This is a genomic window from Chryseobacterium sp. UF-290, assembly GCF_058245615.1.
In genome coordinates this window covers 57,672-288,357 of sequence record NZ_JBSICB010000003.1, presented here as the reverse complement: position 1 = coordinate 288,357, position 230,686 = coordinate 57,672, and the positions used below count along the sequence as shown (strand labels likewise).

Here is a 230,686-nt window from a genome sequence, read left to right as displayed (position 1 = left end):
TTTGCAGAGTGGTAGCTACCCCTCTGCTATACAGCCAACCATGAGCGGTTATCGGCTGCGTTCCGTTATTGGTAATCTCTAATGTATAATTTCCCTGACAATTGGCTGTAGAACCTGAATTCCTGCTTATCACCAGCTGAACATAGCGTTTATTATTATCTGTACTCCAGTAATTATACATAGTGGCAGTAAATCCTCCTCCCAGAATACTGTGAGCCGTTGTTGTACTTATATTCTGTGTATACTGCTGCCCGTCAGGAGCAGTCAGCTTTGCAGTAACGGCAGTATTATCATTGGCATACATCAGAAAGGAAAATACTGTTGCTGCAGAAGTATTACTTGCTACAGTAAAAGCATAGGTCTGTGAAGCACTAGGTTCTATATCAACCTTTCTGTGGAGATTGGCTCCATAATCATTCCCGGCAGAAATAACGACCACTCTTCCCGGCCCGGATGTTGTAAAATTATTAACAGCGACTTCATGCGTGGCTGTACCGTCATGTGCACTTCCCTGTCCGCCAATACTCATATTGACAACGATCGGCTTATTAAGGGCTGTAGCTACATTTTGAAAATAAGTTAAGGCATTAATGGTATTGGTCGTAGGAAAGGATCCGTTTCCTCCTTTTACGAAAACAATATCCGCTTCAGATGAAAATCCCTTATGTCTTTTATCTGCAAATGCAGCACCATTCCCGGCTGCTGTACCTGCCACATGGGTTCCATGCCCATTAGTATCATTTTCACGGACAAAACCTGTAGGGGTACCATCAAGTTCGTCTTCAATCTGAGCTCTTGTATATTCTACTCCTGTTGCAAAACCCGCAGGAGGTGTTTCTCCGGCTTGCGCCGATAAGGTCTGATCCCAAATGGAAACGATCCTGCTCTTTGTCTGATCATCAGCTTTTCTAAAGTCCGGATGCTTCCAGTCTATTCCGGTATCATATATCCCCACTAAAACGCCTGTTCCATTATAAGCTGTATTATTGAAAGCACCATCCTGTAAAAGACTGGCCCCGGATTGAGCTCTGCTCACATCATTATGAAGCTCATCAAAGGCAGGGGCCATCACAGAGGTCACATAAGGCAGCTGCATAAGCCTGTCAATATCATCGAGGGTAACCAAAGCTGTGGAAAAAGTTGGCAACTGGCTCTGAACCAGAAATCCGTCAGCCTTCAGCTTCTCCGGATCTTTAGTATAAATAATACAAGAATACATGGTCTGTGCTCCTTTAGAGGTCACTACCAAATGCTGATCCAGTTTCATATCTGCCCGTTCCAGCTCTTTTATGGCATTTCCTTTAGCAATATTCTCCCTATTCTTCAATAGCATGTCAAAGCGGGAGTCCAATTTCTGCACCTGCCCATAAAAAGCGTAGGAATACAATCCCAAAAAGGCAGCTGCAGCATTTCTGAGAAGCTTCGCTCCTCCGTGTGAAATGTTTACTTTTGTAAAAAATAATTTTTTAATATTCATTTTCATTTTTTTAACAATACAATTATACAATTTTTATCCAATAGAACAATCACGTAAAATATCGACAATCATTACAAATAAAAAAACAAACAAAACATAATAATTCATTTATTTTAACAAAATATTCAAAACCTAATAATCTATTATCAAATGCAGGATTTTCTATTTTATTTAAACCTTGGATGGGAACATATTATCTCACTGGATGCTTTGGATCATCAATTGTTTGTCCTTGCTCTGATCGCCGTTTATTCTTACAGTGACTGGAAAAAAATACTGATCCTCGTGACCGCATTTACTATCGGACATTCGATCACATTAGCTTTAAGCATTCTGGACATCTTCAGAGTACCTTCTGATTGGGTTGAGTTTTTAATTCCACTGACCATCGTCCTGACCTCCCTGGATAATATCATCATGAAGAATCAAAAGCAGACGCTGATGCGGGCCAATTATTATCTGGCCCTGATCTTCGGGCTCATTCACGGAATGGGATTCGCCAATACAGCCAGGGTTATGATCGCCAAGAGCCAAAGCATAGCAATACCTCTTCTGGGATTCAATATCGGGTTGGAGCTTGGCCAAATCGTAATTGTTTTTGCGATTTTGATGATCCTGTTTATTCTGCTTACTCTTTTTAAGGTCAATAAAAAGGATTGGATCCTGTTCGTTTCTTCCGGAGTATTTGCCTTATCTTTAAAAATGACTTTGGAAAGAATTCCTTTTTAAGCCTGAGATATTTTCATTTTTTCAATTGCTTATTACTATCTTTGATAATTATTAAATCATTTCGGTCATGAAACTAAAAGTTGTTATACTTTCACTTTCTGTATTTGCATATACAGGTTTCACCGCTCAAAATATTCAGAATAACCCAGGCAGCAATCATGGAAACAAATTTGAGCAGCTGGGCTCTATTCTTCCGACACCCAATATTTACAGAACGGCTTCCGGTGCTCCGGGACACGGATACTGGCAGAACAGGGCAGATTACAACATTTCCGCTTACCTTGATGAGGATAAAAGAAATCTCAAAGGTTCAGAAACGGTTACTTATTACAACAATTCTCCGGACGATCTGGATTATATCTGGCTTCAGCTTGATGAAAATGAACATTCAAGCATAAGAAATGCAGGCTATGATACTTCATCCGTACTCAAACCTTCAACCACTGATCAGCAGCTGAAGGTAACGGAGCTTCCGGTAAAAGACAATGGCTATGGTGTAAATCTTGAAAAAGTAACGGATGCTTCGGGGAATCCTCTGAAATATACGGTCAACAAGACCATGATGCGTATTGACCTTCCGAAAGTTTTGAAAAAAGGGGAAAAATTCATCTTCAAAATAGACTGGAACTACAATATCTCGAACAGAATGAAAATGGGCGGCCGTGGTGGTTATGAAAACTTCCCTGAAGATGGCAATGATCTCTACACTATGACACAATGGTATCCAAGAATGTGTGTCTACAGTGATTTTCAGGGCTGGCAGAATCACCAGTTTACCGGACGGGGTGAATTTGCTCTGGTTTTCGGAGATTTTAAAGTTTCAATGAATGTACCTGCCGATCATATTGTAGGTGGAACCGGTGAATGTAAAAACTATGATCAGGTGCTGACATCTGACCAGCTTTCAAGATACAGAAAGGCTGAAAACGCATCTGAACCAATAGAAATAGTCACCCTGGACGAGGCTAAAAAAGCAGAGAAAAATCATTCAAAACAAAGGAAGACATGGGTATTTGAAGCCAAAGATGTCAGAGATTTCGCATGGACCTCTTCCCGAAAATTTGTTTGGGACGGAATGCGTGTAACCATTCCTGAAAACAATAATAAGGTAATGGCCATGAGCTTCTATCCAAAAGAGTCTTATGGGCTTTACAGAAAGTTTTCCACAAAAGCAGTGGCCCACACGATCAAAACCTATTCGGAATTTACCATTCCTTATCCGTATCCTGTTGCCCAGTCTGTGGAAGCATCCAGTGGAATGGAGTATCCAATGATCTGCTTCAATTTCGGAAGGACTGAAAAAGACGGTACTTATTCTGAAGGAACCAAAAACGGAATGATAGGAGTGATCATTCATGAGGTAGGCCACAACTTCTTCCCAATGATCATCAATTCAGATGAAAGACAATGGGCATGGATGGATGAGGGTCTGAATACCTTCACCGAATACCTTACAGAAGAGAGATGGGACAATAAATTTCCCTCCAAAAGAGGACCTGCATGGACGATCGTCGATTATATGAAGCTTCCGAAAGATCAGCTGGAACCTATTATGAGCAATTCTGAAAATATCGTTCAATACGGTCCGAATGCCTATTCAAAACCTGCTACAGGTCTGAATATTCTTCGTGAAACCATTATGGGAAGAGAGCTTTTTGATAAGGCATTTAAAACCTATGCCAAAAGATGGGCCTTCAAACATCCTGAGCCTGCGGACTTTTTCCGTACGATGGAAGATGCAAGCGGTGAAGATCTTGACTGGTTCTGGAGAGGCTGGTTCTACGGAACGGATCCTGTAGATATTGCCATTGATAAAGTAACGGTAGCCGTTCCCGACCTGAATACCAATCCAAAAGCAGCCGATGAAATAAAATATCAGGTTGAAAAGCCGTTGGTAAATAGCTTTGAAGATATTTCGAAGATAAGAAACAGAGAAGATAAGAATATTAAGTTCTATGTTGATCAGGACAAAGAGGCTCAGGATTTCTATTACAGATATGACAGGGGCCAGGAAAAGATTGACAACAAAGAATATACGATTAAAACAGAAGCAGGCCTTCCTTTAGATGCCAGAGATAAAGATAAGTTTAAAAATATTACGGCATACCAGATAGACTTTGTGAATAAAGGCGGGCTGGTAATGCCTATCATCCTTGAGTTCACCTTTGAAGATGGTACAAAATTGTATGATAAGTCTTCTGCACAGATCTGGAGACTGAATGAACAAAAAGTTTCAAAAACTTATTATTTTGATAAGAAACTGAAATCGATCCAGCTTGATCCCATGAGAGAAACTGCAGACATTGATACCACCAATAATTTCTGGAGCAGTGCAGGATCTCCTGCTGAAACGTCAAAATTCCAGCTCTTCAAACAAAAACAGGAAGCAGGATCTGTAAGAGGAGGCTCAACGGGAAAAGTAAACCCGATGAAGGCCGCCGGAAAAATATAATATTCAATAAAAAACAGCTTTTCAGAAAGCTGTTTTTTTATTTATCCAAAGTATTCTTTCAGATGTTTTTTATAGGTCCTTCCCAGTGGAAGCTGCTCTCCACCTTTCAGATAAATCGTATTCGAATCGTACGAGCTGATATGGGAAGACAGGACAATATAGGATTTGTGAATTCTGATAAATCCTAAATTCTGAAAATTTTCTTCAAAATTGGACATCCGTTCCAGGATCATGTATTTTTTCAGATGGGTAATCAAAATAATATATTCCCCAAACCCCTGGATCCATTTTATATCCTGTAACAGTACTTTATTCATGATATAGTTGGACTTAAACATAATAAAGTCTTCATGTTTTTTTTCTTCTGTGGATTTCTTAAACTGTAAAAAGTCTCTTGCTTTATCGACTGCCTTTTTAAATGTTTCAAAATCCACCGGCTTCACCAGATAATGTACCACATCCAACTCAAAAGCTTTGACCGCATATTGGGTTTCCAAAGTAAGAAATATACACAATGGTCTGTATGGCAGCTTCAGCAGAAGGTCAATTCCATTAATATAGGGCATATTAATATCCAGAATAACAAGGTCTACCCTATTCTTCTGCAAATACTGAAGAGCTTCCTCAGGATTCTGAAATATCTCCAGCAAATCAGCTTCGCCTATCTGATCACAATAGTGCCGGATAAGTTCTAATGCGGGATATTCATCATCCACTGCTACGATAGTCAGGTTAGCCATTATAATGTAATTTTTAAAATAGTCTCGTATGTATTATTTTCAATTGCTTCAGAGATAAAAGTAAATTTTCCCGGATAATATTTTTCCAAAATACTGATGACAGCCTCATTCCCCAATCCGTTATCATTAAAGTTGTTTACCAGATTACGGTTCTTTGCCACAGAATTTTTTATTTCAAATAACAGGGTCTGATCTTGTATTTTGTAATATACCCTGATAAAACTGTTGTTCTCAATTCCTACCGCTGAGTGCTTCAGTGCGTTTTCAAATAATGTAAGGCAGACCGATGGAGGAACTTCAATAAGCTCCAGCGTTTCTTCATCGTCTGTTTCAAAATTGATATCCAGTAAATTATTATATTTTAACTGATAAAGTCCTATCAGGGATTTAATGGATGAGAACTCCTGCATGAGCGTAATCTTCTCCTTATTGGTATCATAAATAACATATTGCAGCAGCCGGCTCAACTGCAAAATAGATTCAGAGGTATTTTCTGATGGATTGAAGCTCTTGGAATAGATATTATTAAGGGTATTCAGCAGGAAATGAGGATTTAACTTAGATTTTAAAAGATCAAGATACAGTTGATCCTTTTCCTCACCCAATTCTTTAAAATCCTGCTCGATCAGAAATTTATCTTTCGTGATTCCCAGAAATGAAGCCACCAGTATGACAATGCCCTGGGCAGTATATACATTATACAGGAATTTTGCATGGGAAAGGGTCTCATTAAATTCCATATGAAAGACCGCAGGTTCCAGCAAAATCCTAAAAAGGCTGGAAACCAAAAAGCAGATGAATGCATACAAAATAAATTCGGGATACTTATTGGAAAGATAGAATCTAGGAACAAGATAAAAACAGACTAAATAATAAATTCCGACATTAAAAATAATGACAAATAAAACAGACCAAATCAGTTCGGGAACATCTAAAAAGTAATTTTCGGTGAAAAAAGTGATAATAAAAAAAACTAAAAAGAATAAAACATGCTGAAACTTCAGCAAGAATCCCCAATGATATTCCATGAGCCTCTTTAAAATCTTACCATTAAGTAAAATCCTAAAAATCAATAATATAAATACAATATTTATAATAAAAAACATCTGAAATATCCAATTTTCAATCTTCCAAATATAAGACCTTTTTCTCCCCGGATTGCAGTTCACTGATAAAAACTGCCATTGATTGAAAAATAAATTCACGGCTGCTTCTTATAAATATATTTGAGAAAGCAGGATATTAACTCAGTTTTACATGAAAATTAAATTATCATTAATCAGCTTTCTCCTACTGGGTCTCAGTCAGTTTGCCCACGCTCAGAGCCGTGACAATTATAATATGTGGTTCCAGTATCTTTTGTCTGCAAGGCTTACGGACAAGAGTACTTTGACGGCCCTTTCCCAATACCGGTCTTTTGACCTGGCCTATGATACCAGGCTTTTTCTGGTCTCTGCCTATGTTGATTATGAAGTGACCAATGAGGTAAGACCAGCCTTAGGAGCAATGTTTCTTGTTCTGGATTCTTACAGATCTGATAACTCGAAAAAAGAGAGGTATGAAAAAAGACCTTTCCAGCAGGTAAGCCTGGGAGGTAATATAGGAAGAACCTCTGTATCGCACCGGTTCCGTGTAGAGGAACGGTTTATAAGTAACCCCAATGAGTTCATTGTAAGGCTGCGCTACCTTATTTCTTTAAGAATCCCGTTCAATAAAGCCGGCGAAAAAGAAGTATTCTACGGTATTCTGAAAAATGAGATCAGAATGAATGCCGTCAAAGAAGAGCCTTTCGACAGTAATCGCTTAACAGCCGGAATAGGAATAAAAACAGGAAAAAACTCTGCCATAGAAGTTGCTTTTATCAACCAGCTGGAAACCGGCTCTACCAGCAACTATGCCTACATCGGCTACCGAAACGGTTTTGACTGGAGAAAAAACAAAAATAAATAACCTAAAAGACATTCACTTATGCTTACATTCCTTGGATTTCTGATGATTGCCATTTTTATGGTTCTTATCATGAGTAAAAAAATGACTCCCCTTACCGCTCTGGTAATTGTTCCTGTAGCCGTTGCAGTGTTAGCGGGATTTGGGCCTCAATTGGGAGATATGATGAAAAACGGAGTGAAAGAAATCGCAATGACCGGCGTGATGCTGATCTTTGCCATTCTTTATTTCAGTTTAATGATAGATACAGGGTTATTTGAACCTTTAGTAAATATGATCTTAAAAGCAGTAGGTGACCATCCTGCTAAAACTACCGTAGGAACCGCTATTCTGACGACTTTGGTTTCATTGGATGGTGACGGCTCTTCTACCTATTTAATTGTAGTGGCTGCTATGCTACCGCTTTATAAAAAACAGGGTATGAATCCGTTGATCCTCACCTGCATCATTATGCTTGCCGGTCAGATCATGAATATTCTTCCGTGGGGCGGCCCTACAGCAAGAGTCATGAGCTCCCTGAAACTTGGGCATACGGAAATTTTTGTTCCCATGATCCCTATCATGGCAATAGGGATTGTCTGGGTCATATTCGTAGCGTATATCTTAGGAATGAAAGAGAAGAAAAGAATTGCCAGATATGGAAAATATACAGGTTACAACAATAATGACATTATCGGTGAGGTGGATCTGAAACTCCGCCGTCCGAAACTGATCCTGATCAATCTTGCGCTTACTGTAATCCTGCTGGTGGTGATGATCCTGGACATTGTTCCTTTGGGAATTGCTTTTATGATCGCCTTCTGTATTGCTTCCATTATCAATTATCCTAAGCTGAAGGACCAGCAGAAAATCATAGCCAAACATTCCGGCAATGCTTTAGCCGTTGCCGGAATGATCTTCGGAGCGGGAATTTTCACAGGAATCCTGAACGGAACAGGGATTATGCAATCAATGGGAAACAGCATTATAGAAATAGTTCCTCAAAATTGGGGCAGCTATCTGAATATCGTAACGGCATTATTCAGTATTCCACTTACTTTTTTTCTTTCTAATGACGCCTATTATTTTGGAATATTACCCATTATTGTGGCTACCGGACATCAGCTGGGCATATCGCCGGAAATACTGGGAAGAGCAAGTCTTGTAGGCCAGGGTTCTCATCTTCTGAGTCCCCTGGTTCCTTCCACTTATCTGTTGGTATCGCTTGCAGGAGTAGAGTTTTCAGACCACCTTAAATATACGCTGAAGTGGGCATTAGGCTCATCCCTCATTATGATGATTGCCGCTTTACTTCTTGGCACCATATGATCTGAATTCAGTTAATAATGATTATATTTCAGATCTATAAATAAGATATTGCCGAAAGATATTGTAAAAACATACGATTTTTCAGATGAATTTCCTTGAACCCCAAAAAACATTTACCAGCAGATACCTGAAAAACCTTACGCTATATGTATTCACTGCAATCATAGCCGGGGTACTCACAGGTCATTATGCTCCTGAGGAAAGTATCAGACTGGGAGTGGTAAGCCGGTATTTTTTTATGATTCTTGAAACGTTGATTCTTCCTGTTATATTTATGGCAGTCATGTATGGAATCAGCCAGTTGTCTGAAATCAAAAATGCACGCAATATCGTATGGCAGACCATTTTATATTTTTTGATCATGACTTCGGCAGCCATTATAACAGGTCTTGTTTTTGGTTTAGCAATGCAGCCCGGCTCCGATACGGGAATTGATGTAACCAGGATCAATACTTCCCTCCCTAAAACATTTGACATCAAAGACAATGGCTTCCCTACCCTTTTATATCTTAACAGACATGGTATTTTTCTTTTTCTCTCTATTTTGATCGGAATTGCGATGAACCTTTCTCCAAAAAAAGAAAAGTTCCTGCATATACTGGATGGTGGTGTAGGTATTTTTTATACAGTCATTAAGTATCTTTACATCATCCTTCCCATTATTATTTTCTGTAATATCGCTTACGGTGTTGCCATATATGGTGTTAATACCCTTTTGCCACTGAGTAAAGTAGTTGCCACGGTATATATTGCAGACATTGTATTTATTTTCGGAGTCCTGGGGCTTGTCTCTTATCTGTTCAGATTCAATCTCTGGAAATTTTTACTGGATATCAAGGAAGAAATCATTCTGGTTGTCAGCACATCATCTTCTAAAACAGCATTCCCTCTTATTTTTGAGAAAATGGAATCTGAAGGATACAGCAGGAAAATTTTAAGATTTATTATTCCTTTGGGATATAATTTTAATCTTGCAGGAGCCTGTATCTACCTTGCCGTTACCTGCTGTTTTCTTGTTCAGTTCTACCATATTTCATTGAGTTTCTATGATTATATAGGGCTGTTTGTTATTATTTCCATTACTTCAAAAACAGCCTCAGGAGTACCGGGTTCAGGATTTCTGGCTTTAATTTTCACATTAAACCGATTCGGAAAAATTCCGTTAACAGATATCGCACTTCTTTACAGTGTAGACCGCTTTATGAATGAAGCCAGATCAGTAACCAATTTTATAGGGATTGCTGTTTCAGGGGCTATTATTTCAAAGATCAATCAGCAGCAGAAAAACAAAGCTCTTTCTTCTTAGCCCTGGCTTCATATTCATTTGCCTCAATCTGTCAAAGATTGTAACTTTTTGGAATTCAGCACTACTCATTATCATAAAAGACCATGAGAACAATTCTTTTCCTTTTACTAATTGGCAATACTCATCTTTTTTCACAACAATTGCTTACTCCGGAAAACGCAGGCATTAATTCCAGGCTGATAAAAGATGAAATCTCTGAAGCGGTATGGTATGCTGAAAATGCCGGAGCTACCATAGAGTTCGGAAGTATAATTACAGAGCTTAAAAAATTAAACAAAACAGACCTGCTTATCAGGACAACAGTTAAAATGAAACAGACTCCTGATGCCAGCTGGGTAGATTCCACCATAGTGAAAACAGCTAATTTTCTTCCTTCCTACCATTCATCTTATAATTCTATGAGAGATATAGTCCTGAAGTCCGGTAAAAATAACGTGACAGGATATTATCTGGATAAAAAGACGCAGAAAAAAGACAATATTGACATCAAAGCGACCCGCTATTTCGACAGCAGCAGCTATCCTATGCTGATCAGGCTCCTACCTTTAAAAGAAAACTATACTTCTGAGATTTCTATTTTTGATTATAACCCAAGATCTGATAAAAACGGCGTGATGAAGGCTTATATTATAAACGTTCAAAAAACCGATTATAAAGGAAAACAAGTCTGGGCGGTAAAGACCAATGATGATATCTCCAACAAAACGACGACCACAACCTATTATATTGATCCCGAAACAAGAAAGATCCTGAAACAGGATATGGACATGGGCGGAAGAAAAATGTTCATTGAAACAATTAAATAAAGCAAACATTCATTATCCATTGATAACCAAATATTTAATTAGAAAAAAACGTTCAATAATTATATCACAATTTAAGGAAAAACACTTATCTTTGAATTTAACACTTAAACACCAAATGTCAAAAAGCCTGATTGACTTTAAACGCTCAGGAATCGTACAAACTCAATATTATTAACTATGAAAAATGCTAAATCATTAAGCAGAGATGCCCAAAAATCTATTATTGGAGGCGGACTTGCACCCAGACTTGTTTGTTGTGAATGGAACGAGCAGGGAAAATGTATCTTATGGATCGGACCAGGACAATATTGCCCTTAGTAAGAACCCATTCATAGAGTTAGAATAAAAGCCGGAAAGTTTCCGGCTTTCTCTTTTCCGTTTTTCTGCCAAATTTTCACATTCGGAAATAAAATTCTGCCATTTCATCCATCAGTGCCTCATGGCATACATTTAGAGAATTACAACACAGAAATAATTAAAAAATAAATATATTATGTCAGTAAACTTTAAACCATTGGCAGACAGAGTTCTGGTAGAGCCAATCGCAGCAGAAACTAAAACAGCTTCAGGTATTATTATCCCGGATACTGCAAAGGAAAAGCCGCAAGAAGGTACTGTAGTGGCAGTAGGACCCGGTAAAAAAGATGAGCCTACAACTGTTCAGGTAGGTGACAAAGTTCTTTACGGAAAATATTCGGGTTCTGAATTGAAGCTGGAAGGAAAAGATTATTTAATCGTAAGAGAGGCTGATTTATTGGGAATCATCGGTTAATTTGTAAAAAGTAAAATGTATTCATGTAAAATGATTTCATGAATATACATTCATTAATACATTGTACAAAGTACATTAATACAATAAAAAATTATGGCAAAAGAAATAAAATTCGATATTGAATCAAGAGACGCTCTAAAGAGAGGTGTAGACGCATTGGCTAATGCAGTAAAAGTAACTTTAGGTCCTAAAGGAAGAAACGTGGTAATCGAAAAATCTTTCGGTGCTCCTCACGTAACTAAGGATGGTGTTTCTGTAGCAAAAGAAATCGAACTTGAAGATAAAGTAGAAAACATGGGAGCGCAAATGGTAAAAGAAGTGGCTTCCAAAACCAATGATATTGCAGGAGACGGTACAACTACCGCTACTGTATTGGCACAGGCTATCGTAAGAGAAGGTCTTAAGAACGTAGCTGCAGGTGCTAACCCAATGGATCTTAAAAGAGGGATCGACAAAGCGGTAACCGCTGTTGTTGAAAACCTTAAATCTCAGTCTCAGGAGGTTGGAGATTCTTCAGAAAAAATCAAGCAGGTTGCTTCTATCTCTGCTAACAACGATGATACAATCGGTTCTCTGATCGCTGAAGCGTTCGGAAAAGTAGGTAAAGAAGGAGTAATCACTGTAGAAGAAGCTAAAGGTACTGATACAACGGTAGATGTTGTAGAAGGTATGCAGTTCGACAGAGGATACCAGTCACCTTACTTCGTGACTAACCCTGAGAAAATGTTAGCTGAACTTGAAAATCCATATATCCTTTTAGTAGAGAAGAAAATCTCTTCCATGAAAGAATTGTTACCGGTTCTTGAGCCTATCGCACAAGGTGGTAAGTCTTTATTGATCATCTCTGAAGAAGTTGAAGGAGAAGCTTTAGCTACTTTAGTTGTAAACAAATTAAGAGGTTCTCTTAAAATTGCTGCTGTAAAAGCTCCGGGATTCGGAGACAGAAGAAAAGCAATGTTAGAAGATATCGCTATCCTTACAGGTGGACAGGTGATCTCTGAAGAGCAAGGTTTCACTATGGAAAACATCTCTTTAGATATGCTTGGAACTGCTGAGAAAGTAACCATCGACAAAGACAACACAACGGTTGTAAACGGTGGTGGTGACGAAGCTAAAATCAAAGGAAGAGTAGCTCAGATCAAAGCTCAGATGGAAACTACAACTTCTGACTACGACAGAGAAAAACTTCAGGAAAGATTAGCTAAGTTAGCTGGTGGTGTTGCTGTATTGTACGTAGGTGCTGCTTCTGAAGTAGAAATGAAAGAGAAAAAAGACAGAGTAGATGATGCGTTACACGCAACAAGAGCAGCTGTTGAAGAAGGTATCGTTGCAGGTGGTGGTGTTGCTTTAGTAAGAGCAATCTCAGCTCTGGAAAACCTTAAAGGAATCAATTCTGACGAAACTACAGGGATCAAAATCGTGAAAAGAGCAATCGAGGAGCCATTAAGACAAATCGTTGCCAACGCAGGTGGTGAAGGTTCTGTAATCGTTGCTAAAGTAGCTGAAGGACAAGGTGACTTCGGGTACAACGCAAAAACTGACGAGTATGTAAACATGCTTGAAGCAGGGATCATTGACCCTACTAAAGTAACAAGAGTTGCCCTTGAAAATGCAGCTTCTGTATCTGGAATGCTTCTTACCACTGAATGTGTAATCACTGAAGTGAAAAAAGACGAACCAGCTATGCCAATGGGTGGTGGAATGCCGGGAATGATGTAACGGTCAGCGACCGAGGCAGATTAATATACTAACCGTTCTATTTTTATAGGGCGGTTTTTTGTTTTAATAGAAAATGATTTTACTATATTTATAATTTTAATAAAATATGAGTAAAATTAACAAGACAATTTATCGAATGACACATATAAAGAATATACAACATATTCTAAAATATGGTATTACTCATAAAAATTCTCCTAATTCTAATCCAAATTTTGTTAATATCGGAGATTTAAGCTTAATTGATAGTAGGGAAAATAAATCTGTTAAAGTTGATAATGGAGAGTTTTTAAAACCTATCTCAAAAAATATTATTCTTGGAAATTATATCCCTTTTTATTTTGGTATAAAGATGCCCATGTTATATATAATGCAAATTGGGGGAAATTTTGTTGAAAAAGCAACTAAGCCTGAAGATATAATTTATTTAGCTTGTTCAATTGATAAAATTATAGATGCAAATTTAGATTTTTATTTTAGTGATGGGCATGCTACTAATCATTACACTTCCTTCTACGAAAAAAATCAAATTAATAGAATAAATGAAATTATAGATTGGAATGCAATTAAAGCTTCATATTGGGGCGGAGATGAAAATTTAAATATAAAAAGAAAAAAACAAGCAGAATTTTTAGTTTTGAATGATTTGCATCCTGATTTTATTATTGGTTTTGGGTGTTATAATCAGTTTGCTAAACAGCAATTATTAGATATGGGAGTAGAAGAAAGTAAAATAAAAGTTATTCCTAATGGATATTTTTAATAAATTGCACCTATGATAAAATATGTTACTGGAAATATCTTAGATAGTGAAGCAGAAGCACTTGTAAACACAGTCAATACTGACGGTGTTATGGGGAAAGGTATTGCTTTGCAATTTAAAAAAGCATTTCCAACAAATTTCAAATTATATCAAGATGCTTGCAAGAATAATAGTATAAATATTGGACATCTATTTTATACATTTGATAGTAATATTACTTCTGGAACGAAACTAATTATAAATTTTCCCACTAAAAAAAGCTGGAGAAAACCTTCAGAATATTCTTTTATAGAAGCTGGTCTAGATGACTTAATTAGAATTATTCAAGAAAAAAAAATCAAAAGTATTGCAATTCCTCCGCTTGGTTCCGGAAATGGTGGTTTAGAATGGGAAAGAGTAAAAAAGATAATGGAACGAAAATTAAATAATTTAGATATAAATATTTTCGTTTATGAACCTAATGCTATAATTAAAGATCATTTAAAAACTGAACGTATAAAACTTACTGATGCAAGAGCATTATTATTATTTGTTTTATATGATTTAGTAAAAAATGGAGAATATGTTTCTGAATTTTCAAGTGAAAAAGTATGCTATTTTCTCCAAAGATTAGGAGCAAAAAAGTATTTTAAATTAAAATTTGAACCTAATTTTTATGGACCATATTCTGGAAAAGTAAGATACGTTCTCAATGTATTAAATGGCAGTTACATTATGGGATATAGTGATATGAATAAAAAGCCGTTTGAACCATTATCACTTGTTGCAGACGGTTATGAAGATGTAAAGAATCATGTTGAAAGCGATTCAACATTGCTAGATATAGCGGTAAAAACTACTAAATTTTTAAATGGCTTCTATTCTGATTTTGCATTAGAGTTACTTTCGAGCTTAGATTATTTATCAGTAAAACATAAAATAACTGATACTGATATTTTAACACAAAAGTTAAAATCTTGGAATGATAGAAAACAAAGTCTATTCTCTGATCCTAAATATATTCATATATCTATAAATCATCTTAAAGAATTAGATAATAATATCTAATAATAAAACATAGTCAAATTTGTTCAATATATTTTGCTCGTTAGCAATAAAATAAAAATAATCCGATAAAAATGTGCTCCGAAGTCTGAAGACTTTGGAGCACATTTTATTTATCTAATTCAGAATAGTATTCTTCAAAATCAAAAAGAATATCAAATAATTCCTTTGGGTGTATTCTTAGTCCGGTTGCAATTTCAATGAAAGTACTGAGTTGACAATCAATCTTGTTATTGGCAACATCACTAATTCTCGCAGCAGTAACATTACATTTTTCTGAAATCTTAGAATAAGGAGTTTCTCCTTTTATTTCTTTTATTTTCTCTGAAACCATTTTTTTGATTTCATCAGTCTTAAACTCGTTCATAATCGCACTGTTTAGTGCAAATTGTAATTATTAGCATAAATTTTCATTACTGAATTCGGTAATATTGAAATAATATTATTATATTTGGAAAAGATTACTCATTAGAGTAATTTTGCGATACTTCAACGAAATATAGAAGCTATTGCTTAGAATCTTGTAATAGAAAACTGGTAATTTTTAAGAGACAAGAAGATAAGTAATGAAGCTCACGACCTAGGCGTGAGCTCTCTTATCTGTCTCAAGGTATACCAGTACCCCTATTACAGATATTGTAGAGTCTCATGCCGTTTTTATTTTCATGCAATTCTGTTTTCTACAATCATCTTTTTCTAAGCCTGCTTTACAACATAAAGTATCATGATACGGTACAATGGGGTGTACAATCCATTGCGGCTTTAGGGCTTTTAGAAAAACACAAATTCTATCATATTGATTTGGCTTGTATAGACAGGAAGTTCAGATATTGCAGAGCTTATTTCTTTACTGCCGATAAAATCGTACAACAAAAAAAAACAAACTCATGAAAAAAGACAGAACAGACTTTCAATCCCGGCTTGGGAAAGGCCGGAAGAAGCATTGTGGCTTACAGCTGATGGAGACCTATTTTAAGCTCAATGACCTGACAGCATCCAAAGAACTGTTAAACAGCATTATGAGTTATGCTGTCAAAAGAAATAGCTGGATAAAAGAAGATCCGTCCGTTATTTATCATTTTCATCAGGCGATGCGGTCATTCATCCGTGCAGGCTACTTCATAATGCTGAAGGAAAAGAAATATATAGTCAATACTCAGTCGGAAAATGTCTCTCCGCTGCTTTTCGGCCTGCTTTCGGAGAAAGAATACCAAAATCCTCTGTTGGTCTTTAAAAAAGCATTCAGAGAATACAGCATCAAGGAATTTGATTATTTTATTTCCGGGATGGTCTATTTCTCACTGGGAATCTATGACCATCTACCAGAAAGGAACATGATAAACCCATATATTCATCTGATTAAAATGCTGGATGCGGCGTACCTCATTATTGAAAGGAGAGGAAAAAAATAAAGATAGCTCCGCTCTGCAAAGTCTTCCGAAATTGCTTTTAATTTATTGTCGAAAAAAATGACACCTTCCATAAGTTTGCTGGTGAGGAAATTTAAACAACTATTTTATTTAAATTTACCAAAAAATCACACAAATAACCGGACCCTAATATCAGCAATGGAAAACAGTTTTAAAAATTTCGAAAGAACAATCAAGAAAAAACACAGCATCAATTTCACCCCAAAATATAAAGAAGAATTCAAAACATCTGTTAATGAAACTCTATTCATTGCTATCGCAGAGAAAACATTTGAAAAACTGGATTGGGATCTAATTTACAAAGATGACAACAGCATAGAAGCCAAACGTAAAGAAGCAGGATGGGTAAATGAACGATGGACAGAAATCATTACAGCCCATTATAAAAATGGAACCGTTTTAGTAAAAAGTGAATCCTTAGGTAGCGAAATCTGGGATGCCGGGAAAAATTCTAAAAGAGTAAAGCTATTCATTTATGCCTATCAGGAAACCTTAAAAACGTTTGACCAACAGGCACTCAATGAGCTCGAAAATGAAGTAGAAAAGAGAAATAATTGGGATGATTATATCATTCCTGAAACTTTGCCAAAGCCAACACAAACAAAAGTACCCAATATTACACTGCCACTTATCGGCGGTTTATGTATTTCTTTAATTCTTGGCTTTATAGTAGCATTTCTTTCTATAAAAGGACTGTACTTTCTTGGGTTGTTTGAGTTTCTGGTGGCAACAGCTCTTGTTTTTGTAATGAAGCATGTACTTAGATTCTCAAACTATACTGATTTTAATAAGTTACAGTATCTGTTTGGTACAATGATACTTTTAACCTACATTTCAAACCAATATTTTCAATATGAAGTCATTTTGAATACAAATAATCTTGAGAGAATTGGATTTTTGAATTTTTTACACATAAGATTTTCACAAGGTTTTATAATAAACAAGATAAACACCGGATGGATTGGATGGATTGTTAGCTGGATTATACAACTTGGGTTAACCGGTATTTTTGTATATTTCAAACTAGCTAATGCGCTTACAAAATATGTTATTGAAAGAGTACCACCAGAAGTAGTTGACTTTACATTCTATCATCTGTTAAAAGATAAGTCAGAGGAGGAAGTCAGATCCGAACTTGCTAAAAAGGGATGGTCGGATATACAACACCAAAATGAAGCATTTGAAGCCATTGTTGGCCATCAAAATGTAGTAACATTGAGCAGGGTTAAGTAATGCTAATTAAACAAAACAATAAATCATAACACCATTGAAAACAAAATTATTATTCCTTTCATTTTTGACCACACTACTAGCCCATGCACAAACCCTTGATTTTAAAAATCTCGCTAATATGTCTGTAGGCAGAGGTGCTACAACCAGTGTCATCGTGGATGATAATATCTATGTGAGCAATGGATATCAGGAAAAGGGAGGTAATGCCAATTATATTGAAAAATATAATATTACTGACAACAAATGGAGTGTTCTCAATGCTACTCTAAGTCCCAAAAAATTTGCTAACTCGGAGACTTACGATAATAAAATTTATATTTTTAACGGTTGGGGAAACAGCCATCTTGAAATTGTAGACCTTGCAACCGATAAGGTAACAAAAGGAGCTGTTAACCGTTCCTATACAGGAAATGCAGGTTCGGCCATCCATAACGGAAAAATATATGTGTTTGGTGGCAGCGGATTAAACGGAGCGGCAACCACTGTATTTTCTAACAGATTCCAATATTATGATATTGCTTCAGATACATGGCATCCATTACCCGATATGCCCACAGCCAGAGAAGCAAAGGGCAAAATTGTTAATGATAAGCTGTATGTAATTGGTGGTTTTAACGGTACCTCATCCCGTCTGATCAATGTTTACGACCTCAACACTAATCTCTGGATCAAGCAATATACGATGCCTGCTGGTATATCCGGACACTCATTAGCGGTATCCGGTAATAAGATTTTTATTGCAGGAGGTTACAATAATCAAACTTTTCTGGCCTATTTTGATACTACAACCAATAAGTTTCATCAGTTATCATCCAATATGATTCCCAGAAGACACGCTGCAGCGGAAGTATATAACAATAAACTATACATCATCGGCGGAAGTACAACGTCTATAACCAAATCAGCTATTAAAAGCATACAAGTGGCAGATATTACAGACAGTGCCCTCTCTTCAAATACAGCCAGTGAAGATCGTGAGACTAAAACAAGAGTCTATACCAATGCATCCAGAGACGGTTTTGTAATCAGTAATAAAAATAACAGCAATCAGTTTGAATATACCGTTTTCTCAATGGATGGGAAGCCAATCAGCAAAGGTTTTGCCTATTATAACCGAAATATAGATTTATCAAAAGTACAAAGAGGAACTTACATTTTCAGTTATAAAAATGAAAAAGGAGTTTTACAACAGATCAGAATTGTAAGATAATCATGAGGTCGCGGAAAAGCATTAAACTTAATAAAAAGAATGTTACCGAAAATCAGCATGGAAATTTCTGCTAGATTCCTTATATAAATTACATACATTCTCACATTTTTATCCCCCCAACTTTCCCCTATATTTGTTTTAATAACGACCTGATCAGTGTCGACGATGTAAAACCAAATAAAATATGGCAACAAAAGAAGAATTCTGGGATAGAAAAAAGCAATTAAATGATGACTTTTTTGTGATGGGCTCGGTGGCAAATCCTGCAACCGAAGAACAAATCAGGGAATATGAAGAAAGTACAGGCTTTACCTTTAGCGAGGATATTAAAGACTTTCTGACCACATTCGGATCCTTGATTTTTGAAGTCAAAGAAGAGATATGGAAACGTCCCGATGAATTCGATGTTCTACCAAGCTGGAAATTCGGATACGGCTTTTTTGTGTACGGACTTTCCCAAGACGAAGAGATGCCTTCATGGATGGGATTTGAAGAAAAGCACGATGAAGCTCTTGAATATAAAGAAAAGCCCCTGGGACAATTATTCTTCAAACGCAGCGGAAATCTCTACCGCGCCTATACCGACAATGGGGTCATAAAAATTGAGTATGACAAATATGACGACGAAGATTATGAAATATTTGATGGAAATATTTACGACTTCTTAATTGAGGAAATTAATAATTTGGAACAGGATTACCTGGAATATATTAACGAAAAAAAGCCCTGATCAGAATATGAAAAAAGCATTTGAATTCCTTAAACAGTTAGAAAAAAATAATAATCGTGAATGGTTTGCCGGGCACAAAACAGAATATGATTCGGTTATAAAAGAAAACAAAGTTTTTTTCAACCAGATCTATACTGAACTTCAGGAGCACGATAACCTCAAAGGCATCCATATTTTCAGGATTTACAGGGATGTTCGATTCTCTAAGGATCAGACGCCGTACAAAACCAATTTTGGAGTTGGGTATTCCCGTTCAAAACCGATGCTGAGAGGAGGATATTATATCCATCTGGAACCCGGCAACAGCTTTGTAGGAGGTGGATTCTGGGGACCTGAAGCCAAAGATCTGCTTCGCATCCGTAAAGAATTTGAGCTCAGTACTGCGGAGATCGAAAAGATTACTTCTGACAAAACCTTCCTGGAATATTTCGGCGAACTCAAAGGCGATGCTGTAAAAACAGCTCCAAGAGGTTTCGCTAAAGACCATCCCGCCATTGACCTGATCAGGAAAAAGCAATATATAGTCATGCGGAAATTTACTGATAAGGAGGTTTTCTCGGACAATTTTCAGAATGAAGTACTGCAAACTTTACTAGCCATGCGACCTTTTTTTGATTATATGAGTGAAGTGCTAACGACTGATCTCAATGGAGAGCCTTTATTTTAAATCTTAACTAAAAACCAATTGACTCATGATTAAACTATATACCTTAATAGCAGTAGTACTCTTATTCTTCTCCGGCTGTAAGCAAAATAATATGGAATACAGTATCGGCCAGGAATGGAAATACGAAACCCGCTCTTCGGAAGAAAATTCTACCCTTAAAATTTTAAAGATTGAAGAATATCCCGAAACAGGAAAGGTAATTCACATCTCAATTAATGGTTTAAAGATTAAAAATCCCAATAGCCGTGAAGGCTTTGCGGAAAACCTCAGTCACATTCCTATTTCTGAAGAAGCATTGAACAAAAGCGTTACCAAGCTACAAAATGAAACCGGTAAAATGCCTGATTCCATTGAAATGGACGGATATTCTTACTGGAAAAAAGAGTTTGACAAAGGAAACGCCGGCATATTCACGATTCCTGTTTCTGAAGTTGTGGGTTCAATGGAAAAAGCAATTATTTCAGGAAATATTACTGAATAATCTCCGCTGACATAGCCTCCTGGCCTTGCACCATAAAAATAAGTTAACCTAACATATTCTAAAGCCAGGAAATTTCAGAGAGCAGAGGTTCCCGGATTCAACTAATTTTACAGTTTTGTACCGTTATTTCAAGACCAGACAGATAAAAGCGTTCTCTTTGTCTTTACAAAGCGTTTATTGTCGTACAGGATATTCTAAAAATTACACAATTATTTTCCGACGCATATTGATGTAATACTTAAATTTAGATGTTAAATGTAAATATCTGATCAAACTAAGCATCCATGAAAAAAATATTTTTAGCATTTCTATTTTCCTTTCACATTACAGCTATATCTGCACAACAATCTGAAATTCAAGATTCAGATCATATCTCTGATTATTTCGAAGAAATTAAAACAGCTACTCAACAAGGTATCAAAATATGGAATAAGGATCTGTATGGCGGGATCCTGTTGGTAGAACCTAAAACCAGGCAAGTATACAGCAATGAGCCGGATGCCGCCAATAGCTTAAAAAAACAAAATGACATCTATGTAGGAAAGCTCCCGGATAATGTTAATATTGCCAACACGTCTACCTTATGGAACGGTAAAACCTGGGCGATGATCATGCTTCCTTTACCTGAAAATAAATATGACCGGATTAACTTATTGGCTCATGAGCTTTTCCACAAGGCACAATCCTCTTTAGGATTCATACAAAACAATAAAGAAAGCAATCACTTAGACCAAAAAGACGGAAGAATATATCTTCGTTTGGAGTTGGAAGCCCTTACAAAAGCGATCCTCTCTGATTCAAGAAAAGAACAAAAAGATCATTTGACCCATGCGCTTATCTTCCGGAAATATAGAAATTCTCTTTTCCCGGAATCTTCAACAATTGAAAATCAGCTGGAACTGAATGAAGGACTTGCAGAGTATACCGGATTTATCATCAGCGGAAGAAACAAAGCACAAACAAAGGAACATTTTACCAATACGACCAATGCGTTTCTTAAAAACCCAACCTTTGTCCGCTCCTTTGCCTACAGCACAACTCCCGCATATGGGTATCTGCTCAGCTTAAAAGATAAATACTGGAATCAGAAAATTAAAGGAGATACTGATCTGACAGAATTCTTTATTCATAATTTTGGAGTAACAATACCTGACCATCTGCAGGCAGCTATTGAAAAGACCGCGGATCATTATAACGGAAAACGCATTGTATCAGAAGAGAAAGCAAGAGAAGAAAAAATAAAAAAACAGATAGCAGAATATAAAAGCAGACTCATCGAACAGCCACATCTTGACATAAAATTTGAGAAAATGAATGTCTCCTTTGATCCAAGAAACATCATACCGATCGAAGATAAAGGAACTGTTTATCCACAAATAAGAGTGACTGATAACTGGGGAATTCTGGAAGTGGAAAAAGGAGCATTAATGAGTAAAAACTGGGACAAAATATCAGTTGGAGTTCCTACAAAAATAAATGATGAAGTGGTGGAAGGTGACGGCTGGACGCTCCAACTCAATAAAGGCTACACTCTAAAAAAAGATGAAAAAAGTAATAGTTATATGATCCTCAAAAAATGATAAATCCTGTTTTTATAATTTGTAAAAGAATAGTGAATACTCACCCAACGCCAGCAGGATGGAACGTGCCTTACATCCCAGAATGGTAAAACAAACCTCCTGAAAGAACGGCTTCCATTAAGCTAATTACTGATGAGTGGATAGATTATATGCATCTCGTTAAGCTGAACGGGTCATGGAAAATAATCAATGTCCTCTGGCAATACAGCGATGTAAGCGCCATACCCATTAACCCGAGAATAACAAGCATTGATCATAAGATCGACTTTTAACTGAAAAATTATTCCGCCATGAATGTAAAATTGGATACAATCATCCTGTATGTAAAAAACATTGAATTACTCAAAAACTTTTATGTTGCGAACTTCAGTCTGAAAGTGATTGAAGAAGATGATGTCTGGGTCCTTATGAATGCAGGAGCTGTAAATATCGGACTTCATAAGATTGGAAAGCAGTATATGGAAAAAATAGCAAAAGGACATTTATTTGACAACAATACAAAGCTTGTCTTTGAAATTGATACAGATATTGAAACGGCAAGAAACGAGCTTGTTTCAAAAAACATTCAGATGCGGGAGATCAAAACCTTTGAAAATTATGACTTCTGGCTTTGCGACGGAACAGATCCTGAAGGAAATGTATTTCAGCTAAAATGTAAAAAATGACAGAGCGTATGAAATACAAATATCTGTAAAGCCTTATCAGTAAAGGAACAAAAGCACAGATCTGATTTAAGATCATTTCTCCTTCATTATCAATTGATATTTTATTTATTTTTATAGAACCAAACCACTTTATAAAATATTAATATTATGAGCTTAAAGACATTAACCACCAAAAGCGTTCAGTACAATAATTGGGTAGTCAATAAATATATCGACTGGCTGTCTGCAAAATCAGACGAGCAGCTGAACCAGGAAACGATTTCAAGTTTTCCGACCATTTTAAAGACCTTACATCACATCTGGCAAACCCAGGAATACTGGTGGAGCTACATTTCAGAAAATAACGACTTTGATTTTGAAAAAACTTTAGCAGTAAGCAGTAAAGAAGATGTTTTCAATGCCATTAAAAATAACTCACAAAAACTCGTGGATTATGTAGAAAGCTTATCTGAAGAAGACCTGTCTAAAAATATAAAGATCGAATCCCAATGGTTTCAATGTGATTTTTCAAAATATGAATATATACAGCATGCTATTCTTCATGGAACCTATCACAGGGGCCAGATCGTAACAATGGGAAGAAACATCGGAATCACAGATGCTCCGATGACCGATTTTAATTTCTGGAATATTTATAAAGATCAATAGTAACCGCTAAAAACATAATAAACTTATCCATAAGTGCAGATACTTCGGAAATTCCGGTTTACTATCATGGTACCAAAGCTGATTTAAAAAACGGGAACCTGATCGAAGCAGGCCTTACCTCCCATTACGGAACTCAGAAAAAAGCCATATATATTTATCTCTCGGCAATATTAAAAGCGGCTACGATAATCATTCTGACCGCCAAAGAGCTCTTGGAAAAAGTGGTTATGAAAAATATATAGAAGGTTTTATAGTTATCCACAATTTCTACAGCAAACCATAAATTGCTATTCTTACCAAAAACGCCCCTCTCCCAGCAGGATTGGGGCTGCCTATAATATACCGGAATAATTTCACCTTATCTCACAAACAGTAAAATGTGTGGATAACTTTTCAATATCCGTTTCCACACCATTAATAAAATGTGGATAACTTTTTCAATACGTACACAAAGGATTAATAATTATATAATATTCAATTATTTACGATGGTATATATATCCACACTTATTTTTATTTGTAAAAACGAGTATGGATAAGCCATGTTGATAACTTATGCACGTTCTGTTTCAGGCTTCCATTCATATCCAAACATAGAATGATAAATATTCATTCATAATCATTTATGATTTTTTTGTAAATTGCATTAGATAAATCACAAACAAACGAATTAAACATATCAAAATATTGATTTAATTACACTTACAAACCAATCACAAATAAAAAATTCATTTTCAAATCTGAATAATAAATAAAAAGAACAAATATTTTTTAAACAATAGATAAAAACACTTCCCATATTAATGCATGATCAAAAGTTATCCACAAATGAAAAATAAATTGAATAACCCAATAATCCCTCATTCAAATGAAAACACTCAACATCAAGGAAAACATCATCCCTTACCTTGGGGAAACAGCACCTTACATTTCTATTCCTGAAAACATTATTTTCAATGGCAACAGGATAGAAACAGAAATTTCAAATTATAATTTCGATCATGAAAATTTTTCCAGCCTATTAAAAATTTTATCTTCTTTAGGAAGCTGCAGTTTGTATAAGCTTTTAAATCCCACTTCCAAAGAACAGGTCTATTTTCTGGGAGAAAAATTGAGAATAAGGCAGCTTTCTTATAAAAGATCAGACAACGCTTCCATTATCTGTGAAAGCTTTTTAGAATCAGACAGGAAAGGAAAATCATCTCTTCTGATCAGGGATCTCATTTCAGGGGAAGCATTGTACTCTTTCGAACTTGATTATCATATCATATCGAAAGATGCGTTTAAACTTTTCTATAAAGATTATTTTACTGATGTTCCCGTAGAATATTATGATGATACCCTTCCTAAAGGCAGCATCACGATAGAAAACGACCGTCAGTTTACAATCTCCATAACACCTTTCACACCCAATCAATGTAAGGGGCATTTTGAAAATTACCCCATTGTACCTGCTGTTTTCATTACCAATTGCGCCTTAAGAGAAATTTTCAATTTTCTGGGAGGCAAGGAGTCTTATGACGTCGATAGCCTGGAAGGCTATGCCACCAAAGCGATGCCTACAGGAATAGAGTACCGGATCGAGGTCTCGCATCAAAAGCTTTTAAAGAATCTTACTTTTTTCAAATGTGAAGTCAAAGATCTTTCAGGCACTTCTTATATAACCATCATCGTTAATTTAAGATCCAGGGAAAATAAATAAACCCAGCACTCCCTGTGGTAAAGTGCAGGGAGTATTTTTTATCATCCCTTTCTAATTAGTTATTACCTCATCAATTGAATTTTCCCTGCTGAATAGCATTATACAAAAAAAGAAAGCTGACAAAAGCTTAGAATTGAAATCAAATATACCGTTCTTTAACATGCTTTTTGTAATTTAGAACATTAAAATATGTACACTAACCAACGCAAACAATATTCAATGGAAAAATACGCAACATCATCAGATGGCCAGAAAATTCATTATAAAGAATCCGGCAGCGGAAACATATCGCTTATTTTGGTACACGGCTGGCTGGGAAATTCAGAATGGTGGACAGATCAACGGAAATATTTTGAAGATCGGTATCATGTTATTTCAATGGATCTGTCCGGACACGGAAAATCTGATCCCATCAGTGAAAACTGGGCCAGCGAGCACTATGCAGGTGATATTAAAGCCGTAGCAGATGACATTCAATCCTCAGAGATCATACTCGTAGGACATTCTATGTCAGGAGCCTATGTACTTGAAGCTGCTTTAAAAATCCCAAAGGTCAAAGCCATTGTTCTGGTAGATACATTAAAGAATCTGGATGAAGTTTATACTGAAGAGCAGGTTGAAGAAGTTTTGTACACACAATATCGGAATGATTTTAAAAATGCGGTGGAAAACCTTCTTCCACAATTTCTTTTTGCAGAAAAAACACCTCCTGAAGTAAAAGAGAGAATTCAATATGAATTCCTTCAAAATACACCTGAAAAAGCGATCAACCTTCTTAGCCCCTTGTACAAAACAGATTTCAGAAAGATTGCAGAACAGATCCCGATCCCTGTAGTTGCGATCAATTCGGATGCTTCTCCTACTTATCCCGAGAACAACCGAAAGTATCTGAAAAATTACGACTATGTGACCATCACAGAGGTAGGCCACTACCCTATGCTTGAAAAACCGGCGGAGTTTAATCTGATCCTGGATAAAGTTATTGAAGGGCTAATCTGAATTACACCTTCAGAGAACCAAAAAACCAATTCCATTCTGAATATAGAGTGGAATTTTTTCATTCACAACAACGCTTTATTATTGATAATTCCTATCAAAAGATTTTTCTCATTTCAAAAAACTTCCCGAAATTAGCGATCTGTGCGTTAAATACTATTCAATGAAATAAAAATTTAAATTACAACATACAGCAAAACTTAGTATAAGTTTTCTTCGGGGCAGGGTGAAATTCCCTACCGGCGGTTACAGTCCGCGACTCCTTTCCTATGAAAGGACTGATCTGGTGAAATTCCGGAACCGACAGTTAAAGTCTGGATGGGAGAAGAAAATGAAACGATCAATAAGATTCCTTATGGGCTCTTGTTGTGTCGTATTTCATTTCCATGTACCAAAGACTATTTTAACTTTTAAAAGTAAAATAACATGGAAAAATTATTAGAACAATTCGGAGCAACCTCCGGAGAACGTGTAGAAAATGCACTTCTTACATTACAAAAGGGAAAAGGTATTCTTTTAGTAGATGATGAAAACCGTGAAAACGAAGGCGACATCATCTTTCCCGCTTCCACGATTACAGAACAGGATATGGCACTTTTGATCCGTGAATGCAGCGGAATCGTATGCTTATGCATTTCTGAGGAAAAAAGCCGTCACCTCAACCTCCGTCCGATGGTGGAAAACAATAATTCAAAAAATCAAACCGCGTTTACCATTTCTATAGAAGCCAAAGAGGGAGTAGAATCCGGCGTTTCGGCTAAAGACAGGGTAACCACTATCAGAACTGCTGTAGCTGCCAATGCTAAAGCAGAACATATCGCAAGCCCGGGACACGTTTTTCCTCTCATCGCCAAAAAAGATGGCGTTTTTGAAAGACGTGGCCATACGGAAGGAAGTGTAGATCTTGTAAAGATGGCCAATCTGGGTGATGATGCTGTACTTTGTGAACTGACCAATGAAGACGGGTCGATGGCCAGACTTCCGGAAATCGTAGACTTTGCGATCAAAAAAGAGATGAGTGTCGTAACGATAGAAGACATTTATGCTTACCGTAAAATGATCCTCAGCAACTAAACATCAATTTATTTAGCGCACAGGGCATCCGCACGATTTTATCATGCGGATGCTTCATTTAAATAACCTGAGCTCAGGATAAGGCATTTTGTCTTAAACCTGATAGGGAAGAACTTCGGATATTTATAAAATATTCTTTTCTGAACAGTTTTTTTTATCTTTAAAGCAAATAACAGTTTATTCCGGATCAATAATCTCATATGAAAATCCTTATCATAGAAGACCATAAAGAGCTTGCAGCCAACACTACAGATTATCTCAAAAAAGCAGACTATATCTGTGAAGTAGCTTCTGGCGCTAAAGAAGCCTTAGAAAAAATTGAGCTTTTTGAGTACGACTGTATTCTTCTGGATCTTATGCTCCCTGACGGTAACGGATTAGAAATTCTGAAACATATTAAAAATGATGCTCCAAAGGCAAGTGTCATCATTGTTTCGGCAAAAAACTCTTTGGATACAAAATTAACAGGCTTAGATGATGGAGCTGATGATTACATCACCAAACCTTTTTCTTTACCGGAGCTTCATTCCAGAATAAAAGCTGTTCTCAGAAGGAAAACTCCTGAAACGAACCGCCTGCTTAATTTTAATGAAATTATTATCGACTTAGAGTCTAAAGAATGTAAAATCAATGGTCAATTGCTCAATCTGACCAAAAAAGAACTGAATTTATTAATATATTTCATCAATAATCAGAACAGAATGCTTTCCAAACAGGCTATCGCAAGCCACCTTTGGGGCGACTATACTTATAGCATTGATAATATAGACTTCGTATATCAGCATTTAAAAAACTTACGAAAAAAAATCATTGATGCAGGTGGAAAAGATTATCTTCAGACTGTTTACGGATTGGGATATAAATGGATCGATAAATGAACTTAAGCTTCCGTTTTGCCAGGGCATTCACCATTTTGGTGTTTTTCGTCCTTATCATTGGCTTTACTATTCTGTATTTCGCTTTCGAAAGGGCGACAATGCGCTCTGCTATTCTTAAGCTTGAGGATCTCAATGCTTATGTAGCGAATAAATTAGAACAGGATCCGGGCTATGATTACCTCACCTCCCATCATCGGCAAACCCAGGTAAAGATCCTTCCCGCCAATTCCCAAAGTACCAAGGAAAAAATCATTGAAGAAAAATACATCTGGAACAAAAGCATTCAATCCTATATCAACAAGATTACGGTAATTACCTATCCGGTCATTCATCAGAAAAAATACGAAATAACAAGTGTACGCTACATAACGATTATTGAGAATCATTTTTTAATAAGTATTATAATGGTTGTTGCCTGGATCATGGTTTTTCTGGTCATTCTCACCATTATCGTAAGCGTTTTGGTTTCCAAAAAAATTCTTGAACCCTTTTATCACGCAATGGATGAAATTAAAAAATTCAGTTTGAGAGATAATCGTTCCATGAATTTGATGGAGACAAAAACTGAAGAATTTAAATCATTGAATACGTTTTTAATAAAAATGTCTGAAAGCTCTAAAAAAGACTATCATGTATTGGAAGAGCTTTCAGAAAATACATCTCATGAGCTACAGACGCCACTGGCATCTATCAAAGGAAAAATAGAACTATTAATGGACAGTGAGCTTTCGGAAAATCAGCTCACTACCCTTTCTTCAATGAATGATGAGCTGGACAGGCTTTCGTCTATCAATCAATCCCTTATACTTTTAGCAAAGCTGGATCATTTTGAAAAAAGCGATTCACACCTTGTTAATTTCTCAGAACTCCTCAAAGAAAGGCTTCTTTATTTTGAAGATGTATTCGAAATTCAAAATCTTACACTGACAAAAGATATTGAAGAAGAGGTCTATCTTAATTTTGATGAAAATTTAGCCACCATTGTCATCAATAACCTCATCAATAATTCTAAAAAGCATAATATAGAACATGGAAAGATCTCCATAACACTTACAGACCGTTATTTCCAGATTTCAAATACAGGCAATCCACCTACCATTTCTACCGAGGAATTATTTAAAAGATTTAAACGGGGAAACCCTAATCAAAACTCCATTGGAATTGGTTTAGCACTCGTGAAGAAGATTTTGGAGATTTACGATAAAGAAATCCTTTATCATTTTGAAAACAATCTACACACTTTAAGAATCAACTTCGCAAAATAAAGCACTGAAATTCAAAAACATAGCAACAACTATCTGAATTTCACAGAAACTTCAGAATTTCTTCAGAATTTATATATTGTTTAGGTGCAAACAAAAGCACCCATGAAAAAACTGCTTGTTATTTTCAGTTTAGCCGTCATGCAATACACCTACAGCCAGGACACGATCAGCCTCAAAGAAAACTCTGTAGAAATCACTCCGGAGAAAAACCCTTTAGACATCGGAGAGCTTAAAATCAATCTCAACTCTAAAGGAGATAAATGGTTAAAATTAGGCATCTCCAGTCAGATCTGGCTTCGAAGCATTGAAAATAATCCGGGAACCAGAGTCAATGATGTTCCGCAGGAGCAAACCTATGATGCCGGAATCCGAAGAATGAGATTAATCGTTCAAAGCCAGCTGACTCCTTTTTATTCTGTTTTCTTACAAATGGGGATCAATAATCAGAATTTCATTTCAGGAGGTGGAACCGGAACCGGAAACAGTGGTGCCGGGAAAAAGGCTCCATTCTTTTTCCACGATGCTTACAACGAATTGGCTATTATTCCGAGAAATAATTTCCAGACAGGAAAACCCAACAAAAACAATCTTTACCTGGGCGCAGGCCTTCACTCATGGAATGGAGTCAGCCGGTTAACCAATGCCAGCACTACCAAAATGCTTGCAGGAGATATTCCCATTTTTAATTTTCCAACCATTGAAATTGCTGATCAGTTTTCAAGGCAACTCGGTGTTTTCGTTCATGGGGAATTTGACAGATTAAACTACAGGTTTAGTGTAAATAAGCCCTTTGCCACCAATATAAAGCCCACCGTTGGCGGTCCTGCGGTAGACAATAATCAAAGTGGAAAATTATCTTATTCGGGATACGCATTTTATCAGTTTTTCAATAAAGAAACTACTATAACTTCCTTTTTACCAGGAAATAATCTTGCTGCCAGAAAAGTTTTGAATATAGGAGCCGGTTTTTATACGAATAAAGATGCCACACAAACACAGCCTTCGGAAAATGTTTTTGAATCTCATCCTGCCAACATTTTTGGAGCGGATATTTATTCCGAAATACCCTTAGGAAATAAAAACAAAGAAATGGGGCTCACATTATATTCAGTCTATTACAGCTATCATTACGGACCCCATTATCTAAGAATGACCGGACTTCTGAATCCGGGAACCCCAGATCCTGAATTTACCGGGCAAAAAGCACTGGAAGGAGCCGGAAATAACAGGGTTTTGATGGGAACCGGAAATATCTGGTTTTCACAGGTGGGTTTTGTTCTTCCGAAATTCAGCACCATCCTGAAAGTTCAGCCCTTCTTCAGCTATGCTCTTAAAGACATGAAAGCCCTCAACCAAAACGGAAGCTATTATGACATTGGCGCCAGTTTTTATTTATATTGCCAAAATGCCAGGATTGTTGCCCAATACAGCAGCAGACCGTTATACGACATCACATCCAAAACTATTTTTGACAGAAAAGGTGAATTCTTACTGTCTTTACAAATCGTACTTTAAAAAATTTAATATCTTATCTATATGAATAATGCCCAAATTACCACCGCTCAAAGGATCAAAGCCATTGTTGGCGGTTCCATAGGAAACCTGGTAGAATGGTACGACTGGTATGCCTATGCTGCCTTTGCCATCTATTTTTCCCATTCGTTCTTTCCGGATTCGGATCTTAATGCACAATTGATGAATACAGCCGGCATATTTGCTGTAGGATTTCTGATGCGTCCGATTGGCGGATGGCTTTTCGGAAGTATAGCAGATAAAATCGGAAGAAAGAGAGCAATGACACTTTCTGTGTTACTGATGTCATTCGGCTCCCTCCTTATTGCCCTTACCCCGACATATGAGACCATAGGAATTCTGGCTCCGATACTTCTTTTAATTGCAAGGCTCCTGCAAGGATTAAGTGTAGGCGGAGAATATGGCGTTTCTGCAACTTACCTCAGTGAAATGGCAACGGAAGACCGAAGAGGTTTCTATTCAAGCTTCCAGTATGTAACGCTGATTGGCGGCCAGCTGATCGCACTTGGAATTCAGCTGGTTCTACAGAAAGTGCTTCTTACGGAAGAACAGCTGGAAAGCTGGGGCTGGAGAATCCCTTTCATCATCGGAGCAGCCCTGTCCGTTATTGCATTATATTTAAGAGCCAATCTTCATGAAACGGAAGCTTTTGAAAATAAAAAAGACATCAATGAAAAGAAAAAAGGAACGATCAGGGAGCTCCTTAAGCATCCTAAAGCTTTGCTTACCGTTGTAGGGCTAACTTTGGGAGGAACATTAGCCTTCTATACCTACACCACTTATATGCAGAAATTTTTAGTAAATACCGTTCATCTTACAAAAGAACAGTCTACCCTTATCTCATTCATCTCCCTGTTTATTTTCGCATGTCTCCAGCCTGTGTTCGGAGGATTATCCGACAGGATCGGAAGACGTCCGCTTCTTTTGGGATTTGGAATCCTGGGAACCTTATGTACTGTTCCGCTTCTTACGGCACTGAGCACAACAACCTCTATGTGGGGAGCATTTTTACTGATCATGGCAGCACTGATCATTGTGAGCGGCTACACCTCCATCAACGCTGTAGTAAAGGCAGAGCTTTTCCCTTCTGAGATCAGGGCTCTTGGAGTAGGACTTCCATACGCCATTACAGTTGCTGTCTTTGGAGGAACAGCAGAATATATCGCCCTTTGGTTTAAGCAGGTAGGTTCAGAAGAATACTTCTATTGGTACATTACCGGCTGTATTCTCTTTTCTCTTGTAGTATATATCGGTATGAAGGATACCAAAAAGACCTCAACGCTGGATAAGGATTAATTTAAACAGCTTTAGAACCGAGGCGCCGCAGATTCTCTGCGGCGCCTCGGTTTATTTTTTAATGATAAGCTTGTTTGAATTTTTCAATCATATTGTCCAGGTTATGTCGCTGGACATATACGCTCTTCACCTCTTCATACCTCGGCGATTTGTAGAAAACCTCATGGAAATCCATACTCCCGTTTCCTACCTTTACAACTTTCTGTACTTCAATATTCAGTTTTTTCAATTCGTCTTTAAAAACTTTAAATTCATCTTGGATACTACTGCTCATTTATATTTTGGGATTTTAATTAAAAAACTACTTTTACTATCTAACCCCCACTTAAATTAGGGGTAAGTCTCAAATTTTGATTAAAGTTAGTAAATTTATTGATACGTTCATAACACTTTAGCAATGTTTTGTTATTTTTTTTACAAATAGACAGCCTATTTTATAATATACGTACAGATTCCGTATTTTTAACCCTATTAAGACTTGTTACAAAACCATAAAAACCATGACTATTAAAGCATTCTTCTGTTTATTCTTTTTAGCTCTGCTTGCTACTATACATGCTCAGAAACCGGAATTCAAGGCTCCCGATTATTCGTCGATCCAAAAAAATATTGAGGATAAAAGCTCAGAATTCTATTATCCGGATCTTTTAAAAAGATTAAAGCAGAACGATACGCTTCTTACAGGCAGCCAGTATCGTCATCTTTATTTCGGGTATACCTTCCAAAAAAACTACAAACCTTATAAAAGCAGTAAGAAAGCGGAAGAAATGACAAAATATTACCGTGGAGAAGGTATTTCGGAAAAAGATATGCCGGCAGGGATCAAGCTTTTCCGGGAAGCTTTGGAAGAAAATCCAATGGATCTTCGCGCGATGAATTATCTCGCTTATATGTACCATCTGACGAATGATGATAGCACCGCAAAAAAGATTGCCGCCAATTTCCACGGATTAATAGGTGCCATTTTATCTTCAGGTGACGGGATAAAATGTGAAACGGGTTTCCATGTTATTTCCGTTATGGATGAATATGTGCTTTTGAATACATTTCAGATGGAAATGAAATCACAGGGTCTTACCGGAAAATGTGATTATATCGTCTTTGAAAAAGACAAATATAAAATACCGGGATTGTATTTTGACATCAGTAAATTCTATGGGAAAATATTGGATTAGACTAAGCCCGAAACAGGAGAACATCTAAAGTTTTACTAAAGCGATCTTTAAATTAAATTGTATTGCTGATCAATCTCCTCTTATCCAGTGGTTTCAGAGAAGGAAAAATATTTTTTTTTGAAAAAAAAATAAAATTGACTGTAACATTTTAAAAAGGTTCGTCTCTAAAAGACAAATAAACCTTACAACTTTAGAAATCATGAAAAAAATTACATTCCTTCTTATCATCATGCTATTTTTAGCCGCAGTATGCAATGTATTTGGCCAGGCAAAAACATACCCTTTTGAAGTAAAGAAAACCGGAAAAGGAAATCAGTCTTTAATTTTTATTCCAGGATTCGCTTCTTCTGGAGATGTCTGGAATGAAACCACTGCAAAATTTGAAAAGAATTTTACTTGTTATACTTTAACGATGGCAGGATTTGCAGGGGTAAAACCGGAAGCAGATGCCAGCTTTACAGACTGGGAAAAAGCAATAGCCGCCTATATCAAAAATAATAAAATTGAAAAACCCGTTATCATCGGGCACAGTATGGGAGGCGGTCTTGCCCTGGCCATTGCAGCAGATTATCCTGAACTGGTAGGCAAAATTGTAATTGTAGATACCCTTCCCTGTCTTGCGGCCTTATCTGATCCTGCCTTCACTTCTAAAGAGAGCAACGACTACTCATCAACAATCGCCCAACTAACCGCAATGACTGATGAACAGTTCCGTCAAATGCAGACACAAGCTATTCCACGACTTTTGGCGGATACTTCGATGCAGGAAACCGTGATCGGGTGGAGCATGAAATCTGACAGGAAAATTTTTGCCAAAATGTACTGTGACTTTTCCAATACCGATCTCAGAGAAAAAATAAAAAACATACAATGTCCTTCCCTTATCTTATTGGAATCCTTTTTCATCAATCTGAAGCCAACGATCGAAGACCAGTACAAAAACTTAAAAAACGCCAATATGCAATATGCATCGAAAGGCTTACACTTCATCATGTACGATGACAAAGAATGGTATTTCAGCCAGCTTAATAACTTTTTATCCGCGAAATAATGGTTTTTGAGGAAATATACGAAGTCTACTGGCAGAGAATATTCCGTTTGTGTATGGGATACGTCAACGATACTGAACTGGCACAGGATCTGGCACAGGAAACCTTTATCATCGTATGGCAGCAGCTTCCGAAATTCAGAAATGAATCCGGCATAGGGACATGGATCTTCAGAATCGCCTCCAACAACTGCCTACGGCAGATTGAAAAGGAGAAAAAGTTTGCCAAAACAGATCTGCCCGTTAATCTGGAAGAAAAAAAGCAGGAATCCCTGGAGCCTCAGATACTGCTGCTCTATCAGTTTATTTCAGAACTTCCGGAAACGGACAGAATCATCATTTCATTGGAACTGGAAGAAGTAAAGCAGGCTGAAATCGCTCATATCGTAGGGCTTTCGGAATCTAACATAAGAGTAAAGATTCACAGGATAAAAGAAAAATTAACACAAAAGTTTAAAGAAAATGGATTCTAATATAGATTTCAAAAATATATGGAAGCAACAGACTTCCCATAAGCCAAGCATAGAAGAACTTCTTGGAAGACTGAAAAAATTCAGGAATGAAAACCTGCGTAAACTTATTATAATGAATATTTTACTGATAACAGTTTCTTTATTTATTGCATTGATCTGGTATCATTATCAGCCGCAGCTTATCAGTACAAAAATAGGCATTGTACTTGTTATTCTCACAATGATCATTTTTTTAATCGCTTATAATAAGCTTTTTAAAATCTTTTATAAAATTGACAATACTCAGTCTAACGTGGAACATCTTCAAAATCTGTACGTATTAAAAAATAAGCAGAAATTTATGCAAACCACTATGCTGAACTTATATTTCATTATGCTCTTTTTGGGAATTGTTCTGTACCTGTATGAGTATACCTCAAGAATGACACTTATCTCCGGTATGATTACTTATGGGATCACTCTGGCATGGATCGGTTTCAATTGGTTTTATATACGACCGAAGACAATCCGAAAGCAACAGGCTAAACTTGACGGATTAATAAATAAATTTGAAGAAATCAATAATCAGTTAAAGGAATTGTAAGTTCCTCCGATATCCGATAATAAATCCACCCGGGAAATTTATATGAAGCCCAAAACCGGATCAGGTAAACCGCAGTACTTGGATATCCGACAATACGATAAGGAGTGTTTATTTTTATGAATTATGATTTTTCTTCTTCTTCCAATTCCACTTCATGACGCAGCTGAGCTTTGTACAACGTAGCATAATATCCGTTCTTGTCCAGAAGTTCAAGATGCTTACCTTCTTCCACAATTTTACCATGCTCCATCACAATGATCTTATCCGCTTTTTCGATGGTGGAAAGTCTGTGGGCGATAATAATGGATGTTCTGTTTTTGGTAATTTTCTCTGTAGCTCTCTGGATCAGCTTTTCACTTTCGTGATCGATAGAAGAAGTGGCTTCATCCAGAATTAAAATTTTAGGATCTGACAGATAGGCTCTGAGGAAAGATAACAGCTGCCTCTGGCCTAAAGATATCGATGATCCTCTTTCACTTACCACATAATCATATCCACCGGGAAGCTGCTCGATAAACTGATCCACTTCAATTTCCCTGGCTCCGGCTTTTATTTTATCCAGCGTAATGCTGCTATCTCCAAAAGTGAGGTTCTCAAAGATACTTCCATGGAAAAGGAAAACATCCTGCAGCACCACACCGATATGGCTTCTCAGATTATAAAGTTCATAGTCCTTTAAATCCACATCATCGATCAGAATATTCCCGGAATTGATATCATAAAGCCTGGTGATCAGACTGATAATGGTAGATTTCCCGGCTCCTGTCGCTCCTACAATGGCAACGGTTTCACCCGGGTTTACTTTAAAATCAATTCCTTTCAGAACCTCCTGCTTCTCATCATAGGCAAAATGAACTTTCCTGAATTCAATTTTTCCGGCGAAGTGATCTTTTTTCACGGTTCCGGTATTCGGCATTGAATTTTCTTCATCCATTAATCCCAATACCCTTTCTGCTCCCACAATACCTCTCTGAATATTATTAAAACGGTCAGCAATCTGCCTCAAAGGCCGGATCAGCATTGAATTATACTGAATAAACGCTATCACCACCCCGGCACTGATCGTAATATATCCTCCATAAAAAAGAATAAACCCGATGAAAAGTGAAGAGATAAGCTCCACTACCGGAAAGAACAATGAAAAGATGAAAACCGTTCTCAATAATGCTTCTTTCAGGGTAACATTGATATCATCAAATTTTTTAAACTCAGACTCCTGCCTGTTGAATACCTGAATGATCGGCATTCCTGCCAGTCTTTCCTGTACAAAAGAATTTTGTGTGGCTGTCCAGTTTCTTTCATCCCCAAAAGCTTTTTTAAGCCTTTTCTGGAAAAATCTTGTAATCACCACCATTAGCGGAAGAATGGCCAGCGTAATATAACTCAGATGAACATTGGTACTGAACATCATGATCAATACGAATACAATTCTCAGAATATCCCCGAAGACCATCAGGAATCCATCCGTATAAACCGTCGCAATAGTTTCCACATCACCTACGGCACGGGTTACCAGCTGCCCTATTGGCGTTTTATCAAAAAATGAGGTCCTGAAATAGATCAGCTTCGCATACAACCGTTCTCTGATATCACGGATAACGTTCTGCGAAATAAAATTGGAAAAATATACCAGGAAAAAGTTTAACACCGTTTCTGCAAATACCAGTCCCACCAAAATATAGATATGCTTCATCATTAAAGCCTTATCCTGCAACTTGGTGATATCATTATCTACCACCTCCATAGTCAGATATGGCCTGTAGGTAGAGACAATAGAAAGTATGACGGAAATGATCAGAGTAAGGATGAACCAGGAACGGAACTTCATTCCGATAAAGAACAGCCTTTTTATAATTCCCCAGGTATCTTGTTTTTTCATTGTTCGAATCGAAGAAAAGAATTAAAATAAAATTCTATGCAAAAATAAGACTTTATAAATTGCCAGCCTTTAGAACTTTGGAAATCGTGATAGAAAATTTCAGATACCTTTCATTTACAATATGAATAGCTTAGGTATATTGATCAGGGTGATAGTACTCCTGATTACTTTTCAAAAGAGTTCCTCGATCGATAGCTTTCATTACTGTTTACCCTTTTTCCATTGTATATCCAGATAACGGTATCCCAGCCATACAACGGCTAATGATAAGATCCATCCTAAAATATTAACCAGGGTAAAGCTATTGAAATCTATATCCTGTTCGTAATAATTAGGATCCATAATGATCCCGAAAAATCCATAGATAAGGCCAAATAAAAACTGTACCCCTATCCATATTGCCACACCTAAAAGGCCGTACTTCCATGGGGTTTTACCATTGCTGGCTGCCAGTTTCTGATAGAAGACAAATGTGATTATCGCAATTAAGATTGTAATCATTACTTTTATATTTAAAATTCATACCCCACATCCACCAGGTACAGCCCGTGTCCCGGTGCTGAAGTTCCGGCGGCATTACGGTTCTTATCCTCAATGACCTTACGCAGATCTTCCGGCTTCAGTTTTCCGGTTCCTATTTCCACCATTGTTCCTACAATAGCACGAACCATGTTTCTAAGAAAACGATTGGCAGAAACGGTAAATTTCAGTTCGGTCCCGTTCTGTTCCCATTCTGCTTTGTATATTTTGCAGATGTTGGTTTTGTTGTCCGTTTTTAGCTTGGCAAAGCTTGTAAAATCTTCATAATCAAACAAGATCTTACAGGCGTCATTCATTTTATTGATATCCAACGTCCTTTTCCAGTGCTGCCAGGCAGATTCCTGAGTAAAAGGATTCTTTTCCAGTGAAATATAATATTCGTAGGTTCTGTAGGTAGCATCAAAACGGGCATGAAAATCATCTTTCACCCGAAAGATTCTTTTGATTGAAATATCCGGTGGAAGAAAGCTGTTTAGTCTGCGGGGCAGCTCATCGCCTAGCTCCTGCTCCGTATCAAAATGGGCAAATATTTTTTTGGCATGCACCCCTGTGTCCGTTCTCCCGGCACCGGTCGTTTTAATCTCTTCCCGTAAAATTGTGGAAAGGGCTTTTTCCAGTTCTTCCTGCACAGAAATTGCGTCCGGCTGTATCTGATAGCCGAAATAATTCTTTCCGTTGTAAGAAAATTCAATAAAGTATCTCAAGGTATTGTAATAACTCCACAAAAATACTTTAATTTAACGAAATATTTGTTGAAAAGTCTTTGAGAATATTACACAAAATCCTTACGAAAATTCATATTTTTGCAATCGTATGAAAAGATGGTACCTTTATCCTTTTTCCCTCGGCTATCATTTGGTAACGGGTATCCGGAACACAATGTATGATCTGGGAATTTTTAAATCTACAAAATTCAAAACACCGATAATCAATGTCGGGAACCTGTCTGTGGGCGGAAGCGGAAAATCACCGATGGTGATGTATCTTGCCCAGTTTTTATCCAAACATTACAGAACCGGAGTTCTCTCACGGGGCTACGGAAGGCTCACCAAAGGATATGAAGTCACTAATTATGACAGTAACTACAAAATTGTAGGTGACGAAGCTATGCAGCTTTTTGAACGTTTCAAAAACCGTTTTGTGATTGCCGTTTCAGAAGACAGGGTTCCTGGTGCCAAAAAAGTAATTGAAGATATGGACCTTGGTGTTCTGGTATTGGATGATGCCATGCAGCACAGAGCTATTAAAGCAGGCTTCAATATTTTGATGACCGATTTTAACGATCCTTTCTTTAAGGACTATCTTCTTCCTGCAGGTGACCTCAGAGAATCTAGATCAGGATACAAAAGAGCAGATATCATTATGGTCAGCAAATGCCCTGATGAATTGACTGAGGAAACCAAGAGGTATTATATTTCAAGGATCAGACCTTCCCATACCCAGAAAGTATTCTTTTCATCCATAGGATATGATGAAAACGTCTACGGAAAAGATAAAATGCTTCCGGATAACAACCTGAACTATTACGACATATTGCTGATCACGGGAATTGCCAATCCTAAACCGCTTCTGGAACATCTGGCAAAATTCTCAAAAAGGGTTAAACATTTAAAATTCAGGGATCATCATAATTTCACGGATGACGATATAAAAAAAATCCTTGCAGAGTATAAAAAATTAGGGGAATATAAGCTGATATTAACCACAGAGAAAGATTACGTACGTCTTAAAACTTTTGACTATCTTAGAGAAATTGTTTACTACTGGCCTATCAATGTACTTATTGATAAGAAAGAAGAATTCAATCAAATCATCTTAGATTATGTTAGAAAAAATTAAAGAGACAGCTGATTTTATCCAAAATATCATTAAGGAAACTCCCGATTTTGCTGTCGTTTTAGGATCCGGGCTGGGAAAGCTGCAGCATGAAGTGGAGCCGATCCAAGTTTTAGAGTACAAAGATATCCCCAATTTCCCTCAGACTACTGTTGCAGGACATACCGGAAAGCTTATCTACGGAATACTGGAAGGGAAAAAGGTGCTGATCATGAGTGGCCGTTTTCATTATTATGAAGGGCATTCCATGGAAACAGTGACCTTTCCTGTAAGGGTTTTTCATTTACTGGGGATCAGGAATCTTATCCTTTCCAATGCCTGCGGTGGGGTAAATCCTGCTTACAACGTTGCTGATGTTGTCATATTAAAGGATCATATCAATATGATGCCTGAACATCCGCTCCGGGGAAGAAATATTGATGAGCTTGGGCCACGTTTTGTGGATATGAGCGAACCTTACAACAAAAAAATGATCAGCGTAGCCGAACAGGTTGCTTCACAAAACAATATTAAAATTCATCAGGGAGTTTATGTTGCCCTGCAGGGGCCTACCTTTGAAACTCCGGCTGAATACGGAATGATAAAAGCCATCGGTGGAGATATGGTAGGTATGAGCACCGTTCCCGAAGTGATCGTTGCCAGACATATGGGTATGGATGTATTCTGCATGTCTGTGATTACCGATCTTGGCGGACCGGATATCGCTTTCGCTGTTTCTCACGAAGAAGTATTGAATGCGGCCAATAAGGCCATGCCGAATGTAATTACCGTTGTGAAAGGCCTGATTAAGAATTACCAATAGATTTTTTACACAAAATGGTAAGTTGAAGGTTTGCCAACTGGTTCATTCTTACAGCATCATAGAAATTTTCAATCTTATAAATTTTTCCCAATTCATGAAAAATCAATCCCGGATTGCGATTCATTGTTTAGATTTGTATAAATGAAATTGTAAGAGATGAGAAAGTTGTTATTAATTTTTATGATAGGGGTTTTCGGGTTAAGCTACTCGCAAAAAGTTCCTGCGGTTCTTAAAAAGGGATTTTCAAAAGAAGCTTTACAGCAGAAGCTGGAAGATGAAGAAGGAAAAACCATTACCATCCAGCAAATTCTTGACCAGCATAAAGGAAAAGTTTTAGTGATCGATTTTTGGGCGGGATGGTGCAGAGACTGCCTTCAGGCACTTCCCAAAGCCGAGCAGTTAGAAAAAAATAATCCGAATGTGGATTTTGTATTCTTATCATTGGAAAGATCGAAAGAAGGTTTTGATAAAAGCCTTGTAAGATTCAATATGAAAGATAAGGACAACTACTGGTTTGCTTCAGGATGGAAAAATGATTTTAATAATTATATAGATCTTAACTGGATTCCGAGGTATATGGTCATCGACCAGAAATCATCTATCGCAAAATATTACGCTATTTCACCGGAAGATCCTGAGATCCAGCAAACCATTGACAGCCTTTTAAAATAATCATTATTTAATTTATTTTTATCCACAAAGCACACCGGTAACAGGTTATTTATAATGCCATGATCATAAGAGAAGCCACAGAAAAAGATTTAGAGATCCTTTTACCATTCGAGCAGGGAATCGTTACTGCTGAAAGACCTTTTAACAGTACACTTATTGATGGAAAGATCCACTATTACGACCTTAATGAATTTATTCAGTCTCCGGACGCTACCTTGATTGTTGCTGAAGAGAACCATGAGGTCATCGCTTCAGGATATGCCCTGATCAAAAGGACGGAAAAGAATTATTATACTTTTGAACATTATGCTTATCTGGGTTTTATGTATGTAAAGCCGGAACACAGAGGTAAGGGAATCAATAAAGTGATTACGGATGAGCTTATCAGCTGGGCAAAATCGAAAGGTATCTCAGAAATCAGACTGGATGTTTATGCGCTGAATGAATCTGCTATAAAAGCATATGAAAAGGCAGGTTTTGAACCTCTCCTACTTACTATGAGACTGAAATAACAGCGAATAATGTATCGTAAATAAAGGAATCCATATCTTTGTGATATGGATTTTTCTTTGCCGCTTCGTAAAATTATTCACGTAGATATGGATGCATTCTATGCTTCCGTGGAGCAGCATGATAATCCTACACTCAAGGGAAAAGCCATTGCGGTGGGGGGCCAGCACCGGGGTGTAGTCGCAGCAGCCAGCTATGAAGCCAGAAAATATGGTGTCCGTTCAGCAATGCCCAGCAAAATGGCAAAAGAAAAATGTCCTGATCTTATATTTGTTCCGCCCCGTTTTTCCCGGTATAAAGAGATTTCAAAAAAAGTCAGGGAAATCTTCTTCGAATATACCGACCTGGTAGAGCCATTATCTCTGGATGAGGCCTACCTGGATGTCACCGAAAACAAAAAAGGAATGGAATCTGCCAATCTGATCGCCAGAGAGATCCGTCAGAGAATATTTGAAGAGACCGGGCTGACTGCTTCTGCCGGAATTTCAGTAAATAAGTTTCTTGCCAAAGTAGCTTCTGATATCAACAAGCCTAACGGTCAGAAAACCATTCATCCTGATAAAGTGGAAAGTTTTCTGGAAGAGCTTCCTGTTGAAAAATTTCACGGCGTTGGAAAGGTTACAGCCAACAAAATGTTCAGCTTAGGAATTTATAAGGGAAAAGATCTGAAGAAAAGATCTCTGGAAGATCTCGTAAAGCTCTTCGGAAAATCCGGCAAGCATTATTACAATGTTGTACGGGGCATTCACACTTCTGAGGTAAAACCTCATCGGATCCAGAAAAGCGTTGCTGTAGAACGTACTTTTTTTGAGGACCTTTTCGATGAGCAGCAGATCAATGAAAAGCTGGAAAGCCTGGCACAGGAACTTCACCAGCGACTGCAAAAAAATACGATTCTGGGAAGAACCCTGACTTTAAAAATTAAATATAAAGATTTCTCCCTTTTTACACGAAGCATTACGAGGGAAGATTATTTTGTTTCTCCCGAACAGTATTTCAATACCGGAAAGAAACTTTGGGAGCTTCGCCCTTATGATAAGGCTGTCCGACTTCTTGGATTGTCTCTTTCCCATCTCAATACGGAAGAAAAAAAGCAGATATCCGTTCAACTAAAAATTCCGTTTGAAGAATTCGAAAATCAGTAGGTTAATTTTTTTTGCTAACTTGTATCGATCAAATCAGCAAATTTATGAACCCAACAATGATTCAGTTTTTCCATTGGTATTCTGAAGGAGATGGAAAATTGTGGAAGGAAGCCGAAGAACAGGCCGGATATTTAGCAGAATTAGGAATCACTTCGGTATGGTTTCCTCCTGCTTACAAAGGAACTAACGGCGGGTATTCCACAGGATATGACGCCTATGATCTTTACGACCTTGGAGAGTTTGATCAAAAAGGAACCATTCCTACCAAATACGGCACCAAAAGTGACTATATAAAAGCCATCAAGGCATTAAAGGAGCACCATATAGAAATCATTGTAGATATTGTCCTGGGTCACAAGGCCGGTGGCGATGAGCTTGAAAAGTTAAAAGCGGTAAAGGTAGATGAAAACAACAGGGATAAAGTCATCTCTGATGTCATTGAAATAGAATCTTATACTAAATTCACATTTCCCGGAAGAGGAAAAAAATATTCAGATTTTGAATGGAATTTTACCTGTTTCAGCGGTGTAGACTATGCGGAAGGGATGGATTCCCATATTTTTAAAATACAGTCTGAGTATGGAAATGACTGGGAAGAAATGATAGATGATGAAAAAGGCAACTATGATTATCTGATGTATAATGACATCGAACACCGGAATCCTTTTGTCCGGGAAGAGCTTAACCGCTGGGCAAAGTGGTATTTTGACCAGACTGATTTTGACGGCGTAAGACTGGACGCACTAAAGCATATTTCTTTTGACTTTTATAAGGAATGGCTTACCCTGCTCCGTTCCAATACCGGAAAAAATATTTTTGCAGTGGGAGAATACTGGGCTCCGGGATATCTTCATCTGCTCCAGAAATATATTGAAGTGACTGAAGGTTGTATGAGCCTTTTTGACAGCTCTCTGCAGAACAATTTTCATAATGCTTCAAAGGAAGGGGCATCTTATGACCTCAGAAAGATTTTTGACGAAACCCTTGTACAGGCAGATCCGCTGCATGCTGTAAGCCTTGTCGCCAATCATGATACACAACCTCTTCAGGATCTGGAAGCTCCTGTTGAATCATGGTTCAAGCCCCTTGCCTATGCTTTGATCCTATTGCGTAAAGACGGATATCCGTGCGTTTTTTATCCTGATCTGTATGGTGCTCACTATGTAGATAAAGACGGGGGCGGACATGATCAGGAAATATTCATGCCCAAAGTAGATGGTATTGAGGAGCTTCTGAATGCAAGAAAAGAGCATGCCTATGGAGAGCAGCGGGATTATTTTGAAGATGCCAATTGCCTGGGATGGGTACGTGAAGGGGATGATGAGCATATAGGGTGTGCTGTGGTCCTAAGCAACAAAGATACTTACAACAAACCTATGGAAATGGGCAAACGCTACGCGGGAAAAAAATGTAAGGATCTGTTGAAAAGATTCAAGGAAAAGGTAACGGTTGATGAAAACGGCTGGGGTGATTTTCCCGTACCTGCCGGAAATGTAAGTGTTTGGGTTCCTGAGTAAGAGAAAGATATCGCTGGAATAAAAAAGACATACACGCTATCTGGAATTCTGACGTCTTCCATTAAGGCATTCAGGAAAACCGGAGACTTTCAGAAAACTTACGTGTGCTTTTTTATATAAAGTGTTTAAAAAACTGCGTAGCGTTGGTAAAAACGTACGTCCAATCAAATTTTTCTCAGCTCCAGGATTTCAGGTCTTTCAGAGGTATCAGATATGTTTCCGGTCCTGGCAAATTCTGCCCAGAGCGCTCTCAGCTTTTTACCGTTCTCATGAATACGGCTCCACGGAATATTCTTCAGCATTTCAGATGACTTCCAGGCCTCTTCATTTCCAAAGATCAAAGGAAGATCAATACAATGCGGTGCCCCGATATGATTCTCTTTTAATTTCGAATGGATTCTGAATAAATAGACATTCCCTCCTCCGGCTGCATGATTTTCCGCAAATTTCTTCGCCGGACCTCCATAAATAAATTCGGTAGTCTTTTCAACAGTCTTATCCATGATCTTCAGCCCTATACCCTTTCCAAAATATTTATTTAAAGCCTCCGAAGTTTTGAGGTAAAAAGCCGTTTCATCATTATTCAGTCCTATCAGCACATCATATTTTTGAGCATTTGCCCTCCACTTTTCTACCGCTTCCTCTTCTTTGCATAAGGGAGGAAATCCGTACTGGGTTCCAAAAGGCATTGCTGCTTTCAGTCCATATCTCACCACAGACGGTACAAATTTTCCATATTCGCCCACCATCTTTAAAACATCAGTATCATCTTTCAGGATTTCCGTTTTCTTCAGAAATTCTGCTGACATTTTCTGTCTTTTATGACGTAATCCCAATGGAGCGCTCTGGATAATCACCCGCCGGAATAAGTCTTCCGCTCCTTCCGAAATCATCAGATGGGCAATAGCATCCCCACCTGAAGACTGTCCGAGAAGCGTGATATTTTTTTCATTTCCTCCAAAGTCGGCAATATAGCTTTTGATCCATTGTAACGCTTCAATCATATCAAACAGCCCAAGATTGGGAGGTCTTTTTTCATCTCCCCCTAAAAAACCGAAAAGCCCTAAACGATACGAAACTGTGACCACTATGATCTGCTGTTCTTTTACCCATTCTGTGGGGTCAGCAGTAGGCAGGTCTCCACAGCCTATCTCATGGGAGCCTCCATGAATCCAGACCACAACGGGTAATTTTTCATTTTCAACGATATTTCCGGGACGTGTCACTGAAAGGTATTGGGTAGCTTCATCGGCTTCAAAGCTCTCAACAGGGGTCGCTCCAATCATTTTTTCTACAAGCGGGCTTAATGCCTGTGGACAAACCGGAGTTTTATCGGGAAAAATAATTTCTGAAGCTGAAGGTTTTGTCTGAACAGGTCTCTGATATCTTTCAGAATGGGCATAACGGATACTCTTGGCCTTGATAACTCCGTTTTCTTTTAATGCTGTAATTCTTCCGAATCCGGTCTCAAAAATATGGATTTCTTTCTGTTGTGGTTTCATTGTGAAGCAGTGAAGACTTTTACCTTTAAAGATAATTCTGTTTTTCGAAAATAAAAAATTTACACGGCTAATTAAACATTAATGAGGACACTAATTTTCACCAATGATATTTGGTCATTGGTGCTATCCGTGTTTAGGTTTAATTCAGTATCTTATATTCACTGGGGGAAATACCGACTTTGGTTTTGAACAGCCTTGTAAAATGCTGAGGGTATTTGAAACCCAGATCATAAGAAATTTCACTGATCGATTTTCCCTGCTCCAGAATCTGCTCTTTAGCGATATCAATCAATTTATTGTGGATAAATTCCTGTGGGGAAATTCCCAGTTCCTTCTTAATCAGATCTCCGAAATAATTGGCGGACAGGTTTAGTTTTTCCGCAAAATAATTGACCATCGGAAAACCGATATTCTTGGGATTGTCAGATTTTAAATAATCATCTACAAGGTTTTCAAATTTACCGATCACGCCCTGATTGACATGATCTCTCGTAATGAACTGACGGTCGTAAAAACGCATACAGTAATTCAAAAACAGTTCAATATTATTAACGACTAAAGACTTGCTGTGCTTATCAACCGGCTGTTCAAGCTCCAGTCTGATATTTTTAAAGCATTCCAATACAATTTCCCTTTCTTTTTCGGAGAGGTGTAAAGCTTCGTGTACATCATAGGAAAAGAATGAATATTCTTTAATACGTTTACCCAGATGGGTTCCTTTGATCAGATCAGGATGAAACAGCAAAGCATACCCGCCGGGCTGAATAGGCTCTCCGTCATTTTTCACACCGCTGATCTGTCCGGGAGCGATGAAGACCAAAGTTCCTTCCTGGTAATCATAGCTGTGCTTTCCGTAATACATATCTCCGCACACCACGTCTTTCAGGAAAACCGTATAGAACGCATATGTTCTTCTGTAGCTGCGGATAGGAGCAGATTTTGAAAAATCAACCACACTCACCAGCGGATGCTGTGTCTCATGATTGACCATCTTGTTGTAGTCTGAAATGCTGTTAACTTTTTCAACTTCCTGATTTTCCATTGAATCCATTTTTATACTTACTCAAAATTACTATTTTCCCGGCTAATGGAAATCTTGTCTGTAAAATTGGTAAGTAATCCGGTAATCCGTATAAGTCCTGTTTATCTGAAAGTTTCGACTTTTGTACCGTTATGGGAACTTTTAATACAATCATTTTTCCGAAAGGCGAAAAAGCTCCTTCTGAATATCTCTCCGGGAGAGCATCGTAGACTCATATTCTGAAACCCAATAAAAACGAACTGAACTGCCAGATCAGATCCATATCGCCATCAACACCAATACCCAGAACGGGATTGTAGAATGACTGGAGCCTGTAACAGATGATGAATACCATAATGTATAAACAGAACTTATTAACTTAAACTAAATAAAAAAATGAATACATTCACAGTAAAAGCTTATGGGGCAGAGTCCACTACAGCAGATCTGAAAGAAATGAATATCGAAAGAAGGGAAGTAACCCCAAAGGATGTAGAGATTGAAATTCTATATTGCGGGGTTTGCCATTCTGACCTTCATACTGCAAGAAATGACTGGGGTGGAACCATGTACCCCGCTGTTCCGGGACATGAGATCATAGGAAGAATAACAAAGGTCGGAAGCGAAGTTTCTAAATTTAAAGCAGGAGATCTTGCAGGTGTAGGATGCATCGTAGATTCCTGCGGGCATTGTGAGAGCTGTCAGCATGATCTGGAGCAGTATTGTCTGAATGGATTTACCGGGACATATAACGGACATGACAAGCATTTGGGAGGTCATACTTTTGGCGGATACTCCCGGAAAGTGGTTGTAGACTCCCACCATGTTTTAAAAGTTCCTGAAAATCTTGACCTTGCTGCGGTAGCTCCTCTTTTGTGTGCCGGAATTACCACATGGTCTCCTCTGAAACACTGGAACGTAGGTCCTGATTCCAAAGTGGCTGTTGTAGGATTGGGAGGACTAGGACATATGGCGATTAAACTGGCCAAAGGATTGGGGGCTGAAGTTACTTTATTTTCGAGAACTCCCGGGAAAACTGAAGATGCTAAACAATTGGGGGCTGATCATGTTATCATTTCTACAGATAAAGAGCAAATGAAGTCTGTGAAAGGGAAATTTGATGTGATCATTGATACGGTTCCATATGTACATGATATCAATCCGTATATTACGACCTTAAACATCAACGGAACCCACGTTCTTGTCGGATACTTAGGAGAGTTGGAACCTATGATCAATACAGTGCCTATGATCATGGGAAGAAAATCAGTGGCAGGCTCTGTCATTGGAGGTATTGCTGAAACTCAGGAACTATTGGATTTTTGTGGAGCGCACAATATTGTTTCTGAAATTGAGCTTATCAAAATGCAGGACATCAACGAAGCGTATGAAAGGATGCTGAAAAGTGATGTGAGATACCGCTTCGTGATCGATATGCAGTCTTTGTAATCTGCTTATATGATATTTTAAAATAAAGGACTGCCTCACTTCCGAGGCAGTTTTTTGTTTTCGCTACGAATGCACTAATAATCACAATTAGATTATACTTTTTACCCATCCATTCTCATTTATACTTCCCTTCCATATCCTGAAAAGCCCATTCTGCCATGGCTTCAATCACCGGACCCAGCCCATTTCCGGCCTCACTCAGCTTATAAGTAACATGAGGTGGAACAACAGGTTTAGCCGTCCTTATGACCAGTCCATCCGCTTCCAGCTGTTTCAGATGCTGGATCAACATTTTCTCCGTTACCGCAGGAATTGCTTTTTTCAACTCACTGTATCTTTTTTCTCCGCTGGAAAGATTGAACAGAATGATAGGCTTCCAGAACCCTCCGATCCTTTCCATCACATACATTACAGGACAATCCTGTAATATTTTTTTATTTTCCTGAATGGTTGAGCTTTCTTTAATCGCTGTCATAGATACATACTTTAGGGTAAGTACTTGTATAAAAGTAAGTACAAATATAACTTTGTCACCGGAAATAAAAAAATATTTATTATGAAAATTGTAATCACAGGCTCATTAGGAAACGTAGCAAAGCCGTTAACCCAACAATTGGTTGCTGCAGGACACAACCTCACAGTAATAAGCAGCAGCAATGCCAGAAAACAGGATATCGAAGCATTGGGAGCTACTCCCGCTATCGGATCTATAACGGATGTAGATTTTTTGACTAAAACATTTGAAGGAGCAGATTCCGTTTTTGTCATGACTCCTCCTGCCATCAGTGACACGCATATTGTTGAGAATACTAAAAATGCGGGAAAGAATTACGCTGAAGCCATCAAAAAAGCCAATGTAAAAAGAGCGGTGATGCTAAGTAGTGTAGGAGCGGAATCTCCTGTGGAAAACGGTCCTATCAAAGGGCTTCATCATATCGAAAACTTATATAATGATGTGGAAGATACATCATTCACATTCTTAAGAGCAGGATATTTTTATACCAATTTTTTCAATGATATTCCGTTGATCCAAAATGCAGGGATCATCGGTAGTAATTATCCGGAGAACACAGAAGTTCCAGTGGTGCATCCTGATGATATCGCCAATGCAGCAGCTGAAGAACTGGTGAAAGATCAGGCCGGTAAAAATATACGATATATTGTAAGTGATAGCAGAAAAGCATCAGACTTTGCCAAAGTGCTGGGCTCTTCTGTAGAAAAGCCTGAACTTCCATGGGTAGAGTTCTCGGATGAAGAAGCTTTAAACGGAATGCTGCAGGCAGGGCTTCCGCAGGATATGGCAGAACTGTATGTTGAAATGGGAAGAGGAATAAGAACCGGCGTTATACAAAAGGATTTTATTGAGCACGGTTCTCCCGTTACAGGAAGCATCAAACTGGAAGACTTTGCCAAGGAATTTTCTTCTAAATTTTAGAGCCTGTTTAAATGCAGATAAAATATTCGGCGCACCTTTGGTGCGCCGAATATTTTTATTTTATCCTCAGATCAGACGAGTAATTTATTTGGTATTTAAGGTCCAAATCAAAGCTTTTTCTTTAGTAGCACGGAAAATAGTAGCATGTGTTTCTTTAGGTTCGTTGTCATATTGCCATTTAATGTTTTTTACATCAGCTGATTTAAATACCTGGGACAGCTTCTCCGCAGCCTCAACAATATCTTTTTCACCGGATGAGGCAAACCAGACTTTTTTCGGGTCTTTGGTCATTCGGGCCAGGCTCTCTTTTGCCGTTTTTACTTCATATTGATTATTCCACCATAATGAGGGATCCATCGCGATATAAAAATCAAACATATCTGCATCATGTAAAAGGGTTTCCATTATAAAAAGCCCTGCTAAAGATTCTCCAATGATGCCTTTTTCATTGCTTGTTCTGTATCGTTGGCTGATTTCATTAAAAAGTTCATCCTTAATAAAAGCTCTGAATTTTTCAGAGCCTCCTACCACAGGAGCAATTTTTTTGTCTTCTTTTATATGGGTAGGTCCAGTAAGGTCTCTTCTGCGTTGTGTATTTTCAATCCCGACAAGAATTATAGGAGGGATTTTTTTAGATTCCACAAGTTTTGAAATGGTATTGGCGATATGAGGAAAATCTTCCTGGGTTCCTCCGTCTGCCATATATAAAACAGGAAATTTGTCCGTACTTTTATCATAATCAACGGGTTTCCATACATTAATCGTTCTGATTTCTCCTATTTCTTTTGAATCAATTTTAAAATTATCATGCACAGGAACGGGATCCTGGTCCTGAGAAAATGTGTGACCGCTTAACAGCAATAGAAACAGTAATAATAGCCTGCAATTCATATTAATTTTTTACTAAAGGTAATATTTTATTGGCAATGAAATCTATATAAAACAAAACCGCAATGTCTGTTTACCGTCCATTGCGATTCAATTTACTGTTATTGAGCAAACTAAGACCACTTTTTTATTACATCAATCTTAGTCTTAAAGTTATTTCTTCTCTTTCAAAATGTCTTTCAGTACCTTCAGCTTTCCATCGATCGGCTGATCAATTTTTAATTTTAGAATTTCAGCAATCAAAGGATAAACATTTACGTTTTCAAATTCATTGATGATCATATTGTTTTTGAATTCAGGTCCCCAGGCATAGAATGTAGCTTTCATTTCCGGTACTGTTCCGGGGTTATAACCATGCTTCCCTACTGAAGTTTTCTTTCCTTTCTCTAAAAATATTTTCGGAGCTTTCGGGATCAGAAGAATCTGTCCTATCCTGTGGTATTGATCATCTTTTGTTGCAAAATGCAGGTATTTGGGAAGCTTTTTATCCAAATAAACTTCATAGTCATCTGTTTTATTGGCTTTTAGTTCTTTATAAACAGCTTTTACCTCCTCCTTATTTTTAACATATACTCTCAATAAAGTCTGGGAATTGTAAAAATCAAAACGGTTTTTATCAAAAAGAAGAGCAGGAATTTCCAGTGGAGCGCCTCCGTCTACATTTATCATTCCATGGTCTGAAACAAAAACAAAGTTGACATTTTTTAATCCTAATGCATTCACTTTCTGCACCAGGTCACCAATGGCCTGATCTATCAGATGAACAGCATTTTCGGTCTCCTGGGTATCCGGACCGTAATGATGCCCGCTGCCATCTACTTCCGGAAAATACAGGGTAATAAAGTGAGGTCTTTTATCTTCGGGAAGCTTCAGCCAGTTCACCACTTTTTCCACCTTCTCAGAAGGCTTAAACTTTTCGTGGTAAGGATAATAATAGGAAGGTCTCATTCCTCCGGCATCGCTGGCAGAACCTACCCACATCAACGATGCAGATACTGTTCCCTGCTTTTCAGCCAGCCCCCAAAGCGGGGTGCCTCCATACCAGCTTCCGTCTTCTGCATTTTTCTTATTGCTCATAGCGTAAGCCTCCTTTCTCTTATAATCGTAGAAAAAATTATCAATCAATCCGTGATGAGACGGATAAAGCCCGGTGATCAAACTCCAGTGATTGGGAAATGTAATGCTTGGATAGCTTGGTATCATTGCTTTTGCCTGTACACCGCTCCCGGAAAATTTCAAAAGGTTTTCAGCATTGTACTTCCGGGCATAGTCATAACGGAAACCATCCGCAGAGATCATGATCACATAAGGTTTCGACTGAGACCCGATATTATTCTGACGACCTGGTACAACGATCTGGGCCGTATCCATATTTACCTGTTGCGCAAAAACCGTAAAGGAAATAAGCAGCAGTAAAAAATGTATTCCTCGCTTCATTATATTAAATTTTGGCAAAGTTACGTTCTATACTTCTCCCTGAAAAGTTTGAGAGGTTAAAAGTATATTAAAACCTGTTGTTTTTGAGTTTAAAAACATTCTTCAATTTTCCTTTGCGTTTCAAACTGAGCAAGCCCAATTTTTTTTCAACTATTGAATCCATAAAAAACACCCCTGAAAAATCAGAGGCGTTCACTTGAAATATTTAGATGTGTTTTTTAATTCTTCAATCTTTATTCTTTAATCAGCTTTTCATAAGACAGGCTTCCGTCTTTCAACAGAATTTCCAGATAATAGCTACCAGATTTCAGATCTTCAACGCTGATATTTTCGCCATCCGGTTTTACAGATTTTACTTTTCTTCCTGTGGCATCGTAGATGTCAAGAGACCTTATCTTATCGAAATTCTTGAAAGTCACAGTTGTCTTAGCCGGATTAGGATAAATATTGGCTTTCTTAGTATTGGCAGCGACTTCATCTGTTGATAACGTACTGTCTGCCATGGTTAAAGTTGCATATCCCCTTCCTGCATCATGATACCCCAGTGCTGTGCCTGTTTTTCTTGCATAAAAAATATTGATGGTTCCCGCGGCATTGGAAATTGCAAAATCTCCCGCACCTCCGGATAGAGATCTTGTGGCAACTACAGTCCTTGTGCTTCCGGATACTGTATTGGAGGTCTCCGTCCAATCCTGAGACGCATCGGCGTTAGGAGGCATCATAGGTCCAGGGAATGTATAGTCTCTGTTGGCCGTAGAATTATATATGAACCCATCTGAGCCGGCTGCCATTCCTACACTTCCAAAGCCAATTCCAAGCATAGAATTACTGTCTCCTGTTACCGTAATTGTTACTCCGGCAGGGGTGGTATCTAATTTCACCGTCATACCGGTGGCCGAAAGAGGCACCGTTCCTGACGAAAACTGGGCCCAGGCAAAATTGGCAAGGACCATACTGAATGTTAGTAAAAGTTTTTTCATATCAATTTTTTAAAAGGTTAATGATTTCTTTATGATCTGTTTTTAAAGCATATTCAAAAGGAGTCATTCCCATTGAATCTTTCTTTGTTTTATCCGCCTTGTACTTAAGCAGCAGTTCTACCAGCTCTTTATTCCCAAATTTTACAGCCCAGAATAAGGGGGTATATCCTGTCTCATCTGCAATATTGGGATCCGCGTTTTTCTTTAATAAACGTTCTACCAGATCTCTGTTGTATTTTACAGCCAGCCCGGCCAGAGCTGTCCCTTCCCGGCTTTTATAATTTACATCCTTTACATGATCGATCAGGTATTGGGCAACTTCTGTATTTCCCCTGTAGCAAGCCAGTATAAGAGGCGAAAATCCACTTTCGTTGGTTTGATTGATGATTTCCGGGTTTTGTTCCATCAGTTCTTTTACTTCAGCTACCGTCCCGCTTCTTGCAATGTCGAATATTGACTTCTCTTTCTCCTGAGCGGATAAAATGGTGCCCAGGAATATTCCTAGTAATAAGATAAAATTTCTCATTGTCTGATCAATATATAGTTATACTCAATATTTACACTCTCCGCAATTTTCCTGGTAACCATCTTCGGAATGGTCACTTTATAATCGGCAGGTTTGGCGACAAAGCCTCCCTGCATATAGATCTTACCATCTTTTGCATATATTGTAGCTGTAGAAGAGACCTCCTTATCCACACCATGAAAATTAAGGGTTCCCTGAACGGTATACTTTTGAGGACTTGTCGCAAGCTTTGTTTTATCAAAATTGACAATTTTTCCTTTGAAAGTTGTTTTAGGGTATTTTGCAGTCTCGGCGTAGCTTTCGTTGAAATGCTCTTCCATTAATTTTGTTTTAAAGTGAAAGTTCTTCACGACGGAAACAGAGGCCATTTCACCATTGTCTGCATTTACCACCACCACATTATTATCATCCTGAGCATAAATATCTTCAAATAACGGTACTGAGGCTTCGAAAGTAACCTTCCCGGTTTTGGAGCTATATTTCTGTGCTGAAGCGTAACCGGCAAAAAACAGGGATACGCTGAGTAATAGTAATTTTTTCATATCAAATCTTTTTAATTTTCAGTAAGTCCGTCAGCTTTCCATTTGATGAAAGTATTGATCTGCGTTGAAGACAATGAGCCTCCTTTAGGCATCTTCCCCGGATCTCCATTGGGTCTTTGAATCCGGTCCAGAATAACATCTATATTGTTTTTCACCTGTTCATAGGTTGCCAAAGGTTTAATAAAGCTGTCTGCTGAATGGCATCCTATACAGTTATTGTCTATGATAGGTTTTATGTCTGTAGTATACTTTACAGGCAGTACGATAGGTTTATTGTCTGAAATTTCCTCATAGGTTCTGCTATCACAGCTGTGAAGGATGGTCATTGAGGATAAGCTCAACAGGTATGCTAATTTTTTCATATCAAAAAACTCTATAAAGATTAAACCCAAAGAAAATATGACCCTTCCCCCAATTTCCGGACGCATTGGTAAGATATCCGATATCTGAATTGATCTGGGAGTTGGTGAATAAAAGCTGGAAGACATGTCCCCCCGTTTCTATATCCACCCCTAAAGAAAGAGGGTTTTTATAAAAACTATGATCATCAAAATTCACAAAGTATTCTGCATTCACAGAAACTCTTTTTGAGATTTTATAGCGCCCGCCCAAACCTGCGAAAAACTGGTTCTTATCCTCAATTGCCGGCTCATAAAGGTTTTTATGAACATATGAAGGGGTAAACTGCAATGAAAGTTTATCATTAAACCTTCTTGATATCAATGCCTGGGTAAGGTAAGAAAGCCTGTCATTGAATTTGAGGTAAGGATAATTGTCTTTATCCAGATCGGTATTTACTGCCATTACATGATAGCCAACAATATCTACCGGAAAGTTTTCACTTTGCTTTACCAGTTTATATTTTACGGCGCCCTCAAAGGTTTTCATATTCGTCTCTCTGGACAGGCTGACAGAAACGGCATCTGAAATACCATAGATTGCTCCTAATTTGGTAGAAGCATTGTCTAAACCAAAAAAATCTTTAAACCCTGCGCTTATGTCACCAAACCGATGGGCAACAATCATATACCATTCTTTCTTAGCAGCCAGTTTTGTGGATTGTCCTGTAACAATCTGGAGGGCTTTGAAAGCGGGTTGTGAGGTATCTGAATTAGTTTGAATGGTGTCAATATCTTTCAGCAGATCTTCCTGTGCAAAGGTAAAAACTGATGAAAATACAGACAAAAATAAGAAAGCTTTTGTCATATTATAATTTCATTTTAATTATGATATGACAAACTTATAGAGTTATCAATTCAAAAATATGTGATAAAAGTCACCGAAAAAATTGTTTTTATCAATCATAAAACAAAAAGCTTTAAAACAATATAAATTAGATTAATCTAACATTTTCATTTACAGCCACTTTTATACCCTCTTTGGTCTGCAGAATTTCTCCGTCGCTCTCAATTTTTTTTAATACCCTGCTTACAACTTCTCTGGAAGTACCTAAGTTGTTGGCAATTTCACGATGGGTTATTTTGATGGGGTTGTTACCTGTGATGGTAATCTGCTGCTTGATATAGTTCAGTACTCTTTTATCCAGCCTGTGAAAAACGGCATCGTTTACCATATTCATAACTTCTGAAAAGCGCCTGTCATATTCACTGTAAAATAATTTGTTGATTTCCGGGAATTGGATCAGCCAATCATGCATTACCGAAACGGGGATCAACAAGGCTTCTGAATCTTCTTCCGCTACAGCGTATACTCTGCTTACATAATCTTTAAAAATAGAGGAAAAGGTCATAAGACAGCTGTCATTGGGCTTGATGTAATAATAAATAAGCTCACGGCCATCATTAAGGGTAAAAACTTTAATGGAGCCTTTTATCAGAAAAGGGACATATCTATTTTTCTGACCTTCTCTTATAATTTCTGTCTTCGCTTTTATACTGGTGATTAGGGCATGCTTTTCAAGTTCTGCTAAAAAACCACTGCCTAAAAAACCAAATTTCTGAGAAATAAATTGGTCGCTTATCATATCCTTATCAATATTTGAAACAAATATATAAAATCAGAGAACCAATATATCATATAAGTAAAATTCTTTCAATATTAAAATAAAAAGATTAACATTTAATTCATTTTAATAAAAATTCTAAGCAATTAAATCAAATAACATTAAAAATATAAGAATTATAAGGTCCATTCATATATTATTTTTTGAAATCCAGATAACGGTCCTTTCTTTTAAGAAATCTTTTAAAGAAAAAGAATATTATCCCAATCTGAAAAATTTCTCCGGAATGATATTAAACTTAATAAAAATGCCCCGGTAAAAACCGGGGCATTCTATTTTATTGTAAAAGAAATCTTACGCTTGTACGTTGTTTCCGCCTAATACGAAAGGCTCAACTTCTTTGATTTCTCCGAACTGCTGCTCGTAGTTAGCGATGTTCTGTTGAAGAGCGTTTAAAACTCTCTTAGCATGAAGCGGAGCAAGAATAACTCTTGATCTTACTTTAGCCTGCTGAACACCTGGCATCAACTGAATAAAGTCTACTACAAATTCAGATGGAGAGTGGTTTACCAATGCTAAGTTAGCATAGATACCAGCAGCTACCATTTCGTTTAATTCGATGTTGATGTTTCCGTCTTGTGGATTTTGATTGTTGTCCATTGTTATAAATTATGTTTTTAAAATTCGAAATTTGAGATTGTGAAAATATAAAAATAATTTCACATCCCAAATTTCAAATCATTAATTTTAGTTAAGGTCTTCGAATTCTTTCTTAGAACCTACGATAACGTTTTGGTATTCTTTAAGACCTGTTCCTGCAGGAATTCTGTGTCCTACAATTACATTTTCTTTAAGACCACCAAGAGAATCTACTTTACCAGCAACAGCCGCTTCATTCAGAACCTTAGTGGTTTCCTGGAACGATGCTGCAGACATGAACGATTTAGTTTGAAGTGCCGCTCTTGTAATACCTTGTAATACAGGAGTTGCTGTAGCAGGAAGCGCTTCTCTTACTTCTACTAAAGCTAAATCTTCACGTTTCAATTTAGAGTTTTCATCTCTCAGCTCTCTTGCAGTGATCATCTGACCTGGCTTGAATTCTTTAGAATCACCAGCAGCAACCACTACTTTAAGACCGAATACCCTGTTGTTCTCTTCCAGGAAGTCATACTTATGCTCAAGAGCTCCTTCAAGGAATTGAGTATCACCTCCATCCACGATAGATACTTTTGTCATCATCTGTCTTACAATGATTTCGAAGTGCTTGTCGTCGATTTTTACCCCCTGCAGACGGTAAACTTCCTGAATCTCGTTTACTAAGTATTCCTGAACCGCAGTTGGGCCTTTGATTCTCAGTATATCTTCCGGTGTGATAGAACCGTCAGATAAAGGAGAACCTGCTCTTACGAAGTCATTCTCCTGAACAAGAATCTGGTTAGAAAGTTTCACTAGGTAAATCTTTCTTTCACCTGTTTTCGCCTCAACGATCAATTCTCGGTTACCTCTCTTAATTTTTCCGTAAGAAACTACCCCGTCGATTTCTGTAACAACCGCTGGGTTTGAAGGGTTTCTTGCTTCGAATAATTCGGTAACTCTCGGAAGACCTCCGGTGATATCCCCTGCTTTTGCAGATTTTCTTGGGATCTTGATCAAGACTTTACCAGCCTTAATTTTTTCACCATCGTTAACCATCAAGTGGGCTCCTACCGGTAAGTTGTAAGCTTTCTGCTCAACACCTTTAGAGTCTACCACCTTCAAGGTAGGTACGGCTTTCTTATTTCTGGATTCAGAGATTACTTTCTCTTCGAATCCTGTTTGTTCGTCAATTTCAAGCTGGAATGAAATACCCTGGATGATATCCTCGTATTCTACCTTACCTGAAGTCTCAGCAATGATAACGGCGTTATACGGATCCCATCTACAGATCACATCTCCTTTCTTCACTTTATCACCTGGTTTTACAGATAATATCGATCCGTAAGGTACGTTAGCCACCATTAATGGAGTTCTGGATTCATTATCAGCAACCAATCTGAATTCTGTTGAACGGGAAACCACAACCTCAGCTGTATTACCGTTTTCATCTTCAGAAGTAATTGTTCTTACTTCATCCATTTCAACGATACCGTCTCTTCTTGCAACAATAGATGGATTTTCTGATACGTTTCCTGCAGTACCCCCCTGGTGGAAAGTTCTCAACGTAAGCTGAGTACCTGGCTCCCCAATTGATTGTGCTGCGATTACACCTACCGCTTCACCCATGTGGATCATCTTACCTGTAGCAAGGTTTCTACCGTAGCATTTCGCACAGATACCTTTCTTAGCTTCACAAGTAAGCGGAGAACGTACTTCAACGGCTTCTAATCCTGCTTCTTCAATTTTCTTGGCTAACTGCTCAGTAATTACCTGGTCAGCTTCAGCAATTAATTCATCAGTTTCAGGATCGTAAATATTATGAAGAGAAACTCTACCTAAGATTCTTTCAGAGATCTTTTCAACGATCTCATCATTTTTCTTAAGCGCAGTAACTTCTGTACCTCTTAAAGTTCCACAGTCGTCTTCTGTAACGATAACGTCCTGTGCAACGTCTACCAATCTTCTCGTCAAGTAACCGGCATCGGCTGTCTTAAGAGCAGTATCCGCAAGACCCTTACGAGCACCGTGGGTAGAGATAAAGTACTCTAGAATCGAAAGACCTTCCTTAAAGTTCGCAAGGATCGGGTTTTCAATGATCTCCGCTCCGGTAGAACCGGCTTTTTGCGGTTTTGCCATCAAACCTCTCATCCCTGATAACTGACGGATCTGTTCTTTAGAACCCCTCGCTCCAGAGTCAAGCATCATGTATACAGAGTTGAAACCACCCTGGTCAGTTTTCATTCTGCTCATGATCATTTCAGTTAATCCGGCGTTTGTGTTTGTCCAAACGTCAATTACCTGGTTATAACGTTCTGTATCTGTAATAAGACCCATGTTATAGTTGGCTCTAATTTCATCTACAGCTTCAATTGATTGTGCAATCATCTGCTTTTTCTCAACAGGAACCACAATATCCCCAAGTGAGAAAGAAAGACCTCCTTTGAATGCGTTTGAGTACCCTAAGTCTTTCATCGCATCAAGGAACTTCACAGTAGTAGGGAAATCCGTATCAGCAAGGATCTTACCGATAACGTTTCTCAATGATTTCTTAGTAAGAAGCTCATTGATATATCCTACCTGCTTAGGTACGATCTGGTTGAATAAGATTCTACCTACAGAAGTTTCGATCAGTCTTGTAACGATTTCACCATTTTCTTTGATAGGAAGTCTACATCTTACTTTAGCATTTAAAGATACTCTACCTTCAGCGTAAGCAATTTCCGCTTCTTCAGGAGAATAGAATGCAAGACCTTCACCTTTTACTTTCATATCTTCTGTAGAGCTCAATTCTTTCGTCATGAAATAAAGACCAAGAACCATGTCCTGAGAAGGTACTGTAATCGGAGAACCGTTTGCAGGGTTCAGGATATTCTGAGAACCTAACATCAATAACTGAGCTTCAAGGATCGCTTCCGGTCCTAACGGTAAGTGTACCGCCATCTGGTCACCATCGAAGTCGGCGTTGAAGGCCGTAGTTACTAATGGGTGCAGCTGGATAGCCTTACCCTCGATCATCTTAGGCTGGAAAGCCTGAATACCCAGTCTGTGAAGGGTAGGCGCCCTGTTCAATAGTACCGGGTGACCTTTCATCACGTTTTCAAGGATATCATATACTACAGGCTCTTTTCTGTCGATAATTCTCTTCGCAGATTTTACTGTTTTCACAATACCTCTTTCGATGAGTTTTCTAATGATAAACGGTTTGTAAAGTTCAGCAGCCATATCTTTAGGAATACCACACTCGTGAAGCTGTAGGTTCGGACCTACAACAATTACCGAACGGGCAGAGTAGTCAACCCTTTTTCCCAATAGGTTCTGACGGAAACGACCTTGCTTACCTTTCAATGAATCAGAAAGTGATTTTAATGGTCTGTTTGATTCAGATTTTACGGCAGAAGATTTTCTTGTGTTATCGAATAATGAATCTACTGATTCCTGAAGCATACGCTTCTCGTTTCTCAGGATTACTTCTGGAGCTTTGATCTCCAATAATCTCTTCAAACGGTTATTTCTGATGATAACTCTTCTATAAAGGTCATTAAGATCAGAAGTTGCGAAACGTCCTCCATCCAATGGAACCAATGGTCTTAGTTCTGGTGGGATAACAGGAAGGACACGCATGATCATCCACTCCGGTCTGTTGATCATTCTTGTATTAGCACCTCTTAATGCTTCTACAACGTTCAATCTTTTCAGAGCTTCAGTTCTTCTTTGCTTGGAACCTTCATTATGAGCTTTGTGTCTCAAATCGAAAGACAATGCATCAAGATCGATTCTTTTTAACAGATCTTCAACAGCTTCAGCACCCATTCTGGCGATGAATTTGTTGGGATCAGAATCATCAAGATACTGGTTCTCTACAGGAAGAGTTTCCATGATATCAAGGTACTCTTCTTCTGTAAGGAATTCCATATTTTCAAAATCGGAACCGTCTAATTTCTTAGCAATACCCTGTTGGATCACTACATATCTTTCATAGTAGATGATCATATCTAATTTCTTAGAAGGAATTCCTAAAAGGTATCCGATCTTGTTTGGCAATGAACGGAAATACCAGATGTGTGCAATTGGAACGACAAGGTTGATGTGCCCGATTCTCTCTCTTCTTACTTTTTTCTCAGTAACTTCTACTCCACAACGGTCACAAACGATCCCTTTATAACGAATTCTCTTATATTTACCACAAGCACATTCGTAATCCTTTACAGGACCAAAGATTTTCTCACAGAATAACCCGTCTCTTTCAGGCTTGTGAGTTCTGTAGTTAATAGTTTCCGGTTTTAGAACCTCCCCCCTTGAGTCCTGTAAAATAGACTCCGGTGAAGCTAAACCGATGGTTATTTTATTAAATCTACTTGTTTTATTTTTATTTGACATAAAAAATGTTTTATTCTTTATTTCTAAATCTTTTATTGTAATATTTTTTTCTTAGTTTCAAATGGATAAGTTCATTTATCCTGATTTGAATACTTAACAAGCATCAAGATCAAACTTTACCTGTCTTATTGTTCTTTTTTAAGTTTCAGCATTATAACGTCATCATAATCCGGCTGCCAGACTTTAAGAGGGTTAGAAAAAGTTTTAACAAGATCAAAATCCGCTAAATGTATTTTACCAACATTTCTCTTTAGAAAGCTGCTTCTCACTATATAAGAAACAGTATCATTTTCATTAACAGCCTCAATTCCTATAAACGTTATAGTCCCCTTTTTCTGAAATCCTGACGGCAATAAAATATATCTGATATTATTGTCTGCCAGGTACCTTTCAAAAGGCATTGATGCAATCTGCTCAAAAAAGCGCTTATCTGCCACCAAGCCATCCGCAGGGATGATCTGCAAGTCTGAATAAAATGCTAATTTTCCAGGCATATCATAGGTAAAAACCCTTGAGCCTGCCGGAAGATTTTTTTTCAGATCTTCTGCTATAACCTGTACTTTATCTTTTTTGACCTCTCTTATTTCTTCATTATCTCCTGCCGCATTAGAGCCCAGACTTATATTCGTATTGGCTTTTATATAAGAGACCGAACTCAAAAAAACCGTACAGACCAACAGCTGAAACAGTACTGCTATTTTTCCCTGCCTAAAGCCGGATTTCTGTAAAAATAAGTTTACAGCATCATTCAGCATAAAGGCCACTGCCAACATCTGCATCACAAAGTACCACTGCCCGATCTGCGACTGAAAGTACAGGTTGTATAACAACTGTACGATAGCCCCAGCAACGAAGTATAATTTTAATTTTTTAAAATCAGCCTTCGTAAAGGAAAGCAATAATGCATACAGCAAATTCAACACAAGAAAGATGGTTCCCCACAGGTTTCCAAAAACAGAACCCTCAGCGTTTGGAAAACTTGATTTTATCCTTCCGCTTATCGGAACCATATTCCCGAATTCAAATTTATTGTAGAGTAAGTATCCGCCAGCCAGCACAATAAATACTCCTGCAGCTTTTATCAGGTCTTCTGTTTTGGGCCTTGTATCACCGGATAAACAATATAATCCTAAAAAAAGCAGGACAAAAGCATTGTCTAACCGGGATAAAAATACCATACTGGCTGCAAGCCCCAGAAGCCATCCGTTTACCGCTCTACCTTTTATCAGTATATTGAGCAGTAATGCAGTGCAAAATAAATTAAGGTGCGCCTCTGTCAAATACAAAGTACCGAGTGAGAAAAAAACCAATCCCAAAAACCCGACTCCTGCTATTTTCCCAATCCCTCCGTCTTTAAACAAAGGCTGCAGACATTTTATACTTAAAAAGAACAATACAACCTGTATCAGCCACAGTACATAGATCATTTCCTGTTTAGGAAGCGGTATGATAAAATCTGCAATGATACATACTAACATCCACAAGGGATGAAAACCATTTGTAGCATAAATGTCATTGAATTTAAAGCCTAATCCGCTCACGAAATTATGTGCTATTTGCGGATAAAAGAATCCATCGTCAGCAGGGAATTTCGCAGGGCTCAACAAAAAGAACAGGGCAGGAATCGCAAAAAGCAAATACCCATATTTTTCTGTTTTGCCTAAATTCTGAAACATTCTATCTTCAAAATGATTTATAGTTAAAGTTTGTTCTAATTAAAAGATTTAATTTATTCCTCCAATCTCACGTCTAATCCAAGACCTTGTAACTCGTGAAGCAATACATTGAATGATTCCGGAATACCTGGTTCAGGCATAGATTCACCTTTTGCAATAGCTTCATAAGTTTTTGCTCTACCAATCACGTCATCCGACTTCACTGTCAGGATTTCTCTCAGGATATTCGATGCACCGAATGCTTCAAGTGCCCAAACCTCCATCTCTCCGAATCTCTGACCTCCGAACTGAGCTTTACCTCCTAACGGCTGCTGAGTAATCAATGAGTAAGGACCGATAGAACGTGCGTGCATCTTATCATCAACCATGTGTCCTAGTTTCAGCATGTAGATAACACCCACTGTAGCCGGCTGAGTAAATCTCTCTCCGGTACCCCCATCATAAAGGTGAGTGTTACCGAATCTTGGAAGACCAGCTTTATCTGTATATTCAGTGATCTGATCAAGACTAGCTCCGTCGAAGATCGGCGTAGCGAACTTCATACCCAGCTTCTGACCAGCCCATCCAAGAACCGTTTCATAGATCTGACCAATGTTCATACGGGAAGGTACCCCTAGTGGATTCAATACGATATCTACCGGTGTTCCATCCTCCAGGAATGGCATATCTTCTTCACGAACGATTCTTGATACGATACCTTTGTTACCGTGACGTCCTGCCATCTTATCCCCTACATTCAGTTTACGTTTCTTAGCGATGTAAACTTTAGCCAGCTTCATGATACCTGCAGGAAGCTCATCTCCGATTGAGATCGCAAACTTCTCACGGTTTTTAACTCCTTGGATATCGTTATATTTGATTTTGTAATTGTGAATCAATTGTTTGATCAATTCATTCTTATCAGCGTCTACTGTCCAGTCTGAACCGCTAACGTTTACATAATCTTCTACTGAAGTCAATAATTTATGAGTGAACTTCACACCTTTACCGATGATCTCTTCATCAAGGTCGTTTTGTACCCCTTGAGAAGTTTTACCGCTTACCAGTGTATTTAATTTTTCAATTAAAGTATTTCTCAACTCATCAAACTTAGCCTTGTAAGTGTTTTCAATCTCTTCAAGTTTAAGTTTTTCTTCAGTTCTTTTCTTTTTGTCTTTAATATTTCTGGAGAACAATTTCTTGTTGATCACAACTCCTCTCAATGAAGAGTCAGCTTTCAATGACGCATCTTTCACATCACCAGCCTTGTCACCGAAGATCGCTCTAAGAAGTTTTTCTTCAGGAGTCGGGTCAGATTCACCTTTTGGAGTGATTTTACCAATCATGATATCTCCAGGCTTCACTTCGGCACCGATTCTGATCATACCGTTCTCGTCAAGATCTTTAGTCGCTTCTTCAGAAACATTTGGAATATCTGCTGTAAGCTCTTCCATACCTAATTTGGTATCACGAACTTCAAGAGAGTATTCATCTACGTGGATTGAAGTAAACCAGTCTTCACGTACAACTTTTTCATTGATTACGATCGCATCCTCAAAGTTGTATCCTTTCCAAGGCATGAAAGCTACCACTAAGTTTCTACCCAGAGCCAATTCTCCTTTTTCAGTAGCATAACCATCGCAAAGCACCTGTCCTTTTTCCACTACATCACCTACTCTTACGTTTGGTCTTAGTGTGATGGTAGTACTTTGGTTAGTTTTTCTAAACTTGGTAAGGTTGTATGTTTTAGTAGCAGATTCGAATGATACAAGATCCTCGTCTTCGCTTCTCTCATATTTAATAACGATTTTGTCAGCATCTACGTACTCTACAGTACCAGTACCTTCAGCGTTTATTAAGATTCTTGAATCTCTTGCAACTTGTTGCTCAAGCCCTGTACCAACGATTGGAGCCTGTGGCTTCAACAAAGGAACGGCCTGACGCATCATGTTTGATCCCATCAATGCACGGTTCGCGTCATCATGCTCCAGGAACGGAATCAATGAAGCGGAAATACCTGAGATCTGGTTTGGTGCTACGTCGATAAGGTCAACCTGGTTAGGTTCTACTACCGGATAGTCACCATCCAATCTTGCAATAATTCTGTCTGTTTCGAAATCACCGTTGTCGCTCAATTCAACGTTTGCCTGAGCAATTACTTTAGCTTCCTCGTCTTCAGCATTTAAGTAAATAGGGTCAGCGTTAAGATCAATCTTACCACCTTCTACTTTTCTGTATGGAGTTTCGATGAAACCTAGGTTGTTGATTTTCGCATAAATACCTAAAGATGAAATCAAACCGATGTTTGGTCCTTCCGGAGTTTCAATCGGACAGATTCTTCCGTAGTGTGTATGGTGAACGTCCCGAACCTCGAAACCTGCTCTTTCTCTCGATAAACCACCAGGCCCCAATGCAGATAATCTTCTCTTGTGAGTGATCTCTGATAACGGGTTGGTCTGGTCCATAAACTGAGAAAGCTGGTTGGTACCAAAGAATGAGTTGATCACAGACGTTAATGTCTTAGCATTAACAAGATCAAGCGGAGTAAAGATTTCGTTATCTCTAACGTTCATTCTCTCCTTGATCGTTCTTGCAATTCTTGAAAGACCTACTCCGAACTGTCCTGCTAATTGCTCACCAACAGTTTTAATTCTTCTGTTTGATAAGTGGTCGATGTCATCCACCTCCGCTTTAGAGTTTACAAGCTCGATCAGGTGTCTTACGATCGCAATAATATCTTCTTTTGTAAGAACCTCAGTAGTTGCAGGAATATTAAGACCTAACTTTTTGTTTAATCTGTAACGTCCTACTTCACCAAGAGAGTATCTCTGCTCAGAGAAGAATAATTTCTCAATGATTCCTCTTGCCGTCTCCTCATCTGGCGGATCTGCGTTTCTTAACTGACGATAGATGTACTCTACCGCTTCTTTTTCAGAGTTGGTAGGGTCTTTTTGTAATGTATTCTGAATGATAGAGAATTCATTGCTGTTTTCTTTGTGAATCAGGATTGATTTCACACCAGCATCTAAGATAAGATCCAAGTGTTCTTTTTCAAGAATCGTTTCTCTATCCAGGATGATCTCATTTCTTTCGATAGAAACTACTTCACCTGTATCTTCGTCTACGAAGTCTTCGAACCAGGTGTTCAATACTCTCGCAGCCAATGTTCTCCCTTCTACTTTTTTAAGGGCAGCTTTAGAAACTTTTACTTCTTCAGCAAGGTCGAAGATCTGAAGGATATCCTTATCAGATTCATAACCGATAGCTCTTAATAAAGTTGTTAATGGTAACTTTTTCTTACGGTCGATATAAGCGTACATTACGCTATTGATATCGGTTGTAAATTCCATCCAAGATCCTTTGAAAGGAATAATTCTTGAATAATAAAGTTTGGTTCCGTTCGCGTGGTAAGTCTGTCCGAAGAATACACCAGGTGAACGGTGAAGCTGCGTAACAATAACTCTTTCAGCACCGTTGATGATGAAAGATCCACTTGGCGTCATGTAAGGAACCGGACCTAAATATACGTCCTGAACCACTGTTTGGAAATCTTCATGTTCCGGGTCAGTACAATACAATTTAAGTCTTGCTTTTAGAGGAACTGAATAAGTAAGTCCTCTTTCCACACACTCATCGATTGAATAACGTGGAGAATCTACCAGATAGTCCAGGAATTCCAATACGAATTGATTTCTGGAGTCCGTAATCGGAAAGTTCTCCTGGAAAGTCTTGTAAAGGGCTTCTGTCTTTCTGGCTTCAGGAAGTGTATCAAGCTGGAAAAACTCTCTGAAAGACTCGATTTGGATGTCCAAGAAGTCTGGAGTGATGATCTTTCCTTTCGCTGATGAGAAATTAATTCTCGGATTTCCTTGAGTTGTTGATTTTGTTTTACTCATAAAACTTTTAAGAAAGGGTTAAAAAATATTTTGATTCATTAAAAAATATCAGGAAAGAAAAAGAAAAGAGAGAAAAGATAAAAGACTTCAAATGTTTGGCGCTATTAGAAATAGTCTTTATTCTTTGTTCTTCATTCTTAAAATCTAATCCTAACTGCAACACTGGTATATCTTTTCACAGCGTAATGCAAAATATTTTTATTACTTTTGAGGCAGCATTACTGCAATATTTACAAACACAAAATCCCTTCCATGCCGTAAGCAATGAAAGAGTTGATTTTCAGTATTTTATAAATTTACAAACAATTTTTTGCGCCAAAAGAAGGGCAAAGATACAAAAAGTTATCCACAATAACAAATAAATCATCTCATTTTGAGGTCATTAAAAATAAAGGACTGCCCGTTGCCGGACAGTCCTTTGTTAATATGAAGTTTTCCTACAATTATTTCACAATAACTTTATAAGATTTCACAGTTGATCGGGTTTCAACTTTAATGATATAAACACCTGTCGGTAATGAAGAAGTATCAATACCGGTATTTGCATTGAATTTATCTGATCTCACTACCTGTCCCTGAGCAGAGAACAATGTATACACCCCTTCTTCTGCAGCTGTTATTTTTAGATTTTCTCCAGCTTTTACAGGGTTAGGGTATATTTTAATATCATTTGCCGCACCTGCAATTTCTTCAGGAGTTGTAACTCTTGCAGCACTATTTGATCCATTTTTCAGTAGCGTAGCATAGGGTGAAAGCGGAGAATTTGGAGATCCTCTTTTCACAAGATCAGTATCTACAACAGCCTGAATACCATCCTTGTCTTTATCATCAATCGTAGAGATGAATCCACCACCAAGCGTATCAAGGTTTCCTTTTCCGATCTGGTACAAGTCAAGGTCTGACCCATTGGAAGTAATATCCAGGAAGTCAGGCTTATCGTCACCATCAGTATTTTTGATCGGATATTTCATCACTCCGGAATCAGGATAGGTTTCAAGAATATCTGCAATACCATTTTTACCTACCGGAACATTACTGTCAATAACACCATTACGGTCTGTATCGATCTGGCTGATCACTGATTCCGGTATTCCTGATTCGAACAGATCCAGTATACCGTCGTTGTCTGAATCCAGATCAAGGTAGTTCGGTACTGAATCTCCTAAGATCGGAGTCAGCAGAATATCTCCTTCAGCGTCATCATCCTGGAACTTACCGTTTTTATCAAAATCCTCAATAGCATCAGGAATACCATCATTATCTGAATCAAGATCACAAGCATCCTCAATACCATCACCATCCGTATCTAATACAGGTGATTTGTCATTCACCGCAGTACAGCCTTCCGCACAGTCAGGAATACCATTACCGTTATTATCTATATTGTCATTTCCTCCAGGGCAACGGTCGAAACAATTCGGTACACCGTCATTGTCATCATCTTTGCTGGCAAACGCGTTATAAATATTATATCCCTGAGCCAAATTAACTGAAAGCAATGAGCTGAAAGTAATCTTAATACGGTTAAAAGGCTTGGTCGCTTTACCTCCTATATAGAATTTGTTGGATCCGCTGGTAAAGAAGTTTCCAGTAATCAGACTTCCTGACGTAAATGTATCCGTCAAAGTATTTCCGTTATAAAACTGCACTATAACAGCGTCAAGAATACTCACCCCGATCAGACCTCCTGTTTTTTCAACAGTATAGCCCGCAACGGTATTAGCAGGAAGCAAGCTGTTGCTGCCAACTGTTAAATTCGCTGAGAAAAGAAAGCTGCCCAGCAAAGGAAACGTAAGTCTTGCATAATTGGAAGGGTTATTATCTACAACAGATCCAGCATTAGTAAGGCTTGGAGCAAGCAGCCCGATACCTGACTGCGTCCATCCAAACCCGGTTACAATATTTCCGGGAATTGAAGAACCACTTGTCTGGATCTTATCATCACATTCACAGCCTACAGGCTCTTCAAAAGCATAATATACGTTTAGTTTTCCTAAATTAAATCCTACCGTCTGAGTAACCTTTAATCTAACCTCGTTGAAAGGTTTAGTCGTGGTCAAAGTCACCTTCTGTCTTCCTGAACCGTAGCTAAGAACCTTAATATTGATCAAACCTCCACCGTCTGACAACTGTTTTGAATCCTGAAGCTGGCCAAACAGATATGTTTCTATCGTAATATTCTTTAAGAATTCAGCACTTAATAATTTTCCCTGATCATCAGGCTCAATGACAAACCCGGTTCTGTTACCCGCAGGATAAACCTGGTTTTTATCAAGAACTCCTACTGAATAAGATCCTAATAACCCTACCGGAAGAACAATCGATCCGTAAGAGTTCTTATCTCCATCCCCTATTCTTTCTCTGTTCTGAACATAAGAAAGAGGAGCAAGGAAACTGCTGCTTCCTGATATATTTCCATCAACACCACTTCCGGCAATGATATCATCACAGATACCATTCTTATCTACAGGCACTTTAGCGGGATCAAATGCGAATGCATAATACACATTCATTGCACTGAACACGGAAAGAACATTGGTCTGATATAATCTTACTTCATCAAATTCTTTTGAGGTCTTGAAGTGCAGGAATATTCTGTTTTTACTTCCTCCAAACGCCGGTACAGAAAGCAGTGTACTGCTGGTAGTAGACTCCTGCAGAGCACCGTTTTTATATGTACTGATTCGTAGAGAGCTCAAAAGATCAATTGTAATGAAGCTTGTCCCAAGGTCAACATTGAAACCTGTGATATAGCCTGCAGGATACGTTGTGTTTTTATTTTTAACAGATATTCCGTTACCACTCAACAGGGATGCAAAATTCCCCATACTTACGCTGTTATCCAGACTGGCATCTACCACCGGATTCATGCTTCCGTTATAACATGCTAAGCAAATTCCCGAATTATTGACAGGTTTTGCTTCCACTCCCATCCCACGGATAGGTTCATAGCCTTGCTGTGCAAATACAACTGCCGACATCACTAATGTCATCAGCATTGCGGCTAATTTCTCGAATAATTTTTTGGTCATTTTTTTATTTTATAAGGTTTGTGTTTATTTTCAATTAATAGAAAGTTTTCCACTCAGATCCATTGCATCCTTCATGTCTGCGGGCTGAAGCATTATAGCGTATTGCACCTTCTTCAGCCGAGGTACATGCAGAAGGAGGAGAAGTGACACCCGATATCTGAATAGCAGCTCCGGAAGCAGCAGCAGCAGTAGGTACCATATTGATTCCCATTATTGTATTTTTAGCGTTACCTTTGCCCAAAAAGATATGTGAACCATTCGCATACACTATTTGTCCAGCTGTTGCCGTTGCCGTAAATCCAACCGTCATCGCTTCTGTACCTGAAGCATTACCAGCTGTACCAATAGCAATATTATTGGTGGATACCGTATTTCCTGCACCAACAGCAATTCCGCCATTGTTTGTATTATTATTTCCAACAGTCAGTCCCGTTATACCGGTAATGGTATTTCCATTTCCGAATACCAACTGATTTGCGCCCGATGCCGTATTAGAATTCCCAATTATTTTAGCACCGTTATTCGCCGTATTATCCAACCCAATCGCCACTGCCGGGAAATTTCCTTGCGCGGAAACCGTATTGCCTTTTCCTAATGCGATATTGGAAGATGTACTGTTCGAAAGCGTATTATTGGATCCCCAGGTGAATGAAGCGAAGTTTCCGCTTGTACTGTTAGAATTTCCACCTTGTAAAGTACCGTTAACATCCAATATCCCTTTTACATTTTTCTGAGTTGCCAGAACCAGATTCTTTGCATCACTTGTTCCTAAATAATTCCCGGTACCAATATCCGTTCCCAAAGCTGCTGTTGCAGGTACAGTTCCCGCATTTCCTGTTGTACGCCAGTCAATGCTCAAACTCCCCCACTTTGTGCCGTCAAAAAAATAATAGCCGGGTGATTGAACATCAGCAGTCTGTCCGGAAGGAGAAGCTTCGGCAACCGTAACGTATACTATTGCTCCGGTTTGAGCCGCTGTATAATTTTTAGCTTTTAATTGAACCCCTGTAAGTCTAGGAGCAATAATACCATCCAGCTTACTTGCCGTTGCCGGCATACCTGTCACGTCTAAGGTAGCCTGAGGCGTACCAGTATTAATCCCAACCTGTGCTAAAGTTAGTGAGCTTGCAGATAAAAGTGCAAGAATGAATAATTTGTTTTTCATTTCTAATGATATGTGTTGTTTTTTTGTGTGTTTTTTGAGAAGACAATTCCTAAAAAATTTCATTCAAATTATAAATGAAACAACTGGTAATTTTCTGTAAAGGGATTGTATAGAATTTCAGAAATACTACTTTATGAGAGTAAGGTCAGCTTATCAGGAATTTTAATAATAAATTTAAAGCCATCGACCAGTTTAGAAGGATTAATGCAAAATTTCTCCACTTTTTCAAATGCCGTCAATATATTTTTATTATGCATCCAATCCATTGACACCTTGTCATAACAAACTGCTGTAAAGTTCCAATCATCCGGAAAGGACAGCAAGAAGTGCTCACTGTTCGTGACGGGAAAGCTGTAATGGGAAATACTGCTATAACAGTCTCCACCCCCTTTATGGTTATCGCCATCATTCTCATTTACCAGAACATGCATACCTTCAGGTGGCTGCTGCATAGGAGTACAAGTAGGCAATGGCTGCAGCTTATTATTCATATCCGTACTATACAATAATTCAGCCTTATCTATTGCTACAGATATAAACTTAGTATTTAATGCTATAGCCGACAGCAGCAAGAAAAATGCAAGTTTATGACTATAGGCAAGAAAGTAATTTCTATCCAAATTATGTTGTGTTTTTTTCAGCACAAATATAACACTTTTCCAATTAAAACAATGTTTTGATGATAAAATTTCATTTAAATTTAAATAATAAGAAAAATAAATCAATACATTATGTTAATAATTGTCAAATAATCAATAATAATATATTATATACATATCCGGATCAATAATATTTAAATACGTTTATACATTAACACTGTTATTTGTAAAGGGTACCGCATAAAAAAAGCCCGGGCAAATTGCCCGGGCTCTATATTTATAATAAAATTGAAATTATTTCAATTCTACTTCAGCACCAGCTTCTTCTAATTGCTTCTTAAGAGCTTCAGCCTCGTCTTTAGATACACCAGTTTTGATTGGAGCTGGAGCACCGTCTACGATATCTTTAGCTTCTTTAAGACCAGCACCTGTTAAATCTTTTACTAATTTAACGATAGCTAATTTAGAAGCACCTGCAGACTTAAGAATTACGTCGAATTCAGTTTTTTCTTCAGCAGCTTCACCTGCAGCTCCACCTGCAACTACTACTGCAGCAGCAGCTGGCTCAATTCCATACTCATCCTTAAGGATAGTAGCTAATTCGTTTACGTCTTTTACTGTTAAGTTTACTAGCGTTTCAGCTAAATTTTTTAAATCTGACATTGTTGTAATGTTTTTGTTGATTATTTATTTAATTTTTTGAGTGTAATTATTCAGCACTTGTTTCTTCAGTGCTATCTGCAGCAGCTTCCGGAGCTTCAGCAGGAGTTTCTTCTACCGCAGGAGCCGCTTCTTCAGCTTTAGCTTCTACAGTTTCAGGTTTGTTTTGAAGAGCAGAAACAACTCTCTGGATTGGAGACTGAAGTAATCCGATGATTTCACCGATCATTTCTTCTCTAGACTTGATGTTAGCAAGTGCATCCAGGTTATTGTCACCCACGTAGAAAGTTTCCTGAAGGTAAGCAGATTTTAAAGCCGGCTTTTCTTCTTTCTTTCTGAATCCTTGGATTAACTTCGCAGGAGCGTTAGCTGTTTCAGCGATCATTAGCGCTGAGTTTCCTTTGAAAGTTGGGAACATTTCAGAGTAATCTACTCCTTCGATCTGTTCCATTGCTTTTTGTAAAAGTGTATTTTTTACAACTTTTACCTTGATATTTTGTTTGAAAGCCTGTCTTCTGAAATCAGAAGATTTAGCAGCGTTCAATCCTTCTAGATCTGCTACGTATACTACTTTTGCATCCTGAAGCAAATCTTTGATCTCTTGTATTGCTACAACTTTTTGGTCTTTTGTCATTGTCTTAAGGATTTAATATTAGTTAACAGATTTAGTATCGATTGCAATCCCCGGGCTCATTGTAGAAGACAGGTAGATGCTTTTTACATACGTTCCTTTAGCAGCAGTAGGCTTCATTTTAATCAATGTCTGGATCAATTCCTGAGCATTTTCTTTGATCTTGGCAGCATCGAAAGATACTTTACCGATACCCGCATGGATGATACCATACTTATCTACTTTGAAATCAATTTTACCTGCTTTTACTTCAGTAACAGCTTTACCGATTTCCATTGTTACAGTTCCTGATTTAGGGTTTGGCATTAAACCTCTTGGACCTAATACTCTACCTAACGGACCTAATTTACCCATTACAGCTGGCATAGTAACGATAACGTCAACATCCGTCCAACCTTCTTTTATTTTTTGTAAATATTCGTCAAGACCTACATAATCAGCACCAGCAGCTTTAGCTTCTGCTTCTTTATCCGGAGTTACAAGAGCTAATACTTTAACATCTTTACCAGTTCCGTGAGGAAGAGATACAACACCTCTTACCATTTGGTTCGCTTTTCTTGGGTCTACTCCTAATCTTACAGCGATATCTACAGAAGCATCAAACTTTGCAGTATTTACTTCTTTTACAAGAGCTGCACCTTCTTCAAGGTTATAGATTCTTCCTTTTTCTACTTTGCTTAAAGCTTCTTTTTGCTTTTTTGTTAATTTTGCCATTTCTTTAAGTTTTAAGCGTTAGTTGGTTTAGTTCCTGTTACTCTTAATCCCATAGATCTAGCAGTACCTGCAACCATAGAAAGAGCTGAGTCTAAAGTAAAGCAGTTAAGGTCTGCCATTTTATCTTCAGCGATCTTTTTCACTTGATCCCAAGTTACAGAACCTACTTTATTTCTGTTTGGTTCACCGGAACCTCCTTTGATCTTAGCCGCATCCATTAATTGGATTGCTGCAGGTGGAGTTTTAATAACGAATTCAAAAGATTTGTCTTCGTACACTGTAATTACTACAGGTAAAACTTGCCCTGGCTTATCTTGGGTTCTCCCGTTAAATTGCTTACAAAACTCCATGATGTTCACACCTGCAGAACCCAATGCTGGACCTACTGGTGGAGAAGGGTTAGCCGCGCCACCTTTCACCTGAAGTTTTACCATTTTAAAGACTTTCTTAGCCATTGTTTGTTTTTTAAATTTGAATAATTAATGAGTTTGGAAGCATTTATTATTCAGTAGGTTATCTTACTCACCTATGACAAGCCTACTTTTTGGACTGCAAAAGTATAAAATATTTTTGAAACTACAAACGGATATTACTGATTTTTAAAAAGTTTAGAAAAAAATCAATATCCGAAGTTATGTTTTTCATTTCCTTTTCTCATCCCTATATGAAACATATTATTTACACAAAGGTTCTCCAATATATACTTATCATGTAAACCCAATAAGCAGCATGAATTAATTGCAACAAAAAAACAATATATTTCATAAAAAAATAAATATAATATATCACAATAAACGAAAAAAGGTCATTTACGATAAATGACCTTTTGTATTTTTATAATAAACTGGACTTTAGAAGCCTGATGGTTTATTAATCGTTTGTGAGGAACCGTCATTCCCCCCAAGATCAGCATTGATATCATTGATATTTTGCTTTGTAATCAATCTTTTATAGGCCATCAGATAGAGGTCTACCGTAAAGTTGTTATATGTCCTGGACGGAGGGGTCGTATTCGTTGCAATGATTCTGCTATCTGTAAATTTTGCTCTGATATGCCAGGTTCCATTACTTTTGAAAGCAACTACGTCAGGAGATCCCTGCCTGTTATCATTGATTCCATTATTTCCGTAATCAAGCATCACATTGGTAGAGTTATCATTAAGCTTGAAGGAATAATTGTGCAGGATCACCAGAAAATTATTAGCATCTATTTTTGTGTCGTAATCTGTGATACCTGCTCCGGATACTCCTGTAAGGGTGAGCTTGATATAATTGAACAATCCGCTGCTTTCCAGTTTCGGATCATACAGCTGAAGGGCATTTTCTGATGTAGCCAAAAAACTCCCCCCTGTCATTGTAGGTTCCCCCGGGTTTCTTAGGTATAAAGAATTTGTATAGGTATTTCCGTTGACGTCAAGTGTTTCTGCAGGTTTATCTGTATTGATTCCCACCTTACCGGTCTGGGCATTAAAAAATATTCCCAGACACATGATCATTGTTATATAAATTTTTTTTCTCATATCTTGTTATTGAAGCCCTAGAGGCGTATTGGTTGAAACTCCTGAATAGATTGGTGAAGCTGATGCTGAAACTGATCCCGTAAAGGTTCCCCAGTCTTTTACCAATGATTTTTCAAATACATTCAATGTAAGCGTCCAGGTTCCGTTTGCTGAAGAAACAGTGCCTGCTCCTTTAAAGCTTAAATTAATAGCATGGTAATTCTTTCCTCCTTTCGCTACTTTGGTGATTTCTGTAGAATAAGCTCCATAAGATTTCGGGCTTGTAGAAGTGTTAGCCGCAGATACAGCTCCTGTAAAAGTTGCACCTGTAATCGCTACTACGTATTTATCTGCATCAAGTCCCGTATTCAGATTCACCACTTCATCCTGCTTCACATTTTTCAATACCACATTATACATGTTTACAGGAGCTACATTACGAAGCGAAATGTCCAGCAACTTAACTTTTCCTACAGGCGAGCTGTCTTTGGAACGGGTAAGCAGCAAATAGCTTCCACTTGCTTTTACATTCTCTGTATCGATCAAATAAGATTCTACCAATGTTTCTCCTTCTACGTCCAGAGTCCCTTTTGGGTTTGTCGTATTAATTCCGACCTGTGCTTTCATTCCCAAAGAAGCAAAAGCCACCAGGAATAATGCTGTTATTTTTTTCATTATTGTATTTTTATTGAATTAGAGGAGCTGCTGCAGCACCTGTAGTGGAAGATTTAAGATCCTGTGATGAGTTGAATTCCTTAGCGTAAGACCTGTCATAAACCAATAGGTTGAGTGTCCATTCTCCTGTAGGTAAAGCTCCATCAGGAGCGAATCCCTGATAGTCCGCCTTTAACTTCCAGGTTCCTCCGGAAGAATAAGCAAATATCTGAGGTACCGGAGTTAGCCAGTCTGCGGAATAAGTTCTTACAGGCTGGGTAAATCCAAAAGAGGAGATTACTACCAGAAATTTTTGGGAATTGATCTTCGTGTCAAACTGGTTGACCCAATCCTTGTCTGAAGGATCACAGGTAATTTTAAACTGTATAAGATTAATAGGAGCCGGTGAGTTAGGCACAAAGGAATCATTATATGCTGTAATTTTATTTTCCGGAGCCGGGGATTTGATAATAAAGGTATAATTCTCATCAGTTCCTAGCTTTTCCATAGGCTTTTTAAAAACAATACCGGATGTTTTCATTGTACCATTAACAGTCAGTTCCTTTTCGGGGTTTGTAGTATTGATTCCAACCTGGGCATTAGCCCATGCAGCAGCACCCATTAAAAGGACAGTCGAAGTAATTTTTGTCATGAGGTTGTGTGTTTATTTTTATATTATTTTTCCCACTTCTACAGTTCAGTATAAAGCACAATTACCCTGTACACATACTATACTGTGTACGAAATAAGAAAAATATAAGTTTTATGGATTAACTGGCAGGTAACTTGCAAGAAGCATGCCATCCAAAAGTGAATTAAGAGAACAAAACCCGCATCAATACAGCAGAAACGAACCTTATCCCAAGAATGTGATAAATATATTGGAGCAAAGCCCTTTCATTGAAGGGTTCAGTAAAATCTTCATTTTTAAAAGATCAAAAAAAATAATGTATAAAAATTATGAAAAACATAATTTTTGAATCCAAATTTCCATCTTTATTTTCAATAATCATTTATTAAAACATTAGAGATAAAATACAATACAGTTTTAGAGGGCTTTTATGAGAAGTTAGAGGTTAGAAATTAGAAGTCAGAAGAGGTAGATATCTGAGCCCGCGAAGCCAATAACGAATGTTGTTTTGAAGGTGAATAGCATGCTTTAAAACTGATCAGCAAAAAAAACAAATTCATGTTATCCTTTCAACCCGTACAAGCTGATTTTCCGGAACCTGCACTTCGAAATATTTTACAATTACTCCTCTTCTCTATAACAAAGATAACAATACGGGCTGACTGGAAATCCAAAGAGTTTGGGAGCTGAAGTGATTGATATGAGAAGTATGAGTGGATAGCCCCTGAAAGACTTAGAGAATATAAATGAAAAAAGACCGCCAGAATAGCGGTCTTTGTATTTTATATAAGTAATTATTATACTTTTTCTACTTGCATGTAGCTTAGTTCCATTGGAGTCTTTCTACCGAAGATCAATACAGAAACTTCAATTTTCTTTTTGTCTTCAAGAATTTTCTCAACTGTACCGTTGAATCCGTTGAAAGGTCCATCGATCACTTTAACGTTTTCACCTACTACATATGGGATCTCAACATCGCTTGCAAATTCTGAAAGTTCATCCATTCTTCCAAGCATTCTGTTTACCTCAGATTTTCTCATCGGAACAGGATCTCCACCTTTTGTTAAGCTTAGGAAAGAGATAACTCCAGGGATGTTCTTAATCACGTGAGGAATTTCTCCCATCAGGTCAGCTTCTATCATCAAGTATCCAGGATAGTAAGGTCTCTCTTTAGGAACTTTTTTACCGTTTCTAATCTGAATTACCTTTTCCATAGGAATAACCACTTGAGTAACGTACTGCTCAAACCCTAAACGTTTGATTTCTGTCTCAATATAGTTTTTCACTTTATTTTCCTGTCCGCTGATTGCTTTCAGCACATACCATTTCAATTCGCTCATTATGGGAAAATACTTTTAATTAATTGAACAAGTTGATTAGCATTCCTATGATGTTGCTGATTGCCTTTGAAAACAATTCATCAACTCCAAAGGTAAATAATGACAAAATCACTGTCGCAATAGTCACTACAATAGTAGAAGACTGAAGGTCAGCCCATTTTGGCCATTCAACTTTATGTCTGAATTCGTTATAAGAACCTTTTAAAAAATCGACAAATGAACTCATAATTTATATTTGCACGGGCACAAGGATTCGAACCCTGATCAACGGTTTTGGAGACCGGTATCCTACCATTGGACGATGCCCGTAGTTAAAAAAAGCTTCCGTAAAGAAGTTCCTTACGGAAGCTTTTTAAATATTGTTTAAGATGGATTAGTCGATGATTTCAGTTACCTGACCTGCACCTACAGTTCTACCACCTTCTCTGATCGCGAATCTAAGACCCTCGTTAAGAGCGATTGGCTGAAGTAATTCAACAGTGATTGTTAAGTTATCACCAGGCATTACCATTTCTACACCTTCTGGTAAGAAGATCTCACCTGTAACGTCAGTAGTTCTTACATAGAACTGAGGACGGTATTTGTTGTGGAATGGAGTGTGACGTCCACCTTCTTCTTTAGAAAGGATATAAACCTCAGCTTTGAATTTTTTGTGTGGCTTAACTGAATCTTTCTTAGCGATAACCATACCTCTCTTGATGTCAGTTTTTTCAATACCTCTCAACAATAGACCTACGTTATCACCAGCTTCACCTCTGTCTAGGATTTTTCTGAACATCTCAACCCCTGTAATAGTAGAAGTCAATTTCTCATCACCCATACCTACGATATCAACCGGATCACCAGTGTTGATAACACCAGCCTCGATTCTACCAGTTGCTACAGTACCTCTACCTGTAATAGAGAATACGTCTTCGATTGGCATTAAGAATGCTTTATCCTGATCTCTAACAGGCTGCTCAATCCAAGTATCAACTGCATCCATTAATTCTTCAACAGTCTTAACCCACTTCTCGTCTCCGTTAAGAGCACCAAGAGCAGATCCCTGGATTACTGGAGAGTTATCTCCGTCATATTCGTAAGTAGATAATAAATCTCTAAGTTCAAGTTCAACAAGCTCTAAAAGCTCAGCATCATCCACCATATCAACTTTGTTCATGAAAACAACGATTCTTGGTACGTTTACCTGACGGCAAAGTAGGATGTGCTCTCTAGTTTGAGGCATTGGTCCATCAGTTGCAGCACATACTAAGATCGCTCCATCCATCTGAGCAGCACCAGTTACCATGTTCTTTACGTAATCCGCGTGACCTGGACAGTCAACGTGAGCATAGTGTCTGTTTTCAGTTTCGTACTCGATGTGAGCTGTATTAATAGTGATACCTCTTTCTTTTTCTTCTGGAGCAGAGTCAATAGAAGAGAAATCTTTTTTCTCAGCAAGACCCTTGTTAGCTAATACGCTACTGATAGCAGCAGTAAGAGTAGTTTTACCATGGTCAACGTGACCAATAGTACCAATGTTCAAGTGTGGTTTGTTACGATTAAACGTTTCCTTTGCCATGATTTAAAATTATTTATTTATTGTTTTTCAAATTTTCGGTGTGCAAATATAATGAATTTTTAAATACCAAAACCTTTTTATCAAAAAAAAGTTTCAATATCCAAATCCAATGAAGTACAAACCTTATATTTCAATGTATTGAGACTGCAAATTTACAAATTTTTCCGAATAGAAAAAATCTTTATGAAACCTTTTATTAAAAAGCCTGAAAGCCAGTATATAAAGACTAAATTTTAGGATTATAATCATTCTTTACCGCAATCACATTCTGCTTTTATTTACTGTTTTGCATCAAACTTCTTCAATGATCTGGTGAATAAGTAAAATGCCAGCAGCAAATACCCTCCCATAATGATCAATGGAACGGAATACTTACCAAAAGCAAAAGAGATATAGTTGAAAAATTTATTGAATACAAAATCCACAGTATTGATATTGAAGAAGCCTAATAACAGTAAATACAAAACGACCAATACGATTGCTGCAGTTCTGTATTTCTGATTAAATATCCTTGCCAATATAGTTTTCACCTTATTTTTGAAACCTGCCGGAAGTAAATAAGTAGGAATAAAAAGGGTATACAGTCCTATGGAGAACATAAAGGATATATTCAGCATCAATAATACGTTGATATGAAAAACAATCGCCACCACAAGCATACACCTGAAAAATTTCGGGTAAAGGAAAGCAACAATAAAAACGGTTTCAAAAATAACTGTAAAATAATCCAGAATCTCCCAGAATATCTTAGACCTGATGCCATCATAAACTCCTGAAAGAAGATCACTCCATCCTATAATATACCGGTACTGATTGAAAAATATCTGTGTATATTGGGTATCCATACTCAGCCAGCCTCCTAAAATCTTAGCAAAGCCTGCAGTAAACATTCCGAAGCTAAAGATCAGGCTCATCAGAAACATTGGCCATGATTTGGCTAATCCGTCCGTTTTTTGTTCAGGCTCAGGAAAGAAGCTGTATGTTCTGTTCCAGGGTGAAAATGCCATTACCAGAAGGGGTAATGTATAAATAAAGTCATGGTTTATTTTTCCAAAAGAATAAGCATAATTGTTGGTTACTATATACAGGACCATATAAAGTATTGCAAATATTCTCGGCCTATACCCTATCAGGATCAACAATAACCCCAGATACATTATGTACCGGCATACCACGAAAAAGATTTCAGAAGGAATGAAGTCTATAAAGGACAGCATACTGATAGGCGGATGCATTGCGCTGCCAGGAATAGAATGAATCCAGCTGTTATCCGCTATCCCGATCCATAATAAGAACAGGGAGAAAAATATTCTGTAAAATGCCAGAAACTCATAGCTGGGATGGTAGCTGGTGAAAGGAAGTTCTTTTAATTTATTCATCATTTTCGTTAGTTTAAAATCGGAAAGTCAATATAGTATCCTGAACAGCTGTTTCACCCATTTTCCTTGTGGTGATATCAAAGTCTATGGTTTCATTGATCACCTGCATACCTGTCACTTCTTTACCATGAAATCTTTCTTTCATCTTTTCCACAATAAACTTTTTGCTTTCTTCTAAATCCACTTTTTTAATATTCCTGTTAAGAATAGATTTTTTCATCAGGTAAAGCCTCTTCTTATAGGGAGGTAAAGTATTGATCCGATCATTTAAAACCGGATATTCTTTAGGAAAAAGTAAATTCCGGATAAGGGTAATCTGTATCGTTCTTGGTATTCTGTCCCCCAGATAGTCATTTTTAACTAAAATACTATCTGACCCGTCTTTAAAAAAAACATGGGAAGTTGTTTTGGTAAATTTGATATATCTCCCATCTTTTATGGGACATGAAGCAAATCCCGGAAAATTAAATGAAGGATAAGTTTCTTCAATATTAACCTTAAAGATCAGCTGTAATGGGAGTAATACGATTAAGAAACCGAATACGAAGAGAACCGTTTTTTTGTAGCGTTCCATATTGTGTTTTTAACATTTGTTTGCAAGATATACGATAAGAGCTTCAGGCCTATAATCAAAGACTAAGGAAAAGCTTTTCTACAAATGCTTTAGAGGTTGGGAACTCGTTATTTTTTGCAGATATCATTTGTTTATAATTGAGTGCCAATTTAATTATTTTATTTGAAATTATATAGCAAGAAGTCAAAAAATACTTCACCCCAGAAAAACCCAAGGTGAAGCTATAGTAAGAAGATTAAGCCTGCCGGAGTTTTTTGGTCCTGTTGAAGATCCAGAAAATAATCGGGAAAATAAGCAAGGTAAGAACTGTTGCCGTGATAAGCCCTCCAATAATTACAATAGCCAGCGGCTTTTGAGACTCCGACCCGATTCCCGTGGATAAAGCAGCCGGCATTAACCCGATCGATGCCATAAGCGCAGTCATGATCACAGGTCTTGTCCTGGATTTTACTCCGTTTAATATCGCATTGTCTATATCTATCCCGTCTTTAACATTCTGATGGAATTCCGTGATGAGGATTACCCCGTTCTGTATACAGATTCCCAAAAGGGCGATCATCCCTACCCCGGCAGAAATTCCAAAGTTGATTCCGGTAACATGCAGAGCTATGATCCCGCCGATCAGGGCAAAAGGAACATTGGCTAATACTAACAGAGAATCTTTCATATTTCCAAACAGAATAAATAGCAGAAAGAAAATCATCAGAAGGCTTACCGGCACTACCTGCGTCAATCTGTGCGATGCACGCTGCTGATTTTCAAATTGTCCCGTCCATCCTACGGAATAACCATCCGGAAGCTCTATAGTTTCCACTTTTTTCTGAGCATCCGCAATAGTGCTTCCCAAATCACGGTCCCGAATTGAAAATTTCACCCCAATATATCTTTTGATATTATCTCTGTAGATGAATGCTGCACCATTGTCTTTCACAATATTACTGATCTCTTTCAAAGGAATCTTTGTTCCATCCTGAGTAGGTACCATCAGAGAGGCAATATCTTTTTCATCCCTTCTGTATTCCTGGGAATATCGGAGACGGATCGGGAACTTTCTTTCACCGTCAAACATTTCAGAAGCGGTTTTCCCTCCGAAAGCCATTTCCAGCACAGCCTGCGCATCTGCCGGCATCACACCATAGGCAGCCATTTTATCTCTGTCTAGTATTACACTTACTTCAGGTTGTCCGATATTTTTTATGATCCCGGGGTCTTTCACTCCATCTACATCTTTGATCTTCGTCAGGACCTCCTGTGCCAGTTTATCCAGAGTTTCCAGATTATCACCATAAATTTTGATCCCGTTTTCCGCTTTAAAACCGGCCACCGCTTCTGCAACATTATCAGAAATCGGCTGGGAATAGTTGAAGGTAATCCCCTGATAGCTTCTCAGCTTTTGATCAATTTCGTTAATCAGCTCATCATAGGTAATCTTTCGTTTCCATTCTTCCCTGGGTTTAAGGTTTACAGCAAACTGTACAAATCCAAAACCGTTCGGGTCTGTTCCGTCATTACTTCTTCCCGTCTGTGCCAGAACATCCGTCACTTCGGAAAAACTCATAATATCCTTTTTTAAAAGGTCTGCCGTTTTCAACGATTCTTTTAATGACGAGCTCATCGGCATTTCTGCTGTGATCCAAAGTGAACCTTCGTTCAGCTGGGGCAGAAATTCTGTTCCCAGGAATTTACCTGAAAATAAAGTTACCGCCAGAAATGAGGTCGCAACGATCATACTTATCTTTTTATGCTTAAATGTCAGATTAAAGCCTTTCAAAACGATTCTGTCCCAGAAATTGACGAACGGATTGTTTTTTTCTTTTACATTCTTATTTAAGAGAATATGTGAAAGGACAGGAACCAGCGTTAACGTAAATATCAATGCCCCCATTAATGCAAATCCTAAAGTAAAGGCTAAAGGAGAGAACATCTTTCCTTCCACTTTCTGGAATGAGAAAATTGGGATCAGAGAAGTAATGATAATTAATTTTGAAAAGAAGATAGCTTTCCCTAAACCGGTTCCTGTCTGCCTGATCCAGCCTCCTTTGGCCAGTTTATTAAATTTCTCCATCCCATATTTATGCGCCTTGTGATCAAGCATTACGAAGAGCCCTTCCACCATGACGACAGCTCCGTCTATAATAATTCCAAAGTCAACAGCTCCCAATGAAAGCAGGTTAGCGCTCATTCCAGCCAGTTTTAAGCATAAGAATGCAAAGAGCAGGGATAAAGGAATAATAATAGAAACGATCAGCGTTGTTCTCCAATCCGCCATAAAGATTAAAACGATCACTGTTACCAGCACAATACCTTCAATAAGATTATGCATTACCGTACGCGTTGTGAAATCCATCAGATTATCCCGGTCATAGAAAGTGACCATCTTTACATCTTTCGGAAGAACCTTTTCATTCAGTTCTTTAATTTTAGCTTTTACACCTACCAGCACTTCCCTAGGGTTCTCCCCTTTTCTCATGACTACAATTCCTTCTACGGTATCATCATGGTTATTCAGTCCGGCCTGACCAACACGGGGCATGGAACTTTCGTGAACTTCTGCTACATTTTTTACCAACACCGGATTTCCGCTGTCATTCTGAATAGTAATATTGCCAATATCCGCCACTGACTGCACCAGACCAATACCTCTGACTACATAGGCCTGACCGTTTTTCTCAATAACGTCTCCTCCTACATTCAGGTTACTTTTCGTAACAGCGTCATATACCTGAAGCGGTGTCAGATTATATTTGTCCAGCGCTCTCGGATCGATGCTCAGCTCAAAAACTTTATCCTGCCCTCCGAAGACGTTGATATCCGCTACTCCGGGAACTCCTCTTAAAGCACGGTCAATGACCCAGTTTTGCAGGGTAAGCAGAGTCCGGGAATCTTTTGTCTTACTTTCCAGCGTATATCTGAAAATTTCCCCGGTTGGCCCGTAGGGTGGCTGTACTTCAGGATCTACCTCATCAGGAAGGCTAATGGTTCTTAATTGGTTATTGACCTGATTTCTGGCAAAAGTATCATCCACCCCGTCGTCAAACAGAATTTTAACAATGGAAAGTCCAAACATGGTAGTACTTCTCACACTGGTTTTCTTCTGAACCGGGCTCATCGCCAATTCTATGGGGGTAGTGACAAACCGTTCTACTTCTTCTGCACTACGCCCATTCCATTGGGTAATGATTACAATCTGGGTATTGGTGACATCCGGAAAAGCTTCAATAGGCATATTCCTGAAACTTATAAAGCCGGCAATCGCTAAAATCGCAACCCAGATAAAGGTAAATGCTTTGTTTTTTAATGAAAAAGAAATTATATTTTTTATGAATTTATTCATGATAGATAAATTGATGACCTAAAAAAGCCGTTAAGAGCAATTATTTTTAACCTCTAAAATTGAATTTTTAAAAATGTTAAGTACAGAGGTTTAGTTACCTGTAAGTCCTACTTGTATCTTAATCTCATTAACAATTAATCATCTAGCTGTTTAAAGAACGGTATATCAATAACTGATTATTGGTGATCACCTCCTCTCCTTCTTTGAGGCCATCTGCAATATAGGTCACATCACCTACCTGCTTGAGCACTTTGATTTCTCTGATCTTTACATCAGTTCTTGATTTGAAAACCACCACAAAGCTTTTGCCATCATCAAAGATGACTGCTTTAGAAGGAACGGTCAGCATCGTATTACTTTCCAAACTGGAAACTTTTATGGTCGCTTTGCTATCCGGAATAAGCAATCCATTGGCATTATCCAGAACTACTCTCGCCTGCATCGCATTGGTCTGCGGATCGATGATCTTAAATATCTTATCAATTTTCCCGTCAAAAACTTTATCAGGATAAGAAAGGGTGGAAACCTGCGCCTTCATGCCAAGACTGATCTTTTCAATATCCGATTCATTAACGTTCATGATTGCCCAAACATTGGTAGTATTGGCTACATCAAAAATATTCTCACTTCTGTCACTTCTCAGCTGCATATCTTTATTGATGCTTTTCTGAACAATATATCCGTTAATTGGAGCTACTACATTGTAGAGATTTCCGGACTTTACATTATACACCGTGCTTACTGCTGTAGCTCTCTGCAATTGATCTTCAGCTTTCTGCAGCTGACTCTTCGCTTCCAGAACGTCTCTTTCAGTATTAAGCTTTCCTTCATAAAGTTCTTTGGCAACGCGCAGGTTATTCCTGGCCACCACCAAATCTGTTTTCGCGTCACTTACATCTTTCTGAATTTCTGCCAGCTCCGTACTTCTGATAGTCGCCAGAATCTGTCCTTTTTTCACATAATCTCCCAATTCTACATTTACACTCATCACGTTTCCGCCTACAAGCGGGTAAACATCTATATAGCTGTTTTTATCCGCAGAGATTTTTCCGTAGAAGCTATATTCATCTTCTACATTCTTTTTTTCAACTTTTGCCAGGGCAATAGAACTCAGCATGGTATTGCTAAGCTCAAAGCCTTTCTGGGCCTGATTTTTATTTCCTTCCTCTTTTTTTGAACAGGCCAGCAAGGAAAGAGCCATCAATACGGGGATAATATATGTTTTCATTGTTTTAATAGAAGATTTTCGTTTGTACTAGTTGATTGAGCTGTTCTGCAGATTGCATGATCTCATTTTGCATGTCATAGATCTGGAGAGCAGTTTCCCTGTAGCTGTCCATAAAATCTGTAAATTCAATAAGATTTACATTTCCTTTTCTGAAATTGGTCAGCATTCCATTATACACCAATTCCATATTTTGCAGATCTGTAGTTTTAATATCCTGAAGCTGATCATATTGAGCCTTCCAGGTTTTATATGCGGACAGGACTTTAGTTTCAAGGGTCAGTTTCTGAAAGTCTGCATTTTTTTGATTTTGCTGAATAGCATAGTTGGCCTTTTCTACATTTCCCTGATTAGCCTTCCATAAAGGCAAAGGGATCCCTAAGGTAAGATTGGCTTCATTATTAAAGGTTCCTCCTGCCTGATCCCATGCGGCCCCCACATTCAGATCCGGAACATTCAATGATTTCTGCCATTGGGCATAAAGCTTACTGTTTTCTATCAGTTTTAAATTGTACCGATAATCCGCGTTATTTTCCAAAGCCTTATTCTTCAGCTCCTCTTCATCTCCAAAAGGCTGTACAGCAAGAGCTTCTTTAGCTTCGGCTTCAGACATCTGAGGTTCTATATCTTCCGAAATACCGGTTAGTACTTTCAAATTCTGTTCAAATTCAAGAATATTTTTATTGATCTCCAATTTATCATGGTTCAGCTGAATCACAAGACTTTGTAGTCTTACAGCATCTTTAAGAGATACATTTCCCTTATCTGACTGTATGCGGTAAGCATTTAAAAGCTCATTCATATACCCCAGCTGCTTATTGGTGTTTTCCAGTTTTAATTTCTCATAGTAAAGATTGAAATACGTAGTTCGGAGCTGGGCTCTCAGGTCGACAAGAAGTTGGGAAAACTGAAGCTGTGCCAGTTCTTTATTGGATTTAGCAAAGGCAATTTCATTTTTCTTTTTCCCTCCCATATAAATCAGCTGGGTAATCCCTGCTCCTTTTGAATGTCCTACATCAAAAAACTTTTTATCCTGAGGGTTATAAGCATTGAATTGCCCGCTCAGTTGTGGCAGTTCCCAGATCCTGGCCTGCAGAATATCCGCATCTGCCATGTTGATGTTGTATTGTTCGGCAAGCAGCTGAAGATTGTTCTTCTGAAATGCTTCTTCACATTCCACAAGAGACATTTGCTGTTGTGCCGCCATGAATGAGGAAACGGCAAGACACAGCACTGCAATTCTGTTCATTATTATTATTTTGATTGCAAAATTGCTTTGATGTGATTAAAAGAAACTTAAATGAGCCTTAAAAAAATATTAAAATGCCCTTAAACAGGCTATTTTAGAATAAAGCCTCAAAGAAACACTCATTCACTGATGAGTTTTAACCTAATTTTAATCAACAGTATAACAGAAAAATTATTGTTTTTAGAAAATATAGAATGCTAAAAAACTATTTTTTAAAAGTTACCGTAAACTGATTCATGAAATCGGCAGGAGAAGAATAGATAATCTCCGCATCATGATATTCCAGAATTCTTTTAACAATTCTCAGCCCCAGTCCGGAGCCTGATATGTGCTGGGCATTATTCCCTCTTGTAAAGGCTTCAAATAGCTTGGCCTGCTCTTCTTCAGAAATAGTGTCTCCATGTGAAATGACATCAACACTAAGGCTATCGTTCGTTTCTGTGATCAATACCTTTACTTCTGTATTATCTGAATATACCGCGGCATTCTTAAACAGGTTAATAAATACAATGACCAGCAGGGACTGAATTCCTTTGATTGTCAGGAAAGCGTTTTCAGAAGTATCTTCAGTGATCAGGAAATCAAGCTTAAGATCAGGGTAACTTTTTTCCACCCCTTCAAAAGCTTCAAAAATAGCCTCATCGATCCTCACCTCTTCATAGATACTCTGAATATTTTCTTTATCGAATTTGGTAAGCAGCAGCAATGAATTGGTAAGGTCCGACAACTGATATACATCGCGCTGAATCTGCTGTAAGGAAGACAGCGTTTCCGGAGAATGTTCTTCAAATTTAATAAGATTCTCCAACTGGAAAGCCATTCTTGTGATGGGAGTTCTGATCTCATGTGAAGCACTTGCCGTAAAATCCTTTTGCGACTGGAATACATCATCCAGCCTTGCAATCATGGTATTAAAAGATCTGGCCAACACATTGATTTCATCATCAGACTCCTGTACGGGAATCTGAGTGGTCAGTTTATGCGCAGTAACCTCAGAGATCTCTTTGTTCAGGTCTTCCAGAGGACGGAGGAATTTTTCTACAAAATAATAACTGAAAAAGCCGATAAGAAGTGTGCTCATCGCATAAGCAGTAATCAAAAGGTATTTAAGATATCCTAATTTCGATTTTCCATTGGTATCAAAAGCACTGGTAAGAATATAATAGTTTTCCCCATTGATGTTTCTGAGCGCAGCATAGATCTCAGGAACCGTTTTCTCCGTATAAATGATCTTCTTTTGATCCAGCTCTTTTAGCATTGCGCTGTCCCAGGTGACATTCCGGTCTTTGATCGTACTATAGATAAGCTCTTTCTGCTCATTGAAAATTAAAATTTTCTCATTCAGCAGGATATTGTCTGAATTTTCATTGAAAAAGATCGGAGCTTCTTCTTCAAAATCTTTAGATTTGGAAATAAAATGGCTGGTAAACTCGAGCCTTTGCCTGAACCTTTCTTTGAATTCGTCTCTTCTAAAGTCATTAAAAGATAAATAAATGACCGCCATCACCATTCCAAAAAGCAATGAAAAGGCGATACTGATCGTTAAAGCTATCTTTCTTTTTAAAGACATTTATAATGGGCTTAAGTAATATCCGAAACCGGAACGGGTGTGGATCAGTTTAATTTTAAAATCTTTATCAATCTTTTTCCTTAAAAAATTGATATAAACTTCTACGGTATTGGTATTTGTATTAAAATTATGCTCCCACACATGTTCTGTGATCTGCTGCTTCGAAACCGTTCTTCCCTGCGCTTCCGCAAGATAGACCAACAGCTGGAATTCTTTCAATGTAAGGGCTATCTCATTTCCTCCACGATAAACCTTCTGTTCCGTTTTGTTGATAATAAGATCATCAATTCTTATAATATCCTGATCGGAAGTATCAGCAGGGGTTTTTCTCCTGAGCAAAGAATTGATCCGGAGAAGCAATTCTTCAAACTGAAAAGGTTTTACCAGATAATCATCAGCAAGGCGGGTAAAGGCATCTTTTTTATCTGAGATATCTCCATAAGCCGAGATGATAATGATCGGTGTATTTTTATCAAAAGAACGAATCGTCTGGCAGACATCCAGTCCGTTTATTTTAGGAACATTGATGTCGAGCAAATACAGGTCGTATGTATTATTTTTGATCTGACGGAGAAAAGTCTCCCCGTCATATATTTTATCACAGGTAAAATTATTGGATTCTAAAAACCGGCAAAGCTCTGCAGAAAGAATGAGGTCGTCTTCTAATAAAAGAATATTCATCAAAATTTATTTTACACGAATTTAAAGAAAATTTTTATGATTGTAATTCTAAAGGTGAAGTAAAAGTTTTTAAAGCTTAACATGGACAAACCTGCTTCTTCAAATCATTCATAATTGATTCTTCGCTTAGCAAACTTATAATATAATACAATGTAAATTTTGAATGAATATTATATTGAATATTTATAATATGCAAATATTCTCATTGGCTCTTACGTCTGCATCACTTTTTACATAGCCCCAACCTTTGAGAATAATCAAAAAAAAATTCCCGAAAGAAATTCGGGAAAATCGAGAGCCAACTACGGGACTTGAACCCGTGACCTCTTCCTTACCAAGGAAGCACTCTACCGCTGAGCTAAGTCGGCATCAACTAAAAAAATCACACTATTGAGCGTGATTTTTTTTGAGCGGAAGACGGGGGTCGAACCCGCGACATTCAGCTTGGAAGGCTGACGCTCTACCAACTGAGCTACTTCCGCAATTTTGTTTCCAAAACTATTGGTAAACGCTGTGCAAAACTAAGAAATTTAATTTAATTCTGCAACTTTTTTTCTAATATAAAATGTGGGGAGAGCAGGATTCGAACCTACGAAGCCGAAGCAACTGAGTTACAGTCAGTCCCATTTAGCCACTCTGGAATCTCCCCTCATGTTTATATTAAAATGAGCCTCCAGAGGGATTCGAACCCACGACCCCGAGATTACAAATCACGTGCTCTGGCCAACTGAGCTATGGAGGCATTTTAATAAAGGACTGAAACTGATCGAGAAACTCTACTCTACACATTTCAGTGTTAAAAAAAATCACCTTCAACAGTGATTTTCTTGAGCGGAAGACGGGGGTCGAACCCGCGACATTCAGCTTGGAAGGCTGACGCTCTACCAACTGAGCTACTTCCGCAATTTTGTTTCCAAAACTATTGGTAAACGCTGTGCAAAACTAAGAAATTTAATTTAATTCTGCAACTTTTTTTCTAATATAAAATGTGGGGAGAGCAGGATTCGAACCTACGAAGCCGAAGCAACTGAGTTACAGTCAGTCCCATTTAGCCACTCTGGAATCTCCCCTCATGTTTATATTAAAATGAGCCTCCAGAGGGATTCGAACCCACGACCCCGAGATTACAAATCACGTGCTCTGGCCAACTGAGCTATGGAGGCAAATTAAAAAAGAATTCAAAAGATCGCTGTTCCTTTTTTGCGAGTGCAAATATAGAACGGATTTTTTGAATTCTCAAATTTTTTATGAACTTTTTTTAACTTTTTTTCCTATGCCATTTCTTTTTTCTTGATTAATAGCTTTTTAGCAGTATCAACGCAAAGGTCCAGACTTTCTTCAAAACTTGTGGTTGTCTTTTTTACTACAATATCATCTCCCGGAACCGCTAAAATAATCTCGGCTGTTTTATTAGCTTTATCTGAATTATTTTCTACTTTCAAGAATACCTTGCAGTCTTGAATTTTGTCATAGAAGGTATCTAACTTGCTTACTTTTTTGTCGATGTGTGATTCTAGTGGTTCGTGTGGAGTTAAACCAATTGATTGTACTGTGATCTTCATAATTCTTCTTTTTTAGACGCTCGAGGGTGAGCCTGATTAAACACTTTTTTCAATTGTTCAATATTAGCATTTGTATAGACTTGCGTACTTGCAAGACTGGAATGCCCTAATATTTTTTTTACTTTGGAGATCTCCGCCCCATTGTCCAACACGTGAGTAGCAAAGCTATGACGAAGGATATGAGGACTTTTTTTTTCTTTCGTTGTTATAAGACTAAGGTACTTATTAACTACCACATAAACAAATTTTTCGTTGAGTTTTTTCCCTTTCTTATTCACAAAAAAACAGGATTGATATTCTGCCAATGGCTTTCTTATTTCCAGATAACTCTTAAGAAGCGCTGACAGGTCTTCGGAGACGGGGATCACTCTTTCTTTATTCCCCTTCCCTATTACTTTTAATTCATTTCCGTCTATATTAACATTCTCAAATTTCAGGCCACAAAGCTCTGCTTTACGCATACCGGTCTGATAAAGCACTTCCATGATGCATTTTTCGAGTATATCATGCTCCTGTCCGAAGACCCTGTCATTAAGGTCTTCCATTTCTTCTTCAGACATCGGAATTTGTTTCTCCGCATAAAATTTCAGAGAAGAGATACCTTCTGTAGGAGATACCTTAATTTCTCCTATCTTTAAAAGAAAAAGATAAAAGCTCCGCAGAGAAGACAGCTTTCTATTGATACTTCTCTTTGAAATATTATTTTCACTCAATTCAACAATAAAGTTTCTGATGACCTTTTTGTCTGCTTTAGCTATATTTTCGGAGGATTCTGTTTTGAGATAGAAATGGGAAAAGTCTTCAAGATCTTTTTGGTAACTTGTAATGGTATGAGGAGAGTATCTTTTTTCGAATTGCAAATACTCTAAAAACTTTTCCAGCATCATGGGGCATATAAATAAAAATTCATTTCTCAAATATAGGAATTTAAGAAATGAATTAATATATGGTTAAGAAAAAATCTTAAGCCTGCTCTTCTTTGCTAAGTGCTCTTTGTTTGTAAGCCGCTTTTAGTCTAGCTTGTCTTAACGTTACAGAAGGCTTAATAAACTGTTGTCTAGATCTTAATTGACGAACTGTACCCGTTTTATCAAATTTTCTCTTGTATTTTTTTAAAGCTCTGTCGATGGATTCACCATCTTTTACTGGAATTATTAACATATTTTACATCTCATTTTGGATTGCAAAAATAGACATTTTTTCTTATATCACAAAATATATTCTGACAAACAACCACATATCCATTGTATTCATGATTAAAAACTTAGTATTAAAAGGGGTTGACATTAAAAAACAATTTATCCACAATCATTAAACAATTCAATACAAGCCACCCATTTCATTCATTTTTATTTCCTCCAGAAGTCTTATAAAAAGTTACCGTCATCAAAAGTGATCCACATTAATGAAATATAAACAAAAAGCATTATCTTTGCACTCACTTTATTCATGGGGTTGACTGGTTTCGACAGCAAGACCAATGGGTAAGTAAGCATGCAGAGAACCGTAGCGCGATCTCTATAATCCCTTGCTACAGAATTTTAACTGGCAACGAAGAGTTCGCTCTTGCAGCTTAATAATCGAAGTATAGTAGATTCAAGCGTTTTCCCGAAGATTTCAGTAAGGAAGCAAGATATTCCACAAATGCTCTGTTCTGCGGCGTTTGATCCTGGGATATAGGAATGCGGAAATAAGGCTTTAGAAGCTTCGGCTAAAGCACTAAAATTTCAGAAGATAAGCTGGAAGTTGGGCGTCTGCTCTCTGCTTCCCGTCGAAAACCAATAGCAGAATAAGCATGTAGAAAGCTTATGTATTGCTTGTTTGGACGAGGGTTCGAATCCCTCCAACTCCACTTTTTAAGCTAAAGAGAATTTGTAAATTATTGAATTTTAAATAATTACATTTTCTCTTTTTTGTTTTTGTGTCCGAAATTGTTCCCAAGTATTTTATTAATCTTCTGATTGACAGAATACAAATTATTTATACTGTCAATAAATTGTTAAAAGTATAGAAAGAATTTTAACCCGTCAAGTTTTGTCGTTACTGCCATTTACATTTGCTTTTAGAAACATTTCAGAAAAGTAAAACTAAAACATGATTTATGGAAAATATTTTAGACGATTTAGACGAAGAAAGTAAACGAATACTTCGAGGAAGTCGTATTATACAATTTGCAGAACTCGAAAAAGGCATTTATGGAAGTGGGAAAAATCCTTTTGAAGGGATAAGAACCAATAAAACATTTGATGAAATCTCTAATGAGTATGCATTAAGCACACCTTTTGGAAAAAATAGTGTTTTTTATAAACCTACAACTGAAGATTACGATGCTTTGTCTCAGGAATTTTATACAGGTGGGATTAACTATGAACTTCTTGCAAAAGATTTAAAAGAAAAATTAGGACTGATAAACAACTTTTTATTTGAGCCAGAAAAATATTTATTGGAAGATAAAACCATTTATTCAGGTTCATCTTCATTTGGTATTCCTGTATTCAGCAATATTAAAAATAACAAACCCTTTTTATATAAAAAGAACGACATTAAAATTCAGGCTACTTTTGATTTATCCAAATTGAATACCAGAAAAAATTTACTGAGTAACTCTTACAATTTTGGGATTTATTTTGACAATTATAAAGTAACCTATAATCTTAATTTTATATATAAAGATGGAGAGGATAAGAAATTTTCTGATGCACAAACAGATGCAACTGAAAGCCCCTATGATTTCAAATTGAATGACAAATATATTGCAATAAAGCTTTATACAGGAAATGTAGAAACTTTTATTGAATTTTTGAGAATTATAAAAGGTAATTCTCAAGCTGAGCAAATGAAAAATGATATTATCCGATATTATAAACATTTTTTTGCCACCGCTAAAAGCAACCCTGATATTATTGATGCTTTGTATGAAAACGTTCCTGATTTTGTTTTGGAAGTTCTTACAGATGAAATGCTTTGGAAAGATTTTGTTTCTCTTTCTGAAAAAGCTATTGGCACATCTGGTACTAACGAAAACATTTCGGTTATTAATTTACTAAAAGGAGCAAAAAATGCGAATTGGTGGTGCAATCAAATCAATAAAAATCCTGCCCCAATTCGTAAAGTAATTGAAAAATTCAGTAATAAATATATTGAGGAATTAATTACATCTTTTTCAAGAATTGGTTTGAAAAACTGGACAAATAAAGAACTTGAACAAGCATGGAAATTTGATATTGACTATAAAAAATATAAACCGTCTGATGAAGCTCATGATCCATATATAAGATATACTGGTTTTGCTTATTATTTAGAAAAAGATAAGAAGTATAAAATAGGAACAGTACTATTTGGATATGATGACGCCTCTATCGTAATGCCTTATAATGAAAAAGAAATTGGCCCAGATGAACTACAATTGCCATTTGTTCCAATGAAATTAGTTTTAGATGAAGAGAAAGTAATTTATATTCCGTGTTTTGTTGCCGAATATTTTACTAATAAGAAAATAGATGAAGAATTTTGGATAGTTTTAAACAACATTGCCGTGGGATTATTACCTGAAATTGAGGCTAAATTAATTGGAAATACTCTTAAAAATGTAAAACAAGAAAGTGAACTTCTAAAGAAACTGCGTAAGTTTGTAAGGATATCGAATAAATATCCAAAAGAACCAATGCCTTTGGAAGGAAAATTATATGGCATTGCAGAAGTTGAAAATGGATTAATTAAAATAGATGGAATTTTGGCAAATTATCCTCAAAATGTTGATTATGTAATTACAACAGAAGGAAAATTGCTTTTAGGAAAAAAACATCATTTTTTAGGTAATGCTCAGGATGTTTTAGCAGCAGGAGATTTAAAAATAGTTAAAGGAAAAATAAAAAGAATATCTAATTTATCTGGACATTATGAACCTACAAAAATAGAAGCTGAGCATTTCCCTGATATATTTAAAGCGTTAAATATCGACTTAAAAAATTCTAACTTAAATATAGGATATCGAACAACAGAAAATTTGCAAGGATGGAAAGAAATAACAACAAAAATAAAATAATAATATGAGTGCAATAGGTTTTATAAAAATGATGGATAGCAATCCCAATGTTGATTATTCGGAGTTATATAAAGGATATTTTAAACAATTCTCAAAAAAAGAAAGAATTGATGCCTTTATGTATTCTATGACCTTATATAAGGTTACTAAAAATTTATTTATTACAAATACTGAATTATGGATAGATTTCACTAAACAAGACTGGGAAGAAATATTAATAAACAACAATAACAGACCAAAAATATCTGATAATCCAGATTCTAGAATTATTGATTTATATGAGTATGATGATTTAGTCATATTGAGTAAGTTCTTAAAAATAAACCCTTTTAATGTATTACTTGAAAATAAAGATAAAATCAGTAGAGATAATTTATTAAATTGTCTAAAATATGGATATTTTATGTCTTCTTTTTTCTTTCAATCAGATGAATTTTTAATTGAAGATTTTGAAGATTTTTCTAATATATCATATGATGAACTCAATGCATATTCTCAAAATCTAATCGCTCAAGGCTTCGAAAAACGATTAAATACACCAGAGGAATTATCTTATTGGTTGGAAGAGAAAATAAAAACGATCTAATTTTTTCAATTTTACAGTAAAAGAAGTTTTGTATATATTTTCATAAATGGTTAATTATAAGTAGAAAACATTAAAAAAACTTACTGATGCTATTTCGTTATTCAAAATTATTCCCAAAAATCAAAAGATATCTATCTGCTCCCTGCTTTCAGTTGAAAATCAATAGTAGAATAAGTATGTAGAAAACTGATGAATAGTAAGATATCCTGAATTTTCTCCAGCAATCTACTATATAAAAGAATAAACAATTTAAGAAAGCTCAAGATGAGTTTCTATGCTGATTTTACAAAATAAAAGATTCCCTCATTAAGCTGAGGGAATCTTTATATATAATCCTTATATAATATATAGAAAAGTAAAACCAGTAATTCATAATTATGGAAATCTTACCTATACTTCTTTACTATTTTGACTTACCTTAATTTCATTTTTTTATAGAATTCATATAATAGATCAATATCTGAAGAACACAGTATCGGCATCGCGTCTTTTAGTATACTTTCATCCATTCCCACCATTTCATTTTTTAGCTTTTAAATATAGCAAAGAAATAACCGAACACTTAGAAATGTTCTTCAAATAAGATAGGATATGTTAATTCAAAAAAAGCTAACGTGTTAATTTCATGATAGACACATGCAAGCAAAAACCATGCGATTTTCCTATTCAGACCGGTTCAAATAAGGCAAAAATCCGGTTTATATACCATATCCAGATTATAAAACAAACAACTCGTCTGAATTTAAAAATATCCTTGATTATATACCTATGAATATAAACCCCTGAAAACTAAAACACTAAAACTTCACAAGCCAAAATGAAAGCCTCCTGTCCACAAAAAAGACTAAAAAAATGTTTTATCGTAAAGAATTTTATATATTTGCACCATCTAACAATTAAAAAAATAATTTACTATGTCAGACATTGCATCAAGAGTAAAAGCTATCATCGCTGATAAGCTTGACGTTGAAGAAACAGAAGTAACTCCTGAAGCTAGCTTCACTAACGATTTAGGAGCTGATTCACTAGATACAGTTGAGTTAATCATGGAATTTGAAAAAGAATTTAACATTCAAATCCCTGATGATCAGGCTGAAAAAATTACTACTGTAGGACACGCTATCGCTTACATCGAAGAAGTAGTAAATAAATAATATTCTTCAACAAAAAAGAAATTAAACAAAGTTTATGGAATTAAAAAGAGTAGTTGTAACCGGATTTGGAGCAATAACACCAATAGGAAATAATGCAAAAGAATACTGGGAAAATCTTGTAAAAGGTGAGAGCGGAGCCGCTCCGATTACTCTTTTTGATGCCAAAAACTTTAAGACAAAGTTCGCTTGCGAAGTGAAAAATTTCGATCCATTGCAGCATTTCGATAAGAAAGAAGCTAAAAAAATGGACCGAAATACCCAATTGGGACTTGTTGCTGCTAAAGAGGCAGTCGCACATTCCAGAATTATGGAAGACAATGTAGATAAAAACAGAGTCGGAGTAATTTGGGGTTCCGGAATCGGAGGTTTAGAGACTTTTGAAACTGAAGTGTTAGGATGGGCCAATACGGAAATTCCAAGGTTCAATCCATTCTTTATCCCAAAAATGATTGCGGATATCACTCCAGGGCATATCTCTATTGAGTATGGTTTCCATGGACCTAATTATACGACGGTATCTGCTTGTGCTTCTTCAGCAAATGCTATAATTGATTCCAAGATGCTGATCCAACTGGGAAAAGCAGACGTGATTGTGTGTGGAGGCTCTGAAGCAGCCGTTACAGCAAGTGGTGTCGGTGGATTCAATGCAATGATGGCGCTTTCTACAAGAAATGACGATCCGAAAACTGCATCAAGACCTTTTGACAAAGACAGAGATGGATTTGTACTGGGTGAAGGTGCCGGATGTATCATTCTTGAAGAATATGAGCACGCCGTAAAACGTGGTGCTACAATTTATGCAGAATTATTAGGCGGTGGTCTGAGTGCGGATGCACATCACATGACTGCTCCGCATCCTGAAGGCCTTGGCGCTTATCTGGTAATGAAAAGCTGCCTGGAAGATGCAGGTTTAACTGCTGATGAAGTAGATCATATCAATATGCATGGTACATCTACTCCATTAGGAGACATCGCAGAATCCAACGCAATTTCGAAATTATTAGGCGAGCATGCTTATGATATTCAGATTAATTCTACAAAATCAATGACCGGCCACTTATTAGGTGCTGCAGGTGTTATTGAGGCTATCGCTGCATTAGGAACTATTATTCATGGTACTGTTCCTCCTACCATCAACCATTTTACTGATGATGAAAATATAGACAGCAGACTAAACTTTACGTTTAATACTGCCGTGAAGAAAGATGTAAAAGTAGCCATGAGCAATACTTTTGGATTTGGCGGGCATAACGCTTGCGTTCTATTTAAGAAAATCTAAATTCAATGAATGGAGTTACAGAAATACTTTTCTAAATTCCTTCTCAAAAAAAGAAAAAGACAATTAACGGAGAGAGATTATTTTCTCAGTACCGAGCTTAGAAAAGTATTGGGTACTGAGGTGCAGAATATAGCTCTTTACCGTGAGGCTTTTTCTTTGAAAAATTCTTCTAAAACTCAAGACAGCAACTATGAAAGACTTGAATTTTTAGGAGATTCTGTTTTGGGTACAATTATTTCTTGTCATTTGTTCCAGACCTATCCTCAGGCTAATGAAGGATATCTGACGCAGATGAAATCTAAGATTGTTAATAGGAAAAATCTTAATAAATTAGGAGAAGATCTCAAGCTTACCAGCCTTTTGCAAAAGCAGAACAATTCATCAGCTTTAGGGGAAAATATCTCCGGAAATTTATTTGAAGCCTTAATCGGTGCCGTTTATTTAGACTTCCATTATGATGCTTGTAAAAAGATCATTCTGGAAAAGTTGCTGACGCCTTCCGAAATCAATAAGCTTGAAAATAAAATTGTAAGCTATAAAGGTCTCCTGCTTGAATGGAGCCAGAAGAAGAAGGTCAATATAAAATACGAAACCTGCGAAGAAATACAGGCCAATAAATCGGTTGTATTCAGATGTCATGTATGGCTGGGAGACGAAAAGATTGCCAATGCAACGGAGACCTCCAAGAAAAAAGCTGAAGAAAAAGCAGCACAAAGGGCATTTTATATTTTAAATAAAAAAGAAAACATACTTGGAAATTCAAAAACTTTATGATCTGGATGATATAGAATTTGAAGATATTACCATAGGATTGGTAAGATTAGCAAAAGATATACCTGCTCACGAGTTTTTCTATAAAATCAATCAGTCAAAAAACCTCATCTTTTCAAGAAAGAAAGACCTTGTCTTTCATGGGGCTTATTTTGATTATTTTTTTCCAAGATATGAAGCGTATCACAAGTTTTCGAAAACCTGTTTTACCTTTATTTCAAACAAATCTTCTGAAAGTAAGCAAAAAAAAGTTCAGACGGAACTCTTTACAGAAGAAGAAAACATTAAATTTTTATTAAATAATCAGGTAGATGTGGAATATATTCTGCATAGTTCGGAACAGTTTCCTGATTTTTCCGTAATTTTGCTCCCTGAAAATCTTGTGTTTCCAATTCAAGATTATACACTGAGTTCTGATGAAGAACTTTATCAAATTATCCAGTATTATGAATAAGTATTTAAAGAAGACAAAAATTATCGCAACACTAGGACCTGCTTCGTCATCGAAGGAGGTGATGTTAGATTTAATGAAAGCGGGTGTTGATATTTTCAGAATAAATTTTTCACATGCAGATTACGACTTAGTTCGAAAAAATATTGAAATAATCAGGGAGCTGAACAACGAGTATGGCTATTCAGTAGGTATTTTGGGTGACCTTCAGGGTCCTAAGCTGAGGGTAGGTGTTGTAAAGGAAGGTTCCTATCTGAATCCCGGAGATATTCTTACTTTCACCAATGAAAAGATGGAAGGAGATTCTACCAGGGTTTATATGACCTACCAGCAGTTTCCACAGGATGTAAAAGTAGGGGAAAGAATCCTTATTGATGATGGTAAGCTGGTGCTGGAAGTTATTGAGACCAACGAAAAGGATACGGTAAAGGCAAAAACAATCCAAGGTGGACCTCTGAGTTCTAAAAAAGGAGTTAATCTGCCTAATACCCAGGTATCTCTTCCTGCACTGACGGAAAAAGATATTCAGGATGCCAACTTCATGCTTGATATGGAAGTAGACTGGATCGCTCTTTCTTTTGTACGTCATGCTCAGGATATCATTGATCTGAAAGAATTAATTGCAAAACACCCGAACGGTAAATTCAAAACTCCGATCATCGCAAAGATTGAAAAACCGGAAGGTGTTAAAAATATCGATGAAATCTTATTGGAATGTGACGGTTTAATGGTTGCCCGTGGTGACCTTGGTGTTGAAGTTCCAATGGAAGAAGTTCCTGCCATCCAGAAAAACCTGGTAGAAAAGGCCAGATTCTACTCCAAGCCGGTAATCATCGCTACACAGATGATGGAAACAATGATCAACAGCTTAACGCCTACAAGAGCGGAAGTAAACGACGTTGCCAACTCTGTATTGGATGGTGCTGATGCAGTAATGCTTTCCGGTGAAACTTCTGTAGGAAGATATCCGGTACAGGTAGTGGAAAACATGGCCAAAATTGTAAAGAACATCGAGACCACTCATTTCTATCAGCATAAAAATGAGCCGATCGAAAAAGACTATAACTGCATCGATGAGAGATTCATTACAAACAGGGTATGTCTTGCAGCCGTAAGAATTGCTAAAACGACAAACGTTTCTGCCATTGTAACGCTTACTCATTCAGGGTATACAGCATTCCAGCTTGCTGCTCACAGACCGAACTCTCAGATTATTGTTTACAGTGGAAACAAAAGAGTTATTACTATGCTGAACCTTCTTTGGGGTGTTCACGCTTACTATTATGATATGAAGAAATCTACTGATGAAACAATTATCCAGGTTAACATGTTAACGCATAACTATGGCTATATCGAAACCGGAGATTTCGTGATCAATATCAATGCCACCCCATCTTATGAAGGAGGAAAAACAAATACTTTGAGATTGACAACAGTTTAATATAGCAAAAAGGCAAAACTGCAAAAAAGCGAAAAGGCAAATTGCTTTTTCAATATAAAAAAACTCCCGGAAGCAAATGTTTCCGGGAATTTTTATTTTATAACATATAGGTTTTCATTAATACATTGTACACGTTACAATAGTACAAATTAATTACCTACAATAGTCTTTGCCGTTACAAACTCTTTTAAAGCCAATAAAGAAAGCTCTGTTCCATATCCTGAGGCCTTACTTCCCCCGAACGGGAAACGTGGGTCAGAACTCGTCATTCTATTGATGTTTACCGTTCCTGATTCAAGGTTATCAATAAAGAATAACTGACGATCTACCTTCTGGGTCCATACGGAATTGGAAAGCCCGAAAGGAATATCATTTGCCATTTGCAAAGCTTCTTCCTCATTTTTAGCGATCATTATCATTCCAAGAGGTCCGAAAAGCTCTTCTTTCAGAATTGGATTGTCTTCCTGGACCCTAATCAAACCAGGTTTAAATTCGTTTTCTGAAATTCTTTCCAAAGGAATAATAATTTCTGCACCATTTTCCAACGCTCTGTTGAACTGAGCTTCCAACTCATCAGCCAGGTCAGGTCTTGCCATTCCTGCTAATTTAGTTTCTTTATGTAAAGGATCCCCAACTTCATATTTTTTATATTCTTCAATGAATATGGGTAGAAATTCATCTTCAATCTTCTCGTCAATAATAAATCTTTTTGCTGCTGTACAAGTTTGTCCGCAGTTCTGAAGCCTGGATTTCACTCCAGCTTTCGCAGCTTCTTCCAGATCTGCATCTTCGAAAATGATAAAAGCATCACTTCCACCTAATTCAAGCAAAGATTTTTTGATATTTAAACCGGCTATAGAAGCTACTTCTCCGCCAGCCTTTCCACTACCTGTTAAGCTCACCCCTTTTACAATATCATGCTCCAGAATTTCCTTTACAGCCTTATGCCCTACTTCAAGATTCTGGAAAACACCTTCAGAAAAACCTGCCTCCAAAAGAACATCTTCGATTGCATTTCCACTTCCGAAGCAAATTGAAGCGTGTTTTAAAACGACTGTATTTCCAGCCAGAATTGCAGGAATAGCAAATCTCAACACCTGCCAGAAAGGAAAATTCCAGGGCATCACTCCTAAAATGACCCCCTTCGGAACATAATGAACTTCAGAGTAAGCAAATTCAGATTCAACTTTTTCGGGTTTTACAATATTCTCAGCATCGGCATAATAATTCATCATTAAAGCACACTTTTCCACCTCAGCAATCGATTCTGAGATTGGTTTATTCATCTCCGTAGTAATGATCCTTCCAAACTTCTCCGAATTATTTTTTAAGATTTCTGCTGCTTTTGCAATTAACTTCTGCCTTTCCTCAAACGGCACTTTTCTCCACACTGAAAACGCTTTATCTGCTTTAATAAGCTTGCTTTCAATTAATTGTTCCATAATATAATTTCTGTTTTAAATTCAGCTAATGAATTTATGAGCGCTTTTATTTTAAAAGCACCGTGAAATCAGCAAATTCCATTCCTTAAGGATCAATAAAATAATGATTTTCTCTATCGGAAGAATATAACCTTATCTTAAATCATTAGCCACTCATTTACCAGACATGCCGCCAGTCTTGCCGTTCTGTCCTGAATATCAAAAGACGGATTAACTTCTGCTACATCCAGCGCAACCAGTTTTTTGTTTTTTAAAATATGTCTGTAAAAATGCATAAAGGCTGCATCTGCAAAGATACCATTATATGCCGAAGCGGAAACCCCCGGAGCGATAGAAGCGTTAAAAACGTCCATACAAATGGTAAGATAGGCAAAATCCACATTGTTCAGCAGATCATCGATGCGTTGATAGATCGAGGGAAGATTTTCAAAAAACAATTCGTCAGCCAGGATATATTTCATTCCATACTGATGAGCGGTATCAAATAGCTTTAAGGTATTGGAGTTTCTTTGAATCCCGATATGCAGGGAATTTATGGGTCCCTCCTGAGCAATCTGCCAGAATCCTGTTCCTGAGCTCGGCCCTACTCCTTTTTCCGGCTGCCTGTTATCAAAATGGGCATCAATATTGATGATTCCCACTTTCTGTTCAGGAAAAGCTGTTTTTATCCCCAAATAATGAGCATAAGTCACTTCGTGCCCTCCACCCAAAACAAGAGATTTACCTCCCTTTAAAAGTACCTTTGAAACATTCTTGGCAAGGCTATTCTGGGTATTTTCCAGATTACCGTCCTCACAGGTAACATTTCCAAAATCCAGCATCAAAAAATCAGGAAGAATAACCGGGAAATTAGACATATTTTTCCTGATCACATCCGGAGCATCTTTGGCTCCCTGGCGGCCTTTATTCCTCCTGACTCCTTCATCCACAGCAAAACCATGCAAAACGAAATCATTCGTTGAAATATTGTCGTAATTCTGTTCTTCTTTTACTCTCTGAAATAGTCTGTGGAAGAGAAGTTCTTCTCCATCCATTCTACCCTGCCAAATATTTTGAAACATAATTCTTTAAAAATTCAATTTTAGTCACATCATTATATCCAGTAAAGCTAGCTAATATTGTTTACATAAAAAAACGACTTCCACACATTATGCAACGAATTCACTGTAAGAACAATAGATCTCTTTTCAGCCTTTATTCCGGTTGGCATTACTGCTTATGAACATTTCATTTCGCTCCTCTGAAATGATTTCCAAAAACCGTTCATAGTGTTTCAACACATCAGAGATCAATTCATTTTTCGTAAAATACTGCACATCATATCCTTCTCTTGCGTCTCCGAAATATGATCTCGGATAATGGGTCTTATTATCATCCAAATCCGGAAGATTATCTTCATTGATCATGTACTCTGAGACCGTTTTTATTTTATTTTCAATTCCATAGATAAAATTATTGACTACTCCCTGGTGAATTTCTATTTCTATTCTGACAGGATTTTCATACTGATTGATTTTGGCTACAATTCCATTGGCTGCAAATTCCTGCTGCAGATCTGTAAACGCTTCTTTAGCTTTCACCTGAATAAAATGGTCTACCGAAGAATTGTCTTTGAAGGAAACAATATTTTTCAAACGTTCTTTCCAAAATTCTCCTGACCACGGAACTGTGGAAGCTGAAAAGTTTCTGTCATAATATTTCTGATCAATAATAAGACCTTTCATCAGGCTTACGATAAATAAAAGAACAATGATCGAAAAAGGCAATGCCGTAATTAAGGTCATACTTTGTAATGCCTTTAAACCACCCGCATTTAATAATAAAAGTGATAAAACAGCCAGTAAAACACCCCAGAATACAATTTGCCACTTAGGGGATTTCTCAGCATTTTTAGTAGCAATACTGTTCATTACAAATATTCCGGAGTCTGCTGACGTCACAAAAAAAATAATAATGATGAGTATAACAAAAAATCCGGTAAAGGCAGACAAAGGCATGTATTCTAAAAAACGGAACATTAATGCATCCGGATCGGTTGCAAACCGGCTCAATTGCCCATTCGCAATATTTAAATCGAACCATATGGCACTGTTGCCAAATACGGACATCCAGATAAAATTGAATAATGTAGGCAATATTAAAACCGCCAGGATAAATTCCCTGATGGTTCTTCCTTTGGAGATCCTCGCGATAAACAAACCTACATACGGCGACCATGAAATCCACCAGGCTCAGTACAGAATTGTCCAGTCATAAAACCATGGCAAAGCATTCTTTTCATAAACATGGGTATTGAAAGTAAGATTGAAAAAATTGTTAATATAGTTCCCTAAGCCTTCCGTAAAGCTTCCGATCAGATAAACAGTCGGCCCTAATATCAAGACAAAAAGTAAAAGGCCGATCACACTTATTACATTGATGTTGCTCAATATCTTGACGCCTTTGTTCACCCCAGTAATTGCCGAAATAACGGAAAGGGAAATAAGAAAAACAACGATGATCACCTGATAGATAAAACTATTTTCAGGGGTGATGTGAAGTATATTCAGCCCGGAGCTGATCTGTACAACTCCAAATCCTAAGGTCGTGGTGATTCCAAAGAAAGTACAGCAAAGCGCGAAAACATCAATGGCATTTCCCCATTTTCCATTGATTTTATTTTTTAGCAGCGGATAAAAGCAGCTTCGCAATGAAAGCGGTAATCTGTACCGGTAAGCAAAGTAAGATAGTGAGAGTCCCACGACTCCATAAATAGCCCAGGCATGAATACCCCAATGAAAAAAGGTATACAATTGAGCCTGTTTGGCCCTGCTGACATAATGGTTATCTGCAAAAACTTCAGAAGAATAATGCTGCATCGGCTCTGCAACACTAAAATAGATCAGACCGATCCCCATACCTGCTGCAAACAGCATGGAAATCCAGGAAAAGAATGAGTATTCCGGCTTACTGTCATTTGCCCCCAGCTTAATGTTTGCATATTTACTGAAAAGCAGGTATACCAGAAAAATCACAAACAATGTGACAGCCCATACATACACCCAGTTTAAGTTAACAAATATGAATTCTTTAATTTCATTCAGGATATTCTCGGTTGGTTTCGGATACGCTGCCGAAAGAAAGCAGGTTCCTATAATAAATATCAAACTCGGAATAGTGACCCCTTTGCTAAAAGTAGATCTGACATTTTGAAAATTCATCTTTTTTATTTTCGAATTTATTGGATTGACAAGTTTTCCTGGTACGGGATATAGCTGTAAAAAAGTACTGAGAAATAAGAAAATATCCAGGTTTTCCGGGATCTCCGGTGTACTTAAGAACTATAGAAAATTGCGTTTTTTTAATACAAATCAACGGCAATCATGCCACAATATAGGGAAACTTATATAAAAAACGAAAAAGATAAAGGACTTTATGATTTCATTCTGTTTCGCTTTGGCTCTTCATATCAACATTTCAAGCATTCAATTTTTTGATCAAAAAAAACGAATGTGGAAGAAAAATTCCTCCACATTCGTTTTTTTATCAGATTATAAAATCTGTTTTTTAGCTGGCACTGGTATAATATTTAAAATACTGCCAGTACTTATCTTTGAAGATTCTGAATGATATTTTATAGTCAGGGTTATCCTGTATTATTGCTTTAAAAACTTTAGAAATTTGTCTGAAATCCTCACCCGCAAAATAGCTTTCTTTTATATTGTCTGCACTTTCCCTTCCTATGTACAAATATCCTTCTTCTTTCAGTTCTTCAATTGCTTTATTTTCAATATCGCTTAATTTTTCAAAATCCTCTTTTTCCGGAAGCCCGTCATTGGCATCTCCATTATAGTGAATTGTAAGAACCGATATCCACGGATAAGATGCTTTTGCATCATAATGTAATAAGGGAAGATTCATACACGCAATGAGCGGTCTGCCATTTTCCAGGTCAGCTCTGAGAATGGAAAATTCTTCTTCACTATCAGCTCTTTTTACACTTTTATACTTTTCTGTAAATTCTCTTTCCCTCCATTCCAGAAAATCTTTTAGCTTTTCAATAGGAACAAGCTCTTTTTCAGCCTTGTCTATTCCTATAACCGTAAAGGTATCAATCTGTGTCGCAAAATTTAATTCTCCCAGAAAGCTGTCCAGGAAAATACAGACTCCTGTTGTAATGGTATTTTTATTTTCAGCATTGCCATTATAAACGAAGACCAGATCAATCTCGTCCGGATATTCTTCCTGTTCCTTTGAATAGAAAAAAATCGTATCCTTTGTAAATTCATACTCACCCATGCTCACGTTTACATTCTTTGCATCCATTGCTGGTTTTAAAGCTGTAAATTTCCAATGGTCCAACCTGGGAGCTGCTGCGATAAGCTCTTCGGCAAAGACAATATTCCTGGTCTCTCCTTCTACCGTGACAATCAGTTCTGCTGTGAAATCATCAAACATACCGGTCAGGAAATAATATCCTTCATTTACCTGGCTAAGCTTAGGAGAAATGATGTCAAAAAAGTCCTTTTCAATCGCCTCCTGCTCTCTCTTTTTAACAACTTCATAGAAATCCTTTTCCATCGTTAAAAACCAATCCCAAAAGCTTTTATAGTCTAGCTTTCGGTTAAATTCTTTTTCCTCCATATCCTGTCAGACTTTTTGTTTAACCGATAAGATCTCCGTTTATATAAACATGCTCCGCTTTAAGGCTTCCCTGATTATAGAGTATATTCTGGAAATTATTGGTCCTGAAAGTAACAAAATCAGCTTTTTTGCCTGCCTCCAGCTTTCCTCTGTCTTCCAGATTCAGGGCATAAGCAGCACGGAAAGTCATCCCTGCCAATACCTCAGCAGTAGTCAATTTCTGAAAAGCAGCCAGAATAGAAGCCTGAGTAATTAAATTTCCCATGGGTGCCGATCCGGGATTCCAGTCGCTTGCGATCGCTACGATAGCTCCTGCATCCAATAGTTTTCTTGCCGGACTAAACTTCTCTCCCAATCCTAAGCTTGCTCCCGGAAGAGCGGTTGCCACAGTATCAGACTCTGCTAAAAATTCAATATCTTCATCAATGGTTGCTTCCAGATGGTCTGCTGATTTTGCTCCCACTTCTACTGCAATTCTTGAGCTTCCCGGTGTAAACTGGTCTGCATGAACCGTAATTTCAAAACCTAAATCTTTAGTTTTAAGTAAAAAATCTTTACTCTCTTCTGGCTGGAAAGCAGATTTTTCAATAAAAATATCTACACGACTGGCTAAACCTTCTTCTTTTACTTTAGGTAAAATTTCAGTAAGAATATATTCTAAGTATTCCGGATTGTCTCCTTCAAAATCTCTCGGCTTTAAATGGGCGGAAAGACAGGTCGGAACTAAAGTAGCCTTGGTAGCTTCCTGTGCTTTTTTGATGATACGAAGCATTTTCAGCTCATTTTCCACATCTAAACCGTAACCACTTTTTACTTCAATAGTGGTAATCCCAAGGTCAGTCAGAAAGTTGATCCTTTCCAACAGGGTTTTCAACAATTCTTCTTCTGAAGCCTTTCTTGTGTGCTGTACGGAACTCCAGATTCCACCACCGCTTTCAGCAATCTCCAGGTAGGTTTTTCCTGCATTACGCATAGCAAAATCATTAGCCCGGTTTCCTCCGAAACAGATATGAGTATGTGAATCTACAAAAGCCGGAAGAACAACCTGCTCTCCTTCGATCTGCTCGATCTCAATACCAGGATTTTCCGTTTTTAAAGCTTCAAAGCTTCCGATTTTCTGAATGGTGTTGTCATCTATTACAATTCCTCCATCAACAATAATTTCCAGCTGCTCATCGGTAAGTTTTCCTCTCAGGGGTAAATTGGCAAGCGTAACGACCTGCTTGAATGGTCCTATTAATTTCATTAGTTTAAGGTTTAGGCTAAGGTTTAGAGTAAGGTTGATTATTTCTGTTCAAATGACTTATAATTTTATTTAAATCATGTACTTCATCAATCAACTTTTGATTTTCTAAACAATTATTTCCTGAAAAATATTTTATTTTGTTTCCATAGATCAAATGACTTTTGGTTTCATAGACAAGTTATCAGATAGCTGAAACCATTTTTCAGCAATATTCATTGCTTTTTGCCAGACAGGCATTTTATAAAATCTGTTATTGATCTATTATAATAATTTTTTCCTCTCAAAAATACTTAAAATATCTCAATATACTATATCCTCATGATCTCATTCCCTATAATTAGACCAACTTCAGCTCAATCTCTCCTTTTCTTAATCTGCCTTTCAACCTTAGTCTAAATTTCCTATCTTTGAGGTAAATGAAATGAATTAATGCCAGATTTTTTACATCCAGATAAAGAAAACTACTCACGAGAGGAGCTGATGCAGGAAGAGCAGATCCGTCCCCAGAGCTTTAAAGATTTTGCGGGACAAAGAAAAACACTGGAAAATCTTGAGGTTTTTGTGACGGCTGCCAAAAGGCGTGGCGGCGCATTAGACCATGTTTTATTACACGGTCCGCCAGGTCTTGGGAAAACAACCTTAGCCAATATTATAGCCAATGAGCTTGGGGTAAACTGCAAGATCACTTCAGGCCCCGTATTGGACAAACCTGGAAGCTTAGCCGGTTTGTTGACCAATCTGGAAGAAAATGATGTTCTTTTCATCGATGAGATTCACCGTCTTTCTCCGGTTGTGGAAGAATACCTGTATTCTGCAATGGAAGACTACAAGATCGACATTATGCTGGAAACCGGTCCCAATGCAAGAAGTGTACAGATCGGGCTGAATCCTTTTACCCTGGTAGGCGCTACCACCAGAAGCGGTATGCTTACCAAACCGATGCTTGCCAGATTTGGTATTCAAAGCAGGCTTGAATACTACTCTATCGAACTTTTATCAATGATCATTCAGAGAAGTGCCAGAGTGCTGGGGGTTATCATTTATGAAGATGCTGCGATAGAAATTGCAAGAAGAAGCCGGGGAACTCCAAGAATTGCCAATGCACTCTTGAGAAGGGTAAGAGATTTTGCAGAGATCAAAGGTAATGGTGAGATTGAAATCAAGATTACCCAATACGCATTAAACTCTCTGAATGTAGATGAATTCGGATTGGATGAAATGGATAATAAGATCATGCGTGTCATGATTGAAAATTTTAAGGGAAAGCCTGTTGGTATTTCCGCATTGGCTACTTCCATTGGTGAAAATCCGGAAACTCTGGAGGAGGTTTATGAACCGTTTCTGATCCAGGAAGGATTTATCATCAGAACACCAAGGGGAAGGGAAGTTACTGATAAAGCTTATCAACATTTAAGTATTTCAAGGCCGAAAAATCCGGGAGAGCTTTTTTAGTTTAAAGTTTTTAAAAGAAATGTTATTAATTGATGTTTGTTCCTAAATTATACAGAAGTGAAGATCTGGACCTGATGAGAGACATTATCAGGGAAAATTCTTTTGCTTTACTGATTTCTTCTGTGGATAAAATACGGGCAACCCATTCCATGATGATGCTGAATGATAGTAATCCGGAAAATGTTTATATTGAGACTCATATTTCACGAGCCAACCCACAGGCCAAAGCCTTAAAAAACGGCGATGAAGTTCTTTGTGATTTTTTGGGTGCCCATACTTATATTTCCAGCAGCTGGTACGATCATATGAATGTTTCAACATGGAATTATGAAGCGGTACAGATCTACGGAAAGGTTGAGATCATGGATCATGATGAGCTTTATGCCCATTTAGAAAGATTAACCTCTGCATACGAAAAGTTTCAGCAGTGTCCGGTAATGGTGAAAGATATGGGAAAAGAGTTTGTAGAGAAAGAAATGAAAGGAGCTTTCGGGATTAATATTATTCCTACCGAAATATTCATCAAGCAAAAGCTTTCTCAAAACAGAAAAGAAAATGATTTTCAAAGCATCATTTCACATCTTGAGCAATCAGATGATAATGCCAGAAAGATCGCTGAGAAAATGAAATTAATAAAAAAATAATCAAAATATATATATGAAGCTATATCCAATACAATGTGGAAAATTTAAACTGGACGGCGGTGCTATGTTCGGAGTCGTCCCAAAGAGTCTGTGGGAGAAAACCAACCCTGCAGACGAGAGAAACCTGATCGAGCTGGGAACCCGTTCCCTGCTTATTGAAGACGGAAAAAAACTGATCCTGGTAGATTGCGGGCTTGGCAATAAGCAGGATGATAAATTTTTCGGCCATTATTCTCTTTGGGGAGACGATAATCTTGATAAAAATTTAAAGAAATATGGTTTTGTAAAGGAAGATATCACTGATGTATTCCTTACCCACCTTCATTTCGATCACTGTGGCGGCGCCATTGAATGGAATGATGACAGAACCGGATACAGACCTGCATTCAAAAACGCCAATTTCTGGACCAACGAAAACCACTGGAAATGGGCTACAGAACCTAATGCAAGAGAAAAAGCAAGTTTTCTTAAGGAAAATATCATGCCGATGCAGGAAAGCGGACAACTGAACTTTTTACCGCTTCCTACTACCGGAAATTACGGTTTTGCTCCTGATCTGAAAATGGATGTCATCTTTGTAGACGGCCATACTGAAAAGCAAATGCTTCCGGTCATTCAGTATCAGGAAAAAACGGTTGTTTTTGCAGCAGATCTCATTCCTACTGCAGGACACATCAATCAGGTGTATGTAATGGGGTATGATACAAGACCACTTTTAACACTGGAAGAGAAAGGAAAATTCCTTAAGCAGTGTATCGATAATGAGTATTTATTATTTTTTGAACATGATGCGCACCATGAACTGGCAAGCCTTAAAATGACCGAAAAAGGGGTAAGACTTGACGAAACGTTCAGCTTTAATGATGTTTTTGGATATTAATTTATATTATGGAAGAATTACATTCAGATACACCACAGGCAGAGCCACCCGCATCCAAGATTATTGGTCTGACAGGAGGAATTGGCTCGGGAAAAACCACAGTTGCCAGATTTATTGAAGAATTCGGTTTTCCTGTCTATTATTCAGATGACAGGGCAAAAGCCATCGTCAATGAAAGTGAAGAACTGAAAATAAAAATTAAAGAACTGCTGGGTGAAGAGTCTTATGATGAAAACGGACTCTATGACAGAAAATTTGTTGCCGAAAAAGTTTTTAGTGATAAAGATCTTCTTCAGCAATTAAATGAAATCATTCATCCCGCTGTAAGGATAGATTTTGAAGATTGGGTAAAAAAGCAAACCAAGTATTTGGTCTTCAAAGAAACCGCATTATTGTTTGAGCTAAAGCTCAATAGGCAATGTTACAAATCTCTATTGGTAACGGCCGAAGATAATATCAGGATCAAAAGAGTCATGGACAGAGATCATAAAACCTACCGTGAGGTGGAATCTGTCATGGAAAAACAGATGTCTGAAAAGGATAAGATCAAAATGGCAGATTGTATCATCTACAACAATACCAATCTGGAAGAGCTGAAAGAGCAGACTGAAAAAGTCATCTTCAGTATTGAATAAATAAAAACTCGTTAGAAAGATTTCTAACGAGTTTTTTATGCTCTACAGTCCTTATTCAGAAAACTGCTGTATTTAAATAGGTATATTATTCCTTGATAAATTTTTTCTGTACTGTTTCACCATTATCATCAATATCGATCACATATACTCCATTGATAAGCTTACTTACGTTAATCTGATTATTCAGTAAAACACCTTCTGCAATTTTCTGCCCTGCTGTGTTGTAAAGTTTATAGTGAGCTTCTTTGCTAATATTCTTCACATATAATATCGTACGTACCGGGTTAGGATAGATTAGAATACTGTTCTGATCAACCGAGTTAGGAACTAACTTTTTAGAAATTTTTACCTTATAATTTTCAACTTCTCCATTTGCAAAACCTGTACAATTCTCAGGAATAGCCCCTCTTCGCATTACTACTCTCATTACTACATACTTATGATCAGACATACTGATAAAAGCATCTGCCGGCACACTGAATTTACCTGATACAGGAGTTATAGTATTCGGAGGAGAAGTAAAGACTCTCTCATTAATGTCAAACTCTCCATTTCTGTTGAAATCGATCCATACTGCAATTCCTTCATCATAAGTAGTTCCAGTCCATTTCTTCTCAATAATAATCTCATTATCTGCAGATCCCTGTATCAATTCTATGAAGGCTTCGGGGACTCCTGTATAATCTGTAGAAACGGATGCGCCAGAAGCATTTTCCATGACAGGCTTCCCACTCGGTCTAACAGTAACTTTTGCAATATGTTCACCAGCTGAACTTTCTGAAGCCATCTCACAATAAATCACAGTAGGTGTTGTAAAAAAATACAGAGGGGTATAAGTACCCGGCGCTCCGCTACAAATATTAGCAACCTGCATTTCATATTTCGTAAGTTCCGTCAGACCTGTCAGCGTATACATATTTGTTGTTACCTGAATGCTTGTCCAGCTTGGAATACCTACTTTCCTATATCTCAAAATATAGGTTGCTCCAGGGAAAGGGTCCCATGTGACCTCTGCCTTTGTTGGCAAAAGCTGGGTAATTGTTAATCCCGAAGGCGGAAGTTCACAAGTTCTTTCAGTTGTAAACGTTTTCGAGTTGGAGTATGTTCCGGGAAGACACTGAGTATTCGCGATCTGAGCTTCATAGGTTTTATTGCTATTTAAGCCTGTAAGATTAAAAGTGTTTACGGGAGGAGCTGGCAAGTTCACGGAATTCCACTGTAAGGATCCCACTTCTCTCCATCTCATTACATATGCTGGGTTTAATGCTAATGGGCTCCAGGTAATTAAAGCCGAATTTGATGTAACACTACCAATGATTAAGTTGGGAGGCATAGGATCACATTCTGTTAAGAATTCGTTGTGAGAATAAACTCCTGTTATGTTATTACATACTGCAGCAATCTCGACTTCATATAAAGTATCAGGCAATAAGTTATTTGTCAAATTAAATGTATTAGCTGCTAATGGCGCCCCTGCTGCAGGCTGGCTTGTTGTAATCCAGGTTGGCGTACCAACAGGTCTGTATCTTATAGCGTAAGATTCTGCATTATTGCTTAACGGCCAGCTTATGGAAGCGGAGTTATAAGTCACACCACTTACTGTTATTGTTGGAGCTACAGTACTACAATCGGGAGTGGTAAAGCTTTGTCCGGAAACCCAGGGACTTTTACTCGTTGATCCACATACGGAACGTAACCACCAGAAATAAGTAGTATTCGGCGATAATTGATATAAATTAGCTGTAGTAGAGGTTGAAGATCCTGTGGGTACAGTTGTTCCATTCGGGGGAACATTCACCGTTGAAATATAATATTCATACCCACCGGCCGGAGCTACAGAAGGGGCAGTCCAGTTAAGTGTAGCAGAAGTCGCTGCCATTGGAGATACGGATACTGGTGTTGGAATAAGACAAGTATTAATTAAGATATTATCAATAGCAGCTGGAGGTTGAGCACCTCCACTACCATTATTTGTCCATTCGAAAATCAGACGCATCGTTGTACCGGCAAAACCGCTTAAATCCAAATTAGAATTGATATAGGTCTGCCATCCAGTTTGCTGATTAAAATCATTGCCTACCTTTACTCTTCCAGATCCGGCAGTGATCTGAGCTCCCGCCACTGGAGTAAACGATGAAGGAACAAGCCATACTCTTAAATAGTCCTGATTATCTTCACCCACCGCATTCCAGTCAAATGATATATTACAGATAGTAGTTCCGGCCGGAATAGAAATAGGCACATAGGCATGGGTGATGCTGGAAACATCTGTATTATAAGCATGTGAATTTCCGTTGGAATTTGAAATATAAATAGCATTTGCAGGATTTCCCGCAGCACTTCCGTAATACCAATTATTGCCCTGCTGTTGACTTGTAAAGGTAAAATTACCATTACTTCCGGTAAAATTTTCACTATAAGGAAGGTTTGCCGTAGTACAGGCATTTAATACAATACCAATCAAAGTAATGTACAAAAATAATACTAAAGAAGAATGTATATGTTTCATTTAGATTTTCTTATTCTTTAATAAATTTCTTTTGCACTGTTTTGCCATTATCATCAATATCAATTACATAAACCCCATTGATAAGCTTACCTACGTTAATCTGATTATTCAGCAGAATCCCGTCTGCAATCACCTGTCCTACAGCATTGTAAATCTTATACTTTGCTCTTTTACTGATATTTTTCACATATAGCACTGAACTTACAGGGTTAGGATAGATCAGAATATCATCCTGGTTGACAGGATTAGGAATTCCTTTTCTTGAAATTCTCACCGAATAGTCTTCCACTTCTCCATTGGCAAAATTAAGACAGTTCACAGGAACATCGTCTCTTTGCATGGCAACCCGCATAATCACATATTTATAATCTGTCATACTTGCAAAGGCATCTACAGGTACATTGAACTTACCTGAAACAGGAGTCGTGGTATTTGGTGGTGAAGTAAACACCCTTTCATTGATATCAAATTCTCCGTTCCTGTTGAAATCGATCCAAACTGCAATTCCTTCATTGTAAGTATTTCCTGTCCACTTCTTCTCAATGATAATCTCATTGTCTGTGGATCCCTGGATCAGCTCGATGAAGGTCTCAGGAACTCCGGAATAATCTGTATAAGTGGATGCCCCTGAAGCGTTCTCCATAATCTTTTTACCATTCGGTTTCACTGTAACTTTAGAAATATGTTCTCCTGTTGAACTTCCCGAAGCCATTTTACAATAAGTCACTGTAGGGGTTGTGAAGTAGTAAGGCAGAGTGAAGGAACCAGGAGTCCCGTTACAGATATTAGCCACCTGCATTTCATATTTTGTAAGTTCGGTCAGCCCGGTCAGCGTATAGGTATTGGTAGAAACCTGAATATTTGTCCAGCCCGGAATTCCTACTTTTCTGTATCGCAGAATATAACTTGCTCCCGGAAAAGGATCCCATGTAATTTCTGCTGATGTAGGCAATAGCTGAGTAATTGTCAGCCCAGGAGGAGGAAGTTCACAGATTCTCTCAGTAGTAAACACTACAGGATTTGAATATGAATTCCATGTGGTTTCTCCTGCACATTGGCTGGCGATCTGTACTTCATATGTAGTATATGGATCAAGACTGCTCAGGGTATAGGTATTGGCTGGAGCTGCAGGCAGATCGATTTCCGGATTTAGCCATCCTGTACTTCCTACTTTTCTCCAGCGCATTTTATAAGTTACACCAGCAACAGCCGGAGTCCAGGTAATTAAAGCGGAGTTTGTGGTGATACTGCCTACCGTCACATTTGGAGGAGCCGGATCACATCTTGTAGTAAACGCTCTCACAGGTGTAAATGTTCCTACCGAAGTCCCGCAGTTGGCTGCAACCTGAACTTCATAAGTAGTAGATGGTAACAGGTTATCCAATGTATATGGAACACTTGAGACGTAAATATCGGTCCATGTAGTTGTCCCCTGTTCTCTATACTGCAAAAGATAAGTAAGGTTGTTTGTTGCTGCAGTCCATTCTATAATAGCAGAGTTGTGGGTAATTGTATTGAATGAAAAACCAGTCGGAGTATCAGTACTGCACGGTTTTAATATTACTGCATAATCTTCCACTTCTCCGTCAACAATATTCTGGCACATTACAGGAGCGCCTGTACGTCGTAAAGCCACTCTCATTGTAGTAGTCAATGGACCTGAATATGCATTTGCAGGAACATCGAATGTTTCCGTTACCGGAGTCGTTGTATTAGCCGGAGAAATTAAAATTCTCTCATTATCTGTAAACTGCCCGTCTCTGTTAAAGTCTATCCAAGCCGTAACGGCTGTATTGCTTGTTGCTCCTGTCCAGCCTTTCGCTACCGAGATCTTATTATTGGTTGAGCCTATTTCTAATGTAATCAGTGTAGCTGGTGTGGTATAGCTGGTGTAGTTATTTTGTACGGAAGTATTGTTTACTACCGGTAACGCCGGATTTACAGGAGTTACCGTTACATTTGAAATATGTGCATTGGTTCCTGTACCTGTCATCGGACAGTAAGATAGTACAGGGGTTGTAAATTGCTGTGATGGTGAGAATGATCCCTGGCTTCCATTACATATTGTTGCTACCTGAACTTCATATTGGGTCTGCTCGGTTAAACCGGAAATAGTATAATTATTCCCCGGGGCCAACACAGGGTTTATGGTCGTCCATGCTGTAGTTCCAACCCTTCTGTATCTTAATACATAGGTTGCTCCCGTAGTAGCAGCCCATGAGACATTAGCTGAATTCGGAGTTAGGTTGGTTATGGTAATATTGGATGGCGCTGCACTGGTACATCCTGCCATATCAATGATTTTGACAGCATAATCTTCTACTTCCCCATTGACGAAAGATCCGCATACAGAAGGGCTGCTTGTATCCCTCATTACAACACGCATCCTTGTTGTAAGAGGACCTGCATAAGCCGTTCCTGGTACCGGGAATGCTGCTGTCGCCGGGGTAGTTTGATTATTACCTCCATTTAAAATCCTTTCTCCTGCATCAAATGTTCCATTTTTATCAAAATCTATCCAGACACTTACCGCTTTATTACTCATAGCTGCCGGCCATGATTTTGAAACTGAAATATTATTATTGGCTGTTCCCCTAACCAGAGTTATTAATTTTGCAGCATCTGCTGAATAATCGGTATAGTTATTGGCTCCTGAACTATTACTCATAGTATAGGAGTTGGTAGCAGCTACTGTTACATTTGAAATATAACCATTATTGGCATTACTGGAAGTCGCTGCACAATATGGGGTCATGAAAACCGTAGTTGCAGAGAAATTACCGGTCACTCCTGAACAGATATTTGCAATCTGAATTTCATAATGCGTTCCTGCTGTCAAACCGGTAAGCGTTACTGTATTAACAGCCGGATTGGGATTAACAGTAGTCCATGCTGTAGCTCCTGCTACACGGTAACGTACTATATAGGATGCATTATAAGATGCATTCCAGGTAATGGTTGCCGTTGCTTGTGTAGTCGCTGTCACCAAAACACCTCCCGGCGGGTTAGAAGTACAGATCGGTAATGTATCTATGGAAGCATCTCCTACCGCATAAAAGACATTATTAATAGCGCTTACCCTGATCTTTGCTATTCCCCCCACAGTAAGAGGAAAAGAGCTAAAGTCCAGGGACTCGCTTCCGTCATTAGGCGTTGAAGCTGCCACTACATTCCAGGTTACCCCGTTATCTGTTGTAAAATCTATTTTTACATTGGGTGCATTATAGGGTGCAGCATTGGTGTTGACAACATCCCAGGTTACATTGGTAGGACCGTTATTATAAACCGTTGTCGGATTCACCTTGAACGGGCCGTTATTTCCTACAATAATGGTCTGAACAGCAGACTTTGTCTGTTGTTGGCTGGCAACAGGGTTATTATCTCTTACTGTTACTGCAAAATTAGTTGTTCTGGGAACAGTGGATACGGCTTCCCAACCATTAGTATCATGTAAAACACCAGCTAATACAGAAGATAGTTTGGGAAAATAACGAGAAGGACTTACAGATGGTATCAAAGATCTGAATGAAGCTCCTTCAGTGGTATTTCCCAAATTAATATTATCGATAGAAACAGTCCCCATCTGATCTACTTGTTCCCAGGTATATGTCAATGGGTCGCTCTCTGCATCTGTAGCAGAAGCCGTTAATACAAAAGCAGTTTCTTTAGGAATAGTATAGGTAGGTAATGGAGTAATTACCGGAGGATTATTTGTTATTGGTGTTTCTATATCACAAGTTCTAGCTGCCAAAACTGTCTGCACCTGATCTAAAGTACCTTTAAGAAAATAAGCATCACTATTGGACTGTATATCAAATGTACCCCCTGCAGAAGGAAAAATCCCCGCACCAGCGGCATTTCCATTAGCAATCCCCGCATAAGCCATAATTGTTGATCCTGAACCCGGTTCCCATTGTACAGGTGCACCTTGGTTCTGATACGAAAAGGTATGATTCCCGCCCAACTGGTGTCCCATTTCGTGGGCAACAAAATCAATATCAAAAGTATCATACTGTGGTCCACCATTGGCAGGTGAGGTATACCCTGAGCCCTTACCATTTCCTGTAGCTGAGTGTGGATTACCCGGTTCAAGACAGATACAACCTATACATCCTGCCATTCCACCACCACCTGTAGCACCAAAGAGGTGCCCTATATCATAGTTCGCATTTCCTACATTTGCTGTTAAAGTTTGTTGTAATTCCGTACTCCACGAATTAGGTGCTTGGCCTCCTGGAGGGACAGCTGTGTATGGATCTGTAGCCGGATTAGTGTAAATTACATTCGGATAGTTCTGCAGATTCAGGTGAAGTGCAAAATCTTTTTCAAAAACACCATTTACTCTGGTAAGCGTTGCATTAATGGCTGTTAACGCTCCGGCAACTGTCCCTCCATGAAATTGGGTATATTCTCCTGTAACAGACATGGCCAGCCTTAATGTTCTGTATTTTCTATCAGATGATCTGGCAAAATCAGTCGGTTGGTTTTTAAAAGATTGTCCTTCTCTGTGAAGCTTTTCTATTTCATGTTTATCACTTTCTTTTTCCACAGTGGAGCAAACGAATCCGGCTTTACCGTCTCCCGTTTTAGGATGAACACGATAAATGGTTTTCCCGGCATTAGCTGGTTCTATAAATTCATAGCCCTCCTCTTTCATGATCATCGATTGAAAATCATTGGGAGCCAAACTAAATCTAAGGTATTTGGCCGGATCATCAACTCCCACTCCTACATAGGAACCTAGCTGATATTGTTCTGCCAGTTCTTTCACTACAACAGGAAAGCTATACACGGCAAATTTTTCTATCTTCCCGTCTAAGGTTGGCAGGGATATGATAACAGGTTTTGCATTTTTTCCTGTTTCCTGCGCTTTCTCCAGTTGAGATCTTAGCAGTGAAATGTCTAAAGAATAATAGCTATTAGTTTGCAAGCCCTCTTTAATTACTTTTCCATCAGGTGCCGCAGGAGCCCATTGCGCATGAACTATTGCAAACAAACAAAGGAAAAAGAAAGAAATAAAAATTTTCTTCATAATTTTTCTTAAAGATTTGAATTAATCTCACAAAACTAAACACTTTTATATCAACAAACAATACGTTTTGTATTTTGATTGAAAACTTCGCAATAAAACATTAAAACAATTAAAAATATCAACAGTTTTATACAAAAACAAATGAAAAAATTCAAAATTTGGTGATTAATTAAAAATATAAAGAGGTATACAAAAAAATAAGCCCCCATTTCTGGAGGCTTATTCTATCTGAAATTTAGTTAATTATTCTTTGATAAATTTCTTTTGAACAGTTTTACCATTATCTTCGATATCTATCACATAAACACCATTGATCAATCTGCTAACGTTGATCTGGTTATTTAACAGGATACCATCTGAGATCACCTGTCCGGCTGCATTGTAGATCTTATACTTCGCTCTTTTGCTAATATTTTTCACAAACAATACTGAACTTACCGGGTTAGGATAGATCATAATGTCATTCTGATCAAGAGGGTTAGGAATTACCTGTTTAGTAATTCTTACTGTGTAATCCTCAACTTCTCCATTTTTAAAGTTAGTACAGTTTACAGGAATACCATCTCTTTCCATCGCTACTCTCATGACCACATATTTGTAATCAGTCATGCTTACAAAGGCATCCGTAGGAACATTGAATTTCCCTGATACCGGACTTGTAGTATTTGGAGGTGAAGTAAATACTCTTTCGTTAATATCGAATTCTCCGTTTCTGTTGAAGTCGATCCAAACCGCAATTCCTTCATTGTAAGTATTTCCTGTCCATTTCTTCTCAATGATGATCTCATTGTCTGTAGATCCCTGGATCAGTTCTATGAATGTTTTAGGAACTCCGGTATAATCTGTATAAGTAGATGCTCCTGAAGCGTTCTCCATAGTCTGTTTACCATTCGGCTTCACTGTAACTTTGGAAATATGCTCTCCTGTAGAACTCTCTGAATTCATTTTACAGTAAATCACAGTAGGGGTTGTAAAGTAGTACGGAGGTGTATAGTTCCCTGGTGTACCATTACAGATATTGACAACCTGCATTTCATATTTCGTTAGCTCTGTAAGACCTGTTAAAGTAACGTTATTAACCAATGTAGAAACTTCTGTCCAGCTTGGAATACCAACTTTTCTGTATCTAAGAACGTATGTTGCTCCAGGGAAAGGGTCCCATGTGATTTCTGCTGATGTAGGCAACAATTGGGTAATCGTTAATCCCGGAGGCGGAATTTCACATATTCTTTCTGTAGTAAATACTTTAGGGTTAGAATATGGATTTATAGTCGTTTCTCCGTCACATTTGTTGGCAATCTGCACTTCATAGGTAGTGAACGGCTCCAAAGGAGTTGTACTACCCAATACATAGGTATTTACCGGAGCTGCAGGTAAGCTCACATCAGTCCATGCTGTAGTACCTACCTTTCTCCATCTCATAGTATAGCTAGAGCTTACAGCAAGCGGCGACCAGGTAATCAATGCAGTGGTCGGAGTAATGTTACTTACAGTTACATTCGGAGGTGTAGGATCACATCTCGTTGTGAACGTTTTAATCGGAGTAGCTGTCCCTACAACATCTCCACAAATTGCAGCAACCTCAACTTCATAAGTCGTTGCCGGAGTAAGTCCATTGATAACCAGATTTGGAAGGTTACCCAATAAAGCTGAAGCATATACTTCTGTCCATGTTGTAGTTCCTGCAACTCTGTATCTTACTATATAACTAACTCCTGCACCTGTAATATTAACTGTAACAGAAGTATGTGTAGGGGTAAATCCAGGTGTATTTGGCATAGCATTACTACACGGTCTTATCCTTACTCTGTAATCTTCTACCTCACCATCTACTGCATTCTGGCACATAACCGGTGCACTTGTACGTTTCAATACAACCCTCATCGTAGTAGTCAATGGTCCTGTATAAGCTGTTGCAGGAACTGCAAACGTTGCCGTTACCGGAGTGGTTGTATTAGCCGGAGAAATTAAAATTCTCTCATTATCTGCAAACTGACCGTTTCTGTCAAAATCGATCCAGGCTGTTACAGCATCATTTCCTGTTGAACCATTCCATCCTTTCGCTACAGAGATCTTATTATTTTGAGAATTAACATCTAAAGTAATAAGGGTCTCAGGTGTGGTGTAATTTGTATAATTATCTTGTACAGAAGTATTATTCATTGGAGGTACTCCCAGGTTTGAAGAAGTAACTGTTACATTTGAAATGTGATCGTTCGTTCCTGTACCTGTCATCTGACAATAAGACAACGGTGGCGTTGTAAATGTCACGGATGATGAATATCCTCCTGTAGAAGCTCCGCACTTCGTAGAAACCTGAACTTCATAATTCGTCTGCTCAGTAAGACCCGGAATTAGATAATAGTTTTGACCGGCCGGTAAAGTATAGGTCTGCCAAACACCAGCAGGTGTTGTTCTCCATCTTACTGTATAGGTAGCCCCTGTTGTTCCAACCCATGACACTGTTGCTGAAGTAGCTGTAAGGCTGTTAACCGTAATATTGGTTGGAGCAGCTGTTGTACAGTTTTGAGGATCAACAAACCTCACAGCGTAGTCTTCCACCTCACCCTGAGAGAATGTTCCACACTCATTAGCGTTATCAAAATATCTCATTACCACACGCATACGGGTAGCAAGAGTTCCGGTATATACATTACCACTCGCTGTTGTAGGTACAGGGAAAGTAGCTGTAACAGGAGTTGTCGTGTTATATGTAGTATTCAGGATTCTTTCATTTGCTTCAAATGTTCCGTTTCTGTTAAAGTCAATCCATGCAGAAACCCCATAAGAACTGGATGTACCTGGCCAGTATTTGCTAACGGAAATTTTATTATTTGCAGAACCTCTTTCCAGGATCACAACTCTTGTTGCATCAGCTGTATAATCTTTATAGTTATCCGATCCTGAATTGCTTACCATAATCGGAGTATTCGTAGGCGTAACAGTTACATTATTGATATAACCGCTTGTAGGAGTATTAGCCGTAGGCCCTGCAGTACAATACGTAATAGCAGGAGTTGTAAAGGTAGTGCTTGTAGAGAATGGTCCTTGTACTCCTCCGCAGATTGTAGCAATCTGCACTTCATATTGTGTCTGTTCTGTAAGGTTATTTATAGTATAATTACTCGCAAGAGGTGTAGTGATATTTACCTGAGTCCATGGTCCTCCTGATACAGGTCTGTATTGTAAAACATAAGTAGCACCTGTCGAAGGCAGCCAGCTTACAAGAGCTGCAGTCGGAGTAAGGTTTGAAACTGTAATAGCTGGAGGTGTAGTACTACATGGCTGTAAACTCATAACTGACAATGTAAAGTCTACATAATTACCATAAGAAGCTGACCCACAACTCGATAGAGCACCACTCCAAGATGTTGCCGTTCTCACCCTGTAATTACCAGGCGCCTGTGCCGCAGGTATAACAATTGATGCCGTTCCGTTGGTAACATAAGTGGGAGTTGCCAATATAGTCTCTCCCGGATCATTAAAGCTCATGTTATTATTCCAATCCACCCAAACATAATAATAGTAGGTACTTGTTCCAGTATTATTCAAAGTCATGGTGACAGTGTTACTAGGTAACGCTGTAATCACTGAAGCGGTACTATTAACATAAGCAGAGTAGGAATTAGCAGAATAATTAATATTCGTGATTCCCCCTGTTGTATTAACAGTTTTCAGATAATATGACGTTGAGCTGGTACCTCCCGTAGGTGTACAATATCCTGTAAAGATATTAATCGGTCCTATCCATGTACTCTGATCCGCTGTACTACATTTTGATCTTACCCATACATAATAAGCAGTATTGGCAATCAGTGGAGAAAGCGTTGCACTTGTTCCTGTAGTAATAGTTTGTGAAGCTGGAGTTGCAGCTGTTGGCGCTGTAGCAGATGTACTGTAATATATTTCATATCCTTCTGCAGGTGCAGGCGAAGGAGCAGTCCAGCTGACTTCCGCATTTGTTGGGGTTACCGTACCTAATGTAAATCCTGAAGGAGGTATACACGAAGGAGCTGGTCCAAAAGTTAACTGAAGATTAGGTCTGTTAGAATTAACAGTTCCGGTATTGGTTGTAGGGGGTGAGTTATCAACCTCAATATACATATGTCGTGATGTAGCACTGGTATAAGTAAAACCACTTCCTGCTGTACCCCCAGTTCCTGAACCTCCATAGCTGGTCTCTACTAATACCACCAAATTTTCCGTTCCATTATAATAGTAAGGAGTTTGCAAGGTTAATGTATTCCATCCTGTAGTTATATTATTGAGAGTTCCGGTATACACCAATGAAGCTCCGGCCGTTGCTGTAGACCAGTCTTGTGATGTAAGAGTAGTTGTTGCAGCCGGAACAGTCTTTAAATAAACCCTTACCGGGATAGCAACACTTGTAGCTGTTGTTGCGTTCCATGCTACAGAGAGCACGCTTCCACCCGCAGGCAGATTAATTTCTGATGCAGTATAAAGAGATGCATCTCTTTGATATCCATAGTACACACCCAGAGGGTATCTCTGAGTACTGGTACCGGTTCCAATTGTGACGGTTTGCGCCTGTGAAAAGAGTCCGAAGACCATACAAAGCAATGTTATGAGCACCCGCCAGGGCTTGCTCACTTTACAAAGTAAAAATCCACTCATATGTTTTGAATTTAGTTATAATAACAATAGTAAGTTAAATAAGGTATAGTGTTTCCTATTCGCTGATGTTCAAAATACTTTGAAACACCCATGTTTACAGATAATCTGTGTTGAAAAAAGTAGTTTTTTTAATTCATACGCTATTTTTTAATAATTACACAAATCTAATAATTTTTTCACTTAAAAATTAATATATTCATTATTTTTTTGTAAAAATTTTACAATAATAATACATTCTATATATAAAAAATCCTCAGGAGGACCTGAGGATTTTTTATTATTTTAATTATTATTACTTTTTGATGAATTTAGATTTGAATTGCTCAATTCCCTTTTCATCTATCGTAATTATGTATCCACCTTTAACTAAAGTTGAAACGTTAATTTTTCCATTATTTACATTTCCACTATTTACCAGCTGTCCGGCAGTATTATAGATTTTGTAAGATGCTTTATCTGAAACTTTAGTTACATTTAAAACGTCACTTACAGGGTTTGGATAGATAGCAAATTTATCTTTAGTCACTTCATTTGTTGATAATAGTGAACTTAAGCTAAATGCTCTGGATTCTGTATCTCCAAACAGCCCTCCTTTACAAATCAACTGATTGGTTGAAGTTCTCAATTCATAATACCCTGGCACAAGTCCTAGTGAAGGATATTCAAAACTTAATCCATCACCTTCTTCATCATTGATTTGAAACACATAACAATCATTATTATTTAGCGTCCATGTCTGATTTACAAGCGCAGGGCTAGTTGAATTAGTGTATGGTCCTCCACTGTAAAGAGTTGCTCCCGCACTGTTTTTAAGGGTCCAGGTAGTTTCAGTTCCCCAATAGTCCAGCTGTAACTTAAAGTTCACTGTAGTTGTATTGAATGCCGTATCCAAAGCAGGATTAACAAAAGTTCCTGTCGCTGAATTATTAGTCGCTCTTTGATCAGCGCCTCCATTCGCAGTAACGATAGAAGCAGTAACAGTTCCGCTAGGTGTAGAAGCTGCCACAGGAACAGAGAATGTGTTGAATTTATCCTGAGTTAAACTTCCTGTCCATTCATAGGTTTGTGCAGCTCCTCCATTTACAGAATAAGAAACTATAGCCGATGTCAATGTTGAAGTACCTCTGTTATAGATTGTCAATTTTAAAGTAGGAGCAACAGACGTTGTAGGACAAGCTGCCAGGTTATTACATCCTCTTTCAATTTTAATTTCAGCATCTACCGGGAACAACGCGATTGGCTGCTCAGCGATTGAAGTTTTCAGCTCAACTCTTCTTGGAGAATTATCCATTACCGCTCTCATTCTCGTTTTTTGGTTAAGCGTGAAAATATTCATACAAGCATCCGGAGTATAGTCCATATAATTTTCAATCATGTCATTACCTGGATCCGCAGGACAAGAATCAATGGTTACACAATTATAATTCGCGTCGGCAGCAGCTGGTGTATCAAGACAGTAATCATTATTACTGTCAGTAGCATTTACAACACATGATGCACTATCACCCCAAATATGTCTAAGTCCTAACCAATGCCCTACCTCATGGGTCATCGTTCTCCCTTTATCATACCCTGCATATAATAAGAAAGTACCATCATTATAAGTACTGCTTCCGAATGCACCGGCAGCCGCAACAACACCATCAGTTGTAGCTAAACCTCCATTCGCATTCAAACCACCTAAACCGGAGTTTGACGGAAACTGAGCATATCCTAAAGTAGTTTCATCAGCACCTTCGAAAGCAACGGTCCACATATTCAGATATTTTGTAGTATCCCAGATTGTTTCCGGTTTTACATAGTCATCAATTGCAGCCATCGTCCATCCTGATCTACATAAGTTCACCCGGTCAATACCATTTGTAGGATTACCATTAGGATCAACTTTAGCCATTGCAAACTGAATTTCAACATCAGCACCCACAGCATTTGTATTATATCCAGGAGTTCCTACAGCTTTACGATAATCATTATTTAAAACTGTAATTTGCGAAACAACCTGCGCATCTGTAATATTCGGATAAGAACCAAGGTTTTGTCCGGAATGAATAACGTGAACAACAACAGGAATCGTAATGATATTACCATTTTGAGATTTGTTAGCTTTTGCTTTCTCTACAAGCGGAGCCAACCATGATTCGAATTGTTCCTTAGACAGTCTTCCAGGAAACTTACCCTTCAAATACTCTTCATACTCATCGCTAGAACACCTTTCGTATCCGTGCGATTTTGCCAATTCTTCTGCCTTAGTAGCTACAGTTACTTTTTTTACCACCTTATCAGTACTTTGGGCACTCAATCCTAAAGCGCAAAATATAGGCAACAAAAATGCAACTTTTAAAAATGTAGTTTTTTGCATTTCTTAATTTATTATAATTATTTACAAATATATTATTTTTTGGCACAATTTTTAATACCAACTACAAATAAAGTGAACATTTTACAACGATTAACCAAAATGAAGGTAAACTTATTATTATTAATATTATTTTTTTTCACCAACATTAAATGCATTTCACAACAAAAAACAGAAATTAACAAAAATATATCAAATATAAACCCCGAAAAACAAAAAATTGAAAAAGTAGAATTACAAGAACAAACACGGGGAACAAACAGAATAATTACCTTCGAACCTACATTTTTTAACATTTTTTTTAACGGAAATACGACAAAAACAGAATTATCAACTATTGACTGGGAAAATATCACGAAACAGGCAAGCCTAATTGACCTGTCAAAAATCTCATCATATGAATCACCGACAACAGGAAGGTTTTCTGACCGGGCATTATCCTGTACAATAATTATCACCTCAGAAGGGAAAACTTATAAATCGTCAACTTTTGACGCAGGAATCCCTCCAAAAGAATTAGAGGGATTATATCAATTGTTAAAAAGTAAATCTGGAATAATTAAAAGATCAACACCTAGATTTCGTTAAAACTTATAGGCAAGATTCCATGCAAATCCCATATTGAATTTTGAGGAACTTTTTCCGAAGCCAGGAACGATCATAGGAGAAATATTCTCCTGTTTGGACGTATAGACCCAATATCTGGGCTGAAGATTCACATCAATATAGAAGTTGGAGTTAAATAGCTGTACTCTCCCTCCTAAAGTACCTTCCAGCCAAAAGGTAGACTGAGATGATGAAGGAAATGCTTCAGATGAATTGCTTCCTCCAAATCCCCGAACGGGAATTGCCATATATTCCTGATTGTAAAATGCTCCGGCAAGTTTCCCACCAACATAAAATCCATTGAACTCGTTTTCCGCATCTTTTGCCAGCATATAAAATGCTCCCAACTTTACGAAAGGGCCATTTACCTTAGCATCATAACCATTCTTCTGGTAAATATTCTTTTCAAAACCGGCTTCTGCGATAGCATGAATATTTCCTTTAATTTTTGAAGAAATAAATCCCTGATACAGCTTCCTGTCTGAAAAAAAGCCCATACCGGAATTCAGGACATCAAAGCCAACCATAAAATTAGGCTCATAATTCCAATGCTCTTTTTTTTCTTCTTTTTTGTCTTGCTTATCCTGTGCCCAGCTTATTATTCCTAATAAACTAAAAAAGAAGGTAAAGATTAGTCTTGTCTTCATTCTCTATTTGATTTTGTCCTTCTGCCAAACCTACAACAGGATCAGGAGTTATTAATTCTGCTTTTAAATTCTCATAATACTTTTTGATTCCACATCCGGGAGATACATAAGTAGACTTCGTGGTATAATTGATTCTCACTTTGGATTCCGCACCTGTGTTTTCTAATCTAAAATAGACATCTGTATAAGGTGAATCATCTACCCTTAAAGGAATTACCCTTGAATCTATTTTTGTCATTTTTCCCAGCTCTACTTTTCCTGCACCATAGTCTACTGCCACATAAAGCGAGTCCAATGTTTTCTCCTTCCCTGATTCTGCCGTTCTGAAGGCTACTTTCATTCTGGGAGTTCCTTCACCGCTTTCACAGATATCATCATCGCCACCACAGGAAAAAAGCATTCCTAAAAAGCAGATCACTATGAGAAATTTAAAATATTTCATCTGTATATTTTTATTTTTTATTTGTCAGATGGAACTTGCGTTTCATATTAAGATTTGAAATTCAAATTTAAATAAATTTATTTTTTCACCAATAATGCAATATTCTCAACGTGATGGGTCTGCGGGAACATATCTACAGGCAATATTTTCACTACATGATAATGGTCTTTCATCAGGGCAAGATCTCGTGCCTGTGTTGCAGAATTACAGCTTACATAAACGACCTTTTCAGGAGAAAGCTTTAAGATCTGCTCTACCACTTTCTGATGCATTCCGTCTCTTGGAGGGTCTGTAATCAATACATCTGCTTTTGGATGATTTTCGAGAAACTCATCATTAAAAACATTTTTCATATCCCCACAGTAGAAAGTACAGTTGGTAAGACCGTTCAATTCTGCATGCTCAATAGCCGCATCAATAGCTTCCTGAACGGATTCTATACCTATTACCTGCTTTGCATTCCTGGCTACATACTGGGCAATGGTTCCTGTTCCCGTGTACAGGTCATAAACCACTTCATCTCCTTTTAAATCCGCAAACTCCAGGGTTTTTCTATACAACTCCAAAGCTTGTTTATAATTGGTCTGGAAAAAAGATTTCGGTCCTATCTTAAACTTTAGTCCGTCCATTTCCTCCATCAAATATCCCTCTCCGGAGTAAACATTAATATCCAGGTCATAAATGGAATCATTCTGCTTCGGATTGATAGCATAGACCAGTGTTTTAACCTGCGGAAACTTCTCTAAAAGAAACTCGAAAAGTTTCTCTCTGTTTTCTTTTTCTTCTCTGTAAAGCTGGAAAAGAACCATCCATTCGCCTTTGGAGTTCTGCCTCATCATTAAGGTTCTTAAAAATCCTTCATGATTTTTCACATCAAAGAAATCCAATCCGTTTTCTACCGCGTAGTTCTTCACTGCCAAACGAAGCGCATTGGAGGGATCTTCCTGAAGGAAACATTCTTTAAGATCCAGGATCTTACTCCACATTCCCGGAATATGAAACCCCAAAGCATCTTTACTTCCGAAATTTTCTTCAGAGCTGATTTCGTACTGAGTAAGCCATCTCGCATTGGAGAAAGAGAACTCCATTTTATTTCTGTAAAAGTACTGCTCTTCGGAACCCAGAATTGATACGGTTTCGAAATCCTCGATACCTCCGATCCTCTTGATATTGTTGTATACTTCTTCCTGTTTAAAGTCAAGCTGTTTTTCATAGCTCATATTCTGCCATTTGCACCCTCCACAGGTTCCGAAATGCACACATTTAGGTTCTGTTCTGAAAGGGGACCTTTCCAATACATCTACAGCCTCCCCTTCATAATATTTGGATTTTGCTTTTTTTACTCTGACGTTGACCAAATCTCCCGGGATCGCCCCTGAGACCAATACTGTTTTGCCGTCTTCCGTTTTACCAATGGCTACTCCTTTTGCACCGGCAGTCAGCAATTTAATATTTTCAAGAATTAAATTTTTCTTCTTTCTCATTCCACAAATTCTATTTTTTCTAATATGAAACCTCTCCGTTTCATCCTGCAAAAATACAATAAAAAAAACCTTATCCGGAGATAAGGTTTCGATCTATGTTAAAGTTTATTATTTTGCTTTAGCCGGTTGAGGATTTGCTGGCTGCTGTACAGAAGGATCAATTTGCAACTGAGGCTGCATCTGCATAGAAGGATCAACCTTTGGTGCTGAAAGACCGGTCAGCTTATCCAAAATGGTTACCAGCTCCTGTTCTCCTAAATTCACAAAAGATCTGCTGGCAATTTTACCGTCCTTATCTATGATTACAAAACAAGGTAGCTTGAACCCGTACACTCCATATTTCTTGGCTATATCAGATTCCATTCCTTTCTCACCGTATACATTAACTCCCGGGATCCCTTTTAATAAAGAGTTGCTTGTTTTTACAAACTGATCTTTAGTATCGTCTACGTTTACAAATACAAAGTTCATTTTAGATTTATAGAAGTTAACAACTTCTTTTAATACCGGTATTGTACCTTCACTGATATAAGGATTCCATGAAGCGTAGAAGAATAACATATAAGGTTTGCCTTTGTTTTCAGAAAGCTTATAAGTTTTTCCATCCTGCTTTACCAAAGGTGCCTCAGGAGCAGTGTCTCCGATCTTAAGTCCGGTGATTGCTACCTGCATTTTCAACAGGTCACTTTTTATTGTAGCATCCTTAATATCTGTATCGATAAGTTTTTTGATCTTGTCAATATTCTTAGCAGGACTTGTAGGATGAATGTCTGCCTGAGCCATTACAAATGCCAAAAGATAATCTTTTGCCGTCTGAGAAAGATCTTTTTTCGTTTTTAAATACTGAGCAAACATCTCTGAAGTGGTAATATCTGTTTTTCCCTTGCTGTTCGCTTCAGCATATTTCTGGAAATCAGGAGTCATTTTTACAAGAAGATACTGTCTGTAAAGCGGAATTGTTTTTACCATGGCCTCCTTGTCACTATCCAATTTAGTCTCATAATCCTTAAAAGCTTTAGAAGCCTTGTAAGATGGGTTTCCGGACATTGGTCCGTGTGACATTTCATAGTTGGCCAATAAATTAAGGATAGTCACTTTAGCATCATTTTTCTTCCATTCCAAAAGCGCTTTGCTAGGATTATTTTTCTGAGCAAGATCTTCTATATTCTTATTAATATCAGCTTCAACTTTCTGCATTCCTTTTACGAATGCATTCTCGTCTCCGCTCATCAGTGCTCCCAGGTTAACCTTATTACCATATTCACCCAAAAATTTCTGAGTTGCCGTAAGGAAATCGTTATTCTTTTTAGCATCTCCTGTAATCACATATTCATTAGGGAAAGTCATGGAATTACCTGAGATATTTACCTTTTGTCCTCCTTCAAGGTAAATCAGGTTTTGTTTATTTGCATAGTTGATCACATACATTCCATCTTTGGGAGCCTCAAAGCTGCCTGAAAAGTTGCCATCTTTATCTAAACCTATATTAATCAAAGGTAAGGTTCCTACTCCCGAAGCTTCTACGAATTCAATTCTTTCTAACGGTGAACTTCCAGTAATTTTTCCTTTTACCTCAACTTTTTTTGAACAAGACATCACAAAAGCTGTGATGATAAACAATAAAAGATATTTTTTCATTTCAATTTTAATATTATACAAAAATAAGCTTTTTAGGGCTTCTTAATTCACACTGATTATTTTTTTTGAAAAATTTATTATACCCGGTAAAAAGGGAAATTTCAAATACATTATCCAGCTATTCCTTACCGGTAAAAAACCGTCTGAAATGTTCCTTATGATACAATTCAACGGCCCTTCAAATATATACTTATTAAGTAAAGAATACCAAGGCTTATCAATAAGTTAACAAACTTTAACAGGAAAATGACCTGTACAAAAAAATCGCCTCCGAAATGAAGACGATTTTTTATGTATTTGAATCAATTCTATCCCTGATCTACAAGAGCAGCCATGTATTCTCTGTTCATTCTTGCGATATTCTCAAGAGAAATACCTTTAGGGCACTCGATTTCGCATGCTCCGGTATTTGAACAGTTTCCGAATCCTTCTTCGTCCATAGCCTTTACCATATTCAGCACTCTTCTTTTAGCTTCTACTCTACCCTGAGGAAGTAAAGCGAACTGAGATACTTTGGCTCCAACGAATAACATTGCAGATCCGTTTTTACACGTAGCTACACAAGCTCCACACCCGATACAAGCAGCAGCATCCATCGCTTTGTCCGCATCTTCTTTAGGAACCGGAATGGCGTTAGCATCCAGTGTATTACCGGAAGTATTCACAGAAATGAAACCTCCTGCAGCCATTACTCTGTCGAATGCGCTTCTGTCTACCATTAAGTCTTTAATAACAGGGAAAGCGGCACTTCTCCAAGGTTCAATAACGATCGTTTCACCATCTTTGAACATTCTCATGTGAAGCTGGCAAGTAGTAATACCAGTATCCGGACCGTGCGCTCTACCATTGATGTAAAGTGAACACATTCCGCAGATCCCTTCACGACAGTCGTGGTCAAAAGCGATAGGTTCTTTTCCTTCGTTAATTAAGTTTTCGTTCAGAATATCCAACATCTCCAGGAATGAAGAGTCTGTAGATACATCTGATATTTTGTAGGTCTCAAACTGACCTTTAGATTTATTATTTTTTTGTCTCCAAATTTTCAGCGTAAGATGTAAGCCTTTTTTTGCACTCATAATGTTATATTTATAGGTTGGAGATTATTTGTAACTTCTAGTTTTAACCTCGATGTTGTCATATATCAGTTCTTCTTTGTGCAACACCTCTTTATTGATGTCGCTTCCCTGATATTCCCAAGCTCCGACGTATTTGTAGTTTACGTCATCTCTTTCCGCTTCTCCATCCGGAGTTGCATGATCCCAACGGAAATGTCCACCACAAGATTCTTCTCTGTGCAGTGCATCGATAGCCATTAATTGTCCTAATTCCAGGAAGTCTGCCACTCTGAATGCTTTCTCAAGCTCAGTGTTCATACCTTCTCCTTCACCAGGTACTTTTACGTTTTTCCAGAAATCGTTTCTTACTTCTTCGATTTCCCTGATCGCTTCAGCTAAACCTTCCGGAGTTCTTCCCATACCTACTTTATTCCACATAATGTGTCCAAGTTTCTTATGGAAGTAATCTACTGAATGAGTTCCTTTATTATTGATGAAGAAATCAATTTTATCTTTAATTCCTTTTTCAGCTTCGTTAAACGCTCCTGAATCAGTAGGAATGACTCCTGTTCTGATATCCGCAGAAAGGTAATCTGCAATTGTATAAGGTAATACAAAATATCCGTCTGCAAGACCCTGCATCAATGCAGAAGCACCAAGCCTGTTGGCTCCGTGATCAGAGAAGTTAGCTTCACCGATTACGAAACATCCGGGGATTGTAGACTGAAGGTTGTAGTCAACCCATACACCACCCATTGTATAGTGTACCGCAGGGTAGATCTTCATTGGAGTTTTGTAAGGATCATCAGCTGTAATTTTTTCGTACATTACAAACAGGTTACCATATTTCTCCTCCACCCACTTTTTACCAAGGTCATAGATCTGCTGATCTGTAGGGTTATGAATATGTTTTTCGATAGCGGCTTCTCTACCTTTTTTCATGATCTCTGTAGAGAAATCCAGGTAAACCCCTTCTTTAGTGTCATTATTTTCGATTCCGTATCCTGCATCACATCTTTCTTTAGCTGCTCTTGAAGCAACGTCTCTCGGTACAAGGTTACCGAATGCCGGATATCTTCTTTCCAAATAATAATCTCTGTCTTCTTCTTTGATATTTTCAGGTCTTAGCTTACCTTCTCTGATCGCTACTGAATCTTCGATCTTTTTAGGAACCCAGATTCTTCCTGAGTTTCTTAATGATTCAGACATCAAAGTTAATTTAGACTGCTGAGTTCCGTGAACCGGGATACAAGTCGGGTGAATCTGTACATAGCAAGGGTTTGCGAAGTAAGCACCTTTCTTGTGAATTTTCCAGGCTGCGGAAACGTTTGATCCCATTGCATTGGTAGAAAGGAAATAGACGTTTCCGTATCCTCCTGAAGCAATTACTACAGCGTGAGCAGAGTGTCTTTCGATCTCACCTGTAACAAGGTTTCTTGCGATAATCCCTCTTGCTTTTCCGTCAACAATGACAAGGTCCATCATTTCATGACGGTTGTACATTTTGATCCTCCCTTTACCGATCTGACGGCTCATTGCAGAATATGCACCTAACAATAGCTGTTGCCCCGTCTGTCCTTTTGCATAGAAAGTTCTTTTTACCTGAACTCCACCAAATGAACGGTTATCCAGCTGACCGCCGTAATCTCTACCAAAAGGTACCCCTTGAGAAACACACTGGTCAATAATATTTGCAGAAACTTCTGCTAGTCTGTAAACGTTAGCCTCTCTTGCTCTATAGTCCCCACCTTTGATGGTATCATAGAATAATCTGTAGGTAGAATCACCGTCTCCCTGGTAATTCTTAGCGGCATTGATCCCTCCCTGAGCTGCAATAGAGTGCGCTCTTCTTGGTGAATCCTGATAGCAGAACGCTTTTACGTTGTATCCCTGCTCAGCTAAAGTAGCTGCTGCAGAACCTCCTGCCAAACCTGTACCTACAACAATAATATCAATCTTATCTCTGTTGTTTGGTGCAACAAGGTTCATATGGTCTTTATGATTTTTCCATTTATCCTTTAAAGGACCTGCTGGAATTTTTGAATCTAACTTACTCATACTAGTATATTGATATTATTGAGTTATAAAATGAAAAATTGCGATGAAAATAAATCCTGCAGGAATAAGGATAGAATACCATTTCCCGAAAGCCTTGATCACCGGCGTATATTTTGGATGTCTTGCTCCGATTGACTGGAATGAAGACTGGAACCCGTGAGCCAGGTGTAATCCCAATAATACAAAAGAGATCACATATAAAGCCACTCTCCAAAGATCAGCAAACTTCTCATGAAGCTCCGGCCAGAAGCGTTCTGCATCGGGAGTCATCCCATCTACATACTTATAATTAATTTCATGTAGCCAGAAATCATATAAGTGAAGCGCCAAGAAAGCCAACACAACGGCTCCTGAAATAATCATATTTCTGGACATCCATGAAGAGTTCACAGATGCGTTGTTTGCTGCATACTTTACCGGACGTGCTTTATTGTTCTTGATTTCCAATACAAATCCCATCACGAAATGGAATATTACTGCAAAGCCAAGAACAGGCTGCATTAAGAACTGCACAAAAGGATTATAGCCCATAAAGTCAGATGCTGTATTGAAAGCATCCCTGTTAAGGACTGATAACAAATTGGTTGTCAAATGCAGTATAAGAAAAATCAGCAAAAACATAGCTGATAATGCCATAGCGTATTTTCTACCTATCGTAGAACTCGTTAAACCTGCCATATAAGTTTAAATTTGAATTTCCACAAAATTAAGAAATGTTAACAATATCGAAAAGTGAGAAATCTCACAATTAGCCAGTTTGTAATCTTTCTAAATAAGAGCTTAATACGTTATAAATAAAGGAAAAATATAAAAATGGAAAACATTATTTTATAGCATAAACCTGATTCCTGAAAACCACCTTATGCACCGAAGGCGGGAAAGTTTTTATTTCAAATATACTTACCCTTCTTGAAGAGCAATAAGGTTTAACGATAAACTGCAAAGCTTTATCATAATCTGCACGATCTGTAATCCAGAAGCATACTTTAGCACCATTCTTTATGGAAAGAGCTTTATTCTTACCTAAAGTATGGAAGAGTATTTCTTCTTTTCGGTTTTCAAAGGCATTACATCCGGTCCTTATTATTAAAAATAATACAACAGTCATCACCAGCCTTACAGCGTTTCTAAAATCAAACTTCAAAATGGCAAACCTACACAGATATATGATCACTGACACTGAAACGATCTCAATAAGATTCATAGGTATATTTTCAAAAAACAGGACATCCACCTCAGCCAACCAATGTATCACTTTCAGCAGGACCTGGATAATAAAGTCATAAAAATTCCGGATTAATCCAAAATCAAGATTGATAGCAATAAATGCGGTCATCAGGAAAGAAAACACAATAATCACTTCTGAAAAAGGAACAATAATAAAGTTGGCAATAATTGAAATAAATGAAAATTGGTGAAAATAATACAGTACCAGCGGAAGTGTTGCCAACTGTGCAGATAAGGATATGGTAATCGTATTAAAAAACAACTTCTTAAAATAATTATCCTGTCTCGGAAAATGTCTTAAAAGCGGCTGGTTCAGCCAAAAAATCCCTAATACCGCAACAAAGCTGAGCTGAAATCCCACATCAAAGAACTGCTGTGTATCCAAAACAAGAATGATAAGGGCTGACAATGACAGGGAATGCAGCAGATCCGGTTTTCTCTGGAGCAATACGAAAATGAAATACATACTGAGCATAATACAGGAACGCAGCACTGAGTTTCCAAATCCTATGAACCCAGCAAAGAGCCAAATACATCCTAAACTAAAAATTATAGCATACTTTCTGAGCCGTAAGGGAATAAAGTATACCATCATAAAGTAAAAAATTCCAAAAATGACCACAATATGAGTCCCTGAAATTGCCAGAAAATGAATGAGCCCCGATCTGTTAAAATCCTGGACAGTATCAGCATCCATCCCTGTTCTGTCTGCAAGAATAATTCCTTTTAAAAATTCTTTGGTCTTTCCGGACATTTCCGCCTGGTCAATTTTTTTAAGGACCTCAAACCTGTATTGCCGTACCCTGTCTGCAGCATTTAGATCACTCCGTTCTGCTGAAGCAATGCTCTTTGAAAGATAGATCTGGTACTCAATGTTTTTTCTTTTGAGATATCGGGCATAATCAAACTGAGAATCATGTTGCGGAGCGTGAGGCCGGGTAATAAAGGCTTCAGATCTGTAATAATATGTAAATTCCAGGTCCTGGCTGATTTTTGGGAGATAAAAAACTGAATTAAAACTTCCGCCTTTGGTCTGAGCAACACCTTCATATTTTTTATACTTCTCACTTGAATTCAGTTTTTGAGTGATCCGGAAAACAACAATTTCCTTATTCTTATCCAATGGATTGAAACCTGAAGAAGAAGCATTAAAGAAATGAAGAATAATCCCTGCACAAAAGAACAAAAGCCCTATCAAAACTGCTTTGACCCTATGCAAGAAATAGGAATGAAAAAACAGGAAAACCGAAAGCAACAACCCCAGCAGCATAGTCAAATAAACCGATGTATCAGCCAATACAATTCTATCCTGAAAAACGATTCCAAGAATAAAGCATATGGCAAGAATAAGGAGAGGCTGTTTATGCAATTTCCAATCAATTATTTCACCAATCTATGAAATTCATTAATCAAATACTTCCTCTGTAATTACTGAATAATTGAACTCCCGGAAATAAAAAAAGTCAATATATAGCCTGATTTTTTGCTATTAAAGCTTTCTTTATATTTACATTATTTTCCTTTTAAGAACTTATCCGTCAATCGCTTCGTTTCTTTGATATACAACCACGGATCTTTCCCATAGTCCTCATACTTGAAATTTCCGGTCTTTTTAGGAACAGCAGGCTCTATTTGGGTTCCCTCATGCCATTCATTAAATGAAGTGATCCCTATAAATTCAGGTTTAACCCTGATAGCGGCATCAAACATATTTTCATAATATTTCCCTCCGTCCCGGCTTTTGAAATTCGCTTCATTCCAAGGTCTGATTCTCGTATCCGAATAGCCTGGTCCTACACAAGGAATAAAAATAAGGTTGTGCTTTTTTGCATAGTCTGCAAGAAAAGCCCAATTGGAAATTGTGCTTCCAAATACAAAGCCTTCACTGGCAAAATAAGTATAAAACCCATCAAAACCTGAGGAATCGAAGAAGGCAGAATCACTCTTTTCCACCCAAAGGCCTATATACAATGCGTCTAGTTCTGTATCTCTAATAGTTTTACTACCTTCTTTGTCCAATAATTCCCTCCACTCTTCCCGGGGAATTTTATAGCTGTCATAAACATAGTAAAGGGGCTTCCCGTCTTTTTTGTAAAAAGCATGATGGTGTGAATAAGTCTTTACAAGATAAGAGAGCTGTTCTTTAAGCTCTGCGGTATTTTTATAGAACGGCTCAATGTGAAATGCAATCTTCAAATCAAAACGGTCTGCCATATCCAGATATTTGTTCAGGCTTTTATCGGTAAAAGAATCTTTTCCCAGCCAGCTCACTACGACAACACCTGCTCCCGATTCTTTGATCATTTTCATATGCTTTTCAATGATCCTGGTATTATTAGAACTATAATTGCCCAAAGCTGGATAAAAATTGGCGCCAATATCATCACCGCCCTTATAATGCCCCAGATCATTCCATTTCGGATCTTTCCAGTGGGGCAGAATATCATGATTCCAGTGAGAATAGCTTCCGTCAGTTGTCGGATTTCCGTACCATCCATAGTAGAATATCTGAACGTTATCTTTGTCCTTATTCTGTGCTAAGTTTTCTGAGAATAAAAATATAAACACGATGAAGAATAAAAAGCGGTCAAGATAATTCATAGCTTAAAAAATAGTTTATGTTCTCAAAAATCGGTCAAAATAAAATTTACATTTTCAGGATCACATCAGCTGCATGCTCACTCGCTCCTTTCCCGCCAAGCTTTTCTCTCAAAAGCTTATAGTCATTCAATACCTGTTCTCTTTTTCCTCCTTCTATAACTTTATGAAGCTCATCTACAAGATTCCTGGTATTCAGATCGCTCTGGATCAGCTCCTTCACAACCTCTCTATCCATGATCAGATTAACAAGAGAAATATAGTTGATATTTTTCACTAATCTTTTGGCAATGGCATAGGAAATCTTACTTCCACGGTAGCAAACCACTTCAGGAATATCCAGCAAAGCGGTTTCTAATGTAGCGGTTCCTGAGGTAACGAGAGCAGCCTTTGAGCATCTTAAAAGGTCATACGTCCTGTTGGAAACAAAATGTACATTATCATCCACATATTTTTGATAAAATTCTTTGGGAAGGCTCGGTGCCCCGGCAATCACAAACTGATAGTCTTTAAAATGCGGTCTTACGGAAAGCATTATTTCAAGCATCTTTTCCACCTCCTGCTTTCTGGACCCCGGAAGAAGCGCAATAATTTCTTTTTCGTTCAGCCCGTTTTCTGACTTAAATTTTTCAATATTAATCTCCTGCAGATCAGAAATAGCATCAAGCAAAGGATGCCCTACAAAATGGGAATGTACTCCGTGCTTCCGGTAAAAATCCTCTTCAAACGGAAGGATGACCATCATTTCATCCACATATTTTTTGATGATCTCTACCCGCCCTTCTTTCCAGGCCCAAAGCTGTGGGGAAATATAATATACTACCTTAATTCCCAATTCTTTCGCAAATCTGGCAATCCTTAAATTAAATCCGGGATAATCCACCAAAATGAGAACATCCGGTCTATTGTTTTGGATATCTTCTTTACAGAATTTTATATTATTCAGAATGGTTCGCAGGTTCATCACCACTTCCAGAAATCCCATAAAAGCCAGATCCCGGTAGTGTTTCACCAACGTTCCGCCCTGTGCTTTCATAAGATCGCCGCCCCAAAATCTGAATTCCGCAGCCGGATCCTTTTGCTTTAAGGCTTTCATTAAATTGCTTCCGTGCAGGTCGCCGGAAGCTTCTCCTGCAATAATGTAATATTTCATTTCTCTCGAAATCTTTATTATTCGTTTTATAGCCGTCAACCCTCACAATGACTTCTAATCTACCGGATGATTCCGGATTATGGGAGGTTTCTATGGCAAGGATAGAGAACAAATTAAAATAGATATGATCTTAATTCGTAAATTTGTTCAAAGATAATGATAAAAATGTCAGAAGAATTTGAAATCCGAAATAAAGTTGCCGAAAGCGGTCTTGTGAATTTTGACCTGTCTACCTTGCTTCCAAAGGGGGTAAGGAAAGGAATAGATCTTAAAGATTTTCTTTTTCAGGAAATGATCCTGAAGGAAAAAGATTTCCGTGAGAAGGTAGAAGCTATCAATGTAGAAGAATACAGGGATTCTTATATCTACATTTACAATTCTGTGGATACGATCATTCCTCTTTGGGCTTATTTTGTGCTAACCGCCAAGCTTACTGACGTTGCTAAAAAAATCGTTTTTGGAAATCGTGAGGATCTGGAGGTTATTCTGATGCATAATGCAATACAGACTTATGATTTCAGCGATATGAGAGGCAAAAGGGTATTGGTAAAAGGCTGCTCTGATAAAGAAATTCCTGAAAATGCTTATATCGAACTTGTAGAGCAACTTAAGCCTCTTGTCAAATCGCTGATGTTTGGGGAAGCCTGCTCTAATGTTCCTATTGTAAAGAACTAAGAATGAATAAATATTTATCTGCATTATTCTTATTTCTTATCTTTTGGGGCATTTATTATATAGGGAGTTTTACAAGAATTCCTTTTGCAGATTGTGTAGGTTTTGTACTATCGGTGGAAAAAGAAGAATGGGTGACTGTAGCAGATGCTACCAGCCATTTTTTATATGTCAATACTGCGATTTTAATTAAGATCCTTACAGGCCTTAATGCGATTGAGGCGAGCAGATTCGTGATTATCACTGCAGGAGCGGCAACCGTTTCAGTTATTTATCTCGCTCTGAAGAGCCTGATCAAAACAGAATGGATTTCTCTCACCGCTGCAGCTGTCTTTGGCTTCAGTTTTTCTTTCTGGAGAAATGCAGAAATTATAGAAGTATATACTTACAACACGTTATGGGTAAGTCTTTTTTTCTTTTCAATGATAAAGGTCTTTGCAGAAAATAAAAAGAAATACATTATCCTCAGCGGTCTCTTTTTGGGAATCAGCCTTTGGGTCCATATTCAGAATATTCTGCTGATCCCGGCTTTCTTTATTTTCCTGTTCTGCTTCAGACATGAGAAAAAGTATTTATATGCTTCTTTGTTGCTTTTTGCAATCCTATTTTCATCCTTATTTGTTCTGAATACTTTACAGGGATTGCCTTTTAATTCCCCATATTCATCCAACCAGGGAACCTGGGTTGAAGATTCTCTCAAAAAAGATCCGTTGCAGTATGTAAAAGATTTTTTCCTCTCCATTGGGTATCTTATTTACAATTTTAACCTATTCGTATTTTTTGGAATAGCAGGTGTCATTCTACTATACGGATCAAATAGAAGAATGTTCTATGTTTTCTTCACAGGCGCAGTATGTGTTTATGGTTTCTCTACATTCTATGCGGTTTCGGATAATTATGTTTTCTTCCTTCCTTTCAATATTATTTTTGCCCTTTCCATTGGCTATGGCCTTTCTTCTGCAAAATACAAAGGGCTCAGAAAGCTTTCCTGGATATGTCTTCTTATTCCTATGGGATATGTCCTGAGCTATACTGTAGTTTCGTCTACTGAACAAGGCAAAGAGTTTAATGATTTCAAAGAGTATAAAGGAGGATTAAAGTATTACCTGCTTCCATGGATGAACAATAATGTCGGTATTTTGGAGTTCACCATAGATAAAAAGAAAGCCCCCGAACCTATCCACTGGATGACAGCAAGCGCCGTGGAATATATAAAGCTTTTGAAAAGTAAAGGATACAGCGATGAACAGATCAGAAAACTTTAACAATAATTATGAAATACAGGTATTTTGTAAGGCATATTTTTTGATAACTTTGGTTCACTTAATACATAACAAACACAAACAATGAGTTTAATTGACCTACTTACAGGAAACACAGGCAACCAGGTTGCTGAACAGGCTGAAAATAAATTCGGAATCAGCAGAAATCAGGTAATTGCCCTATTAGCTGTAGCTACCCCACTGATCATCTCTTACCTTAGAAATAAATCTCAGGATGCCAAAGAAGCGGAAGCTTTAAACAACGCTTTGGATAAAGACCACAATGGCAGTATCCTAAATGATGCTTCACAGATCGAATCAAGACAGGCCGAAGGAGGTTCTATTCTCGACCATATCTTTGGCGGACAAAAAAGTACCGTAGAGAATCAGCTGTCACAAAATACCGGAATTTCTATCGATAAAATAGGTCCTGTCCTTGCGATGCTGGCTCCTGTTGTTATGGGATATATCGGTCAGCAGAAACAACAGAATAATGTAAGTGCAGGTGGTCTTGGAGATCTTTTGGGAGGAATTCTCGGAAATGCGTCCAATCAGGCTCAGGCTCAGCAGTCCAATCCTTTAAATGATATCTTAGGAAGTGTTTTAGGAAGCGGACAGTCCCAATCATCCGGAAATCCACTGAATGATATACTGGGAAGTGTACTGGGTGGTGGAAATCAACAACAGGGAGGAGGCTTAGGCAGCATCCTTGGAAATATTCTCGGAGGAAAATAATTAATTTAATTTGTATAAAAAAAGACCAAGGATCATTTCTTTGGTCTTTTTTATTGCTGTTACTTTTTAGATTTTTCTTCAGAAGCTACAAAAGATTTTGACGCTTTTCTCGGTCTTCTTTTACCATAACTTCCGGAATTGATTTTTCCTCTTCTGGATTTCTTATCTCCTTTTCCCATAGTAATATATATTTTGTTGTTCTTACGAATTTAAAAAATAAGCTTTTAAAAACCAACAAATCAGACTGATAAATTTTTATAAATTAAAAATAAAGGCCGGAAGTAACCATCTCGTTACAATCTGATCATTATTTTGGGGTAATACAATATTCATAAAAGCTGATTTCAGTTATTTCATAACAACTGCCCTTTTCCAGCTTCCATACTATTTCACTAAACTTTAATAGTCTTCCACCTTCCTCTTTTAAACAAAATAAAAGCAATTACTGTAATCAGCGTTTCTGCTACCGGAATTGAAATAAACACCCCTTTCGGCCCCATTTCCAGATATCTGGAAAGGAAATAGGCTAAAGGGATCTGGAACAGCCAGAATCCAAAGAGATTTACCCACGTCGGAGTCCAGGTATCTCCCGCTCCGTTGAAAGCATTGATCATTACCATTCCGATCCCGTAGAAAATAAAGCCGGTGCTCATAATATGAAGTGCGTTTTTAGCAAATTCTTTAATTTCTACCTCCTGTGTAAAAAAGCTCACCAGAAAATTACCCATAAAAATAAAGATCAAACTAACCGTCAGCATAAAAATTACATTGTATTTTACCGTTTTCATAACGGACTGCTCAGCTCTCAGCATTTCATTCGCTCCCATATTCTGCCCGACTAAAGTGGATGCGGCATTACTTAGCCCCCAGGCCGGAAGCATGAAAAACATCATCAGCCTTAATGCAGTCTGATAACCGGCTGAAGCATTTTCACCTCCTGTAGTAGCAACCAATTCGGCAAGAAAAATCCAGCTGCATGAAGCAATGACAAACTGAAAGATTCCGGGGGTTGCGATTTTTATAATAGATTTTATCAGATCGTAATGGGGTTTAAAATAGCTCAGCTTGATACGGATCTGCGTATCTGCTACTAAAAGATGGTACAACTGATAAACCACACCGATGCTTCTTCCTATTGTGGTAGCCAATGCCGCACCTGTAAGTCCCATCGCGGGAACGGGTCCCAATCCTTTTATCAGAACCGGACAAAGAATAATGTTGGCAATATTGGCAATCCATAAACTTTTCATAGCAATCGTCGCATTTCCTGCTCCTCTGAAAATACCGTTGATCAAAAACAGAAGCATAATAATGGTACTGCTTCCCATCATAATTCTTGTAAAATCTTTTCCATAAGCTGCCGCTTCAGGTCTTGCTCCCATCAGGATCAGGATTTCTTCCGCATATATCACTCCCAATAAACTTAAGATCAATGTTATGACACATGAAACCAATAGTACTTGTGCCGCACTCCTGGAAGCCTGTTCAGGATTTTTTTCACCGATCCTCCTTGCAACCAAAGCTGTAGCTGCCATACTCATCCCGATTGCAATAGAATACATGACTGAAAGTACAGATTCTGTAAGCCCTACGGTCTGAATGGCAAATCCGCTCTCTTTCAAATGTCCTACAAAATACAGATCAACCAGCGCAAATACTGATTCCATAGCCATCTCAAGCATCATCGGTATGGCCAGAAGCAAAACCGCACTTCTGATATTTATCTTTGTAAAATCGGTATCTTCCCCTCTGAAAGCCCTTTTCAGGAAATCAATATATCTGGTCATAATTTTTTGTGACTTATCCGACAAAAATATTGATTCAAAATCAATTGAGAATTGGCATATGAAAAGTTTTTAAAAATATCTCATTAAACAGGACATTATTCTTCGTTACCTCTAAAAACTATACTAAAACCGACATAAGGATATACCGCTAAGGATTATATACGAAATATGAAAAGCGGAAATCATCTCTTAGAATAGTAATCATCTTTTCCGCCTCCTTAAAAACAGCATGACACATCCATTAAAAAGCGTATTTCCGGGAAACAATATACATTATAGGACTTATATAATTTATCATTTCCCGATCAATACGTTCTCTATTTTAAACAATACAGATTCGATTATTGTAAAATCTGGCAATTAATATTAAAATTTAATTTAGATTTGTATATTCTTTAAAAATAGTATTATGAAAAAAATAATCTCTACTACTTTTCTATTGGGAATGTTATTATCTGCCGGTATGCTTTCTGCTCAGAAACTGACTCAGGAAAAGATGAAAGCCATATATTCCGATAATGTAGCAACATTTAAAAAACAATTTGCACCAGGAGATTACAACAAATGCTTTATTCTGGGAGACACTTCCTATTCTCCACTTACTTTCAGTGCGCAAGCCGGTAAAATGAATATTGTAAAATTTCTTGTAGACAATAAAGTGAATCTCAATAAAAAATGCCAGGGCCGTACTCCGCTTGAAGTATTAGAAAACTCAAAAAGAACAGAGATGATTCAATTTTTAACAGAAAAAGGGGCCAAGAGAGATTAAAAAACGTAAAAACGATATCCGAAACTTCCGAAAGGAAGTTTTTTTATTTATAAAACCTGCAAAAATATTATCTTTGCAAACGAAAAATTCAAGGTTCGGAATTGAACCTTAAACATTGAACTTTAAACAAATAATTATGTTTCGATCACACACCAACGGAGAGCTATCTCTGAAAAATCTGAATGAAGAAGTTACACTGTCAGGATGGGTACAGACTATCCGTGATAAAGGATTTATGATTTGGGTAGATCTTCGGGATCGTTACGGAATTACCCAGCTGGTTTTTGATCAGGAGCGTTCTTCTGCACAGCTTATGGAGGAAGCTAAAAAATTAGGACGTGAATTTGTGATCCAGGCGACCGGAAAAGTTATTGAAAGGGTCAGCAAAAATCCGAATATTCCAACCGGGGAAATTGAACTCTTAGTAGAAAAATTAACGATTCTGAATGACTCACAGCTTCCTCCTTTCACTATTGAAGATGAAACGGACGGTGGTGAGGAATTAAGAATGAAATACCGCTATCTGGATATCAGAAGAAATCCGGTAAAGGATAAACTGATCTTCCGTCACAAAATGGCGCAAAAGGTAAGAAATTACTTATCTGACGAAGGCTTTATCGAAGTTGAAACTCCTGTTCTGATCAAATCAACTCCTGAAGGAGCGAGAGACTTCGTGGTTCCAAGCAGAATGAATCCGGGACAGTTTTATGCATTGCCACAGTCTCCACAGACCTTCAAGCAGCTTCTGATGGTTGGAGGAATGGATAAATATTTCCAGATCGTAAAATGTTTCCGTGACGAGGATCTGAGAGCCGACAGACAGCCGGAATTTACACAAATCGACTGTGAAATGGCCTTTGTGGAGCAGGAAGATGTCATGAATGTTTTTGAAGGAATGACCAAAACCCTTTTAAAAGATATTACAGGCCAGGAATTCGGGGATTTCCCGAGAATGACCTTCGCAGATGCGATGAGAAAATACGGAAACGACAAGCCGGACATCCGCTTCGGGATGGAGTTCGTAGAATTGAATGAACTGGTAAAAGGAAAAGATTTCAAAATATTTGATGAGGCTGAACTGGTTGTCGGAATCAATGTGGAAGGATGTGCAGAATACACCAGAAAGCAGATCGATGAGCTTGTGGATTGGGTAAAGCGTCCGCAAATCGGAGCTTCAGGAATGGTTTGGGTAAAATTCCAGAATGATGGAGTGAAAACCTCATCTGTAAACAAGTTCTATAATGAAGAAGATCTTGCTAAGATCATCGAAAAATTCGGGGCCAAAGAAGGAGATCTGATGCTGATTCTTTCAGGAAACGAGAATAAAGTAAGAGCTCAGCTTTCCGCATTGAGAATGGAGCTTGGGAACCGTTTGGGATTAAGAAAAGGAAATGAATTTGCTCCGCTTTGGGTCGTTGACTTCCCTCTGTTGGAGTGGGATGAAGATACTGAAAGATACCATGCAATGCACCACCCTTTCACTTCTCCAAAACCTGAAGATATCCATTTATTGGAAACAGATCCCGGGAAAGCAAGAGCGAACGCTTATGATATGGTCCTGAACGGAAATGAGATCGGAGGAGGATCCATCAGAATTTTTGACAGAGACCTACAATCAAAAATGTTTGATCTGCTAGGATTCTCTAAGGAAGAAGCTGAAGCTCAGTTCGGATTCCTGATGAATGCCTTCAAATACGGAGCTCCGCCACACGGAGGTTTAGCATTCGGGTTCGACCGTCTGGTAGCGATCCTTGACGGCAATGAGGTGATCAGAGACTACATTGCGTTCCCTAAGAACAATTCAGGACGTGACGTAATGATCGATGCACCGGCTTCTATTGCTGATGCCCAGCTCGATGAACTAGAATTAAAATTAAATTTGAAAGCATAAATTTAAAGCGGGGTATTTGCCCCGCTTTTTTATTATGAAAACCTTTATTAAGATACTTTCTTTAATAACATATGTTACAGCTTAGGGACTGTAGTATTTATATTACTGACATTATTAAAAAAATAACACTATTTCTACAGATCAATAATAATCCTTAAAAACATTTATTTCATCTTCAACATCTGCTCTCTTCCCGGACCGGTAGAAAGATAAGTCACAGGAATTCCTAATTCCATTTCCAGGAACGATAGAAAGGTGGTCAGTTCTTTTGGTAATTCCGAAATACTTTTCATGTAAGAAAAATCAGCATTCCAGCCTTGCAGCCACTTCAGTATAGGTTTTGCATTTTCGGGAAGCATTCCTGAAACACGTTCTACCGTACCCTCTTCCAGTTCATAATGAGTACACACCGCAACTGATTTTAATCCGCTTAAAACATCTGCTTTGGTCAATACCAGCTGAGTAACTCCATTGATCATTACCGCGTATCTTAAAGCAGGCAGATCCAGCCAGCCTATTCTTCTCGGACGTCCCGTATTGGAACCAAATTCATTCCCCTTCACCCTGATCTCCTCTCCAAGCTCATCAAAGAGTTCCGTAGGGAAAGCTCCGTTTCCTACTCTTGTACAGTAAGCCTTTGCAATTCCATAGATCTCCCCCATTTTTTTAGGAGAGATTCCTAATCCGCTGCAAGCTCCTGCAGCTGTAGTTGAAGAAGAAGTCACATAAGGGTAAGTACCGTGATCAATATCCAGCATTGCCGCCTGTGAGCCTTCTGCCAATATTTTTTTACCTTCTGACAAAACATTGTTCAGATATATTTCTGTCTCTGTGCAATTGAATTTTTTCAGAAAATCCACCGCTTCAAAAAACTCTTTACTGATTTCCTCCAGAGAAGGTAAAACCATCCCTCCCTTTTCAAGCATTCTGTAATCTCTTTCCAGAATATGCTCTGCCCTGCTTTTAAAATCAGGAGCATACATATCTCCCACTCTCAGGTTCTGTCTTAAAATTTTATTTGAATAAGCCTGTGCTATACCGTTTTTCGTCGTTCCGATAGTTGTATAGTCCGGATGCTCTTCCATAAAAATATCCAAAAGTTTATATGTCGGCAGCACAAGATGTGCCTTTCTGGAAATAATGATATTTTTTTCCGGCTGAATGATTTCATCAAATACCTGAAGGTTCAGAATTTCTTTTTTAAAGCTTACAGGATCTAAAACGGTTCCGGTGCCAATGACATTCTGAACGCCTTTCATAAAAACTCCTGAAGGAATCATTTTAAGGGTAATCCTCTTTCCGTTCCTCTCTATACTGTGTCCCGCATTCGCCCCGCCGTTGAAACGGGCTGTAATGTCATAATTTTCACTGATCAGGTCAATAAACTTTCCTTTTCCTTCATCTCCCCATTGCATTCCTAATACGATATCCATATATTTTTATTTTATGGTGCAAAGCTAGGGTGGTTTGAAAGGGGAACCATTGTCATTTGGCAAAAAAGAAGTTAGAAGTTAGAAATTAGATAGGAAATATAATTTTCATCTGCCATATTGCTCTATTAAAGTATATTATCTATCAAATACTCTCATTCATTATTCATCCTTCTACACTATGCTTCTCCTGATACGGCTTAATGAAGAAGGGGTAATACCCAGGTAAGACGCCAGCATCGATTGCGGAACCCTGTTGGCTAATCCGGGATAACGCTCTAAAAAATGGATATAGCGGGATTTTGCGTCCTGGTTCAGCATAATACTGGCCACTTTGAGCTTATTTTCAGCAACGAAGGCATGAATTCTGGTAAACAGAACAGGCCACACAGCGATTTCTGTTTCCAGCACTTTAAAATGGTCAAGATCAATCACCAGCAGCACAGCATCCGTAATGGCCTCAATATATTCGTGAGCAGGAAGCTGGTCGGTAAAGCCCTGAAAATCTCCGATAAATCGTCCTTCATAAATGAAATACCTGGTAAAATCATCTCCTTGTTTATTATAATACAGCGAACGGAAAACGCCTTCTTTCACAAAAGCAATTCTTTGGCTTACCTTTCCGGCTTCAATAAAAGGATCTCCCTTCTGCACGGTAATTTCCTGAATTCCTTTGGCAATCAAAATTTCATCCTGCCCATTCAGGATTCCAAATTTTTTGATGTAATTAAAAAGCTCTTCCATATTGTATGTTGTCCGCAGATTGCGGAAAGATAAAGGTATAAAAGTCATCTGAAAAAACCATTGCCATTTGGTAAAAACAGCTATTAAATAAAGAAAAAGGAGACTTCTTTGGTCTATTTTGATAAAAGGAATTGATATGATGAAAAAGTTATCAATACTTAAGGAAGCTTAGCCACCAGACTTTCCGGCAAAAGTCTCAAAATATGATAAATGATTTTCCATTTGAAATTCGGAACAATAATGAAAGAATTTCCGGCATTAACAATAAACCCCGCCACGTAATCCGGTTCCATGATCAGTGATTCGTTGAGCTCTAACCCTTCATTGATCTTTGTTCTTATATAGCCTATCACCAGGGCATTAACAATTATTTTTCTGGAAGCCAGCTCCTGCCTTAATCCCGCTAAAAACTGAGTAAACGCCGCCTTTGTACTTCCGTAAACGAAATTACTTTTTCTCCCCCTCACCCCGGATAATGAGGAAAGACCAATGATCCTTTCCAGGCTCTTATTACCTTTGTCCATTGCAATAATGTTCAGGATAGAAACTCCTCCCATATAGTTGACCTCCATCATTTGTTTTGCTGCTTTAAAATCAGTCAAAGCCTTTTGATTATCTACCAGAAAACCTGCAGCATATACCACGATGTGAGGCTTTACAGGAAGTTCCAAATAGAATTGCTGATGAGAGTCAAAAGCCGCGGCATCAAAATACAGAACTGTAACTTTCGACCGGTTCAGATCATTATCATTGATAAAGTCTTCCAAAGATTGTGTATTTCTGGAAGCGGCCATCACAGAATACCCTTTTGAAATATATTGTTTAATACATTGTTTGGCTACGTCTGAATTGGCTCCTAAAATGAGTACGGTTTTGTTTGTATTCTGATCCATCCGGCAAAGATAATTTTTTATTAAACACTAATTTCACAAATGAGCACAAAGACCATATTCTCTGCTTGACGCTACCAACAGAAAGTTTGCTTGCAGTGTTTTATAGATTCTTCACTGCGTTCAGAATCACCATGTTTCTGGTAAAGATACTTTCAGACTTCAAACTCATAGGGTGTTAATAAAGTTGCAAACATATAAAAAAAGCTGCGGCTGGTGAACTTCGTTCACCAGCCGCAGCTAAATATTTTCAGACTGAATTATTTCTTTTCTTCAGTTACTGTTTCTTTTTTATCAGCTGTTTTTGCTTTATCTCCAAAACGGGATTCTGTCATTTCTCTTGATACTGCCGCTTTTTCGAATTTCAGTTTTCCGGATAATGTTTCGATGACAAAACCATCATCCTGAACCTGAGCAATTCTCCCGTGAAGACCGGATGTAAGAACAACTCGGGTTCCTACTTTAAGGTTTTCCTGGAAATTTTTCTCTTGCTTCTGTTTTCTCATCTGGGGTCTTATCATCAGGAAATAAAACCCAACAAACATTACACCCATCATGATCAGCATCATCGATGAAGATCCCTGCTGTGCCTGTAAAAATACTGTCAACATATTAAAAAAATTATGGTTGAATGTTCGCCGTGAACGTTAATTTAATCGGAGCCTTCTCAACGTTTGCAAAAACGTCTGCATATTTGCTCACGTTTCCGTCAAAGTTTGAAGAATCAAAATGCAGGGTAATTTTTCCTTTTTTACCTGGCATAATAGGTTCTTTAGTAAAATCAGGAGCAGTACATCCGCATCCGGGTCTTACTTCAGAAATAATCAACGGGTTTTTCCCCGTATTGGTCACTTCATATATGTGCTCTACTTTATCTCCTTTTTTGATCTTTCCAAAATCGAAGTTGCTTTCAGACAAAGCTACAGTAGTAGAAGGTTCGTTGGAAACCGGTGCAGCGGCTTCAGCTGGAGCGGCAACAGGATTTACAGTAGAATCGGCAGTTACCGGAGCTCCGGCAGCCAGAGAATCCGTAGCTGTAGTTTCAGCATTTTGAGTTTCTTTGTTCTCTTTCTTACATGAAACCAACCCGAAACCTATAATAGACAAGGCGATAATTGATAACGTCTTTTTCATTTTATATTCTATTTTGATCTTTACAATATTTATCTAAAATACCATTGATGAAGATATTGGAACGGTCCGTAGCAAATACTTTTGCAATTTCAATATATTCATTAATGATGACTCTTGAAGGTGTGAAGGCAAAATTATCAAGTTCTGCGATCGCTGTTGACAAAATCACTTTATCCATTAAAGAAACTCTTTCCAGATCCCAGTTTTCCAATCTTTCTTCCAACTTTTTCTCGTTGTTTTCCCAATTGTTCAACGTGTCTCTCAATAGTTTACTTGCAAAAGTCTTATCATCTTCATCTTTGATCATCTTGATCAGCGTTCTGCTTTCTTCATCTTCTCTCAGGAAGCCGATCGTTTTCTGTACCATTGAGTTCGAGATATGGATATCGTCATACCATGAAAGTTCCTTATCCCCCAGATAATCATGAAAATCATCATTTTCAGCAATATACCTTAAAAATAATTTTCCGATGAATTTCTGATCTTCTTCAAAAGAATAGCCTTCTTCTTTCATGAAATCCTGATAACGTTTCCCGGCAGTGATTCTTTGGAAAGTTTTTACCAATAAATCATCGTGCATATCCCATTTCAGCTGCTTATGCTGACCTGTAAAGAATAATCTTTCAGGATTTTCTTCCAGTTTTAGCAATACCTGGTTATTGATGAATTTTTGGTTAGGATTAATATCAGCATCTGTTTTAAGAAATTTGTTCTTCCCGATTTCAATCTGATGTTCAGCCAATTCTTTCAGGCCTACCAGGAAATTGAGTTGATAGATATAGAGATAATAGATTTTCTCTATTCCAGTAAACATGTTTTTCTCTAAAACATCAAACTTTACAGGATTCTGATAGTATGAATACACTGTCTGTACTACTTTTTCACGGATTTGTCGTCTTCCTAACATTCAAAGAGCTTTTTTATGCCTGCAAAGATACAAAATTTAAAATTGATGAAATTCGTAGTGTGATGACATTTTTGTAATTTTGTCAAACTATATGAAAGCGCTAAAAACCTTAAACCCTTATTTCTTGAAACACAGGATCCTATTGTTTTGGGGGGTATTATTCATCATTGCCAGTAATTTTTTTAATATATATAAAGTTCAGTTTGTAGGAAAATCTGTAGATGAGCTTACAAAGAATGGTAATCTGGGCTTCAATCAGCAGGTCCTTATCTATGTTGGAATCATAGTAGGCTGTTCGCTTTTAACCGGTTTCTTCACATTTATGATGAGACAAACCATTATTGTAGCTTCCAGAAGGATCGAATATGAGCTTAAAAATAAAATTTACAGACATTATCAGGATCTGTCTTTGACGGATTATAAGCAGACGACGATCGGAGACCTGATGAACAGGTTAAGTGAAGACGTCGTTGCGGTGAGAATGTATCTGGGGCCTGGGGTAATGTATGTAGCCAACCTGATCGTACTGGTTCTGATCACTGCAATTTATATGGTGAAAACAGATGCTTCCATGACTTTATGGACGTTGTTGCCGCTTCCTGTTTTATCCTATGCCATCTATAAGGTAAGCTCTATTATCAATAAAAAGTCGAAGATCATGCAGAAAAGCCAGTCTGCTATCTCAACTTTTGTACAGGACAGCTTTTCAGGAATCCGTGTAGTGAAATTCTTTGCAAGAGAAAAATATATTGAAAAAAACTACGGGATCAAAGTAACCGACTATCAGAACAAGGCGCTGGACCTTGCCAAAACAGAGGCTTATTTCTTTACCATCATTCTCTTTGTCATCGGACTATTGAATGTTGCCATTATCTGGATTGGAGGAACAAAATATATTGCCGGGGAATTGAGCATCGGTAAAATTGCAGACTTCTTCATGTATATTAACACCCTCATCTTTCCATTTTCTATGGTAGGCTGGGTAACCTCCGTCAACCAGAGAGCCGAAGCTTCTATGCAAAGGATCAATGAGTTCATGGATAAAAAATCCGAGATCATCAATACAAACTTCGAAAATTATCCGATCAAAGGAGACATTGAATTCAGAAACGTTTCCTATGTATATCCTAATACGGGAATCAAAGCCCTGGATCATTTAAGCTTTAAAATCAAGGCCGGGGAATCATTGGCCATTATGGGTAAAACCGGAAGTGGAAAGTCTACGATCGCCTTGCTTTTATGCAGACTGATCGATCCTACTGAAGGAGAGATCTTGATTGATGGTAAAAACCTGAAAGAACATAATCTTAACAACTACAGGAACTTCATAGGATATATTCCTCAGGAAAGCTATTTATTCTCTGATTCTATTGAAAATAATATCGGATTTTCCATCGATAATTCTTCACATGACAAGGTAGTTGAATACGCTCAGATCGCGGATGTTCACAAAAATATCGTCGAGTTTAAAGAGCAATATAAAACACTTGTGGGTGAACGGGGAGTGATGCTTTCGGGAGGTCAGAAGCAGAGAATATGCATCGCAAGAGCCCTGATCAAGGACCCAAATATCATTATTTTTGATGATTCCCTATCTGCTTTAGACACTGAAACGGAACAGAATATTCTCGAAAATATCGATAAAAAAATCAGCAATGCCACTTCCATAATTATCACACACAGAGAGTCTAGCGCTCAAAAAGCGAATCAAATTATCAACCTCACCGAAATTGCCAATTCTGTAACCGCTTAGCTGTTTCGTTCTCAATTGTTAAATAAATCATAAAAAAAATTTTGTGATTAAAAGAATTCTTTTATATTTGTTCTTAACAAGATTAAAAAAATATCTAACAATGAGTGAATACAAGGAACGCCATGAAAATGAGATTTTCACGAAGGTGTTAAAAGCAGGGAGAAGAACTTATTTCTTTGATGTGCGCGAGACGAAAGCAGGAGATTATTATCTTACCATTACTGAGAGTAAGAAAAATTTCGGAGAGAATGGGGAAGCTACATTCGAGAAGCACAAAATTTACCTTTACAAGGAAGATTTTAAGAGTTTCCAGGAGATGTTTAATGAGTCCACAGATTTCATCATTAATGAAAAGGGTGAGGATGTAATTTCAGAAAAACATGACAAAGACTTCAAAAGCAGATCTTACACAATCGATTCTGACGACGAGGTTTAAAAAAAGAATATCTAAAAACACAAGCATCTGAAAAAGATGCTTTTTTTATGCCTTAGAATCTGCCTTTTTGCTTATTACATGCAATTTAATTAATGACCAGCTCTAAAAATCCAACATAGATTACAAAAGTAAAAGAACGGACATAGCCCGTTCTTTTTTTGATTTAATTATTTTATAAAAGTATATACGAATTTTAACAAACGTTATGATTTCAGTAAACTAAATAGCTGCTCCGGCAACTCATCCTGGCAAGGATCTGAGCTTCTGTTATTATTCACATTGTTTATAATTTTCGCTGCAGAAAACATAACAATACCTCCGTCTTTTCTAAGTGTGATCAATTCCTCATTTTGTGATCCAAGAACAAAGTTGCCAAAGCACATAAGATTATCTTTCGTTTGCAGAGCAGGAAAGCTTTCAGAGCCAACAGCCTCCAAGTTACTTCCAACCAATTTATATACTATATATTCTCCATTATAGTTTCTATGAACAAGAATTTCATCCACTCCATCAGCATCAAGATCCCCAACAGCCAATCCCTTCCAGTCTGAAGCAGAACCCCAATCTGTAGATTCAGCAATTTTTGTCAATACACCATTATCATCTATATCATAAACATATATCCCGTTATATGCAGCATCTTCAGCATCAACAAGCAGCACAACCTCATCCTTCGGATCACTGTCAAGGTTACCTGACGCTACTGCTTTGATTTTAGAATTCGCAGGCAGATTGAGTGCATTGGCATGAACCAATTGAGGAGTTATTCCATTGAATTGATACACCAAAACTTCTTTATTATAATTCCTGACTGCAATAAAATCGTCTTTACCTCCACTGATAAAGTTTCCGGCAGCAGCTCCTACCCAATCGGACTGTGCTCCAAATCCTGTAAATTGAGTTTCTTCAACAATATTATTGTTATCAATTTTCAAAATATAAAATCCATTATTGTTCGGATCGGAATGATTACTTACCGCTACAATCTCACTTTTTCTATCACCAAAAAAATCACCTGATGCGATACCTTTCCAATTGTATGCATCACTATAAACTTTGCTGCTTATAACAGGGCTAAATTTCCTGCCTTCAGGCTGCATAGTAGCAATCAGCCCATCATAGTTTCTTATTACCACAAACTCGTCTTCGTCATCCTCATCAAAGTTACCACTCGCAACCCCTCTCCAATCGGAACTTTCTCCCCATTCATGATCGGTATTTGTCGGTACAATTAAGTTCTCATGATTGGCCAAAAGCGCTATTGTCAAAGAAGAATAAAAAGACAAATTATCTATAGGTATTTTATCATAATAATTTTTAGCAGCATATAAATCAGCAATTAACTGATATATTTCCGGATCAAACTCTGAGAGGCATAACCATCTGTACGCAATATAGCCATCAAATTCATCAGTAACTACAGGAACTGTCGTATCATATTTAATATTCCATGATTCATCATTATGACTTACTCCCTTATTTATGAATAAAGGAGACTGATATATATCTTTTGTAAGTGTTTTAGAATACGCTTTCATATCCTCATTGGTGTAAACAGGATTCCCATTATCCAAAACATCATACTTCCAGCATTCGTATGGAAAACTTATGGTCAAACCAGCATGGGAAGCATCATCTGGCAGTACATCATTTTCTTTCCAATATTTCCAGGTGTTTGATCCCAAACTGGAATCAAGCGAAGTATTTGCTTTTATAAAATTAGCGATCTGTTTAAGCTGTGTAAGATAGATACCTTCTTGTGTTGCCCTATACATTTGTACCAGAACCCTTCCAATAGCACTTTGCATATTAAAAGGGGAAATTATACCCGGAGAATCTATTGGAGGATTATCATTTCTTTCTTTATAGTAGCCTATATCACCAGGTTCCGTATGCCATTGATCATCATGATAAAGAAGGGTTTCTTTTATCTTTTGTATAAGATCATCAGCAATAGCAATATAATTCTGGCCAGCATAGCGGCCTGCTACAAGTGAATCTGAAACCAAATTTTGAACAGCAGGATCATTCCTAACGATTGCAGCAAATTTCGCCATAGGATATGTGATATTGGCGCTATGGGCTACATATGCATAAGGATCTGTTTCTCCTAGCTTGTTATAATAATTGGTTGACCAGGCAGCGCCAGAAATATCCCGATAATCAAAAATTTGGTCTAAACCCGGCACCTGACCTCTAAGGTCATCCCTCCTGTCAATTACATTCCCCATACACCTTATTAAGGTTTCGGCATATTTCTTTTCACCGGTTTTTTCATACATCAATACCAGTGCTTCCATATGGGCAGATGCCGCCCATGAAAAATCCTGTTGGTCCCCACTGTCTGAATAACCTAAGTCTACATCATAATGCATGCTATCAAACAGGTTTTTATAGTAGGATTGGGAGTAAGATTTTATTGTAAACAATAAAATAATAATTATAAAAAGTCTTTTCATAGTAATTGTTTTTGAATCAAGATGAGTTAAAAGGGAACAATGTCCCATGATTTCAGCCAATTAGATATTTGTGTTTATCTTTCCTTTTTATCAATATTTTTCTTAATTCCTATGTAAAAAAACAGGTTTCAGTAAACTAAATAGTTGTTCCGGCAACTCATCCTGGCAAGGATCTGAACTTCTGTTATTATTCACATTATTTATAATTTGTGTTGAAGAAAACATAACAATACCTCCGTCTTTTCTAAGTGTGACCAATTCCTCATTTTGCGAACCCGGAACAAAATTACCGAAACACATAAGATTGTCTTTAGTCTGTAGAATAGGGAACTTTTCAGAGTTAATATTTGATAAGCTATTTCCGTTTAATTTAAATAATTTGTATTCTCCGTCAAAGTTCCTATGGGCTATAATTTCAGCAACTCCATCTGCATCAAGATCTCCAACAGCCAATCCTTTCCAATCTGAAGCAGAACCCCAACCTGTAGATTCAGCAATTTTTGTCAATACACCATTATCATCTATATCATAAACATATATCCCGTTATATGCTGAATCTTCTGCATCAACAAGCAGCACAATCTTATCCTTCGCATTACTATCAATATCAAACTTACCTGATGCTACCGCTTTGATTTTAGAATTCGCGGGCAGATTGAGTGTATTGGTATGAACCAATTGAGGGGTTGTTCCATTGAATTGATACACCAAAACTTCTTTATTATAATTCCTGACTGCAATAAAATCGTCTTTACCTCCACTGATAAAGTTTCCGGCAGCAGCTCCCACCCAATCTGATTGTGCATCCCATCCTGTAGATTTTATGTGTTCAACGATATTATTATTGTCAATTTTCAAAATATAAAAACCATTATCATTCGGATCGGAATGATTACTTACTGCTACAATCTCACTTTTTCTATCACCAAAAAAATCACCTGATGCGATACCTTTCCAATTATATGAACTACTATAATATTTGTCGCTTGTAACAGAATGGAACTTTTTATCATAAGGTTTCATAGTTCCTATCATACCGTCATAATTTCTTATTACCACAAACTCGTCTTCGTCATCCTCATCAAAATTACCACTCGCAACCCCTCTCCAATCTGATCCATCTCCCCATCCGTGTTCCGTATTTACAGGTACAATTAAATTTTCATAATAGGCTAAATAGGCAATTGTCAAAGAAGAGGTCTCAGGTTTTATGAGTGTATAGTATTTTTCAGCAGTTTGTATGTCAGTAATTAATTGATATATTTTTTTATCATACTCTGATAAACATAACCACCTGAAGCAAATATAAGTGCCTACATCTGCATTTCCAATTCCATTTCCAGATTTAAAATTCCAGTATTCGTCAGGATAACTTACTCCATTATTTATTAATAAAGGGACTTGATATATATCTTTTGTTAAAGTTTTAGCATAGGCTTCCATATCCGAATCTGTATAAATAAGAGTTCCACCTTTGGAAATATTATATTTACGGCACTCATATGGAAAAGATATCGTTAATCCACCGTGAGAAATATCTTCCCGTAAAGTATTTTCTTTCCAATATGTCCAGGTTTTTGATCCCAGACTGGAATCAACCGAAGTATTTGCTTTTATAAAATTAGCGATCTGGTTAAGCTGTGTAAGATAAATATCTTCGTCTGTTGCCCTATACATTTGTACCAGGACCCTTCCAATAGCACTTTGCATATTAAAAGGGGAAATTATACCCGGAGAATTTATTGGAGGATTATCATTTCTTTCTTTATAATAGCCTATATCACCGGGTTCTGTATGCCATTGATCATCATGATAAAGAAGCGTTTCTTTTACCTTTTGTACAAGGTCATCTGCAATAGCATTATAAGTCTGGCCAGCATAACGGCCTGTCACAAGTGAATCCGAAATCAAACTTTGAATAGTAGGATCACTCTTAACGATTGCCGCAAATTTCGCCATAGGATATGTGATATTGGCACTATGAACCATATGAGCATAAGAATCTGTTTCTCCCGGTTTGTTATAATGATTGGTTGACCAGGCAGCGCCAGAAATATCCCGATAATCATAAATTTGACTTAGACCTGGCACCTGACCTCTAAGATCATCCCTCCGGTCAATTACATTTCCCATACATCCTATTAAAGCATTAGCATATTTTACTTCATGTGTTTTTTCATACATCAATACCAATGCTTCCATATGAGCGGATACTATCCAAGAAAATTCTGATTGGTCTGAGCTTGTTGAATTGGGAGGCACTACATCATATCCCTTACTATCAAATAAATTTTTATAATAGGATTGAGCATAAGATTGTATTACAAATAATAAAGTGAGAATTGTAAAAAGTTTTTTCATGTTATTATTTTTTTGAGATTATTTTAAATGTACTTCAGAAACGGTACATTTTACTTATTAAAACGAACGGGATTCAGAAAACTGAATAACTCATCTGGAATTTCATCCTGGCAAGGATCTGAGCTTCTGTTATTATTCACATTATTTATAACTTGTGTTGAAGAAAACATAACAACTCCTCCGTCTTTTCTCAGTGTAACCAACTCTTCATTCTGAGACTTCGGATCAAAGTTGCCAAAGCACATAAGATTATCTTTCGTTTGCAGAACCGGAAAACTTTCAGAGCCCATCTCATCCAAAAATTGAACTCCATTCAATTCATCTAGTTTATAAACTTTATAATCCCCATCAAAATTCCTATGAGCAATAATTTCATCCACCCCATTGCCATCAAGGTCACCAACAGCCAGCCCCTTCCAATCTGAAGCCGACCCCCATCCTATCGATTTGTGAATCAGTGTTAATACACCATTATCATCTATATCGTAAGCATAAATACCATTTTGCAAATGATCTTCAGCATCAACAAGCAATACAATTTCATCTTTCGGATCAGTATCAAGATTACCAGCTGCTACTGCTTTGATTTTAGAATTCGCGGGCAGATTGAGCTGGTTAAAATAAACCAATTCCACATCGGTTCCATTAAACTTATATACCCGAACCTGTTTATTATAATTCCTGACTGCAATAAAATCATCTTTACCTCCACTGATAAAGTTACCCGCAGCAATTCCCACCCAATCTGAATCTTCACCGAATCCTGTAAATTTTGAATGCTCAATGATATTATTATTTTCAATTTTTAAAATATAAAAACCGTTATCATCAACATTAGGGTGATCACTTAATGCTATAATCTCACTTTTACTATCACCAAAAAAGTCACCTGAAGCGATACCTTTCCAATTATATGATCCACCGTAAATTTTGCTGTTTGTAACAACAGATTTAAAACTTTTATTATCAGGCTCCATAGTTCCTATCATACCGTCATAATTTCTTACTACCACAAACTCGTCTTCGTCATCCTCATCAAAATTACCACTCGCAACCCCTCTCCAGTCAGAGTCTTCGCCCCAAATATGGTAGGTATTTACAGGTACAATTAAATTTTCAAAATTTGCCATAAGCGCCAGGGTTAAGGAGGATTCTTCTACTCCAATTGCTATACTTCCGTAATAATGTTGAGCAGCCTGTATATCTGCAACCATTTGATATAAGGATTTATCATATCCTGACAGATATAGCCACATATAACAGATAAAATCATCATAAGAAGCACTACTAACCATATTTCCATATTTAAGATTCCAGTAATTAGTATTGTCATTCACGCGATGATTGATCAATAATGGGGATTTATATATGTCTTTTGTAAAGGTTTTAGCATATGCTTTCATATCATCATCTGTATAAATAAGATTTCCGGCATAAGAAATTCCATATTTATGACATTCGTAGGGAAAGCTAGCAGTCAAACCGGCATGAGAAATATCTTCCGGTAAATCATTTTCCTTCCAATATGTCCAGATATTTGATCCCTGATTGGGATTAAGCGAAGTGTTTCCTTTTATAAAATTAGCTATTTGATTAAGCTGTGTAAGATAAATACCTTCATGTGTTGCTCTATACATTTGTACCAAAACTCTTCCAACAGCACTTTGCATATTAAAAGGGGAAATTATACCCGGAGAATCTATTGGAGGATTATCATTTCTTTCTTTATAATAGCCTATATCACCGGGTTCTGTATGCCATTGATCATCATGATAAAGAAGCGTTTCTTTTACCTTTTGTACAAGGTCATCTGCAATAGCATTATAAGTCTGGCCAGCATAACGGCCTGTCACAAGTGAATCCGAAATCAAACTTTGAATAGTAGGATCACTCTTAACGATTGCCGCAAATTTCGCCATAGGATATGTGATATTGGCACTATGAACCATATGAGCATAAGAATCTGTTTCTCCCGGTTTGTTATAATAATTGGTTGACCAGGCTGCGCCAGAAATATCCCGATAATCAAAAATTTGGTCTAAACCCGGCACCTGGCCTCTAAGATCATCCCTGCGGTCAATTGTATTTCCTATACACTTTATTAAAGTTTCCGCATACTTTCTTTCACCGGTTTTTTCATACATCAATACCAATGCTTCCATATGAGCCGGCACTCCCCATGAAAAATCCTGCTGGTTCGGACTTGTTGAGTTGCTTAGCCAGATATCATATCCTTTGTAATCAAATAGGTTTTTATAATAAGACTGAGAATAAGATTTTAATGAAAATAATACAATGAGGATTGTAAAGAGCTTTTTCATATTAATAGTTTTTGAGATAGCTTAAAGATAATTATTTCTAATGGTTCAGTAAACTAGCTGCAAAGTTTTTTTATGTCAGTTTTCAGAATATTTTAAAAACCCTTTTTCGGTATCAAGGAGAAGAATAAAAAGAAATTGCATAAGAAAATATCCAAAAGAAAAATTCTAAAAAGGTTCTATTTTCTTAATCAAACAAGAGTAAAATAAAAAAGTACACTTTCAGTAAGTGTACTTTATTTGGGTGAATGATGGGTCTCGAACCCACGACCTTCGGAACCACAATCCGACGCTCTAACCAACTGAGCTACAATCACCGTTTTTCTGAGTGCAAATATAGGACATTTTCCTCAACTACCAAACAATTCCGTCAAAATTTTTCAAAGAAATTAACTTTTCTGACGTAAATCCCTCAGCATAAGTTACTCCCGATAATCGCCCTAAATCCTGTGCACGATACGTCAAACTTTCATAAAAATCTTTTGTTGTGATCGGAGTCTCAGGTTCCTTAGAAGCCGGGTCATAAAACTGAGTTTTGTAAGCCATACAGGCTGCCAGCTTTTGATCAAGGTGTTCTGAGATATCAATGACAAATTCCGGTTTGATGTCTTTCCACTGAATATAATGAAAAACATGCTTCGGCCTCCAAACCTCCTGAGCTTCTCCTTCCATTACGGTCTCAATTTTTCTCAATCCGGACAAAAAGCACGCATCCGATACTAATTTAGCTCCTTTTGCATGATCCGGATGTCTGTCATCAATTGCATTGGCCAAGACGATTTCCGGGCGGTATTTGCGAATCATTTTTACGATCCTCATTTGGTATTCTTCAGAATTTACCAGAAAGCCGTCTTTCATTCCCAGGTTTTCCCTTGCGGAAAGTCCCAGGATTTTGGCAGCATCTGCCGCTTCTGCTTTTCTTGTTTCATCTGTACCTCTTGTACCAAGCTCTCCTCTTGTAAGATCCACGACAACACATTTTTTTCCTTCTGAAACCATTTTGGCAATGGTTCCTCCACAACCTAACTCCACATCGTCAGGATGTGCTCCAAAAGCAAGTATATCAGTTTTCATGAAATCAAAGATAAGTTTAAAATAAAAACTTCCCAAACATTACGAATGGGAAGTTTTAATATCTGTAATTTAAATTTTAAATTATTTGTTGATCTCTGCATTTAATTTTACAGCGTCCTCATAAGTAGGATCTAACTGTAAAGATTTTGCCACATAGTCTTTTGCTTTTGCAATATCAGAATCTTTGCTCATATAAGCTACTGCAAAGTAAGCGTATGCAAGAGTCTGCTTATTCGCTTCCTGGTCAGCAGGTTTTACTGTACTGATGAATTTTTCGTAAGCTAATTTGGCAGCATCATTATTTCCTGCCTGTTGGTAAGAGTACCCCTGGCTGTAATAAGCCGGAGCCCAGTCCGGAAGAAGAACAGACATTTTTTGCCATGTAAGAATGGCACCGTTCCAGTTTTTAGCATCCTGATAAGCTGTTGCCAATTTAAACAAAGCGTCAGAGTCCTGGCTGTTAGCAGCAACCTGCTTTTTCAGTGCTTCAATAGTAGGGTTAGTAGGTCCTTTATCTGCTTCTGACTGAGATGCTCCCCCTCCTCCTGCGATGTTAGCCAATTCCAGGTCCCACTTCATCGTTTCGTCTTTTGCAGCTTTTGCAATGGCAATTTTCTGCTGAGATTCAGCCATTAAAGCAGATTTTTTAGCAGCATCCTGTTCATCTTTTGCTAATCCTGCAGCGATAAGTCCTTGCAGACCCTGATCAGCAGGCTGTATTCTTGTTTTCTCAGCCTGAGCAACGAAAGTATCCATGTTCTGCTTTGCATCTGCATAGTTACCGTCCGCATACGCCTGGTAAGCTCTTAATTTGAACTTAATAGGATCATCGATCTTATCAAAGATCTTATCCAGTACTGATTTAGAGTTAGCATAATCTTCGTTAGTGAAGTATAATTTAGCAATTTCTAACTGTGTATATGGATCTTCATCAGCATATTTTGTATAGTTGATAAGATCTTGTGTAGCCTTTGCATTTTGCTGGTATCTGATATCATAACCGGCCAATGCTTTATATGCAGGAGCATAAGTAGGGTCTACAGCGATAGCTTTATCCACACTTTCTTTTGCTTTTTGCCATACTTGTGCCGCCATCCATAAAGTAGCCATTCTTGTATAAACGGAAGCCTTATTTTTAGCTACAGGTAATGCTTTGTCATACGCAGACATCGCTTCCCCCGGAGATCTTTTCAATCTGTAAGCATCTCCTAATGTATAATAATAATGTGCAGGAACTCCTTTCTTTTCAGCTTTTTCAATCGCCTTGGTCAGATATTGGATAGCGATATCAGGAGAACTGTTCTTTTCGAATAAAGTTAAAGCTTCTGCAGCTCTGAATAATACTTCAGCGTCTTTTTCTTTGGAATCAGCTACTATTTTCTGAATTTCTGCAACAGCACTTTTGTCTCCTTTTCCTAACTTAACGGCAGCAAGACCAATTTTATTAAGATAGCTTTTGCTGTCAGCAGCTAATCCTTTGTTGAAGCTTTCAATAGCCTTTGCATAGTCCGGTTCTCCTTGTCTTAAGAAAGTGTTTCCTAAATAGAAGTAGTTCTCTGCAGTAGGCTGTTTAGCAATCATATCAGTGAAATTGGTTTTTGCCTGAGCAAACTTATCACTGTCTATACTGTTGATACCATCCTGCAATGTCTGTGCAGAGGCAAAACCGGTAAAAAATACCACGGCTGCTCCAAAAGCAATCTTTTTTACATTCATATTCATTATATCTTTCATTTTATATTTCTAAATTGAGTTATATTCTACACAATTTTCAGACCAAAATAATAATTTTTATAAGGTTAAATTGTGAGTTTAATAATTTTTAACGCATCTGTACCTCTCTCTTATACAGATTGTAAGGTTGCAGCCCCTCTTTCTGAACAATCTTCTGTCCTAAATGGGTACATGAAAATCTTATAAATCCGTTAGCAATATTGAAGTTGCCTTCATTGGCAAGGAAATAAAGTACTCGTGTAAAAGGGTATTTCATTGTACTAAGGCCAGTATGGTCAGCGGTATATGACACTCCTTTATCTACGACAGGCAATACCTTAACCATATCTCTCAGTTTTTCTGAAGTTTTATCGTAAGGGCGGCTAAAAGTATTAAGCCCTATTACTCCTATTTTATCAGGATATTTTCCCAATTCCTCTATGATCTTCTGGTTCCCGAGAATAATGGAAAATTTAAGGTCTTTCGGCTGTTTCTTCAGTTTTTCTGCAACAAAGTTCAGGTTACTGGAGTTGGTCCCATCGAAAATAAACTCTTTCTTATCCGACAACAGGCCGTTACTGATCTCATCCATCGAAATGCTTTCTTTCGGAGAGTCTTTGGGCACTACAAAAACCACGGCATCCGCGGCAAATTTAGCAGGGAGAAACTTCAGATCGGTTCGGTCTTTGTAAGTTTTTATTTCTTCCGGATTAAGGCTTCTGGACATTACCACAACCCTTGCATTTCCGTTCAACAGTTCGAGAAAGCCTAAGTCTTCTTTTTTTGTTTCTACTTTGATGCGGGTTTCCGGATAATTGATCATATAGCCATCAGCTAATGCTTCTGTAACACTCTGAAAAGATTCGTCAGTAAAAATCGTAAGATCACCTTTATGGTAGGAAGGAGATTTCTCCTCTTTTTTGCAGCCTGCCAGCATGATTCCTATCAGGAAGACAAGTGCAATTTTAAAACTATTCTTCATCTTTCGATTTTTTGATTTTAGAAATAGCTCTATAGATTCTGAATATACCATAAATAATTAAAACAACACCCAACGCATAGGCTACTGCAGGCTCCAAAATGGTAAAAAAGAATTTATAGACAATTACTACAATTCCTAAAACGATATAAAACAATCCCGTAACCAGGGATAACCAATTGAACATCATGTAACAAAAATACAAAAAAAATAAAAAGAGAAGCATATGCCTCTCTTTTTATTTATATTCTGAATAAATAAGTCTAATTATTCAAAGTTCATAGTAAATGGTACGCTATAGTAAGATCTAACGCTCTCCCCGTTTCTCTTCGCAGGAGTCCATTTTTTAAGTTTCTTAACTACACGCATAGCTTCACTGTTGAAGTCGCTATTTGGAGATTTCTCTTCAATAGTAACATTCGAAACAGTTCCGTCTTTTTCTACAACGAACTTCAGTTTTGCTTTAAGCTGTCCTTCTCCCCCTTCCATCAAAGAAGTGTCAAAGTTATCTCCTAAGAACTTTCTCAATGCACCCATACCTCCAGGATATTCTGCAGACTGGTCTACATCTTTGTAGATCTCGTTAGGATTATTTGCTTTTACTTCTACAGTGGTAGCTTTTGTACCTGTAGATGGTGGTGGCGGCGGCGGCGTATAAGCCGGAGCTTTTACCCCCTCCTGATTCTGTAAACCAGTTGTAGTTTCCAACTGCTTAGAGATCGGTGGTGGTGGAGTTTCAATTTTCGGAGCTTTTACAGGCTCAGGAACTACGTTCTGGATCACCTCGATTTTTTCCTCTTCTTTTGGTGGTGGAGGTGGTGGAGGTGGTTCTTCTTCTTTAGGCTGCTCAATGATCGGTTCATCTTCAATGATCTCTACAAGATCTGCCTTTACTTCCTGCTTAGGCGGAGCTGTAAGGTTTTTGATCGTAAGATAGATGAACGGAGATAAAGCTGCCAAAAGAAACAGAGCTGTTCCGATAATAAAAGATTTTGTCAGAAGTCTCGGATACTGATGTCTAAGATCATAGGCACCATATTCCTTGTTTCTATTTTCAAATACAATCTCGTCTAATGTAAGATTTTGACCGTATACATTTTCATCTGCCATAGATATACAATTTTATGGTTAAATTACTTTGTAGCAGATGCAGCAGCACCTTTCAGTTTCTTTTCATAAATAGCCTTTTCCCAAGGTTTGATATCAGTAACACCGTACTGCTCACTTTTGGTAATTGCCATTTCGTCAAGAATATCCACAAAGTTCTTATATACAGCATCGTCAGTAGGCTTGATGATCACAGTAAATTTACTTTGATCCGCAGCTCTAGATTTTGCCTGCTGAATTACTTTTCTAATTCCTTCTCTATCAAGAGTTGTTTCATTAAGAGTCTCATCGTTCAGGGAAGTATTATCCTGCTGATGCCAGAATACTCTGTTATCTTTTCCTAATAATATAGAGATCGAGTTGGAAAGTTTAATTTCTGTTGGAGGTGGTTTTTGTTTATCATCTTTCGGTTTAGCCGGAAGACCCAAATCCATAACATTCGGTTTACTAAATGTAGTTGTGAACATAAAGAAGGTGATCAATAGAAAACCCAAGTCCACCATCGGAGTCATATCAACTCTGGTACTCTGCTTCTTGGAACGTACCTTGCCGCCTTTGCCGCTTTTTTCCTGTACTTGTACTTCTGCCATTTCTATCGATATTATTCGTTAGGTTTTCCTTCTTGTGATGTAATCAACCAAAATTTAAGAAAATCAATATCTCTTAAACCTTCAAACAGGCTCTTAACTTTAGGATATTCAGTTGTAACGTCACCTTTAATCGCTAATTTGTATTCAGGATTTACGCTCAAACTCTGTTGTACCCAGTCAATTAATTGCTTATTTGTACTGTCCATAGGAATCCCTGTAGGACTCTTATAATTTTTCTGCTCATCTTCAGACATATCCAGGTATCCTTTAAGTTTGTTCATAGGAACACCAATTGCCTGAACTTTCTGGAATGCCACTTTTTGTTTGTTGTCAAAAGTAATTCCATACTTTTGCCCCATTTTGTCCAAAAGCGCAAGTCTTTCTGATGCGTTTTCTACAGGCTGAAAATAGAATTTTCCGTCCGGAGTAGCATTGATAGTCATTAAACTAGCATCAGGAAGTATTTTTTCCGAAATTGAAGATGGCGGTTTGATCTGCTCCACGTCAGGTTTTTTAAACTGAGTGGTCAAGATAAAGAACGTAAGGAGTAGGAACGCAACGTCACACATTGCAGTCATGTCCGTAATTACTCCATGTCTTTTTGGTTTGACTCTCGCCATTATTATAAAATATTTTTAATTAAACTTCTTTTAATTGCTAATGCAAATTCCTTGCTAATTCTTAGTTGAATTCAGCAAAAGATTGTTGGATACTCATAGAGATCTCATCGATCTTATAAGTTAACCCGTCAATTTTAGAAGTAAAGAAGTTATAAAGGATAATAGCGATCGCTGAAGTACCAATACCTAATGCCGTGTTGATCAAGGCTTCAGAGATACCGGTAGATAGAGCAGCTGCATCCGGAGTACCACCTCCTGAACCTAATGCGAAGAACGCTTTGATCATCCCGATTACCGTTCCCAGTAGTGCTACTAACGTTGCAACAGTACCTAAAGTAGAAAGGATCATCATGTTTTTCTCAAGCATTGGCATCTCAAGAGTTGTAGCTTCTTCGATAGCTTTGTTAAGCGCTACCATTTTCTGCTCTTTATTTAAAGTTGTATCGTGAGCAAGAGCTTTGTAAGTAGTAAGACCTTCTTTCACTACATTACCTACAGAACCTTGTTGTCTGTCACACTCTTCAATAGCTTCGTCGATTTTGTTTTGGTTTAGTAAGCTTCTTACCTGTACTACGAAGTTGTCTAAGTTTCCTTTTCCGGCAGCTTTACCAAGAACGAAATATCTTTCAAAAGAGAAAACGATCACCGTGATCATGAAAGTAATCAGGATTGGTACAATTACCCCTCCTTTGTAGATAATACCTAAAAACGACTCTGGGTGAATGTCTTTTCCTTCAACACTTGAGAAAGCTACAGACCCACTTCCTAGTTTATCTGCATCTTTAAAGTTTCCTGGGCTACCAAGAACGAATAAATAAATAGCAACTCCTATAAGAAATAAAATAGGAATAATAACAGCTGGATTTAAACCTCCTGCTTTTCTAGCAACTACTTGCTCATCATTTTTTGAAACATTCATTTCCATATTTAACTAAATTATATTGTTTTAAAATTTTACAGGGTGTAAATTAAAGGCAAAATTAATTAAAATGCAAGAGTCTTAATTAAACATTTTGCTTTTTTTTGATAAAGAAATTTTAATACGATTCCGATATAATAATTATTTTAAAATATTTTATTTATTTTTCCCAAATTTAACATTTGAATTAAAAAATCAAAAAAATAAGACACCCATTTTTTTTAATTTCCCAATGTTAAATTTTATTTAAATTACGATATTCACAATACGGTGAGGAACTACAATGATTTTTTTAGGGGTTTTACCCTCCAAAATCTGTTGCATTTTCTCATTTGAAATCACCAAATCTTCTACTTCCTTGGCAGATAATTGAGCCGAAAGAGAAATTTTGAACTTCATTTTACCATTTACGCTTACCGGATACTCAATTTCGTCTTCTACCAGATAATCCTCGTTCAATACAGGGAATTTCTCAAATTCGATCGATGTATCATGTCCTAATAAACTCCACAATTCTTCACAGATGTGAGGAGCGTAAGGAGAGATGATAACGGCTAACGGTTCTAAAATATTGCGTTTGTTGCATTTTATTTTCTGAAGCTCGTTCACGGCAATCATGAATGATGATACCGAAGTATTGAAAGAGAAGTTTTCAATATCGTAAACCACTTTTTTAATTAAGGTATGCAATACTTTATATTCGGCCTTTGTAGGCTCCTCATCAGAAACATCAAATACGTCTCCGTTGAAATACAGGTTCCAGAATTTTTTAAGGAAACCATATACTCCGCTTAGTCCCTGTGTATTCCAGGGCTTGGATTGCTCTAATGGTCCTAAGAACATCTCATATAGTCTTAAACCGTCTGCACCATATTCTTCACAGATATCATCAGGGTTTACCACATTATATTTAGACTTGGACATTTTTTCCACTTCACGGTCTGTGATGTATTTTCCGTCTTCCAGAATAAATTCCGCATCGGCATAGTCAGGTCTCCATGCTTTGAAAGCTTCAGTATCCAGTTCATCAGATGTTCCTTTTAATAAGGATACATCCACATGGATCTGCTGGGTTTTATATTCGCTGGCTAAATTTTTAGATACATATTTATTCGTACCGTCAATTCTATAAACGAATGCACTCATTCCTAAGATCATCCCCTGGTTGATCAGTTTCTGGAAAGGCTCATCATGACTGATCCAGCCTCTGTCCTTTAAGAACATATTCCAGAAACGGGAATATAAAAGGTGACCGGTAGCATGTTCGCTTCCTCCGATATAAAGATCTACCTGCCCCCAATAGTCTGAAAGATCCTTCGCACAGAATTCTCCATCATTCTGAGGATCCATATATCTAAGGAAATACCATGAGCTTCCTGCCCAACCCGGCATTGTGGACAATTCTAACGGAAATATCGTTTTATCGTCAATTAAATCTGTAGACACCACTTTCTGGTTCACCTCATCCCAGGCAAATACCTTAGCATTTCCCAAAGGCGGATCTCCATCTTCTGTAGGTAAATATTTTTCAACTTCAGGAAGTTCCAGCGGTAAAGCAGAAGCCGGCAATGTATAAGGCATCCCATCCTTATAATATATAGGAACGGGTTCTCCCCAGTAACGCTGTCTTGAGAAAATGGCGTCACGCTGTCTGTAATTTGTTGTTCCGTGACCGATTCCTTTGTTTTCGATCTCTGAAATTATTTTTGATTTCGCATCATGATAATTCAACCCGTTTAAGAAATCAGAATTTACACAAACTGAATCTTTAGAGTCAAAAGAGTTTTCCTGTACGTCTTCTTCTGTCTCAACAACTTTTTTAATCTCTAAGTTAAATTTCTTAGCAAATCTGTGATCACGTTCATCATGTGCAGGAACCGCCATTACAGCTCCCGTTCCGTATCCCATCAATACGTAGTCTGAAATATAGACCGGCATTTTTGCCCCGCTGAACGGATTGATCGCATAACTTCCCGTGAAAGCTCCGCTCACGTTTTTCACGTCAGCCATTCTGTCTCTTTCTGTTTTTTTGGAAGTTTCTTCTATATAAGTGTCTACTTCAGCTTTCTGAGCATCTGTAGTAATGGTTTCCACTAAAGGATTCTCTGGTGCCAGCACCATAAAGGTTGCTCCAAAGATCGTATCAGGCCTCGTGGTGAACACTTCAACGATTTCGTCATACCCTTCTACCTGGAACTGAACCTGTGCCCCCTGGGATTTCCCTATCCAGTATTCCTGGGAATCCTTCAACGGCTGCGGCCAGTCTAATGTATTAAGTCCCTGCAATAATCTTTCAGAGTATGCTGAGATTCTCATGCTCCACTGCATCATTTTCTTTTGGAATACAGGGAAGCCTCCTCTTTCAGATTTTCCATCTTTCACCTCATCATTTGCCAGTACTGTTCCTAATGCAGGGCACCAGTTTACCGTTGTTTCAGCTCTGTAGGCAAGACGATAGTTTAACAAGATATCTTCTTTATCCGGTTCAGAAGCGCTTTTCCATTCTTCTGCTGTAAAGTTCAATTCATCATTCTGATTGGCATTTAATCCCTCTGTTCCCTTTTCTTCAAAATGATTGATCAAAGTATCAATAGATTCTGCCTTATCTGTATTTTTATTATACCACGAGTGATACAGCTGGATAAAGATCCACTGTGTCCATTTATAGTAAGAAGCATCCGAAGTTCTTACCTCTCTGCTCCAGTCGAATGAAAATCCGATTTTTCTTAACTGCTCTTCGTATCTGTTGATATTCTGCTCAGTAGTGATGGCCGGATGCTGGCCTGTCTGGATCGCATATTGCTCAGCAGGAAGTCCGAAACTGTCATATCCTACCGGGTGGAGAACATTAAACCCCTGGTGTCTTTTATATCTCGCATAGATATCCGATGCAATATATCCCAGCGGGTGACCTACGTGAAGTCCTGCTCCGGATGGGTACGGAAACATATCGAGTACATAAAATTTAGGTTTATCCGTATTGTTAAAAGTTTTGTAGGTTTGATTTTCCTCCCAGTATTTCTGCCACTTTTTTTCTATCTGCTGATGATCGTAAAACACGTTATTATATATGTTATAATGTTAGACTTTAAAAATTGAATGATTTTTCTTTTTCACAAGATTCACAAAATTAGTGATTTTAAAGGAAATAAAAATTTAATTTATAATGAATTGCAAATCTTGTTTCAACAAAAAAATCCCATCCGGAGATGAGATCTGTTTTTTATATCCTGAAGTATACTATTATTGAGGAATTCTCTTGAAAGTATAAGTTCTTGTCTGAAATATAGTCGGATCCTGGGTCTCTTCTCTTACAGCAAGATTAAGTGTCGTATCATCCAATGTAATCACCTTTGCGTTTACCGGCTCTACAATCCCCTGAATTTTCATCTGAACGGATTTTGCATCCTTGTCATAGGTATAGTTGAAATTAATTTCAGATTGAATAGCACACTGTCCGGGTACCGCAATATCATCCTGCCAGGTAGTCTGTTTACCTTTTAATTCAACACTGAATACCCATGTGGACTGCTTCTGACAATCAGTATAGGTAATCGTGTTAGAAACCGGGTCTTCACCAACCTCCACAGTAGTAACCACTTCTTTTAACGGTTGCCATGTCCCAACTAAAGGAGATTCTCTGACAGTATCATTGTCATCACTACATCCTGTAACGGCAAACAATGACAAACCTGCAAATAGTAATGCTAATTTCTTCATAGATCAATTTTTTCAAGCGCTAAAATTATAATTTTTTTGATTTATATTACTATTTTTTATGAAAAATTATTTCATCAATCATTATTTATACATATTTTAAAATGCTCAGACTCAGTATTCCCCTTATTTAACAAATATTGAACATGCGAAATTCTCTCTGTTTTATTAAAAAAGTTATTTTTGTAGGAAAAAAAATGCAAATGCAGGATATAACGAAAAACAATTTTGACTTCATCCGTGTTCTCCTCGCTTTCATTGTCTTTGTAGGACACCTGGGAGCATTAAGCCAATCTGAACAGCTTCATATCTTAACGTACAGCCCGGTAGAAGTCGCCGTTTTCTCGTTTTTTGTTGTAAGCGGTTTTCTGATTGCCAGAAGCTACGAAAGATCTTCCAGTTTGAAAAGCTATGCAAAAAAAAGGTTTAACAGGATCGTTCCCGCTTATTTATTGGTCGTATTTCTTTGCGCCATACTGCTAAGCCTGGTAAGCACTTATTCATTTTCAGAATATTTCAGCAATACGGAAGTTTATCAATATGTATTCTGGAATTCACTGTTCATGAACTTTAAAGCCCCATGGCTTCCGGGAGTATTCGGGAATCAGGCGGTGAACGGAGCTCTATGGACGCTTAAAATAGAAATGTGCTTTTATATCGCTGTTCCGTTGATCTTCTTATTGTTTGGAAAAAATAATAAATACAGAAATATCAGCCTGATCGTATTGTATTTCCTTTCCCTGATCTTTCTTAATTATTTTGAAATGACAGGAAGAGCTGCTATCTCCAGACAACTGCCCGGTTCACTGTGCTATTTTATCGGTGGAATGTTGCTCTATTTTAATTTTGACATATTCATAAGACATAAAAACACCCTTTTCATCATAGCGATGATCACGGTATGGATTGATCTTATTTTTAAAATAAAACTATTTTCTCCAATGATGATAAGCATTATCGTTCTTTATATTGCTTATTCTTTCAAATTCCTGAATAATTTCGGAAAATACGGAGATTTTACCTACGGAATTTATATCTTCCACTTCCCTATCATCAGGGTATTTCAGACATTAGGATTATTTGAGGATTATAATCCTTATGCCATGAGCATTATCTGTATGCTGGTAGTAATCGGGGTAGGAATTACCTCATGGCATTTCTATGAAAAAAGATTTTTATAATTTTACTGATATTTTAAAGCACAAATGAAAGATCTTGTCTCCATTATCACGCCCTGCTACAATTCGGCAGAATTTATCGAGGAAACGATACAGTCCGTTCTTAGCCAGACCTATGAAAACTGGGAATGGCTGATCACTGATGATCTTTCTAAAGACAATACTGTTGAGATCATCAGAAAATACAATGATCCAAGAATAAAACTTCATGTTCTGGAGAAAAACGGAGGGGCGGGAAACGCAAGAAACAACAGCCTTGAAAGGGCTCAGGGAAGATATATCGCCTTTCTTGATTCTGACGATTTCTGGTACCCTGAATACCTTGAAACCATGACAGACTACATGCAGGATCATAATGCGGAGCTTGTTTATTGCAATTATTCAAGGTGTGACGAGCATCTTAAACCTATATTGAAAGATTTCCTGGCGGATAAAGTGGTTACCTTCTCCAATCTTCTCAAAACATGCCGACTGGCACCAGTTTCTACCATGTATGACACCAAAAGGGTCGGAAAGTTCCTGTTTCCTGTAAAAAGCAAGCGGGAGGATCATGTCATGTGGCTTAATCTCTTAAAAGTAATTCCTGAAGGAATGCCTATCAATAAAACATTGGCCAAATACAGAATGCGGGAGAACAGTGTTTCCAGAAACAAAAAGAACATTATCAGGGACCAGTATCTTGTTTACAAAGATTTTATGGGCTTCTCAACGCTCACATCGCTGTATTATACAGCCAACTGGGCTCTGAACGGATTTCTGAAATATTCTAAAATTTTCAATTAATGGAATATTCAAAAGAATTTAAAGCAGCCTTAAGTGCATTCTCCACTACAGAGAAAGATAAACTTATTTTCAGGCTGCTGAGAAAGGATAAGCTGCTATCTAAAAAGCTGTATTTCGAGCTCATCGATCCGGAAACTACTGATGACAAGAGGAATGCGATGGAGGAAAATGTGGAAGAAAAGCTTGCTTTAGCTTCAAAATATATCGGGAACGCCAAGTATTTTCTAAGCATCATCCGGAAAATAAGCGCAGAAATTACAGAACACGTCAAAATAACAACGGATAAATTCGGGGAAGTTTCTCTTAATCTGCTGCTCATCAATAAAATTTTAGATTACAATAATGATCTGAGCAGACAAAGGTTCGATAATGTATACAAATTATACATTTATATCATCAACAAGGTATTCAAATCCCTGATCCTGACCAAAAAGCTTGATGAAGATTACTGGATGGAAATTGATGAATATCTTCAGGAGATTCAGAAGAAGATTTCAGAGAATCATTATCTTCTGAAACTCTGCATCAACAACGGGCTTGATCTTAATTGGTTCGAATGCGAAAGGATTCCTGAAAATATTGACCAGATTATGAAAGAAATCAAAAGCCAGGGCTTTTTAAGATAAAATTTTCTGCAAGATCATTGCTGTAGAATCAGGCTTACCATCAACGAATTCTTTAGCATTCCGGGACATCGCAACAAGTTCCTCCCGGTTATCCCCATTTGCAAGAAACAAGATAAATTCTGCAGCTGCGGATTCGTTATCAAAAGATCTTCCTCCTCCCATCGCGATCAGATCATCCGCTTCCGGATTTTTCTTGTAATGACTGCCAAAAACAACCGGAGCACCAAAGGTTGCCGCCTCAAGGATATTGTGTAACCCGGCATCATGAAATCCTCCTCCTACAACAGCTATATCGGCATATGAATACAGTTTAGACAATAGCCCGATACTGTCTATAATGAGTAGCTGAGCGTTAAGCACTGAGGGATGGGAATCTTTCACTTCACTGTACAGCAATGCATCAGGAAAGATATTTTTTAAGTGCTCTACTCTCTTTAGGTCATGAGGAGCGACGATCATTTTGACCGTGTTATTTTTCCGGGAGATCATTTCCGCTATTTTTTCTTCAGCCTGCCAGGAACTCCCAAAAACAACAGCTTTATGACTGTCTATAAAATCTGTAATATGATCAACGTGGTTATCCCGTTTCTGAAGCTGCTTCACCCTATCGAATCTTGTATCACCTGTTACTGAGGATTTAGTCAGTCCTATGCTTTTAGCTAAAGCAAGAGAAAATGAAGTCTGATGAAAGAACCAATCTACATTTTGCTGAAGCTGTTTTACAAACCATTTACCATAAGAAGTAAAGAAAGATTGTCTTTCATAGAATAAAGCAGAAATCACATAGATCCTGGTATTCTGATTTTTCAGCTCAGCAAGCAGATTATACCAATAATCATACTTCACCGTAAAAAATAGTTGAGCATTAAACTGTGATATAAAATCTTTTACAACGCTTTTTTTATCAAAAGGCAAGTAGCAGATTACATCAGCAATATGTTTCTTTTTAACAACATTTTCATAGCCTGACGGAGAAAAAAAAGTCACCAGAATCTTATGATCAGGCAGATTTGCTTTAAGCTTTTCCAAAACAGGAAGTCCCTGTTCATATTCTCCCAGACTTGCTGCGTGCATCCAGATTACCTGATCTGTTTTTGAAAACGCAGACTTCACTTTATGTAAAGATTCTTTTCTTCCTTCAACGCCTTTCTTAGTTTTCTCATTGAACAACGAAAAAACCTTCATTCCAAAGATCAGTAAATTGATAAATATATTGTAAAAAAAAGCCATCTGATTGGGTTTTAAACATCCGTTGTCTCGTTAGCAATATAATGCCCAGATTGGATAAAGCTGTCCATAGATTTTATTTGAAAAGACCAACAAATATGAATAACAGTATTACACTGCCAATTACAGAAAATATTATTGCCGGCAGCGATACTCTCGGCTTTGCATTTTCATCAAAAGAGTATCTGAACATATAATCCTGAATATTCAAAAATATCAGTAAGATCAGTACCAAGAGACCCCTTAAAAAGATTTTCATGATAAGAAACTGCGCATCCTGATTGGCTTCTGTAATTTCTACCGGATAATTTGAAAATTCAGGTTCCCTGACAATATAGCCCAATAAAAAATAAAGTACTGTGGCCAGTACAGGCATCAAAAAAGAATATTTCTTACTTCCGAACTTATCAGCCTTTCCATCAAAATCAAAATGAACAGGAATTATTTGAGGTAAACTTTTATAGTGCTTTACAGTAAACCACCACAAAAAAATGAGTAATCCGAAATTAAAAATATCAAAAATCGTAAATAAAATATTTTCCATTTCAGATGAGTTTTCAACATTACAAAACGCTTCTTAAAACCCTCAGCTTATGGGTATGCTTATTCATTTCCTTATTGAAAATTCCTGTAGAGTCCAGCGTATCGATTCTCACTTTTCCTGATGCGTGAATGATCTTCTGATTATCCAGCATAATTCCTACGTGAATGATCTTTCCTTCGGCATTTTCAAAGAAAGCCAGATCTCCCGGCTGTGTCTCTTCCACAAAAGTAAGCGCTTCCCCTACTTCTGCCTGCTGTGAGGCATCTCTCGGGATTTTAATTCCGTGAACTTTATAGACCAATTGCGTAAAGCCGGAGCAATCTACTGCAAAAAAGCTTTTGCCTCCCCACAGGTAAGGTATATTAAGGAATTCTTTAGCCGTAAGAGCAATGCTTTCTCTTACATCGTGACTTCTTCTTGATGCTACTACAGGAAATTCCACCTCAGAGCCTATTGACAGTAATGTTTTTCCATCGTTTGTCAATACGGAAGAGAAATCTTCAGTCACCACAGTTACTTTCCTGTTGGCCAGTACCTCATCTGTTACAGGTTTTATCTGCTTGGTATCCATCCATCCTTCATAGCCGTCATAATGCATTTTTATTTTGGTCCAGTTTTTATCCACCTCCAAAATATCAGCACTTTCCCCGAACAATATCTCCGTAACAATTTCAGCCTTGTCAGAACTTTCCGCACGCACCGGCGCTACTGTAACAATACAAATTCCTTTATTCATTTTATTCATTTAGAGATTAGGAAATTCAGAGATTCAGAAATTACGTTGCTTCTGAATCTCTGAATCTCTGAATTTCTTAATTTTTTAATTACTTCCTTCTAAGGAAGTTTACCCCATCCCGCAAAGGTAAAATAAGATTTTCAAAATCTTCATCTTTTGCCACTAAATCGTTTAATTCTTTGATAGACTGTGTAGATTTCTGTTTGGGATCTTCTTCCAGTACTTTTCCATACCAAAGAACGTTATCAAATAAGACAACAGATCCTGTTTTTGTATGGGGTTTTATCAGCCGGAAATATTCCGCATAATTCTCTTTATCCGCATCTACAAAGATCAGATCAAAAACCTCATCGGTTTCTTTCAAAAATGCTTTGGCATCCTGAAGCCTGAAATCGATCTGACCGGCATATTCACTTGCTTCAAAATATTTCTTCGGAAGATAGGCAAGATCTTCATTCACATCAAGGGTGGTGATTTTTCCATCTTTATTCAGTCCTGACGCAAGACATAAGGTTGCATATCCTGTAAAGGTTCCGATTTCAAGAACATTCTTCGGCTGAAGCATCTGGGAAATAATAGTAAGCAGTCTCCCCTGCTGATATCCTGAGATCATATGGGGCTGAGTTGTTTTTTGGTACGTTTCTCTTCTCAGTTTTTTCAGAATTTCAGATTCCGAAGAAGCGTGTGCTTCCAAATACCTATCCATTTCAGGATTCTTTTCTTCAAAAAAACTCATACAATTTAATTTAAACAAATTTAGGAATTTTAAACGTCTTTTTTTGAATGCTATATTCCTGTTTAGCATTCTATACAAAAAAAGAGAGAATCAATCTCTCTTTTCCTTGAATATATCTACTTCTGTGTAGAAAAATCATCAGTAAGCTATACAATATTGTCCTGGAGTACCACATACCCATCCCGGACAACAGTCTTTGGTAACCTGACAAATGATCTGTGGATTGCATCCTCTGATAGCACCTTGTACATCTTTCATTTGTCCTCTTGAAAGTTTTTTTAAATTTTTCATAATTATTTTGGTTTAGTCTTAATTTCCTACTCTTTAAGATTTTCGGATACCTCTATATTGTATTTCTCCCAAATGAGACTTAAATATACGTATTCTTTTATAAATAAATAACGACTTGTTTTTCTTCTCCGAAAACGCACCTTAATTCTCCCCGAAGTAATTTCTTTCCGGGAAAATCCCATAGAAAATACCGGGAAAACACGGATGTTTTTGCTATGGTATTAATGATAGCTTTGCAATGAGAACAAAGGGGTAAAAACACTAAAAGGAAACGAGATGATTGCAGGAGAGACACAAACTAACCATGGGAATCAAAAAAATGTTATACCGAAAGGTAAAACAGATTCTTCTGCAAAAAAAGCTAAGATTGAAATATCCAATTCATTTTTACGACGAATTATTTCGCTCTTGAAAAAGGAAGAATTAATTTGATTAGAACAAATCCTGATCTCCTTCGGGATTTGTTTTTTTATTTTAGATGAATATTATTCCAGGCCAGATCAACAAGGTTTGAGAACAAGATTAACAATCCAATTCCGCCCCGGAACCATCATTTTTTCCAACAACACATTCAAAAGAAACTTTGCCGGCAATCCTGATCAGACTTCATATTTTAAGTCTCGGCAAATCAGTCCAAATCATCTTTAAACAATCTGTTATTTGTTTATTCAACGGCATGTACAAAATTTTTAAGATCGTATACAGTATAAAGTGTTTTGAGCTTATATTAAATATTCTTCTTTGGAAAAGACCAGCATAGATTTCGTCTTTGCCTCCTTACTAATACTACATAATATAAGTGTATTTCAATGTCCCTTTAGGTCTGACCCTGTTCTTATCAGAACTTAAATCAAGGTTAAAAGCCTCATAAAAAACAGGATAAACACTTATATTCAACTCCTTACATACTTCTACATTTGATATAAGTTTTCTAACCATGAAATACTCACCATAAAGGAGGACTCCGAAAATCCTGAAACAGAGTAGGTATTTAATTCTAAAAACAGCCACATGAAAACAAAAACCTTATTTTTAATTGGTTCAATAGTGGGATTAATAATTATTTTCTCCCAATTGAAGCCTCAGGAAATGTCTTTTTATAAAGAAAAAGGCAATTACATTGTCGACAACAATTACATCATCAAAGACGTAAAAAAGATTTCTGATGACGATATGAAAACCTTGTTACGGCTACAAAACCTTCATCAGACCAGCTTGGGTACTAATTTCATTATCTACAAAGTGAACCGGCAGTATATCATCCGTGGATGCCTGCTCAAAGCAAATATTGACTGGAAAAAATATGGTGACCTCAGATCTAAAGTAGATGTCATTCTGAAGAAATACGGAGCCAAGGAACTGGGAAAAGATTATTATTCCATCCAAAACAATCAGTTTGCAACCAATGTTGCTCTATTGAGCCAGAAAGACATAGCCTCCCTGGGTAAATTAACGGTAAGAGGAGCCGATGAATATACCATCTGTCCGCCAACCATGGGAAGAAAGAACCTGACTAATGTGATCATAAAATCTGTAAAAAGCAATACAGGAATTGATCCCAGAATAAATGTAAAGCTCAATAATGTATTGGCTAACTATAAGTAACAGCGAAAGGCTGTTCCGTATCTGAAACAGCCTTTTTAAAATCTTTTTACCATGAAAAGAAAACTTCAGCTATCCGGAATTTTTCTGTTGCTGTCATTAGTCTTCATCGTCGGCCTGAAAGGCACATTCGATGGCTATTATGGTTTTTATTATGAAAACAAAAGCTATCAGAAGCCACTGATATATACCATTTCTGAGAGCATCACTCAATCACAGCCCATCAGCATGTTCGCGTCGTATACAGGTTTTGATACAGGCTATGGTTTTTATGCTCCCAACGTTGCCAGTGATTTTGTGATGAGCTTTGAACTGAAGGATAAAAACGGAAATATTCTGGAAGAAAAAATTCTGCCTTCCTTCAACAGTAAAGAAAGCAGGGTAAGATATACCACTGTCTTCAATATGTTTCTTGATAAGATCTCTGACAAAAATGGACATGACCGTAAGTATTACGAATATCTGGACCTCATCATACAGCAGATCGCAGGCAACGTTATGAAAGAAAACCCCAAAGCCTCCCATGTCACTACACGTCTTTATCTGTATGACTATCCTACTGTTGCAGACTTTAAAAGGGGAAAAACGAATGAAAACTTTATTCTGATAGATGAATTCAAACATTAAAATGATGAAAACACTGAATCTGATATACACAAAAACGGAAAATTTCTTCTTTAAACGGGACAATCAAACAGAGTTCCTAAGCTTCTTCCGGGTTTCAATAGGAATCATTATCCTATTGCAATTCGTAGCGGTGATGCCTGATTTTGACAAGCTGTTCTCAAGCAACAGCATTATTCCACAGGACATTATGAATGTTTTTACCCCGGACTGGCTGATTACTTTTCCGAAGATTATTAGTTTTTTAAGTTCTTCAGGTATTGAAGAAGCTACAACGATAACCATTACCAAGGTATCATTTGTTACGTTGTGCATTTTCATTATCACAGGATTTTATTCCAGAGCATCCTCGTTTTTATTACTCCTGCTGCAGGTCGCATTATTAAAGGGAAGCTCATTTTTTGCTTATGGCGCTGACTTTTTCACGAGCATGTCTTTATTCTATCTGATACTCTTCCCCGCTGACAACAGTTTTTCCCTCAAAAATTTAATTTTTAATAGAAACCCTGTAACTATTAATCTTACTCCGGTTAAAAGATTATTTCAGATCCACATTTCTATTGCCTATTTCTTCTCCGGTCTTGATAAGGCTTTAGGATTCAACTGGTGGAACGGTGAATCCATCTGGAAAGCGATTCATCTCCCCTATTCCAACAGGGATCTTAGCATTGATTTTACATGGCTTGCGGAGCATTCTTATCTTTTAATCCTTATCGGATGGGGTACGATCCTCATAGAAATGTGCTATCCGTTTTTTATCTGGTATAAACCGACACAGAAAACATGGCTCTTCCTGACTGTTTCTATGCATATCGGAATTGCCCTTGTCCTTAATCTATACTATTTTTCAGCAATTATGATCATCTGGAATATGACTAATTTCTATTTTGAGCAGCCTATTCAAAAAAAGAGTTATTCTCCTTCAAAAAGCCTATCAAAAAAGACTTCCACTCAACAGATTATTGAATAAAAACCACATGAATAAAGAGACATTCGTGCCGGGATAAAATAAAAAAGCTGTCTCAAGACCGAGACAGCTGATTTTTACTGTGTAATTCAGTAATTATTTCTTTGGAGCGATGTCCATCAGTTTCATAAATTCATCCAGCTTAGGCATAATGATGATTTCCGTTCTTCTGTTTTCTGCTCTTCCGGAAACACTCATATTGGTAGCTTTCGGGTTGTATTCAGAACGTCCTCCCGCAGTAATTCTTGCAGGATCTACCCCAAACTGAGCCTGAAGAACTTTAGCAACGGATGTACCTCTCAGCGCTGAAAGATCCCAGTTATCTCTCGGTAAATTCGGAGAGTTGAGTGGAGCATTATCCGTATTACCTTCGATCAATACTGAATATTTATCATAATCATTGATTACTTTTGCTACTTTACCCAGTACTTCCTGAGCAGCCGGCAAGATATTGTAATCTCCCGTTTTGTATAGCATTTTGTCTGAAAGGGAGATCATCACCACTCCTTTCAATACTTTCACCTGTACGTCTTCGTCCGATACATTATCCAAAGATCTCTTCAGCTTGTTAGACAGGGCAAGGTTCAAACTGTCGTTTTTAGCATTGCTTGATATCAGCTGCTTGATATATGAATTGGAAGCGTTGATCTCGCCTACCAGTTTATCAATGTTAGCAGAACTTTTCCCTGTATTGGACAGACATGCGTCAAGAGATGACTTTAGAGCATCATGCTGGGATTTCAGGAGATTATTCTCACCTGCTAATGCTGAATTCTGAGATTTCAGATCCTGGATCTCTCTTTGCCTTTCTCCGATGTTTTCAATACACTGCTTATAATTTATGCTCAGGGCATCATACTGCTTCTTGCTTACACAAGATGTCATACCCAGTGCCATTGCAGAAACTGCTACAATTTTTAAAATCTTCATAAATAATCTTTTTTAGATCAATCAAAGTTAGGAAAATTCAATTGATTTATATCGGTTATCTTTGCATAAAAGAAATTCTCAACGTATATGTTGAAAAAATCAAGCTTTAAAAATCAATTGGAAAGCCTTGTTCAGCAACCGGAAAAACACACTTATCTTTTAGCGGTAAGCGGAGGGGCAGACTCTATGGTCCTTGCCTCATTGTTCAGGGATTTAAGAAATAATGGGAACCATTCTGAATATGAATTTCAGATCGCCCATATCAACTATAAACTTCGTGGCAGAGATTCAGATCTGGATCAAAAGGTCGTACAGGATTTTTGTGAGAAAAATCATGTAAAATTTCACCTGTATGAAGTTTCTGAAAAGGATCATAGACCGGAAAATTCCATTCAGCTTTGGGCAAGAGAGCTTCGTTATCGGTTTTTCAAAGAAGTTCAGGAAAAAGAAAACCTGAAATTTCTTGTTACTGCCCATCATCTGAATGATCAGCTGGAGACTTTCATCATTAATCTTTCCAAAGCGTCTGGTATTAACGGGCTGAGTGGTATTCCCTCAAATGATAATCATATTCTCCGGCCTCTTTTAGATTTTTCAAAAAAGGAAATTTATCAGTTTGCCGAAGAGAACAATATTGAATTCCGGGAAGATCTCTCGAACAAAAAAAGTGACTACCTGAGGAATAAGATCAGAAATAAGATCGTTCCTGCATTATTGGAGACCAACGATCATTTTCTGGAAAATTTCAAAAAAAGTTCCTCCTATTTGAATCAGACTAAAGAATTTGTTCAAAAACAGATCGGGGAAATAGAAAATAAGCTTGCTATATTTAACTCGGACCATAAAATCTTATCAAAAGGAAAGCTTGATCAGGAAAGCGATTTTGTAAAGTTTGAAATTTTAAAAAAATACGGATTCAATCAGGAAGAGGAGATTCCTAAAATTTTTAAAGCCGAAAACAACAGTTCTTTTTTTTCAAAAGAATATCAATTGATCGTCAACCGGGATGAATTGATTTTCATCAAAAACAATAAAGAACGGGAGATCAGAAACGAAATGGAACTGATCGATCATTTTGATTTTTCTGAAAACCACCTCAACATCAACCTCAGCGATTCTATTGAAAACATTGATGGAATCAATAAAGGTTTTGAGTGGGATTTTGATGCTGAAAAACTTCAGTTTCCATTGCGCTTAAGAAGACAAAGGGATGGAGACGAGTTTTACCCGGTGGGGTTTTCAGGGAAAAAGAAAGTTTCTAAGTTTTTTAGGGACGAAAAATTATCTATTTTAGCAAGGCAAAAAATCTGGATACTGACTGATAACAATGATTCCGTGCTTGGGATCATACCTTTCAGACAGGATAGAAGATACGCAAAGGATGAGAAGACGAAATGGAGTCTCAAAATTTTTAATGAAATGAACAATGAAATTTAGAAATTGGTTTTTATTAATTCTACTATTTTTAGCAACGGGAATTAACGCACAGATAAAAAATCCTGTAAAGTTTAAATTTACCATCAATGATCTTGGCAACAACCAGTACGAAGCTGTTTTGAATGCAACGATGGAGAGCGGGTGGCATATTTATTCCAAAGATTTACCGGAAGACACCGGAATTCCTACTGAATATAAGGTTACCGGTAAAAATATCGAGCTGATTGGAAAATTTACTGAAACAGGTAAAAAGCATGAGGAATTTTCAGAAGCTTTCGGGGGAACCATCGTGTATTATTCCAATACCGCCGGATTTAAGCAAAAATTCAAATTAAAAGATCCTGCAAAACCCGCCGATGTTACCTCTGAGATCACCTACCAGACTTGTGATGACAGAGTTTGTCTGGCTCCTAATACGCTGGAGTTCAACCAGAAGGTCACTCCAAAAGGAGCTACTGAAGAAGCTGCTCCTGAAGCAACCACAGAGCCCGCAAAAGACTCGGTAAAAACAATTGAAACAGTTACTGAAAGTCCTTCAAAAACAGGAGTTACAGTCACTGAAACTTCACAGCTGGATCCCAAACAGCTGAAAATTGAAACCATAGATTTCAAAAATCCTTTAACTGACTGCGGAACGGCTTCTGCCAAAGTGGATGAAAACTACTGGACGTATTTATTTTTAGGGTTTATCGGAGGGTTAATCGCCTTGCTGACTCCTTGTGTATTCCCAATGATCCCATTGACGGTTTCATTCTTTACAAAAGGCAGCAAAAACAAAGCAAAAGGGAAGAGAGATGCTCTTATTTATGGGTTTTTCATTCTTCTGATCTTCGTTTTACTAAGTATTCCTTTCCATGTTATTGACGGAATCGCAGGAAACATCTTCAATGAGATCTCTACAAGCGTATGGCTGAATATCGCCTTCTTTATCATCTTTATTTTCTTTGCCGGAAGTTTCTTCGGGTATTATGATATTACTTTACCCAGCTCAATTGCCAATAAATCTTCGAAAGCAGAAGAAGCAGGCGGAATCATCGGTATTTTCTTCATGGCATTGACATTGGTGATTGTTTCTTTCTCCTGTACAGGACCTATTTTAGGAAGCTTACTGGGAAGTGCGGTAACGGGTTCTTCAAATGTTCCGATGTTATTGACATTCGCATTGGCAGGGTTTGGACTGGCATGGGCTATTGTTTTCGGACTATTGGCTTTATTCCCGCAGGCTTTGCAGAGCCTTCCGAAATCCGGAGGCTGGATGAATACGGTAAAGGTAGTTTTAGGTTTCGTAGAGCTGGCTTTAGCTTTGAAATTCTTATCTAAGGCGGACCTTGTATCCAAGACATTCTTCTTAAAAAGAGAGCTTTTCATTGCCATCTGGATCATCATCGCTTTGGGATTGGCTTTATACCTGTTTGGTTTAATCAAATTCCCGCATGATGATAAAAAGCCTAAGATATCTATTACAAGAAAGATCTTAGGAGTACTGGGAATCGGTTTTGTAATCTACCTGGTCCAGGGACTAATCCCGTCTGACCGCCCGAAACTTCAGCTGTTAAGTGGTATTTTACCTCCATTAAACGTAAGCTATTTCCATGATGAAAAAGACGGTATTTTAGGAATGCACCCGGAACATGACTTCTTCAAAGCAATAGAAATTGCCAAAAAAGAGAACAAACCTATCTTAATTGACTTCACAGGGTATGGTTGTGAAAACTGCCGGAAAATGGAAGAGTTTGTATGGAGTGAGCCGGATATACTTCCGATCCTTCAAAACGATATTGTGCTGGCCTCTCTATATGTGGATGACAAAGAAGAGCTTCCTGAAGATCAGAAAACAAAAATCGACCTTGGCGACGGACAGATCAAAAAAGTGAAAACGATTGGTGACCGATGGAGCTTATTCCAGCAGGTAAACTTTAACAATAACTCCCAGCCTCACTATGTTTTAATAACTCCTGAAGGCAAAGTGATCAACACTCCGGTTTCAGGATATATGCCAAAAGAGGATTTCAAAAAATTCCTTGAATGTGGTGTCAATTACTATAAAAAAAGTAAATAATTTTTTACATATCATTCAAAAACTCACACTTTCCCGTGTGAGTTTTTTTATTTCAATCAATGGCATAATCAGATAACGGGTTCCCGCTTACTGACTTAAACCCTTTTCTTTCTTATCCCGAATTCAGATTAAATTAATACTTCCTCCTTATTCAACCGATCACTTTAACACTTTCATTTTAACAGTATTTAAGTATAATTATTTAATTAAAATGAAAAATTATTAACGGATTTCAATTTTAGGCATCAACTTTGTATCAACTCTTCAAAATCACGATCGGGTTTTTAAAGTTTTCATCAAATACCGTTTAACATTTAAAATAGTAATTATGGCTGAAGTAATCGCACAAGAAAAACAGAGCAGCAAGCAAAAGAAAAAAATGATCAGAGTAGACATGACGCCTATGGTTGACCTGGGGTTTCTGCTCATCACATTCTTTATGTTCACAACCAATTTTACCAAACCCAATGTAATGGATCTGGGATTACCCGCAAAAGGTCCTGACAGACCATTTATTGACGAAGCAGTCATCAAAGACAAAAACCAGGTCACTTTTATCCTTGGAAAAGACAACCGTGTATTTTATCATCAAAGCAACCAGAAGGATCTTAATACAGGCAATCTCAAAGAAACTGATTTCAGTGGAATCAAAATCTCAAAAATCATTTCTGAGGCTTATAAAAATGCTCCGGCTCCTGAAAAATTCACGGTGATCATCAAACCTACCGATGAGGCCAACTACAAAAACTTTGTAGATATGCTGGACAATATCGCCATTGCGAAAAAAGAAAGGTATGGAGTAACCGACATTAAGCCTTGGGAAACAAAAGTTTACAAAGAATTAACTCAATAAAAATAAAGGGCATTTTAAAAATGCTCTTTTTTGTTTACATTTGAAAGTAAAATTGAACCACAGCAGATCATTTGCTGTATTATTTTTAACCTTTATAATTTTTGGAATCATGCTGAACTTTGAAAGAAAAGGAAATGGAAAAGAAACGTTAGTGCTCCTCCACGGTTTTATGGAAAATCTATCGATATGGAGTGATATGGAACCTCATCTTTCTTCAGATTTCTCATTGTTAAAAATTGACCTTCCCGGCCACGGCCAGTCTGAAATTCTGGGAGAAGTTCACACCATGGAGCTGATGGCAGAGGAAGTAAAACAAGTTTTGAATGACCAGAATTTAGAAAAGGTGCATTTACTTGGTCATTCCATGGGAGGCTATACTTCATTGGCTTTTGCTGAAAAGTATCCTGAATCCTTAAAAAGCTTAACCTTATTTTTCTCAACATATTTTGCCGATGATGAAGAAAAAAAACAACAGCGCATCAAAAGCTACAGGATCATCCAGGATGCTTTTGCTCATTATGCCAGGGCCGGGGTCCCCAACCTGTTTAACCCAAACGAAAGAGATATTCTGGAAGGAAAAATAGAAACAGCATTGGAAACGGCACTTTCTACCAACAATATGGGAGCGCTTGCCTGTGTAAAAGGCATGGTAGAAAGAACAGACAAAAAACATATCATGCAGAATCTGGAAGCTAAAATCTTAGTACTGGCAGGAAAGCATGACAGCGCGGTAAAAACGGATGTCATGATCAGAAATCTCCCTGACAGAACAAACATCAAGTCCTACATCCTGGATTGCGGACACAACGGACATTGGGAGAAACCCGGGATCTGTGCCGAGATCATCAACACCGAGCTGTTGCATAATCTTCCTAAAAAGCTGGTATTTTAAAATCTATGAGAATTGTTATAGCATCCACATTGTTTCTTGTCTTTTTAAGCTGTAAAAAAGAGAACAAGCCTTCTGATAAAGCTACTATTACAACCGATACTGTATCGCTCAAAGCTGATACTCTAAGCATAGTTCCTCCTAAAGAGGAAATATTTAATTTTGTTACAGAGCTATGTGACAATAAGGGATATTTTGACAGTCAAAAATACACCAGAGAGGAAATCGAAGGAACTTACAAACTGTGGTTCGAGCTGAGCGGATCTCTGCTGGACACTCCATCTGTATTTAACCTACGGGGCTTGCAGGAAATAAGAGATAATAAAGATCAGATCCTGGCAAAGCTCGATAAGGATTTTGCAGAGAAAAAAAAGCTGATTCAGAATCTTAAGATCGTCAATATACCATATTGGCAAAACGTAAAAAAAGTACAGTATGAGGCTCTTGTACAACGGTATGAAATGGAAAAGATACGAATAGCAGCCTATTCTGATCCCTCTATCCTCCTTAAGAACAATACATGTCAGAATTTCGCCAAAGCCTTAAATTCAAGTGACGAGCAAATGGTTGAGGAATGGAGAAAGCTCCGGGAAGAAGCAAGCAAAAACAATGCGGATCCGGAAAGAATCATGAGCGAGTTCAATGATCATTTGAATTCACCGGACAAAAAGGATTACGCGATCATCGATCTGATCACTTTTGGCTGGGGCAATTGTGCCAATGGTAAGATCAAAAGGGCAAGCATTGATGAAAAGATGAACAAAGCATTCTATTCTCTATTCCTTAGGACCGATTCTGAGTGTGATGAACCTTAGTCAGTGTTTATAAAAAATCCTGTATATTAGTAGAGAATAATTGTTTCAATGGGTTTATTCTCGTTCAAAAAAAAGAAACCACCGGTTATCGGGCTTACACTTTCAGGCGGAGGAATGCGTGGGATTGCCCATATTGCCGTCCTGAAAGCTTTGGAAGAATACAACCTTAAACCTCATATTATTTCAGGAACCAGCGCAGGCTCTATTATCGGTGCTTTTTATTCCTTTGGAAAAAGTCCGGATGAAATGATGGAGATTGTGCGACGGACTACTTTTTTTTCGAGGTCTGCCCTGAAATTATCTAAAAACGGAATTTTCAGCTCAGGTTTTATTTTAAAGCTATTCAAAGACTATTTTCCGGAGGATAATTTCAATATCCTGAAAATTCCTGTTTATGTAGCCGCGACGGAAATGACCCACGGCATTGTCGACTTCTTTTCTGAGGGAGAATTATTTACGCCTTTACTGGCATCATCAAGCGTTCCATTTATTCTTCCCCCTGTCAGAATAGGAGAAAAAATATATGTGGATGGGGGCGTCCTTGACAATCTTCCTATTGAACCTATTATTGACAAATGTGATTTTCTGATTGCCTCCCATGTCAACTCGATCAGCTATGATGAACTCAACAAAATGAGCCTGATGAAGGAATTCGACCGGATTCTTCACCTGGCCATTGCCAAATCGGTTTATTCTAAGGCAAAACATTGTAATATATTCCTGGACCCTCCGAAAATGACGAAATTCAGCCTTTTCAATAAGAAATATATAGATGATATGTTTCAGCAGGTGTATGAATATACCTGTCAGGAGCTTGAAGAGAAAGGATACAGGAAAGGTTTGAGAGCTGAAGAATCAGAGCGTTTATAATACAACAACTTCCATCTGAACACAGACTTTGTTTTTATCTTTTCGGCCTTCTTACAAGCTTTCGCTTTCCACTTTGCTCTTGAACGTTTCTATGGTTCCCTGTAAGGATTCATATGATTTTCCGCCAGCGGCGTTAATGTGTCCTCCTCCGCTAAAGTATTTTCTCGAGAATTGGTTAACGTCTACATCATCTTTACTTCTGAAGGAAATTTTTACAAAATCTTCATACAGATCTTCCATGAAAAATGCAGACATTTTCACTCCGGCAATGCTTAGGCCGTAGTTTACAAAACCTTCCGTATCTCCCTTCTGGAAACCAAACTCTTTAAGCTCATTTCTTGTAAGGCTTAAAACAGCTACTTTTCCATCATTCACCACTTCTATTCTTCCCAGCACCAAAGCAAGCAAGTGAAGGCGGGAAACGGTATTCGTGTCCCAGGTATTGGAGGTGATCATCGCAGGATCCGCTCCATTTTCTATAAGGTTGGCGATAATTCTGTGCGTAGTGGCGCTGGTAGAACGAAAACGGAATCCTCCGGTATCGGTCATGATTCCTGTATAAAGGCATTCTGCTATATTCTGATTCACCAGTTTTTCATCATTCAGCGCTTCAATGAAATGATAGATCATCTGTGAAGTGGCAGGTATTACCGTATCGGAATAGACAAAATCAAATTTTTCCGGCTGCTGATGGTGATCGATAAGAATTTTCTTCCCTTCAGCCCTTACCAGCCAGTCTCCTAATAATCCTATTCTGGATGGAGAATTAAAATCAAGACAGAAAATAACATCTGCCCCGAAGATCATATCAGAAGCCAGCTTTCTTTTATATTCTGCAATAATCACTTTTTTAGCCTCAGGCATCCATTTCAGAAATTTCGGAAAATCGTTTGGTACAATTACCTCAGCATGGATTCCTTTTGCCTGCAAATAATGTTTCAACCCCAGGCTGGAACCAATAGCATCACCATCCGGATTATAGTGGGTAAGGATAACTATTTTGTTTTCAGGTGCAAGTAATGTATTGATCTCTAAAAGTTCTGCTGGTGTAAACATCTTGTGTTTATTTTCGTTAAAATTTAAGTTTTCAAAGATAGAGCTTTTATATAAATCATTTAAATATTATTTTTGCACCGGGAATTTGGTTTCCTATGAGGGGTTTATAAAAGTTTGATAAAAAAACATCTCATATAATTTTAAAAAAAGATAATTAAAGTTTGTAACTTATAAAATTTTATATATCTTTGCAACCTGAAAATTAATAGATTAATTACGATTTAAACATATAGTAATGAGTAAAAGAACATTCCAGCCATCAGAAAGAAAGAGAAGAAACAAACATGGTTTCAGAGAAAGAATGTCTACGCCAAATGGAAGAAGAGTTTTGGCTGCGAGAAGAGCTAAAGGCAGAAAGAGATTAACTGTAAGTGCTGCACGCGCTAAGAGATAATTTCTATATTATCATATACAAAACATGCTTGAGAAGTTTCTTTTCAGGCATTTTTTGTTGTTAAAATTTATTAAAATTAAAGTCAGATAGACTTCTTTTTTCTATTTTTAGAGATTGAAATTTTTTGATAGAAATAGCCTTTAAAATTACATTATGCCACATACCAATATCTCCGGAGACAATATCATAAGTTTACAGCATGCAAAAATTGCACAAAAAAACTTTACTGTTCTTTCTGATGTAAATCTTAACATTAAAAAAGGTAGATTCTGCTACCTTATCGGAAAAACAGGTTCCGGAAAAAGCTCACTTCTGAAGACGCTTTACGGACATATCCCTTTAGCATCAGGACACGGAGCCGTTGTAGGATTTGACCTGGCAAAACTAAGACCTTCAGACATTCCTAACCTAAGAAGAAAATTAGGAATCGTATTTCAGGACTTCCAGTTACTTTCTGACAGAACTGTTGAAAAAAATCTAAAATTCGTCCTTGAAGCTACCGGATGGAACGATAAGGTAAAAATAGAAGACCGCATCAATGAGGTACTGGGAAGCGTGAACATGAAGAGTAAAAAGCACAAAATGCCCCACGAACTTTCCGGAGGTGAGCAGCAGCGTATTGCGATTGCACGAGCACTTCTAAACCACCCTGACCTTATCCTTGCCGATGAGCCTACAGGAAACCTTGACCCGGAAACTTCCAACGAAATCATGACCCTGTTGAAGCAGGTGGCCCTTGAAAACGGCGCTGCGGTAGTAATGGCAACACACGATTACCACATGATCCAAAACTTCCCCGGAGAAGCGATCAGATGTGAAGACGGAAAAGTATCTGTATTGGATACCTCAGAATTGTTTGAATAAACAAAATTAAAAAATTGAGAGATTCAGAAATTAAGAGATTACAATACCTATAGCAACCTTTCTAACTTCTAATTTCTAATTTCTAACTTCTTTCTTAAAAACATGAAACTCTTTTGTGAGTTCAAGATATTGGTCCGAGTATATTCTCGGACTTTTTTCTATGGTAAATTCAGATTCCTCAGGATTTTTTTCCGAAGGGGAAAACTCCAGGACCAGTCTTTTTATTTTTGAGTTTTCAATGCCTTTAATATTTACCCTGCGAACCAGAAACAGATTATTTTCTTTTGCAGCTGAAATAAAAATACCTCCGGCCTCAACAGGAATAATAACCGATAAAAGTCCGTTCTCAGATAAAATTTTTGATGCCCTGGTAATGAGTTGACTGAAATTTAACTCAACTGTCTGGCGGGCAATCTTATCTTTTTCTGATCCGGATTCATCAAAATAAGGAGGGTTGGAAACAATCAGGTCAAATTTTTCTTCTGTTTCAAAAGTTTTAAAATCCTGATGCATATTTTTGAGCCTTTCCTGAAAAGGAGCATTTTCAAAGTTGATCTTAGTAAGCCCGGCAGCTTCTTCATTAATATCCAATCCTAAAAAATCCGCATGCGAATTTCTTTGCGCCAGCATGAGTGAAATCAGCCCCGTACCCGTTCCGATTTCCAGGACATGGGAAGCCTGCCCTACATTCGCTAAGGCCCCAAGCAGAACCCCGTCTGTTCCTACACGGAAGACCCCTTTGGACTGCTGAATTTCAAACTGCTTAAATTTAAAAGGCTTCACTATAAATTGGTAGGTAATGTAATGATGAATGTTGACCCCTTTCCTACTTCTGATTTCACGGAGATTTCTCCTTTATAATCTTCGATCATTTTTCTTACCATAGACAACCCGAGCCCCATTCCGCTGGTTTTGGAAGTAAAGTTGGGCTCAAAGATCCTTTCATACATATTGTCAGGAATCCCGATGCCGTTGTCCTGAACAGAAATAATTACTCTTCTCTGATGCTGCTCCACGTCTACGTTGATGATCAGTTTTCTTTCATCACTTTCAGCCTGCTTGGCATTGGTAACAAGATTGGTAATAATCCTGGAGAGGTAAATCCTATCCATATTGATCATAATATTATTCTTATTGGCATGCATGAAAATACTATCATCATTGAATACACGAAGAATGTCTTCCACTTCCGTATTCAGATTGATCACCTCATTATTTTTTTCAGGGAGTTTTGCAAATTCAGAGAAAGCAGAAGCAACCGTAGCGATCAGATCGATCTGATCCACCATTGTCTTACTCATCTGTTTTACCCTTTCTTTGATATTCGGATCTTCCGGATCAAATTTTCTTTCAAAATTCTGAATGGTGAGCTTCATAGGAGTAAGCGGGTTTTTCACTTCATGAGCCACTTGTTTCGCCATTTCCCTCCATGCTTCCTCAGAAGCTTTAAAGCGCAATCTCTCCTTCTGATCCTGAATCTGAAGGATCATCCTGTTGTAAGCTCTTGCCAAAGCATTAAGCTCATCATTTTTATAATACCTGATAGGACGCATTTCATTTTCAAACAATGTAATACGGGTAATCATATCAGAGAACTTGGTAATTGTTTTCGCCAGGCTATTGGAAGTTACCCAGCTGATCCAGATACTGAAAAGAATAAGGAATATATCGACTAAAAGAATATATTTTACATATTGGTGAAGCACCTCAAGGTAGGCAGATTCATTATGATATAAAGGAATATAAACGACGCCGATCGGCTCAAGCTCATTGTTCTTCAAAAGCAGATATGAAGAGGTAAGCCTGGCTTCTTTAGCCGAATCATACCTGGTCATATCAACCCTGGCGTCAGTCGCCAGGATCCTGTTGATAATTTCTATAGACAACGTTTTCTGATCGATCAGGCTTTCATCTTTATTGGAAAGCAGATAGTTTCCTTTCAAATCGTAGATCACGATATCATGCTGATTGATATCAGCAATTTCAAAGATCTTATTTCCTAAAACTTTCGGAAGGTCTTTTGTTTCTACAAGTGTACGGCTCACCGCATAGTCCAGATACCTCATTACAGCATTGGTCTTCTCCTGCATATCGATATTACTCTGCTGCAGAGAGTTATTCCTCAGCACAAAATAAGGAACAAGCGAAGTGGCCACAACACTTAAAAAACATACCAGCAGAAAGCCGAAAAACACCCGGTTCCTTAAGCTATATCCTTTATATTTATTAATTGACATCCTACTTTTTAATTAACCTAGCAATATACTTACCAATGATGTCAAATTCCAGGTTAACTTTATCACCAATTTTCAAATGCTGCATATTGGTAAATTCCCAAGTGTAAGGAATAATCGCTACGGAGAACTGCGTATCTTCGCTTTTTGCAACGGTAAGACTGATGCCGTTTACTGTAATAGACCCCTGAGGAACGGTCACAAAATTTCCGTCTGATTCGTATTGTATGGTAATGAAGTAGCTTCCGTCTTTATTTTCTATTCCAACCACTTCACCGGTTTTATCAACGTGCCCCTGAACAATATGTCCGTCTAATCTTCCGTCCATCTTCATGCATCGCTCAAGGTTAACAACAGTTCCCAGTTCCCAGTTCCCAAGGTTAGTTTTTTCCAATGTTTCGTTGATAGCCGTTACCACATATTGATTGTCTTTGATCTCAACCACAGTAAGACAGCATCCGTTATGTGCCAGGCTCTGATCGATTTTAAGCTCGTTTGTAAAAGGGCATGTCAGGGTGAAATCTATGTTGCTTCCTTTTTCTTCAATTTTCTCAATAATGCCAACTGCTTCAATAATTCCTGTGAACATATTATTTTTTGCTAAATTTGTAAATTATAATCTTCAAAGATAATCAAAATGAGCCCAAAAAACCATAAAGTACGAGTAGGAATTTCAATCGGTGATTTCAACGGCATCGGTCCCGAGATCATCATGAAGTCTCTGAAAGACAAAACCATTACAGATTTTTTTACTCCTGTAATTTTTGGTTCGGGGAAATTATTCACTTATCAGAAAAATATTTTTAAGCTGAATCTTAATTTCAACTACGTTAATGAAGCTTCGCAGGCTCAGGCAGGAAAACTGAATATGGTCAATCTGACGAAAGAAAATGTCAACGTAGAGCTGGGCGTTCCTACTGAAGAATCCACCAAAATGGCCATTGATTCTTTGGAAGCAGCTACTGAAGCTTTGATAAAAGGAGACATCGATGTTCTTGTAACCGCTCCTATCAATAAAGATGAAATGGTAAAAATGGGCTTTAAGCATGCCGGACACACCGGATATTTTGAAGAGAAGTTCAACAAAAAAGGATTGATGTTCCTTGTCACTGAAGACCTGAAAGTAGCGGTTTCCACGCATCATATTCCCATTGCCAAGGTAGCTGAGAATATTTCTAAGGAAAAGATCAAAAAGCAGATCAAAGTGCTGAATCAGACACTTGTAGAAGATTTCTGCATTCAGAAACCTAAGATCGCCGTTTTAGGATTAAATCCTCATTCCGGAGACGGTGGTGTGATCGGAACTGAAGAAATTGAGATCATCGCACCGGCTATTAAAGAACTTTCTGATAATGGAATACTGGCATTCGGGCCATTCCCTGCCGATAGTTTCTTCCAGCCGAGCAAGTATACAAATTTCGATGCTGTTTTAGCGATGTATCATGATCAGGGATTAGCGCCGTTCAAAACATTAGCTTATGAAGAGGGGGTAAATTATACAGCAGGCTTACCGTTTATCAGAACTTCTCCGGATCATGGAGTCGCTTATGATATTGCGGGGAAAAATATTGCCGATGAACAGAGTTTTACAGAAGCTATTTTCACTGCGATCAAAGTTTTTAAAAACAGAAGTGAATACGCCGAACTGATGAGCAATCGCCTTCAACCGAGAAAAATGGTTGTTGACAATGGAATAGATGAAGATCTTCCTGATGAAACTGAAGCATAAATCTTTAAAACAAATTTTAAATTAATTTGTTTTAGATTTTATTTGTTATTATAAAAAAAATGCATATTTTTGCACACTCATTTTATGGACAAGTTAAGAAACTATGACGTAAGCTTTTCCGGACTTAAAAACGGAAAACATGAGTTCAGGTTTGAGATAGATAAAACGTTCTTTCAATTATTTGACACTGAACAGGAATTTACAAATCCTAGAATAGAAGTGAATGTCTTACTGGACAAGCACACTACCTTTTTAGAATTTGAGATTAAAATAAAAGGATTGGTTGAACTTGTTTGTGACATCACGAACGAGAATTTTGACTATCCTATTGAGAATGAAATCAGGATTCTGGTGAATTTCGGTGAAGAATATGATGACAGCAATGAAGATGTCATTACGATTCCTACCGGAGAGCATGCTTTCAATGTAGCCCATTTGATCTACGAAAATGTAATGCTTTCTATCCCGATGAAAAAAATATCACCGAATGTCAGTGATGAAGATTTAAAAATTCTTGACCGGTTCAGCCCGAAAGAAGTTGAGGAAGCTGAAGAGAAAGAACATGAAAGTGACCCGAGATGGGATGCTTTAAAAAAATTAAGAGACAAAAATTAAATAAAATAATTTAAATATGATGAGATGATGAATCTCATCGCTCATCAATTAAAAAAGTTATTAGAAAATGGCACATCCAAAGAGAAGACAGTCGTCTACAAGAAGAGATAAGAGAAGAACTCACTACAAAGCTGTAGTTCCTCAATTAGCTAAAGATGCAACAACAGGAGAGCTTCACCTATATCACAGAGCTCACTGGCATGAAGGAAAACTTTACTACAGAGGTAAAGTAGTATTGGAAAAAGAAGTAGCTGCTACTGAAGAAAACTAAGAGACGCTTTTCATTGAAAAAGCCTCATTTTAATACAAAAACCGCCCAATTTTGATAAAATTCGGCGGTTTTTTGTTGTTTTTTACGTTTTTTTGGTATCTTTGGAACAAAATCAAATATCAAATTTATGGACATTAAAGACATACAAAATCTTATCAAGTTTGTATCTAAGGCTGAAGTTTCAGAGGTAAAATACAAAACTAAAGATTTCGAAATCACTATTAAAACTCCATTAGCTGGAAGCGAAGCTGTTTATGCACAACCTGCAGTATACCATACTGCTCCACAAGCAGTAGCTGCTCCGGCACCTGTTGCAACTCCGGCTGCTGCACCTGCTGAGAAAGCTGAAGCTGCATCTGATGACAGCAAATATGTAACGATCAAATCTCCAATGATCGGTACTTTCTATAGAAAACCATCTCCTGATAAGGACGTATTTGTAAATGTAGGTGACGAAGTTTCTGTTGGTAAAGTAGTTTGCGTAATCGAAGCCATGAAGCTATTCAACCAGATCGAGTCTGAGATCAGTGGAAAAATCGTTAAGATCCTGGTTGACGATGCTACACCTGTAGAATACGACCAACCATTATTCTTAGTAGATCCATCTTAATTGAAAAGTTAGATGTTAGACATTAGATGTCAGAAGATGGAAGCGGGAACAAGGATGCTGGAAGTTTACAGCTTTGATTTTATCCCATTCGCATCGTCGCATCACCGCATTATCTAATTTTCAAATTATCTAATTTTCAAATTAAAGAAGATGTTCAAAAAAATATTAATAGCCAATCGTGGCGAAATTGCAATGCGTATTTTACGTACTTGTAAAGAAATGGGGATCAAAACCGTTGCGGTATATTCTACTGCAGACAAAGACAGTCTTCACGTAAGATTTGCTGATGAAGCGGTTTGTATTGGTCCTGCGATGAGCAAAGACTCATACCTTAAAATCCCTAATATCATTGCGGCAGCTGAAATCACCAATGCTGATGCTATTCACCCAGGTTACGGATTCTTATCTGAAAATGCTAATTTCTCAAGGATCTGCCAGAAGAACGGTATCAAATTTATCGGTGCCTCTCCTGAACAGATCGAGAAAATGGGAGACAAAGCTAATGCCAAAGCGACCATGAAAGCAGCAGGCGTACCTTGTGTACCCGGTTCTGACGGTTTGATCGAATCTTACGAAATAGCAGCAAAAACGGCAGAAGAAATCGGTTATCCGGTGATGATCAAAGCGACTGCCGGTGGTGGTGGTAAAGGGATGAGAGCCGTTTGGAAAGCTGAAGACCTTAAAGACCACTGGGAATCTGCAATTCAGGAAGCTGTGGCAGCCTTTGGAAACGGAGGTATGTACATGGAGAAACTGATCGAGGAGCCTAGGCATATTGAAATTCAGGTTGCAGGAGACCAATTCGGTAAAGCTTGTCACCTTTCTGAAAGAGACTGCTCCGTACAGAGAAGAAATCAGAAGCTTACTGAAGAAACTCCTTCCCCTTTCATGACAGATGAACTTCGTGAGAAAATGGGTGAAGCAGCTGTAAAAGCAGCGGAATTCATTGGATACGAAGGGGTAGGAACCATCGAATTTCTTGTAGACAAGCACAGAAATTTCTATTTCATGGAAATGAATACAAGAATCCAGGTAGAGCACCCTATTACAGAGCAGGTCATTGATTATGACCTGATCAGAGAACAAATTCTTCTTGCTGCAGGAACTCCTATTTCAGGAATCAACTACTACCCTAAATTACATTCAATCGAATGTAGAATCAACGCGGAAGATCCTTACGCAGACTTCAGACCGTCTCCGGGAAAAATCACAGGATTAAACATCCCTGGCGGACACGGAATCAGAGTAGATACTCATGTGTATTCCGGATATACAATCCCCTCTAACTATGACTCTATGATCGCTAAGCTTATCACTACGGCTCAGACCCGTGAGGAAGCTATTGCTAAAATGAGACGTGCCCTTGAGGAATTCTATATTGAAGGCGTAAAAACAACAATTCCTTTCCACAGACAACTGATGGATAATGAAGATTATCTTGCAGGAAACTATACGACAAAATTCATGGAGGATTTTGTAATGGATAGAAAATACGATAATCACTAAGATTATTTTAAAATAAAAATTTGAAACTGTCTCTATTTGAGGCAGTTTTTTTATGGTGTCAGGTATTGAAACCTTTTATTTCCGTTTAAATTAAAAATTAGTCAGAAAGAAAATTAATTGTGATAAAGATATAATACCTACAACATGCCATTGACAAAGAAAATATTTTCCAATACTATTTTATTCCCTCTTAAAATTCACTTCAATCCTGCCCTTTGACTGCATCAGAGATTTGTTTATTCATCTCATTAATATTATGTAAATTTGTTGAAAACCAAAACATATGTCAACAGCAGAAAAAACAAAAAACTCACAGTATTTTATTGACCTTGAAGACCAATATGGAGCGCATAACTATCACCCTCTTCCAGTAGTCCTGGATCGTGGAGAAGGTGTTTTCGTTTGGGATGTAGAGGGCAAAAGGTATTATGATTTTCTTTCAGCATATTCTGCTGTGAACCAGGGACATTCCCATCCTAAAATTGTAGAAGCATTGGTAGAACAGGCACAGAAACTGGCTTTAACTTCAAGAGCTTTCTACAACTCCAAACTGGGAGAATACGAACAGAAAATAACAACTCTTTTCGGGTTTGATAAGGTTTTACCGATGAATTCCGGAGCTGAAGCGGTGGAAACAGCAGTAAAGCTTGCCAGAAAATGGAGCTATGAAGTAAAAGGAATTTCTGAAAATGCAGCGAAGATCATCGTTTGTGAAAACAACTTCCACGGAAGAACAACAACCATCGTTTCTTTCTCCAATGATCCGGATGCCAACCAAAATTACGGACCTTTTACCCCTGGATTTATCAAGATCCCTTATAATGATATCGCAGCATTGGAAGAAGTACTGAACAGAGAAGCGGGAAATATTGCAGCATTCCTGGTAGAACCTATCCAGGGGGAGGCAGGAGTATATGTTCCGGATGAAAATTTCCTTAGAAAAGCGTCTGAGCTTTGTAAAAAGCACAACGTACTTTTCATTGCCGATGAAGTACAGACCGGTATTGCAAGAACCGGGAGACTGATCGCCTGTCATCATGAAGATGTACAGCCTGATATTCTGATCTTGGGAAAAGCTCTTTCCGGAGGAATGTATCCTGTATCTGCTGTTTTGGCCAACGATTCCATTATGAATGTTATTAAGCCGGGACAACATGGTTCTACATTCGGAGGAAATCCAATTGCCTGTGCAGTAGCAGTAGCAGCATTGGATGTAGTTGCTGAAGAAAAATTATCTGAAAGAGCGGAACAGCTTGGACAGCTATTCAGATCAGAAATTGAAAAGCTCATTGAAAAGACCGGACTTATTACCAAAGTAAGAGGAAAAGGGCTTTTAAATGCTATTCTGATCAACGATACTCCTGAAAGCTCTACCGCATGGAACCTTTGCTTACAGCTAAAAGAAAACGGATTGCTTGCAAAACCAACACACGGTAATATCATCAGACTTGCACCGCCATTGGTCATTACAGAAGAACAGTTGCTGGACTGTGTGAAGATCATCGAAAAAACGATTCTTGAGTTTAAATAAGCTATTTCTCACACATTTAATTGTATTATAAATACGGTCAACACGATTTTAACTGTTGATTTCTGAGAAAAAAATTAATGGGTATGGTCAAAAAGCCATACCCTTAATGTATTCAGGAAATATCGATATGCCCCTCGCCATAAAGCTAAAATATTCTTAAAAAGACATAAAAAACATTTTTTTTGCCGTTTATAAAAATTTAGGAATCGTATTTGCAGTATGAATCAGAATAAAATGAAATGTACCCTTTCAGACTGTATTTCTGCAGGGTATATAGAATAGATATAAATGACAAAGATTCGTCAAAAAAATTCAAATTAAAACTTATCTTTGAAAGAATAAAACTATTTAGAATGACATTAAGAGAGATATTTCGTATTTCCTTATTAAACAAATCGTTGTGATGAATATAAGTGGTTTGATCATAACATACAATGAAGAAAAAAATATACAGGACGTCCTTGAATGTTTTGATTTTTGTGATGAGATCATTGTAATAGACTCATTCAGCACGGACAAAACTGTAGAAATTGCAAAAAAATTCCCCCATGTAAAGGTAATTCAGAACAAATTTGAAGACTTTACAAAACAAAGAAATTTAGCTCTTGATGCTGCAAAAAACGATTGGGTATTATTTTTGGATGGAGATGAGAGAATTCCCCCTGCATTAAAAGAGGAAATTATAGATGTACTGAATACCCCCGGGCAAAAGGATGCCTATTATTTTTACAGGAAATTCTTTTTTGCCCAAAAACCGATTCATTTTTCAGGAACGCAGTCTGATAAAAATTTCAGGCTTTTCAGAAAATCGAAAGCCAGATATATGGACGGAAAAAAAGTACATGAAACCCTCGAAGTGAACGGAAGCATCGGGATACTGAAAAATAAATTACTTCATTACTCCGTTTCAGATTATGAGTCCTATAGAAAAAAAATGATTCATTACGGGATCTTAAAGGGAAAAGAACTGGCTGCAAAAGGGAAAAAGTACAGTGTTTTAGTTCAATATCTTAAAACAGCTTTTAAATTCTTTAAAGCCTATATAATGAGACTTGGTGTTTTAGACGGAAAGGAAGGATATCAGCTATCCTACCTGCAATCTTTAAGCGTGTTTGAAACATATGAATCATTAAAAAAAGAGCAAAATTAGTTGAATGAAGATTTGTATCATTAGTTATGATTTTTGGGATTATGATAAGTATATTGTTGAAACATTATGCAAACGGGGTATTGATGCACATCATATAAAGATTAGTTCCGTTACTCATTCCAACTTCAACGAAAGGGCAGTCAATGCTTTAAGCAAAACTTTTTTAAACAAAAATCTTAAGACGGAAAAGAGGCAGAAATACGTTCTTGACTCTTTGGAAAAACTGGGCCATCAGGATCAGATACTGGTTCTGAATCCTGATACGTTTGACCTTTCTACCCTTCAAAGCATCAGAAAATATACAGACCGGCTGATCACTTACCTTTATGACAATCTGGAAAGAGTTCCTGTAGAAGATAAACTCTATCTTTTTGATAAAGTATTCTCTTTTGACAGGATAGATGTAAAGAAGCATGGCTTTGAAAAATTAACAAACTATATTTATCTTCCGCACACTCCCAAAGAAGCTCAGAATCCTGAAATGGACCTTTTTTATATCACATCATATGATAACCGGAGAGTTTCCAGGATAAAATTATTAGCCAAAAAACTGATTGACAACGGCTTGAAGTTCCAGATCATGGTCATTGGAAAAAAATCATGGAAGCATCAGCTTACCAATATTTTCATGACAGTTCCGAAAAATCTTTTCCTGATCTTCAGTATAAAGAAGATTCCCCATAATGATCTTCCGTTGTACTATAAGAACTCAAAAGTTTTGCTCGACCTCATGCGTGAAGGGCAATATGGGCTTAGCTTCAGGGTGTTTGAGGCGCTGGCCCTGGAAAAGAAGATCATTACGGATAATGAAGCCATTAAAACCTACGATTTTTACAATCCCAATAATATTTTGATTTTAAACAAAAATATTAGTAATCTTGACAAATCTTTCTTTGAAAAACCCTACGAAAAAGTTCCGGAAGAGATCTATTACAAATATACTTTGGACAGCTGGGTAAACAAAGTCTTTGAATTGGATACTAAAAACTAGCAAATGGGAATCTTAAAAAAAATAAAAAAATATTTCAAAAGGAAAGAAAAGCTCAAACATCTCCAAACCCAGGATATCGTCAATATTCATCTGTATGACGCTTCCCAAAAAACAATTCTTTTTGCTTCAAGAGATTTTCCTGCCCATGATAAAGAGTCCGGTGCCAACAGGCTTAAAGAACTTATTTTAATCTACAAAGAATTAGGCTACAACTGTATTCTGTTTGCGCCTCATATTTTTGAGGACAATTCTTATGTAAAATTCTATCAGCAGCACCATGTGATCGTTTTTGCAGAAAATAATAAGTATAAAAATATATACGACTTTCTTTCTTCCTTTAAAAATATCGATTACGTTTGGTTCAACGGTCCTCTTGCCCTTAACCTTTTCTATAAAAAAATGAAAAGCATCCTGCCTCATGCCCAATTTATTTACGACATGGTGGATATTCATTTTTTAAGGTTTAAAAGAGCTATCGAACTGGAACCCAACCGTATCTCATTAAGGAAGAATTATAAACATTTTTTCCGCCTCGAAACAATTGTCGCTCCACAACTGGATTATATTATTGCCATTTCTGACAAAGAAAAAGAGATCATGGGACAATATGCGGATAAGAATAAGATCATCACAGTCTCCAATATCCATTATCCTAAGATTGATATTTCTGAAAGGAAAAGCTTCAGTGAAAGTAAAGGGATCATTTTCATCGGCTCCATCCATGAGCCGAATATTGATGCCGTCAGGTTCTTATATGAAAAAATAATGCCTCTTGTCTGGAAAACCAATCCCGAACTGGAAGTAAGCATCATTGGTAATGTTGCTGAAAAGCTTGATATCAGGCAATACCCGAAATTTAAATTTTTAGGATTTGTGGAAAGCATTGAAGAGCTTTTTATGAATTCAAAAATTATGGTGGCCCCTTTGAGGTTCGGTGCAGGAGTGAAAGGAAAGATCGGGCAGGCTTTTGAATATTTCTTCCCGGTCATCACTACAGATATCGGTGCCGAAGGGATGAAACTGACCGACAGAAAGAATGTACTGATCGCTAATGATGAAAACAGCTTTGCACAGGCTATTCTTCAATTGAACAGTGACGAAGAACTTTGGAATACATTAAGCCAGAACTCCGTTGACAGCCTGAGAGCATTTTCTCCCGAAGAAGTAAAAGAAAAACTTAAAACATTATAATCCATGTCATTAAGTGTAAATTATCATGGTTTTTTTGACGGAAATTTCGGAATTTCCGAAGCTACCCGACTTAATGCCTTAGCATTGGAAGCTGTAGGCATTAAGGTAAACCGCATCAATTATTCCAGTGAAACATTCGAAAGAATTGAAAATAATTCCGCACAGAAAGTGGAAGCCTCGATTAATATTTTCCACATTAACATCAATTTTATCAACAACTTTTTTTCCAAAAATCAGGATCTGAATCTCAAAGACCATTACAATATTATTTATTGGGCCTGGGAATTTCCTGAGGTTTCCGATAAAGTGGTGGAAATACTCAATGTTTTTGATGAGCTTTGGGTACCTAGTGATTTCTGTGTCAATATTTTCACAAAATATACGGGAATTCCTGTTCTCAGATTCTCCCATCCCATTCAGAAGATGGAAGAATCCAAAGATTTTGATCCCAGCCAATATAATATTTCTCCGGATTCAAAGATATATCTTACAATCTTTGACTCTTTGAGTACTACCATCAGAAAAAATCCTGAGGCAACGCTGGAAGCTTTCACGACTGTATTTAAAGAGGATAAAGAGAGTATTTTAGTCGTAAAGACCCATAATCTCGAAAGAAGCAAGGATGCTCAGAAAGCCCTTGAAAAGTATGCAGACATTCCCAATGTCATTATCATTAATGAGCATTTTTCAAAAGAAAAGCTGCATTCTCTGATCCAGCAGTCTGATGTCTTGATCTCTCTTCACGGTTCGGAAGGTTTCGGACTGACGATGGCAGAGGCAATGGCCTATGGAAAAATTGTGGTAGGAACAGGATATTCCGGGAATCTGGACTTCATGAATGTGAACAACAGTTTTCTTGTTCAGTATGAGTTCATCAAAACAGCTAATACAAAAGGGTTAATTGATGAAGGGCTGACTCTTGCCAAGCCAAATCTTCAGGATGCTGTTGCCAAGCTTCTGTACATTAAAAATAATTTTAATGCGCTGGGAAGCAGAAGGGAAAATGCAAAGTCTCAGATCGCAGATAACTTCTCTCTCAAAGCTATAGGAGAATTATTCGATATAAGACTAAAGTTCATCGATGGTTTTGGCAAAAAGGAAAGCAGTGGCGGCAATGATGTGAATAATGTTTTCTACCTGAGTGAGATCGAAAGACTGAATACCAAAGTAAATTATCTGGAGCGTACCCTCTATAATAAAGCGAGAAAGAAAGTAAATGCTTTCCTCAAAAAGATCAAAGGCAAGAAGTAATTATTTCTTGCCTTTTCTGTTTCTGAAATACATTTTGATATTGTATATAAATTGAATCGGAGCGCTTTTCTTGTAGATTCTGAGATCTTTTTTCAATAAGATATTTTCTACATAGAGTTTGATCAGTGTAGATTTATTCTGCCCGATCCTTTTTTCAGCAAAAAGCTCTTCTCCTCTTTTTTTGATTAGCTGCCCTACTCTTTTCAGGGAAAGGTCCTCCACAATGGTCTGATGGCCTTTTTCCGCTTTCTCCTGCACCCGATCCTTTCCTTCATACACCGTTTTTAAACAGAAAGCAGCTTCTTTCAGTGAGGGTTCTGACCAAACGGTATTGGCTGCGTAGTTGATCACATTCGAATCTGAAGCAATGACCTCCGCAGGAACCAGGAAGCTGTTTTCTTCGTTCATAAATTCAAGATTTCCAGAATATCCTGTAGCAATGACCGGTTTACTAAAATACATAGCTTCAGCCATCGTCAGTCCGAAACCTTCTGATCTGTGAAGGGAAATATAGCTGTCGCAGTTGCTGATCACATAATTCAGCGCATTTTTATCAAAGATCTTTTCAACGATCTTTATTTTTTTGGAATCGCCGATAGCCTGCAGGATCTGCTCCTTCTCGGAAGGGAACTTTTGGGACCTGGATGTTTTGATGGTCAGAAATGCATTGTTTTCCCCCTGATCAAACGTTTCTCTGAAAACTCTGATAAGATTGAAAACATTCTTTCTTTCCACAGAACTGTTGTAATCAAAAATGAAAAGAAAATTAAAAAGGTCTTTATTATAGAAATGCAAAGCATCTTCATCATCGGTATCCTTTAATTCGATATGGATAGGATGGGGAATGACCCGCACCGGCAAGCCTACATATTTTTCAATGCATTCTTTACAATAAGTGGACGGAGTCCAGATCTCATCGAAAAGGTTCATATTCATCACATAATCCTCGGGAATCGTCTCCGATTCCCAGGCCATATAGAGAATATTATATTTATCTTTAAAGAAAGAATGGTCAAAATAATCAAAAAAATTAGGGGTCTCTGAAGGAGAGATCTGGATAAGATTGATCGGATACGGCGCATGATCGGAAAACTCCGTAAACGTAAGATCATTGTTGTTGTGGTTGGTCGTCACATTATAATTGATCAAACTGATCGGAACTCCTGCACTCTGTATCGCTTTACAATTGAGCCTTGTCGCCTCAGCAATACCAAACTCACCATTAATAAATCCAAAAACGTTAATTCCTAACTCTGCCATTCTAATTTTCTAATAATTCAATCTGATTAGTCTTCCAATGTTTCATAAAAATCATTCTGCATCTTCTGCTTTTCAAAATTCTTCTTATGAATTAACGATAATTCATATTTCTTTGGTATTTCCGTAAAGTTCTTATTTCCGTAAAGCACTTCATGAACTTTATTTTTCCAGAAGATCTTCTTATTGTTTTTAATAATTCTCGCCTGATAATCCGGAAAATTGATGTAGCCTTCTTCATTCATATTCCAGCCCATCTGCTGTACATATTCTTCCGTAATCCCTTCCACGATATTGATTCTCGGAACAAAAAACATCTCTACGCTCTTTTCCTTCTTCAGGTAGGGCTTCAACGTTTTTATAAAATGTTCTGTCGGATATTCATCTGCATCGATCTGGAACAGATATCTGGATTTTGCATTTTCAATAAGCTTGTTTTTAAAGGTTGCAAAATCTCCGTTCAGCTTAGCTTCGATAATGTTTACTTTAGATCGGTAGGTATCAAGCAGCTCCCCTACTTTTTGATCAGGATGGGTAATATCCCGTAAGATGAGAATTTCATCGTTCTTGTCAATTAACGGCAGCAGTATATCCAAAAGCACCTTTAATTCCTTATGCTCATTACAGACAGTAATACCGTAAGTTATCGTTATGGGTTTTAAAAAATCAAACATTTTTTCTGATTATGAGTTGTTGTTCATAGGACTTGTCCTGCTGTATTTCAAGCTTCAGGTTATTGATCTTAAAATGATCCGGTTTTCCCAAAAGCTTTTGAAAAATATTTCTTTTTGCGTTCTTCTTATCTTCAATGCAATCTGCAAGGTTTCTGAAAGTGTACCTGTTTTTATCAGAAAGTTTACTGGCATCAAAACGGATAATGATATCATCAGTAACCGCTGCGCTTTTAGCTCTGAATTTTTCTTTTAAATCGAACCTTGTATTTTTTTGCTCGTTCTTTATATATAAGTCCGCGTTATAATCCGAGTAGATATGATCTACAAATATTTCCAATTCATGTACTGCTTCATCAATCGGGTTTTCCAGAACCAGTCCGTATTGCAGTTTCTTTTTTGTCTTCGACTGATTGGTGAATCCCCATTTACGTACAAAATTACGGAGTGAATATTCTTCAATTTTGCGGGTTTTGTTTTGAAACTCTTCCGAAAATCTTGAAGTTTTACTTACAAAATGATATACCATCGCGTCCGGACATACAAAAGTCTTTTCCCCGGACATTCTCAACCTTAAAATCAGATCGTCATCTTCACAGAACATAGGCTTAAAAAGGGGATCCAATCCGTTGATCTTTGTAAGAACTTCTTTTTTGGCAGCAAGGAAAAAGCTTACATCTTCAGTATATTCTCCTTTATGCTGTTCCTGATCCTTCTCAAACTGAAAAAACTGATCGAACTGAAAAGATGCAAAATCACTTCCGAAATCCTGAATTTCTTTCCACAGCCTTTTATCTGAAGCAAAAACCGGAGGTTCGATTACTTTATAGTAAACCAGGCTATTTTCCGGTAATACCTTCTCAAGGGAAGGTAAAAAGTTTTTGCCAATGACCATATCATTGTGCAAAAAGCAGATATAATCTTTGGTGGAAATTTCTATCGCTTTATTGTAAGTATCTGAAAGCGTTTTTTCTTCCTCACTGAAAAAAGAAACCAGGTTTTCATCCTGTAAAGAATCAAGCCAGTCATGAGTACCGTCTGAACTTCCGTAGCTTACAAAAACAATTTCTGTATCAGGATAGTTCTCCCTTATTGAATAATAACAGCTTTTCGAATATTCAAGATTATTTTTTAGGCCGATTAAAAGTGAAATATTATTATTCATGTGGTTAATTTCTATTGCCGTCATCCTTCATTTCTACAATGTCAAGGATATTTCATTGCACCTGTTCAGATTGCTTTATTTGTTGATTACTAAAATTACAAGTTACAAAAATACATTTTTAATGATAAGACTCCGGGAAATATTCATACAGCCTTACCATTATCAACAAAAATATTTTCACAATATTATTTTTCATACCGCAAGCTTGCTCTTATTTCATCAAAAAACCGGCTCATTTCTGAGACGGCTTGTTGGTAAAATACAATATATTTTAATTAATAGGCATAAAACTCAATACCTTCATAAACGTATCCGGCCGGTCTTACGCTGGATCTTGAATAATAATGATCTTTACCGTTCCAATATCTGTGAATAGGAACCGTATTAGGCTGCTGTGTAGCGAATGCATTAAATTCTATTCCTTCATCCACATATCCTGCATAATATCCCGGAGTTTTGGTATAATAATGATCCTTTCCGTTATAATATCTGTAAACAGGAACAGTGTTCGGAGCTTTATACAGGAATGCATTAAATTCTATCCCTTCGAAAGAGTATCCCTGATAGCTGCCTGAAGTTCTGGTATAATAATGATCTAAACCATTATAATATCTGTAAATCGGGGTGGTATTAAATTCAAGATAAACTTTATTATCAATCAGGTACTGATCTACATAAGCTTTAAGCTGAGCCTTTTTAGCCGGATCTTTTACCAGATCATAAATAATAATCAGTCCGTTGGTTCCGAAATCTACAAGAACTGAATTTGTTGCATTGGAACTGTTCTGCCAGTTGGAGATATTGATCTTAGGATTGGTCTGGTCAAGATTCAGGTCCCCTACCAAACCTTTTGATGGATCTCCTCCTCTTGTTTTATAAGATAATTTCTTAGAATAGTTCATGTGGGACTCAGAGGTGTTCACATCATTGGTTACGTCCACATCAAAAATATCTTTCATTCCTACCTTCACACCGATTCTCGCAGCACGGTCACGGTTCTGGCTTCTTGTTTCAGCCTGGAATAAGACATCAAGCTTTGCTCCTGTATAAATATCAAGCATTACGTGTGTTCCGTAATCCTGAACAATCTGCTGTGGTGTTTTTGTCTGCAGATCCTGAGCAAATTCAGGAGTCAGATAATCCCCCAGCATATCAGCCGTAGCATTGAATCTTAATCTCTTTTGCTTAATAGTCAGATTGTAACTTCCGTAAATATATTTTGCCTCAAACTTATTGTTTGTCGTTACTGCGGAATTAAATCCTACTGAAAGTGTTTTTTTAAACAAAGGAATACCTGCGGTGACATTCACTTTGGTTGAAACCATCTTAGAATAAGACTCAGCATTTTCTCCATATTCTTCAATATATTCCTGTGAAAAGGTATTTTCAGAAATCAGCCTGTTCGCCTGTTCGATCTTAAACCGGTCAAGATCAATTACTTTGAAGCCAGCCGCACTTGCATTGGCATATTCACCGGCCACATTATAACCATGCCCTAAGACATCGTAAACTCCATCTCCTGCATATTTCGCAGCGGATGCCCGGTTTGCTTTTACCGGATTCTCAGGTGTCATTTCACTGTTCAGCTCTTCCGAAGCACATGAACCCATGAAAAGCATCAGCAATGTGCTGAAGCAGAATAAAATTTGTTTTTTCATAGTATGATTTAAAAGTTCCGGCAAATATAATATTCAACAGTGTGTGAAAAGCAATATTCAACAATGATATATATCATTTTTAAGTGAATTTAATGGTTAATTAAGTCATAATTAATATCAGATTATTGAGTGTCTTTTAAAACGGTATTTTTATGAAGAACGACAGAAATCAATACAAAAGTTGAAATCAAAAAAATACAAAATGATAAATCATCCTGTAAACGCATAATTTTAAGTAAATTTGCAAAAATTTAAATTGAAATGGAGAAAGTTAGAGTACGTTTTGCTCCAAGTCCTACAGGACCTTTACATTTGGGAGGCGTAAGAACCGCATTATATGATTATCTTTTTGCTAAAAACCAAGGCGGAGAATTTGTATTGAGAATTGAAGATACAGATACTGCGAGATATGTGGAAGGAGCTGAAGAATATATTGAAGAAGCACTGGAGTGGTGCGGAATCATCCCTGACGAGAGTCCTAAGAAAGGAGGGAAATTTGCTCCTTACAGACAGTCTGAAAGAAGAGATATCTATGACAGGTATACGGAACAAATTTTAAAAACAGATTACGCTTATCTGGCTTTCGATACTCCTGAGGAGCTGGATGCCATGCGTGCGGAATTTGAGGCTAAAGGCGATGTTTTCTCATATGATAACAAGACCAGAAACCGTTTAAGAAACAGCCTTGCCCTTTCTGAAGAAGAAGTACAGAGATTACTGGACGAGAAAACACCTTATGTGGTACGATTCAAAATGCCTGTAGACAGAGTATTGAATCTTGAAGATATCATCCGTGGAAAGTTCTCTGTAAACACAAATACGCTGGATGATAAAGTTCTGGTAAAAAATGACGGAATGCCTACTTATCATTTTGCCAACATCATTGATGATCATGAAATGGAAATTTCTCACGTGATCCGTGGTGAAGAATGGCTTCCATCATTAGGACTGCATACTTTATTATATGAAGCGATGCAATGGGAAGCGCCACAGTTTGCCCATCTTTCTCTGATCTTAAAGCCTGAAGGAAAAGGAAAATTGAGCAAAAGAGATGGTGATAAATTCGGTTTCCCGGTATTTCCGCTAGATTTTAAAGACCCGGCAACAGGTGTTGTTTCCAAAGGATACAGAGAGAACGGCTATCTTCCTGATGCTTTCATTAATATGGTAGCATTATTGGGCTGGTCTCCTGCAGATGATAAGGAAATCCTTCCTTTAGAGGACATGATCAAAGAATTTGACCTTCATAAAGTACATAAAGCAGGAGCAAGATTCAGCAAAGAAAAAGCAGAATGGTTCAACCATCAGTATATTCAGATGAAGTCTGATGAAGAACTTCTTCAGATCCTTAAAAATACGGATATTGATTTTTCTGCGGCATCTGATGAGAAGCTTTTAAAAGTGATTCACCTGATGAAAGAAAGAGCGACCTTCCCCAAAGACATCTATGAAAACGGAAAATTTTTCTTTGAAGCTCCGGCTTCTTATGATGAAAAAGCATCAAAAAAAGCATGGAATGATGAAACGTCTGCTATTTTAGGAGAATTGGTTACCACTTTTGAATCTACAGACTTCGTAGCAGAGACCCTGAAACAGACCATGCATGATTTCGCTGAAAACAAAGGATTGGGTATGGGTAAAGTGATGATGCCTTTACGTTTATCTTTGGTGGGAGAATTGAAAGGTCCGGACGTTCCGGACATCCTGGAAACTCTTGGAAAAGAGGAAAGTATCTCCAGAATAAACAATGCTATAAATAATTTTAAATAAAATTACCATAATTTTTCATACATTTGAAAGATTTAATTTACTTCAAGAAATGGAATATTTAAGTTTCGAACTTCCTATCAAAGAATTGATGGATCAATACCAGACGTGTTCTTTAGTAGGAGAAGAAAGTGGTGTTGATGTAAAATTAGCATGCAGCCAGATTGAGGATAAGATCTTAGAAAAGAAAAAAGAAATCTATGGAAATCTTACCCCTTGGCAAAGAGTACAGCTGTCCCGTCACCCGGATCGTCCCTATACTCTGGACTACATCCACGGAATGGCAGACAAAGGCAGTTTCTTAGAACTTCATGGAGACAGAAATTTCGCTGATGATCCGGCAATGATTGGAGGATTGATTACCCTTGATGGTCAGAGAGTAATGATCATAGGGACTCAAAAAGGAAGAACCACTAAAGAAAGACAGCACAGAAGATTTGGGATGCCCAATCCTGAAGGATACAGAAAAGCTTTGAGACTGATGAAGCTTGCTGAAAAATTCAACATTCCTGTGGTGACTTTAGTAGATACACCGGGAGCTTATCCGGGGTTGGAAGCTGAAGAAAGAGGACAAGGAGAAGCTATTGCCAGAAATATTTTTGAAATGGTTCAGCTGAAAACTCCTATCTTCACTTACATCATCGGAGAAGGGGCAAGTGGCGGAGCATTAGGAATAGGTGTAGGAAATAAAGTATACATGCTGGAAAACACATGGTATACGGTAATTGCACCGGAAAGCTGCTCTTCTATCTTATGGAGAAACTGGGATCACAAGGAAGATGCGGCCAATGCACTGAACCTGACTCCAAAGGATGCCCTGAGAGAAAAGTTCATCGACGGAATTATCGAAGAACCGCTTGGAGGCGCTCACTACGATCAGGAGACCACTTATCTGAACTTAAAGAATTCTATTTTACAAAATATCAAAGCTTTTTCCAAATTTACAGGACAGGAGCTTGAAACCCAGAGACAGGATAAATTCATTGCGATGGGACAGTTTAAAGGATAAAAAATAAAAAGGTTAAGAATTTCTTCTTAACCTTTTTTACTTTAGTTTTCTTCTCTTTTTAATCAGCAATATTGAGTGCAATTTCAATATCCTGAGTAATTTTCTTCAGTGAAGAATATTTTGCATCACACACCATAGTTGTCAGTACATATTCTCCTTTATCTATCAGAATAAAGTTTTCCCCTTTTGCGGGAACGCTTAGATTATAATATTTTTTACCATTAATTTTCACGATCAGGTTACAAGCGGATCTGTTTTTAATATTGATATAAGCTTCGTTCTTATTAATGTCATTATTAAAAAGATGAGTAAGCATAGCCGCTGTTTTTTTATTCGCTTCACTGGGCTCCGATTTGGAAACACCGGCAGTTTTGGCTGAACCTGTCGACGCGTGACTTGCCAGTCTTTCTTCTTTCAAAGCGTTTATAGCATCATTTATTTTATCCGTATTCCTGGTATTATTTGCCGTGGATGCTTTATTTTCAGCTATCGCTTTACCGCTATTCAGCTCATTATTTTTGACAATATTTTCAATTTTTTCTTTGCTGATAGGCCGAATGGTAGGTTTTGCTTCAGGAGAATTGTCTGCCATGATAATTTCCATCAGCCTTCTTTTAAAGTAGTCGGTTTTTGCATGCCCGGGATTCTGCTTGATGAAACCGGCAATAACTCTCGCCTCCTTAGAAGTTTCAGCTTCCTGCTCTGTATAAATAATGATGGTTTCTTTTTCTACAACAGCTTTAGATTTTGATTTTTTCTTTTTTTGGCTGAAACCAAGAGAAAAAATGCATATGAATAGAAGAAGGAAGATTTTTTTCATTAATCAAATCTTTAAAATAGTATTAAATATATTAATAACGTGAAAAGACATTTTTTAGTTTATCATTAAAATCATTATCTTTGCACTGCTCTAAATTTAAGCTAAAAATTAATACTAATCTTAAATAAAAAAATAATAGATATTATGTCTTATACACCAGTTGCTGCAGACGTAGCGAAATTAAGAAACCAAACAGGTGCAGGTATGATGGACTGCAAAAAAGCTCTAGTTGAAGCAGAAGGAGACTTCGAGAAAGCAGTAGATATCCTTAGAAAGAAAGGACAAAAAGTTGCTGCTAACAGAGCTGACAGAGAGTCTACTGAAGGTGCAGTAATCGCAAGAGTAAATGAAGACAACACTTTAGGTGCTGTAATCTCTCTAAACTGCGAAACTGACTTTGTTGCTAAAAACGAAGCATTCGTTGAACTTGCTTACGAATTAGCTGAAATGGCGATCTTCGCTGCTACTAAAGAAGAGCTATTAGCTACAGATTTCCACGGAATCACTGTTGCTGAGAAATTAGTTGAGCAAACAGGAGTTATCGGTGAGAAAATCGAGATTGGTTCTTTCGAAAGAATCCAGGGAGCTTTCTTAGGAGCATACATCCACGCTGGAAACAAAATCGCTGCAATCACTTCACTTTCCGCTAAAGTAGACGGAGCTGACGAAGCTGCTAAAGCTGTTTCTATGCAGGTTGCTGCAATGAACCCAATCGCTTTGGACGAAACTCAGGTTTCTCAGGAAACTATCGATAAAGAATTAGAGATCGAAAGAGAACTTCTAATCAAAGAAGGTAAGCCGGAAAACATCATCGACAATATCCTTAAAGGTAAAATGCAGAGATTCTACAAAGACAACACATTGGTACACCAATCTTTCATTAAAGATGCCAACCAGTCTGTTGCTGACTATGTAAAATCTGTAAACCCAGATCTAAAAGTAACAGGATTTATAAGAGTAAGCTTATAATCCATCTTTCAAAAAAATATGGGATCCCGGTGAAAATTCACCGGGATTTTTTTATGGAAAAAACCGTGATTATTAACTCAATATGAAGTAAATTTTAAATATTCAGCAATTATAGGATAAACTCAAATTCAAAGTTTTTTTTACATGAAAAATTGTTTATTAATGCTTAAATTTGCGGCCCCTTATAATAACGCATGAAAAAATTTCTACTGATTATTTGTACTTTTATTGGTTCAATTATTAATGCTCAATTAGATACTGAACATTGGTTTGCTCCAATGTCCGCAAGTTCTCTTCAGGGAGCCCCTCAATGTTATTTATACCTTTCTACCAACGAGACTACTCCGTTTTCTGTACAGGTTTCTAATAACAACACTGTGTTTTCTACCGTACAGGTAAGTAAAGGTAACCCCGTACAGCTTACCATTCCCAGCAATTATATGATTGCATCCACTCCGATCAACCTGTTTACCCAGAATACGATGGGACTGCATGTCAAAGGACCTAAAAAATTCTTTGCCAACTTCAGGTTTTCAGTTCCCAATCAGGCCGAGATCATTACCTCGAAAGGGATGGCAGGAGTAGGAAAAACTTTTTTCATAGGCACAGCTCCTACTACCTCTCCGAAAGATCATGTAAACTCCACTGTAGGAGTGACCGCTACAGAAGACAACACCACGGTAACCTTATCCGGATACAATCCTGATGTTATTTTCGCTGACGGCAGCGTAATGCCCAGCAGAACATTCACCATCAATAAAGGGAAATCCTATATCATTGATGTAAATAGTAATATGGGTGGAGCCAGTAACAGAAAAGGATTGATAGGAGCAAAGCTTGTCGCCAATAAACCGGTATCTGTAACAAACGGGAACTTTAACGGCCTCTATACAACCCAGAATAACAATAATGTAGATGTACTGATGGACCAGGCTGTTCCTATCGAGAGACTGGGAAAAGATTTTGTAATGGTAAAAGGAAACGGACCGGCCACAGTAGGAATGGAAAAAGCCTTAATCATTGCTACTGAAAATAATACGACCCTTACCATCAACGGAAATCCTGTACCAGGCGTTAACCTTAATGCAGGGGCATATTATATGATTGAAGCGACAGGCTATATCAACCATGGTAACGGAAATTACAATATGAATATTTCCGCCAGCAAAAATGTCTATGTATATCAGCTGCTTGCCGGAACTTCCGGAAGTACTGTTTATCAGACAGGAGGAATGAATTTCATACCGCCGCTAAGCTGTTTTTTACCTAAAGAAATCAATGAAATAGGATACATTAATAAAATAGGCAATACTTCTTATAGTACTAAACTTAATATCATCACTCAAACCGGAGCAGTAGTAACCGTGAACGGAAATCCTGTAACAGGTAACGGACCGGCTCCTGTGAACGGAAATCCTGATTGGGTAACCTACTCCATTCCGAATGTAACGGGCAATATTACTGTAAACTCCACCAAACCTGTCACAGCAGGGATAGCTGCAGGAGACGGAGCTGTAGGATATGGAGGATATTTTGCAGGATTCTCTTCAATTCCGGTGATTACCAAAACCGGAGATTGTTATTACGGAGTACTTCTGGAAGTGGAAAGTGGCCATGATTCTTATCAATGGTATCTTAACGGTACGCAAATCCCGGGAGCAACCACTCCTACCATTAATCCTGACTTGTATGGATCAGGAATATATACATGCTATATTACTAAAAACAATTGTGAATCCAGATTTACAGCAGAATACGATTATACAGCATGTCCACCTGTCACAACAACTACCTATGACATCGGATCATGTAGTACAAAAGTAATAACTCCGGTATTGACCCATTCTAATCAAACTGTTGATCCTTCCGGTACAAATATCATTGTACAGCCTACCAACGGAGCAGTCAGTGTAAACCCTGCAACAGGGCAGATCACATACACTCCGAATGCAGGTATTACTTCAGATATTACGGATACTTTCACCTATTATATCCAGGGAAACGGAAATCCGGCTGCCTTTGAATATTTTAAAATTGTAGTCAATACTCATGTTCTTCAAACGGCTAATGCTTCCATGAGCTCCTGTGCAGCAAGCAACGGAAATGGAACATTCAACCTTACTACAGCCACCGTAACATCAGACCCGACGGCTACGAAAACATATTTTACAAATGCGAACCTGACAGGTCAGATCGCCAACCCAGCTACTTATTCCGGACCAACAGGAACGGTATATGTGAATGTAACCTCTATCTATGGATGCTCTAAAACAGCTACCATTACATTAAGCACCTACCCTACTCCAAATATCAACACCAGTAACTTCAATGCAAGTATCTGTGATGATAATTTTGACGGAGTAATAAATGTCAATTTTGCCAACGTAACGCCTCAGATCGTAACCAATCCGGCTAATTTCCTGGTCAGATATTATCTTAGCCAGGCTGATGCCAATGCAGGAAACAATAACATACTTCCTGCCAACTGGACCTTTACAGCCAATACGACAGTATATGTAAGGGTATCCGCCAATGTGGGAGAATGCCCTGCGGCTTTGGAACAAATCAATTTTACGATCGGAAATAAGATTCCTTTGATCACTAATTCAGCGAAAGCGGATATCTGCGACAATGATCTTAATGGTTCGGAAGCGGTAAACCTTAATGATTACAAGAATTTATTTACGACTGATCCGGGTGTGATCTTATCTTTTTATACTTCACTGGCCGGTGCGCAGGCGGGAACCAATCCTGTTGCAGCATCGCAGACGCTTACCGCAGCGGGCGGAACTTTCTATGTAAGATTCCAAAGCAATACAGCATGTCCTAATACAGCCGTTTTAACACTGACTCTGAAAACGCCTAAAAAATCGGAAAAACTTCAGGATCAGATCATCTGTTTTGATGAAAAAATACTATTGGATGCAGGACCAGGATTCTCTTCATACCTATGGAGTACCGGGGCTACCACTCAGACGGTTTCTGTGGGACCTGGCTCTTATTATGTGGATCTGGGGTTCAACGGATGTGTATACCGCCAGCACGTGAATGTAGCCACATCACAGGCACCTGCTATCACTAAAGTAGACGTGGTGGGTACTACAGCTACCGTTTTTGTAACCGGAGGAACAGTTCCTTATAAATATTCACTAAACGGTTTTGATTATCAGACTTCCAATGTCTTTACAGGATTGTCAAGGGGGCTTCATACTGTATACGTATTGGGCTCAGACGGATGTCGTCACGTAACTAAAGATTTTCTGGTGATCAATCTTATCAACACGATCACTCCGAACGGAGACGGCATCAATGACGTTCTTAACTATTCTGAATTAAAAATAAAGCAAAACGTAGTGATAGAGGTTGCTGACCGATATGGAGCTTCTGTTTACAAGTCTTCAGGTAAAAATTATATATGGGATGGAACTTCCAATGGAAGAAATCTTCCTACCGGAACATATTGGTATGTTATCAGATGGACAGAACCTGATACTCAATTGCCAGTTTCGTATTCAGGATGGATTTTAATTAAAAATCGGGAATAATTTTTAACATTTATTTACAATTTATTAAAGGTATTTGATTTTTTATTTTAATTTTGTAGAAATCCTAATTCCATACACATGAAAAGATTTCTACTCAGTTTGGTATTAATTTTTTTTACAATTAATACGCTTTTTGCACAAAGGGATACCGAGCATTGGATTGCTCCTTATTATTATAGTTATGATGGTTATACCAACATGTTATACCTTTCTACTGACTCTACAACTCCCTTTGATGTAACCATATATAACAACAATACTGTTGTTACTACTATTACCATCAGTAAAGGCAACTCCCAAACCTATAAATTGGATAAAAGCCTTATTTCTACAGGTACAACAACTGATGCGTTCAATGTTATTAATAAAGGGCTTTACTTAAAAGGGGACAAACCTTTTTATTGCAGTTTAAGACTTGGACAGAGCGTTCACGGAGAAGTTATTACCAGTAAAGGAAAGGCAGGAATAGGAAAAACATTTTTTGTTGCGACTGCACCTAATACCAATACCAACAGTATTCAGAACTTTACAGCGGGTATTCTGGCTACTGAAGACAATACCAATGTAACCGTAACATGGAATGCAACTTCCGGAGTAAGTTTTATCAACAGCAGTGCTACCGGCAATACCCATTCCTTTACATTACAGAAAGGACAGTCCTTCATTTTTGCAGGATCAGGTTCCCAAGCTGCCAACAAGACAGGCTTTATTGGAGCCAAAGTCGTCGCAGATAAACCGGTAACTCTTACCAACGGAAGCTGTAACGCTAACTTTTCCGCTTCACCATCAGGAAGTGACCCGGTCCTTGACCAATCCGTACCGGTTGACAGACTTGGAAATACATTTGCTATCGTAAAGACAAGATCTACTATTCCTAGCCAAAATATGGAAGGAGGACTTATTATTGCAACAGAAGACAACACTGAAATATATTTAAATGGGGGAACTACTCCTATGCAGACTCTTAATGCAGGAGAATGGTATAGAATTAATGAAACCAGCTATGTCGCCCAGGGGACTTCAGGACATTCAAACATGTTTGTTTCAACAACCCAAAACGTATACCTGTACCAATTTGTAGGAGTAGGTAATAGTGAAGCAACGAATGGATTCAACTATATCCCTCCATTGAACTGTTTTCTTCCAAGAAAAATTGATGAAATCGGAAAGATCAATGAAATGCCTATTGGAACAGGAGGAGCCAGCGCAACTTCAGATATCATTGTAAAATTAAATATCTTAACAGAAACAGGTGCTACTGTAATGGTAAACGGAACCGCTCCCGCTGCCACAGACGGGCCCTATCCTTTGACAGGAAACTCCAACTGGGTTACGTATGGCATATCCGGAGTTACCGGAGATCTTACGATCACCTCTACAAAAGCTGTAACCGCCGGTATCAACGGAGGATATAGCTCTGCAGGATACGGAGGTTACTTTGCCGGATTCTCATCAATCCCTGTAATTGCTAAAAAAACAGGAGAATGTGTTCCTGGTATTATCCTGGAAGTAGATGACGGATATGAAACTTACCAATGGTATCGTGGCGGGGTAGCGATCCCGGGAGCAACCTCTTATACTTATACCCCTACGCAATCCGGAAATTATACCGTAAAAGTAACAATGGGAACATGTCCTCCTGTTACAACACCTGTATATAAAGTACAAAACTGTTTAAAAGAGACAACACAAGCGCTTAATGCCTGCTCTACTAAAATTATTACGCCAACATTTACTTCATCAACACAAGCTGTGGTTGCAAGTACAGTAGTTATTTTAACACCTCCTACCCAAGGTACTGCCGTGGTGAATCCAAACGGTTCCATCACTTATACTCCGAATACGGGATATCTTGGAGCAGATAAGATCATTTACAAATTCTGTGGAGACTCAGTTGAATTTACAGATTGCGAACAAGTCACTTTAAATCTTACCGTGGTTCCTTTCATTGTATATGATGCCTCTATTGAAGCATGCTGGTATGATGTAGCGCCTTATGCTTATTTCGATCTGACTAAAGCTAAAGTTACCGATTACGGTGCAGTTACTAAAAAATACTATCGTACGCTGAGTGACCTTACTGCAGGAATAAACGAAATCACAACACCGGATAACTTCCCTTCAACAGGTGGATTCGTTTATGTAAAAGTAACAACTGCTGAAGGCTGTACAGCCAATGCAAAAATTGAACTGATCACACTTCCTATCATGAAATCTCCACTATTGGTAGATCAGTATATCTGTATGGACGCTAAGACCAATCTGGATGCAGGTCCTGGATATGACTCTTATCAATGGAGCACAGGTGCTACCACTTCAGGGATCAGAAACGTAGGCGTTGGAGAATATACTGTAAATCTTGGTAAAAACGGATGTTTCCTTTTACAGACAGTCAAAGTGAAAAAAGTGGAAGACCCGGTAATCCAAACAATTGAAATTAATAACAATACTGCGACAGTGGTTATAAGCGGAGGTAAAGCTCCTTACAAGTTTGCTGTTGACGGTACCGCAAACTGGCAAGACTCAAATACATTTACAGGATTAACCAGAGGACAGCATACATTCTATGTGAAAGATGCCTACGACTGTACTCCTGTAGCTGTAGAAATTACAATCCCGAATCTGCTGAATGCCATTACTCCTAATGGGGATAACGTAAATGACTTCATAGACTACAGCGAATTGTCTTATAAAGAAAACCTTTCTTTTGTAGTATATGACAGATATGGAAATATGGTATTCACCGGAAACAAGTTCAATAACTATAAGTGGGACGGAAAACATTTCGACAAAAAACTTGTAACGGGAACCTATTGGTATCATATCAACTGGAATGAAACCAATAAGGAAAAGACCCCTATCAAATACACAGGCTGGATCCTTGTAAAAAACAGAGATTAACTTATTAAAGCCATATTCTATAAGCCACGATTTATTCAATCGTGGCTTATTTATTAATATCAATAATCTGCCATTTACCCCTCTATTTTTGTAAAAACCATAATACAGATAGCCAATAAGTAAAATTTTCAAAATTATGGTTCTGAAATCATAGTTTTTTTATTATGTTTTCAAGCATTTAATGCTTTTTATTATTAAATTTGTGATAAATACTAATACTGAATGAAGAAAATTCTATCTTTTCTATTTATATTTTATATTTTCTCCTCTACCTTTGCTCAATTAGACAGAGAACACTGGTTTGCGCCTATGGCAGACAGAAGCGGTGCCCCCAATCCCTATCAGAATCTCTATTTATCAACCAACAGAACAACCCCTTTTCCGGTAAGCATTTATAACAACAATGTTCTGATCGGAACAGTAAATATCAGTAAAAACAATCCTCAGAAATTTAATGTATTAAGAGATTATATCATTACGACCCAACAGGCGGATCTTTTCACTCCTACTACAAAAGGATTGTATCTGAAAGCAGAATTTCCCTTTTATGCCAACCTGAGATTTTCCGTATTCAATCATGCGGAAATTATTACCTCCAAAGGAATTCCTTCTACGGGAAAAAGTTTCTTTGCCGCCTCAGCGCCCATCTCTGTCAGCAATAATATCCTGAACTTCATGACCAGCGTCCTGGCCACAGAAGACAATACGATTGTTACCGTTTCTGATTACAGCCCAACTATTCAGTTTTCAAACGGAACCACCGGAGCTACAAATCCTACAATGACTTTCACGCTCAATAAAGGACAATCTTATATTATCGACGGGATCGGAAATATTGCAGGAAACTTTAACGGATTCATTGGTGCCAAAATCACTTCTAACAAACCTGTCAATGTCACCAACGGAAATTTTAACGGGCAATATGCCGGCAACTACCCCTCCAGTTCCGATATTTTAATGGACCAGGCAGTCCCTGTCAACAGACTCGGTAACGAATTTGCTCTTGTAAAAGGTAACGGAAGCATTGGTACCAATATGGAAGGCGCCGTAATAATCGCTACTGAAGACAATACACAAATCTATGTAAACAATGAATTAGTTCCTATTGCGACCCTCAACACCGGAAAGTATTTTGTAATACCGGATACGAAGTATATGCTTCAGGGAAACGGACATTATAATTTATACATCAAAACCTCTAAAAATGCCTATGTTTACCAGATTCTGGCAGGAGATTATTCCACTTCAGGGAACGAGGTCGCTACCGGAGGTTTTAATTTTATTCCGGCCCTGAATTGTTATTTACCAAAACAAATTAATGAGCTTGGACTCATCAATGAGAATTTTGTTCATTCCAACGGAAATCCCGGTGGAATTCTTAATATTCCTACCAAACTTAACCTGATTACAGAAAGAGGAGCTTCTGTTACAGTAAACGGAGTTGCCCCGCCTGCTGCCTCCGGTCCTTATAATATGACCGGAACCACAAACTGGGTTACTTACGGAATTCCCAATGTAACCGGAACGATCACTATAGTTTCAGACAAAGCTATTACGGCGGGGATCACTGCCGGAAGTGATGCAGTGGGGTATGGTGGCTTCTTCGCCGGATTCCCTACACAGCCGGTGATCTTAAAGTCAGGCGGTGACTGTATTCCGGGAATAGTACTTACAGTAGACCCCATTATTTATGATACCTATCAATGGTACAGGAACGGAATCATTGTCAGCGGAGCCACTTCTTCCTCTATAACACCGACCCAATCCGGATATTATACCTGTTCTGTAACAATGGGAAGCTGCGCTCCTCTGGTTACTGAACAATTCAAAGTCCTGAACTGCACAAAGCTAAGTACAAGCACGTACGATGTATGCACCTCACAGACTATCACTCCAGCATTCAGCAGTTCGTCACAGGTCCCTGTCCCGGCAAGTGTAGCCATTACGATACCTCCAGCATTGGGAACAGCTGTTATAAATCCTACAACGGGAATCATCACCTACACTGTCAATACTCCCGGCACTGCAGGAAGTGATACCTTTACCTATACATTCTGTGGAAACGACCCTGATTTTCCGGATTGTGAAACCATAACAGTCACGATCAATATTCAGGCTCTTACCGTAACCAATGTAATCTTATATGCCTGTGATATCAACGGGCAGGGTACCTTCAACCTGACCTCTGCCAATGTAACAAACAATACTCCTGTTACAATCACCTATTATCCTACATTAGCAGATGCACAAACTGAAAATCCGGCAGCGCTGATCACAACTCCCAACACTTATACTGCTCCTGACGGAACGATCATCTATGCTGTAGTAAAAAATAATATCGGCTGTAAAAGTATTGCTGAAATAAAATTATCCCTGTTTAATAAAGCGATCATTACAGATAATTACAATGGTGTTTTCTGTGATGACAATCTGGACGGGACAGTGAATATCATTTTGTCTAATGTTACCAATATTGTTCTTAATAATCCCGGTTATTTTACCAATGTAAGATACTATGCAAACCTTGCAGATGCCAACGCAGGAAATAATAATACCCTTCCGAACAACTGGAGCTATACAGCAACAACAACCATTTATATCAGGGTAGATTCCCCTGACGGATGTGCTTCAGTGATCAAACCTTTACAATTCAGTATTGGCTCCAAAATACAATTACTGACCAGATCCGCTACGGAAAATGTATGTGATGATGATCTGGATGGAATAAAAACCGTAAATCTGGCTCAGTTTATTCCTCAGTTTACATTAGACCCGAATGTCACCTTTACATTCCACGCAACTTTACCGGATGCCCAGAACAATGTTAATTCCATTGCTTCCACAGTTAATATTATAACGTCTCAGACCTATTACATTCGCTTTGAAAAAAATGGAGTGTGCCCGGAAGTAGGCTCTATTAATATCACCATTAAAATTCCTAAAAAATCTGATCTGCTGAAAGACCAGACTATTTGTCCGAAAACCACGACTACTCTGGATGCAGGCCCCGGATTTGAAAAATATTTATGGAGTACCGGAGCAACAACACCTTCCATTACCAATGTAGCTGCTGGCAGTTACTGGGTAGAACTAACATCGAACGGCTGTGTTTACAAGCAGTATGTAAATGTTACAGAATTACCAAGTCCCGTGATCAGCTCGATAGAGATAGACGGAACCACTATAAAAGTTGGGGTAACCGGTGGTACTCCTCCTTATGAATATTCTTTAGATGGTGTAGTTTGGCAAAGCTCCAATGTTTTCTATAATGTTCCGAGAGGAGCCCATCATGTATTTGTAAGAGATTCCAAGCTATGCGAAGAGGTAAAGCAACCATTTGCTATCATTAATCTGATCAATACCATCACACCGAATGGGGATGGCCATAATGAAGTTATCAACTATTCCGCCCTGATGTCCAATGAAAATCTTGTCTTCCGCATCTTTGACAGATATGGAGCGGAAGTCTTCAGAGGTACCCCTGAAAACAGATACACCTGGGACGGAAGAGTAGGCGGACGCTATGTTCCTACCGCAACATATTGGTATTTTATCACCTGGACAGAATATGGCTCTACCCTTTCTATAAAATATTCAAGCTGGCTATTGGTTAAACATAGATAAAACAGACCTACCTGGAAGAGAATAATCAGAGACCTTAAGCAATCATTGTATCTGCTTTTTTGCTGAGCATCGATACGGCAAAAGTGGTGTTCTCCTTTCTCTTTCGGGCTCGTTACTTTCTGTCCGGATTCAGATAAAAATAAGTTTATAACACTCATTAACAATTTAATACTAAAGTTTAATATAACTTTAACCTGTATTCTTTATCTAACTAGTCACAAATTGCTGTATTTCTATGTAATTTTGCCACATTATATGAAGAAACTGTTTACTCTATTGGTATTGATCTTTTTGGCAAAAATCAATGCACAAACATATTCCGGAGAGGTATTTATAAGAGACAATTCGATTTTATACCTCAATCAGGTATATGTCACCAACCTGAATACTCAAAAAACCGTTCTTACGGATTTCAACGGCAATTTTAGTGTCCCGGCCAATCCGGGAGATGTTATCCGCTTTACCTCTATCGTTACCGAAAGAAAAGATATAAAGCTTACTCCTCAGCTGATGGGGCAAAAAAATCTCGTAGAGCTTAAGATCGCTTATTATGAAATCCAGGAGATTGTTCTCAGCAGATTCAAGCCTACCGGAAATCTCAGGTATGATGTAAATTCATTAAGAAAAGAAGACAAGGCACTTGCCATTAAGAAGGTGATCGGACTTCCCGAACCTAAAGGAGATGGTACTCCTCCTGAGCTTCCTGTTGCAGGATTAAGAGATGGCGGACTTACCTTCAGCCTTGAAAGCATCTATGACATCCTTTCCGGGGAAAGAAAGAAAAAACAGCGTTATCAGGCCTATGAAACGATGAATAGTTCGGTTGCCCAGATTAAGAATTATCTAGGTAAAGATTATTTCGTGAAGTTTAAGATTCCTGAAAATTTAATTGATAATTTCCTTCAATTCGTTTATACATCTGAAAATATCCAGCCTTATGTATTGGCAGGAAACTTTGAAGCCATCAAAATCCCTATTGAAAAATATCTGCCTATTTACCAGAGAAGGCTTAGGAATTCGCATCTTCAGGAAGTCGTTAATAATAGATAAAATCGCATAAGAAAGGGAAATGACTCTTTTTTAGAAAAGATATAAAACCATGCAGGATTTTCTGCATGGTTTTTTGTATATAAAGCATTTGAAGTCACCGGAGGCATTTTAAGTATATATTCTACGTATCAATATTGATTATTTAATTTTTGCCGTATATAATTCTTCGATATTCAAAAATATGTTTATTTTTATATCACAATTATGTGTTTAAAATAAAAACTATAGTATTCCGTTATCTTATTAAAACTAATTGACCCAAACACAAATTAAGAAAAAGTACTTAATTTTAACTTAATATTGATTAATGAAAAAAATACTTTTACTTCTTGGCTCGGTTCTGTTTTTCAGCCTGTCTGCCCAGAAAAGAGGGAAAGACTACAGTAATATTTTGAAAAGCAAGAATATCTATGAGATCAATGCTTTTTTAAGAGACGCCCATCCCGATGACCCGCGAAGATCCGTTTTGAAACCACGGGTAATGGACATGATGAAAGAATACATCAAAAATGCGCATCCGGCAGACCAGAAAGTGAAAGATATGCAGGAAATGCTTGCATTGCTGAGAAGAAGACCTTCCACAAAGATCACTTTTGATGAAATGAATGCTATCATCAAGCAGAAACAGATTGCCAAATACAAAGCTGAACTGGCGGCAAAGCAACCGACTACGGTTTATACCCCGAGCAACGCTCAAAATACTTTTGTTGTCAATACCGCAGCCAATGCTGCCATTCCCAATGCCGAAGCTGAGGAATTTAACATGCTTATGGCAGTATCACCTGTAGAACATCAAAACAGAACTGTAAAAATCCTGAATTCCCTTTTTGATAATGATCCCAATGCCAAAGAATCTATTGTGCTGATCCAGAATAAATCGGATTGTAACATCATTGTAAGAATGGAAGGAGTTGGCAACACCAAATACAGACTTGCCGTACCTGCCCATGGCGATGGCTCAATAGTGATAGAAAAAGGCCAGTACCTTTTTACCAGCCTGGTCTGCGGAGCACAATATGCTTCACAAAAAACAATACAGGGAGCAATCGTTGTAGCTCTGGGAAGTCAGTAGCCTTTGCCCTGAACAAATGATCTCTCTGTCTTTTACCTGCAAAAGACAGAGATTTTGTGTAAATTTTTATTATTTTTGCACTCATTTTATAACTCAATGGGCAAGAATAAATTAGCAAGATTTGCAGAAAACAAAATATTACCAAATGTAATCCAACCTACAAGAGAAGATGCCTTAAAAGGCTTTGAGCTTAAAGGTAAATGGAGAGACAATTTCTTTAAAAATGACAATCCTATTGTACTGGAATTAGGCTGCGGAAAAGGAGAATATTCTGTAGGACTTGCCAAAGCATTCCCTGAAAAAAACTTTATCGGGATCGATATCAAAGGGGCAAGATTCTGGTTCGGAGCTAAAGAAGCTGTAGAGAACAACATGAACAATGTTGCTTTTTTAAGAACACAGATCGAGCTTGTTGATCATTTCTTCGCCGAAAATGAGGTGGATGAGATCTGGATCACATTCCCCGATCCTCAGATTAAATACAAAAGAACCAAACACAGATTAACGCATCCTGACTTTTTAAACAGATATAAAAAGTTCCTGAAACCCGGAGGCATCATCCATTTAAAAACCGACTCTGAATTCCTGCACGGCTATACTCTGGGATATTTACAGGGAGCCGGCTATGAAATCATTACAGCCCATCACGACATCTATGGGGCCCCTGAGTATGATCCGAAAACAGAACACTTGAGAGATATCAAAACGTACTATGAAGAACTATTCTCAGCAAAAGGAAAAACGATCACTTATATAAAATTCCGGATAAGCTGATGAGATAAATTACATTGATGAAAAAAAATTTTACGATTTTACTCTTCATATTTCTAATCCCAAACTTTACCTATGCACAAAAAGGTAGTAAAGACATTTTGAAAAGCACAAATATCAAAGAAATTGAAGAGTACCTAAAAAACGCACATCCTGATGATCCCAAAAGGAGTGTACTGAAACCAAAGCTTATCGCTTTAAAGAATACCGAATGGACAAAAGGAGCCCTCATAGCAAAACCTATGGAGGCAAGGCCTGTGATCTCTGACATTCCCAAAAGTGTCATGAGGAGTCCTTATTCAAATGATGCAGAAGATTTCAAACGGCTTATTGTAGAATCCTCTGCAGAGCATAAGGAAAAAACGGTAAAGCTTCTGAATGCAATGTTCAACGAAGACCTTACCCGTAAAGAAGCTATCCTTTTATTCAAAAATAATTCAGATTGTAACATCATACTCCGAATTGAAGGAAAAGATTACTACAACCTTGCTGTTCCCGCTCATGGAGAGAACTTTATTGTGCTCAATAAGGGTTCTTATTCTATTAACAGCAACGTTTGTGATATGAAATACATCTCTCAGAAAGACATAAAAAAAAGTATATTTGTAACGATCGATAATCCAGGGCAACCTGATACAGTACAAAAACCTGCGTTGGAAGAAGTTGCTGAAAAAAACTTCGAAAAAAAGAAAAATAAAAAAATAAAACGGATATGAAAAAGCTATCAGTTTTTACCGGAATTTCCCTGATCCTCAGCAGCTGTAGTATGAACTACGGTGGCTATCCGATAAGAAATTCCTACCCTACCACCAATTCAGGTAGCGCCGCCAATACACAAAGAGAGTATAATGAGCTGATGAAGACCTACAAACCGGAAACAGCCGAGGTCCTAACAGACCTGCTGAATAATGATGATCCGGACAATCCGAGAACATCTATTTCTGTAACCAACAACTCTTCCTGTAATATGGTGCTTACTGTAAGCGGAAACAATTTCTTAAAAAAAATCCCTATTGGTGCAGGAAAAATAGGATATACAATGGTTCTTAAGAATCAAAATTACAGATTATCCGGCATGCTTTGCAATTCTTCTTACCAGTCTACCAAATTTATAACAAGCTCTTATTCTATAAGTCTTTCACAATAATAAACGCTCTGCCGGTTGTATCCGGCAGAGCGTTTTATCAATCTTATTGAGATATTAAACAAATACTGTCTAATTCTTTATAAACTTATAGCTTCCTTTTCCGTCAATAGAAATGATATAGGTCCCTTTTTGCAGTATGGAAACATTTACTTTATTATCGGAAACATTACCCTGCTGGATAAGCTGCCCCGCCATATTGGTAATTTTATAAGGTAATTTTCCGGTTTCTGACCTTGAAGATGAGATAATAGTAAGCTCATTATTTACCGGATTAGGATAGATGCTGAACACCGGTGTATTTTTAACTTCTGATACTGCCAGAACACTACAATCTGCTCCGGTTGTAACCCCTACAGCGCACCAGGCTGCTTTTACAGCAGTTACTTCCGAAGAATTGGCTCCATATAATACCTCGGCTGCCTGTATACTAAAATCTCTTGTATCAGGATAGGTAGATCCACTCTGCAAATAATTAGTCAGAACTGAATAGGATATATCTGTCGATTTTTCAATTCCAATTCCAGTTACCTGATAGGCATAGCCATTATCATTGGTTCCGGAGCCTCCTTCTGTCAACAAATAATACCAGTAATTCAATACGCCTGAATTAGTATGAACCCCACATTTATCATTTGTATCATCAGGTGTCACACAACCTGCAGGAGTAGCATCTTTCCAGTATTGTCCCAGATAAGTATTAGGTTGATTAAACATTTTGGGATCAGCTAAAGATCTTATCCCGTCCGGCTGACTCTGCACAAAATCCTCACCAATAATCCATCTTTGTTTTTGAGGGGTAACATTGGCCTCTATAGAAGCTCCCCAGATATCTGAAAAAGCTTCATTCAATGCTCCTGACTCCCTTTCATAAATAAGATTTGCCGTCGAATTGGTAAGACCATGCCCGTGTTCATGGGCAATAACATCTAAGCCGGCTACAATATCCCAATCTATTCCCTGGGCCGGAATACTTCCGCCATCACCAATAAACATGTAACCACCTGTTACATTTGGATCAGGATTAGATCCTAAATCAGTAATAGTCTTTACATTTATCCAAGCAGAATTTAATGAGTTATACAGTTGAGTAGCATGAATAAAAGACCAAACCTGAGAGTTTTGGTTATCAAATCCATGTCTGTTATATTTTGTACTAAAAAAGTCATAGATCTTAGAAAATGCCCAATGAGTATCTAAAGCTGCATCATCTTTATTGGCTGCGTATTCTGCGCTCGTCCAGTTATTATCTGCATCTATATATTTAGGCGTACTTGCATCTACTGAGGCAGAGCCTGACAATAATGTCTCAATTGCAATATCCAAATAATCCAAACCTGTTGCATTCAGCGTTTTAATAGCTCTGGACTCATCATTAAGCTCATATCCTGTATCTGTAGATTTGGTCTCAATCTGCTGAACACCATTAAATCTTGTATCAGCAGTTCCCAAAACAAAGACTAACGGTGAACTTTCAGCAGGAGCTGATTTAGATTTTTCCTTTAAGTCAATAAGCGTATTGATATACTCTGTCTGAGCCTGATTAAAGACGATCTCTGTTTTTTGGTGTGTATTAATAAGACTTTCCTTTTTCAGCACTTTACCTGTAACTGCATCTATATAAACTTTTTCAATACCACCGGGCCTTTTAAAGAGCATATTAAATGTATATGCATATCGATCGACACTAAGTGCCGTTCCTTTCGGGAGAACTACTAACGTACTGAATGGAATGTTATTTTTAAGTTCATCTGCTACCTCATAGCCATCGCCTAAATCAGCCAGTCCTAATTTATATATTTCAGACGGTGTCTTAAGCTCTGATACGTTAGTCGGTAAATCAATCTTACTGAGGTCTCCATTCATGGAAGTAATTATTCCGTTTTTAGAATGAATGACACAGCTTTTATGTGCAACTTCCACCCCGTTAAAATACTGCTTATAAAAGTCATGTTGTCCACCCCAAGGATCTGTTTCAGATTTTACTTTTTTCATTGCATTGGCTAGATCTTCCGTTTCTAGAATCTGTTTTAGTAATGTTTCGGAATTTCTTACAGAAACATTCATTTCTGATTTAAAAGCAACAAATTTTACAATACCTGATTCATTAACCTTTTTCTTGTTAACATACTCGGATCCGAGATAATTTTGTGCGATGCCCAAAGAACTTAGTATCAATGCAGCACCCAAAAATAATTGTTTTTTCATTTTATAGTTTTTTGCATTCCAAAAATATAAAATTCACTACAAAAAGAAACATTCAGTAAAACATATTTAAAAATCAACCCAAAATCTAGAAAAAACACTAATAAAATAAAAAAATTATAAATAAAAACAAAAAAACCACCGAATAAAATTCAGTGGTTTTCTAATATATAAAGCGTAAATCTTTACTTATTCTGCATCGAAATCAGCATCTGTATCAGCAGATACCTTTTCTCCTTCTTCTTTAGATTTTTCTTTATCAGCTTTTCTTTGAAACTGACCTTCTTTGATAGATTCAGAAACTACGCTAAGGATCATATCAATAGACTTGGAAGCATCATCGTTTCCTGGGATAACGAAATCAACTTTTCTAGGGTCAGAGTTTGTATCAACGATACCGAAAACCGGAATACCAAGTTTCTTAGCTTCAGTTACCGCGATGTGTTCTCTTAAGATGTCAACTACAAATACAGCAGATGGAAGTCTCACCATGTCAGCGATAGAACCTAAGTTCTTCTCTAGGTTAGCTCTTTGTCTGTCAACCTGTAATCTTTCTTTTTTAGATAAAGTTTCGAACGTACCGTCTTTTTTCATTTTGTCGATAGAGTTCATCTTCTTTACAGCCTTTCTGATAGTAACGAAGTTCGTCAACATACCACCTGGCCATCTTTCTGTAATATAAGGCATATTAAGTTCAGAAGCGTGTTTTGCAACAACCTCTTTCGCCTGCTTCTTAGTAGCTACGAAAAGAACTTTTTTACCTGCAGAAGTTAATTTTTCTAAAGCGCTGCACGCCTCATCCAATTTAACTGCTGTTTTATGTAAGTCTACAATGTGAATACCGTTTTTCTCCATAAAAATGTATGGAGCCATATTTGGGTTCCACTTTCTCGTCATGTGACCGAAGTGTACGCCAGCCTCTAAAAGGTCTTTTACATTTGCTTTTGCCATGTTTTCTGTTTTTGTTAGTTTACTTTCCGTCTTTTAAACAATCAACAACTTCTTTAGATGGGAGAAGTGTTTGGATGCTAAACGTAACGGGCAATTGGCGGTTTGCTTTTTGCTTTTGGCAATTGGCTTTTCGCCGAGATTAAGTTTAAATAAAATTTAATACATTTCTGTAGCCAATAGCTAATAGCCATTCG

General features: G+C 37.6%; 196 protein-coding genes, 9 tRNA genes, 1 other RNA gene, 1 pseudogene and 1 riboswitch (1 of these 208 running past the window's edge). Of the genes and pseudogenes, 95 read left to right on the top strand and 112 right to left on the bottom strand.

Translation table 11 applies throughout. From position 1 onward, the window contains the following. On the bottom strand, positions 1 to 1,477 hold the 5' portion of the coding sequence (locus AC4IF5_RS05255; protein WP_490732336.1) for a S8/S53 family peptidase. 1,748 nt of this gene lie to the left of the window's left edge; 1,477 of the gene's 3,225 nt are visible here — the first part of the coding sequence; it begins with the start codon at positions 1,475 to 1,477; its stop codon lies off the left edge, out of view. Positions 1,478 to 1,627: 150 nt separating this feature from the next. Here AC4IF5_RS05255 and AC4IF5_RS05250 point away from each other — a divergent pair, with 150 nt between their 5' ends. Beyond that, a complete protein-coding gene (locus tag AC4IF5_RS05250) occupies positions 1,628 to 2,206 on the top strand; it encodes a HupE/UreJ family protein (protein ID WP_490732334.1) in 579 nt (192 codons plus the stop codon). 67 nt (positions 2,207 to 2,273) lie between these two features. Then, entirely contained in the window at positions 2,274 to 4,658 is a 2,385-nt protein-coding gene (locus AC4IF5_RS05245) for a M1 family metallopeptidase (protein ID WP_490732332.1), read from the top strand. Between the two features lie 41 nt (positions 4,659 to 4,699). Here AC4IF5_RS05245 and AC4IF5_RS05240 read toward each other — a convergent pair whose 3' ends face one another. Together AC4IF5_RS05240 and AC4IF5_RS05235 are read right to left on the bottom strand one after the other, a co-directional pair. Further along, positions 4,700 to 5,398 (bottom strand): LytR/AlgR family response regulator transcription factor, encoded by a 699-nt coding sequence (locus tag AC4IF5_RS05240; RefSeq protein WP_490732330.1) that lies wholly within the window; start codon positions 5,396 to 5,398, stop codon positions 4,700 to 4,702. Further along, positions 5,398 to 6,138 carry a sensor histidine kinase gene (locus AC4IF5_RS05235; RefSeq protein ID WP_490732329.1) on the bottom strand — a complete coding sequence of 247 codons (741 nt, stop codon included), beginning with the start codon at positions 6,136 to 6,138 and terminating at the stop codon, positions 5,398 to 5,400. The genes AC4IF5_RS05240 and AC4IF5_RS05235 overlap by 1 nt, the downstream gene beginning before the upstream one ends. A gap of 517 nt (positions 6,139 to 6,655) precedes the next feature. On the opposite strand from AC4IF5_RS05235, the gene AC4IF5_RS05230 reads away from it, so the two are divergent. From AC4IF5_RS05230 to darG, 9 genes are all read left to right on the top strand, one after another. Further along, on the top strand, positions 6,656 to 7,348 hold the full coding sequence (locus AC4IF5_RS05230; RefSeq protein ID WP_490732327.1) for a DUF2490 domain-containing protein: 693 nt from the start codon (positions 6,656 to 6,658) through the stop codon (positions 7,346 to 7,348). A gap of 18 nt (positions 7,349 to 7,366) precedes the next feature. Then, entirely contained in the window at positions 7,367 to 8,653 is a 1,287-nt protein-coding gene (locus AC4IF5_RS05225) for a CitMHS family transporter (protein WP_490732325.1), read from the top strand. Between the two features lie 85 nt (positions 8,654 to 8,738). After that, the gene (locus tag AC4IF5_RS05220; RefSeq protein WP_490732323.1) at positions 8,739 to 9,959 is read left to right on the top strand and encodes a cation:dicarboxylate symporter family transporter; all 1,221 of its coding nucleotides are present in this window, start codon (positions 8,739 to 8,741) and stop codon (positions 9,957 to 9,959) included. A gap of 83 nt (positions 9,960 to 10,042) precedes the next feature. After that, positions 10,043 to 10,765: a DUF3108 domain-containing protein gene (locus AC4IF5_RS05215; RefSeq protein ID WP_490732321.1), complete on the top strand. Its 723-nt coding sequence runs from the start codon at positions 10,043 to 10,045 to the stop codon at positions 10,763 to 10,765. A gap of 177 nt (positions 10,766 to 10,942) precedes the next feature. Continuing rightward, positions 10,943 to 11,083 carry a hypothetical protein gene (locus AC4IF5_RS05210; RefSeq protein ID WP_490732319.1) on the top strand — a complete coding sequence of 47 codons (141 nt, stop codon included), beginning with the start codon at positions 10,943 to 10,945 and terminating at the stop codon, positions 11,081 to 11,083. A gap of 175 nt (positions 11,084 to 11,258) precedes the next feature. Then, positions 11,259 to 11,537 (top strand): co-chaperone GroES, encoded by a 279-nt coding sequence (locus AC4IF5_RS05205; RefSeq protein ID WP_002976538.1) that lies wholly within the window; start codon positions 11,259 to 11,261, stop codon positions 11,535 to 11,537. 93 nt (positions 11,538 to 11,630) lie between these two features. Next, the gene (gene groL, locus AC4IF5_RS05200; protein WP_490732316.1) at positions 11,631 to 13,256 is read left to right on the top strand and encodes a chaperonin GroEL; all 1,626 of its coding nucleotides are present in this window, start codon (positions 11,631 to 11,633) and stop codon (positions 13,254 to 13,256) included. A gap of 106 nt (positions 13,257 to 13,362) precedes the next feature. Continuing rightward, positions 13,363 to 14,019, top strand: coding sequence for a type II toxin-antitoxin system toxin DNA ADP-ribosyl transferase DarT (gene darT / locus AC4IF5_RS05195; RefSeq protein WP_490732314.1), 657 nt, complete (start codon positions 13,363 to 13,365; stop codon positions 14,017 to 14,019). 12 nt (positions 14,020 to 14,031) lie between these two features. Next, positions 14,032 to 15,066 carry a type II toxin-antitoxin system antitoxin DNA ADP-ribosyl glycohydrolase DarG gene (gene darG, locus AC4IF5_RS05190; RefSeq protein ID WP_490732312.1) on the top strand — a complete coding sequence of 345 codons (1,035 nt, stop codon included), beginning with the start codon at positions 14,032 to 14,034 and terminating at the stop codon, positions 15,064 to 15,066. 106 nt (positions 15,067 to 15,172) lie between these two features. Here the strand turns inward: darG and AC4IF5_RS05185 are convergent, their stop codons facing one another. Beyond that, complete coding sequence (locus AC4IF5_RS05185) at positions 15,173 to 15,430, bottom strand: hypothetical protein (RefSeq protein ID WP_490732310.1); 258 nt, start codon at positions 15,428 to 15,430, stop codon at positions 15,173 to 15,175. Between the two features lie 520 nt (positions 15,431 to 15,950). Between AC4IF5_RS05185 and AC4IF5_RS05180 the strand changes: the two genes are divergently transcribed. The 17 genes from AC4IF5_RS05180 (at position 15,951) to AC4IF5_RS05100 (ending at position 32,450) form a co-directional block, all read left to right on the top strand. Then, positions 15,951 to 16,475, top strand: coding sequence for a hypothetical protein (locus AC4IF5_RS05180; protein ID WP_490732308.1), 525 nt, complete (start codon positions 15,951 to 15,953; stop codon positions 16,473 to 16,475). Between the two features lie 156 nt (positions 16,476 to 16,631). Beyond that, positions 16,632 to 17,726, top strand: coding sequence for a hypothetical protein (locus tag AC4IF5_RS05175; protein WP_490732307.1), 1,095 nt, complete (start codon positions 16,632 to 16,634; stop codon positions 17,724 to 17,726). 34 nt (positions 17,727 to 17,760) lie between these two features. Continuing rightward, positions 17,761 to 18,936: a Kelch repeat-containing protein gene (locus tag AC4IF5_RS05170; RefSeq protein ID WP_490732305.1), complete on the top strand. Its 1,176-nt coding sequence runs from the start codon at positions 17,761 to 17,763 to the stop codon at positions 18,934 to 18,936. Between the two features lie 184 nt (positions 18,937 to 19,120). Continuing rightward, a complete protein-coding gene (locus tag AC4IF5_RS05165; RefSeq protein WP_490732303.1) occupies positions 19,121 to 19,666 on the top strand; it encodes a hypothetical protein in 546 nt (181 codons plus the stop codon). 7 nt (positions 19,667 to 19,673) lie between these two features. Then, the gene (locus AC4IF5_RS05160) at positions 19,674 to 20,333 is read left to right on the top strand and encodes a DUF2461 domain-containing protein (RefSeq protein WP_490732301.1); all 660 of its coding nucleotides are present in this window, start codon (positions 19,674 to 19,676) and stop codon (positions 20,331 to 20,333) included. 25 nt (positions 20,334 to 20,358) lie between these two features. Continuing rightward, the gene (locus AC4IF5_RS05155; RefSeq protein ID WP_490732299.1) at positions 20,359 to 20,814 is read left to right on the top strand and encodes a hypothetical protein; all 456 of its coding nucleotides are present in this window, start codon (positions 20,359 to 20,361) and stop codon (positions 20,812 to 20,814) included. A 284-nt stretch (positions 20,815 to 21,098) separates the two neighbouring features. Next, positions 21,099 to 22,394 (top strand): hypothetical protein, encoded by a 1,296-nt coding sequence (locus AC4IF5_RS05150; protein WP_490732297.1) that lies wholly within the window; start codon positions 21,099 to 21,101, stop codon positions 22,392 to 22,394. A gap of 290 nt (positions 22,395 to 22,684) precedes the next feature. Next, positions 22,685 to 23,059, top strand: coding sequence for a VOC family protein (locus AC4IF5_RS05145; protein WP_490732295.1), 375 nt, complete (start codon positions 22,685 to 22,687; stop codon positions 23,057 to 23,059). A gap of 147 nt (positions 23,060 to 23,206) precedes the next feature. Next, a complete protein-coding gene (locus tag AC4IF5_RS05140; RefSeq protein ID WP_490732294.1) occupies positions 23,207 to 23,707 on the top strand; it encodes a DinB family protein in 501 nt (166 codons plus the stop codon). After that, positions 23,704 to 23,949, top strand: coding sequence for an NAD(+)--rifampin ADP-ribosyltransferase (locus AC4IF5_RS05135; RefSeq protein WP_490732445.1), 246 nt, complete (start codon positions 23,704 to 23,706; stop codon positions 23,947 to 23,949). Before AC4IF5_RS05140 ends, AC4IF5_RS05135 begins: the two co-directional genes overlap by 4 nt. Positions 23,950 to 24,574: 625 nt before the next feature. Next, positions 24,575 to 25,408, top strand: a complete 834-nt coding sequence (locus AC4IF5_RS05130; RefSeq protein ID WP_490732292.1) for a hypothetical protein — start codon at positions 24,575 to 24,577, stop codon at positions 25,406 to 25,408. A 219-nt stretch (positions 25,409 to 25,627) separates the two neighbouring features. Next, a complete protein-coding gene (locus tag AC4IF5_RS05125; protein WP_490732290.1) occupies positions 25,628 to 26,407 on the top strand; it encodes an alpha/beta fold hydrolase in 780 nt (259 codons plus the stop codon). 205 nt (positions 26,408 to 26,612) lie between these two features. Then, positions 26,613 to 26,738: riboswitch (FMN riboswitch) on the top strand. A 92-nt stretch (positions 26,739 to 26,830) separates the two neighbouring features. Next, positions 26,831 to 27,478, top strand: coding sequence for a 3,4-dihydroxy-2-butanone-4-phosphate synthase (gene ribB, locus AC4IF5_RS05120; protein ID WP_490732289.1), 648 nt, complete (start codon positions 26,831 to 26,833; stop codon positions 27,476 to 27,478). Positions 27,479 to 27,678: 200 nt separating this feature from the next. Further along, entirely contained in the window at positions 27,679 to 28,356 is a 678-nt protein-coding gene (locus AC4IF5_RS05115) for a response regulator transcription factor (protein WP_490732287.1), read from the top strand. Then, positions 28,353 to 29,621 (top strand): sensor histidine kinase, encoded by a 1,269-nt coding sequence (locus AC4IF5_RS05110; RefSeq protein ID WP_490732285.1) that lies wholly within the window; start codon positions 28,353 to 28,355, stop codon positions 29,619 to 29,621. Before AC4IF5_RS05115 ends, AC4IF5_RS05110 begins: the two co-directional genes overlap by 4 nt. A gap of 102 nt (positions 29,622 to 29,723) precedes the next feature. Beyond that, positions 29,724 to 31,136, top strand: coding sequence for a porin (locus tag AC4IF5_RS05105; RefSeq protein ID WP_490732283.1), 1,413 nt, complete (start codon positions 29,724 to 29,726; stop codon positions 31,134 to 31,136). 21 nt (positions 31,137 to 31,157) lie between these two features. Next, a complete protein-coding gene (locus tag AC4IF5_RS05100; protein ID WP_490732281.1) occupies positions 31,158 to 32,450 on the top strand; it encodes an MFS transporter in 1,293 nt (430 codons plus the stop codon). Between the two features lie 58 nt (positions 32,451 to 32,508). On the opposite strand, the gene AC4IF5_RS05095 is transcribed toward AC4IF5_RS05100, so the two are convergent. Further along, positions 32,509 to 32,724: a hypothetical protein gene (locus tag AC4IF5_RS05095; protein WP_490732279.1), complete on the bottom strand. Its 216-nt coding sequence runs from the start codon at positions 32,722 to 32,724 to the stop codon at positions 32,509 to 32,511. A gap of 226 nt (positions 32,725 to 32,950) precedes the next feature. Between AC4IF5_RS05095 and AC4IF5_RS05090 the strand changes: the two genes are divergently transcribed. The 4 genes from AC4IF5_RS05090 (at position 32,951) to AC4IF5_RS05075 (ending at position 35,729) form a co-directional block, all read left to right on the top strand. After that, positions 32,951 to 33,625 carry a DUF4919 domain-containing protein gene (locus AC4IF5_RS05090; protein WP_490732277.1) on the top strand — a complete coding sequence of 225 codons (675 nt, stop codon included), beginning with the start codon at positions 32,951 to 32,953 and terminating at the stop codon, positions 33,623 to 33,625. A 199-nt stretch (positions 33,626 to 33,824) separates the two neighbouring features. After that, positions 33,825 to 34,676: an alpha/beta fold hydrolase gene (locus tag AC4IF5_RS05085; RefSeq protein WP_490732276.1), complete on the top strand. Its 852-nt coding sequence runs from the start codon at positions 33,825 to 33,827 to the stop codon at positions 34,674 to 34,676. Next, entirely contained in the window at positions 34,676 to 35,146 is a 471-nt protein-coding gene (locus tag AC4IF5_RS05080) for an RNA polymerase sigma factor (protein WP_490732275.1), read from the top strand. The genes AC4IF5_RS05085 and AC4IF5_RS05080 overlap by 1 nt, the downstream gene beginning before the upstream one ends. Beyond that, entirely contained in the window at positions 35,136 to 35,729 is a 594-nt protein-coding gene (locus AC4IF5_RS05075; protein WP_490732273.1) for a hypothetical protein, read from the top strand. The genes AC4IF5_RS05080 and AC4IF5_RS05075 overlap by 11 nt, the downstream gene beginning before the upstream one ends. Before the next feature lie 121 nt (positions 35,730 to 35,850). On the opposite strand, the gene AC4IF5_RS05070 is transcribed toward AC4IF5_RS05075, so the two are convergent. The 3 genes from AC4IF5_RS05070 to truA form a co-directional block, all read right to left on the bottom strand. Further along, positions 35,851 to 37,608 carry an ABC transporter ATP-binding protein gene (locus AC4IF5_RS05070; RefSeq protein WP_490732271.1) on the bottom strand — a complete coding sequence of 586 codons (1,758 nt, stop codon included), beginning with the start codon at positions 37,606 to 37,608 and terminating at the stop codon, positions 35,851 to 35,853. 201 nt (positions 37,609 to 37,809) lie between these two features. Continuing rightward, a complete protein-coding gene (locus AC4IF5_RS05065; protein WP_490732270.1) occupies positions 37,810 to 38,109 on the bottom strand; it encodes a hypothetical protein in 300 nt (99 codons plus the stop codon). An 11-nt stretch (positions 38,110 to 38,120) separates the two neighbouring features. After that, entirely contained in the window at positions 38,121 to 38,852 is a 732-nt protein-coding gene (gene truA / locus AC4IF5_RS05060; protein ID WP_490732268.1) for a tRNA pseudouridine(38-40) synthase TruA, read from the bottom strand. Between the two features lie 109 nt (positions 38,853 to 38,961). Between truA and lpxK the strand changes: the two genes are divergently transcribed. The 6 genes from lpxK to AC4IF5_RS05030 all read left to right on the top strand — a co-directional run bounded on the left by lpxK (position 38,962) and on the right by AC4IF5_RS05030 (position 44,630). Beyond that, positions 38,962 to 39,987: a tetraacyldisaccharide 4'-kinase gene (gene lpxK / locus AC4IF5_RS05055; RefSeq protein ID WP_490732266.1), complete on the top strand. Its 1,026-nt coding sequence runs from the start codon at positions 38,962 to 38,964 to the stop codon at positions 39,985 to 39,987. After that, the gene (locus tag AC4IF5_RS05050; protein ID WP_490732264.1) at positions 39,971 to 40,786 is read left to right on the top strand and encodes a purine-nucleoside phosphorylase; all 816 of its coding nucleotides are present in this window, start codon (positions 39,971 to 39,973) and stop codon (positions 40,784 to 40,786) included. The genes lpxK and AC4IF5_RS05050 overlap by 17 nt, the downstream gene beginning before the upstream one ends. A 156-nt stretch (positions 40,787 to 40,942) precedes the next feature. Further along, entirely contained in the window at positions 40,943 to 41,458 is a 516-nt protein-coding gene (locus AC4IF5_RS05045) for a TlpA family protein disulfide reductase (RefSeq protein WP_490732262.1), read from the top strand. Between the two features lie 59 nt (positions 41,459 to 41,517). After that, the gene (locus tag AC4IF5_RS05040) at positions 41,518 to 41,970 is read left to right on the top strand and encodes a GNAT family N-acetyltransferase (RefSeq protein ID WP_490732260.1); all 453 of its coding nucleotides are present in this window, start codon (positions 41,518 to 41,520) and stop codon (positions 41,968 to 41,970) included. A 45-nt stretch (positions 41,971 to 42,015) separates the two neighbouring features. After that, entirely contained in the window at positions 42,016 to 43,113 is a 1,098-nt protein-coding gene (gene dinB / locus AC4IF5_RS05035) for a DNA polymerase IV (RefSeq protein WP_490732258.1), read from the top strand. A gap of 44 nt (positions 43,114 to 43,157) precedes the next feature. Next, positions 43,158 to 44,630 (top strand): alpha-amylase, encoded by a 1,473-nt coding sequence (locus AC4IF5_RS05030; RefSeq protein WP_490732256.1) that lies wholly within the window; start codon positions 43,158 to 43,160, stop codon positions 44,628 to 44,630. Positions 44,631 to 44,794: 164 nt separating this feature from the next. On the opposite strand, the gene AC4IF5_RS05025 is transcribed toward AC4IF5_RS05030, so the two are convergent. Beyond that, positions 44,795 to 46,132, bottom strand: coding sequence for a carboxylesterase family protein (locus AC4IF5_RS05025; protein ID WP_490732255.1), 1,338 nt, complete (start codon positions 46,130 to 46,132; stop codon positions 44,795 to 44,797). A 139-nt stretch (positions 46,133 to 46,271) separates the two neighbouring features. Then, positions 46,272 to 47,174, bottom strand: a complete 903-nt coding sequence (locus AC4IF5_RS05020; protein WP_490732254.1) for a helix-turn-helix domain-containing protein — start codon at positions 47,172 to 47,174, stop codon at positions 46,272 to 46,274. A gap of 375 nt (positions 47,175 to 47,549) precedes the next feature. Here AC4IF5_RS05020 and AC4IF5_RS05015 point away from each other — a divergent pair, with 375 nt between their 5' ends. Then, positions 47,550 to 48,602, top strand: coding sequence for an NAD(P)-dependent alcohol dehydrogenase (locus AC4IF5_RS05015; protein ID WP_490732252.1), 1,053 nt, complete (start codon positions 47,550 to 47,552; stop codon positions 48,600 to 48,602). A gap of 115 nt (positions 48,603 to 48,717) precedes the next feature. On the opposite strand, the gene AC4IF5_RS05010 is transcribed toward AC4IF5_RS05015, so the two are convergent. Beyond that, positions 48,718 to 49,077, bottom strand: a complete 360-nt coding sequence (locus tag AC4IF5_RS05010; protein ID WP_490732251.1) for a winged helix-turn-helix transcriptional regulator — start codon at positions 49,075 to 49,077, stop codon at positions 48,718 to 48,720. 81 nt (positions 49,078 to 49,158) lie between these two features. On the opposite strand from AC4IF5_RS05010, the gene AC4IF5_RS05005 reads away from it, so the two are divergent. Then, positions 49,159 to 50,037, top strand: coding sequence for an NAD(P)H-binding protein (locus AC4IF5_RS05005; RefSeq protein ID WP_490732249.1), 879 nt, complete (start codon positions 49,159 to 49,161; stop codon positions 50,035 to 50,037). Between the two features lie 84 nt (positions 50,038 to 50,121). On the opposite strand, the gene AC4IF5_RS05000 is transcribed toward AC4IF5_RS05005, so the two are convergent. From AC4IF5_RS05000 to rpsU, 43 genes are all read right to left on the bottom strand, one after another. Continuing rightward, a complete protein-coding gene (locus AC4IF5_RS05000) occupies positions 50,122 to 50,928 on the bottom strand; it encodes an alpha/beta hydrolase (protein ID WP_490732247.1) in 807 nt (268 codons plus the stop codon). Positions 50,929 to 51,078: 150 nt separating this feature from the next. Further along, positions 51,079 to 52,362, bottom strand: coding sequence for an alkaline phosphatase family protein (locus tag AC4IF5_RS04995; protein WP_490732245.1), 1,284 nt, complete (start codon positions 52,360 to 52,362; stop codon positions 51,079 to 51,081). Positions 52,363 to 52,595: 233 nt separating this feature from the next. Further along, positions 52,596 to 53,342: a T9SS type A sorting domain-containing protein gene (locus AC4IF5_RS04990; protein WP_490732244.1), complete on the bottom strand. Its 747-nt coding sequence runs from the start codon at positions 53,340 to 53,342 to the stop codon at positions 52,596 to 52,598. 1 nt (position 53,343) lies between these two features. Continuing rightward, positions 53,344 to 53,868 carry an ankyrin repeat domain-containing protein gene (locus tag AC4IF5_RS04985; protein WP_490732242.1) on the bottom strand — a complete coding sequence of 175 codons (525 nt, stop codon included), beginning with the start codon at positions 53,866 to 53,868 and terminating at the stop codon, positions 53,344 to 53,346. Further along, complete coding sequence (locus tag AC4IF5_RS04980; protein WP_490732240.1) at positions 53,865 to 54,410, bottom strand: YceI family protein; 546 nt, start codon at positions 54,408 to 54,410, stop codon at positions 53,865 to 53,867. Before AC4IF5_RS04980 ends, AC4IF5_RS04985 begins: the two co-directional genes overlap by 4 nt. A gap of 11 nt (positions 54,411 to 54,421) precedes the next feature. After that, positions 54,422 to 54,772, bottom strand: a complete 351-nt coding sequence (locus AC4IF5_RS04975; protein WP_490732238.1) for a hypothetical protein — start codon at positions 54,770 to 54,772, stop codon at positions 54,422 to 54,424. Position 54,773: 1 nt separating this feature from the next. Continuing rightward, positions 54,774 to 55,616, bottom strand: a complete 843-nt coding sequence (locus AC4IF5_RS04970; protein WP_490732236.1) for a DUF5777 family beta-barrel protein — start codon at positions 55,614 to 55,616, stop codon at positions 54,774 to 54,776. A gap of 127 nt (positions 55,617 to 55,743) precedes the next feature. After that, complete coding sequence (locus AC4IF5_RS04965) at positions 55,744 to 56,394, bottom strand: Crp/Fnr family transcriptional regulator (protein WP_490732234.1); 651 nt, start codon at positions 56,392 to 56,394, stop codon at positions 55,744 to 55,746. A gap of 333 nt (positions 56,395 to 56,727) precedes the next feature. Then, positions 56,728 to 57,033 carry a DUF3467 domain-containing protein gene (locus AC4IF5_RS04960; RefSeq protein WP_002976436.1) on the bottom strand — a complete coding sequence of 102 codons (306 nt, stop codon included), beginning with the start codon at positions 57,031 to 57,033 and terminating at the stop codon, positions 56,728 to 56,730. Between the two features lie 87 nt (positions 57,034 to 57,120). Continuing rightward, the gene (gene rpoC, locus AC4IF5_RS04955; protein ID WP_490732232.1) at positions 57,121 to 61,386 is read right to left on the bottom strand and encodes a DNA-directed RNA polymerase subunit beta'; all 4,266 of its coding nucleotides are present in this window, start codon (positions 61,384 to 61,386) and stop codon (positions 57,121 to 57,123) included. 125 nt (positions 61,387 to 61,511) lie between these two features. Next, positions 61,512 to 63,062, bottom strand: coding sequence for a hypothetical protein (locus AC4IF5_RS04950; RefSeq protein WP_490732231.1), 1,551 nt, complete (start codon positions 63,060 to 63,062; stop codon positions 61,512 to 61,514). 53 nt (positions 63,063 to 63,115) lie between these two features. Then, complete coding sequence (rpoB, locus tag AC4IF5_RS04945; RefSeq protein WP_490732230.1) at positions 63,116 to 66,937, bottom strand: DNA-directed RNA polymerase subunit beta; 3,822 nt, start codon at positions 66,935 to 66,937, stop codon at positions 63,116 to 63,118. A 443-nt stretch (positions 66,938 to 67,380) separates the two neighbouring features. Further along, complete coding sequence (locus AC4IF5_RS04940) at positions 67,381 to 69,969, bottom strand: T9SS type A sorting domain-containing protein (protein WP_490732229.1); 2,589 nt, start codon at positions 69,967 to 69,969, stop codon at positions 67,381 to 67,383. Positions 69,970 to 70,003: 34 nt separating this feature from the next. Next, positions 70,004 to 71,134 carry a phage tail-like protein gene (locus AC4IF5_RS04935; RefSeq protein WP_490732227.1) on the bottom strand — a complete coding sequence of 377 codons (1,131 nt, stop codon included), beginning with the start codon at positions 71,132 to 71,134 and terminating at the stop codon, positions 70,004 to 70,006. 131 nt (positions 71,135 to 71,265) lie between these two features. Continuing rightward, on the bottom strand, positions 71,266 to 71,754 hold the full coding sequence (locus AC4IF5_RS04930; protein ID WP_490732226.1) for a hypothetical protein: 489 nt from the start codon (positions 71,752 to 71,754) through the stop codon (positions 71,266 to 71,268). Between the two features lie 273 nt (positions 71,755 to 72,027). Beyond that, positions 72,028 to 72,396 carry a 50S ribosomal protein L7/L12 gene (gene rplL / locus AC4IF5_RS04925; RefSeq protein WP_490732225.1) on the bottom strand — a complete coding sequence of 123 codons (369 nt, stop codon included), beginning with the start codon at positions 72,394 to 72,396 and terminating at the stop codon, positions 72,028 to 72,030. A 46-nt stretch (positions 72,397 to 72,442) separates the two neighbouring features. Beyond that, on the bottom strand, positions 72,443 to 73,027 hold the full coding sequence (gene rplJ / locus AC4IF5_RS04920) for a 50S ribosomal protein L10 (protein ID WP_490732224.1): 585 nt from the start codon (positions 73,025 to 73,027) through the stop codon (positions 72,443 to 72,445). Positions 73,028 to 73,045: 18 nt separating this feature from the next. Continuing rightward, positions 73,046 to 73,738 carry a 50S ribosomal protein L1 gene (rplA, locus tag AC4IF5_RS04915; RefSeq protein ID WP_490732222.1) on the bottom strand — a complete coding sequence of 231 codons (693 nt, stop codon included), beginning with the start codon at positions 73,736 to 73,738 and terminating at the stop codon, positions 73,046 to 73,048. An 11-nt stretch (positions 73,739 to 73,749) separates the two neighbouring features. Next, positions 73,750 to 74,193 carry a 50S ribosomal protein L11 gene (gene rplK, locus AC4IF5_RS04910; protein ID WP_115958717.1) on the bottom strand — a complete coding sequence of 148 codons (444 nt, stop codon included), beginning with the start codon at positions 74,191 to 74,193 and terminating at the stop codon, positions 73,750 to 73,752. A gap of 396 nt (positions 74,194 to 74,589) precedes the next feature. Continuing rightward, complete coding sequence (locus AC4IF5_RS04905; RefSeq protein WP_490732220.1) at positions 74,590 to 75,258, bottom strand: hypothetical protein; 669 nt, start codon at positions 75,256 to 75,258, stop codon at positions 74,590 to 74,592. A 6-nt stretch (positions 75,259 to 75,264) separates the two neighbouring features. Beyond that, positions 75,265 to 75,912, bottom strand: a complete 648-nt coding sequence (locus AC4IF5_RS04900) for a hypothetical protein (protein ID WP_490732218.1) — start codon at positions 75,910 to 75,912, stop codon at positions 75,265 to 75,267. Positions 75,913 to 75,922: 10 nt separating this feature from the next. Beyond that, the gene (locus tag AC4IF5_RS04895; protein ID WP_490732216.1) at positions 75,923 to 76,543 is read right to left on the bottom strand and encodes a hypothetical protein; all 621 of its coding nucleotides are present in this window, start codon (positions 76,541 to 76,543) and stop codon (positions 75,923 to 75,925) included. A 776-nt stretch (positions 76,544 to 77,319) separates the two neighbouring features. Continuing rightward, the gene (nusG, locus tag AC4IF5_RS04890; RefSeq protein ID WP_002976412.1) at positions 77,320 to 77,862 is read right to left on the bottom strand and encodes a transcription termination/antitermination protein NusG; all 543 of its coding nucleotides are present in this window, start codon (positions 77,860 to 77,862) and stop codon (positions 77,320 to 77,322) included. A gap of 19 nt (positions 77,863 to 77,881) precedes the next feature. Continuing rightward, the gene (gene secE / locus AC4IF5_RS04885; protein WP_490732213.1) at positions 77,882 to 78,088 is read right to left on the bottom strand and encodes a preprotein translocase subunit SecE; all 207 of its coding nucleotides are present in this window, start codon (positions 78,086 to 78,088) and stop codon (positions 77,882 to 77,884) included. A gap of 12 nt (positions 78,089 to 78,100) precedes the next feature. Then, a tRNA-Trp gene (locus AC4IF5_RS04880) sits at positions 78,101 to 78,171 on the bottom strand. Between the two features lie 64 nt (positions 78,172 to 78,235). Next, complete coding sequence (tuf, locus tag AC4IF5_RS04875) at positions 78,236 to 79,423, bottom strand: elongation factor Tu (RefSeq protein WP_110008219.1); 1,188 nt, start codon at positions 79,421 to 79,423, stop codon at positions 78,236 to 78,238. 278 nt (positions 79,424 to 79,701) lie between these two features. Beyond that, positions 79,702 to 80,805, bottom strand: coding sequence for an HTTM domain-containing protein (locus AC4IF5_RS04870; RefSeq protein WP_490732211.1), 1,104 nt, complete (start codon positions 80,803 to 80,805; stop codon positions 79,702 to 79,704). Positions 80,806 to 80,815: 10 nt separating this feature from the next. Then, on the bottom strand, positions 80,816 to 81,376 hold the full coding sequence (locus tag AC4IF5_RS04865) for a hypothetical protein (protein ID WP_490732209.1): 561 nt from the start codon (positions 81,374 to 81,376) through the stop codon (positions 80,816 to 80,818). 235 nt (positions 81,377 to 81,611) lie between these two features. Further along, on the bottom strand, positions 81,612 to 84,710 hold the full coding sequence (locus AC4IF5_RS04860; protein ID WP_490732207.1) for an efflux RND transporter permease subunit: 3,099 nt from the start codon (positions 84,708 to 84,710) through the stop codon (positions 81,612 to 81,614). 142 nt (positions 84,711 to 84,852) lie between these two features. Continuing rightward, positions 84,853 to 85,938, bottom strand: a complete 1,086-nt coding sequence (locus AC4IF5_RS04855; protein WP_490732205.1) for an efflux RND transporter periplasmic adaptor subunit — start codon at positions 85,936 to 85,938, stop codon at positions 84,853 to 84,855. Between the two features lie 4 nt (positions 85,939 to 85,942). Next, complete coding sequence (locus tag AC4IF5_RS04850; protein ID WP_490732203.1) at positions 85,943 to 87,184, bottom strand: TolC family protein; 1,242 nt, start codon at positions 87,182 to 87,184, stop codon at positions 85,943 to 85,945. Between the two features lie 205 nt (positions 87,185 to 87,389). After that, entirely contained in the window at positions 87,390 to 88,754 is a 1,365-nt protein-coding gene (locus AC4IF5_RS04845; protein WP_490732201.1) for an ATP-binding protein, read from the bottom strand. Next, entirely contained in the window at positions 88,755 to 89,435 is a 681-nt protein-coding gene (locus AC4IF5_RS04840) for a response regulator transcription factor (RefSeq protein WP_490732199.1), read from the bottom strand. A 296-nt stretch (positions 89,436 to 89,731) separates the two neighbouring features. Then, positions 89,732 to 89,803 (bottom strand) — tRNA-Thr (locus tag AC4IF5_RS04835). Positions 89,804 to 89,844: 41 nt separating this feature from the next. Beyond that, a tRNA-Gly gene (locus AC4IF5_RS04830) sits at positions 89,845 to 89,917 on the bottom strand. Between the two features lie 86 nt (positions 89,918 to 90,003). After that, a tRNA-Tyr gene (locus AC4IF5_RS04825) sits at positions 90,004 to 90,084 on the bottom strand. Between the two features lie 19 nt (positions 90,085 to 90,103). Continuing rightward, a tRNA-Thr gene (locus tag AC4IF5_RS04820) sits at positions 90,104 to 90,177 on the bottom strand. An 88-nt stretch (positions 90,178 to 90,265) separates the two neighbouring features. Beyond that, positions 90,266 to 90,338: transfer RNA gene (locus AC4IF5_RS04815), tRNA-Gly, on the bottom strand. A gap of 86 nt (positions 90,339 to 90,424) precedes the next feature. Next, positions 90,425 to 90,505, bottom strand: a tRNA-Tyr gene (locus tag AC4IF5_RS04810). Positions 90,506 to 90,524: 19 nt separating this feature from the next. Continuing rightward, positions 90,525 to 90,598: transfer RNA gene (locus AC4IF5_RS04805), tRNA-Thr, on the bottom strand. A gap of 108 nt (positions 90,599 to 90,706) precedes the next feature. Further along, complete coding sequence (locus AC4IF5_RS04800; protein ID WP_490732197.1) at positions 90,707 to 90,997, bottom strand: HPF/RaiA family ribosome-associated protein; 291 nt, start codon at positions 90,995 to 90,997, stop codon at positions 90,707 to 90,709. Continuing rightward, entirely contained in the window at positions 90,994 to 91,881 is an 888-nt protein-coding gene (locus AC4IF5_RS04795) for a phage lytic cycle repressor MrpR family protein (RefSeq protein WP_490732443.1), read from the bottom strand. Before AC4IF5_RS04795 ends, AC4IF5_RS04800 begins: the two co-directional genes overlap by 4 nt. A 79-nt stretch (positions 91,882 to 91,960) precedes the next feature. Continuing rightward, the gene (gene rpsU, locus AC4IF5_RS04790; RefSeq protein WP_034693154.1) at positions 91,961 to 92,158 is read right to left on the bottom strand and encodes a 30S ribosomal protein S21; all 198 of its coding nucleotides are present in this window, start codon (positions 92,156 to 92,158) and stop codon (positions 91,961 to 91,963) included. Between the two features lie 290 nt (positions 92,159 to 92,448). On the opposite strand from rpsU, the gene ssrA reads away from it, so the two are divergent. The 8 genes from ssrA (at position 92,449) to pyk (ending at position 100,724) form a co-directional block, all read left to right on the top strand. After that, positions 92,449 to 92,852, top strand: a transfer-messenger RNA (tmRNA) gene (gene ssrA, locus AC4IF5_RS04785). A gap of 246 nt (positions 92,853 to 93,098) precedes the next feature. Further along, the gene (locus AC4IF5_RS04780) at positions 93,099 to 95,042 is read left to right on the top strand and encodes a hypothetical protein (RefSeq protein ID WP_490732194.1); all 1,944 of its coding nucleotides are present in this window, start codon (positions 93,099 to 93,101) and stop codon (positions 95,040 to 95,042) included. A 4-nt stretch (positions 95,043 to 95,046) separates the two neighbouring features. After that, positions 95,047 to 95,628 (top strand): hypothetical protein, encoded by a 582-nt coding sequence (locus AC4IF5_RS04775; RefSeq protein WP_490732193.1) that lies wholly within the window; start codon positions 95,047 to 95,049, stop codon positions 95,626 to 95,628. Between the two features lie 914 nt (positions 95,629 to 96,542). After that, positions 96,543 to 96,782: an acyl carrier protein gene (locus AC4IF5_RS04770; RefSeq protein ID WP_002976354.1), complete on the top strand. Its 240-nt coding sequence runs from the start codon at positions 96,543 to 96,545 to the stop codon at positions 96,780 to 96,782. A 34-nt stretch (positions 96,783 to 96,816) separates the two neighbouring features. Further along, complete coding sequence (gene fabF, locus AC4IF5_RS04765) at positions 96,817 to 98,061, top strand: beta-ketoacyl-ACP synthase II (protein ID WP_490732181.1); 1,245 nt, start codon at positions 96,817 to 96,819, stop codon at positions 98,059 to 98,061. 9 nt (positions 98,062 to 98,070) lie between these two features. Continuing rightward, positions 98,071 to 98,835 carry a ribonuclease III gene (rnc, locus tag AC4IF5_RS04760; protein WP_490732179.1) on the top strand — a complete coding sequence of 255 codons (765 nt, stop codon included), beginning with the start codon at positions 98,071 to 98,073 and terminating at the stop codon, positions 98,833 to 98,835. Then, positions 98,813 to 99,286 (top strand): IPExxxVDY family protein, encoded by a 474-nt coding sequence (locus tag AC4IF5_RS04755; protein ID WP_490732177.1) that lies wholly within the window; start codon positions 98,813 to 98,815, stop codon positions 99,284 to 99,286. Before rnc ends, AC4IF5_RS04755 begins: the two co-directional genes overlap by 23 nt. Further along, positions 99,279 to 100,724, top strand: a complete 1,446-nt coding sequence (gene pyk / locus AC4IF5_RS04750) for a pyruvate kinase (protein WP_490732176.1) — start codon at positions 99,279 to 99,281, stop codon at positions 100,722 to 100,724. The genes AC4IF5_RS04755 and pyk overlap by 8 nt, the downstream gene beginning before the upstream one ends. A gap of 149 nt (positions 100,725 to 100,873) precedes the next feature. Here the strand turns inward: pyk and AC4IF5_RS04745 are convergent, their stop codons facing one another. The 5 genes and pseudogenes from AC4IF5_RS04745 to hutI form a co-directional block, all read right to left on the bottom strand. Beyond that, a complete protein-coding gene (locus AC4IF5_RS04745; RefSeq protein WP_490732174.1) occupies positions 100,874 to 102,166 on the bottom strand; it encodes an aldehyde dehydrogenase family protein in 1,293 nt (430 codons plus the stop codon). Between the two features lie 137 nt (positions 102,167 to 102,303). Continuing rightward, positions 102,304 to 103,227 (bottom strand): formimidoylglutamase, encoded by a 924-nt coding sequence (gene hutG, locus AC4IF5_RS04740; RefSeq protein ID WP_490732172.1) that lies wholly within the window; start codon positions 103,225 to 103,227, stop codon positions 102,304 to 102,306. A gap of 126 nt (positions 103,228 to 103,353) precedes the next feature. After that, positions 103,354 to 105,366, bottom strand: a pseudogene (locus AC4IF5_RS04735) (BCCT family transporter). Positions 105,367 to 105,712: 346 nt separating this feature from the next. Beyond that, on the bottom strand, positions 105,713 to 106,789 hold the full coding sequence (locus tag AC4IF5_RS04730; RefSeq protein WP_490732171.1) for a DUF695 domain-containing protein: 1,077 nt from the start codon (positions 106,787 to 106,789) through the stop codon (positions 105,713 to 105,715). A gap of 19 nt (positions 106,790 to 106,808) precedes the next feature. Continuing rightward, positions 106,809 to 108,035, bottom strand: coding sequence for an imidazolonepropionase (gene hutI, locus AC4IF5_RS04725; protein ID WP_490732170.1), 1,227 nt, complete (start codon positions 108,033 to 108,035; stop codon positions 106,809 to 106,811). 429 nt (positions 108,036 to 108,464) lie between these two features. Here hutI and ruvB point away from each other — a divergent pair, with 429 nt between their 5' ends. From ruvB to coaE, 4 genes are read left to right on the top strand one after another with little or no spacing between them, the layout of a single operon-like run. Further along, positions 108,465 to 109,487, top strand: coding sequence for a Holliday junction branch migration DNA helicase RuvB (gene ruvB / locus AC4IF5_RS04720; RefSeq protein ID WP_490732168.1), 1,023 nt, complete (start codon positions 108,465 to 108,467; stop codon positions 109,485 to 109,487). A gap of 32 nt (positions 109,488 to 109,519) precedes the next feature. Then, on the top strand, positions 109,520 to 110,131 hold the full coding sequence (locus AC4IF5_RS04715) for an FMN-binding negative transcriptional regulator (RefSeq protein WP_490732167.1): 612 nt from the start codon (positions 109,520 to 109,522) through the stop codon (positions 110,129 to 110,131). A 13-nt stretch (positions 110,132 to 110,144) separates the two neighbouring features. Then, positions 110,145 to 111,011, top strand: coding sequence for an MBL fold metallo-hydrolase (locus tag AC4IF5_RS04710; protein ID WP_490732165.1), 867 nt, complete (start codon positions 110,145 to 110,147; stop codon positions 111,009 to 111,011). 8 nt (positions 111,012 to 111,019) lie between these two features. Further along, a complete protein-coding gene (coaE, locus tag AC4IF5_RS04705) occupies positions 111,020 to 111,646 on the top strand; it encodes a dephospho-CoA kinase (protein ID WP_490732163.1) in 627 nt (208 codons plus the stop codon). 85 nt (positions 111,647 to 111,731) lie between these two features. Here the strand turns inward: coaE and AC4IF5_RS04700 are convergent, their stop codons facing one another. The 4 genes from AC4IF5_RS04700 to AC4IF5_RS04685 form a co-directional block, all read right to left on the bottom strand. After that, on the bottom strand, positions 111,732 to 114,155 hold the full coding sequence (locus tag AC4IF5_RS04700; RefSeq protein WP_490732161.1) for a fibronectin type III domain-containing protein: 2,424 nt from the start codon (positions 114,153 to 114,155) through the stop codon (positions 111,732 to 111,734). A gap of 10 nt (positions 114,156 to 114,165) precedes the next feature. Continuing rightward, on the bottom strand, positions 114,166 to 119,187 hold the full coding sequence (locus AC4IF5_RS04695) for a fibronectin type III domain-containing protein (RefSeq protein ID WP_490732159.1): 5,022 nt from the start codon (positions 119,185 to 119,187) through the stop codon (positions 114,166 to 114,168). Between the two features lie 243 nt (positions 119,188 to 119,430). Further along, entirely contained in the window at positions 119,431 to 123,822 is a 4,392-nt protein-coding gene (locus AC4IF5_RS04690) for a GEVED domain-containing protein (RefSeq protein ID WP_490732157.1), read from the bottom strand. Between the two features lie 292 nt (positions 123,823 to 124,114). Continuing rightward, positions 124,115 to 126,181: a M43 family zinc metalloprotease gene (locus tag AC4IF5_RS04685; RefSeq protein ID WP_490732155.1), complete on the bottom strand. Its 2,067-nt coding sequence runs from the start codon at positions 126,179 to 126,181 to the stop codon at positions 124,115 to 124,117. A gap of 99 nt (positions 126,182 to 126,280) precedes the next feature. Here AC4IF5_RS04685 and AC4IF5_RS04680 point away from each other — a divergent pair, with 99 nt between their 5' ends. Continuing rightward, positions 126,281 to 126,766 carry a hypothetical protein gene (locus AC4IF5_RS04680; protein WP_490732153.1) on the top strand — a complete coding sequence of 162 codons (486 nt, stop codon included), beginning with the start codon at positions 126,281 to 126,283 and terminating at the stop codon, positions 126,764 to 126,766. Here the strand turns inward: AC4IF5_RS04680 and AC4IF5_RS04675 are convergent. The 10 genes from AC4IF5_RS04675 to lpxB form a co-directional block, all read right to left on the bottom strand. Further along, positions 126,763 to 127,431: a DUF6048 family protein gene (locus tag AC4IF5_RS04675; RefSeq protein WP_490732151.1), complete on the bottom strand. Its 669-nt coding sequence runs from the start codon at positions 127,429 to 127,431 to the stop codon at positions 126,763 to 126,765. The two genes, AC4IF5_RS04680 and AC4IF5_RS04675, sit on opposite strands and share 4 nt — an antisense overlap. Next, positions 127,397 to 127,873 carry a DUF6452 family protein gene (locus tag AC4IF5_RS04670; protein ID WP_490732149.1) on the bottom strand — a complete coding sequence of 159 codons (477 nt, stop codon included), beginning with the start codon at positions 127,871 to 127,873 and terminating at the stop codon, positions 127,397 to 127,399. Before AC4IF5_RS04670 ends, AC4IF5_RS04675 begins: the two co-directional genes overlap by 35 nt. A 77-nt stretch (positions 127,874 to 127,950) precedes the next feature. Further along, positions 127,951 to 129,357: a 23S rRNA (uracil(1939)-C(5))-methyltransferase RlmD gene (rlmD, locus tag AC4IF5_RS04665; protein WP_490732147.1), complete on the bottom strand. Its 1,407-nt coding sequence runs from the start codon at positions 129,355 to 129,357 to the stop codon at positions 127,951 to 127,953. A 108-nt stretch (positions 129,358 to 129,465) separates the two neighbouring features. Then, positions 129,466 to 130,995 carry a TlpA family protein disulfide reductase gene (locus tag AC4IF5_RS04660; RefSeq protein ID WP_490732145.1) on the bottom strand — a complete coding sequence of 510 codons (1,530 nt, stop codon included), beginning with the start codon at positions 130,993 to 130,995 and terminating at the stop codon, positions 129,466 to 129,468. Positions 130,996 to 131,303: 308 nt separating this feature from the next. Then, entirely contained in the window at positions 131,304 to 132,071 is a 768-nt protein-coding gene (locus AC4IF5_RS04655) for a succinate dehydrogenase/fumarate reductase iron-sulfur subunit (RefSeq protein ID WP_185288546.1), read from the bottom strand. A 24-nt stretch (positions 132,072 to 132,095) separates the two neighbouring features. Then, on the bottom strand, positions 132,096 to 134,108 hold the full coding sequence (locus tag AC4IF5_RS04650; RefSeq protein WP_490732143.1) for a fumarate reductase/succinate dehydrogenase flavoprotein subunit: 2,013 nt from the start codon (positions 134,106 to 134,108) through the stop codon (positions 132,096 to 132,098). A 15-nt stretch (positions 134,109 to 134,123) separates the two neighbouring features. Then, positions 134,124 to 134,786 (bottom strand): succinate dehydrogenase cytochrome b subunit, encoded by a 663-nt coding sequence (locus tag AC4IF5_RS04645; protein WP_490732141.1) that lies wholly within the window; start codon positions 134,784 to 134,786, stop codon positions 134,124 to 134,126. A gap of 145 nt (positions 134,787 to 134,931) precedes the next feature. After that, entirely contained in the window at positions 134,932 to 136,704 is a 1,773-nt protein-coding gene (locus AC4IF5_RS04640) for a ComEC/Rec2 family competence protein (RefSeq protein ID WP_490732140.1), read from the bottom strand. A gap of 143 nt (positions 136,705 to 136,847) precedes the next feature. Continuing rightward, on the bottom strand, positions 136,848 to 137,936 hold the full coding sequence (locus tag AC4IF5_RS04635) for a glycoside hydrolase family 99 protein (protein ID WP_490732138.1): 1,089 nt from the start codon (positions 137,934 to 137,936) through the stop codon (positions 136,848 to 136,850). Positions 137,937 to 137,982: 46 nt separating this feature from the next. After that, on the bottom strand, positions 137,983 to 139,086 hold the full coding sequence (lpxB, locus tag AC4IF5_RS04630; protein WP_490732137.1) for a lipid-A-disaccharide synthase: 1,104 nt from the start codon (positions 139,084 to 139,086) through the stop codon (positions 137,983 to 137,985). Between the two features lie 165 nt (positions 139,087 to 139,251). Here lpxB and AC4IF5_RS04625 point away from each other — a divergent pair, with 165 nt between their 5' ends. From AC4IF5_RS04625 to AC4IF5_RS04615, 3 genes are all read left to right on the top strand, one after another. Further along, entirely contained in the window at positions 139,252 to 139,761 is a 510-nt protein-coding gene (locus tag AC4IF5_RS04625) for a DUF2480 family protein (protein WP_490732135.1), read from the top strand. A 2-nt stretch (positions 139,762 to 139,763) separates the two neighbouring features. Further along, positions 139,764 to 141,023, top strand: coding sequence for a protein O-mannosyl-transferase family (locus AC4IF5_RS04620; protein WP_490732133.1), 1,260 nt, complete (start codon positions 139,764 to 139,766; stop codon positions 141,021 to 141,023). Between the two features lie 81 nt (positions 141,024 to 141,104). Then, on the top strand, positions 141,105 to 141,755 hold the full coding sequence (locus AC4IF5_RS04615) for a DUF937 domain-containing protein (RefSeq protein WP_490732131.1): 651 nt from the start codon (positions 141,105 to 141,107) through the stop codon (positions 141,753 to 141,755). A 59-nt stretch (positions 141,756 to 141,814) separates the two neighbouring features. Here the strand turns inward: AC4IF5_RS04615 and AC4IF5_RS04610 are convergent, their stop codons facing one another. Further along, positions 141,815 to 141,934 carry a 30S ribosomal protein THX gene (locus tag AC4IF5_RS04610; RefSeq protein WP_490732130.1) on the bottom strand — a complete coding sequence of 40 codons (120 nt, stop codon included), beginning with the start codon at positions 141,932 to 141,934 and terminating at the stop codon, positions 141,815 to 141,817. Between the two features lie 213 nt (positions 141,935 to 142,147). Further along, positions 142,148 to 143,542 carry an MATE family efflux transporter gene (locus tag AC4IF5_RS04605; RefSeq protein WP_490732128.1) on the bottom strand — a complete coding sequence of 465 codons (1,395 nt, stop codon included), beginning with the start codon at positions 143,540 to 143,542 and terminating at the stop codon, positions 142,148 to 142,150. A 409-nt stretch (positions 143,543 to 143,951) separates the two neighbouring features. On the opposite strand from AC4IF5_RS04605, the gene AC4IF5_RS04600 reads away from it, so the two are divergent. After that, positions 143,952 to 144,311 carry an ankyrin repeat domain-containing protein gene (locus tag AC4IF5_RS04600; RefSeq protein WP_490732126.1) on the top strand — a complete coding sequence of 120 codons (360 nt, stop codon included), beginning with the start codon at positions 143,952 to 143,954 and terminating at the stop codon, positions 144,309 to 144,311. A gap of 136 nt (positions 144,312 to 144,447) precedes the next feature. Beyond that, positions 144,448 to 146,202 carry an aspartate--tRNA ligase gene (aspS, locus tag AC4IF5_RS04595; protein WP_490732124.1) on the top strand — a complete coding sequence of 585 codons (1,755 nt, stop codon included), beginning with the start codon at positions 144,448 to 144,450 and terminating at the stop codon, positions 146,200 to 146,202. A gap of 164 nt (positions 146,203 to 146,366) precedes the next feature. Here the strand turns inward: aspS and AC4IF5_RS04590 are convergent, their stop codons facing one another. The 6 genes from AC4IF5_RS04590 to AC4IF5_RS04565 all read right to left on the bottom strand — a co-directional run bounded on the left by AC4IF5_RS04590 (position 146,367) and on the right by AC4IF5_RS04565 (position 151,307). Continuing rightward, the gene (locus AC4IF5_RS04590; RefSeq protein ID WP_490732123.1) at positions 146,367 to 147,635 is read right to left on the bottom strand and encodes an adenylosuccinate synthase; all 1,269 of its coding nucleotides are present in this window, start codon (positions 147,633 to 147,635) and stop codon (positions 146,367 to 146,369) included. A 171-nt stretch (positions 147,636 to 147,806) separates the two neighbouring features. After that, positions 147,807 to 148,376, bottom strand: coding sequence for a Crp/Fnr family transcriptional regulator (locus AC4IF5_RS04585; RefSeq protein WP_490732121.1), 570 nt, complete (start codon positions 148,374 to 148,376; stop codon positions 147,807 to 147,809). Between the two features lie 158 nt (positions 148,377 to 148,534). Continuing rightward, the gene (locus tag AC4IF5_RS04580; RefSeq protein ID WP_490732120.1) at positions 148,535 to 149,269 is read right to left on the bottom strand and encodes an SDR family NAD(P)-dependent oxidoreductase; all 735 of its coding nucleotides are present in this window, start codon (positions 149,267 to 149,269) and stop codon (positions 148,535 to 148,537) included. Between the two features lie 257 nt (positions 149,270 to 149,526). After that, positions 149,527 to 149,877: a preprotein translocase subunit YajC gene (gene yajC, locus AC4IF5_RS04575; RefSeq protein ID WP_490732118.1), complete on the bottom strand. Its 351-nt coding sequence runs from the start codon at positions 149,875 to 149,877 to the stop codon at positions 149,527 to 149,529. 10 nt (positions 149,878 to 149,887) lie between these two features. After that, positions 149,888 to 150,400 (bottom strand): DUF1573 domain-containing protein, encoded by a 513-nt coding sequence (locus AC4IF5_RS04570; protein ID WP_490732116.1) that lies wholly within the window; start codon positions 150,398 to 150,400, stop codon positions 149,888 to 149,890. A 1-nt stretch (position 150,401) separates the two neighbouring features. Further along, positions 150,402 to 151,307, bottom strand: coding sequence for a transcription antitermination protein NusB (locus AC4IF5_RS04565; protein ID WP_490732115.1), 906 nt, complete (start codon positions 151,305 to 151,307; stop codon positions 150,402 to 150,404). A 91-nt stretch (positions 151,308 to 151,398) separates the two neighbouring features. Here AC4IF5_RS04565 and AC4IF5_RS04560 point away from each other — a divergent pair, with 91 nt between their 5' ends. Next, positions 151,399 to 153,060 (top strand): ABC transporter ATP-binding protein, encoded by a 1,662-nt coding sequence (locus AC4IF5_RS04560; protein WP_490732113.1) that lies wholly within the window; start codon positions 151,399 to 151,401, stop codon positions 153,058 to 153,060. Positions 153,061 to 153,160: 100 nt separating this feature from the next. Continuing rightward, complete coding sequence (locus tag AC4IF5_RS04555) at positions 153,161 to 153,496, top strand: DUF3276 family protein (RefSeq protein WP_002976288.1); 336 nt, start codon at positions 153,161 to 153,163, stop codon at positions 153,494 to 153,496. Positions 153,497 to 153,699: 203 nt separating this feature from the next. On the opposite strand, the gene AC4IF5_RS04550 is transcribed toward AC4IF5_RS04555, so the two are convergent. The 14 genes from AC4IF5_RS04550 to AC4IF5_RS04485 all read right to left on the bottom strand — a co-directional run bounded on the left by AC4IF5_RS04550 (position 153,700) and on the right by AC4IF5_RS04485 (position 171,356). Further along, positions 153,700 to 155,955, bottom strand: a complete 2,256-nt coding sequence (locus AC4IF5_RS04550) for an FG-GAP repeat domain-containing protein (protein WP_490732110.1) — start codon at positions 155,953 to 155,955, stop codon at positions 153,700 to 153,702. Positions 155,956 to 156,057: 102 nt separating this feature from the next. Then, the gene (locus AC4IF5_RS04545) at positions 156,058 to 158,316 is read right to left on the bottom strand and encodes an FG-GAP repeat domain-containing protein (RefSeq protein WP_490732108.1); all 2,259 of its coding nucleotides are present in this window, start codon (positions 158,314 to 158,316) and stop codon (positions 156,058 to 156,060) included. A 50-nt stretch (positions 158,317 to 158,366) separates the two neighbouring features. Continuing rightward, a complete protein-coding gene (locus tag AC4IF5_RS04540; RefSeq protein WP_490732106.1) occupies positions 158,367 to 160,637 on the bottom strand; it encodes a hypothetical protein in 2,271 nt (756 codons plus the stop codon). Between the two features lie 239 nt (positions 160,638 to 160,876). After that, positions 160,877 to 160,952: transfer RNA gene (locus AC4IF5_RS04535), tRNA-His, on the bottom strand. Between the two features lie 36 nt (positions 160,953 to 160,988). Continuing rightward, complete coding sequence (gene bshB1 / locus AC4IF5_RS04530) at positions 160,989 to 161,708, bottom strand: bacillithiol biosynthesis deacetylase BshB1 (protein WP_490732104.1); 720 nt, start codon at positions 161,706 to 161,708, stop codon at positions 160,989 to 160,991. Between the two features lie 81 nt (positions 161,709 to 161,789). Then, complete coding sequence (locus AC4IF5_RS04525) at positions 161,790 to 163,442, bottom strand: tetratricopeptide repeat protein (RefSeq protein WP_490732102.1); 1,653 nt, start codon at positions 163,440 to 163,442, stop codon at positions 161,790 to 161,792. Between the two features lie 88 nt (positions 163,443 to 163,530). After that, positions 163,531 to 164,403 carry a PstS family phosphate ABC transporter substrate-binding protein gene (locus tag AC4IF5_RS04520; RefSeq protein ID WP_490732100.1) on the bottom strand — a complete coding sequence of 291 codons (873 nt, stop codon included), beginning with the start codon at positions 164,401 to 164,403 and terminating at the stop codon, positions 163,531 to 163,533. Beyond that, complete coding sequence (locus tag AC4IF5_RS04515; protein WP_490732098.1) at positions 164,393 to 164,590, bottom strand: DUF308 domain-containing protein; 198 nt, start codon at positions 164,588 to 164,590, stop codon at positions 164,393 to 164,395. Before AC4IF5_RS04515 ends, AC4IF5_RS04520 begins: the two co-directional genes overlap by 11 nt. A 77-nt stretch (positions 164,591 to 164,667) precedes the next feature. Continuing rightward, a complete protein-coding gene (locus AC4IF5_RS04510) occupies positions 164,668 to 165,510 on the bottom strand; it encodes an energy transducer TonB (protein ID WP_490732096.1) in 843 nt (280 codons plus the stop codon). Between the two features lie 23 nt (positions 165,511 to 165,533). After that, on the bottom strand, positions 165,534 to 166,097 hold the full coding sequence (locus tag AC4IF5_RS04505) for an ExbD/TolR family protein (RefSeq protein WP_490732094.1): 564 nt from the start codon (positions 166,095 to 166,097) through the stop codon (positions 165,534 to 165,536). 11 nt (positions 166,098 to 166,108) lie between these two features. Then, positions 166,109 to 166,717 carry an ExbD/TolR family protein gene (locus AC4IF5_RS04500; RefSeq protein WP_490732092.1) on the bottom strand — a complete coding sequence of 203 codons (609 nt, stop codon included), beginning with the start codon at positions 166,715 to 166,717 and terminating at the stop codon, positions 166,109 to 166,111. 61 nt (positions 166,718 to 166,778) lie between these two features. After that, positions 166,779 to 167,642 (bottom strand): MotA/TolQ/ExbB proton channel family protein, encoded by an 864-nt coding sequence (locus tag AC4IF5_RS04495; protein WP_490732090.1) that lies wholly within the window; start codon positions 167,640 to 167,642, stop codon positions 166,779 to 166,781. A 240-nt stretch (positions 167,643 to 167,882) separates the two neighbouring features. Beyond that, positions 167,883 to 170,696: a leucine--tRNA ligase gene (leuS, locus tag AC4IF5_RS04490; RefSeq protein ID WP_490732088.1), complete on the bottom strand. Its 2,814-nt coding sequence runs from the start codon at positions 170,694 to 170,696 to the stop codon at positions 167,883 to 167,885. 183 nt (positions 170,697 to 170,879) lie between these two features. Then, on the bottom strand, positions 170,880 to 171,356 hold the full coding sequence (locus AC4IF5_RS04485) for a lipocalin-like domain-containing protein (RefSeq protein ID WP_490732086.1): 477 nt from the start codon (positions 171,354 to 171,356) through the stop codon (positions 170,880 to 170,882). Positions 171,357 to 171,556: 200 nt separating this feature from the next. Here AC4IF5_RS04485 and AC4IF5_RS04480 point away from each other — a divergent pair, with 200 nt between their 5' ends. The 3 genes from AC4IF5_RS04480 to AC4IF5_RS04470 are packed head-to-tail and all read left to right on the top strand — an operon-like array spanning position 171,557 to position 173,940. Further along, the gene (locus AC4IF5_RS04480) at positions 171,557 to 172,534 is read left to right on the top strand and encodes an acyltransferase family protein (RefSeq protein WP_490732084.1); all 978 of its coding nucleotides are present in this window, start codon (positions 171,557 to 171,559) and stop codon (positions 172,532 to 172,534) included. A 24-nt stretch (positions 172,535 to 172,558) separates the two neighbouring features. Then, positions 172,559 to 173,314, top strand: a complete 756-nt coding sequence (locus AC4IF5_RS04475; protein ID WP_490732082.1) for a glycosyltransferase family 2 protein — start codon at positions 172,559 to 172,561, stop codon at positions 173,312 to 173,314. Continuing rightward, positions 173,314 to 173,940, top strand: a complete 627-nt coding sequence (locus AC4IF5_RS04470) for a calponin homology domain-containing protein (protein ID WP_490732080.1) — start codon at positions 173,314 to 173,316, stop codon at positions 173,938 to 173,940. Before AC4IF5_RS04475 ends, AC4IF5_RS04470 begins: the two co-directional genes overlap by 1 nt. Here AC4IF5_RS04470 and AC4IF5_RS04465 read toward each other — a convergent pair. From AC4IF5_RS04465 to AC4IF5_RS04445, 5 genes are all read right to left on the bottom strand, one after another. Continuing rightward, positions 173,932 to 175,170 carry a 3-deoxy-D-manno-octulosonic acid transferase gene (locus AC4IF5_RS04465; RefSeq protein WP_490732078.1) on the bottom strand — a complete coding sequence of 413 codons (1,239 nt, stop codon included), beginning with the start codon at positions 175,168 to 175,170 and terminating at the stop codon, positions 173,932 to 173,934. The genes AC4IF5_RS04470 and AC4IF5_RS04465 overlap by 9 nt on opposite strands. A 73-nt stretch (positions 175,171 to 175,243) precedes the next feature. Beyond that, positions 175,244 to 175,711 (bottom strand): DUF1648 domain-containing protein, encoded by a 468-nt coding sequence (locus tag AC4IF5_RS04460; RefSeq protein ID WP_490732077.1) that lies wholly within the window; start codon positions 175,709 to 175,711, stop codon positions 175,244 to 175,246. A gap of 19 nt (positions 175,712 to 175,730) precedes the next feature. Beyond that, entirely contained in the window at positions 175,731 to 176,447 is a 717-nt protein-coding gene (locus AC4IF5_RS04455) for a C40 family peptidase (RefSeq protein WP_490732075.1), read from the bottom strand. Positions 176,448 to 176,535: 88 nt separating this feature from the next. After that, a complete protein-coding gene (locus AC4IF5_RS04450; RefSeq protein WP_490732073.1) occupies positions 176,536 to 177,183 on the bottom strand; it encodes an O-methyltransferase in 648 nt (215 codons plus the stop codon). Between the two features lie 138 nt (positions 177,184 to 177,321). Then, positions 177,322 to 177,474, bottom strand: a complete 153-nt coding sequence (locus tag AC4IF5_RS04445) for a CCPGW family putative bacteriocin (protein WP_490732071.1) — start codon at positions 177,472 to 177,474, stop codon at positions 177,322 to 177,324. Between the two features lie 1,011 nt (positions 177,475 to 178,485). On the opposite strand from AC4IF5_RS04445, the gene AC4IF5_RS04440 reads away from it, so the two are divergent. From AC4IF5_RS04440 to AC4IF5_RS04430, 3 genes are read left to right on the top strand one after another with little or no spacing between them, the layout of a single operon-like run. After that, positions 178,486 to 179,079, top strand: a complete 594-nt coding sequence (locus tag AC4IF5_RS04440; protein ID WP_490732069.1) for a hypothetical protein — start codon at positions 178,486 to 178,488, stop codon at positions 179,077 to 179,079. Between the two features lie 51 nt (positions 179,080 to 179,130). After that, entirely contained in the window at positions 179,131 to 179,703 is a 573-nt protein-coding gene (locus AC4IF5_RS04435; protein ID WP_490732067.1) for a hypothetical protein, read from the top strand. After that, a complete protein-coding gene (locus AC4IF5_RS04430; protein ID WP_490732065.1) occupies positions 179,687 to 180,670 on the top strand; it encodes an HTTM domain-containing protein in 984 nt (327 codons plus the stop codon). Before AC4IF5_RS04435 ends, AC4IF5_RS04430 begins: the two co-directional genes overlap by 17 nt. Before the next feature lie 93 nt (positions 180,671 to 180,763). Here AC4IF5_RS04430 and AC4IF5_RS04425 read toward each other — a convergent pair whose 3' ends face one another. Continuing rightward, positions 180,764 to 181,597 (bottom strand): OmpA family protein, encoded by an 834-nt coding sequence (locus AC4IF5_RS04425; protein ID WP_490732063.1) that lies wholly within the window; start codon positions 181,595 to 181,597, stop codon positions 180,764 to 180,766. A gap of 87 nt (positions 181,598 to 181,684) precedes the next feature. On the opposite strand from AC4IF5_RS04425, the gene tilS reads away from it, so the two are divergent. The 6 genes from tilS to AC4IF5_RS04395 all read left to right on the top strand — a co-directional run bounded on the left by tilS (position 181,685) and on the right by AC4IF5_RS04395 (position 188,520). Continuing rightward, the gene (tilS, locus tag AC4IF5_RS04420) at positions 181,685 to 183,034 is read left to right on the top strand and encodes a tRNA lysidine(34) synthetase TilS (protein ID WP_490732061.1); all 1,350 of its coding nucleotides are present in this window, start codon (positions 181,685 to 181,687) and stop codon (positions 183,032 to 183,034) included. Next, positions 183,024 to 185,093, top strand: a complete 2,070-nt coding sequence (locus tag AC4IF5_RS04415) for a protein-disulfide reductase DsbD family protein (RefSeq protein WP_490732060.1) — start codon at positions 183,024 to 183,026, stop codon at positions 185,091 to 185,093. The genes tilS and AC4IF5_RS04415 overlap by 11 nt, the downstream gene beginning before the upstream one ends. Before the next feature lie 328 nt (positions 185,094 to 185,421). Beyond that, complete coding sequence (locus AC4IF5_RS04410; RefSeq protein WP_490732059.1) at positions 185,422 to 185,946, top strand: biopolymer transporter ExbD; 525 nt, start codon at positions 185,422 to 185,424, stop codon at positions 185,944 to 185,946. A 109-nt stretch (positions 185,947 to 186,055) separates the two neighbouring features. After that, positions 186,056 to 186,838 (top strand): alpha/beta fold hydrolase, encoded by a 783-nt coding sequence (locus tag AC4IF5_RS04405; protein ID WP_490732058.1) that lies wholly within the window; start codon positions 186,056 to 186,058, stop codon positions 186,836 to 186,838. Positions 186,839 to 186,843: 5 nt separating this feature from the next. Continuing rightward, the gene (locus AC4IF5_RS04400) at positions 186,844 to 187,650 is read left to right on the top strand and encodes a hypothetical protein (protein WP_490732057.1); all 807 of its coding nucleotides are present in this window, start codon (positions 186,844 to 186,846) and stop codon (positions 187,648 to 187,650) included. A gap of 48 nt (positions 187,651 to 187,698) precedes the next feature. Further along, complete coding sequence (locus AC4IF5_RS04395; RefSeq protein WP_490732055.1) at positions 187,699 to 188,520, top strand: patatin-like phospholipase family protein; 822 nt, start codon at positions 187,699 to 187,701, stop codon at positions 188,518 to 188,520. A 51-nt stretch (positions 188,521 to 188,571) separates the two neighbouring features. Here the strand turns inward: AC4IF5_RS04395 and AC4IF5_RS04390 are convergent, their stop codons facing one another. Beyond that, complete coding sequence (locus tag AC4IF5_RS04390; RefSeq protein ID WP_490732053.1) at positions 188,572 to 189,576, bottom strand: DHH family phosphoesterase; 1,005 nt, start codon at positions 189,574 to 189,576, stop codon at positions 188,572 to 188,574. Positions 189,577 to 189,811: 235 nt separating this feature from the next. Between AC4IF5_RS04390 and rpmH the strand changes: the two genes are divergently transcribed. Both rpmH and AC4IF5_RS04380 read left to right on the top strand, forming a co-directional pair. Beyond that, positions 189,812 to 189,970, top strand: coding sequence for a 50S ribosomal protein L34 (gene rpmH / locus AC4IF5_RS04385; protein ID WP_002976260.1), 159 nt, complete (start codon positions 189,812 to 189,814; stop codon positions 189,968 to 189,970). 153 nt (positions 189,971 to 190,123) lie between these two features. After that, entirely contained in the window at positions 190,124 to 190,834 is a 711-nt protein-coding gene (locus AC4IF5_RS04380) for a cell division ATP-binding protein FtsE (protein ID WP_490732051.1), read from the top strand. A gap of 75 nt (positions 190,835 to 190,909) precedes the next feature. Here AC4IF5_RS04380 and AC4IF5_RS04375 read toward each other — a convergent pair whose 3' ends face one another. The 3 genes from AC4IF5_RS04375 to AC4IF5_RS04365 are packed head-to-tail and all read right to left on the bottom strand — an operon-like array spanning position 190,910 to position 193,657. Further along, on the bottom strand, positions 190,910 to 191,617 hold the full coding sequence (locus tag AC4IF5_RS04375) for a tRNA1(Val) (adenine(37)-N6)-methyltransferase (RefSeq protein ID WP_490732049.1): 708 nt from the start codon (positions 191,615 to 191,617) through the stop codon (positions 190,910 to 190,912). After that, complete coding sequence (locus tag AC4IF5_RS04370; protein ID WP_490732047.1) at positions 191,617 to 193,071, bottom strand: ATP-binding protein; 1,455 nt, start codon at positions 193,069 to 193,071, stop codon at positions 191,617 to 191,619. Before AC4IF5_RS04370 ends, AC4IF5_RS04375 begins: the two co-directional genes overlap by 1 nt. Position 193,072: 1 nt before the next feature. Then, positions 193,073 to 193,657 carry a riboflavin synthase gene (locus tag AC4IF5_RS04365; protein ID WP_490732045.1) on the bottom strand — a complete coding sequence of 195 codons (585 nt, stop codon included), beginning with the start codon at positions 193,655 to 193,657 and terminating at the stop codon, positions 193,073 to 193,075. 48 nt (positions 193,658 to 193,705) lie between these two features. Here AC4IF5_RS04365 and pdxA point away from each other — a divergent pair, with 48 nt between their 5' ends. From pdxA to AC4IF5_RS04315, 10 genes are all read left to right on the top strand, one after another. Then, positions 193,706 to 194,797 carry a 4-hydroxythreonine-4-phosphate dehydrogenase PdxA gene (gene pdxA / locus AC4IF5_RS04360; protein WP_490732043.1) on the top strand — a complete coding sequence of 364 codons (1,092 nt, stop codon included), beginning with the start codon at positions 193,706 to 193,708 and terminating at the stop codon, positions 194,795 to 194,797. An 84-nt stretch (positions 194,798 to 194,881) separates the two neighbouring features. Continuing rightward, positions 194,882 to 195,412: a YceD family protein gene (locus tag AC4IF5_RS04355; protein ID WP_490732041.1), complete on the top strand. Its 531-nt coding sequence runs from the start codon at positions 194,882 to 194,884 to the stop codon at positions 195,410 to 195,412. A 67-nt stretch (positions 195,413 to 195,479) separates the two neighbouring features. Further along, positions 195,480 to 195,683: a 50S ribosomal protein L32 gene (gene rpmF / locus AC4IF5_RS04350; RefSeq protein ID WP_002976251.1), complete on the top strand. Its 204-nt coding sequence runs from the start codon at positions 195,480 to 195,482 to the stop codon at positions 195,681 to 195,683. Positions 195,684 to 195,810: 127 nt separating this feature from the next. Continuing rightward, entirely contained in the window at positions 195,811 to 196,293 is a 483-nt protein-coding gene (gene accB, locus AC4IF5_RS04345) for an acetyl-CoA carboxylase biotin carboxyl carrier protein (protein WP_101239216.1), read from the top strand. Between the two features lie 150 nt (positions 196,294 to 196,443). Further along, positions 196,444 to 197,799 (top strand): acetyl-CoA carboxylase biotin carboxylase subunit, encoded by a 1,356-nt coding sequence (gene accC / locus AC4IF5_RS04340; RefSeq protein WP_490732038.1) that lies wholly within the window; start codon positions 196,444 to 196,446, stop codon positions 197,797 to 197,799. 283 nt (positions 197,800 to 198,082) lie between these two features. Next, on the top strand, positions 198,083 to 199,330 hold the full coding sequence (gene rocD, locus AC4IF5_RS04335) for an ornithine--oxo-acid transaminase (RefSeq protein ID WP_490732036.1): 1,248 nt from the start codon (positions 198,083 to 198,085) through the stop codon (positions 199,328 to 199,330). Positions 199,331 to 199,733: 403 nt separating this feature from the next. Then, positions 199,734 to 200,480 (top strand): glycosyltransferase family 2 protein, encoded by a 747-nt coding sequence (locus AC4IF5_RS04330; protein ID WP_490732034.1) that lies wholly within the window; start codon positions 199,734 to 199,736, stop codon positions 200,478 to 200,480. Between the two features lie 4 nt (positions 200,481 to 200,484). Beyond that, entirely contained in the window at positions 200,485 to 201,471 is a 987-nt protein-coding gene (locus tag AC4IF5_RS04325; RefSeq protein WP_490732032.1) for a WaaS/CpsH family glycosyltransferase, read from the top strand. 3 nt (positions 201,472 to 201,474) lie between these two features. Then, entirely contained in the window at positions 201,475 to 202,662 is a 1,188-nt protein-coding gene (locus tag AC4IF5_RS04320; RefSeq protein WP_490732030.1) for a glycosyltransferase family 4 protein, read from the top strand. A gap of 3 nt (positions 202,663 to 202,665) precedes the next feature. After that, complete coding sequence (locus tag AC4IF5_RS04315) at positions 202,666 to 203,913, top strand: glycosyltransferase (protein WP_490732028.1); 1,248 nt, start codon at positions 202,666 to 202,668, stop codon at positions 203,911 to 203,913. Here AC4IF5_RS04315 and AC4IF5_RS04310 read toward each other — a convergent pair whose 3' ends face one another. The 4 genes from AC4IF5_RS04310 to AC4IF5_RS04295 all read right to left on the bottom strand — a co-directional run bounded on the left by AC4IF5_RS04310 (position 203,914) and on the right by AC4IF5_RS04295 (position 208,664). After that, complete coding sequence (locus tag AC4IF5_RS04310; RefSeq protein ID WP_490732026.1) at positions 203,914 to 205,173, bottom strand: glycosyltransferase; 1,260 nt, start codon at positions 205,171 to 205,173, stop codon at positions 203,914 to 203,916. Between the two features lie 26 nt (positions 205,174 to 205,199). Continuing rightward, positions 205,200 to 205,844 carry a glycosyltransferase gene (locus AC4IF5_RS04305; RefSeq protein ID WP_490732025.1) on the bottom strand — a complete coding sequence of 215 codons (645 nt, stop codon included), beginning with the start codon at positions 205,842 to 205,844 and terminating at the stop codon, positions 205,200 to 205,202. Further along, positions 205,837 to 207,006 (bottom strand): glycosyltransferase family 2 protein, encoded by a 1,170-nt coding sequence (locus tag AC4IF5_RS04300; protein ID WP_490732023.1) that lies wholly within the window; start codon positions 207,004 to 207,006, stop codon positions 205,837 to 205,839. The genes AC4IF5_RS04305 and AC4IF5_RS04300 overlap by 8 nt, the downstream gene beginning before the upstream one ends. A gap of 275 nt (positions 207,007 to 207,281) precedes the next feature. After that, positions 207,282 to 208,664: an MAC/perforin domain-containing protein gene (locus AC4IF5_RS04295; protein WP_490732021.1), complete on the bottom strand. Its 1,383-nt coding sequence runs from the start codon at positions 208,662 to 208,664 to the stop codon at positions 207,282 to 207,284. A 261-nt stretch (positions 208,665 to 208,925) separates the two neighbouring features. On the opposite strand from AC4IF5_RS04295, the gene gltX reads away from it, so the two are divergent. Together gltX and AC4IF5_RS04285 are read left to right on the top strand one after the other, a co-directional pair. Beyond that, positions 208,926 to 210,434 carry a glutamate--tRNA ligase gene (gene gltX, locus AC4IF5_RS04290; protein WP_490732019.1) on the top strand — a complete coding sequence of 503 codons (1,509 nt, stop codon included), beginning with the start codon at positions 208,926 to 208,928 and terminating at the stop codon, positions 210,432 to 210,434. A gap of 49 nt (positions 210,435 to 210,483) precedes the next feature. Further along, complete coding sequence (locus tag AC4IF5_RS04285) at positions 210,484 to 211,440, top strand: acetyl-CoA carboxylase carboxyltransferase subunit alpha (RefSeq protein ID WP_490732017.1); 957 nt, start codon at positions 210,484 to 210,486, stop codon at positions 211,438 to 211,440. A 58-nt stretch (positions 211,441 to 211,498) separates the two neighbouring features. Here the strand turns inward: AC4IF5_RS04285 and AC4IF5_RS04280 are convergent, their stop codons facing one another. Next, on the bottom strand, positions 211,499 to 212,260 hold the full coding sequence (locus tag AC4IF5_RS04280) for a DUF6759 domain-containing protein (protein ID WP_490732015.1): 762 nt from the start codon (positions 212,258 to 212,260) through the stop codon (positions 211,499 to 211,501). 144 nt (positions 212,261 to 212,404) lie between these two features. Here AC4IF5_RS04280 and tsf point away from each other — a divergent pair, with 144 nt between their 5' ends. The 9 genes from tsf (at position 212,405) to AC4IF5_RS04235 (ending at position 227,339) form a co-directional block, all read left to right on the top strand. Beyond that, positions 212,405 to 213,229, top strand: coding sequence for a translation elongation factor Ts (gene tsf / locus AC4IF5_RS04275; RefSeq protein ID WP_490732013.1), 825 nt, complete (start codon positions 212,405 to 212,407; stop codon positions 213,227 to 213,229). 194 nt (positions 213,230 to 213,423) lie between these two features. Continuing rightward, entirely contained in the window at positions 213,424 to 216,774 is a 3,351-nt protein-coding gene (locus AC4IF5_RS04270) for a T9SS type B sorting domain-containing protein (RefSeq protein WP_490732011.1), read from the top strand. A 78-nt stretch (positions 216,775 to 216,852) separates the two neighbouring features. Then, a complete protein-coding gene (locus AC4IF5_RS04265; protein ID WP_490732009.1) occupies positions 216,853 to 219,675 on the top strand; it encodes a T9SS type B sorting domain-containing protein in 2,823 nt (940 codons plus the stop codon). Between the two features lie 222 nt (positions 219,676 to 219,897). Beyond that, on the top strand, positions 219,898 to 223,299 hold the full coding sequence (locus AC4IF5_RS04260) for a T9SS type B sorting domain-containing protein (RefSeq protein ID WP_490732007.1): 3,402 nt from the start codon (positions 219,898 to 219,900) through the stop codon (positions 223,297 to 223,299). A gap of 255 nt (positions 223,300 to 223,554) precedes the next feature. Further along, a complete protein-coding gene (locus AC4IF5_RS04255; RefSeq protein ID WP_490732005.1) occupies positions 223,555 to 224,349 on the top strand; it encodes a hypothetical protein in 795 nt (264 codons plus the stop codon). Between the two features lie 307 nt (positions 224,350 to 224,656). Further along, positions 224,657 to 225,421, top strand: coding sequence for a DUF6759 domain-containing protein (locus AC4IF5_RS04250; protein ID WP_490732004.1), 765 nt, complete (start codon positions 224,657 to 224,659; stop codon positions 225,419 to 225,421). A gap of 96 nt (positions 225,422 to 225,517) precedes the next feature. Next, complete coding sequence (trmB, locus tag AC4IF5_RS04245; protein ID WP_490732002.1) at positions 225,518 to 226,195, top strand: tRNA (guanosine(46)-N7)-methyltransferase TrmB; 678 nt, start codon at positions 225,518 to 225,520, stop codon at positions 226,193 to 226,195. 17 nt (positions 226,196 to 226,212) lie between these two features. Continuing rightward, positions 226,213 to 226,908: a DUF6759 domain-containing protein gene (locus tag AC4IF5_RS04240; RefSeq protein WP_490732000.1), complete on the top strand. Its 696-nt coding sequence runs from the start codon at positions 226,213 to 226,215 to the stop codon at positions 226,906 to 226,908. Further along, positions 226,905 to 227,339, top strand: coding sequence for a DUF6759 domain-containing protein (locus AC4IF5_RS04235; protein ID WP_490731998.1), 435 nt, complete (start codon positions 226,905 to 226,907; stop codon positions 227,337 to 227,339). Before AC4IF5_RS04240 ends, AC4IF5_RS04235 begins: the two co-directional genes overlap by 4 nt. Positions 227,340 to 227,408: 69 nt before the next feature. Here the strand turns inward: AC4IF5_RS04235 and AC4IF5_RS04230 are convergent, their stop codons facing one another. Together AC4IF5_RS04230 and rpsB are read right to left on the bottom strand one after the other, a co-directional pair. After that, complete coding sequence (locus AC4IF5_RS04230) at positions 227,409 to 229,544, bottom strand: M4 family metallopeptidase (protein ID WP_490731996.1); 2,136 nt, start codon at positions 229,542 to 229,544, stop codon at positions 227,409 to 227,411. Positions 229,545 to 229,730: 186 nt separating this feature from the next. Beyond that, positions 229,731 to 230,492, bottom strand: coding sequence for a 30S ribosomal protein S2 (gene rpsB / locus AC4IF5_RS04225; protein ID WP_490731994.1), 762 nt, complete (start codon positions 230,490 to 230,492; stop codon positions 229,731 to 229,733). Between the last annotated feature and the right edge of the window lie 194 nt (positions 230,493 to 230,686).

What these genes read in the sequence shown, in the direction of transcription:
- AC4IF5_RS05250 (WP_490732334.1), top strand. Translation starts at nt 1,628, where the DNA reads ATGCAGGATTTTCTATTTTATTTAAACCTTGGATGGGAACATATTATC.
- AC4IF5_RS05245 (WP_490732332.1), top strand. Translation starts at nt 2,274, where the DNA reads ATGAAACTAAAAGTTGTTATACTTTCACTTTCTGTATTTGCATATACA.
- AC4IF5_RS05240 (WP_490732330.1), bottom strand. Translation starts at nt 5,398, where the DNA reads ATGGCTAACCTGACTATCGTAGCAGTGGATGATGAATATCCCGCATTA.
- AC4IF5_RS05235 (WP_490732329.1), bottom strand. Translation starts at nt 6,138, where the DNA reads ATGGAATTTAATGAGACCCTTTCCCATGCAAAATTCCTGTATAATGTA.
- AC4IF5_RS05230 (WP_490732327.1), top strand. Translation starts at nt 6,656, where the DNA reads ATGAAAATTAAATTATCATTAATCAGCTTTCTCCTACTGGGTCTCAGT.
- AC4IF5_RS05225 (WP_490732325.1), top strand. Translation starts at nt 7,367, where the DNA reads ATGCTTACATTCCTTGGATTTCTGATGATTGCCATTTTTATGGTTCTT.
- AC4IF5_RS05220 (WP_490732323.1), top strand. Translation starts at nt 8,739, where the DNA reads ATGAATTTCCTTGAACCCCAAAAAACATTTACCAGCAGATACCTGAAA.
- AC4IF5_RS05215 (WP_490732321.1), top strand. Translation starts at nt 10,043, where the DNA reads ATGAGAACAATTCTTTTCCTTTTACTAATTGGCAATACTCATCTTTTT.
- AC4IF5_RS05210 (WP_490732319.1), top strand. Translation starts at nt 10,943, where the DNA reads ATGAAAAATGCTAAATCATTAAGCAGAGATGCCCAAAAATCTATTATT.
- AC4IF5_RS05205 (WP_002976538.1), top strand. Translation starts at nt 11,259, where the DNA reads ATGTCAGTAAACTTTAAACCATTGGCAGACAGAGTTCTGGTAGAGCCA.
- groL (WP_490732316.1), top strand. Translation starts at nt 11,631, where the DNA reads ATGGCAAAAGAAATAAAATTCGATATTGAATCAAGAGACGCTCTAAAG.
- darT (WP_490732314.1), top strand. Translation starts at nt 13,363, where the DNA reads ATGAGTAAAATTAACAAGACAATTTATCGAATGACACATATAAAGAAT.
- darG (WP_490732312.1), top strand. Translation starts at nt 14,032, where the DNA reads ATGATAAAATATGTTACTGGAAATATCTTAGATAGTGAAGCAGAAGCA.
- AC4IF5_RS05185 (WP_490732310.1), bottom strand. Translation starts at nt 15,430, where the DNA reads ATGAACGAGTTTAAGACTGATGAAATCAAAAAAATGGTTTCAGAGAAA.
- AC4IF5_RS05180 (WP_490732308.1), top strand. Translation starts at nt 15,951, where the DNA reads ATGAAAAAAGACAGAACAGACTTTCAATCCCGGCTTGGGAAAGGCCGG.
- AC4IF5_RS05175 (WP_490732307.1), top strand. Translation starts at nt 16,632, where the DNA reads ATGGAAAACAGTTTTAAAAATTTCGAAAGAACAATCAAGAAAAAACAC.
- AC4IF5_RS05165 (WP_490732303.1), top strand. Translation starts at nt 19,121, where the DNA reads ATGGCAACAAAAGAAGAATTCTGGGATAGAAAAAAGCAATTAAATGAT.
- AC4IF5_RS05160 (WP_490732301.1), top strand. Translation starts at nt 19,674, where the DNA reads ATGAAAAAAGCATTTGAATTCCTTAAACAGTTAGAAAAAAATAATAAT.
- AC4IF5_RS05155 (WP_490732299.1), top strand. Translation starts at nt 20,359, where the DNA reads ATGATTAAACTATATACCTTAATAGCAGTAGTACTCTTATTCTTCTCC.
- AC4IF5_RS05150 (WP_490732297.1), top strand. Translation starts at nt 21,099, where the DNA reads ATGAAAAAAATATTTTTAGCATTTCTATTTTCCTTTCACATTACAGCT.
- AC4IF5_RS05145 (WP_490732295.1), top strand. Translation starts at nt 22,685, where the DNA reads ATGAATGTAAAATTGGATACAATCATCCTGTATGTAAAAAACATTGAA.
- AC4IF5_RS05140 (WP_490732294.1), top strand. Translation starts at nt 23,207, where the DNA reads ATGAGCTTAAAGACATTAACCACCAAAAGCGTTCAGTACAATAATTGG.
- AC4IF5_RS05130 (WP_490732292.1), top strand. Translation starts at nt 24,575, where the DNA reads ATGAAAACACTCAACATCAAGGAAAACATCATCCCTTACCTTGGGGAA.
- AC4IF5_RS05125 (WP_490732290.1), top strand. Translation starts at nt 25,628, where the DNA reads ATGGAAAAATACGCAACATCATCAGATGGCCAGAAAATTCATTATAAA.
- ribB (WP_490732289.1), top strand. Translation starts at nt 26,831, where the DNA reads ATGGAAAAATTATTAGAACAATTCGGAGCAACCTCCGGAGAACGTGTA.
- AC4IF5_RS05115 (WP_490732287.1), top strand. Translation starts at nt 27,679, where the DNA reads ATGAAAATCCTTATCATAGAAGACCATAAAGAGCTTGCAGCCAACACT.
- AC4IF5_RS05110 (WP_490732285.1), top strand. Translation starts at nt 28,353, where the DNA reads ATGAACTTAAGCTTCCGTTTTGCCAGGGCATTCACCATTTTGGTGTTT.
- AC4IF5_RS05105 (WP_490732283.1), top strand. Translation starts at nt 29,724, where the DNA reads ATGAAAAAACTGCTTGTTATTTTCAGTTTAGCCGTCATGCAATACACC.
- AC4IF5_RS05100 (WP_490732281.1), top strand. Translation starts at nt 31,158, where the DNA reads ATGAATAATGCCCAAATTACCACCGCTCAAAGGATCAAAGCCATTGTT.
- AC4IF5_RS05095 (WP_490732279.1), bottom strand. Translation starts at nt 32,724, where the DNA reads ATGAGCAGTAGTATCCAAGATGAATTTAAAGTTTTTAAAGACGAATTG.
- AC4IF5_RS05090 (WP_490732277.1), top strand. Translation starts at nt 32,951, where the DNA reads ATGACTATTAAAGCATTCTTCTGTTTATTCTTTTTAGCTCTGCTTGCT.
- AC4IF5_RS05085 (WP_490732276.1), top strand. Translation starts at nt 33,825, where the DNA reads ATGAAAAAAATTACATTCCTTCTTATCATCATGCTATTTTTAGCCGCA.
- AC4IF5_RS05080 (WP_490732275.1), top strand. Translation starts at nt 34,676, where the DNA reads ATGGTTTTTGAGGAAATATACGAAGTCTACTGGCAGAGAATATTCCGT.
- AC4IF5_RS05075 (WP_490732273.1), top strand. Translation starts at nt 35,136, where the DNA reads ATGGATTCTAATATAGATTTCAAAAATATATGGAAGCAACAGACTTCC.
- AC4IF5_RS05070 (WP_490732271.1), bottom strand. Translation starts at nt 37,608, where the DNA reads ATGAAAAAACAAGATACCTGGGGAATTATAAAAAGGCTGTTCTTTATC.
- AC4IF5_RS05065 (WP_490732270.1), bottom strand. Translation starts at nt 38,109, where the DNA reads ATGATTACAATCTTAATTGCGATAATCACATTTGTCTTCTATCAGAAA.
- lpxK (WP_490732266.1), top strand. Translation starts at nt 38,962, where the DNA reads ATGAAAAGATGGTACCTTTATCCTTTTTCCCTCGGCTATCATTTGGTA.
- AC4IF5_RS05050 (WP_490732264.1), top strand. Translation starts at nt 39,971, where the DNA reads ATGTTAGAAAAAATTAAAGAGACAGCTGATTTTATCCAAAATATCATT.
- AC4IF5_RS05045 (WP_490732262.1), top strand. Translation starts at nt 40,943, where the DNA reads ATGAGAAAGTTGTTATTAATTTTTATGATAGGGGTTTTCGGGTTAAGC.
- AC4IF5_RS05040 (WP_490732260.1), top strand. Translation starts at nt 41,518, where the DNA reads ATGATCATAAGAGAAGCCACAGAAAAAGATTTAGAGATCCTTTTACCA.
- dinB (WP_490732258.1), top strand. Translation starts at nt 42,016, where the DNA reads ATGGATTTTTCTTTGCCGCTTCGTAAAATTATTCACGTAGATATGGAT.
- AC4IF5_RS05030 (WP_490732256.1), top strand. Translation starts at nt 43,158, where the DNA reads ATGAACCCAACAATGATTCAGTTTTTCCATTGGTATTCTGAAGGAGAT.
- AC4IF5_RS05025 (WP_490732255.1), bottom strand. Translation starts at nt 46,132, where the DNA reads ATGAAACCACAACAGAAAGAAATCCATATTTTTGAGACCGGATTCGGA.
- AC4IF5_RS05020 (WP_490732254.1), bottom strand. Translation starts at nt 47,174, where the DNA reads ATGGAAAATCAGGAAGTTGAAAAAGTTAACAGCATTTCAGACTACAAC.
- AC4IF5_RS05015 (WP_490732252.1), top strand. Translation starts at nt 47,550, where the DNA reads ATGAATACATTCACAGTAAAAGCTTATGGGGCAGAGTCCACTACAGCA.
- AC4IF5_RS05010 (WP_490732251.1), bottom strand. Translation starts at nt 49,077, where the DNA reads ATGACAGCGATTAAAGAAAGCTCAACCATTCAGGAAAATAAAAAAATA.
- AC4IF5_RS05005 (WP_490732249.1), top strand. Translation starts at nt 49,159, where the DNA reads ATGAAAATTGTAATCACAGGCTCATTAGGAAACGTAGCAAAGCCGTTA.
- AC4IF5_RS05000 (WP_490732247.1), bottom strand. Translation starts at nt 50,928, where the DNA reads ATGAATTGCAGGCTATTATTACTGTTTCTATTGCTGTTAAGCGGTCAC.
- AC4IF5_RS04995 (WP_490732245.1), bottom strand. Translation starts at nt 52,362, where the DNA reads ATGAAGCGAGGAATACATTTTTTACTGCTGCTTATTTCCTTTACGGTT.
- AC4IF5_RS04990 (WP_490732244.1), bottom strand. Translation starts at nt 53,342, where the DNA reads ATGAAAAAACTTTTACTAACATTCAGTATGGTCCTTGCCAATTTTGCC.
- AC4IF5_RS04985 (WP_490732242.1), bottom strand. Translation starts at nt 53,868, where the DNA reads ATGAGAAATTTTATCTTATTACTAGGAATATTCCTGGGCACCATTTTA.
- AC4IF5_RS04980 (WP_490732240.1), bottom strand. Translation starts at nt 54,410, where the DNA reads ATGAAAAAATTACTATTACTCAGCGTATCCCTGTTTTTTGCCGGTTAC.
- AC4IF5_RS04975 (WP_490732238.1), bottom strand. Translation starts at nt 54,772, where the DNA reads ATGAAAAAATTAGCATACCTGTTGAGCTTATCCTCAATGACCATCCTT.
- AC4IF5_RS04970 (WP_490732236.1), bottom strand. Translation starts at nt 55,616, where the DNA reads ATGACAAAAGCTTTCTTATTTTTGTCTGTATTTTCATCAGTTTTTACC.
- AC4IF5_RS04965 (WP_490732234.1), bottom strand. Translation starts at nt 56,394, where the DNA reads ATGATAAGCGACCAATTTATTTCTCAGAAATTTGGTTTTTTAGGCAGT.
- AC4IF5_RS04960 (WP_002976436.1), bottom strand. Translation starts at nt 57,033, where the DNA reads ATGGACAACAATCAAAATCCACAAGACGGAAACATCAACATCGAATTA.
- rpoC (WP_490732232.1), bottom strand. Translation starts at nt 61,386, where the DNA reads ATGTCAAATAAAAATAAAACAAGTAGATTTAATAAAATAACCATCGGT.
- AC4IF5_RS04950 (WP_490732231.1), bottom strand. Translation starts at nt 63,062, where the DNA reads ATGTTTCAGAATTTAGGCAAAACAGAAAAATATGGGTATTTGCTTTTT.
- rpoB (WP_490732230.1), bottom strand. Translation starts at nt 66,937, where the DNA reads ATGAGTAAAACAAAATCAACAACTCAAGGAAATCCGAGAATTAATTTC.
- AC4IF5_RS04940 (WP_490732229.1), bottom strand. Translation starts at nt 69,969, where the DNA reads ATGACCAAAAAATTATTCGAGAAATTAGCCGCAATGCTGATGACATTA.
- AC4IF5_RS04935 (WP_490732227.1), bottom strand. Translation starts at nt 71,134, where the DNA reads ATGAAAAACAAATTATTCATTCTTGCACTTTTATCTGCAAGCTCACTA.
- rplL (WP_490732225.1), bottom strand. Translation starts at nt 72,396, where the DNA reads ATGTCAGATTTAAAAAATTTAGCTGAAACGCTAGTAAACTTAACAGTA.
- rplJ (WP_490732224.1), bottom strand. Translation starts at nt 73,027, where the DNA reads ATGACAAAAGACCAAAAAGTTGTAGCAATACAAGAGATCAAAGATTTG.
- rplA (WP_490732222.1), bottom strand. Translation starts at nt 73,738, where the DNA reads ATGGCAAAATTAACAAAAAAGCAAAAAGAAGCTTTAAGCAAAGTAGAA.
- rplK (WP_115958717.1), bottom strand. Translation starts at nt 74,193, where the DNA reads ATGGCTAAGAAAGTCTTTAAAATGGTAAAACTTCAGGTGAAAGGTGGC.
- AC4IF5_RS04905 (WP_490732220.1), bottom strand. Translation starts at nt 75,258, where the DNA reads ATGAGAAAAAAAATTTATATAACAATGATCATGTGTCTGGGAATATTT.
- AC4IF5_RS04900 (WP_490732218.1), bottom strand. Translation starts at nt 75,912, where the DNA reads ATGAAAAAAATAACAGCATTATTCCTGGTGGCTTTTGCTTCTTTGGGA.
- AC4IF5_RS04895 (WP_490732216.1), bottom strand. Translation starts at nt 76,543, where the DNA reads ATGACAAAAATTACTTCGACTGTCCTTTTAATGGGTGCTGCTGCATGG.
- nusG (WP_002976412.1), bottom strand. Translation starts at nt 77,862, where the DNA reads ATGAGCGAATTGAAATGGTATGTGCTGAAAGCAATCAGCGGACAGGAA.
- secE (WP_490732213.1), bottom strand. Translation starts at nt 78,088, where the DNA reads ATGAGTTCATTTGTCGATTTTTTAAAAGGTTCTTATAACGAATTCAGA.
- tuf (WP_110008219.1), bottom strand. Translation starts at nt 79,423, where the DNA reads ATGGCAAAGGAAACGTTTAATCGTAACAAACCACACTTGAACATTGGT.
- AC4IF5_RS04870 (WP_490732211.1), bottom strand. Translation starts at nt 80,805, where the DNA reads ATGATGAATAAATTAAAAGAACTTCCTTTCACCAGCTACCATCCCAGC.
- AC4IF5_RS04865 (WP_490732209.1), bottom strand. Translation starts at nt 81,376, where the DNA reads ATGGAACGCTACAAAAAAACGGTTCTCTTCGTATTCGGTTTCTTAATC.
- AC4IF5_RS04860 (WP_490732207.1), bottom strand. Translation starts at nt 84,710, where the DNA reads ATGAATAAATTCATAAAAAATATAATTTCTTTTTCATTAAAAAACAAA.
- AC4IF5_RS04855 (WP_490732205.1), bottom strand. Translation starts at nt 85,938, where the DNA reads ATGAAAACATATATTATCCCCGTATTGATGGCTCTTTCCTTGCTGGCC.
- AC4IF5_RS04850 (WP_490732203.1), bottom strand. Translation starts at nt 87,184, where the DNA reads ATGAACAGAATTGCAGTGCTGTGTCTTGCCGTTTCCTCATTCATGGCG.
- AC4IF5_RS04845 (WP_490732201.1), bottom strand. Translation starts at nt 88,754, where the DNA reads ATGTCTTTAAAAAGAAAGATAGCTTTAACGATCAGTATCGCCTTTTCA.
- AC4IF5_RS04840 (WP_490732199.1), bottom strand. Translation starts at nt 89,435, where the DNA reads ATGAATATTCTTTTATTAGAAGACGACCTCATTCTTTCTGCAGAGCTT.
- AC4IF5_RS04800 (WP_490732197.1), bottom strand. Translation starts at nt 90,997, where the DNA reads ATGAAGATCACAGTACAATCAATTGGTTTAACTCCACACGAACCACTA.
- AC4IF5_RS04795 (WP_490732443.1), bottom strand. Translation starts at nt 91,881, where the DNA reads ATGCTGGAAAAGTTTTTAGAGTATTTGCAATTCGAAAAAAGATACTCT.
- rpsU (WP_034693154.1), bottom strand. Translation starts at nt 92,158, where the DNA reads ATGTTAATAATTCCAGTAAAAGATGGTGAATCCATCGACAGAGCTTTA.
- AC4IF5_RS04780 (WP_490732194.1), top strand. Translation starts at nt 93,099, where the DNA reads ATGGAAAATATTTTAGACGATTTAGACGAAGAAAGTAAACGAATACTT.
- AC4IF5_RS04775 (WP_490732193.1), top strand. Translation starts at nt 95,047, where the DNA reads ATGAGTGCAATAGGTTTTATAAAAATGATGGATAGCAATCCCAATGTT.
- AC4IF5_RS04770 (WP_002976354.1), top strand. Translation starts at nt 96,543, where the DNA reads ATGTCAGACATTGCATCAAGAGTAAAAGCTATCATCGCTGATAAGCTT.
- fabF (WP_490732181.1), top strand. Translation starts at nt 96,817, where the DNA reads ATGGAATTAAAAAGAGTAGTTGTAACCGGATTTGGAGCAATAACACCA.
- rnc (WP_490732179.1), top strand. Translation starts at nt 98,071, where the DNA reads ATGGAGTTACAGAAATACTTTTCTAAATTCCTTCTCAAAAAAAGAAAA.
- pyk (WP_490732176.1), top strand. Translation starts at nt 99,279, where the DNA reads ATGAATAAGTATTTAAAGAAGACAAAAATTATCGCAACACTAGGACCT.
- AC4IF5_RS04745 (WP_490732174.1), bottom strand. Translation starts at nt 102,166, where the DNA reads ATGGAACAATTAATTGAAAGCAAGCTTATTAAAGCAGATAAAGCGTTT.
- hutG (WP_490732172.1), bottom strand. Translation starts at nt 103,227, where the DNA reads ATGTTTCAAAATATTTGGCAGGGTAGAATGGATGGAGAAGAACTTCTC.
- AC4IF5_RS04730 (WP_490732171.1), bottom strand. Translation starts at nt 106,789, where the DNA reads ATGGAGGAAAAAGAATTTAACCGAAAGCTAGACTATAAAAGCTTTTGG.
- hutI (WP_490732170.1), bottom strand. Translation starts at nt 108,035, where the DNA reads ATGAAATTAATAGGACCATTCAAGCAGGTCGTTACGCTTGCCAATTTA.
- ruvB (WP_490732168.1), top strand. Translation starts at nt 108,465, where the DNA reads ATGCCAGATTTTTTACATCCAGATAAAGAAAACTACTCACGAGAGGAG.
- AC4IF5_RS04715 (WP_490732167.1), top strand. Translation starts at nt 109,520, where the DNA reads ATGTTTGTTCCTAAATTATACAGAAGTGAAGATCTGGACCTGATGAGA.
- AC4IF5_RS04710 (WP_490732165.1), top strand. Translation starts at nt 110,145, where the DNA reads ATGAAGCTATATCCAATACAATGTGGAAAATTTAAACTGGACGGCGGT.
- coaE (WP_490732163.1), top strand. Translation starts at nt 111,020, where the DNA reads ATGGAAGAATTACATTCAGATACACCACAGGCAGAGCCACCCGCATCC.
- AC4IF5_RS04700 (WP_490732161.1), bottom strand. Translation starts at nt 114,155, where the DNA reads ATGAAACATATACATTCTTCTTTAGTATTATTTTTGTACATTACTTTG.
- AC4IF5_RS04695 (WP_490732159.1), bottom strand. Translation starts at nt 119,187, where the DNA reads ATGAAGAAAATTTTTATTTCTTTCTTTTTCCTTTGTTTGTTTGCAATA.
- AC4IF5_RS04690 (WP_490732157.1), bottom strand. Translation starts at nt 123,822, where the DNA reads ATGAGTGGATTTTTACTTTGTAAAGTGAGCAAGCCCTGGCGGGTGCTC.
- AC4IF5_RS04685 (WP_490732155.1), bottom strand. Translation starts at nt 126,181, where the DNA reads ATGCAAAAAACTACATTTTTAAAAGTTGCATTTTTGTTGCCTATATTT.
- AC4IF5_RS04680 (WP_490732153.1), top strand. Translation starts at nt 126,281, where the DNA reads ATGAAGGTAAACTTATTATTATTAATATTATTTTTTTTCACCAACATT.
- AC4IF5_RS04675 (WP_490732151.1), bottom strand. Translation starts at nt 127,431, where the DNA reads ATGAAGACAAGACTAATCTTTACCTTCTTTTTTAGTTTATTAGGAATA.
- AC4IF5_RS04670 (WP_490732149.1), bottom strand. Translation starts at nt 127,873, where the DNA reads ATGAAATATTTTAAATTTCTCATAGTGATCTGCTTTTTAGGAATGCTT.
- rlmD (WP_490732147.1), bottom strand. Translation starts at nt 129,357, where the DNA reads ATGAGAAAGAAGAAAAATTTAATTCTTGAAAATATTAAATTGCTGACT.
- AC4IF5_RS04660 (WP_490732145.1), bottom strand. Translation starts at nt 130,995, where the DNA reads ATGAAAAAATATCTTTTATTGTTTATCATCACAGCTTTTGTGATGTCT.
- AC4IF5_RS04655 (WP_185288546.1), bottom strand. Translation starts at nt 132,071, where the DNA reads ATGAGTGCAAAAAAAGGCTTACATCTTACGCTGAAAATTTGGAGACAA.
- AC4IF5_RS04650 (WP_490732143.1), bottom strand. Translation starts at nt 134,108, where the DNA reads ATGAGTAAGTTAGATTCAAAAATTCCAGCAGGTCCTTTAAAGGATAAA.
- AC4IF5_RS04645 (WP_490732141.1), bottom strand. Translation starts at nt 134,786, where the DNA reads ATGGCAGGTTTAACGAGTTCTACGATAGGTAGAAAATACGCTATGGCA.
- AC4IF5_RS04635 (WP_490732138.1), bottom strand. Translation starts at nt 137,936, where the DNA reads ATGAATTATCTTGACCGCTTTTTATTCTTCATCGTGTTTATATTTTTA.
- lpxB (WP_490732137.1), bottom strand. Translation starts at nt 139,086, where the DNA reads ATGAAATATTACATTATTGCAGGAGAAGCTTCCGGCGACCTGCACGGA.
- AC4IF5_RS04625 (WP_490732135.1), top strand. Translation starts at nt 139,252, where the DNA reads ATGTCAGAAGAATTTGAAATCCGAAATAAAGTTGCCGAAAGCGGTCTT.
- AC4IF5_RS04620 (WP_490732133.1), top strand. Translation starts at nt 139,764, where the DNA reads ATGAATAAATATTTATCTGCATTATTCTTATTTCTTATCTTTTGGGGC.
- AC4IF5_RS04615 (WP_490732131.1), top strand. Translation starts at nt 141,105, where the DNA reads ATGAGTTTAATTGACCTACTTACAGGAAACACAGGCAACCAGGTTGCT.
- AC4IF5_RS04610 (WP_490732130.1), bottom strand. Translation starts at nt 141,934, where the DNA reads ATGGGAAAAGGAGATAAGAAATCCAGAAGAGGAAAAATCAATTCCGGA.
- AC4IF5_RS04605 (WP_490732128.1), bottom strand. Translation starts at nt 143,542, where the DNA reads ATGACCAGATATATTGATTTCCTGAAAAGGGCTTTCAGAGGGGAAGAT.
- AC4IF5_RS04600 (WP_490732126.1), top strand. Translation starts at nt 143,952, where the DNA reads ATGAAAAAAATAATCTCTACTACTTTTCTATTGGGAATGTTATTATCT.
- aspS (WP_490732124.1), top strand. Translation starts at nt 144,448, where the DNA reads ATGTTTCGATCACACACCAACGGAGAGCTATCTCTGAAAAATCTGAAT.
- AC4IF5_RS04590 (WP_490732123.1), bottom strand. Translation starts at nt 147,635, where the DNA reads ATGGATATCGTATTAGGAATGCAATGGGGAGATGAAGGAAAAGGAAAG.
- AC4IF5_RS04585 (WP_490732121.1), bottom strand. Translation starts at nt 148,376, where the DNA reads ATGGAAGAGCTTTTTAATTACATCAAAAAATTTGGAATCCTGAATGGG.
- AC4IF5_RS04580 (WP_490732120.1), bottom strand. Translation starts at nt 149,269, where the DNA reads ATGGATCAGAATACAAACAAAACCGTACTCATTTTAGGAGCCAATTCA.
- yajC (WP_490732118.1), bottom strand. Translation starts at nt 149,877, where the DNA reads ATGTTGACAGTATTTTTACAGGCACAGCAGGGATCTTCATCGATGATG.
- AC4IF5_RS04570 (WP_490732116.1), bottom strand. Translation starts at nt 150,400, where the DNA reads ATGAAAAAGACGTTATCAATTATCGCCTTGTCTATTATAGGTTTCGGG.
- AC4IF5_RS04565 (WP_490732115.1), bottom strand. Translation starts at nt 151,307, where the DNA reads ATGTTAGGAAGACGACAAATCCGTGAAAAAGTAGTACAGACAGTGTAT.
- AC4IF5_RS04560 (WP_490732113.1), top strand. Translation starts at nt 151,399, where the DNA reads ATGAAAGCGCTAAAAACCTTAAACCCTTATTTCTTGAAACACAGGATC.
- AC4IF5_RS04555 (WP_002976288.1), top strand. Translation starts at nt 153,161, where the DNA reads ATGAGTGAATACAAGGAACGCCATGAAAATGAGATTTTCACGAAGGTG.
- AC4IF5_RS04550 (WP_490732110.1), bottom strand. Translation starts at nt 155,955, where the DNA reads ATGAAAAGACTTTTTATAATTATTATTTTATTGTTTACAATAAAATCT.
- AC4IF5_RS04545 (WP_490732108.1), bottom strand. Translation starts at nt 158,316, where the DNA reads ATGAAAAAACTTTTTACAATTCTCACTTTATTATTTGTAATACAATCT.
- AC4IF5_RS04540 (WP_490732106.1), bottom strand. Translation starts at nt 160,637, where the DNA reads ATGAAAAAGCTCTTTACAATCCTCATTGTATTATTTTCATTAAAATCT.
- bshB1 (WP_490732104.1), bottom strand. Translation starts at nt 161,708, where the DNA reads ATGAAAACTGATATACTTGCTTTTGGAGCACATCCTGACGATGTGGAG.
- AC4IF5_RS04525 (WP_490732102.1), bottom strand. Translation starts at nt 163,442, where the DNA reads ATGAAAGATATAATGAATATGAATGTAAAAAAGATTGCTTTTGGAGCA.
- AC4IF5_RS04520 (WP_490732100.1), bottom strand. Translation starts at nt 164,403, where the DNA reads ATGAAGAATAGTTTTAAAATTGCACTTGTCTTCCTGATAGGAATCATG.
- AC4IF5_RS04515 (WP_490732098.1), bottom strand. Translation starts at nt 164,590, where the DNA reads ATGATGTTCAATTGGTTATCCCTGGTTACGGGATTGTTTTATATCGTT.
- AC4IF5_RS04510 (WP_490732096.1), bottom strand. Translation starts at nt 165,510, where the DNA reads ATGGCAGATGAAAATGTATACGGTCAAAATCTTACATTAGACGAGATT.
- AC4IF5_RS04505 (WP_490732094.1), bottom strand. Translation starts at nt 166,097, where the DNA reads ATGGCAGAAGTACAAGTACAGGAAAAAAGCGGCAAAGGCGGCAAGGTA.
- AC4IF5_RS04500 (WP_490732092.1), bottom strand. Translation starts at nt 166,717, where the DNA reads ATGGCGAGAGTCAAACCAAAAAGACATGGAGTAATTACGGACATGACT.
- AC4IF5_RS04495 (WP_490732090.1), bottom strand. Translation starts at nt 167,642, where the DNA reads ATGGAAATGAATGTTTCAAAAAATGATGAGCAAGTAGTTGCTAGAAAA.
- AC4IF5_RS04485 (WP_490732086.1), bottom strand. Translation starts at nt 171,356, where the DNA reads ATGAAGAAATTAGCATTACTATTTGCAGGTTTGTCATTGTTTGCCGTT.
- AC4IF5_RS04480 (WP_490732084.1), top strand. Translation starts at nt 171,557, where the DNA reads ATGCAGGATATAACGAAAAACAATTTTGACTTCATCCGTGTTCTCCTC.
- AC4IF5_RS04475 (WP_490732082.1), top strand. Translation starts at nt 172,559, where the DNA reads ATGAAAGATCTTGTCTCCATTATCACGCCCTGCTACAATTCGGCAGAA.
- AC4IF5_RS04470 (WP_490732080.1), top strand. Translation starts at nt 173,314, where the DNA reads ATGGAATATTCAAAAGAATTTAAAGCAGCCTTAAGTGCATTCTCCACT.
- AC4IF5_RS04465 (WP_490732078.1), bottom strand. Translation starts at nt 175,170, where the DNA reads ATGGCTTTTTTTTACAATATATTTATCAATTTACTGATCTTTGGAATG.
- AC4IF5_RS04460 (WP_490732077.1), bottom strand. Translation starts at nt 175,711, where the DNA reads ATGGAAAATATTTTATTTACGATTTTTGATATTTTTAATTTCGGATTA.
- AC4IF5_RS04455 (WP_490732075.1), bottom strand. Translation starts at nt 176,447, where the DNA reads ATGAATAAAGGAATTTGTATTGTTACAGTAGCGCCGGTGCGTGCGGAA.
- AC4IF5_RS04450 (WP_490732073.1), bottom strand. Translation starts at nt 177,183, where the DNA reads ATGAGTTTTTTTGAAGAAAAGAATCCTGAAATGGATAGGTATTTGGAA.
- AC4IF5_RS04445 (WP_490732071.1), bottom strand. Translation starts at nt 177,474, where the DNA reads ATGAAAAATTTAAAAAAACTTTCAAGAGGACAAATGAAAGATGTACAA.
- AC4IF5_RS04440 (WP_490732069.1), top strand. Translation starts at nt 178,486, where the DNA reads ATGAAAACAAAAACCTTATTTTTAATTGGTTCAATAGTGGGATTAATA.
- AC4IF5_RS04435 (WP_490732067.1), top strand. Translation starts at nt 179,131, where the DNA reads ATGAAAAGAAAACTTCAGCTATCCGGAATTTTTCTGTTGCTGTCATTA.
- AC4IF5_RS04430 (WP_490732065.1), top strand. Translation starts at nt 179,687, where the DNA reads ATGAATTCAAACATTAAAATGATGAAAACACTGAATCTGATATACACA.
- AC4IF5_RS04425 (WP_490732063.1), bottom strand. Translation starts at nt 181,597, where the DNA reads ATGAAGATTTTAAAAATTGTAGCAGTTTCTGCAATGGCACTGGGTATG.
- tilS (WP_490732061.1), top strand. Translation starts at nt 181,685, where the DNA reads ATGTTGAAAAAATCAAGCTTTAAAAATCAATTGGAAAGCCTTGTTCAG.
- AC4IF5_RS04415 (WP_490732060.1), top strand. Translation starts at nt 183,024, where the DNA reads ATGAAATTTAGAAATTGGTTTTTATTAATTCTACTATTTTTAGCAACG.
- AC4IF5_RS04410 (WP_490732059.1), top strand. Translation starts at nt 185,422, where the DNA reads ATGGCTGAAGTAATCGCACAAGAAAAACAGAGCAGCAAGCAAAAGAAA.
- AC4IF5_RS04405 (WP_490732058.1), top strand. Translation starts at nt 186,056, where the DNA reads ATGCTGAACTTTGAAAGAAAAGGAAATGGAAAAGAAACGTTAGTGCTC.
- AC4IF5_RS04400 (WP_490732057.1), top strand. Translation starts at nt 186,844, where the DNA reads ATGAGAATTGTTATAGCATCCACATTGTTTCTTGTCTTTTTAAGCTGT.
- AC4IF5_RS04395 (WP_490732055.1), top strand. Translation starts at nt 187,699, where the DNA reads ATGGGTTTATTCTCGTTCAAAAAAAAGAAACCACCGGTTATCGGGCTT.
- AC4IF5_RS04390 (WP_490732053.1), bottom strand. Translation starts at nt 189,576, where the DNA reads ATGTTTACACCAGCAGAACTTTTAGAGATCAATACATTACTTGCACCT.
- rpmH (WP_002976260.1), top strand. Translation starts at nt 189,812, where the DNA reads ATGAGTAAAAGAACATTCCAGCCATCAGAAAGAAAGAGAAGAAACAAA.
- AC4IF5_RS04380 (WP_490732051.1), top strand. Translation starts at nt 190,124, where the DNA reads ATGCCACATACCAATATCTCCGGAGACAATATCATAAGTTTACAGCAT.
- AC4IF5_RS04370 (WP_490732047.1), bottom strand. Translation starts at nt 193,071, where the DNA reads ATGTCAATTAATAAATATAAAGGATATAGCTTAAGGAACCGGGTGTTT.
- AC4IF5_RS04365 (WP_490732045.1), bottom strand. Translation starts at nt 193,657, where the DNA reads ATGTTCACAGGAATTATTGAAGCAGTTGGCATTATTGAGAAAATTGAA.
- pdxA (WP_490732043.1), top strand. Translation starts at nt 193,706, where the DNA reads ATGAGCCCAAAAAACCATAAAGTACGAGTAGGAATTTCAATCGGTGAT.
- AC4IF5_RS04355 (WP_490732041.1), top strand. Translation starts at nt 194,882, where the DNA reads ATGGACAAGTTAAGAAACTATGACGTAAGCTTTTCCGGACTTAAAAAC.
- rpmF (WP_002976251.1), top strand. Translation starts at nt 195,480, where the DNA reads ATGGCACATCCAAAGAGAAGACAGTCGTCTACAAGAAGAGATAAGAGA.
- accB (WP_101239216.1), top strand. Translation starts at nt 195,811, where the DNA reads ATGGACATTAAAGACATACAAAATCTTATCAAGTTTGTATCTAAGGCT.
- accC (WP_490732038.1), top strand. Translation starts at nt 196,444, where the DNA reads ATGTTCAAAAAAATATTAATAGCCAATCGTGGCGAAATTGCAATGCGT.
- rocD (WP_490732036.1), top strand. Translation starts at nt 198,083, where the DNA reads ATGTCAACAGCAGAAAAAACAAAAAACTCACAGTATTTTATTGACCTT.
- AC4IF5_RS04330 (WP_490732034.1), top strand. Translation starts at nt 199,734, where the DNA reads ATGAATATAAGTGGTTTGATCATAACATACAATGAAGAAAAAAATATA.
- AC4IF5_RS04325 (WP_490732032.1), top strand. Translation starts at nt 200,485, where the DNA reads ATGAAGATTTGTATCATTAGTTATGATTTTTGGGATTATGATAAGTAT.
- AC4IF5_RS04320 (WP_490732030.1), top strand. Translation starts at nt 201,475, where the DNA reads ATGGGAATCTTAAAAAAAATAAAAAAATATTTCAAAAGGAAAGAAAAG.
- AC4IF5_RS04315 (WP_490732028.1), top strand. Translation starts at nt 202,666, where the DNA reads ATGTCATTAAGTGTAAATTATCATGGTTTTTTTGACGGAAATTTCGGA.
- AC4IF5_RS04310 (WP_490732026.1), bottom strand. Translation starts at nt 205,173, where the DNA reads ATGGCAGAGTTAGGAATTAACGTTTTTGGATTTATTAATGGTGAGTTT.
- AC4IF5_RS04305 (WP_490732025.1), bottom strand. Translation starts at nt 205,844, where the DNA reads ATGTTTGATTTTTTAAAACCCATAACGATAACTTACGGTATTACTGTC.
- AC4IF5_RS04300 (WP_490732023.1), bottom strand. Translation starts at nt 207,006, where the DNA reads ATGAATAATAATATTTCACTTTTAATCGGCCTAAAAAATAATCTTGAA.
- AC4IF5_RS04295 (WP_490732021.1), bottom strand. Translation starts at nt 208,664, where the DNA reads ATGAAAAAACAAATTTTATTCTGCTTCAGCACATTGCTGATGCTTTTC.
- gltX (WP_490732019.1), top strand. Translation starts at nt 208,926, where the DNA reads ATGGAGAAAGTTAGAGTACGTTTTGCTCCAAGTCCTACAGGACCTTTA.
- AC4IF5_RS04285 (WP_490732017.1), top strand. Translation starts at nt 210,484, where the DNA reads ATGGAATATTTAAGTTTCGAACTTCCTATCAAAGAATTGATGGATCAA.
- AC4IF5_RS04280 (WP_490732015.1), bottom strand. Translation starts at nt 212,260, where the DNA reads ATGAAAAAAATCTTCCTTCTTCTATTCATATGCATTTTTTCTCTTGGT.
- tsf (WP_490732013.1), top strand. Translation starts at nt 212,405, where the DNA reads ATGTCTTATACACCAGTTGCTGCAGACGTAGCGAAATTAAGAAACCAA.
- AC4IF5_RS04270 (WP_490732011.1), top strand. Translation starts at nt 213,424, where the DNA reads ATGAAAAAATTTCTACTGATTATTTGTACTTTTATTGGTTCAATTATT.
- AC4IF5_RS04265 (WP_490732009.1), top strand. Translation starts at nt 216,853, where the DNA reads ATGAAAAGATTTCTACTCAGTTTGGTATTAATTTTTTTTACAATTAAT.
- AC4IF5_RS04260 (WP_490732007.1), top strand. Translation starts at nt 219,898, where the DNA reads ATGAAGAAAATTCTATCTTTTCTATTTATATTTTATATTTTCTCCTCT.
- AC4IF5_RS04255 (WP_490732005.1), top strand. Translation starts at nt 223,555, where the DNA reads ATGAAGAAACTGTTTACTCTATTGGTATTGATCTTTTTGGCAAAAATC.
- AC4IF5_RS04250 (WP_490732004.1), top strand. Translation starts at nt 224,657, where the DNA reads ATGAAAAAAATACTTTTACTTCTTGGCTCGGTTCTGTTTTTCAGCCTG.
- trmB (WP_490732002.1), top strand. Translation starts at nt 225,518, where the DNA reads ATGGGCAAGAATAAATTAGCAAGATTTGCAGAAAACAAAATATTACCA.
- AC4IF5_RS04240 (WP_490732000.1), top strand. Translation starts at nt 226,213, where the DNA reads ATGAAAAAAAATTTTACGATTTTACTCTTCATATTTCTAATCCCAAAC.
- AC4IF5_RS04235 (WP_490731998.1), top strand. Translation starts at nt 226,905, where the DNA reads ATGAAAAAGCTATCAGTTTTTACCGGAATTTCCCTGATCCTCAGCAGC.
- AC4IF5_RS04230 (WP_490731996.1), bottom strand. Translation starts at nt 229,544, where the DNA reads ATGAAAAAACAATTATTTTTGGGTGCTGCATTGATACTAAGTTCTTTG.
- rpsB (WP_490731994.1), bottom strand. Translation starts at nt 230,492, where the DNA reads ATGGCAAAAGCAAATGTAAAAGACCTTTTAGAGGCTGGCGTACACTTC.